This window comes from Sideroxyarcus emersonii, from assembly GCF_021654335.1.
Classification (GTDB): Bacteria; Pseudomonadota; Gammaproteobacteria; order Burkholderiales; family Gallionellaceae; genus Sideroxyarcus; species Sideroxyarcus emersonii.
In genome coordinates this window covers 1,633,248-1,863,933 of record NZ_AP023423.1, presented here as the reverse complement: position 1 = coordinate 1,863,933, position 230,686 = coordinate 1,633,248, and the positions used below count along the sequence as shown (strand labels likewise).

Sequence of the window (230,686 nt, the reverse complement as noted above, 5' to 3'; positions counted from 1 at the left end):
CATCGTACATGGGACGTGCAACCGCACCGTCCTGGTTACCTACTGCAGTGACACCATCGAGCTCGGTATCGCCGGTGTAGCTGTTCCAGTAGCCATCCGTGGTCAGGATGGTGAAATTCTGCTGGCAGGAGTATTGCACCGGGTCGGCGACGGCGATGCCATTCTTGCTGGTCAGTTTGCCGGCATACATCTTTCCTACGGTAGACAGGGCTCCCAGCAACGGCGTCGAGCTGCCGGCGCTGGTGGAGTAGAGCATGGTGTACCAGGCTGCTTTCTGGGTGGAGTTGAAAGTACCCAGATTGAGGAATTTGCTGCCGCCGTTGTTGTTCATGGTGGCAAAACCGACGCGGTAAGTGCTGCCGATAGGCTGGAAGGCCAGCCCTGTCGCGGTTTTCATCATGTTGATACGGGTGCTGTAATAGCTGTACCAGTTGGCGAAGTTGGTACGTTCGTCGGTGCCGCCGGGGCCGGAAGTGGCGCTGACGACAACTTTGTGGAACACCGAACTGGCGGTGCTAACGGGGGTATTGCATTCCGTATAGAAAGTGCTGGATGTGTTGAAATAATTCTGTTGGGCGTAGGTGGTCTGTGTGCCGGAGTAAGTGTAGTAATAAGCGGGGGCGGCGGCAATCGAGCCGTCCTGGGTCTGGAAGCTGGTGCTCAGGTTGGTGGTGCCGGAGCCGGTGTTGTAGCCGTCTATCCAGGCGGCAGTGAAGCTGGAATTGGGATAGCTGGTGCCGGTGGAATCGACCGGCGGGAGGTAGGTGATGGCCGGATCGTAGTAGACGCCGTTGCACTGGTAGCTGTTGTAGCCGTAAGCGCCAGTGAAATTGCCGGCACCGTCGGGCAGATAGTCCCAGCCCATACTGCCCGAGTCGTCCATCATCAGGAACACGTTGGGCTGCACGGTCGAGGTGGTCGACGTCGCCAGCGGTGCCGTGGCCAGCGCGACCGTGCCTGCCCGTGCGGGCGTCGTCGTGGCCAGACCAAGCGCGAGTGCAAATGCGAACAGCGGATAGCGGGTTTCCGGACGATGTTTCATGGCTGCCTCCTAATAGACGAATGCCTGTACGTAGCTGACGGTGAGCCTCGGGCCGGTGGTGCGCGAGGTGATGCGGTACATGGGCGACTGTTCAAACGTGGAACAGCCGCCGCCCTTGCAAACATTCGACGACAGCAGCACTTGCTGGCCGGAAGTACTCTGGATGGCGCCGCTGAACAAGGCATCCTGGGTAAGCAGCGAGTTGGCATACCGGCTCATGCGCTGGATCACATAGCGGGTCTGGTTGCCGCTGGCATCAGCTACAGTGCTGACCAGCTTGCTGTCTGCATCGGTCCATTGTATGCCCGTGCCATCGGTCAGGCTGAGCGCAGGATTTGCGCTCGAATAGTAGCCGGCATTCAGGTAGGTCCCGAACCCGCCGTCGTGATTGAACGGATGGGACAGGTTCATATAGGGGTCGAGGCCGTTGTTGGCGAAATCCGTTGCCGTCATCCAGGCAATGGCAGCCTCGATGCCGGCATCGGCCGAGCTGGTTGCGGCACGCTTGAATGACAGGTTGCCGGCAATGATCGTGCTGGTATCGACCGAGCGTATCAGTGCCACCGCAGCCAGCGACATCGCCAGCAGCGCCACGAGAGCGAAAAACAGGACTACCCCGCGCTGTTGTGACATGCGCCCGGGGCTGGAACGGTTATTGGACAATGAACTCATAATGTACCTTTGTACCAGACCATATTACGCAGCGGAATGATGGTGTCGAACACCCGGTAACGATACTGTTGCCAGTTTGGATACGCGCGCAAATCGATTGGAGGCGCAGGCGATGCAGTGGGAGGATTGGCCGAGGTGGCATCCCACGAGCACGGGCCATTGGGGGCAGTCGAACTGCACCCGTTTGTCACCACAGAGGTTTCCATTTTCGCATTGCGTGCCACGATCGCGAGGCGAATCGCCTTGATGCGGTTGCGGTTGGCCAGGGTCATGCCCGGGGTAGCCCATACTCCGGTGGCATCCACCCATTGGTTGATCTGGTTTGAACTGGCCGTGAGGGCAATGCCATATTGCGCCTGCAAATTGACAATCCCGGCCACCATGGGAGTGGTCACTCCGCCGGCACTGCGTTCGAGATTGCCGGTGGCGGTATTCACGGCATAGGTGATCTCGTTCCAGCTGTTCCCCAGGCAGGAGAAGAGCGCGTTGGGGACGGCGATATTGGCGGGGAGGGCGGGATTGTTGGTCAGCGTCACCGTGGTGGTGGTGCTGGGCACGCTGCTGTTGGCAACCGGAACGCCGCTTGCAGCCACCGGAGTCATTGCACATGCGGCGCCGTTGATGATCAACGCTATGTCGTTATTGCTGCAACCCATATTGCTGGTTAGGGGCACATCGATAGCCGGCGAAGGAAGACTCGCCGAGGGCACAGGGGTTGCCGTGATCTGGACGGGAATGCCGCCGCTCAGTGAGCTGCCGTAGCGTATGGTGATCGTGTCGCTGCCTCCAGAGGTGCCGCCGTCGCTGATGACCAGCGGCGAAAGGCGGTTCGGGGTAGTGTTGTCTGTTGTTCCGTTGATGCTCAGCGTGGCGCATTCGAGCGCCGAATCGGCAACGCCGGGCAGCCCATAAGGTATCAGCGGGTAGCCGGCCATCTGCAATTCACGTTGGATTTCGTATAGCGCGATATTACCGTTGGTCTGCGCATCGGCAGAGCCCGTGGTCGTGCGCTTTTGCGCTTCGAACACGGAAAAAACCTGCATGATGACGATCGTGGCGAGCAGGCCGATGGCGAGGCCGACCATGATCTCCACCAGCGTGAAACCGGTTTGCGGCGAAACGGGATGTCGATTGTGCGATTTCATTGTGGTTAGCCCCCGGCTATGTTGGCGATGGCGGTATAGCTGTGCGGATCACCGCCGGGTTCCTGCCAATTGACAGTGACCGTGAACTGGACGCCGGACTGGGTGGTGGTTCGCGTGCCGTTGGGAAGGGCCGAAGAGATGCTGGTGCCACTCTCGGCGAAGCTGACGTAACCCGGGCGGGTAGGATCGGGGTCGGCCCATATCTGTCCGATTCTTTGCTGGGCAATATCGCTGGCGTCGGCCCGGAATTTCGCATCGGAGGTGTTCTTGACCATGTTGGCCTGCATGCCGACGATGCCCAGCACGCCGATGGAAAAGATCAGGATGGCAATCATGGCCTCTATCAGTACAACGCCTTGCTGTGCCGATTTGAGCGGGGAGGAATTTTGCCTGAACATGTTTTTCTCCTGTTCGATCAGCAACTGCTCGGGGAGGTTGAGGCTGCCGCCGGGTCGCACATTTTGATAATGTTGCTCGGGATCAGAATTTCGACCTGCAGGTTTTTGCTTCCCCCCGCGGCGTTGACGCCGACTGTGGTGAAGGGCGTCGCAGGCACGGCGGCACCGGTTGCGGGGACTGTAGCGCCCGGATTGGTGAGCAATGCATTGCCAAAATTGTTGAACGTGACGGTGGTCGAGCCAGTAGGCGTCACCGTGAGCGAAACGGCGGTGGAACCCTCGTTACTGAGCCGCGAGTCGATTCCCGAGGCGGGCGTAACCGTATAGACGTACCACGAAGAATCTTGTGGCGCGGCCATGGACAAACTGAAGGCGACATTGGTATTCCGCGCGACGGCTTCCGCGCGTGCGCGTTGCAGGCCGTTTGAGATCGATTCGGCCGCATTGCGAATCTGCGAGTTGATCATCCAGGTACGGAAATTGGGAACAGCAACCGCCGCCAGGATGCCGATGATCAGAATGGCCACCAGCATCTCGGTCAGCGAAAAGCCGAATTGCTTCAATTTTGCATAAGTGCTCAACACGAGCCCCCTTTGTTGGAAATCCAGCACCCTGCATTGCCAGTCCATCCCGAGCGAGTGACCGTGGTTGCCTTGGCATTGCTCTGATCAATGGTAAATGTGAAACCTGTCATGGATTGATCGCCGGTTGCGGCATTGCCGCCCGCAGCCTGTATGAGATAGGTGGTTGCCGTCAGATTTGCGCTCGGGCAGGTGAAAGTGAAATACCGGCTGCTGCTCGTGTCCGCAGCGCAAGGCCCGCCGGCACCGTCTGCGCCGACATATGTGCGGTTATCCTGGAACCATTGTTCCATGCGTATGCGCTTGTTCGCCAGGTTCGATTTTGCATCGGTGAACTTGCTGCGAGTCATGTAGTCCTGATAGGCCGGCAATGCTACCGATGCTAATATGCCGATGACGACAACGACGATCATCAGTTCGATCAGGCTGAAGCCTTTTTGCAGTTTCATATTGCGCTCCCGAATATTGTGTAGCGAAAGTTAGAGCAGGATAAGTCGGTATGCCTAGATAAAACCGATGAGTGGCCATTTTGGCAGACCAGTGGCAACGGGAAGGGTGATTTTGAAGTTTGAATTCATAGTGATAGGTGCTGGTGCCGTGGGTTTGGCGACGGCGGCGGGGCTGCTGCGGCAAGGAGCCGCGGTGGCCGTGCTGGAACGGGGGGCGATCGGGCGCGAATCCTCTTGGGCGGGCGGAGGGATATTGTCTCCGCTGTGCCCGTGGGACTATCCGGAAGCGGTGAATCGACTGGCTTTGCGAGGCATGCAGTTGTTCGGCGGCTTTGCCGAGGAGCTGTGCCATGCGACCGGCATCGATCCGGAATATCAGCGCTGTGGCATGCTGGTGTTGCCGCCGTTCGATCAGGACCAGGCCAGGCAATGGTGTGCCGCGCATGGACTGGAGGTGGAGGTGCGCGGCGAAGGTTTGTTCTTGCCGGATATCGCGCAGGCGCGCAATCCGCGTTTGCTGCAAGCCTTGCGCGCGCGAGTGGAGCAGCTCGGCGGACACATCGTCGAGCAGTGCGCAGTCGACAAGATCGTGGCAGAGGCCGGGCGGGTCACGCACCTGGCGACGGCGCAGGGGGATTTCAGCGCTGCGGCTCATATTGTGACCGCCGGTGCATGGAGCAAGGTGCTGCTGGGCGAACATGCACTGCAGGCAGACATCAAGCCGATACGCGGGCAGATGCTGCTGTTCAAGTTCGATACGCCGCCCTTGCCGCACATCGTACTGCAACAAGGTTTGTACCTGATCCCGCGCCGCGACGGTCACCTGCTGGTGGGCAGCACGCTGGAAGATGCGGGGTTTGACAAGAGCACGACGGAGGAAGCGCGCGCGCTGTTGTTGCAGCGCGCGACTGCCTTGCTGCCAGTGTTGCATGGCATGCCGGTCATCCGGCACTGGGCCGGCCTGCGACCCGGCTCGCCAGGCAATATCCCGACCATCGGGCGCCATCCGCAGTTATCCAATCTGTACATCAACAGCGGCCATTTCCGTTATGGCGTGACCATGTCGCCCGCGAGCGTGGAGGTGCTGCTGAACGTGATCAACGGAACACCGCAACCGTTCGATGTCTCGCCATATCTTTGGCATTAAGCGTTGCCGCAAGGAAGGCTATCCGCTTATAATCCGCGCCGGAACGCCGATGTAGCTCAGTTGGTAGAGCAACGCACTCGTAACGCGTAGGTCGTCTGTTCGATTCAGATCATCGGCACCATTCTTCAGTTTCATCACGGCAGCGAACAGTCAGGAGCAGCAATGACTTTCCCGCAACTCGGCAAGACCTCTTCACATTACGCAAAGATCGCACTCATCGTCGTCATCGTCATCGCCCTGGTGGGCGGTATCGCTTACCTCTCGCGCAGCAAACCGATCCCGGTGGTGCTGCAAAAGGTGGAGCGCGGCACGGTGGAGGCATCGGTCAGCAATACCCGCGCGGGTACGGTGAATGCCTGCCGCCGCGCCAAGATGTCGCCGCCCGCTGGCGGGCAGATCTCCGGGCTGCTGGTGAAGAAAGGGCAGCGCGTGCACAAGGGGCAGGTGCTGCTGGAGTTGTGGGATAACGATCTGCATGCGCAGGAAAGACTGGCGCAAGAGCAGCTGAAGACTTCGGTGACGCGCGTGCAGGAGGTGTGTACCCTGGCCGAAGCGGCGCAGCGCGAGGCTGATCGCTCGCAAGAACTGAAGGACAAGGGGTTCATCTCCTCGCAACTGCTGGACAAAGCGGTGAGCGATGCCGCATCGCGCAAGGCTTCCTGCGAGGCCGCACGTACCGATATCGAGCAGAGCAAATCGCGCATCGCGCTGGCCCGGGCGGGGCTGGAGCGCATGGTGTTGCGGGCGCCGTTCGACGGCGTGGTGGCCGATATCAGCGGCGAGCTGGGCGAATACGCCACGCCGTCTCCTCCCGGCATTCCGACCTTGCCGGCCATCGACCTGATCGACGATAGCTGCATGTACGTGAGCGCGCCCATCGACGAGGTGGACGCATCCAAGATCAAGGTCGGACAGTTCAGCCGCATCACGCTGGATGCGATCAAGGGGCGCACTTTCGGCGGCAAGGTCAGGCGTATCGCACCGTATGTGCTCGATCTGGAGAAGCAGGCACGCACGGTCGAAGTGGAGGTCGAGTTCGACAAGCTTGCCGACGAGGACAACCTGCTGGTGGGGTACAGCGCCGATGTCGAGATCGTTTACGACACGCGCGAACATGTGTTGCGCATTCCCGCCCAGACCTTGCTGGAAGGTAATCGGGTACTGCGTTATGGCAGCAAAGGTGTGCTGGAGGAACGCAAGGTGATCACCGGATTGTCCAATTGGGAATACGCCGAGGTGCTGTCCGGGCTGGACGAGGGCGATCTCATCGTGTCTTCGCTGGACCGGGCGGGGGTGAAGGCGGGCGTGAAGGTCGTGCCTGAAGAACCCAAGCCAGCGAAATGATCGAGCTGCAGAACGTCAGCCGTATTTTCACCGTCGGCGACCAGCAAGTCACCGCGCTGCGCGATATCAACCTGCGCCTCGATGCGGGTGAGTACATCTCCATCATGGGGCCGTCCGGCTCCGGCAAGTCCACCATGCTGAACATGCTCGGCCTGCTCGACCGGCCGACTTCCGGCATCTATCTGCTGGACGGGGGCAACGTCACCGACCTGGACGACGAGCAGCAGGCACGCGTGCGCCGCGAAAAGATCGGCTTCGTGTTCCAGTCCTTCCACCTGGTGCCGCGCCTTACCGCAGCGCAAAACGTCGAGTTGCCGCTGGTACTGGCCGGCATTCCTGCCGAAGAGCGCAAGGTGCGGGTGCAGGTGCTGATGCAGAACTACGGCCTGTCGGATCGCGCCGACCATAAACCCGATCAGCTCTCGGGCGGCCAGCGTCAGCGCGTGGCCATCGCCCGCGCCACGGTGATGAAACCGACGGTATTGCTGGCTGATGAACCCACCGGCAACCTGGACCGCACCACCGGCTGGGAAGTGCTGAAACTGCTGGAAGGGCTGATGGAGCAGGGCATCACGCTGGTGGTGGTGACGCACGATGCGGAGATCGGTGCGCGCGCGCAACGCCAGATCCATATGTTGGACGGCCGCATCGTTTCCGACGAGCAGCGCGCAAAATGAGACTCGCCGACACCTTGCAGTTCGCTTCCGGCAGCTTGCGCGGCAGCCCGACGCGCACGCTGCTGATGATGCTGGCGATGTCCATCGGCGTGGCAGCGGTAGTGGTGCTCACCGCACTGGGCGAAGGCGCACGCCGCTATGTGGTGAACCAGTTTTCCTCGCTTGGCACCAACCTGGTCATCGTGCTGCCGGGGCGTACCGAGACCGCCGGCATCGGGCCCGGCCTGATGTCGGGGCAGACGCCGCGCGACATCACGCTGGACGACGCGCAGGCCTTGCTGCGCAGCCGGGCCATCAAACTCGTCGCCCCGCTGACGGTCGGTTCGGCCACGCTTTCGCGTGGTGCGCTGAATCGCGAGGTCGTGGTGGCCGGTTCCACTGCCGACTTGCTGGAAGTGCGTCACATGAGCATCGGCATGGGCCGGTTCCTGCCGGCGGGCGATATCCATGAAGGTGCTTCGGTATGCGTGCTCGGCAACCAGATGAAGCAGGAGCTGTTCGGCAACGAGCAGGCCGTGGGGCAATGGGTGAGACTGGGCGACAGGCGCTTCCGCGTCATCGGCGTGCTGGCTTCGCAGGGCGAATCCATGGGCATGCGCACGGATGAGCTGGTCATCGTGCCGGTGGCCTCTGCGCATCAATTGTTCAACACATCGAGCCTGTTCCGCATCCTCATCGAAGCCAAGAGCCGCGACTACATCGAGCAGGCCAAACACGATGCCGAAGAGATCATGATCCAGCGCCACAGCGGCGAAAGGGATGTGACGGTCATCACGCAGGATGCGGTACTCGCCACCTTCGATCGCATCCTCACCACGCTGACCATGGCGGTGGGCGGCATCGCCGCGATCAGCCTGGCCGTGGCGGGTGTGCTGATCATGAATGTGATGCTCATCGCGGTGGCACAACGCGTCAAGGAGATCGGCCTGCTCAAGGCTTTGGGCGCGCCGGGCAAACAGATACGCATGCTGTTCTTCGCCGAGGCGGCACTGCTTTCGACTGCCGGCAGCGTCGCCGGCCTGGTGCTCGGCTATGCCGGCAGCATCGTCATCGGGAAGATCTATCCGACGCTGCCGGTCAGCCCCCCCTGGTGGGCGGTGCTGGCGGCCTGCGCCACGGCGCTGGGCACCGGTATCCTGTTCAGCGTCTGGCCGGCGCGGCGCGCGGCCAGGCTCGATCCGGTGGCGGCACTCGCGGGGCGATGATGGAAATACTGAACACTACGAAGTCCGTCATTCCGGCGCAGGCCGGAATCCAGTACGGTTATTCAACATGCAGCTGGGGGTTGTCCCGCTACGCGGGGCTAGTTCAATTTACTGGATTCCGGCCTGCGCCGGAATGACGATGGCATGTACCTGCGCGACCTGGTCACCCTGACCTCATCCAGTTTCCTCACCTACCGGATGCGCAGCTTCCTCACCGGGCTGGGCATCGCCATCGGCATCGCCGCGGTGATCCTGCTCACCTCCATCGGCGAAGGGCTGCACCAGTTCATGCTGTCCGAGTTTTCGCAGTTCGGCACCAACATCATCAGCGTGCAGCCCGGCAAGACGCAGACGCAGGGCGGCAATGTCGGCATCTTCGGTTCGGTCCGGCCGCTGACGCTTGAGGATGCCGATGCCTTGCGCCGCCTGCCCTATGTCGAGCATGTCATTCCGGGCCTGGTGGGCAATGCCGAAGTGCGCGCCAACGGCAGGACACGGCGCACCATGGTGCTGGGCGAGGGGCGCGATTTCGGCGATGCGTTCACCATGAAAGTGCAGAGCGGCAGTTTCTGGACGGATGCGGACGACGAACAGGCGCGCGCGCAGGTTGTGATCGGCTCCAGGATCGAGCAGGAACTGTTCAGCGGCATGAACCCCCTTGGGCAGTACCTGCGCATCGGCGGCCAGCGCTACCGCGTGATCGGGGTGATGGAATCGAAAGGGCAGATCCTCGGCATGGACATGGACGACACCGTGTTCATTCCGGCGGCGCGAGCGATGGAACTGTTCAATCGCCCGGGCCTGATGGAGGTCAACGTCAGCTACCGCGCCGATGTCGACGCGAATACGGTCATCCGCATCCTCAGCGAGCGCATGAAAGAGCGGCACGGCCGCGAGGATTTCACGCTGATCTCGCAGGAGAAGGCGCTGGAAGTGCTGAGCTCGGTGCTGAACATCCTCACTTTTGCCGTCGGCGCGCTGGGCGGCATCTCGCTGCTGGTGGGCGCCGTCGGCATCCTCACCATCATGACCATGGCCGTGACCGAACGCACCGCCGAGATCGGCCTGCTGCGCGCGCTGGGTGCGCGCGAAAAGCAGGTGCTGATGCTGTTCCTGAGCGAAGCCATGCTGCTCTCCGCGCTGGGCGGCCTGATGGGGCTGGCGCTGGGCATCGGTATCGCACAGGGGCTGCACTGGCTGTTCCCGTCGCTGCCTGTGCATACGCCATGGCTGTTTGCAGTGCTGGCCGAGCTGACGGCGATCAGCATCGGCCTGGTTGCCGGAGTGGTGCCGGCCATGCGCGCGGCACGGCTGGATCCGGTGGAGGCACTGCATGCGGAATGAGTCGTGCGACATTTTCTGCAATGTCGTCGACAACTACGGCGACATCGGCGTCTGCTGGCGTCTGGCCCGGCAGTTGGCAAACGAGCACGGGCAGGCGGTACGGCTGTGGGTGGATGACCTGGCCAGCTTCCAGCGCCTGTGCCCCGAGGCGGATGTGATGCTGGAACGGCAACTTTGTCGCGGTGTGGAGGTGCGGCACTGGTCGGCCGGTTTTCCTGCGGTCGAGCCTGCCGATTTGGTGATCGAGGCGTTCGCCTGCAAATTGCCGCCGACTTACCTGGCGGCGATGGCGGCGCGGAAAACCGCCCCAGTCTGGGTCAACCTGGAATACCTGTCTGCCGAAGCATGGGTGGAGGGCTGCCACAAGCTGCCTTCACCGCACCCGAACTTGCCGCTGACCAGGTACTTCTTCTTCCCCGGTTTTACCGGGAAGACCGGCGGCCTGCTGCTGGAGCGCGACCTGCTGGCGCGGCGCGATGCGTTCCAGTCCGATGCCGAGGCGCAGCAGCGATACTGGAGCAGCCTGGGGTTGCCTGAACGGCAGGCAGGCGAGCTGCGCGTATCCCTGTTCGGCTATGAGAATGCGGCGATGGAAGGGCTGCTGACAGCCTGGGAGCAGGGTGACCGGCCCGTGACCTGCCTGTTGCCGGAAGGTCGCTCGTTGCCCCAGGTGGCGACGTTTTTCGGGCAGCAGGCAGGCAAGGCGGGGGCAGTCTGGCAGCGTGGACGGCTGCGTGTGCATGTACTGCCTTTCGTCGAACAGGAGCGTTACGACGAGCTGCTGTGGGCTTGCGACTGCAATTTTGTGCGCGGCGAGGATTCCTGCGTGCGCGCGCAATGGGCGGCCAAGCCCTTCATTTGGCAGATTTATCCGCAGCACGACGGGGTGCACCTGGAAAAACTTCGGGCTTTCATGAACTTGTATTGCGACAGGCTGTCGCAGCAGGCGTCGCAAGCGGTGCAGGCATTATGGCTGGACTGGAATTGCGGCAATTCGGCGGGGCCGGCGTGGCCTGCATTCCTGTCCTGCCGCGAGGAACTGCAAGCACAGGCGCGGGATTGGGCGCAGCGCCTGTCGGGAAACAATCTCGCATTGAATTTGCTGGATTTTTTCCACCAAGTTGCATAGAATGCGCGCCTTCAAAATCCAGCTCCAGATAGGAACATAAATGAAAATCGCTCAAGAACTCCGCGCCGGCAATGTGGTGATGGTGAAGAACCAGCCGCTGGTGGTGCAAAAAGCCGAATACAGCCGCTCCGGTCGTAACGGGTCGGTGGTGAAGTTCAAGTTCAAGAACCTGCTGACCGAGGCGCCCAGCGAGGCAGTCTACAGCGCGGACGACAAGTTCGACCAGATCATCCTGGACAAGAAGGAATGCACCTATTCCTACTATGCCGACCCGATGTTCGTGTTCATGGACGAAGAGTACAACCAGTACGAAGTCGAAAAGGAGAACCTCGGCGACGCGGTGAACTACCTGGCCGACGGCATGGAAGACAAGTGCGAGGTGACTTTCTACGAAGGCAAGGCCATCTCGGTCGAGTTGCCGACCACCATCGTGCGTGAAGTCGAATACACGGAACCCGCAGTACGCGGCGACACTTCCGGCAAGGTGATGAAACCTGCCAAGCTGAAAGGCTCCGGCTTCGAGTTGCCGGTGGCTGCATTCATCGAGATCGGCGACAGGATCGAGATCGACACGCGCACCAACGAGTTCAAGAAACGCGCGAACTAAGCCAGGTTTTTCGTTGCAATAAAAAAGAGCCGCTGCGAAGCGGCTCTTTTTTATTTTGTCATTCCGGCAAGGCCGGAATGAGCGATGGTTACAGCTTCTCGACGCTATAGATTGCCACCAGTTTATGCGTCTCGCCGGGCGCGACGGTGACGACATTCTCCAGCGCGTTGCCGCTTTCCACGCACACCATGCCGCGGTGGCCGTTCTCGCCGAAATCGCCCATCTTGTCGGCTTTCTCGGTCCACGGGTTCCATACCACGGTGGATTTGCTGCCCTGCTTGGCGATGCGGATGGCGCGCTTCAGGCCCTTGTCCTCGATCACGCAGTCAGCCGCGGTATTGACGTAGACACGGTCGACTTCGCTTTCGATCACGATGCCGTCCTTCTGGATGAAGCGGGCGAAATCCTGCACCTTGTCCAGGTATTCGCAGTTCTCCAGACCGCGGATAGTCATCTTTGCCACATCGCTGATGTGGAAGTAGGTATGCAGCGCCTCGCCGAGCTCGAACGCAGCCTTGCCGGTGTTGCTGGTGGCAAGTTCGACCCGCAATGCTTTGCCTACGGTGACATCGAGCTGCACGGTGGAAGGGTGCGGCCATTGCGCGCGGGTGGCATCGCTTTCGATCAGGCCGAAGCGCAGGAAGGTCGAGCCGTCCGGCAGGGCCTGGGTCTCCAGCACTTCCCATGGCACGGTCCGGGCATAGCCGTGGCCGGGCAGCTTGCTGTCGGTCTTGTGCGGGCCGAACCATGGCCAGCAAATCGGCACGCCGCCGCGGATGGATTTGCCCGGCGCGAACTTGGCATAAGGCGACAGCCAGATCACCGGCTCTTCTCCGCGCGGCTGGAAGGTGGCGATGTGGGCGCCCTGCAATGCGATATTGGCGACCGCGTGCTGATTGGCAATTTCGGCGATGATCACGCCGTCGGCGATTTCCTTGAATTGCACGTGGTTGCCGATGGCGTATCGCTGGTTGAGTTCAGACAGTGTCATGTCGATTCCTGTTGGATGATGGATGGGGAAGTTCAGCTTTGGTCAGGCGGTGGTGCGGTCTTCAGCACCTCGTCGAGCGTGGTCAGCCCGGCGGCGATCTTGAGCGCACCGGAGATGCGCAGCGGTTTCATGCCTTCGCGACTGGCTTGTTCGCGCAAGGCCGCGATATCGGTCTCCGGGCTGATGATTTTGCGCAGCTCGGGCGACATGAGCAGTATCTCGTAGATGCCGACACGGCCGGAATAGCCGGTCATGCGGCATTCCAGGCAACCGTGCGGCTGTTGCAGCTGCGCCGGCCGGTTCGCTTTCCAGGGAGCGACCAGGTTGTTCCACAGTTCGATATCGTCTTCCTGGATCGGGCGTGCCTGCTTGCAGTGCGGGCACAGCGTGCGAACCAGCCGCTGCGCCATGATGCCGAGCAGCGTGGCGTTGATCATGTAGTAGGGCACGCCAAGGTCGAGCAGGCGGGTGATGGCGGAAGGCGCATCGTTGGTGTGCAGGGTCGACAGCACCAGGTGGCCGGTCAGGGCTGCCTGGATCGCCATGTCTGCGGTCTCCAGGTCGCGTATCTCGCCTACCATGATGATGTCCGGGTCCTGGCGCATCAGCGCGCGAACCCCTTCGGCGAAGCCGAGGTCGAGTCCCTGCTGCACCTGCATCTGGTTGAACGCCGGCTCCACCATCTCGATCGGGTCTTCCAGCGTACACACATTGACTTCCGGCGTCGCCAGGTGCTTGAGCGTGGAATACAGCGTGGTGGTCTTGCCGGAACCGGTGGGGCCGGTGACGAGGATGATGCCGTTGGGCTTGGATGTCATCAGCTGCCAGCGTGCGCGGTCGTCTTCGGAGAAACCGAGTTCGGAAAAGTCGCGCACCAGCACTTCCGGGTCGAAGATGCGCATCACCAGCTTTTCTCCGAACACGGTGGGCAGGGTGGAAAGGCGCAATTCGACCTCCTGCCCATTCTCGGTCCTGGTCTTGATGCGACCATCCTGGGGGCGGCGCTTCTCCATCAGGTCCATGCGTCCGAGCAGCTTGATGCGGCTCGTCATTGCGGTGACCACCGACATCGGCAGCTGATGCACCTGGTGCAGCACGCCGTCGATACGGAAGCGCACGATGCCGGATTCGCGGCGCGGCTCGATATGGATATCCGACGCGCGCTGATCGAAGGCGTATTGCCACAGCCAGTCGACGATATGCACGATATGCTGGTCGTTGGCATCGAACTGCTTGTTGGTCTTGCCCAGTTCGACCAGCTGTTCGAACGAGGCGAGGTTGGGCGAATCGGGGCTGGCCTTGGTGGCGCTCTTCACCGAGCGTGCCAGGTTGTAGAACTCGACCAGGTAGCGGTTGATCTCGGCAGGCGAGGAAAAGACGCGGCGGATATTCTTGCGCGAGGTGTGTTTGAGGGTCTCTTCCCAGTCGCGCAGGAACGGTTCGGCGGTGGCCACCACCAGTTCGTTGCCCTCGATGCTGATCGGCATGATGGCGAAGCGGTTGGCGTAATCGATCGACATCAGGTCGACCAGGTTGGTAAAGTCGATCTTGATCGGGTCAATGTGGAGATATTCCAGGCCGACTTTCCTGGCCATCCATTCGGTCAGCGTATCCAGGGTGATGACGCGGTAGGGAGCGAGCAGGGATTTCCAGTTCTTCTCTGCCACGATGATCAGGGGATGGGCATCGTGCCGCCGCAGCCGGTGTTCGGCAAAGAGCGCATCGGCATCCGCCTTGCCGACCATGCCGTCGGCGACCAGCATCTCCAGCACCTCGGCCAGTTTCAGTTTGTGTCCTGGAGCTTCTTTGGCTGCCATGTCGATATCTTGGTTTGGGTTGGGCGGACTATACCGTTATCGGGCGGGGGCTTCAATCGACTTGCTCGGGAGCGCTGTCAGCGGTCGGTATCCGCGCAAGTCGGGCAAGCAGACGGCATGCATGCGATGGCACGAGGGCGGATCGTTCTGGGCCGGGAAATCCGGCGTTTGCGCCGAGTATTATGGCTGTTGCGCCACGCCGGCGTTCCGTGAAGGTTGCGCATCGGCTTCCCAGCTGCCGCCCAGCGCCTGGATCAGGGCCACATTGGCGGCGAGCTGCTGTCCCGAGATCTGCAGTTTGCCGTTGCGCGCGGTGTAGGCGATGGTCTGGGCAGTGATCACGTTCAGGTAGGACACGGTGCCCGCCTTGTACTGGTTGGTGGCCAGCCGTAGCGATTCGTCGGCCGCCGCCACCGCGTCCTCCTGCAGTTTGACTTCCTCGGCCAGCGCGGACAAGGCAGCAAGCTGGTCTTCGACCTGCTGCAAGGCTTGCAGGCTGAGCTGGCGGTATTGTGCGACCGCTTGCTGGTAGGCGCTCTGGCTCTGAGCGACCTGGGCGCTGCGTGCGCCTGCATCGAACAAGGTCTCGGCAATCGACGGACCCACCGACCAGAACGCATTGGGCGCGGAGATCAGGTTGGTGAACACGGTGCTGTGCCAGCCGCGTTGCGCGGAAATGGTCAGCGCCGGGAAGTAGGCCGATTTCGCCACGCCGATTTGCGCGTTGGCTGCCGCCACTTGCCGCTCGGAGGCGCCCAGATCCGGGCGTCGCAGCAACAGCTGCGACGGCACGCCGGCCGGGATGGCGCGGGCCGGGGGCAGGCCGGGCTGCGGCGGCAGGGTGAAACTGGAGGGCGCTTCGCCGACCAGCACCGCGATGGCGTGTTCCAGTTGCGGGCGCTGTACATTGAAGGCGGCCAGCTGCACGCGGGCGTTGGCCAGCTGCGACTGGGCCTGCGCCACATCGGCCTTGGTGGCGACGCCGGACGCATAGCGGTTCTGCGTCAGCTGCAGGAACTTCTCGTACGCCGCTACGGTGTCCTGCGCCAGCGCGATCTGGCTGTCCACCTGGCGTATCTGGAAATAGCTCTGCGCCAGCGTGGCTTGCAGGCTGAGCTGTGCCGCGAGCAGGTTGTCGTGACTGGCCTCGGCGCTGGCTTCATTGGATTCGACCTGGCGACGCACCTTGCCCCAGAAGTCGGGCGCCCAGCTGGCGGAGAAGCCGGCAGTCTTGCCGGAGACTGTAGTGGTCGTGCCGGTACCCCCGATCGCGGCCGAGGTGCCGGAGGAGGAGCGGCTGCTGGAGACCGTGGCGCTCAGCGTGGGAAATTCAGCCGACCGCGCCAGGTCTGTGAGCGCCAGCGCCTGCTGGTAGGCGAAATACGATGCGCGCAGGCTCTGGTTGGCGCTGACTACGCGCGGTTCCAGCGCGTTGAGCGTTTCGTCGCCGAAGATCGTCCACCAATCGCCCTGTGGCGGTGCCGCCAGCGGGGCGGCCAGTACCCAGCCCTTGTTTTCCTTGAACTGGGCCGGAGATTCCACTTTTGGCCGTTCGTAGTCTGGGCCGACCGCACAGGCCGACAGCAGCAGGCTGACGCCCAGAGCGAGCGCTTGGCGGGAGCCGAACAGGCTGGCTGGCGGTCGCCGTTGGGATGAATGGAGGGGGAATATCTTGCGCGGACTCATGCTGGATTCCTGTGCTGATTAGTGTTGTGCTGCAGCGTGGTTGCGGCGCGCCCAGCGGCGGCGGCTCCAGTGGCGGAACTTGTCGAGCTGCAGGTAGATCACCGGGGTAGTGTACAGCGTGATCAGCTGGCTGACGATCAGTCCGCCGGCGATCGAGATGCCCAGCGGCTGCCGCAGCTCGGCGCCATTGCCGCTGATCAGGGCCAGCGGCAATGCGGTGAAGAGTGCCGCAAGCGTGGTCATCAGGATCGGGCGCAGGCGCAGCAGGCAGGCTTCGTGGATGGCGTCGCGCGGGCTCGCCCCGGTTTCCCGCTCTATCTGCAGCGCAAAATCCACCATCAGGATGGCGTTCTTCTTGACGATGCCGATCAGCAGGAACACGCCGATCAGCGCGATGATGGAAAAGTCGGTATGGAACAGCATCAGTGCCATGACTGCGCCGATCCCGGCCGAGGGCAGCGTCGACAGGATGGTCAGCGGATGGATGGTGCTTTCGTACAGCATGCCCAGCACGATGTAGATCACCAGGATGGCGGTGAGGATGAACAGGGGCTGGTTGCTGAGCGTGTCCTGGAACAGTTTGGCCGTGCCCTGGAAACCGCCCTGCACGGTGCCGGGCAGGCCGATCCTGGCCATCTCCACCGCGATCGCCTGCTGTGCCTGTCCGAGCGACGCTCCCTGGGCGAGGTTGAACGAGATCGTCGAGGCGGCGAACAGGCCCTGGTGGTTGACCTGCAAGGGCGTGGTGTCCTGCTCGTAATGCGCCAGTGCCGACAGCGGCACGCGCTGGCCGCCGGCGGAGATCAGGTAGATGTCCTCAAGCGCGTCCGGGCGCTGCTGGTATTTGGCGTCCGCCTCCATCACCACGCGGTACTGATTCAGCGGTGCGTAGATGGTCGACACCAGGCGCTGGCCGAAAGCATCGTTCAGCGTCTGGTCGATGGTGTTCACCGAGATCCCGTACCGGGCCGCTGCTTCCCGGTTGACGACCAGCTCGATCTGCAATCCCTTGCTCTGCTGGTCGGTGTTCACCTCGGTCAGGATGGGGATGCGATTGAAGGCGGCCAGCACGCGCGGTTCCCACTCGCGCAACTCGTTCAGGTTGCCGCTCTGCAGCGTGTATTGGTACAGCGCAGGCGAAGGACGGCCGCCCGCACGGATGTCCTGCACCGGCGACATGAACACCTGGGCGCCGGAGATGCCGCTCAACTTGCGCCGCAGCCTGGCGATGACCCCGGTCGCATCCGGACGCTCCGTGTAGGGCACCAGGCTGATGAAGATGAAGCCGCCGTTGGCGCTGCCGCCGCCGGTGAATGCCACGACATTCTGGATCGCCGGATCCTTCCTGATGATATCGACGATGGCCTGCAGCTTCTGCGACATGGCCTGGAACGAGATCGCCTGGTCGGCCTGGATGGTGCCGATCATGACGCCCGTATCCTGGGTGGGGAAGAAGCCCTTGGGCACGATCTTGTACAGATAGACATTCAGCGCGATGGTGCTGAAGAACACCACCAGCATCAGCCGGTGATGCCTGAGCGCCCAGGTCAGGCTGCGGTCGTAGCCGTGCAGCAATTTCGCATAGCCGCGCTCTCCCCATGCCGCGATGCGGCCAGGCTGGCGGTCCTTGCGCGGCTTGAGCAGGCGCGAGGCCAGCATCGGGGTCAGCGTGAGCGAGACCGCCAGCGAGATGAAGATGGCGATGGACAGCGTGGCGGCGAATTCGCGGAACAGGCGGCCGATGATGCCGCCCATCAGCAGCACGGGCAGGAACACTGCGGCCAGCGACAGCGTCATCGATACCACCGTGAAGCCGACTTCGCGCGCCCCGCGCAGCGCTGCCTGCATCGGCGGAACGCCTTCCTCGACGTGGCGCATGATGTTCTCCAGCACCACCACGGCATCGTCGACCACGAAACCGGTGGCGACGATCAGCGCCATCAGCGACAGGTTGTCCAGGCTGTAATCCAGCAGGTACATGGCGGCGAAGGTGCCGACCAGCGAAATGGGTACGGCGATGGCCGGGATGAGCGTGGCGCGCCAGTCGCGCAGGAACACAAAGACCACCAGCGCGACCAGCAGCACCGACAGGATCAGCGTGTGTTCGGAATCCTTCAGCGAGGCGCGGATGGTGACGGTGCGGTCCGACATCAGGTGCACGTCCACCGCCGGCGGCATCGAGGCCTCGAATTCCGGCAGCGCCGCCTTGATCGACTCGACCGCATCGATGATGTTGGCGCCCGGCTGGCGCGAGATGATCAGCTGGATCGAAGGTTCGCCGTTGGCCATCCCCATGTTGCGCACATTCTGGCTATCGATGCCGACATGCGCGACCTGGTCGAGCCGCACCGGGATGCCGCTGCGATAGGCCACGATCACCCGATCGTATTGTTCGGGAAGCGTGAGCTGGTCGTTGGCCTGGATCTGCCAGCGATTCAGCGCGTCCTCGACCGCCCCCTTGGGGGCATTGATGTTGGCGGTGGCGATGGCCTGCCGCACCTGCTCCAGGCTCAGTCCCATGTTGTTGAGCTGGTCCACATCCAGATCGACCCGCACCGACGGCAGCGCGCCGCCGCCCACGGTCACCTGTCCGATGCCCGGCAGCTGCGAGATCTTCTGCGCCAGGATGGTCGAGGCGGCATCGTACAGCTGGCTGCGCGACAGGCTCTTCGAGGTCAGCGACAGGATCATGATGGGCGCATCGGCCGGATTGACCTTGCGGTAGGTCGGATTGCCGGTCATGCCGGTGGGCAGCATGGGCTGCGCCGTATTGATGGCGGCCTGCACTTCGCGTGCCGCATCGTTGATGTTCTTCGACAGGTCGAACTGGATGGTGATGTTGGTCGAGCCCAGCGAACTGGACGAGGTCATTTCAGTGATACCGGCGATGCGTCCCAGCGCGCGCTCCAGCGGTGTCGCCACGGTCGCCGCCATCACGTCGGGGCTGGCGCCGGGCAGGTTGGCATTCACGTTGATGGTGGGAAAATCCACCTGCGGCAGCGGTGACACCGGCAGCAGCTTGAAGGCAATGGCACCGAGCAACACCACGGCCACCGCCAGCAGCGTCGTCCCCACCGGGCGGCGGATGAACAGGGCGGAGAAACTCATCCTCCGCTTCCTTGCGCAGGTGCCGCGCTGCCGAAGCGGGCTTTCCAGCGGGCGGCGAGGCGGTCGAACGCGAGGTAGATGACCGGGACGGTGAACAGCGTGAGCAACTGCGACAGCAGCAGTCCGCCGACCAGCGTGATGCCGAGAGGCTGGCGCAGTTCGGCACCCATGCCGCCGCCGACGATCAGCGGTATCGCGCCGAACAGCGCGGCGAACGTGGTCATCAGGATCGGCCGCAACCGCAGCTGCGCCGCCTGCAGGATGGCCTCGGCGGGCGGCAGGCCCTGCTGGCGCTGCGCATCCAGCGCGAAGTCGACCATCATGATGGCGTTCTTCTGCACGATGCCGATCAGCAGGATGATGCCGATGATCGCGATCACCGTCAGGCTGTTGCCCGACAGCATCAGCGCCAGCAGGGCGCCGATGCCGGCCGACGGCAGGGTGGACAGGATGGTGACCGGATGCACGAAACTCTCGTACAGCACGCCAAGCACGATATACATGGTGGCTACCGCCGCCAGCAGCAGCCATAGCTGGTTGGAGAGTGCCGCCTCGAAGGCTGCCGCCGCACCTTGCATCTTCAGCGGCACCGAGGCGGGCAGGTTCAATTCCTGCTGCGCTTCGCGTACCGCCTGCACGGCGGCCCCGATCGAGACGCCGTGCGCCAGGCCGAAAGAGATCATGGCGGCCGGGAACTGGCCGAGGTGGCCGATCTCCAGCGGCCCGTTTCTCTGTTCGATGCGCGCCACCTGCGAAAGCGGCACCGGCTGCCCGCTGCTCGACAGCAGATAGATGCTGTTGAAACCGTCCAGCCCCTGCCTGTCCTGCGTATCGAGTTGCAGGACCACGCGGTATTGCGTCGACTGGGTGAAGATGATGGAGATCAGGCGCTGGCCGAAGGCGCTATACAGCGCGCCGTCGATGGCGGCCACGCTGATGCCCAGGCGCGAGGCGGTGTCGCGGTCGATGTCCAGGAAGGCCTGCAGCCCTTCGTTCTGCAAGCTGCTGGTCACGCCGGTGAATTGCGGCATGCCGCGCAGCTTGTCGAGCATCGCATGCGTCCAGGTCGACAGGTCTTCCATGCTGGTTGCGGTGATGCTGAACTGATAGGGGCTGCGGCTGACGAGATCGTCTATGGTCAGGTCCTGCACCGGCTGCAGGAAGGTCTCGATGCCGGCAACCTGGGCGGCCCTTTGCTGCAGGCCGGCGATGATGCCCGCGACGCGATTCTCGCGCTGTTCCAGCGGCTTCAGGTTGATCAGCATGCGGCCGCTGTTCAGGGTGGCGTTGCTGCCGTCCACGCCGATGAACGACGAGACGCTCTGCACGGCGGGATCGGCCAGCAGCGCGTCGACCAGCGCCTGCTGGCGGCGGTTCATTTCCTGGAACGAGATGCTTTGCGACGCGACGGTGATGCCGCGTATCAGGCCGGTGTCTTCCACCGGAAAGAAACCCTTGGGGATCGCGATATACATCAGTACGGTCAATACCAGCGTGCCGAACGCGATCCAGAGCGTCAGCCGCTGATGCCCCAATACCCGGCGCAGTGCATTGCCGTAGGCGGCAATCAGCTGGTCGAACAGATGCTGGCTCCAGCGCAGCAGCCCGCCCTGCCGTTCTTCCGGCACGTGGCTCAGCAAGCGCGCGCTGAGCATGGGGGTGAAGGTCAGCGACACCGCAGCGGAGATCAGGATCGCCACCGCCAGCGTGATGGCGAATTCGCGGAACAGGCGCCCAACCACGTCGCCCATGAACAGCAGGGGGATCAGCACAGCGATCAGCGAGAAAGTCAGCGAGATGATGGTGAAGCCGATCTGCTTTGCCCCCTTGAGGGCGGCCTGCATCGGCGGTTCGCCTTGCTCGATGTAGCGGGCGATGTTCTCGATCATCACGATCGCATCGTCGACCACGAAGCCGGTGGCGATGGTCAGTGCCATCAACGTGAGGTTGTTGATGGAGAAGCCGAACAGGTACATCACGCCGAAGGTGCCGATCAGCGAGAGCGGCACTGCCATGGCCGGGATGAAGGTGGCACGTGCGTTGCGCAGGAACAGGAAGATCACCATCACCACCAGCGCGACCGACAGCATCAGCTCGAACTTCACGTCGGTGATCGCCGCGCGTATGGTCACGGTGCGGTCGGAGAGCACCGTCAGGTCGGTGGCACCGGGCAGGCTCTGCCGCAGTTGCGGCAGGATCTGCTGGATGTGGTCGACCACCGCGATCACGTTGGCGCCCGGCTGGCGCTGCACGTTGATGACGATGCCCGGCTTCCGGTTGACCCAGGCGGCCAGCAGCGCGTTTTCCGGTCCCTGCACCACGGTCGCCACATCGCCCAGGCGCACCGGCGCTCCCTTGTTGTAGGAGATGATGAGGTTGCGGTAGTCCTGCGCTGATTGCAGCTGGTCGTTGGCATTGATGGTCAGCGCGCGGTCCGGCCCGTCGAAGCTGCCTTTGGGCGTGTTGACGTTGGCGGCGACGATGGCCGCCTGCACGCTGGCCAGGCTCAGGCTTTGCGCGGCCAGCATGCGGCCGTTGACCTGCACCTGCACGGCCGGACGCTGGCCGCCGCTCAGCGTCACCAGTCCCACACCCGGCACCTGCGAGAGTTTCTGCACCAGCCGGGTATCGGCGATGTCCTGCAGCTGGATCAGCGGCAGCGTGTCCGAAGTCAGGCCCAGCGTGATCACCGGCGCATCGGCCGGATTGACCTTGGCATAGATGGGCGGCGTGGGCAGGTCGGTCGGCAGGAAGGTGGTCGCCGCATTGATCGCCGCCTGCACTTCCTGTTCGGCTACATCGAGCGCCAGGCTGAGGTCGAAGCGCAGCGTGATGACCGATGCGCCGCCCGAACTGCTGGACCACATCTGCGACAGTCCCGGCATCTGTCCGAATTGCCGCTCCAGCGGCGAGGTGATGGAGGAGGTGATGACGTCCGGGCTGGCGCCGGGATAGAGCGTGGTGACCTGGATGGTCGGATAGTCCACTTCGGGCAATGCCGATTGCGGCAGCAGGCGGTAGCCGACGAAGCCGGCCAGCAATACGGCCACCATCAGCAGGGTGGTGGCGATGGGGCGCAGGATGAAGATGCGCGACGGACTGGCGTCGACGGGCGCCGCGTCTTCGGCAAAATCAGTTGCGGATTCCGTCAATGCGTTGCCGCGCGATTCCGGCCGGCTGTCGGCGGAGCGGGGGGCTCCCGAGCCGCCCGGTTCATTCGGCGTGTTTTCGCCACTCATGAACCCGATCCCCGATGCTGTTCGGCTCCTGCTTTTTCGTTTTTCATCGGTTTGCCCGAACCGCCTGCTGCGGCTGCCGTGCTGGAATACTGGGCCACGACCTGGACCTTGCTGCCGCTTCTCAGGCGGTCCAGCCCGTCGGTGACGACACGTTCACCCGGCTGGAGCCCGGCGGAGATGGCGGTGTAATCCTGGTTGCTGGCGCCTGTGGTGACCGGGCGCACCGACACCTTGTCGCTGCTGTCGATTACATACACATAACTGCCGGAAGCACCCGAGGCAATGGCTGCCGACGGCACCACGATGGCCTGCTCCAGCGTGTCGACCAGCAGGCGCACATTCACGAACTGGTTGGGGAAAAGCGACATGTGCGCATTGGCGAATTGGGCCTTGATCATCACGGTGCCGGTGGCGGCATTGATCAGGTTGTCCACTGCAATGACCTTGCCGGTGTCGAGCAGGGTGGTGCGACGCTGGTCCCAGGCCTGTACCGGCAGGGTGGTGCTGCGCATGCGGCTGAGCACTGCGGGCAACTGGTTCTGCGCGATGGCAAAGGTCGCGGTGATCGGCTGCACCTGGGCGATGGTGACGATGGGGGTCGAGGCGGATGCAGTGCCGGTCAGCACGCTGGCACCGCCGCCGATGGCTCCGCTGGTCCCGACCATGTTGCCCACATCGACCTGGCGCAGGCCGGCGATGCCCGAGCCGGGCGACGTGATGCGCGTCCAGTCGAGCTGCAACTGCGCATTGTCGACGGCCGCCTTGTCGGCGGCGACAGTGCCTTTCAGCTGCGCCACAGTGGCGCGCTGATCCACGACTTGTTGCACTGCGATGGAATCTTGCGCCAGCAAGGTCTCGTAGCGTTCTAGGTCGGCCTGCGCGCCCGCAAGCTGGGCCTGGTCGCGCATCAGCTGGGCCTGAGCCTGTTCAACCTGGATGCGGAACGGCTGCGGATCGATGGTGGCCAGAACCTGTCCTGCCTTGACCGCCTGCCCTTCGCGGAAATTCACGCTTTGCAGCAATCCCGCCACGCGCGGCATGACGTTGACATAGTTGAGCGGTATCACCGTGCCCTGCACGTCTATCCATACCGGCATGGCTTGCTGCTGCGCTGTCGTCGCCGTGACCGGAATGGGGGGCGGGGTTGCGCCCGGGGGGCTCTCGCCATCCTTGGCGAAGGTGTAGATCGAAGTGCTCAGCGCCAGCGAGATGCTGACTACCCCAAGGATCCCGTAACCCCGAGCAGTCCTGGTCAGGCTGTGCAGTTTTTTGCGGAATTCGGGAGATCGGGATGTGGATGGCATAAATATATTCGATGTATGAACGCAGGGGTGGCCGAACACGATGTCGATCGATTATATGCGACCGATACGGCAGCCGCTAACGATTGCCCGTTATTATCGGCACTTGGGCGCCAGGTCGTGGGCGAAAATTGTATCGGAATTGTATCAGGGGGATTTGGCTGACCTGGCTGGCGCAAGGATCGTCGCCGACCGATTCAAGTTTCTCGTGCGGAAGGTCGTGGTTGATAAGTTGAATAAACAAACAGCATCTGTTGGATGGTAAAAAGCCCGGCGGGTAAAGCCGGGCTTTTTATGCTGTTGGTGGAGGCGGGGGGAATTGAACCCCCGTCCGCGAGCCCTCTACAGGCAGTTCTACATACTTAGTCTGGTTATTTGATTTTATCCTGCAGACGCCAACCGACAGGCTGCTACAGGACGAGTCACCTTAATTTTAGCTTCGTACAAAGTAACCCTGCACGACACGATTCCGTGTAAATGACCTCACTCATCGCAGCCTTGCGGCCTTGAGCCCCTCCACGGACAGCGGGGTGTGAGGTCTAACCGGTTAAGCGGCTAGAGCGTACTTTTCGTCGTTTGCGACTATTGGTTTTCCAGCTGATTTACGAGGTGGCGGGTCCTCGGTATGCCCTGCGCTGCTTTGCAACCCACGTCGAAGCCAGGTCGCCCCCGGTTCGGTTTGCTGCTAACAGGGCTGCATTGTAGCAGTTTTACTTCGGCTTGTTGAGCAGGTGGCGGGCGAAGTGGCGGTCGGCCTTGGTGGCGTGGGAGGCGAACCAGTCGAGCAGCAACAGTTCGGTGCGGAAGGCCAGATAGCGGCAGTCTTCCGTGTTCTTGCGGGCTTTCTGTTCCAGCTCGGTGAAGTTTTCGATGAACCGCTTATGCTCCTGGATGTGGCCATCTGCGAACGGGTAGTTGTGCTCGTGCATCAGCTTTTCTTCGAGCGGAAAGAGATGTTGGGCATGCTGGGCAAGGAAGGTGAATATCTCGCCGAAACCGTCGCAATTATCCTGATCGATCCGTACCGTAAGCGTGTTGATTCGTTCCATCAGCAGGCGGTGTGCCTCGTCGACTTCCGGCACGCCGGTGCGCTGCTCTTCTTTCCAGACCAGCCCGCTTTGCAGTTCGCCCGTGCCAAAGTGCTGCCCGGTGGCCTGGTATTCATAGCAGCGTTCCAGGTAGATGAGGGCGGGGAAGTCGTCGGGAGAAATGTCGATGCATTGCTTGAACAGCGGAATAGCCTTGGCGATGTCTTGCAGGTGGTAATAGGCGACGGCCTTTTCAAACACCGGCAGGGCGTCGCGTTTGCTTTGCCGCAATTCTTCCGGGTCGCTGTTGAAAACCTCGTAGATCGAGAGCGGCTGGGATTTCCCTTTCACGCGGATGCGATCCAGAAAGCGGATGTCGTATTTTTTCGGGTCGGCCAGGTCGTACAGGGTGTTCTGGCTGATGATGAGGGGGGAGTGATAGGTCTTGGTGGCCTCTTCCAGGCGAGCGGTGAGGTTGACCGCATCGCCGATCACCGTGCTGTCCATGCGGTTGATGCCGCCTACCGTGCCGATCATCACCACGCCGGTGTTCAGGCCGATGCCGATGTGAATCGGGGTGTAGCCTGCGCGTTCGCGTCCGGCATTGTAGTAGCCCAGGCGTTCGAGCATGGCGATGGCGCCGCCAACGGCATCGTCAGCGCCGTGCTCGAACAGCGCCATGATGGCGTCGCCGATGTATTTGTCGATGATGCCGCGATGCCGGCTGATGACGGGTTCCATCTGGCTGAGATAGGAGTTGATGAACTCGAAGTTCTCGGCCGGCGTCATGGATTCGGACAGCGGGGTGAAATCGCGGATGTCGGAGAACATGATGGTCATCTTGCGTTCGACCTGATCGCCGAGCTTGACGTCGACGATGCTCTTGGCTTCCAGCAGGTTGAGCAATTGGTGCGGAACCAGACGTCCGTAGGCCGTCTCGGTCTGTTGCAGAAGAGCCAGCGCTTGTTGGTGGGCGATGATGACCTTGTGCAGGATCTCCTGGATGCTGTCCTGTGTCGGATTGATTGGGATGTCTTCCCCGCTGCGCCCTTCGTTCATGCTCTCCCGTCCAACATTCTCGTTATGGCGGGCATCATACCGCTGTTCATGTCTGGATGTAACGCAGCAAGGCAAAGGGGGCCGGCACGCTGCCCGCGGCCGGCCAGGCGGAAAGATCAGCCGCCGGGTCGATATATCCGTATGCGGCGATGATGCCGGTCATATCGGCAGCCTGCGCCGCTTCCATATCGCGCAGGTCGTCGCCCAGGTAGAGGCAGTGCTCGGGTGCGACACCGATCAGCCCGGCGGCATGCAGCAGCGGCATCGGGTGCGGCTTGGCGCGCGCGCAGGTGTCGCCGCTGACCAGGCAGGCGGCGCGCTTGGCATAACCGAGCTTCTCCATCAGCGGTACGGTGTAGCGATGCGGCTTGTTGGTGACGATGCCCCATGGCAGGTCGTGCCGCTCCAGTTCGGCGACCAGTGCTGCCATGCCCGGGAACAGTACGGTGTGGTCGCAGATGTGCTCCTCGTAGTGCTGCAGGAAGGCATCGCGCATCGCGTCATAGCCCGGCGCCTCTGGTTCCACGTCCATCGCCAGCTTGAGCAGGCCGCGCGAACCGTGCGAAGCCTGCGGGCGGATGGTCTCGACCGGCAGCGGCGCCAGGCCATGTTGCGCCCGCACGTGGTTGGCCGCCGCGCCCAGATCGGGGGCGGTGTCGGCGAAGGTGCCGTCCAGGTCGAAAAGAACCGCTTCAATCACGTCGGCAGGCGATCATGTAATTGACGCTGGTGTCGTGCCCGAGCGAGTAGGTCTTGTTCATCGGGTTGTAGCTCATGCCGGTCACGTCGAAAACGTTCAGGCCGGCATTGCGACACCACTGTGCCAGTTCGGAAGGTTTGATGAACTTGGCGAAATCGTGCGTGCCGCGCGGCAGCAGGTTGAGGATGTATTCCGCCCCCAGTATGGCGAACAGATATGACTTTGGGTTGCGGTTGAGGGTGGAGAAGAACACCTGCCCGCCCGGTCTGACCAGTTTGGCACAGGCGGCGACCACGCCCGCAGGATCGGGCACATGCTCCAGCATTTCCATGCAGGTCACCGCGTCGAACTGGCCTGGGCGTTCTGCCGCCAGCTCTTCCACCGCCACCTTGCGATATTCCACCTGTTTCCCGCTTTCCAGCAGATGCAGTTTGGCAACTTGCAGCGATTTGTCGGCCAGGTCGATGCCGGTCACCCTGGCACCCAGCCCGGCCATGCTCTCCGACAGGATGCCGCCGCCGCACCCGACGTCGAGCACGGCCTTGCCGGAGATCGAGGCGAGGCGGTCGATGTAGCCCAGGCGCAAGGGGTTGATCTCGTGCAAGGGCTTGAATTCGCTGTTCGGATCCCACCATTTGTGGGCAAGTTGGGAGAATTTTTCCAGTTCGATGGGGTCGGCGTTGGACATGGTTAGAGCCTCTGTTTGCGAGTAAGTGACTTTAACAAATCTCCCGACCTATGGCCAAACAAACAAGGCGGCCGGCGAATAGCCGGCTGGTAAAGGGGGGCGGAGCGAGATGTTACTGCGTAAGCAGCGGATTGCGGGAGCGGCCGCGTGCAGACTCTCCCGCACTGTCGGCCCCGCAGTACCGTGTCAAGGCTCTGTGCTAGAATGCGGACTTCGTTTTGTTGCCCCGTCGTCTTCTTTAATCGGGGGTCAATTTATAGGTCGCTCATGGAACTATTCGCCAAAGAAACCCTGCCAGTCAGCCTTGAAGAAGAGATGCGCAAGTCCTATCTGGACTACGCGATGAGTGTGATCGTCGGCCGTGCGTTGCCGGATGTCCGCGACGGCCTGAAGCCGGTGCACCGGCGCGTGCTGTTCGCCATGCATGAGCTGTCCAACGACTGGAATCGCGCCTACAAGAAATCGGCGCGTATCGTCGGCGACGTCATCGGTAAATACCACCCGCACGGCGACACCGCGGTGTACGACACCATCGTGCGCATGGCGCAGGATTTCTCGCTGCGCTACACGCTGGTGGACGGTCAGGGCAACTTCGGCTCGGTGGACGGCGACAACGCAGCGGCGATGCGTTATACCGAGATCCGCATGGCGAAGATCGCGCATGAACTGCTGGCCGATCTGGACAAGGAAACGGTCGATTTCGGCCCCAACTACGACGGTTCCGAGCATGAGCCGCTGGTGTTCCCGGCGCGCTTCCCCAACCTGCTGGTGAACGGTTCATCCGGCATCGCCGTGGGCATGGCGACCAACATCCCGCCGCACAACATGACCGAGGTGGTGGATGCCTGCCTGGCGCTGTTGAAGAATCCGGAGATGGATATCGAGCAATTGATCGAGCTCGTGCCCGCCCCGGATTTCCCGACCGCCGGTTACATCTATGGCCTGGCCGGGGTGAAGGAAGGTTATCGTACGGGCCGCGGCCGCGTGGTGATGCGTGCCCGCACCCACTTCGAAGACATCGGCAAAGGCGACCGCCAGGCCATCATCATCGACGAACTGCCCTACCAGGTGAACAAGGCCAATCTGCTGATGAAGATCGGCGAGATGGTGCGCGAGAAGCGCATCGAGGGGATCTCCGAGATCCGCGACGAATCGGACAAGTCCGGCATGCGCGCGGTGATCGAGCTGAAGCGCGGCGAGAACGCCGACGTGATCCTGAACCAGCTGTACAAAGACACCCAGATGCAGGACAGCTTCGGCATCAACATGGTCGCCATCGTCGACGGCCAGCCCAAGCTGCTGAATCTCAAGCAGGTCATCGAGGCGTTCCTGCGCCACCGCCGCGAAGTCGTCACGCGCCGCACCATATTCGAACTGCGCAAAGCGCGCGAACGCGGCCATATCCTGGAAGGCCTGGCGGTCGCGCTGTCCAACGTGGACGAGATCATCGCGCTGATCAAGGCAGCCCCGACGCCGCCCGATGCGAAACGCGAACTGATGGCGCGCGGCTGGCGCTCGTCGCTGGTCGAGGACATGCTGTCGCGCGTCAGCGATGCCTCGCGTCCGGAAGGCCTGGCACCGGAGTTCGGGCTGGTGAAAGGCACCGGCTATTTCCTCTCCGATGCGCAGGCTCAGGCCATCCTCGAACTGCGTTTGCAGCGCCTGACCGGGCTGGAGCAGGACAAGATCGTCGGCGAGTACCGCGAGGTGATGGACAAGATCACCGACCTGCTCGATATCCTGGCCAAGCCGGCCCGGGTGACGCAGATCATCGGCGACGAGCTGGTCACCATCCGCTCGCAGTTCGGCGACAAGCGCCGCAGCGAGATCATCACGCATACGCAAGACATGAGCATGGAAGATCTCATCGCGCCGGAAGACGTGGTGGTCACCATGTCGCACGGCGGTTATATGAAGGCGCAGAAGCTGGATGAGTACCGCGCGCAGAAACGCGGCGGCCGCGGCAAGCAGGCCACGGCGACCAAGGAAGACGATTTCATCGACAACCTGTTCATCGCCAATACCCACGACTACATCCTGTGTTTCTCCAACCGCGGCCGCGTTTACTGGCTCAAGGTCTACGAAGTGCCGCAGGGCACGCGCATCAGCCGCGGCAAGCCGATCGTGAACCTGTTGCCGCTGGAGCCGAACGAGAAGATCAACGCCATCCTGCCGGTGAAGGAGTTCGCCGAGGATAAGTTCATATTCTTCGCGACCAGCGAGGGCACGGTGAAGAAGACCCCGCTGTCCGATTTCGCCAACCCGCGCAAGGCCGGCATCATTGCCATCAGCCTGGACGAGGGCGACTTCCTCATCGGCGTGGCGATCACCGACGGCAAGCACGACGTGATGCTGTTCTCGGACGAGGGCAGGGCGGTGCGCTTCGACGAGGATGACGTGCGCGGCATGGGCCGCAACGCACGCGGCGTGCGCGGCATGAACCTGGCCAAGGGCGGCAAGGTCATCGCCCTGCTGGTGGCCGAGAACGAAGAGCAGTCGGTGCTGACCGCGACCGAGAACGGTTACGGCAAGCGCACGCCGATCACCGAATACACGCGCCACGGGCGCGGCACGCAGGGCATGATCGCGATCCAGACCTCCGAGCGCAACGGCAAGGTGGTGGCCGCGACGCTGGTCAGGCCGGAAGACGAGATCATGCTGATCGGCACCAATGGCGTGCTGATCCGCACCCGCATCAACGAGATCCGCGAGATGAGCCGCGCCACCCAGGGCGTGACGCTGATGAATCTGGAGGATGGCGAGAAGTTGGCCGGCTTGAGCCGCATCGCCGAAACGGAAGAGGAAGAGGGCGGCGAATAAATGACGATATTCAATTTTGCAGCTGGCCCTGCCGTATTGCCGCATGAGGTGCTGGAGCAGGCGCGCGAGGAACTACTCGATTGGCGCGGCACCGGCATGTCGGTGATGGAGATGTCGCACCGGGGCAAGGAATTCATGGGGATCGCTGCCGAGGCCCATGCCGACCTGCGCGAGCTGATGGCTATTCCCGAGAATTACAAGGTGCTGTTCCTGCAGGGCGGCGCCACCATGCAGTTTTCGATGGTTCCGCTCAACCTGCTGCGCGGCAAGCTTTCCGCCGATTATGTGAACACCGGTATCTGGTCGAAGAAGGCCATCGATGAGGCGAAGAAGCTTTGCTACGTGAACGAGGTCGCCAGCAGCGCCGACAAGTCATTCAGCTATGCCCCAGGCTTTGCGCAGTGGAAACTGGACAAGGAAGCGGCCTACGTGCACTACACGCCCAACGAGACCATCGGCGGCGTCGAATTCAATTGGGTGCCCGATACCGGCAAGGTGCCGCTGGTGGCGGACATGTCATCCAACATCCTGTCGCGCCCCTGCGACGTGACGCAATTCGGCCTCATCTACGCGGGGGCGCAGAAGAACATCGGGCCCGCCGGCGTGACCCTGGTGATCGTGCGCGAAGACCTGATCGGGCACGCGCCTGCGGGGCTGCCGACCATGCTGGACTACAAGACCCACGCCGATAACGATTCGATGTACAACACACCGCCGACCTACGGTATCTACATGGCGGGCCTGGTGTTCAAGTGGCTGAAGAAGAATGGCGGAGTGGCGCAGATGGAAAAGACCAATATCGCCAAGGCCAGGCTGCTTTACGGCGTGATCGACGCCAGCGACGGTTTCTATACCTGCCCGGTGGCGAAAGCCGACCGCTCGCGCATGAACGTGCCGTTCAGGACACGCGATGCGGCGCTGGATGCGGAGTTCCTCAAGCAGGCGGATGCGCGTGGCCTGTTGCAGCTCAAGGGCCACAAGCTGGCAGGCGGTATGCGCGCCTCCATTTACAATGCCATGCCGCTGGCCGGTGTGCAGGCGCTGGCAGATTTCATGGGCGAATTCGCCCGTAGCAAAGGCTGAGTCTGATGGCCGACGAACTGAAAAAATTCCGCGAACAGATCGACCGTATCGACGACGAGCTGCTCAGGCTGTTCAATCAGCGCGCTGCGCTGGCGCAGCAGATCGGCCACGTCAAAGGCAACGGTGCGGTGTTGCGTCCCGAGCGTGAGGCGCAGGTGCTGCAACGCATGGTGCAATCGAATCTCGGTCCCTTGTCGGGCCAGGGTGTGACCCAGTTGTTCACCGAAGTGATGTCGCAATGCCGTGCGCTGGAGGCGCCGCTGCGCGTGGCGTATCTGGGGCCGCACGGCACTTTCAGCGAGGCTGCCGTGTTCCAGCGTTTCGGCCAGGCTACCGACGGGCTGCCGACGGAATCCATCGATGCCGTTTTCGCTGCCGTCGAGAACGGTGCGGCAAATTACGGTCTGGTGCCGGTCGAGAATTCCACCGAGGGGGCGGTCGGACGTACGCTCGACCTGCTGCTGAACAGCAACCTCATGATCTGTGGTGAGGTGATGTTGCAGGTGCACCAGTGCGTGATGTCGAACGAGAACGATCTCTCGCTGATCCGCAAGGTCTATTCGCATCCGCAGTCGTTCGGGCAGTGCCAGGGCTGGCTGAATGCGCATCTGCCGCATGCCGAGCGCATCACCGCATCGAGCAATGCCGATGCGGCGCGGCTGGCGGCGGAGGAGTCGTTTGCGGCGGCAGTCGCCGGCGAGCAGGCGGCGGAGCATTTCAAGCTGAAGGTGCTGGCACGCAATATCGAGGACGATGCGCGCAATACCACGCGCTTCCTGGTCGTCGGCAAGCAGGAGGTTGCGCCTTCCGGCAGGGACAAGACTTCGCTGGCGATGTCGGCGGTGAACCGCCCCGGTGCGATGCACGACCTGCTCGCCCCGTTCGCGAACAATGGGGTTTCCATGACCAAGCTGGAGTCGCGGCCGTCGCGTACCGGGCTGTGGGAATATGTGTTCTACGTCGATATCGAAGGGCATCAATCGGATGCCAAGGTCGCCACTGCGCTAGCTCAGCTCAAGCAGATCGCCGCTTTCGTCAAGGTGCTGGGTTCCTACCCGGTCGCCGTTTAACAGTTTCAGCAAGCAAGGTATCAAATGAATTATTGTGATTTAGCGCCATCCTATATACGTTCCATTGCGCCTTACCAGCCGGGCAAGCCGATCTCCGAGCTGGAACGCGAACTGGGCATCACCGGTATCGTCAAGCTGGCTTCGAACGAGAACCCGCTGGGCGCAAGCCCGGCTGCCGTGGCCGCGATGCAGAACGCGATCAAGTCCATTGCGTTGTATCCGGATGGCAACGGTTTCGAGTTGAAAGACGCGCTGGTGAAGCGCTACGAAGTGGCGCATGCCAATATCACGCTGGGGAACGGCTCGAACGACCTGCTGGAATTGGCGGCGCGCGCATTTCTTGCTCCCGGCGACCGGGTGGTTTATTCGGCGCATGCCTTTGCCGTGTATGCCTTGGCGACGCAAGCAGTCGGTGCGACCGGTATCAGCGTCCCGGCAGCCGAAGGATACGGTCATGACCTTCCCGCGATGCTGAAGGCGGCCAAGGATAACAAGGTGAAGATTGTCTTCATTGCCAACCCGAACAACCCGACCGGCACATTCCTGATGGCGGACGAGTTGCAGGCGTTCATGCGCGGACTGCCGCCGGAGATTCTGGTGGTGCTGGACGAGGCTTATAACGAATATTTGCCGGAAGAAAAACGTTACGACAGCGTGAGCTGGATGCAGCAGTTCCCCAACCTCATCATCACGCGCACTTTTTCCAAGGCTTATGGCCTGGCGGGCCTGCGGGTGGGATATGCGCTGGCGCACGAGCAGGTGACGGACATGATGAATCGCGTGCGGCAGCCGTTCAATGTGAACAGCGTGGCGCAGGCCGCGGCGGTGGCGGCATTGCGCGACGTGTCCTTCGTCAAGAAGACGCTGGAACTGAACCAGCGCGGGATGGTGCAGGTTACCGAGGGCCTGACCAGACTGGGGCTGGAGTACATCCCTTCGTTCGGCAACTTCGTGGCGTTCCGTATCGGCAACGCCACGGCGATGTACCGACGCTTGCTCGAACTGGGCGTGATCGTGCGTCCGATAGCCAACTACGATATGCCGGACTGGCTGCGCGTGAGCATCGGTCTGGAAAGTGAGAATGCAAAATTTTTAGCAGCGCTGGAAAGAGCAATCAGCCAGCAAGCACATGGAGAGAGCAAATGATCATCGTCATGGGAAGTGAAATCACCGACGCACAAATCGACACGGTGGTGAAAAAGATTGAAGCGGCCGGCCTCAAGGCCAATATCTCGCGCGGCGTCGAGCGTACCGTCATCGGCGCGATCGGCGACGAGCGCAAGCTGGATGCCGAGATGTTCACCTCGCTGCCGGGGGTGGAATCGGCGATGCATATCGCCAAGCAATACAAGATCGTGTCGCGCGAGTCGCACAAGCAGAACACCGTCATCGACATCGCCGGCGTCCCTCTTGGCGGCAACCAGATACAGATCATCGGCGGTCCCTGCTCGGTGGAAACGCAGGATCAGATGGATCTGTCGGCCAAGTATGTGAAAGAAGCCGGTTGCCGCCTGATGCGCGGCGGCGCGTTCAAGCCGCGCACCAGTCCGTATGCCTTCCAGGGGCACGGCGTGGAGGGGCTCGACATGTTCCGCAAGGCGGCTGACAAATTCAAGCTGCCCATCGTCACCGAGCTGATGGATGCGCGTCAGATCGACGCCTTCATAGAGTACGACGTGGATGTGATCCAGATCGGTACCCGCAACATGCAGAACTTCGATCTGCTCAAGGAGGTCGGCCACATCAACAAGCCGGTCATCCTCAAGCGCGGCATGTCGGCGACCATCTCGGAATGGCTGATGGCGGCGGAATACATCGCCGCCGGCGGCAACCACAACATCATCTTCTGCGAGCGCGGCATCCGCACCTTTGAAACCGCCTACCGCAACGTGCTGGATGTGACGGCGATCCCCGTGCTGAAGAAAGAGACCCACCTGCCGGTGATCGTCGACCCGTCGCATGCAGGCGGCAAGGCCTGGATGGTGCCGGCGCTGTCGCAGGCGGCCATTGCCGCAGGCGCGGACGGCCTGCTGGTCGAGATGCATCCCAGCCCGTGCGATGCGTGGTGCGATGCCGACCAGGCGCTGACCCCGGACGAATTGAAGAAGCTGATGGGTACGCTGGGCGGTATCGCGAAGGCGATCGGCCGCTCCCTGTAAACCATGCAGCCAGCCTTTCGCAAGGTCGTCATATTCGGCGTGGGGTTAATTGGCGGCTCGTTCGCTCTGGCTTTGCGCAAGGCGGGAGCAGTGTCCGAAGTGGTCGGCTTCGGGCGCAGTACCGCGACGCTGGAACAGGCCATGCAGCTGGGCATCGTGGACCGTATCGGCAGCGATATCGCCGGCGAAGTGGGCGATGCCGATCTGGTGCTGCTTGCCACCCCTGTGGCGCAGATGGGCGAAATCTTCGCTCGCATCGCTCCGCATCTCGGTGCGCATACGCTGGTCACCGACGGCGGCAGCACCAAGGGCGATGTGGTCGCGGCAGCTCGGGCCAATCTGGGTGACAAGCTGCCGCAGTTCATTCCAGCCCATCCCATCGCCGGCGCGGAGAAGAGCGGGGCCTCTGCGGCGCAAGCCGATTTGTACCAAGGCAAGAAAGTGGTGCTGACGCCCTTGCCGGAAAACCCCGGAGAATCTGTGGCACGCGTGCGCAAAGCATGGGAGTGGTGCGGTGCGGTGGTCAGCGAGCTGACTCCGCAGCAGCACGATGCGGTGTTCGCGGCGGTGAGCCATCTGCCGCATCTGCTGTCGTTTGCGCTGGTGCATGATCTGGCGCAACGCGACAACCGCGACCAGTTGCTCTCGTTCGCCGCCAGCGGCTTCCGCGATTTCACCCGTATCGCTGCCAGTTCACCGGAAATGTGGCGCGACATCTGCCTCGCCAACCGCGATGCGATGCTGCGGGAGCTGCTGCAATATGCCAATGAATTGCATGTGCTCTACCAGGCGCTGGAGCAGAGCGATGCCGCCAAGCTGGAGGAGGTTTTCAGCGAAGCGCGCAAAGTGCGCAGTGCCTGGACGCAACAATAAGTTGCGTCATTCCGGCGCAAGCCGGAATCCAGCGGCTTTATTAAATATGCTTTTGGTTTTGTCCCGCGTTGCGGGGAATGATTTTAATGTCTGGATTCCGGCCTGCGCCGGAATGACGGAATCTTGAAAGTGCAACATGACTCATTCTGAATTCCTTGAACTGCCTCCTTTGATGTCTGCGCGCGGCACCGTGCGTCTGCCCGGATCCAAGAGTATCTCCAATCGTGTGTTGTTGCTGGCGGCGCTGGCGCAAGGCACGACGACAGTGCGCGACCTGCTGCACTCGGACGATACTGAGCGCATGCTGGATGCGCTGCGCACGCTGGGTGTTGTGGTGGAGTCGCTAGGTGACAATGCCTATCGCGTAACCGGTTGCGGCGGGAACTTTCCAGTTAAACAGGCAAAGTTATTCCTTGGCAATGCAGGTACCGCATTCCGCCCTCTGACAGCCGCATTGGCCTTGTCCGGCGGCAGCTATGAGTTGTCCGGTGTGCCACGCATGCATGAGCGTCCTATTGGCGACCTGGTAGATGCATTGCGCCAACTCGGCGCGGACATCCGCTATCTGGGCAATGAAGGTTTTCCGCCGTTGCAGATTTCTCCCGCCAAATTGGTGGGCGACACGGTGAAAGTGCGCGGTGATGTGTCTAGTCAATTTCTCACTGGCTTGTTGATGGCGTTACCGCTGACCGGGAAGGCTGTGAATATCGAAGTGGTGGGCGAGTTGATTTCAAAACCGTACATCAAGATCACGTTGGCGATGATGGCGCACTTCGGCGTCAAGGTATGGCCGTGGTCAATTGTTGAGGGTGAGCTGGATTGGCAACATTGTGTTGTGCCCGGCGTGCAGCGTTATCAAAGTCCCGACACGATTTACGTGGAGGGCGACGCTTCGTCCGCCTCATATTTCTTAGCAGCTGGCGCTATTGGCGGCGGGCCGGTGCGCATCGAAGGCGTGGGGCGTGTCAGTGTACAAGGCGATGTGCGTTTTGCTGATGAATTGAGTCGGATGGGTGCGCGAATTGAGAAGGGTGAGAATTGGATGGAGGTACATGCGCCCGCGAGCGGCAAACTCAAAGCCATCGACCTCGACTGCAACCACATCCCCGATGCTGCGATGACGTTGGCCGTGGCAGCGCTGTTTGCCGACGGCACGACCAGATTGAGCAACATCGCCAGCTGGCGCGTGAAGGAAACCGACCGCATCGCGGCGATGGCAACCGAATTGCGCAAGGTAGGAGCAACAGTGGAAGAAGGTGCGGATTACATTCGCATCACGCCGCCTGCACGGATCAAACATGCTGCCATCGACACTTATGATGACCACCGCATGGCGATGTGCTTCTCGCTGGCAGCGTTTGGCGGTGCCGGTGTGCGCATCAACGATCCGAAGTGTGTCGCCAAGACCTTCCCCGAATATTTCGCCGAGTTTGCCAAAGTGACGCAGGCCGTGCCGGTCATCGCCATCGACGGTCCGTCTGCCTCCGGCAAGGGCACGGTGGCGCAACGCGTGGCGACGGCTTTGGGTATGCATTATCTGGACAGCGGTGCCTTGTATCGTTTGCTGGGACTGGCGGCACAGAAGCGCGGCATTGCCCTGGAAGCGGAAGACAAATTGGCAGAACTGGCCGGGCAGGTGGATATCCGCTTTGAGGGTGAGGGTATCTGGCTGGATGGGGTGAAAGTAGGCGACGAATTGCGTACCGAGGAAGCCGGGGCGGCGGCTTCCAGAATTGCGGCCTTGCCCAAGGTGCGCGCGGCCTTGCTGGATAAACAACGGGCATTCCGCCGTGCGCCTGGGTTGGTGGCGGACGGGCGCGACATGGCATCGGTGGTATTCCCCGACTCGGTGCTGAAGATATTCCTGACCGCCAGCGCGGAAGCGCGCGCAGAGCGCAGATATAAACAGTTGAAAGAAAAAGGGATGAGTGCTAATATCGCCGCCCTTTTGCAAGATATACGGGCGCGCGACGAGCGAGATACTCAACGTAGCGTGGCTCCTTTGCAACAGGCGCAAGGTGCGAGCTTGCTGGATACAACCCCGCTGAACATCGAGCAGGCAGTCCAGGAAGTGCTAAGTCGCTACCGTGCGGTGAAGTGAAACACGCGAAGCACGTTTACCTCCTCGCCCGCATGCGGGAGGGGATTGAGGTGAGGGAGCTGGCACGTTGTTTCAAAGGCGGGTGATTTCATTTGCCCGCAGGAGTCCAGATAGAGCCTTTCTGTCTGGGTTGACTAACTAACCCCCGCTCATCACGGGATTGTCCTCAAGGTATACCAAAATGACTGCAGTAGCTGATATGGAAAGTTTTGCTTCCCTGTTTGAAGAGAGCCTGAACCGCAAGGAAATGCGCGCAGGCGAATTGATCACCGCCCAAGTCGTTCGCGTCGAGCAGAACGTGGTTGTGGTGAACGCCGGATTGAAATCCGAAAGTTTTATTCCCGTTGAAGAATTCAAGGATGCCCAGGGCAACATCGAGGTCAAGGCCGGGGACTTCACCACTGTAGCGATCGAATCGCTGGAGAACGGTTATGGCGAAACGCGCCTGTCGCGCGAGAAGGCCAAGCGCCTGGCAGCCTGGATCGATCTGGAACAGGCGATGGAAGAAGGCCGCATCGTTGAAGGTTACGTCAGCGGCAAGGTCAAGGGCGGCCTGACTGCCATGGTGAACGGCATCCGTGCCTTCCTGCCCGGTTCGCTGGTGGATACCCGCCCGGTCAAGGACACCACGCCGTACGAAAACAAGACCATGGAACTCAAGGTCATCAAGCTGGATCGCAAGCGCAACAACGTGGTGGTGTCCCGCCGCGCCGTGCTGGAAGCATCGCAGGGTGCCGACCGCGAGTCCCTGCTGGAAAACCTTAAAGAAGGCGCGATCGTCAAGGGTATCGTCAAGAACATCACCGACTACGGTGCGTTCGTCGACCTGGGCGGTATCGATGGCCTGCTGCACATCACCGATCTGGCATGGCGCCGCGTCAAGCATCCGTCCGAGGTGCTGTCTGTCGGTGACGAAGTCGAAGCCAAGATTCTCAAGTTCGACCAGGAAAAGAACCGCGTTTCGCTGGGCATCAAGCAGATGGGCGACGATCCGTGGAACGGTCTGGCACGTCGCTACCCGCAAGGCACACGCCTGTTCGGCAAGGTGACCAACTTGACCGACTACGGTGCATTCGTGGAAATCGAGCAAGGTATCGAAGGTCTGGTGCACGTGTCCGAAATGGACTGGACCAACAAGAACGTACATCCTTCCAAGGTTGTTGCCCTGGGCGACGAAGTCGAAGTGATGATCCTCGAGATCGACGAGCAGCGCCGCCGTATCTCTCTGGGCATGAAGCAGTGCAAGTCCAATCCATGGGACGATTTCGCTCTGAACCACAAGAAGGGCGACAAGGTTAAGGGCGCGATCAAGTCGATCACCGACTTCGGCGTGTTCATCGGCCTGGAAGGCGGCATCGACGGTCTGGTGCACCTGTCCGACCTGTCCTGGTCCATCCCCGGCGAAGAAGCCGTGCGCAACTACAAGAAGGGCGACGAACTGGAAGCGCTGGTTCTGGCCATCGACGTCGAGCGCGAGCGCATCTCCCTGGGCGTGAAGCAACTGGAAGGTGATCCGTTCGGCGGCTACGTTTCCGGCCACGACAAAGGCGCTGTGGTTACCGGTACCGTGAAGTCGCTGGATGCCAAGGGTGCCGTAGTGATGCTGGAAGGCGACGTGGAAGCCTACCTGAAGGCCTCCGAAGTTTCCGCCGACCGCGTGGAAGACATCCGCAACCACCTGAAGGAAGGCGATACCGTCAAGGCCGTCATCATCAACGTGGACCGCAAGAACCGCGGCATCAACCTGTCGATCAAGGCGCTGGACAAGGCCGACACGGCAGCGGCGATGCAGAAGTTCGCTGCGGAAAACACCAGCAGTGCGGGTACGACCAATCTGGGCGCCTTGCTCAAGGCAAAACTGGATTCCAGCAAGGCTGAAGCGCAATAAGGAGCGGAGATGACACGTTCTGACCTTATCGCCAGGCTTGCGGATCGTTACACGCAGCTGCTCGGCAAGGATGCCGAGCTGGCGGTGAAGGTGATTCTGGACAGCATGTCGGCGACCCTGGCGCGCGGTGGACGTATCGAGATCCGCGGCTTCGGCAGTTTTGCCTTGAACTACCGGCCGCCGCGCCTAGGACGCAATCCCAAGTCCGGCGACAAGGTTCAGGTACCTGCGAAGTACGTCCCGCATTTCAAGGCTGGCAAGGAACTGCGCGAGCGGGTGGATTATCCTTCTGCCTGATGCAGTTCTGATGTGATCCGATTGGCGGCCTATCGCAAGATGTGCCGCCAATTTTTTATCTGTTCGTGCTATCGTTGCGCACCGTTTTTCGGGTGAAAAAATCATCATGCGATACCTGGTCTGGTTGCTGCGTGTCATGCTGTTCCTGTTGTTGCTGGGATTTGCGGTCAAGAACGACCAACCCGTCGTGCTGCGTTATTTCTTCGGTTATGAATGGCAGACTTCGCTGGTGGTAGTGCTGCTGTGTTTCTTTGCGCTCGGCGTGGCAGTCGGCCTGTTGGCCATGCTGGCAACACTGTTCCGTCAGCGCGGCGAACTCTCGGCCGTCAGGCGCGAGTTGAAACTGAAGAACAAACTGTCGGAAATCGACGCGCAACGCTCGCCTATTCAACCTCTCTGAGATATTGCACTAATGGATTTTGAACCGTGGATGTTGCTGGTATTCCCGCTCTTTTTCGGCATGGGCTGGCTGGCGGCACGCATCGACATCAAGGAATTGATCACCGAGTCCAGCGCCTTGCCGCGTTCGTATTTCCAGGGACTCAATTTCCTGCTGAACGAACAGCAGGACCAGGCCATCGAGGCTTTCATCGAAGTGGTCAAGGTCGATCCGCAGACGGTCGAATTGCACTTCGCACTGGGCAGCCTGTTCCGTCGCCGCGGCGAAGTGGATCGCGCCATTCGCATGCACCTCAACCTGGTCGAGCGCGCCGACCTGGAGGAGGACCGGAAGCAGCAGGCGTTGTTCGAACTGGCGCAGGATTACCTGAAGGCGGGCATCCTGGATCGGGCCGAAGCTGCGTTCCAGGGGTTGCACGGCACACCTTATGAAAAGGAAGCGCTCGATTTCCTGCTGGAGATCTACCAGAAAGAAAAAGACTGGCTCAAATCCATCGACATCAGTCAGCGACTGACTGCACTGACCGGAGAGCAGCACAGCAAGGAAGCGGCTTTCTATTATTGCGAACTGGCGGCAAGCGAGCTTGCTGCCAAGCAGACAGATGCCGCCGTGGTGCATCTGGAACAGGCGCTTGGCGTCAATCCGCAGAGCGTTCGCGCCAGCATCATGCTGGGGGATATCGAATTGGCCGCGGGCAGAACCTCCCAGGCCATCGATATATGGAAACGGGTGGAGCAGCAGGATGCGCAATACCTGCCGCTGGTGGCCGAACGCCTGCTCCAGGCGTACCGCCAGAACGGCGATGAAGCTGCCGGCGTGGCACTGTTGCAGGGGTATCTGCAGAAATATCCTTCGCTGGACCTGATGAATGTGCTGTTTGCCGTCCTCGTCCAGCGCGACGGGGCGGAAGCGGCTTACCTGATGGTGCGCAACGAACTGAAACGGAATCCGACCCTGCTGGGCTTGGACAAGCTGCTGGAAGCGCGGCTGCTGGATATTGCCGGGGAGCGCCGTGCCGACCTCGAACTGGTGAAAGACCTGATCTATCAGCGTACGCGCGGACTGGCGATGTACCGCTGCAAACATTGCGGATTCAAGGCGCGCCAGTTCTATTGGCATTGCCCGGCATGCCACAGCTGGGAAAGTTATTCCCCCAGACGCAGCGAAGAGAACGGAGTTGCGATATGAGCGATCCCAAAGTTATCGTTGCCCTGGATTTCCCCCAAGCCCAGACCGCGCTGGCATTGGCGCAGCGTCTGGAGCCGTCGCTATGCCGTGTGAAAGTGGGCAAGGAACTGTTCACTGCGGCCGGTCCGCAATTGGTCGAGCAGTTGCAGCAACGCGGGTTCGAAGTGTTCCTTGATCTCAAATTCCATGACATCCCCAACACCACGGCCCAGGCATGCAAGGCCGCCGCGGCCATGGGGGTGTGGATGGTGAATGTGCACGCATTGGGCGGAAAGCGCATGATGGATGCGGCGCGCGAAGCATTGGCGAATGCCGTGCATCGGCCCAGGTTAATTGCCGTGACCGTGCTTACCAGCATGGCGCAGGAGGATCTGCATGGCATCGGCATCAATGCCAGCCCGGCCCAGATGGTGCCGCTGCTGGCAGGGTTGGCGCATGACAGCGGCCTGGATGGCGTAGTGTGTTCGGCGCAGGAAGCGCCTGTATTGCGCAAGCAATGCGGCAAGGCTTTCTGCCTGGTCACGCCCGGCATACGCCCGGCGAATGCCGCGGCAAACGACCAGTCGCGCATCATGACCCCGCGTGCTGCGCTGGAGGCTGGCTCCAGTTACCTGGTGATCGGACGTCCGATCACCCAGGCTCCCGATCCGTTACGGGCATTGCAGGATATTTTGAGTGAGATAGGAGACATGGCATGAAGCTGCCATCGTTCGATAAGGCGAGAGTTCTGGTGGTTGGCGACGTGATGCTCGATCGCTACTGGTTCGGTGACGTGACACGCATCTCGCCGGAAGCGCCGGTGCCGGTGCTGAAAGTCAGCAAAGTGGACGAGCGCCCCGGCGGCGCCGCCAACGTGGCGCGCAACATCGCCTCGCTCGGAGCGCACTGCACCTTGTTGTCGGTGGTCGGCGCGGATGAGGCGGGAGATTGCCTGCAACGATTGCTGACGGAGCAAGGCGGGGTGGAAGCGCTGCTGCACCGCGATGCAACCATTTCAACCATCGTCAAGCTGCGCGCCATCGCCCGTCACCAGCAATTGCTGCGCATCGATTTCGAGACGCCGCCCAGCCACGAGGTGTTGAATGCCAAGCTGGCCGACTTTCATGCCAAGCTGCCGCAGGCCGATGTGGTGGTGCTATCGGACTACGGCAAGGGCGGGCTGGCGCATATCGCCGAGATGATCAAATCGGCACGCGCGGCAGGCAAGCCGGTACTGGTCGATCCCAAGGGGGACGACTATGCGCGCTATCAGGGCGCGACCCTGCTCACGCCTAACCGGAGCGAATTCCGCGATGTGGCGGGCGGCTGGAAGGACGAGGCGGAGCTGAGTGCCAAGGCACAGAAGTTGCGGATGGAGCTGAACCTCGACGCATTGCTGGTCACGCGCAGCGAGGAGGGGATGTCGCTGTTCCGCAAGCAGGATGTGCTGCACGAACCGACCCGTGCCCGCGAGGTGTTCGACGTGAGTGGTGCCGGCGACACCGTCATCGCGACGCTGGCGGTCATGCTGGCGAGCGGTGCGGATATGGTCGAGGCTGTACGTATCGCCAACCGGGCGGCGGGCATCGTCGTGGGCAAGCTGGGCACGGCGGTCGTTTCGCGCGATGAGATCGTTAAGGACATTGGGGAATAGGCAAGCAAGAAGAGAACGGGGCAGGGCGCTGGTTTTCCCCTTCCCCGGATCCATCCAATCAAGGAGTCGAATATGTACTACGTAGTCACCGGCGCCGCCGGATTTATCGGGTCGAATATCGTCAAGGCGCTTAATGAGCGCGGCGATACCAATATCATTGCAGTCGACAATTTGCGAAACGCCGACAAGTTCAGGAACCTGACCGATTGCGAGATCGCTGATTATATCGACAAGGAAGATTTCGTCGGGATGCTGCAGGAAGGGACCTTCGATGGCATCCTTGCTGCGGTGCTGCACGAAGGTGCGTGTTCCGACACCATGGAGACCGACGGCCGCTACATGATGGAGAACAACTATCGCTATTCGCTGGAGATACTGAACCATTGCCAGAGCGAGGAGGTGCCTTTCCTGTACGCTTCTTCCGCATCGGTGTACGGCGGCGGCGGTGTGTTCAAGGAGAGCCGGGAGTTCGAGTCTCCGCTCAACGTCTATGCCTACTCTAAATTCCTGTTCGACCAGGTGGTGCGCCGCCGTTGGGCCAACCGGACCTCGCAGATCGCCGGTTTTCGCTACTTCAACGTCTATGGCCAGCGCGAACAGCACAAGGGGCGCATGGCCTCGGTGGCTTATCATTTCTTCAACCAGTATCGCGCAGACGGTTTCGTGAAACTGTTCGAGGGTTGCGATGGCTATGCCAACGGCGGCCAGTTACGCGATTTCGTCTCGGTGGAGGATGTGGTCAAGGTCAATATGCATTTCCTGGATCACCCGGGCAAATCCGGCATCTTCAACCTGGGTACCGGCAAGGCGCAGAGCTTCAACGATGTTGCCGTGGCGACGATCAACACTTTGCGTGCGGCGAATGGTGATGCTGTGCTGACGCTGGAGCAGATGCACCAGCAGCAGCTCATTCGTTACATCCCGTTCCCTGAGCAGCTGAAAGGAAAGTATCAGAGCTACACCCAGGCCGATATCTCCGCATTGCGCGAGATCGGCTATGAGCAGCCGTTCCTGAACGTGGAGCAGGGAACGGGGCGCTATGTGCATCAATTGTTGCAGCGCTCTGCATGATGCGGGTTGCTGTGTTCCTGATGGGCAGCATGTTTCATTTATCGTGAAAAGGAGAAAAGCATGAAGAAGATATTGTCGGTACTGGCCTTGTTTTTTGCATTCACCAGCATGGCGTTCGCTGCAGTCAACCTGAACACCGCAAGCAAGGAGGAACTGGATGCGGTCAAAGGCATCGGCCCGGCCAAGGCGCAAGCGATCATCGACTATCGCACCAAGAACGGCCCGTTCAAGAGCGTGGACGACCTGAAGAACGTCAAGGGTTTCGGCGACAAGACGGTCGCGAAGATGCGTTCCGAGCTTTCCGTAAGCGGTGCAAGCAGCGCGAACAAGGAAGAAAAAGCCGACAAGAAAGCCGAGAAGGAAACCAAGCCTGCCGCCGCGAAAGACGAAACAAAGGCCAGCAAGAAAGCGGAAAAGAAGGCAGCCAGGGAAGCGAAGAAGGCTGAAAAGAAAGCCAGGCAGAAGGCCGATCAGGAAGGCAAGTCAGGCGACAAGAAATAGGCAGAGCTGCCTGCTGCTGCAGTCCAGACAAGCCCGTCCAGCGTGGAGCCGGACGGGCTTGTTGCTTCTTGAGGATATGGAACGCGCATTCGCGCGGTACGGCTTGGGCGAAGACCGACCGGCCTCTTGAATTCCATGGGGTGCGGTTGCTGCAGCATTGAGCGATTGCCGGCGTCTCGCTCAGGGGGCCTTTCCGGCTTTCAGGTCTTGCTCGTGCAGTGCGATCTCCTGTTTTATTTCGAGCAGTTTGTTTTTGACCAGTTTCGCATTCTTGCTGCCCAGGCGGATCATGATCTTCTGCCCGATGGAGAGGGCTTCGATATCGGGATCGGCATACTGGTAAAAATATTTGGGTTGAACCAGTTTGACCGGCTCCTTCACATTCGGGGTATCCAGCAGATCGTCCAGCGTCTCGGTCAATTGGTCGTTGAAGTTCTGGCCCGGGTAGCCGAGATCTTCGTATGCCTGCTGGAACAGTGGATAGAGGCGGACGTAGAGTTCGACCAGTTTCCTGCTATCGACGGCTTCGGCTATTTTTACGTAGGGAATGTAGCGTGCCGCATTCCTGGGGCTGATGGTCAGGCTGTCTTCGGCGCCGGCGGTGGCGAAATGTCCGGCCACCTGGTCGAATGGCATGATGTTCGCGGGAACACGCTGCTGCGGCAGGCTGTCTATGGTCGCCACCATGTTGTGTATGACCTGCTCGGTATGGAACAGCTTCATCAGGTTCTTGTTGTCCACCAGATAGGCCAGGGCATCGAGCACAAAGCTGTCGCTTTTGGCCAGCAACGGCAGGGGAGGAGGGGCCGGCGGCGGTAGGGTCTCGTTCGCCTGGCTCGCCACTACAGGCGGGGGGGCGGCAGGAGGGGGCGGTGGAGCCTTGGTTGCCTGGCCGATTTCCGGCTTCGGATGGTTGTATTGCCAGAACAGATACGATGCGTAAGCCCCACCCAGCAGCACCAGCGTAGCGATCACGAACAACATTTTCTTATCCATGTTCTATCTCCACTTTGAAATTTTCCAACCCAGGTTGCGGTCCATACTTGCGCAGGCAACTGAGGCAATGCCTTGCTTTGTAGTAATGCGGATTCTGAACTATTCTGGAGGTAATACAAGGTCCGCGCTATCCGGGCACACCCAACGCGGGTATTCGCGTGATGCATCGATGCAGCCCCCATCCGCGTAGACATCCGGCGGGTCTCGCAGCTTCATCATCCGGCCAACGATATCCTCCATTTTGTCCGGATCCTGCATCGTCGCGCGAACGTGCTCCGCGACCATGGATTCATCCATCTGCATATTGCCATCGCCATCGAGATACACCCCGTCGCGCCAATGGTAGATCTCGATGCATTTCGAATCGATGGAATAGGGACTGGCCGGGTTCCAGAAATTGGTGAACAGGCCGGCGCCGAGATAGATCACCCAGGAACCTTCGTATCCGATGACATCGGCGGAGCGTTGGTCCGGATTGCGGAACCACAGGCGGTCTCCCGGCACGTAATATTTCTCCGGCAGCGGCTCGCTCATGGAGCCGACCTCGCGCGTGAAGACATCGTGGAACTGGCGCGACATGATGGCGCGCGATTCCCATTGGCGTTGCAGCCGATCAAGCAGCAGCGGGTTGCTGTGGGCCAGTTCCTGCGCAAGGCCCAGCAGGATCACATATTCGGTCGCGCGGTAACATGAAAAGGCGTACAGCTCGCCAGACACCTCCGGTTGAGTTGCCTTGCGCAAAGCCTCGATCAGCGGCTTGCCCGGCAATACAGTGAAGCCGGTCTCCTCGCTGTAAGTCCAGTAATCCACCGGTCTTTCGATCTTGCTGGTGTGGAACGACAGTGCGGTACGGCGCGAGGCATTGACGATGTTCTGGCGGATGCGCACGGAAGCCGCAAGTTCAGGATAATTCGGGTATTCGAACACGACCGGCCCGGCAAGCATGGCCAGCAGTATTTCCTTTTCCAGACCGGTATTGCTGCTATGGGAGTCGAGGCGGAGTTGGGTGCATAGCTCCAATGTATCGTACCCAGGCATCCAGGCATGCAGCAGTTTCGGTGCCAGCCGGAAAGTGATGCATGACCCATCCGGTGCTTCAATCGTTTCCAGGCAGGCATCGAGGCCGAGCTTCTGCGCGCGGTCGATGAAGCATCTGCGCACCGTGGCGGTATCCCCAGCACCCTTCGTGCAAATCCTGATTCCGCCAGGAGTGTGCGGATTATCGATCCCAGTCGTCATCGATCTTTTCAAGGATGGGGGCAGGCGGCAGTTCGTCGAAGCGGCGCTCGGCGCTGATGGCGAGCGGCGTGTCTTGGTCATTGTCGGTAACTGCGTCATTCTGCCGACCTTATCGACGATGTCGGCAGAATGCACAATTTGAATCAGTTCAGCTTGTGTGCAAAATCGACCCTGCGGTTTTCTTTCCAGCACTTTTCTTCGTGGCACTGCAGGCGCGGTTTGGTTTTGCCGTAGCTCACCATTCTGATCTGGCCTGCAGGAACACCCAACGACAGCAGGCGGTGTTTGACCGCATTGGCACGCTTGCTGCCCAGGGCCAGGTTGTATTTCTCGCTGCCGCGTTCATCGGCATTTCCTTCCAGCGTGACGACATCGTTCTTATGTTCCTTGATGAAGTCGGCCTGTTTCTGAATCGCGTTCTGATAATCGGGCTTTACGGCATATTTGTCGAAGTCGAAATAGACGCTGTCCTGTTGCAGTGCCTGTTGCTCGGCGGCCAGCTTGTTTGCAGCCACTTCAGCAGCGGACAGGGATACTGTCTTGGTGTTATCTGCCTTGTTGCTGGTTTGAGCGGCCTGCGTGGTGTCGGCTTTCTGGGTGGAAGAGCAGGCTGCGATCAACAATGCAGCCAGAACGACGGCAATTTTTTTCATGGCTATTTCCTTGGTGAATATTTTGTGAAGTTGAAATTGAGATTGAATGCTCTCAGCACCATCAACGCATGGAAGCAAATTAAGTTGACATAAATGTATGTGAAGTATTTTTTACAAATACGCAATCGATGCGGCTAACGGAATTTTGACAATGGCCCGCAGGTTAAACCGGGCTGTGGTCCGGCGATGAGCAGGGCTGGTCGACCGGGCAGTCCTGCGCGGCGGATATCCGCAACAAGTGGATTGCGCATCACCGAGGTGCGGATGCATCACCCAGTGATTTTCCCTCGTTTGCGTCTCCTGCATCGCGAGCGATCCACTCGGTGATTTGTCGCACGACCCATGTGCCATCGTCCAGAGGCAGGTCGTGTCCTGCCTCTGTGTGCAATCGGAGCGGACAGCCCCAATGCTGCGCCAATGCAGACGAACATCGCACATCGACCAGGCGGTCACGCTGAGAGGCCAGCAGCAATAGCGGAACCTGGGGCGGGGTGAGCGAGGCCTGGTAGGAAATGGCCGCACGCAGCTGGCGCAATACATTGCCGCGTGAGACCGGAAATTCTTGCGCGTAGCTTACCCATTGCCGCAACAGCTCATCCTGTTGATGCGCAGAACGTTCCAGTCTACTGGTGAGCTGCAGTATCAGTCTTTCGCGCCAGACGGGCGAACCATGGATCAGGAAATGGAGCAACGCAGGATAATTGGCGGGCCGCAATCGATGATAGAACGGGCTGTATGGAGCCAGGCTGGTGTTGATCAGCACCAGCCTGTCGATCTCGGCGGGATGGCATCGGCTCCATTCCACTGCAGCCATCGCACCCAGTGACAAGGCGAGCACGCGGTAGGGAGGGTGATAGCCGAGCTGCCTGAGCTGTGTGCGGCAATGCTCGGCCATCCCGGCCACACTGCGGGCACTCGTCTGCATATGCAGGCTGCCGTTGCCCGGAAAGTCCAGAGTCACCACAGCCTGCATGCCCATGGCACTATGCAGCTGCCGGGGGAACTCGCCCCAGTGGCGCGATTCGCGCATCAGGCCGCGCAGCAGGACCCAAGTGCTCATCGCCGGTACCAGCGCGCCACTGCGCGCTCCTGCATGCGCAGCCGGGTGGGGCCCTGAACGAGCCAGTTGTCGTGGCCGCCGGCGGCACGCATCAGGAAGTCCAGCCAGACGGCATGCCTGCGCAAGACCCGGTGCAAGCGGTGCTCGACCGACGGATTGAAGATGCCGTGACGGGAAAACAGCTGCAGCGGATTCTTCTTCACCCATAGCCAGGAGCCCATCTCCAGCGTCAGGGGCAGGAAGGTCTTGTCCTTGTCGCGTTGCGATTGCAGATACAGGTAATCCCACACGTCGCCATGCGTGCGGTATTGCAGGCTTTGCGGTTCAAACAGATACCTGTTGTTGGGATGGGTTTGCTGGAACAGCTCTTCCAGCCTGAGGATATCGGCCAGATGGTCGATCGGGTGCACGCTATGCGCATGCGGGAACCAGACGCGGTCGCGCGCGCCGAATCCGGAGTGGCAATCCACCGCGATGCTGAACGGGTGCGTGAGCAACTCCTCGGTGACCGTCCGGCACAGCGCAAGATTTTCCGCTTCCATTTCGGCGCCGGCACTGCCGCGGTACCAGGGCAGATGGCGGCTGATCCGTTGTCCTCCCAGCAGGAAGGGGACGCCGCCGGCCGCTTCTATTGGCGCGTTGCGCATCAGGTCGACTCCGCGCGGATTGCTGCGAGTCGATTGCCACATGCCGCCGGGATTGACCAATGGCATGAACACCAGCCGCACATCCTGCAACAGGTGATGCAGGCTCTTGTCCCATTCCAGGCGTGCGAGCAGGCTGCGCAGGAAGTACAGCAGCACTTGCGTGCCGATGCGTTCCAGACCATGGACGCCGCCAAAATATCCGATGGAGGGCTGCCTGGGATCCGGGTTGCCCAGGGTGATCTGGTATACCGGGAAGCGCCGGTCTCCCGCGCTCACCTCGCAGGCGATGCGCGACTCCAGCCGGCCTCGCCCGAGCTCGAGGATGCTTTCCAGCTCCCTTAATTCAGGCAGGCTGGCCATGGCTGTCCGGGGCAGTGCCCGGAATTGTGCATGAACCTGGCGATGTCCATCTTTCCGCTCGTGCCGCCTTTCTCGATGACGCATGCATGTCAGCCGCCTGCCTGGTTAGCCGCTTGCTCGAACAGCCATGCCCTGAAAGCCGCGACCTTGCGCAGCACGGTCTTGTTCCGGGGCATCACCAATTGATAGCTGAGGTCAGTCGGGATGCTCCGGTCCAGTACCTGCCGCAGCTTGCCGGATTCTATATCTGCCGCTACCAGGCTGTACCAGGACAATGTGATTCCCAGTCCATTGACCGCCGCCTCGATCGCCAGGTCCGCATCGCCGAAGCGGCGCACGTTCGAGGGAGCATCGGTTACGCCCAGGGTGGCCAGCCAGGTCTTCCACTCCGGAAAAGTGCCGCGCATGATGTGCCAGTCATCCTCGATCAGATCGGCACGCAACAGGTCGGCCGCGACCTTGATGGATTTCGCCAGCCTGGGTGCGGCGACCATCACGATCCGTTCCGGCATCAGGCTCTCCACGCTCAGTCCCGGTTGGGTCGCATTGTTGCTGAAGCGGATTGCCAGGTCGACTTCTTCCATCGCAAAGTCCACGATGCGCCGGGTGGCCAGCAAGTGGAGCTTCACATCCGGGTAGCGGGCATAGAAATCGTTCAGACGCGGAATCAGCCAGCGCGCGGCGAATGCCGGGGGCGTGGATACGATCAGGGGGCCGGCGATGCTGCCGGAGCGTACCCGGAGCATGGCACGTTCCAGCTGGTCGAAGGCGTCGGAAACCAGGTGCAGCGCATCCTGAGCGGATTCGTTCAGGACGAGGGCCTTGCCGCGCTTGAACAAGACGACGCCGAGATGGTCTTCCAGCAGTTTGATCTGCTGGCTGACCGCAGCCGGAGTGACATGCAATTCTTCCGCCGCACGGACAAAGGAACGGTGCCGTGCGGCAGCCTCGAAGAAGCGCAAGGCATTAAGCGGGGGAAGGTGACGTGCCATTAGTTTTCCTTAATGTGACCTCAAAAAAGTCTAGCTTGTGACACGCTGTTCCAGCAGCTAGAGTCGTGCCGTCCAAATTAATCTTACTGGAAACATCCATGAGAATCTCTACTGTCTATCTGCTGGTGATCGCTTCCGCATTTTTCTGGGGAGCCAATTTCGTGCTGGCCGCCCCCATTCTTGCCGATCTTCCCCCGCTGTGGGCCGCAGCCATGCGCTTCGTGCTGGGGGCAGCCCTGATGTTCGGCATCGCCGGCGTACGCCGCGAACAACTGCTGGCCCCACTGAAACGGTACGCGGGCATATATTTGCTGCTGGGGGCGGTCGGAATCTGCGGGTTCAACCTGTTCTTCTTTTATGCGCTGCGCACCACTTCGGCCAACAGCGCTTCGCTCATCATGGCGACCAATCCCCTGCTCACTGCCTTGCTCGCGGTCGCGTTCCTGGGCGAACGACTGTCGGCCCGGCATCTGGTTGCATTGCCCCTCGCGCTGATCGGTGTGGCGGTCGTCATCTCGCAGGGCGATATGCACAAGCTGCAATCGTTCAGTTTTGCGCAGGGCGACCTGTTGATGCTGGGGGCCGACCTGTCCTGGGCGATGTACAACGTGCTGGTGCGTCGCTATATGCCGCAGGGTTCGCCCATTGCACACACCAGCTGGGTGATGGCAGCGGGCGCCCTCCTGCTGGTCATTGCCGCGCTCGATAGCGGGACCCACATGAGTCCGCTCGATGGCAAGGCGGCTGTCGCGATGGCCATCATGGTCATCGGAGGCACCGTACTGGCCTACCTGTTCTGGGGCGCCGGCATTGCCCGCCTCGGTGCGGCGCGCGCGGCCATCTTCCTGAATCTCGTCCCGGTGTTCGCCATGCTGGTCGGCAGTTTCCTGGGCACGCTGCCGACGTCGGCGCAATTGCTCGGCGGCCTGCTGGTGCTGGGCGGCGTGAGCATATCGATGTTCCCGTCGCGGCGCCTGGCCACCACATAGGGGGCAGGCGCAGCCTGATCCAGCAAAGGGGCAGCGAGTGCCGGACGAGAGCGGGCGGCTTCAGAAGTTGAAGATGGCGCCGATGGACATCATCCGCATGCCGATACCGGGCAGGAGCTTGCCCAGGTCTTCGTACTGCGCGCGAAAAACGATGCCTCCCCCCATGCTGTATTGAGCCCCGATGCCGTACAGGCGATTGGATTGCGAACCGCTTATCGTGGGCAAGCTGTTCCCGTTGCTGTCGGTGGATTCATAGCTCATGGAGTTGTAGGCGTATCCGAGCTTGCCGGAGAGGGAGAATGCATCGCTGAGCGGGAAGTTGACGATGCCGGCGACCTGCAATGACGACGAATTGAACGAGTAGGAAGCCAGCGGCACCGGATAGCCGTAGCCATAATATCCGTAGCCGCCGTAATAGCCGCATCCATAGGCACAGTTGTCGCTGGAACTCGACAGCATCGCGTAGCCAGCCTCGACCGAGAACAGCGAGGTGAAATTGTAGCCTCCGGCAAGGCGCAATCCTGATGTACTGGGGTAAACCGAGCCGCCATAGGTAGCGGATGCGAGATCGACAGCGAAATAATATTTCCCGGCATTGTCGGTCGCATATGGATAACCGTCGAACTCGTCTGCCATCGCGGAGCAGAGCATGAGTGCGCTCAGCAGCGGAATGGCAGCCAGTTTGATCATGACGGCAGTACCCGGCCGGTGGCGGAATCGACCAGCACGATGCGGGTGTCGCTGCCGCGGCTGACCTCGACCAGATAGGCTGTGCTCCCGGCCGTTGCTGCAGCCTCGCCATCCTTGGCGGCCACGCTGGATGCCCTGTGTTCCCTGGTTGTCACGAGCGCACTGCTGCTTCTGAAGGCTATCGCATCCTCGATCCTCGAATTCCCGTCGACGAAACCGATGACGGCCGTCAAGGCAATGATCCGCGCTGCTTCCAATGAAATCCTTAACCTTGACATGATTCATCTACGGATGGTGGCTGCGCGGGGCAGGCGGCTTGCACTCAATGAATCGGTTCCGGGGCGACAGAAGATATTCATGATGTCCATCCTTTCGAGAAGCAGGGATTTGTTCCGGCATCGCAGAACGGCGAATGGGGTTATGCACGGTGTTTCCGCTCGCGACACCCTGTGAGCGATGTCATTTAAGCAGACTGCAAAACCGCAGTGCATTAATAAAATTTCATCTTGCAGACTATCGGTCTGGCTGACGCCGGGGGGCAGGGCCGCAGCGGCGGGAGGATGCGGTCATGCGGTGACCGTGGTGGAGCGGGGAACCTGTTCAGGAGGTACAGACACCGGCCTTGTCAAAGGTTGCGATGTGTCATGAACACGCGCGTCCTCGGCAGGCCGGCATCGAGGAAGAGCTGTTCGGCGAGTCTGCCGGCGGATTCCGGTCCGGCAATGTAGACATCCCCTTCCGTCAGTTCGGGATGCCGCTGCAGTATCCCTTCCAGCAGGGTGAGCAACGATGCTTCCCGCAGTGCGGTGAGGTGCGACAGGTCGTAGCCGGCTGTCAGTGTTGCATAGTGGAAATTATCCAGCGCATCCGACCAGGCGCGCGGGATGTTGGGCAGGTAGATGTCGCTGTCGTGGGAGCCGATCCAGAACAAATCGATGGATTCGGCCTTGTTGAGCGACATGGCGTGCTCGATCAGGCTCTTGATGGGAGCGAAGCCGTGGTTGAAGGCCACGAAATAAAGCGGGCGACGGGTCTGTTCCTGCAGTACGAATTCGCCATCCGGGCCTTCGATGTCGACCGTTTCGTTGTTGCTCAGGCGGTCGAAGACATAATCGGAAAAGAGGTTGCCGTGCATGCGGCGGACATGGAACAGGATATTGCGTTCGTCGCAGGGGCAGCTTGCTATCGGCAGTTGCGCAGTCAGCGATTGTCCCAGCCGGAGCGTCACATACTGGCCGGCGAGGAAGCGCAGCCGGCTGGTGCGGGGCGTTTGCAAATGCAGCAATGCCATGTCGGGGCTGATCGATGCGATCGACTTGACCTTGGCGGCGATCTGCTGGAACGGGATGTCCTGCACGCTGCCTGCAACGTGCGCTGCGATCTCCAGGTCGGTCACCGCGGTGTTCGAGCACATCAGGACGTAGCCCTGGTTCTTCTCGGCTTCGGTCAGCACATAATCGTGGTGGCGGGTTTTCTTGACCTGGCCGGAGAGGATCCTGGCCTTGCATAAGCCGCAATTGCCGCCGCTGCAGCCGTAATCGAGCGGCACGCCGGCGCGCAATGCGCTTTCCAGCAGCGTATCTGCTCCCTCGATGAAGAAGTCGTGCCCGCTGGGCATCACGGTGACATGAGCTGCCATCACGCGCAGCAGATGGTCGCGCACCGTCAAGGGATTGATGGGTTCGGATGCCATGGTGGTTGTTACCTCCGTTTCAAGCCAGGATTGCAGGTCAATCAGGGCGGCCTTCATGCCGCCTTCCGCTTCCCTGCAAACAACATTCAATCGATCGTTCAACTGTTCCAGTATGCGTCCGAATTGCGTCGCCTGTGCCTGATGATGCGCCAGCTCCTTGCCGAGTTCGGCGATCCGAGCCGCCAGTATCTCGGCGCTGGGCAGGATCCGTTCCAGCACGCGCTTGCCGAACGCCTTCTCCTTGATCTGCAGCAGGCGGTTGTATTCGGTATTATCTTCCAGCTGGACATCGGGATAGGCGCGCACCAGTTCTTCGATGTCAACCATGCCGTCGAAGGCATGGAGCGCACCTTGCTGGATCTTCCTCTGCAGGTCGATCCGGTCCACCCCCACCAGGCGCGCAGCCCTGGACAGGCTGAGCATATTGGGTAGGTGCGGCATGCGGGGTCCTTCGGGCGGCACGGCTGTTGTCACCTGTACCAGCTGATCATGGATGCCTCCAGCGGCACCGTGGCTGCGGCATGCGCCGGCACGATGCGCGGGGTGTATGCCGCGGCATGGCGGTCGTCCTTGACCGTGCCGGTATACAGATAGCCGTTGTCCGCCCCCAGCAGCGGCGTCGTCCGGGTCAACACCTGACGCACCGCTTCGCCGCCGTTCGCGGCCTCGGCATAGAGTTCGATGCATACCGCTTCGGCCGGGATGCCGTCCAGGTAGGCCTGGACCTGGAAGCGATAGCCTTCGTTGCATTTTTCTGCGCTGACGTTGCCGAAATACAGCTTATCCCAGTACCGCCGCAGGTGTGCATGCCAGGCTTCGAGTTCGGCGGCAAGTTTGCATCCGTCGTCCATGCGCTGCCGGCAGGCGTTTTCCAGCGGGACATAGAAACGTTCCGTGTATTCCCGCACCATGCGGTTGCTGGAGAAATGCGTGGTCAGTTGTGCCATGCTTTCTTGCATGTGCTGCACCCACTCGCGCGGCAATCCGTTCTCGTCGCGCCGGTAGAAGCAGGGAACGACCTTTTCTTCCAGCAGGCGATAGAGCTGTTCCGCCTCGGCTGCATCCCACTCGGCAATGTTGCGGTGTTCCTGTCTGTCGCCTATCGCCCAGCCCACTTCGGGCCGGTAGGCCTCGGCCCACCAGCCGTCCAGTTCGGACAAGTTGAGCCCGCCGTTGGCCAGCACTTTCATGCCGCTGGTACCGCTGGCTTCCCAGGGGCGGCGCGGTGTGTTGATCCAGACGTCCACACCGCGCACCAGCTCGGCAGCGATGACCAGGTCATAGTCTTCCACGAAGATGACCCTTCCTTGCAGTTCTGGCCGGCGCAGATAATCGTTCCATTGGCGTATCATGCGTTTGCCGAAATCGTCATACGGGTGTGCCTTGCCTGCAATGACCAGTTGCACCGGCCTGTCGCGGTTGGTCAGCAAGCGGGTCAGGCGGTCGGGATCGTGCAGCAGCAGGTTGTTGCGCTTGTATTCGGTGAACCGGCGTGCGAATCCCAGGGTCAGGAAACCGGGATCCAGGGATTGATCCTGCGCCTGTGTGGTATTCAGCCACCTGTTCTGCCGCGCCAGGCGGGTGCGCAGGAAGTCGACCAGTCCCCGGCGGCCGCGGCAGCGGAAATCCCACAACGTGCGATCATCCAGGCAACGCAGGTCGGTTGCGACGGTTTCCAGCGTGCCCAGCCAGCGTGTCTTGCCGCAAGCATCGGTCCACAATGCATCCGCGGCCTGGGAGTCCCAGGTTGCCACATGCACGCCATTGGTGACATGGCCGACCGGCACTTCCGCTGCAGGCCAGCGCGGGAACAGCGGCTGAAAGATGTCCCTGCTCACTTTGCCGTGCAGGCGGCTTACGCCGTTCACCGCCCCTGCGCCGCGGAAGGCCAGATAGGCCATGTTGAACGGCTCGCCGCGATCGCTCCGGACACCGTCGCGGCCAAGCGCCAGCAACCGTTGCTCGTCGATTCCGAGCAGTTTCGCGTAATCCCGGAAGTAATGCATGAAGAGGTCGGGAGGGAAGCGGTCGGCCCCGGCTTCCACCGGCGTGTGCGAGGTGAACAGGTTGCCAGCGCGCGTGGCACGCAGCGCCACCTCGAATGGCTGCGCGCAGCGATGCATGAAGTTGCGGGCGCGTTCCAGGATCGCGAAAGCCGCATGCCCTTCGTTGAGGTGGCACACCGGGCAATCGATGCCCATTTTTTCCAGCAGGCGCCAGCCGCCGATGCCGAGCACGATTTCCTGTTGTAAACGCATTTCCTGGCCGCCGCCATACAGCTCGCTGGTGATCCCGCGGTCGCCCGGGAAGTTCAGCGGTTCGTTGCTGTCGAGCAGGAACAGCGAACGCCGGCCAACCTCGACGTGCCACACACGCAGGATCAACTGCCGTCCCGGAAACTCCACGTTTACCCGTACCCATTCGCCGCGGTCATCCATGAGCGGGGTCACCGGCAACATGGTGGGCGCGTTATAGGGATAGAACTCGATCTGTTCGCCTTGCGCATCCAGCGCCTGACGGAAGTACCCCTGTTGATACAGCAAACCGATGCCGATCAGGGGCACGCCCAGATCGCAGGCGGTCTTCAGGTGGTCGCCTGCCAGTATGCCCAATCCGCCCGAGTAGATCGGCAGCGATTCGCTGAGCCCGAACTCCATGCTGAAGTAGGCCACATATCCCCTGAATGCCTGTCCGAACTGCGAAGCAAACCAGGTGTCGCTCTTGAAGTGTCCTTCCCGTGCCTCCAGCTGGCGCTGCAGCGTCTCGACGAAGCCGGCATCTGCTGCCAGCTCTTCCAGCCGCCGGTCGGAAATGTTTTCGAGTATCAGCCACGGATTCCGGGTCTCTTCCCAGAGTTCGGGGGAGACGGCTTGCCACAAGGTGTCGGTGCTGTGGTGCCAGCTCCAGCGCAGGTCGAGTGCAAGGGTGGTCAGCCCTGCCAGCGGCTCGGGGAGGGTACGGGGAAGATAGTGGGTGATATGCACGGCGGCCAACCCTTTTGTTCGAGTGACGCTTGATGCGGTCGAAAGCAGGATAGCACGGCTGCGCTGGGCGGGGTATGCGTGGCTGCACGCGGTTGCGGTGTGTCTGCGACGGTAGCGCTACCTGGCGGGAGGTTGCCTGCAAGGTGACTGACTTATCGCTGCTTGCCGTTATCCGTGCGGCTCGCTTCCCATGCAAGCAGTGCGATCTTGCGCACGCTTCCCCAGCGGTAGTCGCCGATCTTCCCGCTCTCCCGGATCACGCGGTGGCAGGGGATCAGATAGCCTATCGTATTTGCAGCGAGGGCGGAACCGACCGCGCGTGCGGCTTTCGGGCATCCGACCATTCCTGCCAGATGGCCATATGACACGACTTGTCCGGGTGCGACTTGCAGCAGGGCCTCCCATACCTTGATCTGGAAATTGGTGCCCCGCAACACCAGATGCAACTCTCCCGGTCCGGGTACGGCGGGGAAGATCTTTGCGGCAAGGGCGATTGCGCCGACAGGGTCGGCAAGCAATGCCGCCCTGGGCCAATGGGTTTGCAATGCAGATACCGCGGTCTCGAACTCGTCATCGCTGAATTCGAAGTGACAGATGCCGCGGGACGTCCAGCCGATGAAGGCATTGCCGAATGGGGTGGGGGCGAACCCGAACCGGATCTCCAATCCCGCCCCCAGCTTCCTGATCTCGCCCGGCGTCATCGCCTCGCAGCTCACCATCAGGTCATGCAAACGCCCGCAGCCGGAAAGGCCGGAATCGAGTGCGGCCGTCAATACGTCGGACGAGTCCCTGAGTGCCTGCCGGGCATGTTCTTTCGTCACGTATTGCAGGAAACGCTTGGGAGAGATGCCGGCCCATTCCGTGAAGATGCGCTGCAGGTGGAATTCACTGAGGCCGACATGGTCGGCAAGTTCCTTGAGCGGCGGTTGTCCGAGCGCGTTAGCGCGCAGGTAAGCGATGGCGCGAGCCACGACTTCATATTGGTTGCGCTGCTCCTTGAAAGAGATATCAGGCATCGAACAGGTCCTTCGTCATCGATGGCGATCCGGCAGCGATGCATGTCGGCAGCCGGACGTGATGTGACCCGATTGGGCTGTCATGCCGACAGGCTGTAATTAGGGTGGAACGGGACGGGGATGTCGTGTCCATGAATTCTCCGGTAGTGGATATGGACTTCATTATCCAAAGGCCATGCCATCGCCGCTACCCGATTCTTGCTGTGTTCGCGATTCCCGCTATTCCGGTTGGGCAAGGAGTTGCAGTCCTCCTTCCGATCGGTCGAAAGGAAGACGGCCTTATCGACAGAGCACTACCCGGTAACGGGCTTGCCCGCTCCTGACCCTTGCGATGGCCTGATTGATATCCGCGAAGCTGAATTTCTCGATTTGCGGCCTGATGCGATGGCGGTTGGCGAAATCCAGCATCCGGGAGATCGTGGCCGGGCTGCCCACCGGCGAACCCGACACCGAACGTTGCCCGCCGATGAGCGAGAACACGCTGATATCGAGTGGCTCCAGCGTTGCGCCGACGAAATGCAATCGACCGCGCGGACTCAGTGTGCCGAGATAAAGATTCCAGTCCAGTTTGACGTTCACCGTCGAGATGATGAAGTCGAAGCGGCCTGCCGCAGCCTTGAGTTCGTCCGGGTTGCGCGAGTCCAGCACATGCCGCGCGCCCAGGCTGAGCGCTTCGTTCTTTTTGCTTTCGCTCGATGTGAAGGCGGTAACTTCGCAGCCCCAGGCATCGAGGAAGTTCACCGCCATGTGCCCCAGGCCACCGATGCCGATGACCGCCACCTTGTCGGTGGGCTTGATGCCGAATTGCACCAGCGGATTGAACACGGTGATTCCGCCGCAGAACAGGGGGCCGGCGGATTCCAGCTCGATGCCGTCGGGGATGGGCACCACGCTGTTCGAGGCCGCGCGCACCTTGTCGGCAAAGCCGCCGTGATGCCCGATGATGGTGGCTTGCGAACTGGAGCACAGGTTGTGGTCTCCGGCGAGGCAGAACGAGCATTCGTTGCAGTAGCCCGCATGCCATCCCAGTCCGACGACCTGGCCGATGGACAGATGCCTGACCTTGGTGCCGATCCGGCCGATCTTTCCCACCACCTCGTGGCCGGCGACCACGGGATACGAGGTGCGCCCCCAGTCGCTGTCGATCACGTTCAGGTCGCTGTGGCAGATGCCGCAGTAGTGGACATCGATCTCCACTTCATGCGGTTTCAATTCGCCGGGATCGTATTCGAAAGGTTGCAAGAGTCCCCTGGGTTCGAATGCAGCATAGGCTTTTATCATCTGGTTTCTCCTCGACGGGTACAGTTCGGTTGCGGATCACGGCATGGCTTGCGCCGATGTCCCGGATACTACACCCGCTCATTCTAGTGTGACGCAGGTGCCTGCGGCACATCTAACCCGTACCATGTACAGGGGATTCGTTATCGATGGCGCTTCTAACCATATAACAATTGACCAGTTCATTAAGTACCTGGACATGGTTAGACTTGCATCGTCGTGAACCCGGTTCCAGGAGAAGATGCATGTCGAACTTGTATACAGATAACGCCAGGTCCATCGGCCATACACCGCTGGTCAGGCTCAACCGCATCGGCGATGGTGCGGTTGCCACCATCCTCGCCAAGATCGAAGGCCGCAATCCTGCTTATTCGGTGAAGGACCGCATCGGTGTGGCCATGATCGACGATGCGGAGAAGCGCGGCCTGCTGGGGCCGGGCAAGGAGATCGTCGAGCCGACCAGCGGCAACACCGGGATTGCGCTGGCGTTCGTGGCGGCAGCGCGCGGCATTCCGCTCACGCTGACCATGCCGGAGACGATGAGCATCGAACGGCGCAAGCTGCTGGTAGCCTACGGTGCCCGCCTGGTGCTGACCGAAGGCGCGAAGGGCATGAGCGGTGCAGTGGCCAGGGCAAAGGAGATCGCGGACTCCGATCCGAAATATGTGCTGTTGCAGCAATTCGAGAACCCCGCCAATGCAGCCATCCACGAGGCGACCACCGGACCGGAGATCTGGGACGATACCGATGGCAAGGTCGATATTTTCGTCTCCGGCGTGGGAACGGGCGGCACCATCACCGGCGTGACGCGCTACTTCAAGAAGACGCGCGGCACGCGGATCAGGTCGGTGGCGGTGGAACCGTCCGCCAGCCCGGTATTGACACAGAAACGAGCGGGTTTCGATCTCAAGCCCGGACCGCACAAGATACAGGGGATCGGCGCGGGCTTTGTGCCAGGCGTGCTGGATTTGTCGCTGGTGGACGATATCGAACTGGTCAGCAACGAAGACGCAGTGCAGTATGCGCTGCGTCTGGCGCGCGAGGAGGGCATCATCTCCGGCATCTCCAGCGGTGCCGCGGTGGCGGTCGCTGTGCGTCTGGCTCAGAAGCCGGAGAACGCGGGCAAGACCATTGTGGTGATCCTGCCGGATTCGGGGGAACGTTACTTGAGTTCCATTCTGTTCGATGGGCTGTTCGACCCATCTGGCATTGCCCTCTGATGATCCGGCCCGAACGGAGTTGATGCTTCAGCGTGCCGGATCGACAAGAGAGATTTAGAAGTGCAAAAGGAATCGCCAGCATTTATCATGCAGGCGTTTCCTTTTTGCAGGATTGAGCATGTACAAGACACTGGACGACCATGTCGGCAACACGCCGCTGGTCAGACTCAAACGCATTCCCGGCGATACTTCCAATGTGATTCTGGCCAAGCTGGAAGGGAACAATCCGGCCGGTTCGGTGAAGGACAGGCCGGCGCTTTCCATGATCCGCCATGCCGAAGAGCGCGGGGAGATCAAACCGGGCGATACGCTGATCGAGGCGACCAGCGGCAATACCGGCATCGCACTGGCGATGGCGGCGGCGATGCGCGGATACAGGATGATCCTGGTGATGCCGGAGAACCAGAGCGTGGAGCGTCGCCAGACCATGCGTGCATTCGGTGCCGAACTGGTGCTCACGCCGAAAGAAGGCAGCATGGAACTGGCGCGCGACACGGCGGAAAAACTCCGCGATGAAGGACGCGGCCTCATCCTCGACCAGTTCGCCAATCCGGACAATCCGCGGGCTCATTACGAAGGCACGGCGCCGGAGATATGGCGCGACACGCAAGGCCGGATCACGCATTTTGTGAGCAGTATGGGCACCACCGGCACCATCATGGGTTGCTCGCGCTTCTTCAAGGAAAAGAATCCCGCCATCCAGGTCATCGGCGCGCAGCCGGAGGAGGGCGCGCAGATTCCCGGCATCCGCAAATGGCCGCAAGCTTACCTGCCCAGGATTTATAGCCCGCAGAACGTGGACAGGCTGGAGTATGTCGGGCAACAGGAGGCGGAAGAGTTGACGCGCCGTCTGGCGCGCGAAGAAGGCATCTTTTGCGGCATCTCGTCCGGGGGGGCGCTGAGCGTGGCGTTGCGCATCTCGCAGCAGGTGCGGGATGCCACCATCGTGTTCATCGTCTGCGACCGTGGCGACCGCTATCTTTCCACCGGGGTGTTTCCCGCCTGAGGAGCATGAGGTTCCCGTCCGCACGAACCTGCAAAACATTGGTGTGCTTGTCCTTGGCCGCCGCACTGTGGGTTCCGCTGCTGGTGCTGGGCGACGAAGTCCCCGTTTCCCCGCCTGAGATGGTCGGGCCTCCGCCGGAGATGGCGGGGCCCCCGCTGCCACCTGCCGCACCGCAAGACGCAGCGAACATGCTGGATACCCCGCGCGATTACTTGTCCGGGAAACTCGTCGGCCTGGTGAGCAGCATCGACCGGTTCTTCGGCGACGACCGGCATTATCAGGAGAGCAACGACAGCGTATTCGAGATGGATGTCAATCGGGTGGCCGGCTACGCCGGACAGCCGGGCTTCACTTTTTCCGGCAGGGCGAATGTGCATTTGCCTATCGCGGAACAGAAGCTGCACCTGTTGCTGGAAACGAACCCGGACAAGAATGCTGTCGTCGACCCGACCCAGATACAGCAACTGCCGCAGCAGCCGAATGAGCCTGCAGCACAGCAGAGTTTCGGTGCTGCATTACGCTTTATGCAGCAGGAAGCTGAGCGCTGGCACCTGAGCGCGGACGGCGGACTCAAGTTCCAGGGATTGAGTACGACACCTTTTGCACGCACGCGCGCCAGCGTGGAAATGTCACCGCTGGAAGAATGGCGCGTGAAGCTGACGGAGACGGCATTCTGGTTCAACACCATCGGTGCGGGCGAAACCACCCAGATGGATATCGACCATACCATCAGCGAACCGGTACTGTTTCGTGCCACCAGTTCCGCCAACTGGCTCAATAACACGCAGAACTTCGACCTGCGCCAGGATCTGACGGTGTTTCACACCCTGGATGAGCGCAGGGCCATGATGTATCAGGCAAGCGCCATCGGCGTGAGCCAGCCGACGACGCAGGTGATCGATTATGTCGTGCTGATGCAGTATCGCTATCGGCTGCACCGGAAATGGATGTTCTTCGATTTCAGCCCGCAACTGCATTTCCCGCGCGAGCGCCAGTTCCGGCCCAGCCCGCAGTTCAGCTTCCGGCTGGAGATGCTGTTCGACGAACTGAAGTGATATTGAGTTTGGAACAGCGGCGTTGCGGATCAGCGGGGGAATAGCTTTGCCAGGTTCGGTCCTTGCGTCAGTGCCTGCTCCACCTCCTCCCTGGTAACCGGTCCATCGTGTTTTCCGACGAGCTTGCCTGAAGGATCGTAGAGGAAACTGGTGGGCATGCCGCGCATCTCGCCGAAATCGCTGGCGACATCCTCGTCACCCAGCACGATGGGATACGACACCGCCGTCGAGCGCAGCGCATCCAGCACCTCCTGCCGCTTGCGGTACAGCACGGCCACACCGATCACCTGCACATCCTTGCGCTGTTGCTGCAGCGCCTCCAGCTCGGGCATCTCCTGCAGGCAGGGCGGGCACCACGGCGCCCAGAAATTCACCAGCACCCACTTGCCCTTCTCCGCAGCCAGCGTGTGATGCACCCCGGCCGTATCCTTCAGATCCCATGCGCCCGCCCGCACCGCGGGAGCCGAACACAGCAGCAGCGCCAGCAGCACGCCTGCCCAGGAGATCGGCGCAGGCGGCAGAAAGGATCGTTCCATGCGGGGTTCCATCATCCGGTTCGCCTCAGAAAGACTGCCTCAGCCCCAGCGTCAGGGTATAGCCCGGCGTCAGCTGGAGAGAATTGACGTTCTGGTAGATCGGGATCTGCACGAAGCCGTAGACGGACGCGCCGCCGCCGACACGCACCGATACGCCGGGGGCCAGATACGCCAGGGTGCCGCCGCTGACCGACACGCCGGTGACCGGATCGACCGGGACGGTGAAGGCGCCGCTGTCGACCTCGCGCTTGATCACGTTCAGCTGCAGCATGGGCGAGACCTTGGCGCCGAAGCCCGCATAGCGGATGCCGGTGTTCAGCTGATAGGCGTCGCCGGGACGGTAGTACAGGTTGCCCAGCGCCTGCTGGGTGGCCACGGCATGCTGGACGGTGCCCTGCAGGAACCAGCCGTAGGTGTCGACGGTGCCGGTGGTGTAGGCGCCGAGGATGAGGTCGGTGGAGCCGGTGCCGATCTGCAGGCCGGCGTCCAGCGGGGTGCCGGCGGCGGTGCCGCTGTCGAAGTTCTTGCCGAAATTGCCGGTGGGCAGCTTGATGCCGGCGATGAGGCCGCTGGCCCCCTCCTCGGACAGGCCGGTATAGCGACCGACGAGGCGGATGTCGCCCACACTGGCGTCCGCCGAGGCGGAGTAGCTGGAGCCCAGCGGGGCGGTGGTGCCGTAGGTGCCGTGGCTGCGCATGACATAGGGGACCTGCACGCTGATCCCCCAGTCGTCGTCGTTATAGATCAGCGAGGCGGTGACGGTCTGAGTTCTGGTATAGGCCTCGACTTCCTGGCCGGCAGCGAGCTGGCTGTTGATCAGGCCGGGGGAGGCCGCCGCACTGCCGTAGCGCTGGTGGTTCTGGTTCAGGTAGTCGTACGACAGGTCCGCCGTGAAGCCAGGCTTGCTCGAGATCCCTTGCGATTCCCAGTCACGCGACAGCGTGCATCCGCAAGCGGCACAGGCAAGCGCCTGTGTGCCGGACAACTGCGTCCCCAATCCGAATGTGATCATCAGCGCAGTGCGCAGCCCCTTGTGTAAAGATTGCATTTTTCGAAACTCCCTGGTTTTGATTTATTGTTCGAGCAAGACCAGCCGCTCAGGTTGGCGATTATAGGAGTTCGTTTTTCGGCGCAGCTGCGACATATTGCCGCAGGCTGGAAACATGGCGAGGGCTTATTCGGTCTGTACCAGCTGTGGTTTGGACAGGGCAGGGTTCTGCGCAAAATAGCGTTTGACCCCGCTCAGGATGGCGTATGCGATCTTCTCCTGATAGGCGTCGTCTTTCAAGCGCTGCTCTTCGACAGGATTGCTGATGAAGGCGGTCTCCACCAGTATCGACGGGGTATCCGGTGATTTCAGCACGGCGAAACCAGCCTGTTCCACGTGACCGCGATGCAGGGTGTTGACGCCGCTGAGCTCTTTCAGCACATGTCGGGCGAGTTTCAGGCTGTCGCTGATGGTGGCAGTCTGCGACAGGTCGAGCAGGGTGCGCGCAAGGTAGGGGTCCTTGGCGGCGAGGTTCACGCCGCCGATGAGGTCGGCCTCGTTCTCCTTCTTCGCCAGCCAGCGTGCGCTGGCACTGGTTGCGCCGTGCTCGGATAGCGCGAATACGGACGAGCCGCGCGCCGTCGATTTGACGAAGGCATCGGCATGGATGGAGACGAACAGGTCGGCGTGGGCCTTGCGAGCTTTCTCCACGCGCCCGCCCAGCGGAATGAAGTAATCGCCATCGCGGATCAGGATGGCGCGCATGCCGGGCTCCTTGTCGATCTGTGCCTTCAGCCGGCGTGCGATGGCAAGCGTCACATCCTTTTCATGCGTACCGCGCCGACCGCGTGCACCGGGGTCTTCGCCGCCATGCCCCGCATCCACGGCGACGATGAGCACGCGGTTGCTGAGTTCGGTGCGTGCCAGAGGCGCAGGCTTGGCGGCCGGCTCGGCTGGCGATTCGATCGCCGGTTTGGGCGTTGCTTCCGCAACCTCGCTGGCGGCGGAGGGCTCGCTCGCCGCGAGTTTGGTCTCGCCTTGCTGGGCGAGCGCCATCAGCGGATCGACCGCGACCAGCGGATACACGTCCAGCACCAGACGATGTCCGTAATCCCCCACCGGCTGCAGACTGAACAACTGGGGTTTGACCTGTGCCTTGAGGTCGAGCACGAGGCGCACGACGCCAGCCTTGAAACGGCCGATGCGCACGCTCCTGATATAGGGATCATCGCTGCCGATCTTGCCGGCCAGTTCATTCAGGGCGGCGTTGAGCTCGACATCCTCAAGGTCGATCACTAGGCGTTCCGGGTTCTTGAGGCTGAAGAGGTTATAGCGGATGGGTTGCTGCGACTCCAGCGTGATGCGCGTGTAATCCTGCGCAGGCCAGATACGCGCGGCACTGATGGCGATCTGGGCAAATGCGGTCGGTATCCACAACAGGCAAGACAGGAGGGCGAGTCTTAAAGCGCGTTCAAGCATGTCTGGCCTGCCGGGCTGTAAGCATGGAGTGTAAGTTCGCGTCCGTCCTGGAGTATCTCGAAGGTGAGGCTGATATCTGCGGGGGGCAGCAGGCCCGTGGCCTGTTCCGGCCATTCCACAAGGCATATGTTGCGTCCGTCGAACTCATCACGAAATCCGGAATCCTCCCACTCTTCGGCACCGCGAAAGCGATACAGGTCGAAGTGGCGTAAGTGTAACCCAGCTGCTTCGTAACGCTCAATCAGGGTGTAGGTCGGACTTTTGACATTGCCGACGTAACCCAGGCTCTGCAGCAGTGCCCGCACCATCGTCGTCTTGCCTGCTCCCAAATTGCCGCGCAGATAGATCATCAGGCCCGGTTGCAGGACACTTGCGAGTCTGGCTGCAAAGGCCGTCGTGGCGGCCTCGTCGGGCAGGTTTATTGCGAGCTTCTGCGCTGCGGCGGAATGTCTGCTTACACCACTTCGGCTATGATTCGGTTCATGCAAAACGGTTTACCTCACACGGATTACGACGCGCTCGCCGCCCGCATCAAGGCTTGGGGCGATGCGCTCGGATTTCAGGCGGTGGGCATCAGCGATACGCACCTCGATGCAGCCGAAGCGCACCTGCTGCAATGGCTGGCGGACGGTCATCACGGCGCGATGGATTATATGGCAAAACATGGCGCCAAACGTGCGCGTCCGCAGGAGCTGGTGCCCGGCACCCTGCGCGTCATCTCGGTACGCATGAATTATTACCCGCAGCAGGCCAGGAGCACGCCGGAGGTGCTGGCAGACGGCAGTCGCGCCTTCATCTCGCGTTATGCACTGGGGCGCGATTACCACAAGGTCCTGCGCAATCGGCTGGAGAAGCTGGCGCAGCAGATACGCGGCGAGGTGGCATGCCAATGCCGCGTATTCACCGACAGCGCGCCTGTGCTGGAAGTCGAGCTGGCACAGAAAGCGCATCTGGGCTGGCGCGGCAAACACACCTTGCTGCTGTCGCGCGAGCAGGGGTCATGGTTCTTCCTTGGCGAGATATTTATCGACCTGCCGTTGCCGGTTGATGCACCGCAAGAGAATCATTGCGGCACCTGCAGCGCCTGCATCGATATCTGCCCAACGCAGGCCATTACCGCGCCCTATCTGCTCGATGCACGGCGCTGCATCTCCTATCTCACCATCGAGCTCAAGGGCAGCATCCCGGCCGAACTGCGGGCGCCCATCGGCAACCGCATCTATGGTTGCGACGATTGCCAGCTGGCCTGCCCGTGGAACCGTTTTGCTCAAAAGACGCTGGAGCCCGATTTCGCCGTGAGGAACGGCCTCGACGACATCGCGCTGGTCGAGCTGTTTGCCTGGGATGAGGCAACCTTCCATGCCAGGCTGGCTGGCAGCGCCATTCATCGCATTGGCCATGAACAATGGCTGCGCAATGTCGCGGTGGCGCTGGGTAACGCCCCGACAACGCCGGAGGTCGTGGCCGCATTGCAAGCCCGGTCGCACCACCCGTCCGGCCTGGTGCGCGAGCATGTCGAATGGGCTTTGCAGCGCCATTCCAGCGGTTAGTGACGGGTAATTAACCTTGACAATTCCGGCTGCTCGCATAAAATGCGCGCCTCTTCCGGGTCGTTAGCTCAGCTGGTAGAGCAGCGGACTCTTAATCCGTTTGTCGCAGGTTCGATCCCCGCACGACCCACCAAATAATACAAAAGCTTGCAGAAATGCAGGCTTTTTGTTTTTTCTGGCGTGACAAAATCGTACCTGTAAATCCTGCAGCGCATATTGCGCGCATCCTTTGGTACTCGTTCGTACCAATATTTTCGCTTTTTGATGTCCATCACGCTTGCCGAATCGGCGAGCGCTCGATCCAGCCAGAAGTCCTTGCGTTAAATAGAATTATTAATTATTTAATATGAATTAAATGTGATTTAAGGGAATAAGGCGCCGTCATTTAGACTGCCGGCCTCTAACGTGCAGTCCAGTGAAAATGATGCAGGAACATTTTTCTCGCTCCGGTTTGACCCCCGGCGCGGGGCGATCGAAAGCGAGTCGCTTAAACGTGGTCGCGCTAGTTGCCGTCGCAACGATGATCCTGGCACTGTTTTCGCCAACTGCCTTGCAGGCTGCAGAGGAAATGCCCGGGCAGGCTGGCGAATTCCTTTCCGGCTGGCTGGATGGCGTGAGCAGGACGCAGGAAATTCAGCCGCATTGGGAGCTATTGCTCGGCATGAACTCGCCGCGGCTGACCCAGGGATTCCGTTACAACTATAGCAGGCAATATCTGCCGGGCAATTCCATTGCGGAGAATTACGGCATGGGCAAGGGGCTGGAACTGATCATGAGCGAGAACTTCGAAGCGCAAATCGGCATTCCTGCATACATCGACAAGCAGGCGCCTCGATCCAATTCGTCGGGATGGGCGGACGAAACGTTTCTAGGCAGATACCGGCTCATGGCTGCCAATGAGGAAAACGGCAACTATGTCGTCAGCTGTTCGCTCGGCCTGAGCGTCCCTACGGGCAGCGACCAGTTCTCTTCTCACAGTACCGTTTACACGCCCGCGTTTGCCGCTGGAAAGGGCTGGGGGAACAGGCAGCAAGGGTTCGATATACAAAGCTCCATCTCGGCCAGCGTGCCTGACCACAATCTATCGTTGATCGGTGTGCCTGTGGCATGGGCCGTAGCGTTGCAAGCCCATGTGTTGCAGAATTTCTGGCCCGAGATCGAGGCGAACTATACTCATTGGTACAAGGGAGCATTCGATGGCAAGAATCAGCTGGTACTGACTTACGGTGTGGTGTTCGGCCGTTTTGAACTCAAAGGCAGGGAGAAATTGACTGTGGGAATCGGCTATCAGGAACCAAGAGGAACGAGTTTCAGTACCTTCAATCGCGGATGGATATCCACGTTGAAGCTTTCTTTCTAGAATCTTTTAGCCTCACGTTTCAAGAGGCGATTCTTTGCCAAATCATCCGCAACTCGGATAATCTCCATGGGGGCCGGTACGATTCCCGGGAAAATTTCGGTAGCACCACGCAAAGGAGAAATAATGAAAGGCATTTACCTGAAGTTCTATTTTCACGAGAACCGTAAGCATCACCACTGGCTGGCCTATGAATGGCTGCTCGACCAGGCCAGGAAAATGGGCATTCACGGCGGCTCGGCATTCAGGGCCATTGCCGGTTTTGGCCGCGACGGGGAACTGACGGAAGATCGGCTGTCGGGATTGAGGGGGGATATGCCCGTAGAGGTGGTGTTCGCTGTCAGCGAAGAAGACGCCGAACGATTTTTGGCACTCTTGCGCGCCGAGAAGCTTTCACTGTTCTACATCAAGATGCCTGTCGAATTCGGTGTTGTCGATGAAGCGTAGCTCCTGAGCAGTGCGGGTTTGGCAGGCAATCCGGCCCCGGAGTGGGATTGCCTGCAAGAGGTTGTTGACAGCGATGTATATAAGCGTATAGTTATAAACTAATGCGTCAAAGCAGAGACTCCCTGAAGTGCCTACTCTGGCTTGCCTATCCCCTTGGCAAGCCTTTTTTTTGCGGGTCAGATCGCAGATATGAAAACGGCAGCACTGCTGCTGCGGGCAGGGAATCGATCTGCTCCCTGTTGCCGATTGGTTAACGATCAGCCTGCCAACGGCCTATTCCGCGATGCTGGGCCGGCAGTGTTTCAATTCATCATTCGCAAATCCAGCTTCTTCATCGGTTCGCCGGCATGACATCCTCGATGGGTGATCATGCATGGGTGCGAGCGCAATCCCTTGCATTCGTGGTCGCGACAGGGCGCTTTCTTGTACTGCATGCCTGAAGAGAGGGGCGGGCATGGATCATCGATTGCATGCGTACCATTCTCGTCCGCAGTTCACATAATCCATTTGAAACACGCTTGCGACCCGGGCGCGGGGCAGCATCAGATGGGTACGAGTCCTTAAACTATTATTAATTATGCAGCGCTTCGCACTGGCTATAATTTTTTCGCATGAATCGCAAACGGGTCCGGATTGATTGTCGATGCGCAATGTGATCCCGCAGCCCGTCATCGCTCAGCATCGGGAAGTGCAGGCACCATGCCGCTCTGGCATGAACAATGAACGTTCAATCAGTCACGCAGATTCCGGTAACACCCAAAGCGCCACAGGGAGAATAAGAAAGATAAGGCAGTTTGCAGTGCGTCCGCTCAGGACAGGAGGCTCTGATGAACAAGGAGATGATTCTTCAGCGACAGGTTGCGGGCATGGGCAAGGAGCAGATACAAGCCTCGCTTTTCAATCATTTGATTTATTCCAACAGCAAATATCCGCTCACTGCGACCACGCGGGACTGGTTCCAGGCGATGGCCCACGCAGTACGCGACCGATTGGTCGATCGCTGGACCGAGACCATGCAAAGCTACTATGAGCAGGATGCCAAGCGTATCTATTATCTGTCCATGGAGTTTCTGGTGGGGCGAACGCTGAGCAATGCCATGCTTAACCTGGAGATCGACGAGCAGTGCAAAGCTGCGCTCAACGATCTGGGACAGCAGTTTGAGGCGATCGCCGAGACTGAGGCCGACGCGGCTTTGGGAAATGGCGGCCTGGGCAGGCTGGCGGCATGTTTCCTCGATTCCATGGCGACGCTCGATTTGCCCTGTTACGGCTACGGTATCCGTTATGAGTACGGGATGTTTCGCCAGAGCATCGAGAACGGCGCCCAGGTGGAACACCCGGACAACTGGCTGCGCTACGGAAATCCGTGGGAATTCCCGCGTCCCGAATTGTTGTATCCGGTGAAGTTTCATGGGCGCGTGGTGGAATACAAGGAGGACGACGGCGCCTCCCATCATCACTGGGTAGACACCGTCGATGTGATGGCGATGGCCTACGATACGCCGGTGCCCGGCTATGGCGGCAAGACGGTCAATAACATGCGGCTATGGGCGGCAAAATCCTCGCGCGATTTCGAACTCAAGTATTTCAACCAGGGCAACTACATCCAGGCCGTCGCGGACAAGAACGAATCGGAGAATCTGTCCAAAGTGCTGTATCCGGACGACTCGACCGAAATGGGGCGAGAGCTGCGCCTGAAACAGCAGTTCTTCTGCGTCAGCGCTTCGCTGCAGGACATCCTGCACCGCTTCCGCAAGCATCATGAAGATTGGCAGCAACTGCCGGACAAAGTTGCAATACAGCTGAACGACACGCACCCCTCCATTGCGGTGGCCGAAATGATGAGGCTGCTGGTGGATATCCATCACCTGCCGTGGGACGAGGCGTGGGGACTGACCACGCGCATTTTCTCCTATACCAACCACACGCTGATGCCGGAGGCGCTGGAAACATGGCCGGTGCCCACATTCGAGAACCTGTTGCCGCGCCATTTGCAAATCATATATGAGATCAATCATCGATTCCTGCACACCGTGATGCACCTGTTCCCGGGGGATGGCGAGCTGTTGCGGCGCTTGTCGATCATCGACGAAACAGGCGAGCGGCGTGTGCGCATGTCCCACCTGGCCATCGTCGGCAGCCATGCCGTGAACGGGGTGGCAGCGCTGCATACCGAATTGATGAAGCGCACCATCTTTGCCGACTTCCACCGCATCACGCCCAACAAGATCGTCAACATGACGAACGGAATTACACCGCGCCGCTGGTTGCATCAGGCGAATCCAGGCTTGTCGAAACTGATTTCTGCGCGCATCGGCAAGGCATGGCTCATCGACCTCGATCAATTGCACAAGCTGCGGGAGCTGGTTGGCGACAGCGGGTTCCGGCAGCAATTCCATGCCGTCAAACGGGCCAACAAGGAGCGCCTTGCCGGAATCATACGCAAGCAGCAGGGAATCGAAATCGATCCCGATTCCATGTTCGACATACAGATCAAGCGCATCCACGAATACAAGCGGCAGCTGCTCAATGTGCTGCATGTCGTCACCTTGTATAACCGTATTCGTGCCGAAGCGGATGCGGACATGGTGCCGCGAACGGTCATCATCGCAGGCAAGGCGGCGCCCGGCTATGCGATGGCCAAGCTCATCATCCGCCTGATCAACGATGTCGCCGAAACCATCAACAACGATTATCTGATCGGCAACAAGCTGAAGCTGGTGTTCATTCCCAATTACGATGTCTCGCATGCCGAGATCATTGTCCCGGCAGCCGATCTTTCCGAGCAGATTTCAACGGCGGGCACCGAGGCATCGGGTACCGGCAACATGAAGCTTGCCCTGAACGGTGCACTGACCATCGGGACGCTGGACGGTGCGAACATCGAAATCCGGGAAGAGGTCGGCGCCGAGAATTTCTTCCTGTTCGGCCTGACTATCGAGGACGCGGAAGCGCTGCACCGCGCCGGTTACGATCCTGCGGCCTGCTATCGCAACCATGCCGAATTGAGGCGCGTGCTGGACATGATTGCCGGTGGATATTTTTGTGCCGATGAACCGACGCGCTATCAGGCAGTCGTCGATGCCCTGCTCAAACATGGCGACCGCTTCTTGCTGTTGGCCGATTATGAATCTTACGTTGACTGCCAGGACAGGGTGGCACAGTTGTACCGGGATCCTGCCGAATGGACCAAGCGTGCGATCCTCAATGTGGCCGGGATGGGGAAATTCTCCAGCGACCGCACCATCCGCGAGTATGCCCAGCACATCTGGCATGTTTCGCCGATCGTCCCCCGATAGAACTGGCACAAGGGATCATGACATGAAAATACTGGATGCCTGTACCTTGACGATTTTCGGTGTTGGCGGCAACCTGAGCCAGCGCAAGCTGATACCGGCGCTATTCCGCCTGGAGATGGCCATGCGCCTGCCGGAGCAGCTGGTGATCCTTGGTTGCGATATTGCTGTACATGATCACGATGCCTGGATCGGTTTCGTGGCCGGAATACTGCACGGGATCTACCAGAAGGACATAGATGAAGCCGCATTGCAGCGATTCTGCCGTCGTTGGCATTATCTGGCGATTCCTCCCGGCGACGATGCCGCATATGGGAGATTGGCTGAATTGCTGCAAGGAGGCGGTTTCCCGCCCAACATGGTCTATTACATGGCGGTGCGTCCGGCAGACTATCCCGCCATCGTCGACAAGCTTGGCAATGCGGGATTGCTCAGGCAGAACGGCGGCTGGAGGCGGGTGGTGATCGAAAAACCGTTCGGCTATGACCTGCTGAGCGCCCAGACCCTGCAGAGCAGTTTGTACAAACATCTGGATGAACCGCAGATATATCGCATCGACCATTATCTCGGCAAGGGCACGGTGCAGAACGTGATGGTATTCCGCTTTGCCAATTTGCTGCTCGAACCGCTGTGGAATCATCATTACATAGATCATGTGCAGATCACCCATTCCGAGATCCATGGCATCGAGAATCGGGCGGATTATTACGAAGGGGCCGGAGCCTTGCGCGACATGATCCAGAGCCACCTGCTGCAGCTGTTGACGCTGGTGGCGATGGAGCCGCCGGTAAGCCTGTCGGCCGAGCACTTGCGCGATGAGAAGGTGAAGGTTCTGAAATCGATCCGGCCGATCACGCAAAATTCCGTGCATGCCCATGCTTTTCGCGGCCAATACAGCGACGGCATCGTCGAAGGCAAATCGGTGCCGGGCTATCTGGAGGAAAAAGGCGTGGCGCCGGAAAGCGTGACGGAGACCTACGCCGCATTGAAACTGTTCATCGACAATTGGCGCTGGGCCGGTGTGCCGTTCTATCTGCGTACCGGCAAACGCCTGGCAGAAAACAGCTCGGCGATCTGCATCCGTTTCAAGAACCCGCCGCAGGATCTGCTGCACCGCAACAACCATCAGGGGCACTCGCAGCCCAACTGGATCATGCTTGGCATCCAGCCGAACGATTGCCTCAAGGTGGAACTGCAGGTCAAAGTGCCGGGGCTGGATTTGCTCACGCGTACCCTCAGTCTCGATGCCACCTACCATAAGGATAACGACGACGATTTCGATGCGTATGCCAGCCTGTTGCTGGATGTGATGCAGGGCGATCACTCGCTTTTCCTGCGCATGGATGAAGTGGAAGCGGCCTGGCGCGTGGTCGACCCCGTGCTCAAGGTCTGGGCAATGGAGCGCGATTTCATCAATACCTATCCGGCCGGAAGCTGGGGTCCGCGCGGCACGTACCGGCTGTTCGACCGCGATGACCAGTTCTGGCGGCATTCGCTGAATCCCGATGGCGCCGACTTGCAAGCCTATTGAAATGATGAACTCCTTCGCCGATTCCTTCCGGGGTGTATCCGACGTCAAGGCGATGATCGTGCACCGGAATGCCGACGAACTGGCCGATGCGGTCGCCCAGCGGATCGCCGTGCTGGCCGCCGATGCGATCGCGATGCGCGGCGTGTTCCGGGTGGTACTGGCCGGAGGGCAGACTCCGCGCGGCTATTATCGGAGATTGCCGGACATGCCTGTCGATTGGAACAATGTACATGTCTATTTCAGCGATGAGCGCTGCCTGCCGTTGGGCGATGCGCAGCGCAATGACAGCATGGTGCAGCAGGCGCTGCTGGACCGCATCGACCTCCCTTTCCGGAATATCCATGCAATCCATGCGGAGCTTGGCGCACGGCTGGCGGCCGCTGACTATGCCGCCAGACTGGCGCATGCGATGCCATTCGATCTTGTCCTGCTGGGCATGGGCGAAGATGGCCATACTGCAAGCCTGTTCCCCGGCAATCCGGCAATGCAGCTGACCGATGTTGCCGTGCCGGTGTATGGTGCACCGAAACTGCCGGCGGAGCGCGTCTCATTGGGGATCAACACGCTGAATGCGGCCCGGAATAAACTGTTCGCAGTCACGGGCGCAGGAAAGAGCGAGGCATTATGGCGTATCGCCCGCGGCGATCAGCTGCCTGCGGCGATGGTGAAGATGGCGGAATGGCATGTGGAACTGGCGGCACTGACGGATGCGCAAATTGAAAGGAGTGCATGAAATGCAAATCGGCTTGATAGGATTGGGGCGCATGGGGGCAAACATGGTGCGTCGGCTGCAGCGCGCCGGGCACCAGTGCGTGGTGTTCGACAGGGACCGGGACGCCGTTCAGCGGCTGCAAAAGGAAGGCGCGACGGCCTCCGCCAGCCTGCAGGACTTCATGGAGAAATTGCACATGCCGCGCGCCGTATGGCTGATGCTTCCGGCGGCAGCGGTGGAGGCCAGCATTGCGGAGCTGGCGCCGCTGCTGGCGAAAGGCGACATCCTCATCGACGGCGGCAACTCATACTACAAGGACGACATTGCCCGTGCCAGGCAACTTGCCGCACGTTCGGTGCACTATGTCGACGTCGGCGTGAGTGGCGGCATCTGGGGACTGGAACGGGGTTATTGCCTGATGATCGGGGGCGACCGGCAGGCTGTTGAACGCTTGCGGCCCGTATTTGCTGCGCTTGCTCCCGGTGTCGATGCGGCTGTGCGTACCGGCGGCGCCACGGGAGAACCGGGGAGCGCCGAGATGGGTTATCTGCATTGCGGTCCGGCGGGCGCCGGTCATTTCGTCAAGATGGTGCACAACGGCATTGAGTATGGATTGATGGCGGCTTATGCCGAAGGCTTCAATTTGCTGCGCCATGCCAATGTCGGCAGCGTCGAACGTCAGCCGGATGCCGAAACCACGCCATTGCGGGAGCCGGAAACGTTTCGTTACGATATCGACGTGGCGGGCGTGGCGGAATTGTGGCGGCGCGGCAGCGTGGTCGGTTCATGGCTGCTGGATCTGACCGCGCAAGCCCTGCGCACGGATGCGACGCTGGAGGGTTTCGGCGGACGGGTTTCCGATTCCGGCGAGGGACGCTGGACGAGCATCGCGGCGATCGAATCCGGTACGCCGGCCCCGGTGCTGACTGCCGCCCTGTTCAATCGTTTCTCCTCGCGCGGCGAAGCCGATTATGGCGACAAGCTGCTTTCCGCATTGCGTTTCGAGTTCGGCGGGCATCGCGAAAAAGCCGGTGGCGGGAAATAGCAGTCTGTTCCAGGAGTGCAGCCCACGCCATGCAAGATTGCGATGCGAGTGCAAAGACTGACTAAAGGTGCTGCGCCAGCAGCGCTTCCAGCCTGATCTGGTCCGCGGTAAAGCCGCGTATGCCTTCGGCCAGCTTTTCGGTGGCCATGGCATCCTCATTCATCGCCCAGCGGAATTCCGCCTCGGTCATCGAGGCTGGCCGCGCCTTGATTGCGTCATCGTAATGCAGGCGCCGTTCCAGCAGGCCCGTGCCGGCCTGCAACTCTTCGAGAAAGTTCGGGCCGATGGTCAGCCTGTCGCAGCCGGCCAGTGCGATGATCTCGCCTGCATTGCGGAATGATGCGCCCATGACCGTGGTGCGGTAGCCATGTTCCTTGTAATACTGGTAAATGCGCCGCACCGACAGTACGCCCGGATCCTGTTCGGGCGGGATGTCGCCCAGGCCGGATTTGTTTTTGTGCCAATCCATGATGCGGCCGACGAATGGGGAGATCAGTGTCACACCAGCCTCGGCGCAAGCGCGGGCCTGTGCGAAGCCGAACATCAGGGTCAGGTTGCAGTGTATGCCTTCATGCTCCAGGATTTCTCCGGCGCGGATGCCTTCCCAGGTGGAAGCGATCTTGATCAACACCCGCTCGTTGCCGATCCCGGCCTCGTTGTACAGGCGGATCAGCTTGCGTGCCTTGGCGAGCGTGGCAGGGGTGTCGAAAGAAAGGCGCGCATCGACTTCGGTGGAAATGCGCCCCGGCACGATCTTGAGTATTTCAAGCCCGACATCCACAGCCAGCTTGTCGATGGCGTCGTGTACCTGACGTTCGCGATCCCTGCTCTGCGTTTTGGCCCAGGCGATCGATTCGTCGATCAGTGGCGCGTATTCCGGCAAGGTGACGGCCTTGAGCAGGAGCGACGGATTGGTTGTCGCATCTTCCGGGCGATGGCGGCGAATGGCCTCGATGTCGCCGGTATCGGCAACGATCGCAGTCATCGACTTCAGCTGTTCCAGTAGTGTACTCATCACGATTCCTTCGGACGCATGGGTTGTGCAGGCACCGGTCCGGTTTCCGGAAAGATGCGCGGCGGTGCCGAAACTATATTCCCTGTCCGGCGCGGACAGGATGAAATAAATGTCACGTGATTAATTCCGCCGTCGAGGCAGCCGGGATGGTTTGCAGGGGGATTGGTAAAGGGATTTTATGCTGCGATGACGCCGGGCTGCCTGCGTCGGCAGGCGGAACCTATTCGGCCAGCGGTTGCGGCCGCGAAATGCCGAACCCCTGCGCAAAGTCGATGCCGACTTCGCGCAGCGTGGCGATGGTCTCCTCGCTTTCCACCAGTTCGGCGATCGTCTTCACGCCGATCAGTTTCGCCACGCGGTTGATGGCGGTTATCTTGGCCAGTTCCACCGGGTCGCGGTGGATATTGAAGATGATGTTGCCGTCGATCTTCAGGTACTCGACCTGGAAACCCCGGATCAAATCGAATGAGATGCGGTCGTGGCCAAAACCGCTGATCGCAACCAGGCTGCCGCATTGCCTGACGCGCTGCGCAAATTCGGCGACGACCGCTGGTTTGGCGACCAGTTCGGCATTCGGGACCTCGAAGCACAGGATGGCGCCGGGCACGCCATATTCCAGCAAGGTCAGTTGCAGGAATTCGGGAAAGCTGGGATCGGCGATCGTCGCCGCAGAGAGATTGACGAAGTACAGCGAGCGCTTGCGCTTCTCCTCCGGCGGGTTATGGTGGGCGGCCCATGCCGTCACGTGCTGCACGACCCAGCGGTCCAGGTGCGGCATGAGGCCGTATTTCTCGGCCAGCGGGAAGAAGGCTCCCGGCGGCATCATGCCTTCCTCTTCTTCGATCAGGCGTACCAGGATTTCATAATGTTCGGCCTCGCCGGATTCCGGCGTCAGGGGGCTGATGAGCTGGCAGTACAGGCTGAAATCGCCTTTCTCGATGGCGGCCCTGATATTGAGCGCATCCTTGTGCCCGGAGATCTGTTCGGAAAAAGACTCGATGAACCTGTCCTGGCTTGCCGTTGCTTCGGGGATGCGGACCGGCTCCACAGAAACGCTGCTTGCCGGGCCGGCTGCGATAGCGGCCTTGTGCAGATCGCCGGGAGAGGTGATGTCGTTCATCAGCATATAGAAGCCGGTGACCTTGCCGTCCTCGCCGAACTGCGGGATGTGCTCGACGGCCAGCTTGTATACCGCGCCATCCGGCATCTTCTGGGTCCGCTCGTAACGCACGCGATGCCCGTCCAGGGACTGGCGGACCGAGGTGGCCGTTTCCTGGTAGACGCCGGAGCCGAGTATCTTGCGGATGTGCTGGTCGCGGACCTGGTCTGCGCGCAGGTGCAGCCACTCCAGTAAGGCGCGATTGTGATAGCGGCACTGCCCGGACGCATCGAACAGCGCGATCATGGTCGGCAAGACTTCATCGATCAATTGCAGCCGCGGCTTGCAGGCGGCGAGTGTCTCTTCAGCCAGCTTGCGGAGTTTTGTTTCGCGTTCGAGCTTGTCCCTGGCGGCGGATAATTGGGCCGAGCGTCTCGTGGCGATCCACTCCAGGCGCGAGACGCGGGTTGCCTCGGCAAGGATTGCCGCCACCAGAACCCCGCCCAGGAAGGTGATCCATTGCATGCCCAGCTGGGTAAAGTAGATGGCAAAGACGAGCGCACCTGCGGTGAGGATGACAGCCAGGGCCGAGATGTATGGTTGCACGGTACGAAAGATAACCCGGACTCTCATGTTCCATTCCCTTGCATATGGATTGCCTGTTGATTGCAGTATTGCCCCGATAGCCGACATGCTCCTTGCCGGGAACCCGGTTGTCGAACAGATATTCGAATCGTTATCGCAAGGGGCGGGTTTCTGCAGGCGCAGTTTATCCCCGAACGGTCCGGTCTGTGGATGGTTTTCAACGCCGGGTCAGAATTCGATGGAGGGACGGAAGATCAGGGTCGTGGTGTTGCCGCGGATGTCCCTGAGCGGCCCCGCATACTCGTTCGGGCTGCTCCAGACGAAACCGATATCCAGCGTCGGCGCATAGCCCCATTCCGGCATCGGCACCTTCTTGCCGGCAATCAGCTCAGTCCGCACCATCTGTCCGCCTTGCTGCAGGAAGTACATGCGCAGGTCGTAGTTGGCGTTTTCCAGCCATTCCAGGAACGAGTAGCGCAGGTCCAGGTTGCTGCGGTGCAGACTGACATAAGTCACGTCGTTGACGCCCTTGTTGCTGTTGAAACGTGCGCCGACGCGGAAGCTCCACGAAAGCTTCTCGTCCGGGTAGTCGATCTTGCCCTTGATCTTCCATTCGAACTCGTACCAGTCGTCCGGGATCAGCAGGTTGTTCTTGATGTGCTTGTCGCCGGCGCTGAACAGGTAGCCGGTGTAGCCGTAGTTGTTCCCCTCGCGCTGTTCTTTCGGGCGGTTCAGTTTCGCCACGTTGCCGAAGAATGCCGATACCGCCCAGGGTTCCTGGAAGTCGGCAGTCGCGGATTCGAACACGTTGATGCCGCTGTGGCCGATCTCGCCCTGCTGGTAGAGGCTCGGCGAGTGCGATTTGATGAAGGTACCCATCGAAGCGATCGGATATACGCTGGCCTCCAGCACCATGTAGCGGGGGATGAGCGAGCCCTGGATGAGTTCGCCGTATATCTCCGCCTCGTTGTCGGAAGTGATGGTGGGGATGGCCTTGCTGGTGAGCGGCACATTGAAGTCGAGATTGGTGTAGGTGGGGTCGAGTTCGTACACCAGCTCGGTCTTGCTTACATCCTCGGAGTTTTTGTTTTCGGTATGGGTCTTGTCGGTCTGCACTTCTTCCGCAAGGGCGGAGGGCGCATGGGCGCAGAGCGCGATGACGATGCAGGCAAGACGAAGACGGTCCAGGAGGAAAGACATAAGGCGAGATTCTATCCGTTGTGGCTGGCCGGCAAAAGCATGAGAGAATTTCGGCTGCAAAGGAGAACGAACTTGAAGAAACTGACATCAGCCGACCTGGCTGCACTTGCCGGGCAAGCACAGCAATCGCCGCGCCTGCGCGCCAATTCCAACCTGCATGCTGAGCTGACCGACCCCATCCAGCGTCTCGCCATCGCCATGGAGCCGGATACCTTGATCCTGCCGCACCGCCACCCGCATACCTGGGAGGTGCTGACCGCCCTGCGCGGCCGCTTCACCGTGCTGGTGTTCGACGAGGCGGGCAGGGTCGCGGAACGTGCCGAGCTGGGCGTGGACACCAGCGTCGTGGAGATCCCGGCCGGCGGCTGGCATGCCGTGCTGTCGCGCGATGTCGGTGCGGTCATCTTCGAAGTGAAGCATGGTCCCTATGCGCCCATCGGCGATGCGGATGTCGCCGCCTGGGGCAAGGGCCGCACCGCCGCCGAACTGAATGCGTGGTACGCCGAGGCGCGGCCGGGCGACACACTCGCCTGAGGCTACTTGACGAACTGCTTGCTGCGCAACGTCTCGATGATCTCGGGGATCACGCCGGGGTCGTCGATGGTCGACGGCACGACGTACTCCTGGCCGTTGACGATCCTGTTCAGGGTCTTGCGCAGCGTCTTGCCGGAACGCGTCTTGGGTAGCCGGGCAAGGATCACCGTGTCCTTGTAGCAGGTGATCGCGCCGATGGCTTCGCGCACCCGGGTCACCAGTTGCTGCTGCAGTTCCGCTTCTTCCACGCTCACGCCGGACTTGAGCACCACCAGCCCCATCGGCACCTGCCCCTTGAGCTCATCGTCGCGCGCGATCACCGCGCATTCGGCCACCGCCGGATGGGTGGCGATCACTTCCTCGATTTCGCCGGTGGACAGGCGGTGCCCGGCCACGTTGATCACATCGTCCACGCGTCCCATCACGAACACGTAGCCGTCCTCGTCGATATAGCCGCCGTCGCCGGTGGCATAGTAGCCGTGGAACATGCCCAGATAGCCGTCGCGGAACTTGTTGTCGTCGCCCCACACGCGGTTCAGGCAGGCAGGCGGCAGCGGCAGCTTGAGCGCGATGTAGCCCTGCGTGCCGCGCGCAACCGGTTGCCCGCTGTCGTCCAGAATATGCACATTGAAGCCGGGCACCGGCATGGTGGAAGAGCCCGACTTGATCGGCATCGGCTCCACGCCGCGCAGGTTGGCGGTGATCGCCCAGCCGGTCTCGGTCTGCCACCAGTGGTCCACCACCGGTTTGCCGCTGATCTGCGTCAGCCACGCCTCGGTCGGCGGGTCCAGCCGTTCGCCGGCGGAGAAGATGGTCTGCAGCTTGCCGAGGTCGTACTGCCTCATCAGCAGGGCTTGCGGATCCTCCTTTTTCACCGCGCGAAACGCGGTCGGCGCGGTGAACAGCGCTTTCACGCCGTATTCGGCGCACACCCGCCACAGCGCGCCGGCATCCGGCGTCATGATCGGCTTGCCTTCGTACACCACCGTGGTGCAGCCGTGCAGCAGCGGCCCGTACACGATGTACGAGTGGCCGACCACCCAGCCTACGTCCGACGAGGCCCAGAACACATCGCCCGCATCCACGTTGTAGATCGCTTTCATGCTGTACTTCAGCGCGACGGCATGGCCGCCGTTCTCGCGCACCACGCCCTTGGGCTTGCCGGTGGTACCGGAGGTATACAGGATGTACAGCGGATCGCTGCCCTTGACCGGCGTGCACCCCACCGGTTCGGCCTGTGCCAGCAACGAGACCCAGTCATGGTCGCGTCCGGCGGTCAGCGGAGCGGCGGCCTGCGGGCGCTGGTAAATCACGCAGCATTCGGGTTTATGCCTGGCCAGTTCGAAGGCGCGGTCGATCAGCGGCTTGTATTCGATGACGCGCTTGACCTCGATGCCGCAGGAAGCGGTGAGGATGACCTTGGGTTTGGCATCGTCGATGCGCAGGGCCAACTCCGGGGGGGCGAAGCCGCCGAACACCACCGAGTGGATTGCGCCCAGCCGTGCCACGGCAAGCATGGCGATGACGGCTTCCGGGATCATCGGCATGTAGATGATGACGCGGTCGCCTTTCGTCACGCCAAGATTGCCCAGCATGCCGGCAGTGCGCGCCACCGCATCGGTCAGCTCGGCATAGGTATAGCGCGATTTGGTGCCGGAGACGGGGGAGTCGTAGATGAGCGCGAGCTGGCCGCCGCGTCCCTGCTGCACATGATGGTCCAACGCCATGTGGGCGGTGTTCATCTCGCCGTCGGCGAACCAGTGGCCGATACCGTCGGCATCGCGCTTCAGGATCTGCTGCGGGAACCTGAACCATTCCAGCGCTTCGGCCTGCTTGCGCCAGAAGCCCTCCGGATCCTGCATCGAACGGTCATACTCTGTCTGGTAGCTCATTTCGATCCCTCCCTGTTTTCCACATTCCGGCCTGCGCCGGAATGACGGCATCAATATTGCCTAGTTGATACAAAACATCTCCATGAACTCGTTGACCGGTGTTGCTTCCAGTTTCTTCTTGTCCAGGCACAGCGCCATGATCTGCTGGCAGCGCTGTTCGGGGAAGCGTGTGCGCAGGTTGTTCAGGAATTTCTGTTCCAGCACCGGGATGCCCTCGGCACGGCGGCGGCGATGGCCGATCGGATATTCCACCGCGATCTTCTCGGTGCTGCTGCCGTCCTTGAAGAATATCTGGATGGCGTTGGCGATGGAACGCTTGTCCGCTTCCAGGTATTCGCGGCTATAGCGCGGATCTTCCACGACTTCCATTTTGTCGCGCAGTTCGTCGATGATCGGATTGGCGGCATGGAAACTGTCCTCGTAGTGTTCCGCCACCAGGTCGCCGAATGCCAGCGGCACCGCCACCATGTACTGGAGGCAGTGGTCGCGGTCGGCCGGATTGGCCAGCGGGCCGACCTTGGAGATGATGCGGATGGCCGATTCGTGGGTGGTGATGACGATCCTGCTGATGTCCTGCAGCCGGTCTTTCACCTGCGGGTGCAGGCGCACCGCGGCTTCGCATGCGGTCTGCGAATGGAACTCGGCAGGGAAGGATATCTTGAACAGCACGTTTTCCATCACATAGCTGCCGTAAGGTTGCGGCAGCGAGAAGCGGCGCTGTTCTTCCGGTTTCAGTTTCTGGTCCTTGTTGGTCTTGCTGAACAGCACGTCGTAGAAACCCCACTGCGGCGCGGTCAGCACGCCGGGGATGCCCATCTCGCCCTTCATCGTCATCATCGCCAGGCGTACTGCGCGAGAAGTGGCATCGCCTGCCGCCCAGGATTTGCGCGAACCGGCGTTCGGCGCGTGGCGGTAGGTGCGCAGCGACTGGCCGTCGACGAAAGCCTGCGACAGCGCATCGATCACCTGTTCTTCGGTGCCGCCGAGCAGGCGCGTCACTACGGCGGCCGACGCCACCTTCACCAGGATGACGTGGTCGAGGCCGACGCGGTTGAAGCTGTTCTCCAGTGCCAGCACTCCCTGGATTTCGTGCGCCTTGATCATCGCGATCAGCACGTAGCGCATGTTCAGCGGCGGCTTGCCTTCCGCCACGCGGCAGCGGCTGAGATAGTCGGCCACGGCGAGGATGCCGCCCAGGTTGTCGGACGGGTGCCCCCATTCCGCTGCCAGCCAGGTATCGTTGTAGTCCAGCCAGCGGATCATCGCGCCGATGTCCCAGGCGGCTTTGACCGGGTCGAGTTCGTGCGAGGTGCCGGGCACGCGCGCCCCGTGGCGCACCGTGGTGCCGGGTACCAGCGGGCCGAGGTGCTTGGTGCACTCGGGGAAGCGCAGCGCCAGCAGGCCGCAGCCCAGCGTGTCGATCAGGCAGTTGCGCGCGGTGTCGTACGCTTCCTCCGAGCGGATCTCCATGCGACAGACGTACTGCGCGATGTCTACCAGCACCTGGTCGGGAGCGGGGCGGTTGTTCATGTCTACATTGGCACTCATTTCTTTTTCCTTGGATTAACGATTCTGAATAGGGACCCAGGCCAGGTTCTCCGGCCCGACATAGTTCGCGCTGGGGCGGATGATCTTGCCGTCGGCGCGCTGTTCCATCACGTGCGCACCCCAGCCGGTGACGCGCGAGATCACGAACAAGGGCGTGAACATGTTGGTCGGCACGCCCATCATGTGGTACGACACGGCAGAGAACCAGTCCAGGTTGGGGAACATCTTCTTCAGGTCCCACATCACCGTCTCCAGCCGTGCGGCGATATCGAACAGGCGCATCTCGCCTTGCTCCTGCGCCAGCTGTCTCGCCACGCGCTTGATCACCTCGTTGCGCGGGTCGGCGATGGTATAGACCGGATGGCCGAAGCCGATCACGATCTCCTTGCGCGCCACGCGTTCGCGGATGTCCGCTTCCGCCTCGTCGGCGTTCCTGTAGCGACTCTGGATGCGGAACGCTTCCTCGTTGGCGCCGCCATGCTTGGGCCCGCGCAAGGCGCCGATGGCGCCGGTGATGCAGGAATACAGGTCGGAATTGGTGCCGGCGATCACGCGCGCGGTGAAGGTGGAGGCATTGAACTCATGCTCGGCATACAGGATCAGCGAGGTGTGCATGGCGCGCACCCAGGAGTCCGGGGCCGGCTTGCCGTGCAACAGGTGCAGGAAATGCCCGCCGATGGAATCGTCATCCGTCTCCACATCGATGCGTTTGCCGCTGGTGCTGAAGTGATACCAGTACACCAGCATCGAACCGAAACTTGCCAGCAGGCGATCGAGCAGTTCGCGGGTCTTGGCCGGGTCGTGCGCTTCCGGCTCCTGTTCGCAGGTGCCCAATATCGAACAGCCGCTGCGCATCACATCCATCGGGTGGGCATTGGCAGGGATTGCCTCCAGTGCCTGCCTCACCGGCTGCGGCAGCCCGCGCAGTGTCCTCAGCCTGGCCTTGTAGGCCTTCAGCTGGGCGGCATTCGGCAGGGTGCCGTGGATCAGCAGATGCGCGATCTCCTCGAACTCCGCTGTCTCGGCGAAGTCGAGGATGTCGTAACCGCGATAGTGCAGGTCGTTGCCGGTGCGTCCGACGGTGCAGACCGCGGTATTGCCCGCGACAGTGCCGGAGAGGGCGACGGATTTCTTGGGCTTCGGTAGTGTGCTTTCTTCTGCCATGGTGTTCTCCCTTCTGTAAATCAAATTTCTTTCATCTATCCCCTCTCCCGCAAGCGGGAGAGGGGCAGGGGTGAGGGGCGTTGAGGTTAATCCAAATTGGCTTGTACCCGCCGCCCCTCATCCCCACCCCTTCTCCCGCCTGCGGGAGAAGGGAGTAAATAGTTATTCCGCTCCCTTCTCCGCAAACAGCCGATCCAGTTGCTGCTCGTAAGAGTGATATCCCAGATATTCGTAAAGCTCCATGCGCGTCTGCATCGTGTCCACCACCTTCTGCTGCGTGCCGTCGGCCAGGATGTGCTGGTACACGTTCAGTGCAGCCTTGCTCATCGCGCGGTAAGCGGAGAGCGGATACAGCGCCAGCTTGATCCCCACGCCGGCCAGTTCGGCCGTGGTGAAGAGCGGGGTGGCGCCGAACTCGGTGATGTTCGCCAGTACCGGTACCTTTACCGCCCGGGTGAATTCGGCATATTGCTCCAGTGTGGTCATTGCCTCGGGAAAGATCATGTCCGCACCGGCCTCGACACAGGCCTGCGCGCGCTCGATTGCCGATTGCATGCCTTCCACCGCCAGCGCATCGGTGCGCGCCATGATGACGAAGCTGGCGTCGGTGCGCGCATCCACCGCTGCCTTGATGCGGTCGACCATCTCGCCCTGGCTGACGATGGCCTTGTTGGGACGGTGGCCGCAGCGCTTCTGCATCACCTGGTCCTCGATATGGAATCCCGCTGCGCCGGCCTGGGCGATCTCGCGCGTGGCGCGGGCGATGTTGAATGCACCGCCCCAGCCGGTGTCGATGTCCACCAGCAGCGGCAGGTCGCTCGCCGCGGTGATGCGGCGGGTATCCTCGCACACGTCGTGCAGCGTGGTGATGCCGAGATCGGGGATGCCCAGCGAGGAAGCCGCCACGCCGCCGCCGGACAGGTACAGCGCCTTGTGCCCGCTCTTCTGCGCCAGGATGGCGCAATAGGCGGTGACCGCGCCGACGACCTGCAAGGGGTTGTTGTCTGCGACGGCCTGGCGCAGTTTGTTGCCGGGGGAATTGGGTATCTGCTTCATTCTTGATCCTCCACTAAATTCAAATTCCGTCGTTCCGGCGCAGGCCGGAATCCAGTGCAGTCGTTCAACATGCAGCTGGGTTTTGTCCGCTTTGCGCAATTGTCGTAATTCGCTGGATTCCGGCCTGCGCTAAAAGCAGGCAATTTGCCACTTGGCAAGCCGAGTGCAAAGTTGACACCGCCGGAATGACGGATGAGCGAGGTCACGCTGCCTCCTCTTCCTTGTCGATCATCTCGCTGATGCTGCGCCAGGCGCCCTGGATGTGGCGGCGCATCAGCAGTTCGGCCAGCTCGCCGTCGCGGTGCGCCAGCGCATCCACGATCTGGCGGTGCTGTTGCAGGGCTGGGCGGGTGCGTTGCGCGTTGCGGCTGGTGCGGTAACGACACATGCGCAGCAACTGGTATTGTTCGCTGCCGAGCAGATCCATCAGCATCTCGTTGCGGCTGCCGCGCGCGATCTGGTAATGGAAATCGAGATCGCCCTCGCTCTGCGCATACACCTTGCCGCCCTGTTTTTCGATCTGCGCCTCGTGCCGGTCGAGCAGCGCGCCCAGCTGGGCGATCTCGTCGTCGGTCATCTGCGTGGCGGCGAGGCGACAGGCCATGCCTTCGAGCGCTTCGCGCACGCCATACAAGTCCGACAGGGTCTTGCGATCCAGTACCACCACGCGCGCGCCGGCGTTGGGGATGCGCTTGACCAGACGCATGCCTTCGAGGTGGCGCAGTGCTTCGCGCAGGGGGCCGCGCCCCATGCCGAAGCGTTCGGCCAGCTCCGCTTCGTTCAGTTTCTGGCCTTGCGCCAGTTCGCCGGTGACGATGCTCTGCGCCAGGCGATGCGCCGCAACGTCAGCAAGGGTGCCCTGTTCTGGAACTTTGATCAGCATTGCACAGCTCCGATTGTCGACAATCCGTGGCAATGCTAGCACCAAAAACAGGAAAAAGTGCAAGCATTTCTATTTTATGTCGACATAATGGGTTGGTTATCCGGGCGACGGAAGGTTGCCGAACCCTGTCTGGCGGCGGGACTGAGAGGGCATGTCCGGTAACCGAACCAGGCAAAGCCGAGATGCGTGGCATGCCGGCAAGCGAGCTGTCGGAAAGCGATGGCAGGTTCCCGGATGGCAGTAGAATGACCTCGGTGTGTCTGGAATCAACTGAACGGGGAAACAGTCATGCGTAAAAAAACGAACGTCCCTTTCCTGCTGCAGCCGCAACAACTTTACCGGTCCTGCGATCACAGCCAGTTCACGTTCCAGACTACGGCCGACCTGGATGACCTGACCGAGATCATCGGGCAGATGCGTGCCATGGATGCGGTCCGCTTCGGCACCGGCATCCGCCACGATGGTTACAACCTGTTCGTACTCGGCCCCTCGGGTATCGGCAAGAGCAGCATGGTGCGGCAGTTCCTCGAGCAGAAGGCGGGCAAGGAGCGCAAGCCGGACGACTGGTGCTATATCAACAATTTTGCACTGCGCCATCAACCGCTGATGCTCAGGCTGCCTTGCGGTCGGGGCGAAGAGTTGCGCTCGCGCATGGAGCAGCTGGTCGAATATCTCCGCGTCGCGATCCCCGCACTTTTCGAAGGGGACGAGTACCGTTCCAAGGTCGGCGCGATCCAGGAAGAATTCAACAAGCGACAGGAACAGGCGTTCAACGAGTTGGGCGAGGCGGCCGAGAAGCAGCAGATCGCCTTGATGCGCACCCCGGAAGGTTTTGCCTTTGCCCCGATGCGCGAGCATGAGGTGATCCCGCGGGAAGAATACGAGAAGCTGCCGGAAGAAGAGCAGGCACGGGTGGAGGCGGCGATCATCGAGTTGCAGACCCGGCTGGAAAAGATCATGCGCCAGATGCCGCAATGGCGGAAAGAACGGCATGAACGCGTCAAGCAGCTCGACCGCGAAACCACGCTGTCTGCGGTCGACCATCTGGTGAACGAGATCAAGGAATCCTATGCCGAGTTGCCGGAGGTGCTGAATTATCTCGACCAGGTCAGGCAAGTGATGGTCGACAACGCGGACGATTTTCGCAAGCAGGAGGAATCCGCGACGATAGGCGGCATGACCATGGTTTCCCACCAGAACTTCCATCAGTACAAGGTCAATGTGCTGGTCGACAGCAGCAAGCAGCCGGGAGCGCCCATCGTCAGCGAGGACAACCCGACCTACAGCAACCTGGTCGGCAGGGTAGAGCATATTTCCCAGTTTGGCGCGCTGGTCACGGATTTCACCCTGATCAAGCCCGGCGCGCTGCATCGCGCCAACGGTGGTTACCTGCTGCTGGACATCCGCAAGGTGCTGAGCCAGCCGTTCGCCTGGGAAGGGCTGAAACGGGCGCTGCACACGCGCGAGATCCGCATCGAATCGCTGGGGCAGATGTATAGCCTGGTCAGTACCGTGTCGCTGGAACCGCAGCCCATCCCGCTGGATACCAAGGTGATCCTGTTCGGCGATCGACTGTTCTATTACCTGCTGCAGGAATACGACGCGGAGTTCGGCGAACTGTTCAAGGTGGCGGCGGATTTCGAGGAACGCATCGAGCGCGATGCCGACACCCATCAGCTCTATGCGCGGCTGATCGCCACGCTGGCACGCAAGGAAGACCTGCTGCCGTTCGACCGCAGCGCCGTGGCGCGGGTGATCGAGCACAGCGCGCGGCTGGTGGGCGATGCGGAGCGGCTATCTACGCACATGCGCAGCATCGCCGATCTGTTGCGCGAGGCGGACTATTATTCGCGCGAAGCGGGCTGCAAGGTGGTGGAGGCTGCCAATGTGCAGTGTGCCATCGATGCGCAGATACGCAGGCAGGACAGGTTGCGCGACCGCCTGTACGAGGCGATCCTGCGCGATACGCTGGTGATCGACACGCACGGGGCGGTGGCGGGGCAGATCAATGCCCTCTCTGTCATCTCCTTGGGCGATTTCTCCTTTGCCCAGCCGACCCGGATCACCGCGAACACCCGGCTGGGCGATGGCGAGATGATCAACATCGAACGCGAGGTGAAGCTTTCCGGTGCCATCCATTCCAAGGGCGTGCTGATCCTTTCCTCCTTCCTCGCCTCGCGCTATGCGAAGAACCAGCCCATGGTGTTCTCCGCCAGCCTGGTGTTCGAGCAGTCCTACGGCATGATCGATGGCGACAGCGCCTCGCTGGCCGAGCTGTGCGTGCTGCTCTCCAACCTCGCCAACGTGCCGATCAGGCAATCGCTGGCGATCACCGGCTCGGTCAACCAGCTCGGGCATGCGCAGGCCATCGGCGCGGTGAACGAAAAGATCGAAGGCTTCTTCGATATCTGCGCGGCGCGCGGATTGACGGGCGAGCAGGGCGTATTGATCCCCGCTGCCAACATCAAGCACCTGATGCTGCGCCACGATGTGGTGGCCGCTGCCGCGGCCGGCAAGTTCCATATCTATGCCGTGGAGAATGTCGACCAGGCAATCTCGCTGCTGACCGGATTGCCGGCCGGCGAAGCCGATGCCAAAGGTGTCTACCCGGAAGGAAGCGTCAATCGCAAGGTCGCAGCGCGGCTGGACGAACTGATCAGGATCAGGAAGTCGTTCGCACGGCCACCGGCCGTCCCGACTCGAGCGAAAAAGAAACCCGATTGATCCGCATGCCGTGCCCGCGTGGAGCATCGTGAACCCATACCAGGAGGACATCGAAAAACTCTATGCGCGCCTGCACAGCGGCGCGCAAGGGCTGGCGCAAGCCGAGGCGGCAGATCGGCTGGTGCGCTACGGCGCCAACCGGCTCGAAAAGATCCGCGGGCAATCCGCAGTCGCCCGGCTGTTCAAGGAGTTCACCCATTTCTTTGCGCTGATCCTGTGGCTGGCGGCGGGGCTGGCATTTTTCGCCGAATGGCGCGATCCCGGCCAGGGCATGGCGATGATGGGCTACGCGGTGGTCGGCGTCATCATCATCAACGGCGTGTTCTCGTACTGGCAGGAATACCGCGCGGAGAAGGCGCTGGCGGCGCTGAGCAACCTGCTGCCGCGTTACACCACCGCGCTGCGCGACGGCCGCGCCATGCAGGTGCCGGTGGCGGAACTGGTGCCGGGCGATGTGGTGGTGCTGGTTGCCGGCGACGATGTTCCGGCCGATTGCCGCCTGATCGAAGCCTTCAGCGTGCGCGTCAACACCGCCAACCTGACCGGCGAATCGCTACCCAAGTCGCGCGATACCGGCACCGCCGGCGACGATCTGGCGGCGCTGCGGCGCGACATCCTGAACGCCGGCACCTCGCTGGTGTCGGGCAAGGCCAAGGCCATGGTGTATGCCACCGGCATGCACACCGAGTTTGGCGACATCGCGCGCCTCACGCAGGTCGCGCGCGAACCGCTGTCGCCGCTGCAAAAAGAAATCGCGCGGCTGTCGCGGCTGGTGGGGTTGTTCGCCATGCTGCTCGGTGTGGTGTTTTTCTTCATCGGGCGGATGCTCGGCCTGTCGATGTGGGACAACCTGGTGTTCGCCATCGGCATCATCGTCGCCAATGTGCCCGAAGGCCTGCTGCCCACCGTCACCCTGTCGCTGGCCATGGCCACGCAGCGCATGGCGAAGAAGAACGCGCTGGTGCGCCACCTGTCGGCGGTCGAATCGCTGGGGTCGGTCAGCGTGATCTGCAGCGACAAGACCGGCACGCTGACGCAGAACCGCATGAGCATCCGGCAGGTGTTCCACTCCGGGGAACTGCTCGACCCTGCCGAGCTGGACGGGGCTGAACAGTTATACGACATCATGCGCCACTGCCACGAATTGCGTCGCGTCGAACGCGACGGGCAGGAGATATGGCAAGGCGACCCGATGGAAGTGGCGCTGCTGGAAAGCCTGCCGCCGGGCGGCGCGGTGTACCCGCGCGTGGACGAGATTCCGTTCGATACCGAGCGCAAGCGCATGTCGGTGATCTGCGACACGCCGCAAGGGCGCATGCTGTATTGCAAGGGCGCACCGGAGACCGTGCTGCCGCTGTGCCGCGAGATGCTGGGCGATGGGCAGCGCCTGCCGCTGGGCGACGACGAGCGCGACCGCTTGCTCGGCGCGCACGAACAGATGACGGCGCGTGGCCTGCGCGTGATCGCCCTCGCTTACCGCAACCTGCCGTCCCAACCCAATCATCGCGAGAGCGAACTGGTGTTCGCCGGGCTGGTCGGACTGGTCGATCCGCCGCGCCCCGGTGTGGCCGACGCCATCGCCGCCTGCCGGCTGGCCGGCATCCGCGTGGTCATGGTCACCGGCGACCATCCGCACACCGCCGGCGCGCTCGCGCGCGAGATCGGGCTGGCGCAGAACCCGCTGGCGATCACCGGCGACAAGCTGCGCATCCTGTCCGATGCCGATTTATTGTTGCTGCTGGACGAACCCGACCTGATCTTTGCGCGCACCAGTGCCGACCAGAAGATGCGCATCGTGCAGGCGCTGCAGCGCAAGGGCGAGATCGTCGCGGTGACCGGCGACGGCGTGAACGACGCCCCCGCGCTGAAATGCGCCGACATCGGCATTGCCATGGGCATCAGCGGCACCGATGTCGCCAAGGAGGCGGCCGACATCGTCCTGCTCGACGACCACTTCGCCACCATCGTCACGGCCATCGAGGAAGGCCGCGCCGTGTTCGACAACCTGCGCAAGTTCCTCACCTACATTCTCACCCACAATGTTGCCGAGCTGGCGCCGTACATCGCATTCGTGCTGTTCAAGATTCCGCTGCCGCTGACGGTGATCCAGATCCTCGCGCTCGATCTCGGCACCGAGACCCTGCCGGCACTCGCGCTTGGCGCCGAGCGACCGGACCACGGCATCATGCGCAAACCGCCGCGCCCGCGCAACGAACGCCTGCTCAACTGGGGATTGCTGATGCGCGTCTACCTGTTCCTCGGCCTGCTCGAATCCGCCGGGGCGCTGGCGGCGTTCTTCTTCGTGCTGTATGGCGGCGGCTGGCATGCCGGCCAGGTGCTGGGGATGCATGACAAACTCTACCTGCAGGCCACCGCAGCCTGCTTCTCGGCCATCGTGCTGATGCAGGTGGTCAACATCTTCATGTGCCGTCATCCGATCTATTCCGCGTTCAGCCGCAACCTAGCCCCCAACCGCCTGATCGCTTACGGCATCGCTTTCGAGCTGGGGATGCTGCTGCTCATCGACTACACGCCGCTGGGCAATGCGCTGTTCGGCACCGCACCGCTGGCCATCGAGGTATGGCTGTTCATGGTCCCGTTCGGATTGGGGATGTGGCTGCTGGAAGAAGGGCGCAAGGCACTGGTGCGCAGGATGGCGCAGCGCAAGGCTCGGGTATCCGGCACGCCGTAGCTGCTTGAAAACCCGCGTATCTTCCGCACAAGCCCTGAGCATCGACAGGGTTTTTCGCGCGAGCATGCATTATCGGGTTGGGTTGGCACGACCGCAGTGTTAAAATTCCGTTAACGCGGATGATCCGAAGCGCAACGAACCATCCGGCTTTCTACAACAGCTTACTAAATAAATAACAGGTACCAGTCATGTCCAGCCTGATCAGCCAAGTTTCTTATCCTGTCTTCATTTCCGGCGTATTCGTCTTTTTCATCATTGCCAGCATCTTCTCCTTCATCGTGGGCGTAGGGCTGGCGGTGCGCAGTTCCAGAATGCTGCGTTTCTTCAATTTCATGAACAAGAGCTATTCCACCCGCCGTTTCACCAAGCCGCTGACCGAGCCGCACTTCGTCGAGCCCACCCTGCTCAAACACCCCCGCATACTGGGCGTCGCCATCGTGCTGGGCGCCATCGTTTCCATCGCACTGCTGCGCCAGGTCGATGGCGACGTGTTCCAGCCCATGTATAGCGGCTCGTTCTCCAAGGAAGCGGCAGGCGTATTGGCGGGCTATACCTCCTCGTTCCTGCTGATCGGGAATGCCCTGTGCATCGTCGTGGGCCTGATGCTGCTGTTCTTCCCGCGCACCCTGTCCACCGTCGAGAGCTACACCGACAAGTGGTACAGCCTGCGCAAGCAGGCCCGTCCGCTGTACGAAAACTACATCGAGGTCGACAAATGGGTGCTGGCGCATCCCACCGTGTCGGGCGTCACGCTGAGCCTGCTGTCGCTGGGGCTGGGCATCTCGATGTACATCCGCCTCTGATACGGCTGACACCAAAAAAAACAGGGCCATGCCGCGAGGCATGGCCTTTTGTTTTAGCGATGGAAATGCCGAGTAGCTCTGCTTTTCTCCCTCTCCCGGAGGGCGAGCGGATGCGTTTATCCGGCGATGTTGAATGCCATCGTGAACAATGCGCCGTCGCCGGGGGCAGTGGTCAGGTCGACGCTGCCGCCGCCATGCGCTTCGACGACCGCCTTGCACAACGACAGACCCAGGCCGGTCGAAGCGGATTTCCCGGACGGCGTTGCTTGCGCGGCATGCCCGGTATGGTCGGGGCCGGGGCCGTCGTCGAGCACGAAGAAGGTCAGCCGGTCCGCATCCTGCTCGAACCAGACATCCACCTTGCTCGCGGCATAACGGACCGCATTGTTCAATGCCGATTCGAGCGCCAGATCGACCAGGTATTCGTCCAGCGCGGCGGCACCCTTGCGCCTGACCTCGGGCGCGATCCTGATCCTGATCTCGTCGACGCACACTTCGATGGCATGGCCATGCCTGCTGCCCATGGTCGCCGACTGGCTGCCGGCGACCATGTCTTCCAGGAATTCGAACAGCTCGACCTCGCTGGTGTTGGGTTTCAATCCGGCATGCTCGTGCTTATAGAGCGTCAGGAAACCGATCAGGCGATTCTTCAGCTCGATGCAGCGCTGGTAGGCTTTGCGCGCCTCGCCCGGCGCATCGGCGCGGTGATTGAGCTGCTCCAGGTCGGCCTCCAGCAGCGCCAGCGAGTTCTTGATGTCGTGGATGACCAGCGCGGACAAGGTTTGCTGCATCAGGGAGCCTCCAGTAATTCAACGTTCCAGGTAATCGTCGATCAACTTCGTCACACCGGCGCAGGCCGGTGTCCAGTTGATTGAAAAGACTGCATTGCAGCCCGCGCCGGAATGACAAACCGCAAAGGGCGCGCGCAAAAATTCGGTGATCGGTGGCACCCTCATGCCCCCGTCAACTGGTCGTAAAAACGGTAAAAGCCCATCACCTTCTCGTTGTGCGGCACCAGCTTGTCCAGTATCGCCAGATAGTTCTTGGCGCGTTCCTGCACCTCGGCATCGAGGCCTTCCTGCTTCAGCCACAGCAGGTGGAGCTGCGCCGCGGCGAACAACGCCTCGATGTTGTCGTTCTGGATGGCCAGCGCATCGAGCACCTTGCGGTAGGCGGTGTCGAATTGCGCCACATGCATCGCCTTGCGCGCCTCGTCCACCAGCGCCAGTACCCGCCGCTGTCCGGCATCGATGACTTCCTCGATCTTGTCGTGCTGTCCGGTGTCGAGCATCGACTTGGTGACATGGCGCGCGATGCGCTCCCGCTCCAGGCCGCTCGATTGCACCGCCTGCGTCAGCATCTTCAGCCCGAGGACGGAGTCCCCCATCTTGAAGGCCGCCTTGCCGATCAGGTTCAGGGCGGAACTGCCGCTCTCCGGCGTCAGCAAGCGCTGCGAGCGCTCCAGCAATCTCTTCGCCGCCGCCTTGTCTCCCGTATCGAAATAGGCCTGCGCCAGGATGGCATTCCTGGAGATGCCGAATGCGCCTTTCTCCTCGAACCTGCGCGCGCTCTTTTCCAGCGTGTGGATGGCGCCCTGCGGGTCGCCCAGGTCGATCTGGATATGCGCCAGCGACAGGTAATCATCGGGGCGCTCGGTGATGGAGCCGTTCGACAGCCTGATCGCCGATTCGGCATACTTCTTCGCCTCGTCCAGCTTGCCCAGCAGGAAGGCCGATTCGGCGTTGGAGCGGAAACGCTTCGCGGTGGGCAGTATCCTGGCCGACTGCTCCATCAGCTGGTAGGCGCCTTCCTCGTCCTTCTGCATGCGCCTGATCTCGGCCAGCAACTCGTAGGCCGCGACGTAGCTCGGGTTGTCGGCAACGATCTGCCGGGCCATCTCTTCGGCAGCTTCCGGTTCGTTCAGCAGCATGCGCGCACGCGCGATGCCGATCTTCACCCACGGCACGTTGTCACGCATGGCCAGGGCCTGTTCGTAGGTCTTGAGCAGGTCGGTGGTGTCGTTCAGCGCGAGCAGCGCCTCCGCCTTCAGCTTGAGTGCGGCCAGCAGCCAGCGTTCGTTCGACACCAGCGTCACCAGCCGGTCGCATTCGCTGACCACCTGCAGGTAATTCCCGTCGTCCATCGCGGTAAGCGCGGGCAGCAGGAAGTTGCGGCGGTCGAACAGGCGTTCCAGCCGCGCACGCAGCTTCTTCTCGGGGCAGGGCTTCAGGATGTAATCGTCCGGCGCGAACTCCACCGCATTGGCGACGTAGGCGTACTCGGCCTCCGCCGTCACCATCACGAAGATCGTCTTGGCACCGAGCAGGCGCTCGCTCCGCAGGTATTCCAGGAAATGCTGTCCGGAGGTGGTCTTGTTGAGGTTGTAGTCGCACAGGATCAGGTCGTAGCGGTTGGCCTGGATCTGCTCCAGCGCTTCCTGGGCATCGGCCACGCACTTGATCGAATTCATGCCCATCCATTGCAACTGCGAGCGCAGCGCATGGCGCATCGCACCGATGTCGTCGATGACCAGTGCCGACAGCGCATCGAAGCGGATGTATTCGCTCTCGAAGGTGTCTTTCTTGCCGGCGAGGATGTTCGCCATCGAATTTGCGTCGGTACGATCCTGCATCTTTCTCCCCGTTGGTCGTCCGCAAGGTGGCCGGGTGGCTGCGGCAGGCGGCATCCGGTGCGGCCTGCCGGCCCGTCGCGCCATGGTTTTCCTCGCATGATAACCAAAAAAATCTGCCCGGAGTTTTCTTTGGCGCCGGCGTTTCCGGGGCGGCTGGCGTAACCGACTGTTGGCTGGGGCATATTCATGCGGGCCGTTTGTGCGGGCGCGCTAGTGCCTGCGCAGCGGCTTTACGGTAAGCTACGCCCCTTCATGTTCCACACCCAAGAAAGCGCAATAAAATGGCACAAGGTCAATATGTAATGTCCATGCTCCGCGTGAGCAAGATCGTTCCTCCCAAGCGTCAGATCATCAAGGATATCTCCCTCAGCTTCTTTCCCGGCGCCAAGATCGGCCTGCTGGGCCTGAACGGCTCGGGCAAATCCACCGTGCTGCGCATCATGGCGTTGCAGGACAAGGAATTCGACGGCGAGGTGCAGCACCTGCCCAACATCAAGATCGGCTACCTGCCGCAGGAACCGCAGCTCGACCCCGCCAAGACCGTGCGCCAGGAAGTGGAGTCCGCGCTGGGCGAGGTGATGGAAGCGCAAGCCAAGCTGGACGCCGTATACGCCGCCTATGCCGAGCCGGACGCCGACTTCGACGCGCTCGCCGCCGAGCAGGCACGCCTCGAGAACATCATCGCCGCAGGCGGTTCCGATGCGCAACACCAGATGGACATCGCCGCCGATGCGCTGCGCCTGCCCGAGTGGGATGCCGTGATCAAGAACCTTTCCGGTGGCGAGAAGCGCCGCGTGGCGCTGTGCAAGCTGCTGCTGGAAAAGCCCGACATGCTGCTGCTGGACGAACCCACCAACCACCTCGATGCCGAATCGGTGGAATGGCTGGAACAATTCCTGGTGCGCTTCCCCGGCACCGTGGTCGCCGTCACCCACGACCGCTACTTCCTCGACAACGCCGCCGAATGGATCCTCGAACTCGACCGCGGCCACGGCATCCCTTGGAAGGGCAACTACTCCAGCTGGCTGGAGCAGAAGGAAGCGCGCCTGGAGCAGGAGAACAAGCAGATCGACGCGCACATGAAAGCGATGAAGCAGGAACTGGAATGGGTGCGCCAGAATCCCAAGGCGCGTCAGGCCAAGTCCAAGGCGCGTCTGGCCCGCTTCGAAGAGCTCTCCAACACCGAATACCAGAAACGCAACGAAACGCAGGAGATCTTCATCCCGGCCGGTGAACGCCTGGGCAACGATGTCATCGAATTCGACGGCGTGAGCAAAGCCTATGGCGACCGCCTGCTGATCGACAACCTCAGCTTCAAGATCCCGCCCGGCGCCATCGTCGGCATCATCGGCCCCAACGGCGCGGGTAAATCGACACTGTTCCGCATGATCACCGGCAAGGAACAACCGGACAGCGGCACCGTGAAGATCGGCTCCACCGTAAAGATCGCCTTCGTCGACCAATCGCGCGAGGGGCTGGACAACGACAAGACCGTGTTCGACGCCATCTCCGGCGGCAATGACATCCTCACTGTCGGCAAATACGAAACCCCGGCGCGCGCCTACATCGGTCGCTTCAACTTCAAGGGCGCGGATCAGGGCAAGATCGTCGGCCAGCTCTCCGGCGGTGAACGCGGCCGCCTGCACCTGGCGCAAACCCTCATCTCCGGCGGCAACGTGCTGCTGCTCGACGAACCCTCCAACGACCTCGACGTGGAAACCCTGCGCGCGCTGGAAGATGCGCTGCTCGAATTCGCCGGCAGCGTGATGGTCATCTCCCACGACCGCTGGTTCCTCGACCGCATCGCCACCCACATCTTGGCCTGCGAAGGCGATTCGAAGTGGACGTTCTTTGATGGTAACTATCAGGAATATGAGGCGGACAAGAGGAAGCGTTTGGGTGAAGAGGGCGCGAAGCCTAAGCGGATTCGGTATAAGCCGATTAGTCGTTAATCAAATTCCGGTGAGCTCGATATGACTCCTCTTAGCTTGTTTATTAGCTATAGCCATAAGGACGAGGAATATTTGGCTGAACTCGAAAAACACCTATCAACGCTGAAGAGAGAAGAGCTAATTGATACTTGGCATGATAGGGAAATTATTCCCGGGCAGGAATGGGAAAGGAAAATTGAGGCTGCACTAGAAACCGCTGATATTTACATTTTTCTCATTAGTCCAGACTTCGTTGCCTCTGAATATTGCATTGAGAAAGAAGTTGCAAGCGCGCTGGAAAGGCATACCGAAGGGACCGCCATAGTTATACCAATAGTGGTTCGTTCAGTTGATTGGCTTTCGACGCCATTGGGGAGAATTCAAGCGTTACCGAAAGATGCTACACCTATAGCATCAAGCAGGGATAGGGATGCGGCGTGGCTGGGTGTGGTAAAAGGAATTCGTGCTGCAATTACTGAACTAAAAAAAGAAGACCGTGCACATCGGGCAATCCATATTTCAAATATGTCTTCCGCCTTGACTTCACTGGTTGAAAAGATTGAGGTTAGATATGGGAATGAATTAAAGGTTGGGGGGTACTCTTCTGGATTAAGCAATCTAGATCAAGTAATTGACGGTATACATCCTGGAGATTTGATTTGTATTTCGGCTGCGCCGGTGATGGATCGTTTGGCTCTGTTGGTTCGAATAATGCATGAAGTATTCGTTAATAAACATCATGCTGGTCTGGTGGTCACTTTACGAAAAACTCAAGAGGAAATTGCAAGACGCTTGTGTGCAGCTATTGGGGGTATATCAGTTCGAGCTATGCAAAGAGGCGAGCTCTTGGATGAAGATTGGTCAAAACTAACCCATGCTTTAGGTCTGGCTAATGACGCCGAAATTGGCTTTATTGAGCAATCATCTATAGATATTAACGAGCTTATTCGAGCGATAGATGAGTTCGCCGTAAGAAATGACAAATGTGATCTGGTCATCATTGATCATTTTGATAACGTTACTGGCGGCAAGAAAGCTGATCTGCTAACCCAGCTTGGGCGCTATGCTAGGAAAAATAAGATACCAATAATCGTTGCAATGGGTTTAGAGGTTGATCCGTCGGTTAGGCCGAATAAGCGTCCCGTACTAAAAGACCTAGGGGAGTGGGCGGTATTAAACGAAGATCTAGATGTGGTGATCTTTGTTTATCAAGATGGTCAGTATTTTCCAGATAGCATCGGGAAGGGACTTGTTGAGTTAATAGTTGCAAAAAATTCTCGGGGTTCTTTGGGAACGTTTGAAGCTATTTATTCTCATGAGAGCCAGACAATAACTAGTAAGATTCAGAGGCGTCTCATTAAACGAGAATAATCGGGGGCTACAGCCCGCGTAGGGCGCAATAACCAACGGGCATTGCGCCGCATGAAAGCTTTCTGGTGCAATGCGCTACGCTTGTTGCACCTTGCGTCACTGAGTCATGCTCCTGTAGCGCCGATAAAAAAGCGGCTTGAGGTGGATTCCTCAAGCCGCTTTTAATTTGCAACCTCTGCTCGACGTGTACGTTGTCCTCTTGTGGGATCAAATCGCTTTCGGCCGAGTTGCTGCGCACCGGCGTGCCGGCGTTCATTACTTGCCGAGAACATCCTTGCGTGTGCTTTCGGCGATCGCGGCGCACTGGGCGATCAGGTGTCCGGGCACGTTAAGTTCCTTGAGCGTGCCGCCCAGGTGCTCCATCACTGCGTCGAAATGGGAATCGTTCAGGCCCTGCTTGACCAGGTGCGCATGGCCACGGCGCATGTCTTCCCCGGTGTATTTGTGCGGACCGCCGAATGCCATGGTCAGGAAAGCTTTTTGTTTGGCTGCTTGCTTGTCCATGTCGACACCAGCAAAGAAATGGCTGATACGCGCATCTTTCAGGACCTTGCGGTAGAAGATGTCGACCGCAGCATTAACCGCTGCTTCGCCGCCGAGCTGTTGATAGATGGATTGCCCGGATGCTACGGCTGGTTGTGGTTTGCCGGCCAGCAGAATCATCAAAGCCAAAAGAATGAATGGTAAAAACACAAATATCACTACCCCGAAGCTTCCCATTGCCATACTCTCCATAGATAAAAATTGATTTGATTTGCCGTTGACGGTTCTTTTACAGCGGCAGGGGAATGCTAAATTAATTCGCCCTTAAAACATATATTAAAAATACATTATTTGACGTAAATTTAACAAGTAGGCGATTGGGATACTCGAGAATAGGGCGGGGAGCCAGTGTGAAAGGTGGCAGAGTAGAATTGTTTGCAGTGGGTCGGAGTCAATCAATAACCAAGGAGTGATCATCATGGGAAGCAAAGACAAGAGGAAAGAATCAAAGGGCAAGAAACCGCAACCCAAGCCGGTACCGGCAGGGAAGTGATCGCGAGCCAATGCAGTCGCATCGCAATTGTTTTACTCATCGCCCGCAAGGGCGATTTTTCTTTGGGAATGATCGGGAGCAGCTCGCGTTTCAGGAACGGTAGTGCGCAACCGTGGTCTGATCGCTTGATACTCAGGGTCGCAGAAGCACCGCAGGCAATAGGGTTGAATGAATATCTGCACAGGTACACAGTGCAACTCATGGGGTTGGTTTGAGAGTTACCTTTTGACCTGATCCACTTCAACAGGAGGTCCATCATGTACTCACCTGTCACTATCCCTTTTGGGGCGAAGATGCTTTTCAATACGGTCACGATCAAACCCGGTGTGGCTTTCGAGGATGTCGAGCTGGCGCTGGCCGAGATGTGCAATGTGGTGAAAGACACTTACGGCGGCGACAAGGGCGGCTTCATCGCCGGCCAGGTTTACGAGTTCTCGGGTTTTGTTTCGGACGAAGGCTCGTTGAGCGATTCCAGATCGGCGGAAAAGCACATTGCGATCGTGACCTACTGGAAGTCTTTCGAGGAGCATGAACGGTCGCATGCCGACAAGGCATTCAAGGACAAATTCGCGGCCTTGGCCAGGCTGTGTGTCGAGAGCAAGGAGCTGGGTTACGACATGCTCTGGCAGGGTGCGCTGGAATAGGTGCTTGAAGGCTCAGACTGCATTAATCCGCAGCATGCGTATTCAACAGCGCCTCGGCTTCCTCGGCCGTGAGCGATTTCCACGGCAGCGGTATCAGGCCGGGTACGCGCGCCATGTAGCGGCGGTAAGTGTCGCCGTGATAGGCCAGCAGTTTCTGCTCTTCCAGCCGCGATCCGATGATGAAATACAGCGTGATGAACACGCTCGATAACAGCGTCGTCGCGTTCATGTCGCGCGTCCACACCAGCACCAGGCCGAAGAAATACCAGGGGTGCCGCACGTGGCGGTGGAACGGGGAGAGGTGGAAGTGCTCCTGATCCTCGACCTTGCGGACGTCGAGCCGCAACTGGCGCAGGCCGAGGAATTCCTGCATGTCGTAGCTCTTGAGACTCAGCCAGAAGCCGAGCAGCGCGGCCAGCGCCAGTACGTTTGTCAGCCACGCTGCGGCGCCCTGCCAGCGCCACAACAGCGGCCCCGGATCGCGGTAGGTGAGCCACAGGATCGGCAGGATCAGCAGCGATGCCAGCAGGTTGAAGGTCAGCCGGTAATACGGCATCAGCCTGGGCCAGGCGGCGGCAACCCGGCGCTTCACCGCCAGCGATGCCAATGCGGAGTGCAGGGCGAAGTACGCCAGCCAGCAAAGCGACAGCAACACAAGGTCCCGCCAGGCGGTTTCATTCATGCGATGGCACTGCCTTTCTTCCCTGCACCGGGGATGAGTGGGGTGGATTCGTCCGGCCCCATTTGATTGGGAGCCTTGCCCATTATGTTGGCAAAACTCCGGCTAATGTTTCTTCTTCTTGCCTTTCTTTCCTGATCCTTCGCTGCTCTTTGCCTTGTCCCAGTGCTTGAATTTCTTTTTGCAGTATTCCAGCAATTCGTCGTAATTCTGGAAGTGCAGTTCGAAACCTTCTTCGCGCGGGGCATCGAACTCGCAATAGTCGTTGCTGTGCTTGCGGCAGATGTGGGGGCGGGTGTCGTAGATGCCGCAGCGGCCGTCCGCCTGCAGGTGGGTGCAGCGGCTATCGAACAGCAGGTACCAGGTGCCTTCATCGCGGAAGGCGTGGACGCCCCGGTGCGACACTTGCCAGAGCAGGTTCGAGAAATCCTTTTTGGTGCGCGGGGTGCTGATCGGCTGGGTAATGTAGGTGCAGCAGGTTGCGCCTTTGCAGGAGGCGCATTTGTTTTCCGGGGTGTGGTTCATGTTTGCTACGCTGATGGTTGATTCTGGCGATGTTGCGTCAGTTGGTTTTGACAGGCAATGCTATCAGTTTTTATCGCCGGCCAATGGTGAAACACAAGAGACCGGGCCGAATTGTCCTAGAATTGGCGGGGGCATCGCATGGGGCCAGCTCATATCGACCGCAAGCGCGATGTGCTTTCCTGAATCACGGGGCGAACTCACCATGGAATTGATCGAACTCGGTCTGGATGATTGGTTTGAAAAGCAGGCAAGCCGGCTGTGCGGGGCAGGCCTGTGCCTGGCCCGGGTGACTGCAGTGGATCGCGGTCGCTATGTCGTCCGCAATGAACACGGCGAAGTGCCTGCCGAGCTGACGGGCAAGTTCCTGCATGCCGCCGCCTCCTCGCTGGATATGCCTTGCGTGGGCGATTGGGTGTGCGTGCAGTACCACGATGCGGAGTCGCATGCGAGCATCCATGATGTGGTGCCCAGGCGGTCTTTCCTGCGGCGCAAGTCTCCCGGCAAGAACATCGATTTCCAGATGATCGCGGCGAACATCGATGTGGCGTTCATCGTGCAGTCGTGCCATTTCGATTTCAATGTGCGCAGGCTGGAGCGCTACCTGGTGATGGTCAACGAGGGGCAGATCGAGCCGGTGGTGCTGCTGACCAAGACGGATCTGGTCGGCGCGGCGGAGCTGGAGCGCATGCTCGCCAACATCCGGGCGGCAGGCATCACGGCCCGTATCCTCGCGCTCAGCAATGTGACGGGCGAGGGGGTGGAGCAGGTGAAGCAGCTCATGCTGCCGGGCAAGACCTATTGCCTGCTCGGCTCGTCGGGCGTGGGCAAGACCACGCTGATCAACCAGCTGTCAGGCCATGATGTGCTGGAAACCGGCGCAGTCAGCGGCACGGGCGAAGGCAGGCACACCACCACGCGCCGCCACCTGGTTGCGCTGGACAACGGCGCGCTACTGATCGACATGCCGGGGATGCGCGAGCTGGGAATCCTGAGCGCGGGCGAAGGGCTGGACGACAGCTTTGCCGACATCAAGGCGCTTGCCTCGCAGTGCCGTTTCGCCGATTGCAGCCACGGCAACGAACCGGGCTGCGCGATCCGCAAGGCGATCGAAAGCGGCGAGCTGAATGCGGAGCACTACCGGAGCTACCTGAAGCTCAAGGCCGAGTCCGATTTCAACGAGATGTCTTACGTGGACAAGCGCAAGAAGGACAAGGCGTTCGGGAAGATGGTGAAGACGGTGTTGAAGCAGAAGCGCTGATGAGATAATGAAAAAGTTCTTTCCGCGGGTCGCCAAAATGCCTGAGACTCAAGGATAATGCGTGCAGCATTGCGCCGGCATGATGGCCTGATATTGAATGTCGCATCAATTGTTTCACCGATTAACATGAAGAGGAGGAATTGAGTGATGAGCGAAGTCGCAGATTACAAGGTGGTCCGGAATTCAACGGTGGGAAGCGAGCTGACGGAGGAGAAGGCCAAGCTGCTGGCGGCGAAGATGGGAGTGCGCCGCTTGAAGGATGGCGAGTTGCTGGTGAGGGAGGGCGAGGCCGATCAGACCCTGTTCATCCTGGCCGCAGGCAGGCTTACCGTGATCAGCAAGGATGCCGATGGGACGGAGCAGGTGGTCTATACCATGAAGGAAGGCGAGTGCGCCGGTACCCGCGCCTTCGTCGAGCAGTCGCCGCGCAAGGCGACGCTGCGTGCCGTGGGCGATTCCACCGTCTATACGCTGGCCCCGGCCGACTTCGAATCGTTGCTCGATTCCGCCCCACGCGTGGCCTTCCTGGTGATGCGTGCGCTGTTCCGCGTGACCCATGCCAACCTGTCGCGCATGAACCAGGAGACCCGGCAACTGGCGAACTACATCAACAAGACGCAAGGGCGTTATTGAGCCTGGTGCGGGGAAACAAAGGGCCGGGCAACCAGCATCATTCCGGTCAATCACAATGAACAAGACTCAGGGAGTTCCAGCATGTTGATGAAGATGACGCGTTCCGCGATTTTGATGTTGTTGGCACTTGCGCCGTTGGGCGCCAAGGCGGATGCGGCGATATATTGCCGGCTCAAGGGCGGTTCGCTGGTGCCGTTGCCGGCCGCGGCTTGCGCGATGGAAGGCGGGACGCCGGTGAACGCGGTGGTTACGCCGGCCGATTCAGCAGCGGTTCCGGCCGCCGTGCCTGCGCCTGTACCAGCGGCCGCACCTGCGCCTGCAGCCGCAGCGGTGAAAGAAAGTGCAGCGCCGCTGCCACCGATCGGCGATCTCAATCTCGATCAGGCGCAGAAGGTGGTGGTGGATATATTGGACAAGGGCCTGCCGGCAACGGCACGCAAGGTGCCGGAGAGCCTGGAGCGGACGGCAAGGTTCGACGGATGCCGCCTGGTGGTGGAAGAGAAGCTGCACATCGAGTTCGGCAATCTCATCACTTCGTTGAAGGATTTCAAGATCGATTCCGCGGTCGATTTCCGCACTGTCGGCCGCGATGCGTTCGGCTCGATGGGCAAGGTGTCTTCCAAGGCGGGCGATCTCGGCGGCGAGGCGATCTATTTTGAAGAGCCGAAGAACAAGGCCGGCAACAACATCGGCATCTCGGTGGCCATCCGGATCAAGGGCGACTATTCGAAATATACGACGGACCGTTCGTTTGTCGCCCTGGACGGACCGAACGACGATTACTGGATCGCGGACGAGTACGGATATCCAAGGGATACCATCATGGGTACGCCGGCCAGGGACAAGATCCGCATACTTTACCTGATCAATTCCCCGGACGATGCGGCAAGGCTGGCGGGCGCCCTGGACAAGGTCGGTGCGATGTGCCGGGCACAGCCGGGCGAACCGGGCGCTAAAAAGGATTAACGGGTCGGTTCCAGCCCATACCGCAGAGGAAGACAGCCGATGCTCGAATCGATACGCCGCATGCTGGGAGGCTCGCCGAAGGAGCCTACGCCGCAGGATTCCTTCCAGCAGCTGAACGCCGTGGCGCCGCTGCGCCCCGCGCCGGAGGCTTCAAAAGAGAACGTACACAAACATTCGTCCTTCATCTGCCGCGAGGCGATCCTCGACCGCAACGAGCGCATCGCGGGTTACGAGTTCGCCTTGGGGCAGAGCGTGCAGTCGCGCATGATGGACAAGAGCGCGGTGATACGGCGCGTGTATGACGATGTCATGCTGAACAATCTGGCGCCGCTCGGCGTGTCGTCGTTGCTGGGCGAACGCAGCGCTTTCATCCGCCTGTCGGCGGAGTCGCTGAAGAGTCCGCAACTGGCGGCGCTGGCCAACCCGAACACGGTGATCATGATCGCACCGCGGCCCATCGCCGAGATCGACCGGATCGAGTTACGCGCCAGCCTGGCGCATATCGAAGCGCTGGGCTTCAGGCACGGCTGGTCGATCAACCAGCCGCGCCCCGAATATGCCGAATTCCTGCACCGGGCCGACTTTATCGAGATCGACCCCGCTTTGCTCGACGGCATCCAGCTGAAGGCGATGATCGCCGAACTGCGTGCCGCCAATGCCGGGCAGAAGCTGATCGCCAGCCGGTTGCAGACGGCGGACGATTTCAAATACTGTTTTGAGCGCCGCTTCGATTACTTCATGGGGCCGTTCGTTTCCAGCCGCGAGAACTGGCATCCGACGAAGAGCGATGTCGATTACCTGCGGGTGTTCCAGGCGCTGGAGATGATACGGTCCGGTGCCGAGTTCGATGCCATCGCGGAGTGCCTGCGCACCGATCCTATCCTGACCTTCAAGCTGCTGCGTTATATCAATTCGCCCGGTATTGGCCTGCAGCAGAAGATCAACGAGATCCAGCAGGCGCTGCTGTTGCTCGGACGCGACCGCTTCTACCGCTGGCTGTCGCTGCTGCTGTTCGACAGCAAGAAGCCCGGTTACCACGAGAACGTGTTGCGCGAGCAGGCGCTGACGCGCGGGCGCTTCATGGAGACGCTGGCCGGGAAAGGGCGGGTGCCCGCGCATGCCGACCAGCTGTTCCTGGCCGGCCTGTTCTCGCTGATGAACGTCATGCTGGCGCAGCCGCTGGACCAGGTGCTGAAACAGGTGGCGCTGCCGGAAGCCGTGGCTGCGGCACTTCGGGGCGAGCCCGGCGCGATGCGCGATGCGCTGATGCTGGCGGTTGCGGTCGAATCGGGGGAGGGCGAGATGGCTGCCGCTGCGGCGCAATGCGACGTGGACGCAGCCGAGGTGGCCGGCCTGATGATCGAGGCGCTGGCCTGGGCGCAGCAGATCGCGGCGGTCGGCGAATAGGGGAAACAACGCGATAGTCTGCCGTTATCCGGTTTTCGAGTCTGATAGGAGGGAATCATGTTTTGTCCCGAGTGTGGAAGTTCGAATGACGATGCTGCGAAGTTCTGTATCAAGTGCGGTGCGGCGCTTGCGTCGACCAGTCAGGCTGCAGCCGCGCCGCGTGCGAATGATGACGGACCGGCAAGCGATGAGGAGTATTACAAGGCCGTTATCGGTCCCGCCAACCAGGACTATTACCTGGACCGTTTTCTCCGTTTCGATGACGAAAGAAAGATCAGCCCGACCTGGAACTGGCCGGCTTTTCTGGTGACCTTCTACTGGCTGCTCTACCGCAAGATGTGGGGGCTCGCCGCGATCTACTTCCTGCTGCCTTACGCGCTGTGGCTCGTGTTCTGGATCGTGGGGGCGGTGGCCGGCGGCGCGGTCGGTTTCGTGGTCAGCCTGGGCTATTTCGGTTATCTGGCCGCGGCCTTTATCGTGATCCCGATGTATGCGAACGGGCTGTATTACAAGCACTGTCAGAAGACCATCGCGGCGGTGCGTGCGACGACGCAAGGCACGCAGAGGCAGTTGGGCGAGCTGGCCGGCAAGGGCGGTACGAGCCGCGCAGCGTATGTCGTCATCCTGGTCGTCGTCGGCATTGCCGTCATCGGGATGCTGGCGGCCATCGCCATTCCCGCTTACCAGGATTACACGGCGAGGGCGCGCATGGCCCAGGCGATGCCGGTAGGCCGGGCGGCAACGGCCTATGTCGACAGTTATTTCGACCAGTATCGCTCGACCCCGAGCAACCTGGATGCGGCCAATTTCATGGCATCGTTGCCGCCTGCGGTGAAGGCAGTGACCATCGATCGCCAGACCGGCACGATTTCCATCACGATGCAGGGAAACAAGGCGATCGAGGACCGGTCGCTCAGGTTCGTGCCCACGCTGGCGGGAGGTGACCATTTGAGCTGGCGCTGCATGAGCGAGCAGATCGACAGGCGTTACCTGCCGCAGGATTGCAGGTAGCAGGGCGCGCTGCGTCGATGCGGCGCGTCAGCCTTTGCCGATCAATTCGTCCGGGTACGGTTTGCTGGGATAGTGGAAGGGCACCGGGCCGTCCGGCTGGGCGTGCAGGAACTGGCGCACGAACGGGTCTTGCGAGCCGATCATCTCGCTCGTTTCGCCCTCCGCCACCACGACGCCGTCGTGGATGAAATAGATGTAGTCGACGATCTTCAGCGATTCCGCCAGGTCGTAGGTCACCACCACGGATGAGATGCCGAGCGCATCGTTCAGCTTGCGGATCAGGTTGGCGATGGTGCTGAGGGAGATCGGGTCGAGTCCGGCAAAGGGCTCGTCGTAGATGATCAGCGCGGGGTCGGTGGCGGTCGCCCGGGCCATGGCGACGCGGCGTTCCATGCCGCCGGAAAGCTGGCTCGGCATCAGCTTGTGGGCGTTGCGCAGGCCGACGGCCTGCAGCTTCATCAATACCAGGTCGCGGATCACCTCTTCCGGCAGGTTGGTGTTCTCGCGCAACGGAAAGGCCATGTTCTCGTATACCGACAGGTCGGTGAACAGGCCGCTGACCTGGAACATCATGCCCATCTTGAGGCGTAGCTTGTACAGCTCGTCGTTGCTGAGTTCGTGCAGCACCTGCCCCATGAATTTGACGCTGCCCCTGGAAGGGTGCAGCTGGCCGGTGAAGTGGCGCAGCAAGGTGGATTTGCCGCTGCCGCTGGCGCCCATGATGCCGACGACCTTGCCGCGCGGGATGGTGAGATTGATGCCTTTCAGCACCGCGCGTTCGCCGTAGGCGTGGTGCAGGTTGTCGACTTCGAGCAGGTTGTCCATGATTCAATGCCGGGTTGGGTTCTATGCGGACATTCTCACATGGAAGGGGCGGCAATTGAAGGGGGACTCTTCATGTTGCGAACGGCACAGGCTTGCGTGCGTTCACCGCAGCCTGGCAATCAGGTTAGAATCGCCGCAGTTTTCGCGGCAGGTGGAGGCGGGCTGCGGGGGATCGATGAGCAGACGCCGCCGCGATCTGGACGACACGAATTTTCCGGGACACCGTATTTACTTTACCCATCCACATGAATAACGTTCTTTTCGCACTCATCCAGGCACTCAAGACCCTGTTCCATCCCAGGATGCTGTCGCTGGTGCTGTGGCCCATGCTGGTGGCCATCGTACTGTGGGCGGGAGCGGCGATGTTGTTCTGGAGCAATTGGGTCAACGACATGACCGGCATGATGCAGGCCACGCCGCTGGAACAATGGATGGCGCAGGGTTACTTCGCTGTCGCATCGCATTACCTGATCGTGATCATCCTGCTGTTGCTGCTGCTGCCGTCGATCTATGTCACCGCGCTGTTGATCACGGCGATCTTCGCGATGCCGATGATGGTGAACCATGTCGCCGGGAAGTATTACCCGCGGCTGGAGCGCAAGCAGGGCGGTACCAATGCCGGCAGCATCGCCAACGCGCTGGTCGCCATCGCCGTGTATTGCGCGGGCTGGGTGCTGAGCCTGCCGCTGTGGCTGTTCTCGCCGCTCGCGCTGCTGTTGCCGCTGGTGCTGATGGCCTACCTGAACCAGCGGCTGTTCCGCTATGACGCGCTGGCCGAGCATGCCAGCAAGGAAGAATATGCGCAGGTCATGGAACGTGCCTCGATGAAGCTTTACCTGCTCGGCCTGATCGTGGCCCTGCTGCAGTTCGTGCCGGTGCTCAACCTGTTCTCGCCGGTTTATGTCGCACTGGCGTTCATCCATCTGTGTCTGACAGAGTTGAAAGAACTGCGCCAGTCAGTATAGAGTGCGATGCGTTTTTAATTTGGTGTTCCGTTATGGCGATGACTGATGTTCTGGCTAACCTGCAACCACATACTGTTTGGGCGCATTTCGCCGCGTTGTGCGCGATCCCGCGGCCCTCGCTGCATGAAGGAGCGCTGCGCCAGTACCTGATCGAATGGGCGCATGCCCGCGGCATCAAATCCCTCGTCGACGATGCGGGTAACCTGATCCTGAAGAAGCCGGCGAGCCCCGGCTGCGAAACATCCCCCGGCGTGATCCTGCAGGGCCACCTCGACATGGTGTGCCAGGCCAATGCGGGCACGGTGCATGATTTCGAACGCGACCCGATCAAGCCGCAGGTGCGCAACGGCTGGGTGATCGCGGAGGACACCACACTGGGGGCGGACAACGGCATCGGCGTGGCGCTGGCGCTGGCGGCGCTGGAAGAGTCCGGCCTGGTTCATCCGCCGCTGGAAGTGCTGCTCACCGTGAACGAGGAGTCCGGCATGGACGGCGCACGCGGGCTGCTGCCCGGCACCTTGCACGGCAGGCGCTTGCTCAATCTGGACACCGAGGAGTGGGGGCATTTCTATCTGGGCTGTGCGGGCGGCGTGGATGTGGAAGTGAGTCATCCGTGCGTGCTGGAGGCGCTGCCGTCCGGCTATGTGTTGTGGCGGATGGAAGTGAGCGGATTGCGCGGCGGCCATTCCGGCATCGACATTCATCGCGGGCGCGGCAATGCGATCAAGCTGCTGGCGGACGCGCTGCACGACCTGTCGGAGCCTTTCGACCTGCACCTGGTGGAGATGGGCGGCGGCACTGCGCGCAACGCCATCCCGCGCGAAGCTTATGCGGTGTTCGCCGTGCCCGCGGCCGATACCGCGCTGCTGGAGGCTTGGGTGAAGGACGAACGCGAGGTGTGGCAGGAATGGTTCGCCGAGAGCGAGGACAACATTGCGCTGGCATGCAAACCCGTTCCTGCGGCGACCGCAGCCGGGCAAGCGGATGCTTTCAGGGCGATTGCGCGCGCGGATCGCGACAACCTGCTCGGTTTTCTCGACAGTGCCGAGAACGGTGTCGCGCGCATGAGCGACGATTTCCCCAGCGTGGTGGATACCTCGAACAACCTCGGTGTGATGAGCCTGGCGCAGGGGCAGTTCCGCGCCACTTTCAAGGTGCGCTCGTTGCACGACGAACGTGCCGATGCGCTGGCCGACAAGCTGATCCTGCATGCGGTCAGTTATGCGCTGCGCGCGTGGAAGGACGGCGCCTATCCGGGCTGGATGCCGAATCCGTCGTCCAGCCTGCTGGCGTTGTGTCAGCAGGTTTATACCGCCGAGTTCGGCCGTCCCGCCAGCCTGCAGGTGATCCATGCCGGCCTGGAGTGCGGCCTGCTGGCGGCCAGCCATCCGCATCTGGATATGATCTCCTTCGGTCCGGACATCCGCGGTGCGCACGCCCCCGGCGAACGGGTGGAGATCGCTTCCGTCGCGCGCTGCTGGCAGTTGTTGAAGGCGGTACTGCAGGGGTTGGCCAAGGGCTGATCTCGTCACTGCGGCGATTCCGCAACGCCGCGCATCCAATCCGCTATCCGCAGCCGGTCTTCGCGCTGTCAGCCGAACAGCGCCGACACCATCGTGTATTCGTTCAGGGCCTGGAATACCAGCTGCAGGTTCGTGCTGCCCGACTGCGAGGCGGTGGACAGCAGGCTGTCGAGGTTCAATTGCGGCGGCAGGAAACTGTTGGTGAGGAGGCCGGTGATCGAGGTATTGCCGGTGGACATCAGCGCGGACAGCGAAGAATACTGGCTGCTCGACTGGGCGATGAAGCTGCTCGCCAGGTCGTTGAAGGCACTCGCGGCCTGGGATAGCAGCGTGAAGGCGCCTGCCGCATCGGTGTTGAAGGCCGACAGCAGGGTGTTCTGGTCGACGCTCAGGCTGCCGCCCCCGCCGGCAAGCAGGGAAGGCTGGAACGTGATGCCGAGCTGCGACAGATCGGTCAGTGCCGAGCCGCCATTGCTGTAGCCGGCCTGCGCCTGTGCGTTGAGCGACTGCACCAGGCCGGATGCGCCCGGAACGTTGCCGCCCAGCAGGTCGCCGGTGTTGTTGACGCTGGCGATGGCGCTTTGCAGGTTGTTGTAGGCGTCGACGAAGCTTTGTGTCTCGGCGGTCAGGCTGGCAAGGTCGCTGCCGCCACCCGCGCTGCCGCCGGGCAGCAGCGGGTGCAATTGGTCCTGAAAGGTGGCCGTGGCGGATAGTACTTGCCCCAGACCGGAAAGCCCGACGAGGGTGGAGGTGTTGCTGAACGATCCCGGTGTAGACAGGCTCAGCTCGGACGCCAGCAACTGGTATGCCGGATAGGTCGACGAGATACCGCCGTACGAACCGTAATTGAACACAGGTGCATAGGCGTTGACGCCCAGTAAAGGATCCATTGCGATCTCCCCGAAACAGCGTGAAGGAAAACACCATGAAGCTCGTGAACAGGCCCCGGTGGGTTTGTTCGCACGGATTAGAATAGACCGGAATGGTCAAAGTTTCCTGTCTAAAAATGATTTCATGATCCAGGTATCGGCATGGGAATTGCACGGGCGGCGCGATAGCCCGGCTTCCGGATTGAGGCATAATTTGCCGGACTCTTCCGTGGGAGCCATTCCATGATCCAGCTCGACAACGTCTTGCCTGCCTGGGGCAGGCCGGAATTCGAGGCATTGCTCAAACAGGAACTGGCGCGGCAGGCCGCGCAGTTACCGTTGCAGCAGGGACTGTCGTGCAGCAGTTCCGTGGCCGACACGCCGATCACGGCGGTGATCCTCGGCATGGCCGATCTGGGCGGTGCGATCCGCGTGAAGGCCGGGATATTCTACGAGGGGCTGATTGGCGGCTGCAGTTGTGCGGGCGATCCCACGACCGACAGCGAGTACACCGAGTACTGCGAGGTGCAGCTGGATATCGACAAGTCGACCGCAGTCGCTGCGGTGCTGCTGCTGGCGGAATAGCCAGCAGCAGCTCAGCCGGCTTGTTCCAGCGCCATCTCCAGTTCCAGCCAGCTCTCCTCCAGCTCCGCCACTTTCGCTGCCAGCCGCGCATGTTCGGCATTCAACTGGTCCACTTTCGCGCGGTCCGGGTTTGCATAGGTGGCTGGGTCGGCCAGCTGCCGGTCGATGGCGGCGAGCTCCGCTTGCGCCGTAGCCAGCGCGGTCTCCAGCTTGCCCTGTTTCGATTGCAGCGCCTTGCGGTTGGGCCTGGGGGCGTTCTGCGATTTCGGTTTTTCCGCCTGCGGCTGTGCGGCCGCTTCGCGCGGGCGGCGGTTCTCGATCCAGCTCTTGTAGTCTTCCAGGTCGCCGTCGAACAGCTTGGCTTCGCCATCGGCGACCAGCCACAGCTCGTCGGCCACGGCGCGGATCAGGCTGCGGTCGTGCGAGACGATCACCACGGCGCCGGTGTATTCCTCCAGCGCGATGGTGAGCGCGTCGCGCATGTCGAGGTCGAGGTGGTTGGTGGGTTCGTCGAGCAGCAGCAGGTGCGGCTTCTGCCAGGCCAGCAGCGCGAGCGCGAGGCGGCTTTTCTCGCCGCCGGAAAAACTCTCAACCGGGCGGTCTTCGCTGTCGCCGGCCAGGCCGAAGCGGCCGAGGAAGCTGCGCAGCGTGAGCATGGTCTCCTTGGGCGCGATCTTTTCCATGTGCTGCAGCGGCGTGGCATTGCCGTCGAGATTCTCCAGCTGGTGCTGGGCGAAGTAGCCGATGCGGATATCGGGCGTGAACTCGAGCTTGCCGGTGGTGGGCTGCAGTTCGCCCACCAGCAGCTTGATCAGCGTGGATTTGCCCGCGCCGTTGGGGCCGAGCAGCGCAATACGCGCGCCGGCGCGCAGCACCAGTTCTATGTTCTTGAAGAGCGTCTTGTCGCCATAGGCGAAACCCATCTTCTCCGCCCGCAGCAGCAGGTCCGGGCTGCGTTCGGGCGCTTCGATCTCCAGTTCGAAATGGCCGTCGGTGACATGCACCGGCGCGATGCGCGTGATGCGGTCCAGTGCCTTGATGCGGCTCTGCGCCTGCTTGGCCTTGGTGGCCTTGGCGCGGAAGCGGCGCACGAAGTCTTCCAGGTGGGCGATCTTGTCCTGTTGTTTTGCGAACGCCTGATTCTGTTGCGCGATGCGCTCGGCACGGGCGCGCTCGAAGTCGTCGTAGTCGCCGGTGTAGGTGTCTATGGTCTTGTCGTGCACATGCGCGATGCGGTTGACGCAGGCGTTGAGGAACTCGCGGTCGTGCGACACCAGCAGGATGCTGCCGGGGTAGCGCGCTAGGTATTGTTCGAGCCACAGGATGGCTTCGAGGTCGAGGTGGTTGGTGGGCTCGTCGAGCAGCAGCAGGTCGGCGCGGTGCATCAGCGCACGTGCCAGGTTCAGGCGCATGCGCCAGCCGCCGGAGAAGCTGGCGACGGTGCGCTCCAGCGTGTCGTTGGCGAAGCCCAGCCCGTTCAGCAGTTGCGCGGCGCGCGCCTTGGCGCCGTAGCCGTCGATGGCCTCGTAGCGGTGCTGCGCGTCGAACCAGGCGGCGTCGTGGTTGTCGCGCGCCAGTATTTTTTCCAGCTGGCGCAGTTCGGCATCGCCGTCGAGCACGAATTCCAGCGCGGGCAGGTCGGAGTTGGCGATCTCCTGCTCGACGAAGGCGATGGTCTTGCCGGACTGCATGGCGATCTCGCCGCCGTCCGGCTTGATCTCGCCGCGGATCAGGCGGAACAGCGTGGATTTGCCGCAGCCGTTCTGGCCGACGAGGCCGATGCGCTGGTCGGCGAAGGCTTGCAGGTTTACGTTCTGGAGCAGCGGGATGCCGCCTTGCAGGTAGGTCAGGTTCTGGATGTTGAGCATGGATGCGATGATAGCAGAGCGGGGCGGCGGCACGTCCGCCTGCGCTGCCAGATATTCCTGACAATTGCAATCGGCTTCCGGGCTAAATGTGAAGAGTGCGGCAAGACGCCGTGAAATCAAGGAAAATCACGGCATGCAGGAACGGTCCATGCCTGAAATAGTTTTTCCAAGTGAACTAATTTATCCGCGGGTGTTCTGTACAATGGCGTTCTTGCTGAAGGAACGCACAAAGATATCGTTTTGCAACATTCATTAAATCGGAGTCCATATTTTATGAAAGCCCCCATTCCTCTACGCGATGTTCCGCAGTCCAACATTTTCCGTAAAGGCGATGTATTCGTATTGTTTGGCGAACTGTTCGGCCGCGGCTATGCCAACGGCCTGGTCAACGAGGCGCGCAAGGCCGGCATGACCATCGTCGGCGTGACCGTCGGACGCCGCGATGAGAACAATGCGCTGCGTGCCCTGAATGCAGAGGAGCTGGCGACCGCCGAAGCCAATCTGGGCGGCCGCATCATCAATGTGCCGCTGATGGCGGGTTTCGATCTGGATGCGCCCGCAGGCGAACCGACCCCGACCGACATGCTGGGCGAGATGACGCTCAAGAGCTGGCAGGACGACAAGCTGGACTGGGCGCACATCGAGAAATGCCGCGCGGCGGGGGTGAAGCGTTTCAAGGATTCGGTAGCGCAGGTGATGGCAGAGCTGGACAAGTCGATACCGGACGGCAGCAATGTGTTCTTCGCCCACACCATGGCCGGCGGCATTCCCAAGGTGAAGGTGTTCCTGGCCATCGCCAACCGCATCTACAAGGGGCGCGGCGAGCGTTTCCTGTCTTCCAGCGCGCTGCTCAACAGCGATCTGGGCAAGCTGATCCTGATGAACTTCGACGAAGTCACCGCCAATACTTTCCAGCACCTGATCGACGGCAGCGCGGCGATCCGCGCGCGCGTGGAGAAGACCGGCGGGCAGGTGCGCTACACGGCCTATGGCTATCACGGTACCGAGATCATGATCGACGGCGGATACCAGTGGCAGACCTACACCAGCTACACCCAGGGCAAGGCGAAGATGCGACTGGAGCGCATCGCGGAAGCCGCGTGGCAGCAGGGCATCAAGGCCACGGTATTCAATTGTCCCGAGATCCGCACCAACTCGTCGGATATCTTCGTTGGCGTCGAGCTTTCGCTGTTCCCCCTGCTCAAGGCACTGAAGAAGGAGCAGGGCGGGGCGTGGGCGGAGGCGCAATGGCAGGCGTGCCGCGAGGTGTTGCTGGAAGGGCAGTCGCTGGAAAGCCTGTTGCAGAAGATCGATGACTACAATGCCAGCAGCGTGATGCAGCGGTTCCGCGATTTCGCTGCGTGGCCGATGGATAATTCGGCCGAGCTGGCCGATATCATGATTGGCACTTCGGAAGAAATCACCAAGATGCACAAGAGCCGCGATGCGCTGGTGACCGACAAGCTGAGTGCGCTGGTGCTGGAAGGAACCGGTCCGCTGATGTTCCACGAAGCGTCCAATCCTGCCGGGCCGGTGCTGTGGCTGAACCACGATGTGATCGCCAAGCAGCTCAACATGATGCATCGCTGAAGCGGATCGACGGGACAAGCGGAGTGCCGGCCCTGTAGTTCCACGCGGCCGGCATGAAAGATTGCTCCGGCAGTGCCTCCTGCAGGGGCACCGAAAATGTATCAAGGATGAACAAAGATGGGAGCCGCTCCGGGCTGTTGCTCCCGCTCGAAACGATGGTCTTGTAACTTCATGAATCTGGATGCGCGCACCCTGCTGTTTTCGCTGATCCTGACCAATGCCATTATGGTGTTGAGCCTGTTTGCGGCCGCGACCAGCGCCAAGGGAGATGGCAGGCCCGACGGCATCGGCAAATGGGCCGCCGCGATATTGCTGGAGACGCTGGCCTGGGTGCTGATCGCAATGCGCGGAACCCTGCCGGACGCCATTTCGATCATCGTTGCCAACGGGTTTGTCGCCGCCAGCTATGCGCTGATGCTGGCGGCCATCTGCGAGTTCCAGCAGCGCAGGCTGCCGCACTGGCAATATTGGCTGCCGATCGTCCTGGCGCTGCTGGTGGCGACTCTTCTGCCCGACGACATACGCAGCCGTTTCATCTGGGGCGGCTGCGTCTACGCCTTGCAGATGGTGCTGATCGCCCGGGCCCTGTGGTCCGACCAGGCGACGCGTGCCGGCCGCGCGTGGCGGTTGCTGCTGGGCGGTTTTGCCGTGCTCTTGCTGGTGCTGGCGCTGCGCGCCAGCGTCGCCCTGACGGGAGGAACCCTCCTGTCTGTCCCGCAGAACGGCGGTACCCCGCACTGGGTCCAGATCGTCACGTTCGTCGCCCTGATGGCGACATCATTGCTGGGGTCGATCGGTTTCCTGCTGATGGTGAAGGAGCGTGCGGATCGCGAAGTCATGCATCTGGCGATGACCGACAGCCTGACCGGCGTGCCGAACCGGCGCGCCTTGATGGAGCATGCCGAACGGGCATTGTCCCTGCGCCACAGCCGCCATCTGGCATTGCTGATGATCGATGTGGACCACTTCAAGCGGATCAACGATGCCCACGGCCATCCGGCCGGCGACGAGATCCTGCGCCAGGTGGCGGGCCTGCTGGCGGGGCGCTTGCGCGGCGGCGACCTGGTGGGGCGTTATGGCGGCGAGGAGTTCTGCGTGGTGGCGCTGGATACGGATGCCGACGGCGCGATGAAGCTGGCCGAATCGCTGCGGGAGATCATCGCGTCCGCTGTGCTGGGCACGGAGTATGGCGATCTGTCGGTCACGGTGAGTATCGGCGTCTCGTATTGTTCGACCGACACCGAGCGGGAGTTGAAGGGCATCCTGGCGGAGGCCGATGCGGCGCTCTACACCGCCAAGGCGAACGGCCGCAATCAGGTGGTCCGCCTCAATTGACCGTGCTGGCCATGCCGAACCGGATTCGTATCGCTCTTCTGGTGTGGCTGGCGGTTTTTGCACATGCGCTTTTCGCCGCGGACGAGAGGGCTTGCCCGCCCGCTCCTGCGCAGCCCACGCCCGAGATGATGCAGGCTGCGATGCGCGATGCACGCGACCACGGCTTCCTGTGGCGCATCACCAGGGATGGCCATACTTCCTATCTGTACGGGACGATCCATGTCGCGGCGTTCGACTGGATGTTCCCCGGGCCGGGCGTGCTGCAGGCCCTGCGCTCGACCGACACGATGGCCCTGGAACTCGACATGCTGGACCCGGACATCCGGGAACGCATGGCGAAGGGCATCAAGTCGATGCGCAGCCCGGCATTGCCGAAACCCCTGTTGCAACGTTTGCAGCGGCAGGCCGCAGCGGCCTGCATCCCGTACGGCGAGATCGCCGGGTTGCCAGTCGAATTCCAGATCACTGCGCTGACCCTGGTGGAGGGACGCCGGGAAGGGCTGGAAGCGGCCTATGCCATCGATGCGGTGCTGGCGGGGATAGGGCACGGTGCGAAGAAGAACGTGGTGTCGCTGGAGACGCCGGAAGCCCAGTTGCGGACGCTGCAGATGCAGGATCCCCGGGATGCGGTGGCGTTCGTCGAGGATGGACTGGAGGAGATCGAGAGCGGCCGTACCCGGACCGGCTTCCGGCGTATCGCCAGGGTCTGGGCGGATGCGGATTACGACGAGCTGGCGCGTTACAGTGAGTGGTGCGACTGCCTGAACACCGAGATCGAGCGCAAGGAGATGCGGCGCCTGCTCGACGAGCGCAATCCGAACCTGGCCGAACGGATCGACAGCTTGCACGCCAGCGGGAAGCGGGTGTTCGCCGCGGTGGGCAGCCTGCACATGTTCGGGCCGACGGGTTTGCCGGCGCTGATGGAGAAGCGCGGCTACCGGGTGGAGCGGATGGATTTGAGGTCGAAGTGAAGCGCATATTGCGGCACAATCCGCACTGGAATCATTCCATCGACAGGAACGGAAGGGGGCAACATGAATCTGGCTGAGTTGTTTCGTCACGAGACCGACCTGCAACCGCTGCAGGCGGGGCAGACCTTGTTCAACGAGGGGGAAAAGGGCGAGCTGATGTATGTGCTGATGTCGGGCCAGGCCAGCATCTTCGTACGCGGCAAGCTGGTGGAGATTGCCGAGGCGGGAGCCATGGTGGGCGAGATGGCGATGATCGACGATGTGACCCGCACGGCGACGGTGATCGCCATGACCGATTGCACGCTGCTGCCGCTGGACCGCAGGCGTTTCAATTTCCTGGTCCAGCAGACCCCGAACTTCGCGCTGCACGTGATGCGCGTGATTGCGGACCGCCTGCGCCGGGTGGATGCGATCCTGTGACGCAGGATGCCGTATCGGCCTACTGGATAAGGGGGTAAGCGGCACATGTCCCATCGCAGCGGCGGCAAACAAGGATAAACTAGCGGTTTCGAAGACTCAGGAGTTTTGTCCATGGTGACACCGGAAAATGTCAGCAGCTATATCCAGCAGGGACTGGAATGCGAATACATCGATGTCGATGGCGACGGGCGCCATTTCGAGGCGGTGATCGTGAGCAAGGCTTTCGAGGGCAAGGGGATGCTGCAACAGCACCAGCTTGTCTATCGCGCCCTGGGCGACAGGATGGAGCAGATCCATGCCCTGTCGATGAAAACCTTTACCCCCGAGCAATGGGCCAATCAGGCCTGAACATTCTGGAGAGAGAGATGGACGCAAAAGCAATCGCATTGGAAAAGATCAGGAAGACCGTTACCGAGAACCCCGTCGTGCTGTACATGAAAGGCACACCGCAGTTCCCCCAGTGCGGGTTCTCGGGGCGGGCGGCGCAGGTGCTCAAGGCCTGTGGCGTGGAGAAGTATGTCGCGGTGAATGTGCTGGCCGACCAGGAGGTGTACGACAACCTGAAATACTACGCCGACTTCCCGACCTTTCCGCAGCTGTACATCAAGGGCGAATTGATCGGCGGCTCGGACATCATGCTGTCGATGTACGAGCAGGGCGAACTGCAGAAGCTGCTCGCAACCGCTTCCGCCTGATCGAGCGGGGCGGCCGGTCTATTTCCGGCCGCTCGCCGTCTTGAGCGGCATTCGATCCACCTGCACGCTGGTATGCCCATCGCTTAGCCATATCTGCCCATCCTGGATGGTGCATTGCAATTGCATCGTGCGTTGCGCCAGCCTGGTCAGTGCCTGGGTGCTTTCGGTCGGCAGGTTGACGATGGTAAGGTTTTTCTGCCGTTCGAATTGCGCGCTGTTCTGCGCGAACCACATGTCGGCCACACGCCCGCCATAGCTGTATACCACCACCTGATCCGCGCGGCCGCACGCCTTGCGGATCAGCTTCTCATCGGGGATGCCGACATCGATCCATAGCTTGATCGCCCCGGTCAGATCCTTCAGCCAGATATCCGCCTCTTCGTCGTTGGTCATGCCCTGACCGAACTCCAGGTGCTCATGGGCATGCAGGGCAAAGGCCAGCAAGCGGACCATAAGTCGCTCATCGGTTTCGGAAGGGTGGCGGGCCAGGGTCAGCGCGTGATCCTGATAATAGTGACGCTCCATATCCGCGATTTGCAGATCGGCCTTGAAGATGGTTGCCTTGATTGCCATGGGATGACTTGTCGATGTGCAGTGGATGTACGGGCGCAGACTACCAAGAATGCAGCGCACTGGCTGGATTTTTTCGCCCCGTTGCCGGGGGGAAGGGCCGGAGGATTTTGCGCAGAGCCGCGGCCTGCGTGGGATTCAAGCCTTGTAGCCGATGCGGAAGCCGCCCCACTGCCTGCCACACACGAAGATCGGGGCTGAGATGTCGTGCACTACCTCGCCGGTGTCGCGGCGGTAGGTCTGGATCAGGAACGGCTGGTTGTGGCTGCCGCAACGCTTGCCGACCGGGTCGCTGAAGATCCGTTTGGTACGGGAATGCAGCGTGTCCTGCTTGAGATCGCCGGTGATCGGGGCGGAGAACTTCTTGTTGTGGGTGGGGAAATATCCGTTCCGGTCGACCGCGCCCGCATACACGAATTCAGGATGCTGCTGGAGCAGCGGTTCCTGGATGGCGGGAAACAGCTCGTCGGTCAGCTTGTCGAAGCGCGTATGGTATTTGGGCGGTTCCACATCGGGGATGCGCTCGTAGTTGTCGTCGAACAGATCCGCTTCGCTGATGCGTTTCGCGGCGATCGCCCGTTCCAGCGTGTCCCCGATGGCGCGTGCCGCTGCTTGCACCACGGCGGGTACCTTGCCGTGCGTTTCCAGCCCCTTCAGCCCGGCATCGCCGAGCTTGAATACATTGTCCAGCTCTTTCAGGTTCACGGCCAGGTGGTCGAGATGGGTGGCCTGTTCCTGCATTTTTCCCACTACGCTGGCATTGCTCTCGGCCTGCGCCAGGATGTGGTGCATCTGCTTGCCCACCAGTTCGCTGGCTACCGTCTGCTCGGTGATCGCCGCGGCGATGGAGGTCGACTCGTCCAGCGTCGACTGGGAGCTGCGGTTGATCTGGGTCAGCGCATCCGCTGCCTGACGCGCCAGTGCCGCGCCCCCCTGAGCCAGCGCGGTACCGGACTGTACCTTGCCGATGGTCGTGGCCGTCTCCGTCTGGATGCCGGCGATCATGGCCGAGATCTCTTTGGTGGCGGTGGAGGTCCGTTCGGCGAGCTTGCGCACTTCGTCCGCGACGACCGCGAATCCGCGGCCGTACTCGCCGGCACGCGCGGCTTCGATGGCGGCGTTGAGGGCGAGCAGGTTGGTCTGGTCGGCGATGTCGTGGATCGCGGCGGCGATACCGTTGATCAGCTGGGTGCGTTCGCCCAGCTGGTTGATCGAGCTGGCCGAATCCTCGAAGGCTTGCGCGACGCGTTCGATCTCGCCGGCGGCATTCTGGGCGACCCTGGCGCCGTTGCTGGAGAGCTGGCACGATTCACGGGCGTTGTCGGCAGCGCGCCTGGCGTTCTCTGCGATGCTCTGCACATTGCCTATCATCTCCTCGATGGCCTGGCCGGCGGCTTCGGCGGCATCCTGTTGCGCCAGCGATCCCGCGCTCAGCTGCCCCACCATGCTCTCCAGCGACAGGGCGGAACTGGCGACCTGGCTGGAGTTGAACATCACTTTGCCGACGATGCTCTGGAAGTTGTCCAGCAGTTCGTTGAGTGTCCTGGCGGTGTCGTCTGCCACCCCGTTCGAGCCGGTCAGGCGCAGCGCGAGGTTACCCTCCATCTTGACGGTCTGGATGGCGCCACGCAGTTTTTCCAGCGGGGCCAGCAGGCTGGACCGGATGAGTGCCACCAGGATCGCCAGCGAGACCAGGGCGACACCGATGCCGGCAGACCATCCCGCGATGGAGGAGCCCAGATTCATCGCCAGGATGAGGATGATGAGTTGCGACGAGAACACCGTTGCCAGCATCTTTGTTTTGATCGACATCTTCCTGGTTACCATTCCCTGAAATTGATATGCGGCCGTCGGTGCGACTGCCTGCCTGAATCGCGACCCGCTTTCTCGGCGGGCGATCCTTGTCCTGTGGCTATCGGCATAAACCCTGTTGTCTTTAACGAAGATTTGATCTGTCGATCCGTGGGTTCTGGCATAGTGCGGATGGCGCCGGTCCGCATGAGCCGGTTTTTTGCAGCCCGATTTTGGGCTGGTTTATACTCCTTGCGCATCCCCCTTCGGAGTAGTTGCCTAAAATACTCGGGTATAGTTTAATGCGTGCCACTTACATAAGCTGAAAGGTGTAGATCATGCAAATCCCGCAACGCGATGGTGATGGTTATCTTGTCGACATGAGCGACTGGACGGAAGAGATCGGTCGTGCGATGGCCGAGGCGGACGGCTTTGAGCTGAATGACAAGAAGTGGCAGCAGATCCTGAAGGCACGCGAATATTACGAAGAGTTCGCGTCGGTGCCGCCGATCCGCAAGTTCGCCAAATACATCGAGGAAGATCAGAAGGATGTGTTCGACCTGTGGATGACCGGGCCGATGAAACCGATCACCAAATACGGCGGCATGCCCAAGCCGACCGGTTGCGTCTAACCGGTTGGTGCGGAACTACCTGCGTTTCGGGTTGCTGGCGATCTGCGCGTTGCGCGGATTTGCCGCCTTTGCGGCGCCGGACGAGATACAGGTCTACACCGACGAGATGAATGCTCCGGGCAAGTTCGGCCTGGAGCAGCACCTGAATTACGTCCTCAAGGGAACGCAGACCCCGGCCTATCCGGGGGAAATGGTCACGAACCACGTGGCGCAGGTCACTCCCGAATTCTCCTACGGCATCTCGGACACCCTGGAGGCAGGGCTGTACGTGCCTCTGGCCACCACGCCGGGCGGTTACACTTTCCTCAACGCGTTGCGTTTGCGGCTGAAATATATCGCGCCCAAACACGACGACGACATGTTCTATGGCCTGAACGTGGAAGTCGGCCGCGATACCTTGCGCACCTCCGACAGCATCTCAGGGATGGAACTCCGGCCGATCATCGGCTATCGCGATGCGAAATGGCTGGTGAGTTTCAATCCCATCCTGAACATGGGGCTGGCAGCGAATGTGAGCCGTCAGCCGCACTTCGAGCCCGCATTCAAGCTGACACGCAGCGTGGGCGACGGGGTGCGCAGCGGGTTCGAGTATTACGGGACATACGGTTCGTTGAGCCACCTGCCGCCGGGCAACCAGTTCGGGCATACGCTGTATGCCGTGGCCGATATGGAGAAGGGCGGCTTCGATGTGAATTTCGGTATCGGTCGCGGTTTCGTGAATGCCACCGACACCTGGGTGATGAAGGCGATCATCGGTTTTCCCTTCGACTAACCGCGGTCGTTTCGCTCGCCCGCCAGCAAGTCCAGCTGCTTTCCTTCCAGGTAGCACCACTCACCCTCCGCCAATCCCAGCGCGTCGAGCCCGAGCTGGCCGATCCGGATGCGGCACAATGTTGTGCAGTGGTTGCCGGCTGCCGCCAGCATGCGCTTCACCTGGTGGTATTTTCCCTGCTCCAGCACGATCATCAGCCGGTGCGTATCCAGCATGTCGCAGACGACCGCCGCCAGCGGCGCCGGTTCGTCGTGCAGCTTCACGCCGTCCATCAGTTGCCTGACCAGTTGCGGCGTCACCGGATCGTGCGTGCTGGCAACGTAGACCTTGGGGATGTGGCGCCTGGGCGAGGACTGGGCATGGATGAAGGCGCCGTCATCCGACATCAGCAACAGCCCGGTGGTGTCGTGATCGAGACGCCCCACCGGCTGCACGTCGCGCAAGGCGAACTGTTCCGGCAGCAGCGAAAGCACGCCGGGGTGATGGCTGGGTTTGCGCGAACATTCGTAGCCGGCGGGCTTGTTCAGTGCGATGTACACATGTTCGCGATACGTCCATGGCTCGCCGTACACGCTGAACTCGAGGCCGTCGGTCTCGACCACGGCGCGACTGTCGGTGATCGTCTCCCCGCCGATGGCGACGTCGCCGTCCTCGATCAGTTCGCGGCACCATTTGCGTGTGCCGAAGCCCTGCGATTGCAGGACGCGGTCGAGCGGGAGCTTGCTCATCGCCGGACGGCCGTGCTCAGGCGATGCTGCAGGCTTCGGCAAATTCCAGCCGCACGTTGCGCGGATAGACGCCCTTGGGATCGCCATAGCCGAGGTTGCAGATGAAATTGGATCTCACGTTCGTGCCGGCGAAAAACTGCTGGTCGATGGCGGCATTGTCGAAGCCCGACATCGGGCCGCAATCCAGGCCCAGTGCGCGTGCGGCGAGGATCAGGTAAGCGCCTTGCAGGGTGCCGTTGCGGAAGGCCGTGATATCGGCCAGCGCGGCGTTGCCGGCGAACATGTCGCGCGCACCTGGGATGGGCGGGAACAGTTTGGGCAGGTTGTCGTAAAAGCGGGTGTCGTGGCCGATGATGGCGGTGACCGGCGCGGCCATGGTCTTGGCGCGGTTGCCTTCCATCAGGGCCGGCATGAGTTTTTCCTTTGCCGCCTTCGATTTGACGAACACGATGCGCGCCGGGCTGCAGTTCATCGAGGTGGGCGCCATGCGCAAGGTGTCGTAGAGGCGATGCAGCAGTTCGTCCGCGACCGGCTTGTCCTGCCATGCGTTGTGGGTATGTGCATCGAGGAACAACTGGTCGAATGCTGCCTGGTTCAAGGGGGTGCCGGACATGATGAGCTCCTGTGGGTAGAGATGGAGGGAAAACGCGCAGATAGTCTAAACGAAAATGGCCTGTCCTTATTTCGGGGCGACGTCGGGCAGGTTCGGGTGCTGGTCGTGCATGACGATGCGCGAAACGAACCAGATCGCCAGCAGGTTGGCGGCCATCGCCACATAACCTACCGACTGGTAATGCACGATGGCGCCATCGCCGTTCTGGGTGATGATGAAGCCGGCCAGGGTGGTGGCGAGTCCCATGGCCAGCGACTGCACCGTGGCGTTGAGCGACATGAAGGTGCCGCGCAGTTTGGGTTGTGCCGCCGACGTGATGATGGTCATCGCCGGGATCATGCGCCCCGATATCAGCACGAAAAAGGCGGTGGTGGCGATGAGCCACAGCCACAGCGGGGCTGCGCCGATATGTGTCACCACCAGCAGCGGCAGCAATGCGGCAAAGGCCAGCAGACGATAGACCCTGACCTTGCCGCGGACATCGGCCCAGTGCCCGATCAGGCGCGCGGTGAAGAAGGTCGCACCGCCGCCGACGAGGTAGACCAGCGGGATTTCCTGCAGCGCGATGCCGACGTTGCCTACCGCATAGACCGTGATGTAGGGGATCACGGTGAAGCCGGAAAAGATGATCAGTGCAGAAAAGAGCAGCGCACGCAGGTGGTTGGTGTCGCGCAGCACCTCGAACATCGCGGAGAAAGGATGCGCGCGCTTTTCGGCGCTGATGTGATGGCGCAGTTCGGGCAGCACGCGCATGCCGACGAAAATGAACAGGATGACCAGCGCCGCGATGAACACGAACGGCGCGCGCCACTGCAGGTGGTTGGCCAGCCACAGCGACAGCGGCACTCCGGCAACGGTGGAGATGGAAAAGGCGGCCGACACCGTGCCGCTGGCCTTGGCGCGGCGGGCGAAGGGGATGGTGTCGCCCACCATGGTCTGCACCAGCGCTCCCATGACGCCGCCGAACGCGCCGGCCAGGCCGCGGGCGATCAGCAGGGTGAGGTAGCCAGGGGCGATGGCGCATGCCAGCGTTGCCAGGCCGAACAGGGCGAACATCACCAGCAAAAGGCGCTTGCGCTCGAAACGGTCGACGAACGTGGCACCGAGCAGGCCCGAGATGGCGGCGCTGAAACTGTACGAGGCGACCAGCAGGCCGAATTCGTGCGTGCCGATGCCGAACTCCCTGATCAGGACCGGACCGAGCGGCATCATGATCATGAAATCGAGGATGTGGCTGAACTGGATGCCCGCGAGGGTGAGCAGGAAATACTTTTCGTGCTGCGGGGTAAGATGGCTGTGCATTGCGCGGATTTTAACAGGGTTCGCCCAAATGCTCCGAGGGTAGGCGATAATCCGGCATCCGAATCGACTGGAGTTCTGCATGTGCGGCATTTGTGGTGAATTGCGTTTCGACCGATCGACGCCCGATATGGAGGCGCTGAAGCGCATGACGGCGAAACTGGCGCGGCGCGGGCCGGATCACGAGGGGCATTTCAATGGCGGTGCGGTGGTATTCGGCCATCGCCGACTGTCGATCATCGATCTTTCCGCGCATGCCGACCAGCCGATGGTGGATGACGACCTGCGCCTGGCATTGGTGTTCAACGGTACGATCTACAACTACAAGGAGCTGCGCGCCGAATTGGTGGAGATGGGCTACGACTTCTTCTCCGAAGGCGACACCGAAGTGATACTCAAGTCTTACCACGCCTGGGGCGAGCGTTGCGTGCAGCGTTTCAGCGGCATGTTCGCGTTCGCGCTCTGGGACATGCGCGACAAGACGCTGTTCATGGCGCGCGACCGTCTCGGCATCAAGCCGCTGTACTACACGCTGGACGGTGTGCGCCTGCGCTTCGCCTCCACGCTGCAGGCATTGCTTGCGGCCGGGGGAGTGGACAAGAGCCTCGATCCGGTGGCCTTGCATCACCACTTCACGTTGCACAGCGTGGTGCCTGCACCGCGCACCATCTTGCGCGGGGTGAAGAAGCTTCCGCCAGCACACACCATGACGTTCAGCGCATCGGGCGAGGTCAAGCTGCAGCGCTACTGGTCGCTGGAAGCGACGCGGCCGCAGCAGGCGCTTTCCGAGCAGGACTGGCTGGCAGCTACCCGCGCCGTGCTGGTCCGTGCGGTGGAGCGGCATCGCCTGGCTTCCGATGTGCCGGTGGGAGTGCTGCTTTCAGGCGGGCTGGATTCGAGCCTGCTGGTGGGATTGCTGGCCGATCATGTGGATGACCTGAATACCTTTTCCATCGGCTTCGAGGAGGTGGCGGGCGAGCTGGCGGACGAATTCCAGTATTCCGATCTGGTCGCCGGGCATTTCAACACGCGTCACCACAAGTTCGCCTTGCCCAACAGCGAAGTGCTGAAACGCCTGCCGGAGGCCATCGCGCAGATGTCGGAGCCGATGCCGAGTTACGACGTGACCGCGTTCTACCTGCTCGGCGAGAAGGTGGCGGAAGAGGTGAAGGTGGTGCTGGCGGGGCAGGGGGCGGACGAGGTGTTCGGCGGCTACTTCTGGTATCCGCGCATGGAGGCGGCGAGCGGCACGCCGCTGGCACGTTTCTCGCAGCATTATTTCGACCGCGACCACAGCGAATTTCTGGCGATGGTGACGGATGACTATGCCGTGCCGGACGTGACCGCCGAATGGGTGGAGCGCGAGCTGGCGCTGCCGCAGGCGGACGAGTTCCTCGATGAAGTGTTGCGGCTGGATGTGACCGCGCTGATGGTGGACGATCCGGTCAAGCGTGTGGACAACATGACCATGGCCTGGGGGCTGGAGGCGCGCGTGCCCTTCCTCGACCATGAACTGGTCGAGCTGGCGGCGCGTATGCCGCCCTCGCTGAAACTCAAGGAGGGCGGTAAGTTCCCGCTCAAGGCGATCGCACGCGGCCTCATCCCCGATGCCGTGATCGACCGGCCCAAGGGATATTTCCCGGTGCCGGCGCTCAAATACGTGCGCGGAGAGTTCCTGGGCCGGATGCGCGAGCTGCTGGATTCGGAAGCCTGCATCCGGCGCGGCCTGTTCCGGCGCGACTACGTGGCGAAGCTGCTGGCCGATCCGGAGGCGCACCTCACCCGCATCCAGGGCAGCAAGCTGTGGCATCTCGCCTTGCTGGAGTGGTGGTTGCAAACGAACGTTGACGGCGATCCGTCGGCACCCGCATAATCCGGCCCATGAACTCCATGCATTCCATTCGCAACGTCCGAGTCCGCCCGTGCGCATTCCTGCGCAAGGCGTGGCATCGCACGCAGGGTGGCCTGGAGAGCTAGTACGCGGCAGTTTGGTATTCGCAGTTTTCATCAGGCCACAGAAGATCTCTGTGGCCTTTTTGTTTTTTGGCCGTTTCCCTTCGACAGGCTCAGGGAGAACGGAGCTGTATGAACCGAGCCCGGGAGAGCATCATGTCGCTGCCAGCCGCATTCGTTTCGGTCATCCTGATCTGGTCCACCACGCCGCTCGCCATCAAATGGAGCGCAGTGGGAGTGGGCTTCAGCTTCGCGGTATTCATGCGCATGACTGTTGGTGCGCTGCTGTGCGCTGTCCTGCTGGCCGCCTGGCGCGTTCCGGTGCCCTTGCACCGCAAGGCGCTGCAGGCCTATCTGGCGGGAGGGCTGAGCATGTTTGGCGCGATGGTGCTGACCTACTGGTCGTCCCAATTCGTCAGTTCCGGCATGATCGCGGTGCTGTTCGGGCTATCCCCGCTGATCACCAGCCTGGGGGCGATGATGTGGCTGAAGGAAGAGGCGATCACCGCGAGCAAGCTGGCCGGGATGGCGATGGGGCTGCTGGGCCTGTTCCTGGTGTTCCGCGGCGGGCTGGATCTGCACGCCGGTTCTGCGCTCGGCCTGATCGCCCTGTTCCTGGCGGTGGTGTCGCAATCGCTGGGGCTGGTGTGGCTCAAGCGCATCGGCGACGACAGCCCGCCGCTGGCGATGACGCTGGGAATATTGGTGGTGGCGTTGCCGTTGTTTTTCGCAGCCTGGTGGCTGGCCGACGGGCAAGTGCCCGCGGAAATACCGGAACGGGCCGTGGCGGCGACGCTCTACCTTGGCACGTTTGGCTCGGTGCTGGGTTTCGCCCTGTACTATTACCTGATCAAGCATATGGAGGCGGGCCGCATTGCGCTCATCACGCTGATCACGCCGGTGATGGCTCTGCTGCTGGGGCACGGATTGAATAACGAAGCCGTGTCGCCGCAGGTGTGGCTGGGGACGGCAAGCATCGTGTCAGGTTTGTGCCTGCATCGCTGGGGCGAACAGTGGCTGAGGCGCATGGCGAAGCAGGCATAACTGGGTCGTTTACCCGCCATCCTGCATGCCTGGACGTTCAGCCTGCCATGGCAACCGTTTTGAAACGGTCGATCGTGGTCTTCATCGCAGCAGCCAGTTCCTGCAGCGTGCTGGCTGACCTGGCGGTCTCGGTCGCGACGATGTCCTGCTCCTCGGTCATCTTGGCGATCTGTTCGACGTTTCTGGCGATATCGTCGCTGGCGACGAGCTGCTCCCTTACCGATGCCTCGATCCCCTGTACGCCGCTGGCTGCCTGAGTGGCCGAACGGGATGTCGCATTCAGGCTGGACAAGACCGTTTCCAGGCAAGCGTTGCTGTTCTGCAAGGCTTCCAGGCCGCTGCGGATGGCGTTGTCTGCGGCTTCCGATTGCTGGCACAGGTTTTTGGTGATGGCGTCGATCTCTTCGGCGGATTGGGCCGATTGTTCGGCGAGCTTGCGCACCTCGTCCGCCACCACCGCGAACCCGCGCCCCTGTTCGCCGGCACGAGCCGCTTCGATGGCTGCATTCAAAGCGAGCAGGTTGGTCTGGTCGGCCAGTCCTTTGACCCGGCTGGTCATCGCCGTGATCGCCTGAGTACTCTGCACGAAACTCTCGATCGAGGCGGCGATGTTGCCGACGGTACGCTCGATGGCCCCGATCTCCGCTTTCAGGGCAAGCATGCTCTGGTTGCCGTTCTGGGCATGCTTCAGGTTGTGCTCGGAGACTTTCTTCACTTCGCCCGCATGGTCGGCGACGGATGAGATGCTGACGGCCATCTGCTGCATGGCGGCGGCGGTGGAAGAGGTGGCTTCGTGCTGGCTATGGGAACTGGCCGAAGCCTGAATTGCCGCATTGGAAAGCTGCAAGGCGGCTTCTGCCACCCTGGTGCAGGTCTGGTTGATCTCGGCAATGATCTTCCCCAGATCGAGACGCAATTGTTCGACGTGATGGGCGATCTTGCCCATTTCATCGTCGGTGGATTTTTTTACCGGGATCGAGAAATCGCCTTGTGCGATGTGGGAGATATCCTCAACCAGCTTGTGCGCCGGGGCGATGATCCCCACATGGACCATCCAGATGAAGGCGGCCGTGGTCAACACGATCACCACCGCGATGATGAACAGGCTGAGGTGGATGCCCCGGTGTCCCTGTGCGATGACGGTCTCGCTGACCTGCTGGCGCAGTTCGTTGAGCTGATTGGCTGCACCGGTCAATAATTCGGTCGGTGCGCGATCCATGCCCTTCACCATCCTGTCGCCGACCCTGCTGTCGTATCCGCTCTCCCTGAATGCCTGCAATCCCTTGCGGTAATTGGCTCCCATGGTTTGATGGGCCAGCAGGAACTGATCGACCATCTCCCTGGCTTTGCCATCCGTCAGGCTGGCTTGCAAGGCCCGCCCGCTCTCCTGCACCTTGCGCTCCTGGCTCTCGAAATTCCCCCAGTGCTTGTCGAACGCAGCGGGATCGCTGCCGCGCAACAGCAGGTCTTTCCATTCCTGCACCTGTTTCTTGAACTCCGTCTGCATGCTGAGGATCGCGCGCTCGTCGGCGGTACTCTTGAGCAGGTCGTGTTCGAAGAAATACAGGCTGTTCGATGAAAGCCACAGTCCGAACAAGGCGGCAGACAGCAAAAGGCCGGTCCCCGTGCCGGCGATCAGCAGCAACTTGAGGCGTATGCTGGGTATTCTGGTGATCAGGTTCATATCAACTCCTTTGTTCGATATGTACGATGGAAATGCAGCGAGGGCGCATCAACGCAGGGTGATGGCCAGGTAGCCAAAGAGGTGCGAGATGGAAAAGGCGGCCCACCAGGCGGAAGCCTGGCTTGCCGCCGATGCAGGGCTTTCGCCGGCATGCAGGGTCATGACAAAGACCCCCGCGCCATACACCAGCAATAGCCCCATGCCGATTCCAATGATGAAGATTGCCGAAGCCATGATGACCTCCTGTCGAGAGCGATTTCATGTACGGTACGTCCCCCGGTGTGGCGATGCGTTCAATGATCGATGTCGTCGTTGCCGGGAGACGGAGTATCCATTCCGCGATTCAAGGGTCAATATGCCAAACGGACTAGCCGGAGCGGAAAAGATATAGATAGAGATATATGCTTGCCTGCCTTGCGGGAGGTCGGCTGGCGGTATAATCGCTGCGGGTAACGAAGCTGCTCGTTATCGGGATCATTCAATTTCATCGGGAGAGTAGAAAGATATGCGTAATCTGATCGTTGTCGCCATTGCCTCGTTGTTCCTCGCCAACACAGCGTTTGCCGCATCCTGTGCGGATCAGGCCGCCGAGAAGAAACTGGCGGGTGCCGCCAAGAACAGTTTCATGACCAAATGCGAGAAGGATGCTGCCGCATCCGCTCCGGCGCCAACCGCTTGCGAAGCCCAGGCTGCCGAGAAGAAGCTGGCCGGCGCTGCCAAAAACAGTTTCATGAAGAAGTGCGAGGCGAATGCCGCCGCTCCGGCTGCCGCGCCAGCCGCACCTTCCTGCGCCGACAAGGCTGCGGAAAAGAAACTGGCCGGCGCTGCCAAGAACAACTTCATGAAGAAATGCGAAGCTGACGCGAAGAAGTAAGCCGGACTGGTTCCGGTCTGGACGATCCCGGCGGGCCATGCCCGCCGGAACTTTTTGCGGGAACGACTCAATGCTCGATTGGAAGGATGGCCTGCCTTATTCGGTACGCTACGGTGACGTCTATTTTTCCGCCGATTCCGGCCTCGGGGAGACCCGCCATGTGTTCCTGCAAGGCAACGGGCTGGAGGAACGTTTTGCGGCGCTGCCCGCAGGTGCGAATTTCTGCATAGGCGAGACCGGCTTTGGCACCGGACTGAATTTCCTTTGCGCCTGGCAATTGTTCGAGCAAACCGCCGCGCAGGGAGCGAGCCTGGATTTCTTCAGCGTCGAGAAATTCCCGCTGCACGATGGCGAATTGCGCGCAGCTTTGGCGTTGTGGCCCGAACTGCAGGTGCAGGCCGAGCAGTTGCTGGCGCGCTGGCATCGCCGCGTGCCGGGCTGGAACCGCTGGAGCTTTGCCGGCGGGCGGGTGCGACTGACCCTGGCAATCGAGGATGCCGCGCAGGCCTTGCCGCAATTGCAGCCGGGCTGCGTGGACGCATGGTTCCTCGACGGTTTCTCCCCGGCCAGGAACCCGGACATGTGGAACGAGGCGGTACTGTCCGGCGTTGCGCGTGCCTCGTGCGCCGGTGCGACATTGGCGACCTATACCAGCGCAGGCTGGGTGCGGCGCGGCTTGCAGCAGGCAGGTTACAAGATGGAGCGGGTACCGGGCTTCGGGCGCAAGCGCGAGATGATGCGCGGCGGTATGCCCGGCGCCGGGAAGGCCCGGACCACGCCGGCTTCGGCGCTGGTGATCGGAGGCGGGCTGGCAGGGTGTGCGGCTGCCCATGCCATGGCGCAGCGCGGCGTCGAGGTTACGCTGATCGATCGTGCCCCCATGCTGGCCAGTGCCGCATCGGGCAATCCGCGCGGCATTCTGCATGCGCGTTTCGCTGCCGGCATGGCGCCGTTGCATCGGCTGGTGCTGGCGGGATATGGCCATGCGCTGGGCTTGCTTGATGAGGTGTTGCCGGCAGACGGGGTGGTGCGTGCCGAATGCGGACTGCTGCAGCTTGCGAGCACCGACGCCGAGGCGAAGCGCATTGCCAGACTGTCGGCATTGGAGTGGCCTGCCCATCTGCTGCAGGTGGTGGATGCGGTGGCCGCTTCCGGGTTGGCGGGCTTGCCGATGATGCATGGCGGGCTATGGTTTCCGGGCGGCGGCTGGGTGGTGCCGCCGCAACTGTGTGCCCGTCTGGCGGATCATCCTCGCATCACGCTGCATCTCGGCAGTGAGGTGACTGCGTTGACGCCCCATGCCGGCGGCTGGCGCGCCAGCGGCGATGGCTTTGTCGTCGAGGCGGAACAGGCGGTGGTGTGCAGCAGCCACCAGGCGAGGGATTTGAGCCAGTTCGCGGACTTCCCGCTGCAGGCGGTGCGCGGACAGATCAGCGAGCTGCCTGCAACGAGTGAGAGCGGGAAATTGAAGGCGGTGCTATGCGCAGAAGGCTATTGCGCCCCGGCCCTGGCCGGCCGGCACGTGGCGGGTGCCACCACCACCTTCGATGACGAGGCGGTGGATGTGCGCGAGGCGGATCATGCGGATAACCTGGCCCAACTGGCCGCACACGTACCGACACTGTATCGGGCGCTGGGGCAGGTGGATGCCGCCCGACTGCGCGGCCGCGCCGGCGTGCGCTGCTCCGTGCCGGGCGCAACGCCGCTGGCGGGCGAGGTGCTGCCGCAACTGTACTGCAGCCTGGCGCACGGCACGCGTGGCCTGCTCACTGCCGGGATCGCCGGGGAGGTGGTCGCCGCGGCGATGTGCGGGCATGTGGCGCCGTTGCCGTTAATGTTGCTGGACGCGCTGTCGCCGAAACGGTTGCGACGAAACGCTCTGGATGGGGAATAATGCCGCATGGCCAAGAATACCGAAAAACAGGAAATGAGCGAGATCCGTCCGGGCCAGTCCATCGAACTGCTGAAAGCGCTGCATATCCTGACGCGCGACGGCAGGATGAACCAGGACTCGCGCCGCAAGCTGAAGCAGGTTTATCACCTGTACCAGTTCATCGAACCCCTGTTGCTGGAGGCGAAGCGGGCGCGCGGGACCATTACGCTGGTGGATCACGGAGCGGGCAAGTCGTATCTCGGATTCATCCTGTACGATTTGTTCTTCAAGGCGCTGAACGATGCTTCGCATATTTTCGGCATAGAGACGCGCGAGGAGCTGGTGACGCATTCCCGTGCACTGGCCCGGCAGCTTGGTTTCGGCGGCATGTCGTTCATGAACCTGTCGGTGGCGGAATCCATCGTTTCGAACCAGCTGCCCACCAGGGTGGATGTGGTGACTGCATTGCATGCCTGCGATACTGCGACCGACGATGCGATCGACTTTGCACTGAAGAAGCAGGCGCAATTCATTGTGCTGGTACCGTGCTGTCAGGCGGAGGTGGCGGCAGTGCTGCGCAAGAACAAGGGCAGGCAGTCGGCGAAGGATGCGCTGACCGAGCTGTGGCGGCATCCCATCCATACGCGCGAATTCGGCAGCCATCTCACCAATGTGCTGCGCTGCCTGCAACTGGAGGCGCATGGCTATCAGGTGACGGTGACGGAGCTGGTGGGCTGGGAACATTCGATGAAGAACGAGCTGATCATCGCCAGTTACAAAGACCTGCCGCGCAAGCGCGCGGCGGAGCGCTTGAACGAAGTGTTGCACAGCGTGGGCCTGGAAGAGATGAGCTCGCGGTTTTTTACGGAGTAGAAAGATGCAGATCAGCAATGACAAGCGCTCGCATTACGAGCGTATCGGCGGCGAGGCAAAAGTGCGGGAACTGGTGCAGCGCTTCTATCACCTGATGGACGAATTGCCGGAAGCGTACGGCATACGCAAGATGCACCAGCCGAGCCTGCAAGGTGCCGAAGACAAACTGTTCATGTTCCTGTCGGGCTGGATGGGCGGCCCGCCGCTGTTCGTGGAAAAGTTCGGCCATCCGGCGCTGCGCATGCGCCATATGCCGTTCTCCATCGGCAAGTCGGAACGCGATCAGTGGCTGCTGTGCATGGGGCAGGCGCTGGATGAAGTGGTGGAAGAGGAAGCGCTGCGCAACGAACTCAAGGCGGCCTTCATCAAGGTGGCCGATTTCATGCGCAATCAGTCCGAGCCGGACTGATCCTCGGCAGTTTCCATGTCTGGCTGCGGGGCGGATGTCCGCAGCATCTCGGCGCGGGTCGCCGGTGTCTCCAGGCTGATGCGGCCGAGCGCGCCGGTGCGGTAGTCCTGCAGCAAGGTCATGGCTGCCTTTTCCAGGTCGAGATCCTTGCCGCGGATGCGGTAGCCGCGCAGCCTGGCGATGGCCTCGATGAGGGCGTAGCCGTCCATGTTGTCGAGCGGGAACTTGTAGCGCTGCCGGAGCAGATCCGGGTAGCGCGCCAGCAGCAGGTCGCCCAGGAAGGCGGCGACCTCTTCGTCGATGATGGCATTGCGGCCGATGCTGTGGCTGGCGGCGAGCATCAGTCCGTCGCTTTCGTAGGCGATTTTCGGCCACATCAGGCCCGGTGTGTCGATCAGGATGATATGGTCGTTCAGGTCGAAACTCTGCTGGTTCTTGGTGATGGCAGGCTCGTCGCCGACCGCGACGGCGCGGCGCTTGAGCAGGGTGTTCATCAGCGTGGATTTACCCACGTTGGGGATGCCCATGATCATGATGCGCAACGGCTTGAGCGGCGTGCCGCGATGCGGTGCGAGCGGCAGGCACAGCTTGGGGATCTTCGCTGCGTCGCCCGCTTTCTTGCACGAAAGCGCGACCGCATGCACGCCTTCCTGTTTGTTGTAGTGCTCCAGCCAGGCCTGTGTTGCCGCCGGATCGGCAAGGTCGGTCTTGTTCAGCACCTTGAGGCAGGGGCGCTGACGATGCAGGCGCAGCTCGCGGATCATCGGATTGCTCCCGGCTTCCGGCACGCGTGCGTCCAGCACCTCGATGACCACATCGATGCGTGCCATGGTTTCGGCGGCTTTCTTGCGCGCCGAGGTCATATGGCCGGGAAACCATTGGATCGCCATTTTTGCCAACTCGTTCGGATCGGGGCGCGCATTCTACCTTGATTGGCATGCTTCACGCCTTCATTCAGGCGCAGTGGCCGATATGGGCGGGCGCGGAAATGCGCTGTAGAATGGCGCCAACGGTATTGACTGAGGCCTGCAGGCGGTCCGGCGCAGGGCCGGGAGCGGTACGGAAGGCACGGCGGAATTTGCATGGAGCGTCGGCTTCCGTACGGATAAGAATAAAACGACGCATGTTTCTTTAGGGTGGATGCAATGCCAAATCAGCCAGCTGTTGCCAATCGCGGCAAAGTGTTCCTCGCCACCAAAATATACGAATACCTGCTGAAGGCGGCGCTGGCCCTGGTTCCGTCGCTCGGGATAGGGTACCTGCAGATATACCAGAGTCCGCTGCTCTGTACTGTGGGGCATACATTGCACGATGCCGCCATCGTGGCCTCCCTGCTGGTCAGCGGTTTCGTGGCCTACGTCACCTGGCGCTGCTATCGATATTCCGGCGAACCGTTCTTGCGCTGGCTGGCGCTGGGTTTCATCGGGGTCACCGTCGTCTATGCCCCGCACGGGTTGTTCACCGGGATTTCGGACCTGCATCTGGAATTGTTCCTGTTATACGGCCCAGCCTCCCGTCTTGTGATGATGTTGCTGCTGTTCATCGGGCTGCTGCACTACGGGCGGAGCGAGGATACGCAGGAGGACAAGGACAATCCCGCACGCTGGTGGTTGTGGCTGATGCTCTTCATCATCATCGATCTGGCCGTTGCGCTGATTGCGGAGACCGGGGCGGTCCGGTTGCTCGATTGGCGCTTCTGGATGGAGTCCGGCGCCCTGTTCATCGCATTGGCCGGGGTGGTCATCGTTTTGGCCCGGCATCGCTCGTCGCCGTTGATGATGACCTATGCCTTGTCGCTGGCATTTTTTGCCCAGGCTTCGGTTGCCTTCCTGCTGTCCAGTCCCTGGAACCATCAGTGGTGGTATGCCCACGTGATCTTCGCGACGGGTTTCTTCATCCTGAGCTATGGCGTGGTGCGGGCGTTCCATACCACGGGCGCCTTTTCCACCGTATATGGCCTGGAAGAACTGATGGAACGGCTGCGTGTCGAGAAGAGCCATACCGAGGCTGCCTTGCGCCAGCTGCAGGCAGCGAATGCCGAATTGGCCTGGATGGCGTCGACCGACTCTTTGACCGGGGCGAGCAACCGCCGTCATTTCCTTGAATGTGCCGCAGTCGAATCCGGGCGGGCCAGGCGCAATGGCCTGCCGATCTCGCTGCTGGCGCTGGATATCGATCATTTCAAGGCGGTGAACGATGAATATGGGCATCAGGCCGGGGATACGGTACTTAAATCGCTGGTCGAGGGCATCATGGAAACGCTGCGTCCGCACGATATCGTCGGGCGCATCGGCGGCGAAGAGTTCATGGTGCTGTTGCCGGATACCTCGCATGCGGCGGCAGCCGTTCTGGCCGAGCGCATCCGCAGCAAGGTGGAAGGGCTGGATATCCCGATCGCAGGGGAGACTTTGCGGGTCACGGTGAGTATCGGCATCGCCGAGTTCGGGCTGGACGGCGATACGCGGGATGTGGTGTTCAAGGTGGCCGATGATCGTCTGTACCGGGCCAAACATGCGGGGCGGAATCGCGTCGTCGCCTGAATTGACGCTCCTCGCGTTGCCTTCCATAATCGGCCACATTCCATTCCTACCTTGAGGTCGCCATGAGCGCCATCCGTCAGCAGGATTTCATCGACAGCATCGCCGATGCCTTGCAGTTCATCTCTTACTACCACCCGGAAGATTATGTCCAGTCGCTGGCGGCAGCATACCGGCGCGAGGAATCGCCTGCGGCGAAGGATGCGATGGCGCAGATCCTGACCAATTCACGCATGTGCGCGCTGGGCAAGCGACCGATCTGCCAGGATACCGGCATCGTGGTGGCTTTTGTGCGTGTCGGCATGGAGGTGCGCTGGGAAGGTGTTTCGATGAGCATCGCCGAGATGGTGAATGCCGGTGTGCGCCAGGCTTATCTCGATCCCGATAATGTGTTGCGGGCATCTATCGTGGCGGATCCGGCGGGCAGGCGCAAGAACACGGGTGACAATACGCCTGCCGTGGTGCATTTCGACATCGTGCCGGGGAACAGGATCGAAGTGGATGTCGCGGCCAAGGGCGGCGGTTCGGAGAACAAGTCGCGTTTCGCCATGCTCAATCCGAGCGACGACATCGTGGAGTGGGTGGTCAGCCAGTTGCCCGGCATGGGGGCCGGCTGGTGTCCGCCGGGGCAACTGGGCATCGGGATCGGCGGCACGGCAGAGAAGGCCATGCTGCTGGCGAAGGAAGCGCTGATGCAGCCGATCGACATGACCGAACTCAAGGCGCGTGGCGCAAGGAATCGCCTGGAGGAATTGCGCATCGAGATCTATGATCGTGTCAACGCGCTGGGTATCGGTGCTCAAGGCCTGGGCGGGCTGACGACGGTGCTCGACGTCAAGATCCTCGATTATCCGACCCATGCGGCGTCCAAGCCGATTGCGCTGATCCCCAACTGCGCGGCGACGCGGCATGTGCATTTCATGCTGGATGGCAGCGGCGTGGCGCAGTTCGTCCCGCCGAGGATCGAAGATTACCCGGATGTACACTGGCAGCCGGCGCAGGACGCGCGCCGCGTGGACCTGGGGCGTGTGACGCGTGCCGATATCGCGCAATGGCAGCCGGGCGAGACCTTGCTGCTTTCAGGCAAGCTGTTGACCGGGCGCGATGCAGCGCATAAACGTATCGTCGATTTGCTGGCGAAGGGCGAAAAGTTGCCCGTCGACGTGGATTTTAACGGTCGTTTCATTTACTATGTCGGCCCGGTCGATCCGGTGCGCGACGAGGTGGTAGGGCCCGCCGGACCGACGACGGCGACGCGCATGGACAAGTTCACCGAGACCATGCTGGCGCAGACCGGTTTGATCGGCATGATCGGCAAAGCGGAGCGCGGCAAGGTCGGTCTTGAGGCAATCAAAAAACACGCAGCAGTGTATCTGATGGCGATAGGCGGTGCCGCCTATCTGGTGTCCAAGGCGATACGCAGCGCGAAAGTGGTGGCCTTTGCCGATCTTGGCATGGAAGCCATCTACGAGTTCGATGTGCAGGATATGCCGGTGACCGTGGCAGTGGATACGCAAGGCCGTTCGGTGCATGAGATCGGCCCGGCGGAGTGGAAGAAGCGGATCGGGATGATTCCGCTGACACAAGTTTAGTGATCTGGTTTTGTGTTTTTGCGGTGGATGAACTGCAAAAATGCTGAAATGGTTCAGCAACTGCAGCGAGCAGCGCCAGGACGAGGCGATAGGCGCCGTCCAGCAGGTTGATGGGCCATTTATTGGTTTGGCGGGTCTCCCCGCATTACAGCGCAGTGAACCTGGTCAGGTCCGGAAGGAAGCAGCCACAGCTGATGTCTGTAAGTGCCGGGGGTAAGGCTCGCCTCCTTATTTTCGAGGGAGTCACACTCGATCATGGATGGTGAAATGGGAGCTATATGTCTGCTACCTCGGTTCTAGCGCGCAAATGGCGCCCCAGAAGTTTCGCCCAGCTGGCGGGGCAGGAGCACGTCGTACAGGCGCTGACCAATGCGCTGACGCAGAACCGGCTGCACCATGCCTATCTTTTCACCGGCACGCGTGGTGTGGGCAAGACCACCATCGCGCGCATCTTTGCCAAATCCCTGAATTGCGAAACCGGTGTCACGCCTGCACCCTGCGGCGTGTGCAGCGCCTGCACCGAGATCGACAGCGGACGTTTCGTCGACCTGATCGAGCTGGATGCGGCCTCGAACACGCAGGTCGACAACATGCGGGAGCTGCTGGAGAGTGCGCTGTATGCGCCAACCAGCGGGCGCTTCAAGGTGTACATCATCGACGAAGTGCACATGCTGTCCAAATCGGCCTTCAATGCGATGCTGAAGACGCTGGAAGAGCCGCCGGCGCATGTGAAGTTCATCCTCGCCACTACCGATCCGCAGAAGATCCCGGTCACTGTGCTGTCGCGCTGCCTGCAGTTCAATCTCAAGCAACTGCCGCCGGCGTTGATCAATACCCACCTGCAATACGTGCTGGAGCAGGAGGGGATCCCGTTCGAGAACGGCGCACTGAATCTGGTGGCGCGCGCCGCGCAAGGCAGCATGCGCGATGCGCTGAGCCTGATGGACCAGGCCATCGCCTATTCTTCCGGCAAGGTGGACGAAGCGCTGGTGCGCACCATGCTCGGGGCGATCGACCAAGGCTATCTGTTCGATCTGCTGCAGACTTTGCGGGCGGGCGACGGCGCTGGCCTGTTGCGCATTGCCGACGATATGGCCATGCGCAGCCTGGCGTTCGAGGCGGCTTTGCAGGATATGGCGACATTGCTGCATCGCATCGCGCTGGCGCAGACCATTCCGCAGGCGATACCGGATGATGAGCCGGAGCGGGCGCGCCTGTTTGAACTGGCGCAGCAGTACACGCCGGAAGAGATCCAGCTGAACTATCAGATCGCCATCCACGGGCGCAACGAGATCGATCTGGCCCCGGACGAATACGCCGGATTCACCATGACGCTGTTGCGCATGCTGGCTTTTGCGCCGCAGGGGGCGGCGGCAGGTGCCGGGCCGGCGGCGCCGCGGACCTCCGCGGTGACGCCGGGCGCAACCAGGCACGTCGCCGCAGAACCCGCTCCGGTCAGGCAGGAGGCTGCTCCGGTGCGGAATGTGGCAGGTACCGCCGACCTGGACTGGAACACATTGCTGTCGCAACTCAACCTGCAAGGCATGGCGCGCGAACTGGCGAAGAACAGCGTACTGGCGAGCTTTTCGGATGACCGTATGGTGCTGAGCCTGGCGCCTCAGTACAAGCATCTGCAGGGCAACAAGCTGGCACAGGACAAGCTGCAGGCGGCATTGAGCGATTATTTCGTCAAGCCGGTCAGGCTGGCCGTGGAACTGGCTGCGGTAAAGGATGTCGCAACCCCCGCTGCGGTGGAGCAGCATGAGAAACAGACGCGCCAGCAGCAGGCTGAAGAGGCGATCAGGCATGATGCGTTCGTGCGTGAGGCGCAAGCGCATCTGGGGGCGCAGGTGATCGAAGGGTCCATCAGACCCGTTTAACGATGATGGTGCAGGTTTTGAACCATCATCGTTTCCCTCACCCCCGTTCCCCCTCTGGTGGGACGATTAGCCATTCGACTAAGCCCGCAAGCGGGCAAGTCGCTGGTTATCCCGGCGGGCGAGGGGTACAGTAAGTCGCGATGCGGGATTTTGAATTTTTCGGAGGAAGCAGAAATGATGAAGGGCGGATTGGCCGGGCTGATGAAGCAGGCTCAACAGATGCAGGCGAACATGAAGAAGGCGCAGGACGAGTTGGCCACCGTCGAGGTGGAAGGGCAGTCCGGCTCCGGCATGGTCAAGGTGACGATGACCTGTGCGCACGAGGTGCGCCGTGTCAGTCTGGACCAGAGCGTGCTCGACGACAAGGAGATGCTGGAGGACCTGATCGTGGCTGCCTTGAACGACGCCAACAAGAAAGCCGCCGAGACTTCGCAGAAGCGCATGAGCGGCTTCACCGCCGGGATGAACCTGCCGCCCGGCATGAGCCTGCCGTTTTAATGAACACACCTTCCAGTCTGGAAGCGCTGATCGACGCTTTGCGCTGTCTGCCGGGGGTGGGGCCGAAATCGGCGCAGCGTATGGCTTACCATCTGTTGCAGCGCGACAGGCAGGGGGCGCTGCATCTGGCGCGGTCGCTCGATCATGCGGTGGCAAGCGTCAAGCATTGCAGCAAATGCAACAATTTCTCCGAGGATGATATCTGTACTCTGTGCCGTTCGTCGCGGCGAGAGACGGATATGCTGTGCGTGGTGGAAATGCCGGCGGATCTGCTGATGATGGAGCAGGCGCAATGCTATCGAGGCATGTACTTTGTCCTGATGGGGCGGCTTTCGCCGCTGGACGGGGTCGGCGCGCGCGAATTGCCGCTCGAGCGCTTGCTCGGGCGCGCCAGGGAGTTGTCGTGCGAGGTCATCCTGGCGACCAACTTCACTGTCGAAGGGGAAGCGACGGCGCATTATCTGGCGACACTGCTGCGTTCGCAGGGCGTCAAGGTGTCGCGTATCGCCCGCGGCTTGCCGGTGGGCGGCGAACTTGAGCATGTGGACAGCGGGACATTGGCGCAAGCCGTGCTGGAAAGAAGGGCGGTGACGGAATGAACGATCAAGCCGGAACAACCCCGGCGGGAGAGCGCCTGCAAAAAGTGCTTGCCCAGGCGGGGATCGGCTCGCGCCGCGAAATGGAGGAATGGATCAGCGCCGGCCGCGTGGTGGTGAATGGCACTGTGGCAACCTTGGGGATGCGCGTATCCGAGGGCGACAAGATCCAGGTGGACGGGCGCCATGTGCGCCTCCAGCTGCAGTCTGAGCCGGCTTTGCCGCGGGTGCTGCTGTACCACAAGCAGGAAGGGGAGATCGTCAGCCGCGACGACCCGAAAGAACGCGCCAATGTGTTCGATGCGCTGCCGAAACTGCGCGGGCAGAAATGGATTGCCATCGGACGCCTGGATTTCAACACCAGCGGGCTGCTCATTTTCACCACCTCGGGAGAGTTGGCGAACCGCCTGATGCACCCTCGTTTCGAGGTGGAACGCGAATACGCAGTGCGGGTTCAGGGCGAAATGACGCCGGACCAGATGCGCCAGATGACCAAACAGGGCATCGAACTGGAAGATGGCGTGGTGCGTTTCGAGCAGTTGAGCGACGAAGGAGGGGAGGGTTTCAACCATTGGTATCGGCTGGTACTCAAGGAGGGGCGCAACCGCGTGGTGCGCCGTACCTTCGAGGCGCTGGGCCTGCCGGTCAGCCGCCTGATGCGGGTGCGCTTCGGCATCATCAACCTGCCGCCGCGTATCAAGCGCGGCATGATGGCCGAACTGGGCGAGGGCGAAGTCAGGGCGATACTTGAATGGGTGGGTCTGCCGGCGGGTGTCGCCAGGCAGACGGTCGACGACGGGCGGCGTAGCAAACTGTTGCGCGCACGACCACGTAAAAATTAAAACTGGCGAGATTGACGTACAGTCGTTAAAATTCGCGGGGTTAAGTGGCATTCTTAAGCGATAACGGTAGCCGGGGCGTGAACAGCGAGCGGGAATAAATGGAAGAGCGAGGCAACAAGACCATCATCTGCAGCGTAGTTTTCTTGGATATCGTCGAATATTCAAAGAAATCCGTTTCGGGGCAGATATCGCTGAAAGAGCGCTTCAACGCCTTTCTGTCCATTGCCATCCGCGATGTGCCGGTCAACGACCGCATCATCCTCGATACCGGCGATGGGGCCGCAATCAGTTTCCTCGGCGATATCAGCGATGCCTTGCACGCCGCATTGAGCATGCGCAGCAGCTTGCTGAACGAAGGCGTGCGCATGGAGCCGCCATTGCTGGTTCGCATCGGCGTCAACCTGGGGCCAGTTCGGCTGGTCAAGGACATCAATGGACAGCCGAACATCGTCGGCGACGGCATCAATGTTGCGCAGCGCGTGATGGGATTCGCGGATCCCGGACAGATCCTGGTATCGCGCTCGTATTACGACGCGGTTTCGCGCTTGTCGCAGGAATACGCAGGCATGTTCCATTACCAGGGGTCGCGCACCGACAAGCATGTGCGGGAGCACGAGGTATATGCGATCGGGTATCCCGGCGATTTCACCTCGACACAGCGCACACTGGCCAAGCAATCCAGGCAGGCGGGGGCGACCGGTTTCAATGCATTCCTTTTCCGCCTGGAGAACTACTGGGATGCGTTCGTCGATACCATGGCCCGGTGGGAGCGTTATGCCATCAATGCGTTCCGCGATGCTTCAGGCGCGCAGCGCGCAGCGATCGTCGGGGTGGCTGCTGTCGTCCTGGTCTCGCTGATTGTCCTGACCGTCAAGCTTGCGAGCCGGCCTGAATCGAAGAAGGGGGCCGAGACAATCGCAGATCAGGGGCAGCTCAAACCGTCTGAAAAATCGCCTGAGGCGTCGGCTGGGGGGGGGGCGGAAGGAGGGGCGGTTGCAACGGATACCAAGGATGTTGCCCCGAAGTCAAAGAAAGCCCATTCCAGCGAGAAGAAGGTGCAGGGCGTCAAAGAAAGTTCTCGCGTGAGGACTCTGGCTGAAACCACCGGTGCGCCGGCAGTGGTGAGCCTTGGGGTGCAGCCTTGGGGCGAGATTTATCTGGATGGTAGAATGCAAGGCGTCAGTCCGCCGCTGATGGAATTGCAGGTCGTGGCGGGCAAGCACGAGATCAAGATTCGAAATACGACGTTCCCTACAATCACCAAGATCATTACGGTGAAGGCGGGCGAGAAAATAAAAATTAAGCACAAGTTCGCCAACTGACCAGTGTTGGCGTTGATAAAGGATTAGGAGAGTTTGGATGTTGGGTCGCCATAATGTGTTATTGGGCGCGACATTGCTATGGCTGCTGAGCGGCTGCCATACGTTGAATACCTGCGACGAATGCTGGTGGTACAACAGGACTGCCAGTCACAAGCTGAGCCAGGGCGTTGAGAATTACGAAGAAGGCAACTACATTGCCTCGGTGGAAGCCTTGAATACTGTGCTACAAACGAAATTGGCCGATAAGGATGATAAAGTGAGTGCATATAAATATCTGGCGTTCATACATTGCGTCTCGGGGCGAGAGAAGATGTGCTATGAGGCATTCAGGAAAGCGCTGTTGCTGAAGCCGACTTTTGAGTTGACCCCGGCTGAGGCAGGTCATCCGGTGTGGGGGCCGGTGTTCCGCAGCGCAAAAGCCAAATTCGGAAAATAACGGTTCCTCTCGGAAATATGATTAGTCATCTGGGGCGATATGAGATAGTAGGCGAACTTGGCCAAGGGGCGATGGGGGTCGTTTACAAGGCCACCGACCCCCTGATCGACCGCCTGGTCGCCATCAAGACCATCACTCTGAGCCTGGCGATGGAAGAGCGCGAGGAGTACGAGGGGCGTTTCTATCAGGAAGCCAAGGCAGCGGGCCGTCTGAGCCATCCCAATATCGTGACCATCTACGACGTCGGTCGTAGCGGCGATATCGCCTATATCGCGATGGAGTTCCTGCAGGGGCGGGAACTGCGCGACATACTCAACGACGAAAAGCTGCTGCCGGTCGACCAGGTGCTCGATATCGTGTCGCAGGTCGCGATGGGCCTGGCTTATGCCCACGAACACGGCATCGTCCATCGCGACATCAAGCCATCGAACATCATGGTGGGGCGAGACGGCCAGGTGAAGATCACCGATTTCGGCATCGCGCGCATGGCATCGGCTGCGGTACGCACCCAGACGGGGATGGTCCTCGGTTCGCCGAAATACATGTCGCCAGAGCAGGTGATGGGCAAGCTGACTGACCAGCGCTCGGATGTGTTTTCGCTGGGCGTAGTGCTGTACGAGATGTTGACGGGGCAGCCGCCATTCATGGGCGAGAACGTCAATGCCATCATGTACCAGACCCTCAATGCGATCCCGCAGCCGCCCAAGGCCCTGAACCCGGCAGTGCCGGAGATGCTCAACTTCATCGTTGCCAAGGCGCTGGCCAAGGACTTGGAGAATCGTTATCAGAATGCTCGCGATCTGGCGAATGACCTGCGGGCATGTCGGGGTACCATGCAGGGGACTGCAACCCCGGCCGTTACGACCTCTCCCGAAGTGCCTGGCCTGACCAATACCGCCTTTCCTGCCGAGGCTCCGGGGGATGCGGGGGAGGCCAAGGAGGATTCCGAAGCGGCAATCACCATGAGATTGTCGCCATCTTTTGATTCTGCCGGTGCGACCATGCGTCTGGCTGCGATGACGGCCAGCAAGGAAGATGTCGAGGAGTTATCCAAGACTTTCAAGATGGTGCGCCCGAGCATGGAAGATATCAATCGTGCCGCACCCCAGTCGCCGGTGTTCACCAGGCGCCCATTGGACAACGCCGCTCTTCCTGTGCAGGAGAGCCGGTCGAGCAAAGGCGGCGGCCTTATTCTGATGGCTATTGTGGCGTTGATCCTGATCGGTTTGATCTCGGCGCTGCTGTTCTAGCATTCACAACTACAAGGCTGGAATGCAGCGGTATTTCAAGTTACGCCCCTCCCGTTCCCTTGCGCTGTATCTTTTTATCCTGTGCGCGGCGGCGATTCTGGCGTTGTGGCAGTTGCCGCTGCCGACCTCGGTATTGCTGGCCTCGACATTGTTGATATTGTGCTGGGGGGGCTACTACCTGGTGCTGTCGGCCAACTTGCGCATGGGGCGTTCATGCGTGGCATTCCGGCTGGAAGAGCAGGAAGGGGTTGTACTGGTTCGGCGCGACGGCAGGCACTTGTCGTGCAAGATGGCCCCGGACAGCTTGGTGACGCCTTATCTGGTTATCCTGAACGTTGTGCCGGGCGAACGGCGGTGGCGTCGACAACTGTTGATTTTGCCGGATGCGATTGGCGAGGAGAGTTTCCGGCGTTTGCGTGTCGCCTTGCGATGGGGCGACAAGGAAAATCAGGCTGCCACGTAGCCCGGCGGTACCAGGACGGTCGGGATGGCGTCCGGCAAGGTCTGCGGGTAGTCCTTGCTGAAATGCAAGCCCCGGCTCTCGTGCCGGGAGAGCGCACTTTGTACGATGAGGTCTGCCGTCAGCACCAGATTGCGCAGTTCCAGCAGGTCTGCACTGACGTGGAAGTTGCTGTAATACTCATTGATCTCTTCATGCAGCAACTTGATCCGGTGTTGCGCCCGCTGCAGGCGTTTGGTGGTCCGTACGATGCCGACATAATCCCACATGAAGCGGCGCAATTCGTCCCAGTTATGGGATATCACCACCGTCTCATCTGCGTCCGTTACCCGACTTACATCCCATTGCGGAAGCTCGGGTATCGGTTTTGTCTGGCTGGTCAGAATGTCCCGGGAGGCCGCCTCGGCGAATACCAGGCATTCCAGCAGGGAGTTGCTGGCCAGTCGGTTGGCGCCATGCAGCCCGGTGCAGGCGGTTTCCCCGATCGCGTACAGCCCTTCAATATCGGTGCGACCATGCAGATCGGTCAACACGCCACCGCAGGTGAAGTGGACTGCGGGAACAACCGGGATGGGCTGCCGGGAGATGTCGATACCCAGCGCCATGCAGCGAGCATAGATCGTGGGGAAATGTTCCTGCAGGAAATCGACCGGCTGATGCGAGATATCCAGGTATACGCAATCCAGGCCCCGTTTTTTCATTTCGAAGTCGATCGCGCGAGCAACGACGTCGCGTGGGGCCAAATCGGCGCGTTCGTCATGCCATGGCATGAATCGTGTGCCATCGGGTAGCTTCAGCGTGCCGCCTTCGCCCCGCACCGCTTCGCTGATAAGGAAGGATTTGGCATGCGGGTGGTAGAGGCAGGTCGGGTGGAACTGGATGAATTCCATATTCGAAACGCGGCAGCCGGCACGCCAACCCATGGCGATGCCGTCGCCGGTGGCAGTATCGGGGTTGGTGGTGTACAGGTAAACCTTGCCTGCGCCCCCGGTGGCAAGCACGGTGTGATGTGCCGCAATGGTGACGACCTCGCCGTTCTGGCTGTTCAGGGCATAGGCACCATAGCAGTGGTTGTCATTGCGCCGGAGTTTTCTGCCTGTGATGAGGTCGATGGCAATATGCTGTTCCAGCAAGGTGATGTTTGAATGGGTGCGCACCTTGGCGGCAAGGGTGTCCTGTACGGCTTGTCCCGTAGCGTCGGCAACATGGATGATGCGCCTGTGGCTGTGCCCACCTTCGCGCGTGAGATGATAGCCGCTATCCGAATCGGCATCGCGGGTGAATGGTACGCCCTGGGAAATCAGCCATTCGATGGAGGCTGCGCCATGTTCTATAACAAAGCGCGTAGTGTCGGGATCGCAAAGGCCGGCCCCGGCAATCAGGGTGTCGTGGATATGTTCATCTAGCGAATCGTCCCGGGAAAGTACGGCCGCAATTCCACCCTGGGCTCGGGCGCTGGCGCCATCCAGCAGCGATTTCTTTGTAACGATGGCGATTTTTTGCTTATCTGCCAGCTTGAGCGCCAGAGACATGCCAGCCAGCCCACTACCAATAATTAGAGTATCGAAACGCAGCACGCTACTTGCCCAGTTGGATTGTATTTCCGGCGAACTATAGCAAAATTGGCGGGGGATCATACCAATGGAGTGAACTTATTTCTGCTTGCATTGTCTGCTTGCATTAATGGCGATAGCTGACGTTTGTGTATCCGTCCGGTTATACTGACGGGCCGCGAGTGGGCGGCCAAATCAATAAACCGGGAAACGGAATGGGTGACAGGGAGGTTGATCAACAACTGGTTGAGCGTGCACAGCGCGGCGACAAGCATGCGTTCGAGTTGTTGGTGGCAAAATATCAGCGTCGGCTGGGGCGCCTGATTTCGCGCTTTGTACGCAATGCTGCCGAGGCCGAAGATGTTACGCAGGATGCCTTTATCAAGGCATATCGCGCCTTGCCGGCGTTCCGGGGCGATAGTGCATTTTATACCTGGCTATACCGGATAGGTATCAATACCGCCAAGAATCATCTGGTGGCACAGGGCCGCAAGGCTCCGACCAGTACGCCTTTTGATACCGAAGAGGCAGAGGATTTTGAAGAGGCGGCGCTGCTGCATGAAGTGTCGACGCCGGAAAACGAACTGATGAGCAAACAAGTGGTGGAGGTCGTGAACTCTTCGCTACAGGAATTGCCTGATGACTTGCGGACGGCATTAACCTTGCGCGAGATTGAGGGATTGAGTTACGAAGAAATCGCTGCTGTGATGGATTGTCCGATCGGCACGGTCAGATCCAGGATTTTCAGGGCGCGTGAGGCAATTGCAACCAATTTGCGTCCTTTGTTGGGTACGAGTGAAAACAGAAGGTGGTAATGATGAAACAGGAAATTTCGGCATTGATGGATGGGGAAATGTTCGAGGATCAGGCAGATGCCTGTCTGGATAGACTCAAACGCCATCCTGAAGTGCAGCAAGAATGGGAGAGTTATCATCTGATCGGCGATGCGTTGCGACAACCCGACCATATCTGCAAAAGCTTCACTAAATCCTTCCATGAGCGATTGCAGGCCGAACCAACCGTCATTGCACCATATAACCGCACTTCCCAACGCGCACGAAATTTTGCACTTTCCGCAGTCGCTTCCGTGATGGCACTGGCCTTGGTGGCTTGGCTTTCCCTGCAGGTTGGCAGCGAGCCGGCACCGCAGGTTGCGGCAGTGCAACAGGATTCCATCTCTGCGATACGCCCGGCCTCTGCTCAGGCCGATGATTACCTGATGGCGCACCAGGAATTCTCCCCCAGTGCGGACGTGCACGGCGCCACTTCTTATATTCGTGCGGTGGCAGGGCGATAGCGCAGCATATGATGCAACCATATAAGTATCTATTCGTCGTACTGTTGCAAATGGGGGTCGAAACAGCGTTTGCCGACCCTATGCAGGTGGATGAGGCGGACTGGCTGAAGACCATGGCGTTTGCGGCCCATCAGACAAATTACAGCGGTGTCTTCGTTTACCAGTCGGGCGGCCGCGTCGAGATGTCGCGCATCACTCATGTTGCCGATGCAGCAGGCGAACATGAGCGTCTGGAGGGGGTCGATGGCGGCAAGCGCGAACTCATTCGCGATAACGATCAGGTATGGTTGTACACGGAAGGTCACAAAGTGCGGCTGGCCAAGAATCAGATCAAGCGCGCATTTCCGGCATTGTTGCCAGAGCAGACTGCCATACTGAAAGAAAATTATTCCATCACTCCGGCAGAGGAAGACGAGGTGGCCGGTTTCCATGCGCATGCGGTTGTCTTCCTGCCCAGGGATAACTTGCGTTATGCCCGCAAGATGTGGGCGGACAGCAATTCCGGCTTGTTGCTCAAGGCGGTGGTACTCAATGACCGTGGCTATGTCATCGAGCAATATTCGTTCATGCAGTTGACTGTGGGCAACAACATAGACCGCAAATGGATCGTTCCGGACAAGTCCTCTGCTTCGGAGGTCGCCCAAGAGCTTCATCTCTCACCCTTGCCCAAGGTCGAGCTGCTGGAAGAGCCTTGCGGCTGGCAGGTCGATGCGCTTCCTCCCGGATTCAAGAAGATAGTTGAAATGCGCCGCCCATTCCGCGGTAACAAGGAGCATGTGATCCAGATGGTATTCTCCGATGGATTGGCGGGCATTTCGGTGTTCATAGAAAAGGCCCCGGAAGCGGGCAACATCCATGTCGGCCTGTCTGGCCAGGGAGCGGCACATGTCTATAACCGCATGGTGGGAGATAACCTGATCACGGTCGTCGGCGAGGTTCCCTCCCGGACCGTGATCCAGGTCGGCGATTCAGTTCGTTATGCGGGTGAATGACATGATGGATATACGCGCTATCGTGATCGAAGTACATGGGGAAGATGCCTCGGTGCAACCGGTGGGGACGGGTGGGTGCGGCCATTGCAGCAGCGAAGGAGGGTGCGGCAGCGGGACGCTGACGAAACTGTTTTGCAGCAACAAGGCGCGTCAGTTCAAGGTTCGTAACGAGGTTCGAGCCCAAGTCGGCGATCAGGTGGAAATATCGATCGCCGATGGCGTGTTGTTGCGCGGGGCAGTCAAGATGTATGTGCTTCCATTGCTGTTGCTGCTTGCCGGAGGCGCGGTGGGGGCTGGACTGGCCAACGAGCCTGCCGGGCGTGATGCCTGCGCACTTGCCGGGGCTGTCTTCGGTTTGACCTTGGGTTTCCTGCTGGCAAAGCTGACTCCCGGGAGTGGCCGCGCAACTGCTACTTCCATTGTTAAGGCGCCATCTGTTTATTGATCAACGATTTATCAGGAGGTCGATCGTATCATGCTGAAAAAATGGATGTTTTTTGCGATTGCCGGTTTTTTTTCGCAGGTGGCGCTAGCCAATAACCTGCCGGACTTTACCGAACTGGTGGAAAAACAGGGGCCCGCGGTAGTCAATATAAGCACTACGCAAATCATCCATGCGCCGCAGATGTTCCAGGGAATGCCCGACTTGCCCGAGGATGACCCATTCTATGATTTCTTCCGCCACTTCGCGCCGCAAGCGCCGCATGAACAGGAGTCGCAGTCGCTCGGTTCCGGTTTCATCATCAGTGCCGATGGTTATATCCTCACCAATGCGCATGTCGTCGATCATGCAGACAAGATTACTGTAAGGCTGGCCGATAAGCGCGAACTCAAGGCCAAGGTGATCGGCGCGGATAAACGCACCGATGTTGCGCTGCTTAAGATCGAGGCGACCGGATTGCCCAAAGTCGCCCTGGGGTCGCCGGACCAGTTGAAGGTGGGTGAATGGGTGGTGGCGATCGGCTCCCCTTTCGGTTTCGACAGCAGCGTGACGGCGGGTATCGTCAGCGCCAAGGGACGCTCCTTGCCGCAAGAGAATTTTGTGCCGTTCATCCAGACCGATGTCGCGATCAACCCCGGCAATTCGGGTGGGCCGCTGTTCAACATGAAGGGCGAAGTGGTCGGCATCAATTCGCAGATATACAGCCGCTCCGGCGGCTATATGGGGCTGTCGTTTTCCATTCCTATCGATGTGGCGATGGATGTGGTCAATCAGTTGCGCAGCACGGGCAAGGTCACACGCGGGCGCATCGGTGTGACCATCCAGGAGGTAACGCAGGCGCTTGCTGATTCCTTTGGCCTGTCCAAGGCAGGTGGGGCGCTGATATCCAGCGTGGACAAGAACGGGCCGGCGGACAAGGCGGGTGTGCATGCCAGCGATGTGATCCTGAAATTCGATGGCAAGGCGATCAATTCGTCGGCCGATCTGCCGCGCATTGTTGCTGCAACCAAACCGGGCAGCAAGGTCAGCGTCCAATTGTGGCGCAAGGGCAGCACGATGGACGTTTCGCTGGTGGTCGGCGAGATCAAGGATGCAGCCGTCGTTGCGCAGCATGGCGGAGCGCGCGGCAATGCCGAGGCTTCTTCCGAAAGCGAAGCACGTCTCGGGCTGTTTGTGAGTGAGTTGAACGACCAGCAAAAGGCCGAACTGCAGGTCGAAGGCGGCCTGATCGTGCAGGATCTGAAAGGGCCGGCGGCGCGCAGCCAGTTGCAACGCGGCGATGTGATACTTGCCATAGGCAACGTCGAGATACGCAGTATCGAACAGTTCAACGAGGTGCTCAAAACCGTGCCGCGCGGACGCAATATCGCTTTGCTGGTGAGGCGGAGCGAAGGCACCGTCTATGTGCCGATCAAACTGGACGATAAGTAAGCTGCGGTCCGTTGCTTCAGCGTATCCCGTCAAAATCGGCTAGAATTCGCGCTTTGCGTAACAGCCGATTTCGACGGGATTTTTTATTTTGAGCTCCATGCAGCATATCCGTAATTTTTCCATCATCGCCCACATTGACCACGGTAAATCCACGCTGGCAGACCGTATTATCCATTTGTGCGGCGGCTTGTCCGATCGCGAGATGGAAGAGCAGGTGCTCGACTCGATGGACATCGAGCGCGAGCGCGGCATCACCATCAAGGCGCAGACCGCAGCCCTGAACTACAAGGCGCGCAACGGACAGGTGTACAACCTCAACCTGATCGATACGCCGGGACACGTGGACTTTTCGTACGAGGTATCGCGTTCGCTCTCTGCCTGCGAGGGGGCTTTGCTGGTGGTAGATGCCTCCCAGGGCGTCGAAGCACAGACCGTCGCCAATTGCTACACCGCGCTGGATCTGGGGGTCGAGGTGGTACCGGTATTGAATAAGATCGACCTTCCCTCCGCCAATCCGGAGAATGCGATCGCCGAGATCGAGGATGTCATCGGTATCGGCGCACAGGATGCGGTGCGTTGTTCTGCCAAGACCGGGATGGGCGTGGAGGATGTGCTGGAAGCGTTGATCGTCAAGGTTCCGCCGCCCAAGGGCGATGTGGATGCGCCATTGCAGGCGCTCATCATCGACTCGTGGTTCGACAACTATGTCGGCGTGGTGATGCTGGTGCGCATCGTTAACGGCACGCTGAAGCCGAAGGACAAGATCCTGTTCATGGCGACAGGGGCTCAGCACCTGACCGAACATGTCGGGGTGTTCACGCCGAAATCGCAGGATCGCGATTCCTTGTCGGCCGGGCAGGTTGGTTTTGTGATCGCCGGCATCAAGGAGTTGAAGGACGCCAAGGTCGGCGACACGGTCACCCTGCTGTCCAGGCCGGCCGCCAGTGCGTTGCCGGGCTTCAAGGAAATACAGCCGCAGGTGTTCGCCGGATTGTTCCCGGTGGAGTCGAACCAGTACGAAGCGCTGCGCGATTCGCTGGAAAAATTGAAGCTCAACGATGCGGCGCTGCAATACGAGCCGGAAGTCTCGCAGGCACTGGGTTTCGGCTTCCGCTGCGGTTTCCTCGGCTTGCTGCACATGGAAATCGTGCAGGAAAGGCTGGAGCGCGAGTTCGACATGGATTTGATCACCACGGCGCCCACGGTGATCTACGAAGTGGTGCAACGCGACGGCACGGTGCTGATGGTCGACAACCCGTCCAAACTGCCGGACTTGTCCAAGGTGGAAGAGATCCGCGAACCCATCGTCAATGTCAATCTTTACATGCCGCAGGAGTATGTCGGTTCGGTTATCACCCTGTGCACGCAAAAGCGTGGCGTGCAGATCGACATGACCTACCACGGCAAACAAGTGCTGCTGAAATACGAGATGCCGATGGGCGAGATCGTGCTGGATTTCTTCGACAAGCTGAAATCGGTGTCGCGCGGCTATGCGTCGATGGATTACGAGTTCAAGGAATACCGCCCCGCCGATGTGGTGAAGGTGGACATGCTGATCAACGGTGAGAAGGTGGACGCGCTGTCCATCATCGTGCACCGCGCCAACAGCCAGTATCGCGGGCGCGAAGTGGCGGCCAAGATGCGCGAGCTGATCCCGCGCCAGATGTTCGATGTGGCGATCCAGGCGGCCATCGGCGCCAACATCATCTCGCGCGAGAACGTGAAGGCCTTGCGCAAGAACGTGCTGGCAAAATGTTATGGCGGCGATATCTCGCGCAAGAAGAAGCTGCTGGAAAAGCAGAAGGCGGGAAAAAAACGCATGAAGCAGGTGGGGAGCGTAGAGATTCCGCAGGAAGCGTTCCTGGCCATCCTGCGTGTGGACGATAAATAACCGGATTGGAAGAAAAATGCCTTTTGCCTTGATCTTGATTCTGCTGTTGTTGCTGACCGGGTCGATCTGGTTGCTGGATCGCTTCATGCTCCGTGCCAAACGTCCGGCAGGTGTGAACGAGCCGTGGTGGGTCGAATATGCCAAGAGCTTTTTCCCCGTGATCCTGGCGGTCTTCCTGTTGCGTTCTTTCCTGATCGAACCGTTCAAGATACCGTCCGGTTCGATGATCCCCACGCTGCACGTGGGCGATTTCATTCTGGTCAATCGCTACACTTATGGCTTGCGGCTCCCCATCGTCAACAAGAAGTTCGTCGAGATCAACCAGCCGCAGCGCGGCGATGTGATGGTGTTCCACTATCCGGAAGATCCTTCGGTGGATTATATTAAGCGCGTGATCGGGGTACCGGGGGATGTGCTGGTATATCGCAACAAGAGATTGTGGATCAACGGCACCGAGCAGGTATTGCAGCGCGATGGCGATTACAATTACGTCGAGAGCGAATTGCGCTTCCTGCACACTGAGCGCTACAAGGAAAATCTGGATGGGCACTCGCACGCTGTACTGCTGAATCCGGAGATGCCGCAGGTGCACCTGGCTAACGTGGCCAACTTCCCGCAGCATGAACAGTGCAGCTATACTGAAGAGGAGGTGCGCTGTACCGTTCCCCCCGCAAGTTATTTCATGATGGGCGATAATCGCGATAACAGCCGCGATAGCCGCTACTGGGGGTTCGTGCCGGATGAGATGATCGTCGGCAAGGCGTTCTTCATCTGGATGAACTTCGGTGAACTGGATCGTGTGGGTTTATCGATTAAATAGATAATGGCATTGGCGAAAGGAATCGAGATGAAAGCAGCGGCAAGCAGGCAGGGCGGGATCGGCTTCGTCGGATTTATCATGGTTGCGATCGGAGTGGTCTTCGTGGCGATAGCGGCCATGAAACTGGCGCCGGCTTATGCGCATAGTGCGCAGATCGCGCAGATATTCAAGGCCATCGCTAACGATCCGGCGATGCAGGACGCATCGATCAAGGATATCAAGGACTCGTATTACAAGCGTGCCAATATCAACTACATCACCGATATTACGGCTGACGACATCGACATCAGCAAAGTGAATGGGCGCCTGACCCTGAGCACCAGCTATTCGATCAAGATCCCGATCGCCGGCAATGTCACCTTGTTGCTCGAATTCAATCCGAGTAGCTCATAGTTTCCGCCGATGAAGCATGCGGAACTGTCCAGACGGCTTGGCCATCAGTTCGCACAGCCGCAATTGCTGCAGCGTGCGCTGACCCACCGCAGTTTCAGCGCAGCCCATAACGAACGGTTGGAATTCCTCGGCGACAGCGTGCTGAATTGCGCCGTCGCCAAACACCTGTACGATGCTTACCCCGAGCTGTCTGAAGGCGAACTTTCGCGTCTTCGCTCCAATCTGGTCAATCAGCAGACGTTGGCTGTCCTGGCGCAACAGCTGGACCTTGGCGAGCAATTGTTGCTGGGTGAAGGAGAGCGCAAAAGCGCCGGCTTTCGCCGACCTTCGATACTGGCCGATGCGCTCGAGGCCATATTTGGGGCGGTCTTGCTGGACGCAGGTTTTGCGGCCGCGGAAAAAACGGTACTAGGGCTCTATGTGCCGTTCATCGCGCAGATCGATTTGAAAACATTGGGCAAAGATCCCAAAACGCTGCTGCAGGAATATTTGCAGGGGCATAAATTGGCGTTGCCGCAATATGGCGTGCGCGAGATCAAGGGCGAAGCCCATGCCCAGACATTCGTCGTTTCCTGCGAAATCCCGCAGCTCGGCCTGAGTACGCAAGGCGAGGGAGCAAGCCGGCGCATTGCCGAACAAATCGCCGCCGAACGAGCCTATCAACGAATCACCAAAGAGAACCCATGACCGAATCCCAGAACTTCCACAGCGGTTTCATCGCCATCGTCGGCCGCCCCAATGTGGGCAAATCGACCTTGCTCAACCATCTGATCGGGCAGAAGATCAGCATCACCTCGCGCAAGGCGCAGACCACGCGCCACCGCATCACCGGCATCCTGACTGAGGGCGCGACGCAGTTCGTCTTTGTCGACACGCCCGGCTTCCAGACGCAGCATACCAATGCACTGAATCGCAGCATGAACCGGGTGGTGACAAGCAGCCTGCGTGAAGTGAACGTCGTGCTGTTCGTGCTGGAAGCGCGTCATTTCGATGAACGAGACCAGCAGGTGATGGAGCTGTTGCCGCAGGACCGGCCGGTGATCCTGGTCATCAACAAGGCCGACCTGCTGGAAAACAAGGCCGAATTGCTGCCTTTCATCGAAAAAATTTCCGCGTTGCGCCATTTCGCTGCCATCGTGCCGGTCAGCGCGCGCCAGGGCAAACAGCTGGATACGCTACTCGATGCCATCCGCCCGTTTATCCCGGAAGGGGAGCACCTGTATGCCGAGGACGAGATCACTGACCGCAACGAGCGGTTCCTCGCGGCGGAACTGCTGCGCGAAAAAGTGTTCCGCTTTACTGGTGAGGAGCTGCCATATTCGGTCAGCGTGGTGATCGAGCAATTCAAGCAGGAAGGCAAGTTGCGCCGCATTCATGCCGCCATCCTGGTGGACAAGGAGGCGCATAAGGCCATGCTGATCGGCAGCAAAGGCGAGAAGCTCAAGGAGATCGCCACCCAGGCGCGCCTCGACATGGAAAAACTGTTCGACGGGAAAGTCTTCCTCGAAGTTTTCGTCAAGGTCCGCAGCGGCTGGGCAGACAGCGCTCATATGCTGAAAACGCTGGGGTATGAGTAACGTCGCATCCAAACAGCGCATTCAGGACGAACCGGCCTTCGTGCTGCACAGCTATCCGTTCCGCGAGACCAGCCTGGTGCTGGAGGTGTTCGCCAGGCGGCACGGCCGGGTGGCATTGGTGGCACGCGGGGCGCGGCGCCCGAGGTCCGCTCTGCGCGGTTTGCTGATGAATTTCCAGCCGCTGTCGTTGAGCTGGTTCGGCAAGCACGAATTGCGTACCCTGCACAGTGCGGAATGGCAGGGTGGGCAGCCGCAACTGCGCGGCACGGCGCTGTTGTGCGGCTTCTATCTGAACGAGTTGCTGCTCAACCTGATGGCGCGCGACGACCCCCACGAAAGCCTGTTCGATTATTACCAGCAGACCTTGCAGCGTCTGGCACAGGAGGAGGATCACGCTTTCACGCTGCGCTGTTTCGAGAAGCACCTGTTGCAGGAACTGGGGTATGCGCTGTTGCTGGAGACCGAAGCCGATAGCGGCAGGCCCATTGTGCCGACACGGGCATACCGCTATATTCTGGAGCGGGGTGCGGTGGCGGAAACCGCCGATTCTGCGCAAGGGATGCCGGTCGTCGGCAAGACGCTGCTGGACATGGCGGCCGATAATTACAGCGATGCCAACAGCGCGCGCCAGAGCAAACAGCTGATGCGCATGCTGCTTGACCACCATCTTGCCGGAAAGACCCTGCATACACGTGAACTGATGAGGGATTTGCAGAAGTTATGATAAAACTCGGACTCAACATCGACCATGTCGCCACCCTGCGCCAAGTGCGCGGTGCGCGCTACCCCAATCTGATTCGCGCCGCACTGGTGTGCGAAGAAGCGGGCGCAGATGCCATCACCCTGCATTTGCGCGAGGACCGTCGCCATATCCAGGATGCCGATGTGGCGGCATTGCGTGGCATGCTGCAGACGCGCATGAACCTTGAATGCGCGGTGACCGATGAAATGATCGGCATCGCCTTGCGCACCAGGCCGCACGACATCTGCCTCGTGCCGGAAAAGCGGGAGGAACTGACCACGGAAGGCGGCCTGGATGTGGCGAAGCACTTCGATGCCGTGCAGCGCGCCACGCAACGTTGCCTGGAGGTTGGCATCCGCGTTTCGCTGTTCATCGATGCGGATGAGCGCCAACTGGATGCGGCGCAAAAGGCCGGCGCTCCCGTGGTCGAAATACATACTGGCAAATATGGTGATGCCGACAGCGTCGCTGGCCGCGAACAGGAACTTGCGCGCATCCATCGTGCGGCAGTGCATGCCCACGCACTTGGGCTGCAGGTCAATGCCGGGCATGGGCTGAACTATCACAATGTCCGCCCCATCGTGGAAGTGCCGCATATCGCGGAGCTCAACATCGGCCATGCCATCATCTCTGAAGCGGTGTTCATCGGCCTGGAACAGGCGGTGAAAAAGATGAAGGCATTGCTGGCCGCATGATTTTCGGCATCGGCACCGATATCGTCAATGTCGCCCGCATCGAGGCGGCCAGTGCACGCCATGGCGCAGCCTTTGCCTCGCGCATCCTGAGCGATCAGGAGCTGGAGGAGTATGCCGTGCAGGCCCATCCTGTGCGCTTTCTCAGCAAACGCTTTGCCGCCAAGGAAGCACTGGCCAAGGCTACGGGGCACGGCTTGCGCCATCCGGTAAGTTTGCGGCGCATCACCATCGGCCATGATGGTTTGGGCAAGCCGATCTTCTTGTTCGATGCGCAACTATCCGCATTCCTGCAAGACCTGGGCATCGTGCGTCACCACTTGAGTATCAGCGACGAGCGCGATGCTGCAGTCGCATTTGTGATTCTGGAAAAGGAAGACTGATATGGGCAACGGGCCGGTGATGCTGGATGTGCTGGGAAAACAACTGACAGACGAAGACCGGGTGCGCCTCAGCCACCCACTGGTCGGCGGCGTGATCCTGTTTGCGCGCAATTACGAATCGCCTGGCCAGCTTGCCGATTTGACGGCGAGCATCCATGCGCTTCGCACACCGCCATTGCTGATCGCAGTGGATCATGAAGGAGGCAGGGTGCAGCGTTTTCGCCAAGGGTTTACGCGCATCCCGCCGATGCGGGAACTCGGCAAGATATGGAACGAACATCCCAAGCGTGCGAAGCATCTGGCCCAGCAAGTGGGTTTCGTGCTGGCTTCCGAACTGCGCGCTTGCGGAGTGGATTTCAGCTTCACGCCGGTGCTGGACGTGGATTACGGCAGCAGCAGCGTGATCGGCGACCGTGCCTTCCATTCAGAACCGCAAGCCATTGCCGAGCTGGCGCACAGCCTGTTGCAGGGGTTGAGGCAAGGGGGCATGCCGACTGTGGGCAAGCATTTTCCCGGACATGGTTACGTGAAAGCGGATTCGCATGTGGAGATCCCGGTAGACGAACGCAGCTATATCGATATTGAACTGTGCGATCTCATCCCCTTCCGTCAGATGGTCAATTACGGCCTGACTGCGGTGATGCCGGCGCATGTGATTTACCCCAAGGTCGACCCCAATCCGGCCGGTTTTTCCAAGGTGTGGCTGAAAGACATCCTGCGTGGCGAACTGGGCTTCGAGGGGTGCATCTTCAGCGACGACCTGAGCATGGAAGGGGCGACGGTGGCCGGCGGCATCGTACAGCGCGCCGAGGCGGCGCTGAATGCCGGCGTCGATATGGTGCTGGTATGCAACAAGCCGCAATCGGCAGACGATCTCCTGGCCGGTCTGCAGTGGGATATGCCTGTCCAGAGCAAGGCGCGCTTGGCGCAAATGCACGGGCGTCCCCATCCGAGAACGCTGGCGCAACTGCATGAAGATGCGGATTTCATCAAGGCACTGCACGAAATCGCGAACATCGGCATCACCGAAGGCGAGTTGCCGCTGGTTTAGCCGGCACTCCCGAAACCGGTTCGGGCTTCTCGAATTGGATTCGGGGGATTATGATGCGCGCCATCTCGAATTGAACAGGAGAAGACAAGAATGAAACCCGTTCAGCATCCACACGATTTACTGAAGGCAGAATATTCTCAACTTCGCACTCAATTCGATCCGGAATACGGTGTTCTCTGGACATTGGTGAGTCAGGATGCGGTCCCATGCGTTACACCTGAATTGCTTCAGGATCTTGGAGATCACCATCGGTCAATCGAGGGCTGCAGAGGCAGATTGCTGTACGGTGGGGCATTTCACGATATTCGTTATTCAGTACTGGCATCAATCACCCCAGGTGTATTCAATCTTGGCGGGCAACTTGCTCTGTTCAGGCAGCTGATTCGGCAGCAGGATCGCGAAGCGCTCCTGAGATATGCGGTCGCTTGCATCGATGTCATTTTTCCAAGGATGCGCCATTTCGACATGCCTGTGGCAACGATTACCTTGTTGCAAGGTGATGCTTTGGGGGGCGGCCTCGAAGCAGCACTGGCCAGCGATATTGTCATTGCGGAACGTAAGTGCCAGTTGGGCTTCCCGGAGATATTGTTCAATTTATTTCCGGGCATGGGGGCATATAGCCTGATTGCCAGAAAGGTGAGCCCCAAGTTTGCCGAGAAAATGATCCTGAGCGGCAAGATTTACAGCGCAGAAGAACTGCATGAAGCCGGATTGATCGATATTCTTGCAGAAGAGGGCAAGGGCGTAGAGGCGGTCAACGAATACATCAAAAGGCAGGAACGGCGCTCCAATGGATTCCTGGCTGTGCAGAAAGCGCGGCATAGATTTAATCCGCTTACCTACCAGGAGTTGATCGACATTACAATCGTTTGGGTCGATGCGGCGCTCAAACTGAATGAGAAAGACCTCAAGGTAATGGATCGTTTTGTGCGTTCTCAGGAAAAACTGTTCCTGCATCCGCAAGTTCAGCCCAGCTTTTCAGATGCAGCCTGAAATTGTTATACGGTAGCTTGATGGGCCCCGTTCAAATAATGCAACAACGAGGCCCGGGTGGCCGGATAACAACCTGACGCTTCTTCCAGCAAGTCTGCCGCCGATCTTCTCAGTTCGGCTTCATTGAGCGTCAATATCCGGCTGCAGACCGAGAACAGGACCTCGGCGCCCACGTTTCCCGAGCTGCCTTTCAGAATGTGAGCAAGTTCCTTCAGCGTTGCATAATCCTGCCTGGATAGGGCGATGCGCAAAGCTTCCAGCAACTTTTCCGTTTCCAGCAAGAAACCGTAGATGACCGTTTGCAGGAAATCCTCCTGGTTTCCACCCAGCAGCGCCAGATGGTGCAAGGTGTCTTCGTTGATCAAGCCCTTGGCGATCTGTTCCACTGGGTGAGCCAGTTCCGGGGCATCGATCTTCGCCGGGGTGAGGGTCAGTCGCGCTACGGTATCGAGCAGAGTCAGCGCGTCGACAGGCTTGGTCAGATAGGCATCGATCCCGGCGCGTTCGCATTCCTGCCTGGCCTCCGGTGTTGCATTTGCAGTCAGGATGATCGCCGGCGTCTCGATAGGCTGTCTGGACAGCGCACGATGCACCTTGATCACTTCCAGGCCGCCCATGAACGGCATGTTCATATCCAGGATGAGCAGGTCGTAAGTATTCTCCTCCAGCTTATCCAGTGCCTGCTCGCCATTCTCGACCAGGTCTACCTTGTGATTGCCATGCGTCAGTATCTTCGCGATGATCTGCTGGCTGGTGCCGTTGTCCTCGGCGACCAGTATGCGCACCCCGCGTTTGCTGGCGGTGCTGCGCTCGTAATGTTCCTTGAAGGAAATCACCCCTTCCGAGGGGCGCGGCGCCATGATCCCGTGCAGGGCATTGAACAGCAGCGTCTTGTCGAGCGGCGTACGCAGCAGGCAGGAATATCCGGCATCGAGATACTCACCTTCGCTGTGGTTATGCAGATCCGGATTGAGCAAGATCGGCGAAAGATTCTGCTTCCCACGCAATTCCCGGATGTTGGCGGCGAAGTCTTGTGCCGTCATTCCGATGCTTTGCGGGAAACAGAGAATCGCCAGATTGGACGGGCGTGCGGGATTCTTGTCGATCAGGTAGGTGAAGAAATGGGTCAGCGAAGCGGCATGTTCGCAACGTATTCCCCAGCTGTTCGTATAGTCGGTCACGGCGAGTTGCTCGTTGCGCGGCAGGCCGATGGTCAGCACATAGAGTTGATCGAGTACCGGTTTGGATTCGCTCTGGGCGTGATGTGCTTGCTTGTCGAACGTTACCTCGAACCAGAAGATGCTGCCGATGTCCGGTTCGCTCTGGACGCCCATCTGCCCCCCCATCAGTTCGACCAGTTGCTTGGAGATGGTCGTACCCAATCCGGTACCGCCATAGATACGGGTGATGTTCTGGTCGGCCTGGGTGAAGCTCTCGAAGATCCGGGCTTGCGCTTGCTGAGGTATCCCTATGCCCGTATCGATGACCTCAAAACGAAGCGCGGTTTTGTGGTCGTCCTGCTGCAGGGTGCTGATTCTCAGCTCGACGCTGCCCTTGCTGGTGAACTTGATCGCATTGCCTACAAGGTTGATCAGAACTTGCTGCAGATGCAAGGGATCCCCTTGCAGCCTGAAACAGGTTTCCGGCGTAAAACGCACGGACAGACCGATCCTTTTATTTTCGACCTGGGACAGGAACATCTCCAGCGTATTGTTGACCAGTTTGTGCAGATCGAAATCCACCTTCTCTGAAACCAGCTTCCCGCTTTCTATCTTGGAGAGATCGAGGATGTTGTCGATCAGTTGCAGCAGGAGGTGCGCCGATTTCTTGAGCGTGGACACGAGATCCTTCTGCTCGTCGTCCAGCCGGGTACTGAGGAGAAGATCACTTGCGCCGATCACGCCGTTGAGCGGCGTGCGCATTTCGTGGCTCATGTTGGACAGGAAGTCGCTTTTTGCCCGGCTGGCGGCCTGGGCTTTTTCCAGGGCATCATTCAGTTGTCCTCGCAATTTCAGGATATAAAGCGGGATGCACAATAATGTGAGCCAAAGCCCAACTGCAATGCGCAAGTGGTCGTGCCAGTAGTCGTTCAGGAAAATGACTGCCGAGAAACCGAGCAGGCTGGCGACATAGGCGCTGATGAGGGATTCCTTGCCGTAGCGGATGCCGTTTCCGGTGATGACCCATAAGTAGATGCCGTAGAACAGGACGCCAGCTTCCTGGGTCATCAGCATGCCGACGCTTACTGCGGAGATGTCGGCGAACATTGCAACCCATTGTCTTCTTCTGGAAGTATTGCGGCTGTACAGAATGTATATGACCAGCAGGATAGAGCACGAGAACCACACGGCAGAGAAGATGAATACCGGCACACCGACTGTCGCTGGGGTGACGAAATAATATTCGACCAGCAGATAGAGGAAGATCGGCAAGGCGAAGAACACCCGGAGCAGCGACTGTTCGTGTTCGCCTTCCCGCTGTCGGACTTGCTGTATGAAATAATCGAGCCGCTCTTTCATTGCCACACCTGCACTTTCTGCGAAGGTGCCGTATCTTTCAGTTGCTGCTGGATGATGCTGACCTTGCTGAACTGCAGCATGAATGCATCGACGCATTCCGGGTCGAAATGCGCGCCTTTGTTGGTGTAGAGGTATTCCAGCGCTTCCTGGTTGGTCCAGGCCTTCTTGTAGGGGCGCTCCGAGGTCAGGGCGTCGTAGACGTCGGCCACGGCCACGATACGTGCGTCCAGCGGGATGGCCTTGCCCTTGAGGCCGTTCGGGTAGCCGCTGCCGTCGTATTTCTCGTGGTGCGAGAGGGCGATCTCGGCTCCAAGGCTGATGTACTTGGAATGGCTGTTCTTGAGGATGCCGTAACCGATCGAGGAATGGGTCTTCATGATCGAGAATTCCTCGTGGTTCAGCTTGCCGGGCTTGAGCAGGATATTGTCCGGGATACCGATCTTGCCGATATCGTGCATGGGGGCAGCCATCTCGATCAGGCTGCAGCGGTCTTCGTCCAGCCCCATTCCCTCGGCGATCAGGCGCGAAAATTTGGCCATGCGCAACACATGGTTGCCGGTATCGGAATCGCGATATTCGCCGGCCCTCGCCAGCCGGAAAAGCGTTTCCTGTTCGCGCTCCAGTATCCGTCGCGTCGCGTCGGTGACGGCTTTCTCCAGCTTTTCGGAACGATGCAATACTTCCTTGTGATGCAGGTGCAGTGAGAGCAGGTTGCGGCAGCGTATCTGGCATTCGTAGTGGTTGAACGGCTTGGACAGGAATTCCGAGACCCCCAGTTCCAGCGCCTTGTGGCGAACCTCGTTGTCGGTGGTCACCGTGATCATGATGATGGGGACATGCAGCAGGTGGGGGATGCGACGTATCGCCTGCACGACATCCAGGCCGGACATTTCTTCCATCAGGTGGTCGACCAGGATCAGGTCGGGCTGGTTCAGCCGCAGCCATTCGATGGCTCCCAGCGGTGAGGGGAAGCCCTGGACAAAAACATCCTGCTGCAGGCTGCGCACGATCCGGTCGAGGATGATGCGGCTGGTGAACTCGTCGTCGATGATCGCGACGGTCGGATGCGCTGTGCTGTTGTCGTTTTGACCGATGATTTCGAATGGCATGTGATCTTTCCTTTTTAAGCGGATACTTGAGGCGCTTTGCCCCGTCTTCGCGCGGGGTTCCGGGTGAGATGCTGCCTGGAGGCCAGGGTTTGCCGGGTCGAAGCGGCATTAGTAGAGCCTTCCAGGCGTCCTTCGTCAACTGTCCGAATGGCAGATGGCCGTCCTGAGGGTTAGCGACATGGGGACGCAGAACTTTAAGCCCTGCCATTCTAAGCAAGGATTTGAGATAATTCACGCGTATTTCCTACATGGCGTTCGTCCCGGTATTCAAACATGAGTGAATTTCAGCTGAGCCTGTTGGCCATCGGACTGATCGTGGTGGCTGGAGTCTATTTATACGGTTTCTGGCAGCAATGGCGTTACCGACGCAGTCTGGGCGATGCATTCAAGCCGTCTGCCGGCGATCCATCCGCTCAGGCAGCGCCCGCCAAGATTGATCCTGCAGAAGCAGGCGATCCGCTGGAGGAGGAGTTCCCGAACGAATCCATTAGTCCGCCAACAGGCGACGTGTGCGGCCTGCTCAACGATGCCACCGATTATGTCGTCACCCTGCTGCTGAAGACCCCCATTACGCCGGCGATACTGGAAACGCTATGGCAACGCCGTTTCGATTTCGGCAAGACCGTCCTGGCGTGCGGCCTGAACACCCATAGCGGTCTGTGGGAACGCTTGATCCCGGAAAGCGAACAGACATACCGCGCCTTCAGGATAGGCCTGCAACTGGTGGACAGGGCGGGATCGGTCAGCGAGATGCGGCTGGCCGGATTCCGCGACCTGCTCGGCGATATTGCCGGCCAGCTGCAGGTGGAACTCAAGCTGCCTTCGGTCGAAGAGGCGGTCAAGCGCGCCCAGGAGCTGGATCGTTTCTGTGCCGATGTGGATCAGATGATAGGCATCAACCTGTTGACCAGCGGCGACCGGAAACTGTTCGGCACCGAAGTGTCCAATGCGGCGGGACGCCTCGGCATGGGCCTGCAATCCGATGGCGCCTTCCACCTGCTGGATGAAAATGGCGAGACCCTGTTCAGCCTCGGTGCGTCCGACGGGGGGCCTTTCCAGCATCACACCCTCAATCAATCGCGTGTCGACAGCCTGACCTTGCTGCTGGACATCCCGCGTGTGGCTGACCCTGTCCGTCGTTTCGAACAGATGGTGGCGTTGGCACAGGAACTGGCCAGGACATTGCGCGCCTCCATGGCGGACGATCAGCGCGTGGCCTTGAGCGACGGTGCCATCGCCCAGATACGTGCACAGGTCGCGGCTACGGAAAAGCTGATGCTGGCCGGGCAAATCACGCCGGGTAGTGCGCAGGCCCTGAGATTGTTCTCCTGATGGCAAGCTCGGAAGTGACACGCCGCGCAGCTTTATTGCGCACGCAGATTGCAGATTACGACTATTGGTATTACGTGAAGGATCTACCTCGTGTTCCCGATGCGGAATACGACAAACTCTTTCGCGAGCTTCAAGCGCTCGAAGCACAGTATCCCGAGTTGCTTACATCTGATTCCCCAACCCAGCGCGTCGGCGGCAAACCGCTGGATATGTTTCAGCCGGTGCGCCATGCCATACCGATGTTGTCGATTCGCACCGAGACCGACATCAGCGACCAGGGAGCGATAACGTTCGATGCGCGAGTGCGGCGTGAGTTGGACTTGAACGAAAACGACCCGCCAATTGAATACATTTGCGAGCTGAAATTCGACGGCTTGGCGATCAATCTGCGCTACGAGCAGGGCAGGCTGGTGCAGGCCGCTACGCGTGGCGATGGCGAGACCGGTGAGGACGTGACGCAGAATGTGCGCACCATCCACCAGATTCCGCTATCGCTGGAAGGTATGTGTCCCAATATTTTGGAGGTTCGTGGCGAAGTCTACATGGCCCGCCCTGACTTCGAGCGCTACAACGAACGTCAGCGTGAACTGGGTTTGCCTACGCTCGTCAATCCCCGCAACGGCGCTGCGGGCAGCATCCGCCAGCTCGATCCGGCGCTGGCTGCACGGCGTCCGCTGAAATTTTTTGCCTATGGACTCGGTGAAAAGGTGGAAGGCTGGGATTGGCGCAAAACACATAAAGAAGTGCTGAAGCAATTGGATGCATGGGGATTCCCGGTAAATGACGAGTGCAGGGTCGTGCAAGGTGCCCAGGGGCTGGTGGAATTCCATCGCCGTATTGAAGCCATGCGCGACCGCCTGCCGTTCGATATCGACGGCGTGGTGTACAAGGTGAATAGCATCGCCTTGCAGGAGAGGCTGGGTTTCGTCTCGCGCGAACCGCGCTGGGCGGTGGCACACAAATTCCCCGCGGAAGAGCAGCTTACGGTGGTGCGCGACATCGAGATACAGGTCGGGCGCACCGGCAAGCTGACCCCGGTGGCCAAACTGGAGCCGGTGTTCGTCGGCGGCACCACGGTTTCCAATGCCACGCTGCACAACGAAGGCGAGATTCGCCGCAAGGACGTGCATATCGGCGACACCGTGATCGTGCGCCGCGCCGGCGACGTGATCCCGGAAGTGGTGGGTGTGCTGCCCGAGCGCCGTCCACCCGATGCGCGCGCGTTTGAGATGCCAGCGAGCTGCCCGGTCTGCGGCAGCCATGTGGTGCGCGAAGAGGGCGAGGCCGATGCGCGCTGCACCGGTGGCCTGTTCTGCGCCGCGCAGCGCAAGCAGGCCATCCTGCACTTCGCCGGACGCCGCATGATGGATGTCGAAGGCCTGGGCGACAAGCTGGTCGAGCAACTGGTGGACGAGAACATCATCCGCTCCTTGCCCGACCTGTACCGGCTCGATGTGGCGACGCTGGCGGCGCTGGAGCGCATGGCCGAGAAGAGCGCGCAGAACATCGTCGCGGCGCTGGAGAAGAGCAAGCAGGCCACGCTCAACCGCTTCCTGTTCGCGCTGGGCATTCGCCATGTAGGCGAGAGCACGGCCAAGGACCTAGCGCGGCATTTCGGCAAGCTGGACGCCATCATGCAGGCGAGCGTGGAGCAATTGCTGCAAGTGCCCGACGTCGGCCCCGTAGTGGCGCAGAGCATCGTCGATTTCTTTGCCGAGGCGCACAACCGCGAGGTGGTGAAGCAGTTGCGCGAACTGGGCGTGCATTGGGACGAGCACGACGGCGTTAGCACGCAAACCTTGCCGCTCAGAGGCAAGACCTTCGTTTTGACCGGAACGCTCGCCAGTTTGAGCCGCGATGAGGCAAAATCGCGTCTGGAAGCCTTGGGCGCCAAAGTGGCCGGATCGGTATCGAAAAAGACCGATTATGTGGTGGCTGGCACGGAGGCGGGTAGCAAGCTGGATAAGGCGCTTGAATTGAATGTGCCCGTATGGGATGAGCAACAGTTGCTGGAACAATTGAAAGAGAACGAGAAACCATGAAACAGAAAATCACCAAAGCAGTGTTCCCGGTTGCCGGCATGGGCAGCCGCTTCTTGCCCGCCACCAAGGCGACAGCCAAGGAGATGTTGCCGGTCGTGGACAAACCGCTGATCCAGTACGCGGTGGAAGAGGCCGTGGCGGCGGGCATCACCGACATGGTGTTCATCACCGGGCGCAACAAGCGCGCCATCGAGGATCACTTCGACAAAGCCTACGAACTGGAAGCCACGCTGGAGGCTCAAGGCAAGACCGCCTTGCTGGAAGTGGTGCAATCCGTCGTGCCCAAGCATGTGAACTGCATCTACATCCGCCAGGCGGAACCGCTGGGCTTGGGACATGCGGTGCTGTGCGCCAAGCCGGTGATCCAGGACGAACCGTTCGCGGTGATCCTCGCCGACGACCTGATCGACGGTGAGCCGCCCATCGTCAAACAGATGGTGGATGTATTCTCCAGGCACCAATGCTCGATCCTCGGCGTGCAGGAGGTGCCGCGTGCGCATACCAAACAATACGGTATCGTCAGCAGCACCAATCTGGAAAAGGACATCGAACGCGTGCACGGTATCGTGGAGAAGCCCAAACCCGAAGTGGCGCCTTCGACCCTGGCCGTGGTGGGGCGTTACATCCTGACCCCACGCATTTTCCACCATCTGGAAAACATTCAGCCGGGAGCCGGCGGAGAGATTCAGCTGACCGACGGCATCGCCGAGCTGATGAAGGACGAACAGCTGCTGGCTTATCGCTTTGACGGAATCCGCTACGATTGCGGTTCCAAGCTGGGCTACCTGCAGGCACAGGTCGCGTTCGGCTTGAAGCATGAAGAGCTGCGCAAGGATTTCGCCGCATATCTTAAGACCGTATCGTGAGCATCAGCGACCAGGAAGCGCGTGCCATATTGCGGGATGCCGAACAGATCCGTTCGGCGGACGAGGTGCAGGCCGCGGTGCGGCGGGTGGCGCATGAGATCAATGCGACGCTGGCTGACCAGCACCCGCTGGTGTTGTCGGTGATGGGCGGCGCCGTGGTGTTTACCGGGCAATTGCTGCCGCTGCTCGATTTTCCGCTCGATTTCGATTACCTGCATGTCTCCCGCTACGGGAATGGGAAACAGGGCGGCGAATTGCACTGGAAGGTCGCACCGCGCGAAAATGTGCGCAACAAGGTGGTGCTGGTGGTGGACGACATCCTCGACGAAGGCGAGACCTTGCAGGCGATCAGGCAGCGCGTGATGGAGTTGGGCGCAAGCAGTTTCTACAGCGCGGTATTCGCCGACAAGGAGAATGGCAAGAGCAAGCCTATCCGTGCCGATTTCGTCGGCATGGCATTGCCGGACCGGTTCGTGTTCGGATATGGCATGGATATCCACGGCGCGTGGCGCAACCTGCCTGCGATCTACGCGGTATAAGAAGCCGGCCGACCGGCGTTTGCCTTGGTTGCGGCTGGCCGGCAGGTGTTTCGAAGGCTTCATCAAGGGGAAGACTGATATGTTGGCGATCATCGGCGGTACGGGTTTTTCACAATTAAGCAACCTCAGGATCACTCATCGTCAGGTGATGCGTACGCCTTACGGCGAACCGTCCGGGCCGATGACCTTCGGCACCATCAATCAGCGCGAATTGATGTTCCTGGCCAGGCACGGTTACGGCCACACCATCCCGCCGCATCAGGTGAATTACCGCGCCAACCTGTGGGCCCTGCGCGACCAGGGGGCTACGAGCGTCATCGCCGTCACCTCGGTCGGCAGTATCCGCGCCGACCTGGTGCCGGGCACGCTGGTGGTGCCGGACCAGATCATCGACTACACCTATGGGCGGGACTTCACTTATTTCGATGGCAAGGACAAGGCTGTCACGCACATCGATTTTACGCATCCGTATAGCGAGAAACTGCGCCAGATTTTGCTGGCGGCAGTGAAAAGTGCGAACGAGACTTGTGTGGATGGCGGTGTGCATGCCATCACCCAGGGGCCAAGGCTGGAAACGGCAGCCGAGATCAACCGGATCGAGCGTGACGGTGCAGACATGGTCGGCATGACCGGCATGCCGGAAGCAGCGCTGGCCAAGGAGTTGGGCCTGGCATATGCGACCATCGCGGTGGTGGTCAACTATGCCGCCGGACGTGGCAACAGCCGCGACGGCGTCCCCCTGGAGACGATAGGAACGGTGATGAACCCGGCCATGGAACGGGTGCGCAACATCCTGGAACGGGCGGTGGAACTGAATGGCGACTAGAGAGGTTTTGCGCATGGGCGATGTGCGTCTGTTGCGGCGGGCGGAAGAGGTGCGCCTGTTCGACACACCAGAGTTGCACGCATTGCTGGTCGATATGCGGGATACCATGCTGGCCATGGATGGCGTCGGCCTCGCGGCACCGCAGATCGGCGTGGACCTGCGCGTGGTCATCTTCGAAGTGAACAGCAACCCGAGATATCCGGATGCGGAGACCGTTCCGCAGACCGTGCTCATCAATCCCGTGTTGACGCCGCTGTCCGAGGCAATGGAAGAGGGCTGGGAGGGCTGCCTGAGCGTTCCCGGCATGCGCGGTCTGGTGCCGCGCTATACCCACCTGCGCTATCAGGGGCGCGACGAATACGGTGCGATCATCGACCGCACCGTCAGCGGCTTCCATGCGCGCGTGGTTCAGCACGAATGCGACCACCTCGACGGCATCCTCTATCCCATGCGCATCCGCGATATGAAGAACTTCGGTTTCAGCGAAGTGCTGTTCCCCGGAACCGACATGCAGGATGAATAGGGTGGTCGACCATCACGAATCCAGGGCACTCCGCAACCTGCTGATCGCCCTGCTGGCACTGGTCGCGGTGTTCGTCATCGGCACGATAGGCTATCGCATCCTCGGCGGCCCGCAGTACTCATGGGAAGACTGCTTCTACATGACGTTCATCACCATCGCCACCATCGGCTATCACGAGGTGGTCGATGTCACGCGATACGAGCATGGCAGGCTGTTCACGGTGTTCATCGGCATTGCCGGCATCGGCGTGCTGGGATATGTGCTTTCCACCGTGACGGCATTCATGCTGGAAAACGATCTCAATGTCTTTCGGCGGAGAAAGAAGATGCAAAACAAAATCGGGCAATTGAAGAACCACTATATCGTCTGCGGTGTCGGCCTGGTAGGCAGCAATGTGGCGCACGATCTGGAGCTGACCGGGCGTCCCTCGGTCATCATCGACAGCGATCTCGATAACATCCACCAGTACCTGGAAAACCATCCCGCCCAGCTCTACCTGCATGGCGACGCGACCGACAACGACGTGCTGCTGGCTGCCGGCGTGCAGCGGGCGAAAGGGGTGTTCGCCGTTGCGCATGACGATAGTGCCAACCTGGTCATCAGCCTGAGCTCAAAACAGCTCAATCCGCATCTGCGCGTGGTGGCGCGCTGCCACGCCTTGAAGAATGCCGAGAAAACGCGGCGGGCCGGAGCCGATGAAGTCATTTCCCCCGATTTCAGCGGCGGCCTGCGTATCGTTTCGGCGATGGTGCGGCCGAATGTCATGAACTTCCTCGACGAGATGCTGAAAACGGACAGCAATCTGCGCATGGAGGAAGTCATCATTCCGGAAAGCCTGGCGGGGAAGCCCCTGAGCGTGCTGTATGAGAGCAACAAGGATTGCATGGTGCTGGCATTGCAGCGCGACGACTCCTGGCAGTTCAATCCCCAGGCGAACCACCATTTGCAGGAGCGCGATGTGCTGATGGTGATGTCCACTCCGGAAGGCCGCTCGCGCCTGGAGCAGCTGATACAGGGTATCGACTGATTCCGGCTGGCTGACGGACGCTTCGGGAGCCGGCTTGCTCATTGCCTCCGGTGCCAAACATCGGATGTCGTGATAAAGTGCAGACACTCAGTGCATATCGGGGTGCGCCGTGGAACGAACGCTGCTGCTGGTCGACGATGAGGAAGAGATTGGTGCCGCCTTGGCACGCCTGCTGCGCAGCGACGGTTACACGATCCTGCGCGCCAGCAGCGGTATAGAAGGCCTGGAGATACTGGCGCAGCACGAGGTCGGCGTGGTCATTTCGGACCAGCGCATGCCCGAGATGTCCGGGGTGGAATTCCTGACCCGGGTCTACGAACTCTACCCGCAGACCATACGCATCGTCCTGAGCGGCTATGCCGACTTGGCTTCGGTGACGGATGCCATCAACCGCGGCGCCATCTACAAGTTCTTCACCAAACCGTGGGACAACGAGGCCTTGCGTGCCGATGTGCAGGAAGCGTTCCGGCGCTACGAACTGAAGCGGCAAAAAGAAAAATTGCTGCACGACATTCAGGGGGCGAATGTCCTGCTGTCCCAGATCAATCTTGAGCTGGCTGCCGAAATGGAGCACAAGGACAGCCAGATCGAACGCATCGCGCATTACGACCCGCTGACCGACCTTCCCAATCGCTTGCTGTTCCTGGATCGGCTGGATCAGGAGATTGCGCGGGCGCACCGCGACAATCAGATGGTGGCGGTCATGTCCCTCGATCTGGACCGGTTCAAGCAGGTCAACGATTCGTTCGGCCACCCCGTCGGGGACGAGCTGTTGCAGATCGTGGCCGGCCGGCTGGCCGGTCACGTACGCGAATGCGACACCGTGGCGCGCATCGCAGGGGATGAGTTCGGCCTGCTGCTGGCCGATATCAAGGCAACCCACTACGCCGGCGAGGTGGCACAGAAGATCCTCGATTCCTTCGCGCACGATCCCGTCACCATCGGTGACAGCGAGATTTACGTCACCCTCAGCATCGGTATCAGCATCTACCCGTTCGATGGCATCAATACCACCGCTTTGCTGAAGAATGCGGCAGCCGCGCTGCACCACGCCAAGCATGAAGGGCGCAACAATTTCCAGTATTACGCAGGGCAGATGAACGCTTCTGCATGGCGTCGCCTGAAGCTGGAGACCGAATTGCGGCGCGCCCTGGAGCGCGAAGAGTTCGTGCTCCATTACCAGCCCAAGGCCGATCTGCAAAGCGGCAAGGTCGTCGGGATGGAAGCCTTGCTGCGCTGGCAAAGCGCGGATCGCGGACTGGTTGCGCCGGGCGAGTTCATTTCGGTGCTGGAAGAGACCGGGATGATCCTGCCGGTTGGGGAATGGGTCCTGCGCACGGCTTGTAAACAAGCCTGCCTTTGGCAGGCGGCAGGTTTCCCGGATATCCATATCGCCGTCAATCTGTCGGCGATGCAATTCAGGCAGCCGGATTTTGCCAGTCTGGTATTGGGCATCATGAGGGAGAGCGGCCTGGAGCCGGCGCTCGGAGTGATTGAGCTTGAGCTGACGGAAACCGTGCTGATGCATAACTCGGCCGGGACGCTGGATACCCTGAGAAAGCTGCATGAAGCGGGGATGCGACTCTCCATCGACGATTTCGGCACCGGCTATTCCAGTTTGAGTTATTTGAAACGCTTCCCCATCAACAGTCTCAAGATCGACCAATCTTTCGTGCAGGATCTGCCGGTCAACCCGGATGACGAGGCGATCGTGGCCGCGATCATCGCGCTGGGGCGCAGCCTCGGATTGGGCCTCATCGCTGAAGGAGTGGAAACCGAAGAGCAGCTGGCCCGGCTGCGCAGGATGGGATGCAACCAGATGCAGGGATACCTGTTCAGCCGCCCGGTGCCGGCTGCGGAGATGACCTACCTGCTGCAAAACGGCGGGGGACTGGATTTGCCGCTGGAGGGATGATGGTTCGTACGCTGTTGCTGGTCGATGACGAGGAGAACATCACCTCCGCCCTGGTGAGGCTGCTGCGTGGCGACGGTTATCGCATCCTGCGTGCCAACAGCGGCGAGGCTGGCCTGCAATTGTTGGCGCAGAACGAGGTCGGCGTGATCATATCCGACCAGCGCATGCCGGGCATGACCGGGGTGGAGTTCCTGAGCAAGGTGCGCGACCTTTACCCGGATACCGTGCGCATCGTCTTGAGCGGATACACTGAACTCAATTCGGTGACCGACGCGATCAATCGCGGTGCGATCTATAAATTCTTCACCAAGCCCTGGGAGGACGACCTGTTGCGGGCCAATGTGCAGGAGGCGTTCCAGCGCTACGAGATGAAGATGGAGAATGTACGCCTGACCAATGAGCTGCAGCAGGCCAACGAAGCATTGCTGCGCATCAACCGCGAGCTTGAGCAGCGCGTCGAGGACAAGACGCGCGAAGTGATGCTCAACCTGAATGTGCTCAAGATATCGCAGGAAGTGCTGGAGCACCTGCCGGTCGGGGTGGTCGGCATCGGGGACGACGGCGTGATCGCCGTCGCCAATCGCAGTGCGCATCGCCTGTTCGCGGCGGATGGATCGAGGCCCATGCTGGGCGAAGCGGCCGTCGATATCATCCCGTCCGAGTTGCTGCTCTGTGTCGTGGGCGAGGGCTGCCGCAAATTGCAGGAGAAAATCCAGTTGAGCAATCGCGTTCAAGCCAATTGCTGGTGCTGTCCGATGGGCGAGAGTTCGGCATCGAAGGGTATAGTTCTCGTGATTGAAGCCGATATTTAACCTGTGTATCGGCCCCGGTCCGGTGCCGTCGATTGAGGGCGAAAAACAACATGCCAGTCATTCTGGACAAAAGTGCGATCCTGGATAAGCTGCATCAGCTGCCTGCGATACCGAATGTGGTGCAGGACGTGATGGCCAGCTTCAAGGACAAAAACGCCGGCAGTGCGATCCTGGCGCACAAGATCGCGCTCGACCAGGGATTGAGCGCGCGGGTTTTGCGTGTGGCGAATTCCTCGTTCTATGGCCTGGCAAGGGAAGTCGGCTCGATTCAGGATGCAATCATGGTGCTGGGATTCGACACCCTGCGATCCCTCGTGATATCGGCGGGATTCGCGCATGCCTTCCCGACTGTTGCAGACAGCCTGTTCGATCGCCACGCATACTGGACGCGCAGTTTACGTGTGGCGACGTATACCGAGGCTTTGGCGCAATGCATGGGGGGAGCCAGGCAGCTGTCGTTCACGGCGGGCCTGTTCCATGATGTCGGCCAGCTCGTGCTGAGTATCTGCATCCCCGAAGAATTCGCCGCCATGCTGGAACAGCAGAAGAATTCGGATTCGAGCCTGATCGAGATCGAGCATGCCGTACTTGGCTTCGACCATGCCGAAATCGGGGCCGAAATGGCCAGGCGCTGGAACTTCCCGGCCGAGATCGAGCATGCCATCCGCTATTGGCGCACGCCGGAGAAGCAGCCTTTCATGCCGATCACCGGCGTGGTGCAGATGGCCGTGCTGATCGAGAGCGGGCTGAGCGGAGAAGCGCTGATGAAGCGCATTCCTGAAACGACGCGCAGCCAGCTGCAGATCGGCTGGGAGCACATCGAACCGTGCATCCCCCAGCCGGAGCAGATGGATGCCATGGTCCAAGTGATGCTGGAGGCCTGATGGACTGTTTGCGGCGTTCCCGGCTTTCCCTGATAAACACGCGAACCTGACGATGGAAATGCAGATGGGCGATAAACAAGAACCTTCTTCCTTGCCGGTTGCGGCGCAATCCCCCATGACCTTGCTGTTCGTGGACGACGAGACCAATATCCTGTCCTCGCTGAAACGGCTGTTCCACCCGTGCGGTTACCGCATCTTCACCGCAGCAAGCGGTGCGCAAGGATTGGAGATCATGCAGCGCGAGACCGTCGACCTGGTGATATCCGACATGCGCATGCCGGAAATGAACGGGGCGCAATTCCTGGAGCAGGTGAACGAGCGCTGGCCGGATGCCATCCGCATCCTGCTGACCGGACATGCCGAGATCGATGCCACCATCGATGCGATCAACAAGGGGCATATTTACCGTTACATCTCAAAACCCTGGGAGGACAACGACCTCGTCCTGTCGATCCGGCATGCCCTGCAGGTGAAGGAACTGGAGCGGGAAAAGCGCCGCCTGGAAGAATTGACGCGCAGGCAGAACGAGGAATTGAAAGATCTCAACGCCAATCTGGAAGAGAAGGTCAAGGCGCGTACCGAGGAAGTGCGCCAGACCATGGCTTTCCTGGAGGCCGCGCACGAAAAGCTGAAGCAGGGCTTCGTCACCTCGATCCGGGTTTTCTCCAACCTGATCGAGATGCGCGAAGGCGCCCTGGCCGGACACTCGCACCGTGTCGCCGACTTGTCGAGGAAGATCGCCCGGAAAATGGGATTGAAAGAGGCCGATATCCAGGATGTGTTTCTCGCCGCGCTGCTGCACGATGTCGGGAAGATCGGCCTGCCGGATTATCTGCTGGAAAAACCTTATGCCAGCCTGACCAGCGAGGAGCGTCACGAAGTGGGCAAGCACCCGGCCAAGGGGCAGGCAGCCTTGATGGCGCTTGAGCAGCTGAATGGTGCGGCCAGGCTGATACGCAGCCACCACGAACGTTTCGATGGCATGGGTTATCCGGACAAGTTGCGCGGTCTGGAGATTCCGCTGGGTGCGCGGATCATCTCGCTGGCGAATGAATACGACGCTGCCCAGATCGGGATGCTGTTGAGCAAGCGGCTGAAACAGGCCGAAGCGCTGCTATTCATCCAGGAAGGCAGTGGGGGGCGCTACGATCCGGCGGTGGTGGATGCTTTCATGAACGTGATGAAAGAGTCGGGAAAGACAGACAGACCTGTGCCGGAATCGGCGCTGCATCTGGAGCAGCTCAAGCCGGGCATGCAGCTTTCGCGGGATTTGGTGAGCAAGCATGGCGATTTGCTGCTGTCGAAGGATCACCAGCTGGATGCTTCGCTGATCGAACAGATCAGGGGTTTCGAACAGCTGGGCGACAAGTTGACCGTTTATGTATACGACAGGTAACGACGCGCCGATTTTTCCGGATACGGGAAGGTGAAAAATGGATACAGCGGCTGAAGAAAGATTCGAAACTTTCGCGTGGGATGACAGGTACGACACCGGCGTCGAAGTGGTGGACGGGCAGCACCATAAACTGGTCGACCTGATCAATCAGCTGGGCGCGATCAGCGCCCGCCAAGCAAGCAGTGCGGAGCTGGGCGACATCCTGACCGAGTTGACGAACTACACGGTGTACCACTTCAGTGCCGAAGAGCAATTGATGAGGCAGTATGGTGTCGATACTGCCCATCAGGACATCCACATGAAGGCGCATCAGCATTTCACCGCCCAGGTATTGCTGGCCACCAGGATATTGATGGGCGGAACGGAAGTTTCCAGCCAGCTGATCGTGCCGCTGCAGAAATACCTGACCAACTGGCTGGTGCAGCATATCCTGGGACTGGACAAGCGGCTGACCCAGGAAATCCTGGCGCTGCAGGAAGGTGCGAGTCACGACGATGCGGTCAGGCGGGCAACGGCTTTCATGAGCCAGGCTTCGAACGTGCTGATGGAAGCATTGAACGAAATGTACGGCAAGCTGGGCGACAAGACGCTTGAAATCCTGCAAAAGAACCAGGAACTGCAGGCAGAGCAGAATGCCCTGCATGCGTTGAACGAACAGCTGGAAGCGCGGGTGAGGCAACGCACGGCCGCCTTGGAACAGGCCAACCGGCAATTGACCGCCAACAATACCGAGCTGAAACAGCTCAATGAAAAGCTGGAATCGGCGCAGACCCAGTTGCTGCAATCGGAAAAGATGGCATCCATCGGCCAGCTTGCCGCCGGGGTCGCGCATGAGATCAACAACCCCGTTGGCTTCGTCAACTCCAATCTGGGGACGCTGGCCAAATACATCGACAGCATGTTCAAGGTGATCGATGCCTATGCGGCGGCAGAGGTTGCGGACAACGGCAAATGCTTTGCCGGGATCGAGCAGGTCAAGCAGGCCGTCGACTTTCCCTATCTGGTGGAGGATATCCCGAGTCTGTTGAAAGAATCGCAGGACGGGCTGGCGCGGGTCAAGCGCATCGTGCAGGACCTGAAAGACTTCTCCCATGTCGACGAGGCCAATTGGCAGCATGCCAACCTGGAGCAAGGCATGGACAGCACGCTCAATGTCGTCGCCAACGAGATCAAATACAAGGCCGAGGTGGTCAAGGAATATGCCGGTCTGCCGGATGTCGAGTGCATGCCATCGCAACTGAACCAGGTGTTCATGAACCTGCTGGTGAATGCTGCGCAGGCGATCGACAAGAAAGGCACCATCACGGTCCGTACCGGCGTCAGCGGGGATGAGGTATGGGTCGAGGTGCAGGACACCGGCAAAGGAATTCCCCCCGAGCATATCAACCGCATCTTCGATCCGTTCTTCACGACCAAGCCAATAGGTCAGGGGACAGGGCTGGGCTTGTCGCTGTCATACGGGATTGTCCAGAAACACCGCGGGCGCATTGAGGTGAAGAGCGAGCCGGGCAAGGGCACCGTGTTCAGGATCAATCTGCCGGTACGGCAAACTGTGAAGCAAGAGGCATGATGAATTGTGCTGGTCGAGACTTGGTTTGGCAGGTCTCGGGCTCAAGAGATACCAGCTGAACGGTTTACTAATGTGTCGCATCGACCGGTTGAATCCGCAGGATAAAAGCGGACGGCGACTTGAAAGATGGTTAACAGACGGATTTCGGCCAAAAGAAGAAGTTCAGCAACTTTCCCCAAAAGCATTGGGATCAGGCCAAATGCATAGATATTATGACTGCCATTGCATACGGGAGAAAGTAGTATAGTGAGCCGTATGCATTCGATGTAATGTATTTCAGATTAAGCCAATTTTGAAATTTTGTACGGTCAGCTTGACTTGGCAAAATCGGGGGCGGGCTCATGGGCAACGCACTTAAAAAGTTGCAGGACGAACTGGAGGCTGCGCAACGTTCGTTGGCCGAGGCTGAAACGCGCTATGTCCATCAGGAGGCTGAGCACCAAGCTGCTCTCAAAGAAGCCGAGAATGTTCGCAAGCAAATCGAACAGGCGCATCAGGAATGGATAAGCGCGCTGGATGTGGTGGAAGACCCAATCTTCGTGCATGACAAAGATTTCCATATTTTGCGTTGTAATCAGGCTTATCAGCGCTGTGCGGGGATTCCCTTCAAGCAGATCATCGGCCAGCCCTACTACGAGGTATTCCCCCAGACCCATGCCCCCCTGCCGAATTGCCTTCGGGCTTTGGAAAAAGAGACAGCATCAGAAGTAGAAGAAGAGGTGTTGATTGGCGATATTACCTACCGCTCCCGCGCCCATTCGATCATAGACGGGCTGGGCAATTATCTCTACTCGGTGCATACCCTCGAAAATATCAATGAGCGACAGCGTGCTCATCGGGAACTGCAAGAATCGGAAATACGATACCGGCGATTGTTCGAAGCCGCCAAGGATGGCATCCTGATCCTGGATGCCGAATCCGGGAAGATTATGGATGCCAACCCCTTCATCCTCGATTTGCTGTCTTACAGTCTCAGCGAATGCGCCGGCAAGATGCTGTGGGAAATCGGCCTATTCAAGGACATCGAAACCAGCAAGACAGCGTTCCGGGAATTGCAGGCCAAGAAATACATCCGGTACGAGGATCTGCCATTGAAGACCAAAAACGGCCAGCAGATAGATGTGGAGTTCGTCAGCAACTTCTATGAAGTTGGTGAACGCAAGGTGATCCAGTGCAACATCCGCGACATCACCGAACGCATGCGGGTGAAGAAACTGCTGCAAGAATCCGAACAGCAATACCGGCGGCTGTTCGAGGCCGCCAAGGACGGCATCCTGATCCTGGATGCCGAATCCGGGAAGATTATGGATGCTAATCCTTTCATCCTCGACTTGCTGTCTTACAGTCTCAGCGAATGTGCCGGCAAGATGCTGTGGGAAATCGGCCTATTCAAGGACATCGAAACCAGCAAGACAGCGTTCTTGGAATTGCAGACCAAGGGATACATCCGCTACGAAGACTTGCCGCTTAAAACTAAAGATGGCCGGCAGGTCGACGTAGAGTTGATCAGCAACCTCTACGAGGTTGGTGCACGAAAGTTGATCCAATGCAATATTCGCGACATCAGCGCAAGCCTGCATGCGAAAGAATTGCTCATTGCCTCCCGCGATTTACTCCAGAGCGTTATGGAGAACACCCCAGTTCGGGTGTTCTGGAAAGATACCGAATTGCGATATCTAGGTTGCAATAATGCCTTTGCGCACGATGCCGGAATGTCGTGCTCAGAGGACCTGATCGGCAAGGACGATTTTCAGATGGGCTGGCGCGAGCGAGCGGAATTCTACCGTGCCGATGACCAGCAAGTGATTGATTCCGGCATGCCAAAGCTAGGCTATGAAGAGCCACAAATCACCCCTGATGGACGCACAATTTGGTTGCGCACCTCGAAGGTGCCTCTGCGTGCTACCGATGGAAGAATCTTCGGCTTGCTGGGCATCTATGAAGACATTACCGAACGCAGGGAAGTCGAAAAAAATCTGAAGCTCTTCCGTGCCTTGCTCGACAATTCCAGCGATGCCATTGAGGTACTTGATCCTGTCACCTTGCGTTTCTTGGACGTAAACGAAACGGAATGTGGGGATCTGGGCTACAGCCGGGACGAATTGCTCGCCATGCGTATTTCCGACATTGATCAGGGATTTGACGAGGGTTCGGGCAAATTGATTGAGAAGCAGATCCAGTCAACAGAAGGGGCGCGATTCGACAGCATGCACCGGCGCAAGGACGGATCGACATTCCCCGTGGAAGTCAGCGCAAAATTGGTCGTGTTGGATAAACCCTACCTGTTAAGCATCGCGCGAGATATTACCGAGCGTAAGCGTGCCGAAGCCAAATTGCGCGAATCGGAAGAGAAGTTCCGGGCTATCTTCGATCATGCGCGCGATGGCATCATCGTGATGGACGTCGACGAACGATCGGTCAAGTTTTCGAATAGCAGCATGGAGCAAATGCTTGGATACGGGCCGGGCGAACTGATCGGACTAAACATGGCAAAGCTGCACCCGCCTGAAGCGCTTGCGCAGGTCAGCAAGCAGTTTGACCGTGATGCCCAAGGCGAGATAAGCAAGGTTCAGGACATGCCCATGTTAACAAAGGACAATCGCATACTATATGCTGATCTCAACGGTTCCCCTGTAGATATTGCTGGCCATCGCTATCTGCTGGGCGTGTTCCGAGATGCTACCGAGCGCCGCGCCGGCGAAATGAAATTACGCCTCGCCAACCGCGCACTTAAAACACTGTCGGCGGGCAATCTGGCACTGGTGCGGGCGACGAAGGAGGACGAGTTATTGAGATCCGTCACCGGTATTATCGTGAAACATAGCGGCTACAGAATGGCCGCGGTCTACTATGCCGAAGATGATTCAATGAAGAGCATCAAACCTATAGCATGGGCAGGCATAGAAGATAGCTATTATGCTGAGCAGCATCTGAGTTGGGCTGGCACTGGACCGAATCAATTGCCACTTATCAAGGCAATACACAGCGGAACGACGCAAATTTGCCATGACATCATCAAGGCTCCAGAATTCAAACCGTGGAGAGATTCAGTACTGGCACGAGGCTATGTCTCCAACATCGCTCTACCACTTCGCGACGATGAACATACTTTCGGAGGGTTGAGCATCTATTCATCCGAGGCGGAAGCTTTTGATGAGGAGGAGGTCAGGTTGCTGGAGGAACTGGCCAACGATTTGGCCTATGGCATAATCACTTTGCGTACTCGCAAAGCACATGAGCAGCACGCAATCATCCTGCGGCAGAGCCTGGAACAATCCATCCAAACTATCGCAAGTACAGTTGAGGCTCGCGATCCGTACACCGCAGGCCATCAACGGCGTGTTGGCGAATTGGCGGAAGCCATCTCACGTGAGATGGGTTTGCCAGATGAGCAAATCAATGGCATTCATCTTGCTGCCATCATTCACGACCTTGGAAAGATCCATGTCCCGGCAGAAATTCTTTCCAAGCCAGGGAAGCTTACCGAGATCGAATACATGCTCATCAAGACGCATCCGCAGGATGGATACAACATCCTGAAAGATGTGAAGTTCCCATGGCCGATCGCAGACATCGTCTTGCAGCACCACGAACGAATGGACGGCTCTGGCTATCCGCAAGGACTCAAGGGCGATGCGATCTTGCTTGAGGCGCGCATCCTCTGTGTGGCAGATGTGGTTGAGGCGATGTCATCGCATCGTCCATATCGACCTGGTTTGGGCATCGATGCAGCACTGGATGAAATCACTCGTGGCCGCGGTTCCCATTACGATTCGCAAGTGGTAGATGCCTGTAGCAGACTGATTCGGGAACATGGATATGTCATCCCCACCTGAAAATTGCCTTGGTATCTCGAATTGACGAAAGAACTGAGCATCTGCATTCCAGAGATCGATGCAGAGCACCAGCTTTCATCCTGCTTATCAATGAACTGAGCGATGCCATCCTCCGACGCATGGGTGTAGAGGCGATACAGAAATACATGCGCTTCATTCTGGACGATGCAGCTGCGCACTTTAATCATGAAAGGATCGCACGTAGGACTACATGATTAATAAAGGTCGCTGTGCGGCCCAAAAGAGACACTCATAGCAAGATTGAAAAGAATCCACCTCGAAACACTAGATGCCTTTCTGCCTAAAATTTGGGCAGCCAAGGAGGTGCCATGAGCGCTTAACATTATGACACCTCTATAGTAGTCGCTTGCGTAAGGTTCTTCAGGAGCAAGGGGGTCATGTTTAATTATGGTAACCTTAACCACAACCTCCGCTTGATGTCAGATGCATTCGAATACAGCCTGGTACATTGGTTTCCCAACAAGTGAAGCAACTATGAATCATCCCAAAAATCTTAATTTGGCTCGCTGGCTGGCTGTGACAACATTAACTTTTGGTGTTGTAGTAGCTAGCTTCATCATGTATGTCCATGCAGAGAAGAATGTTGACCGTGCCCAGTCTCGGCGTCTGGATTCAATACAACTCTCTGACGAACTTCGCCGCTCTTCTGAGGGGCAGACCAAGATGGTGCGCAGCTACATTGTCACTGGCAATATGGCGTACAAGGGTTACTACTTCGACATCCTGGACATCCGCGATGGCCGTAAATCACGCCCAAGAGACCAGCGCGACTATTGGGATTTGGTAGTGTATGGCGAAAAACTTCCACCTATTGAGCAAAGTAGTAGCGAGCCACTACTCGATCTAGTCAAGGCTGCAGCATTTGGCGAAGATGAAACTCGCTTGCTAACCACCGCAAAGACCAATTCCGACAAACTGGCTCAGGTCGAAATCGAAGCAATGCGTCTCTTCGAAGGCACAGGTATGGACGGCGCAGCCCAGAAGAAGCGCGCAAGGGATATGCTGTTCGATAGTGCCTATGATAATGCCAAGCTGAGTATCCTGCGTCCGATTAGCGAATTTAACGATCTGATGGATACGCGAACTACCGATGCAATCAAGCAGGCAATGCGCTATGCGACGATTTTCCGACTTTTCTTCATCGGGGTCAGCTTGCTCTGGCTATTTCTGTTGTGGCGTAGTTACGCTGCGTTACGATCCATGCTCGGTGCCTCTCCTAACGAAGTATATGAGCAGATAGCGCGCCTCGGGCATGGCGATTTTTCTCATCCTGTCATGAAAATTGAACAGGAAAAACGCTATAGCGTGATTGGTCGGCTCTGCGAAACACGTCAACGATTGAACGATCTCACTGCGGCCCGCATGCAGTACGAAGCTAAACTTGCCGCACAAAACGAAGCTTTGGTGAAAAAAGAAAAGGAGATGCGTACCATCATTGCGGCTTCTCCCGTGCCCAAGGCATTAATCGACAGTAATGGCCAAGTTTCCTATCTTAACGAGGCTTTTGTTCGATGCTTTGGATACACCTTGGATGATGTCCCCACGTTGAACGAGTGGTGGCGGAAAGCCTACCCCGATGTACATTACCGGGAGCGGGTCATGTCCATCTGGCAAGAGCGCCTCGTACAGTCTATACACAGTGAGATTCCCTTTCAGCCGACAGAAGTGAACATCCATTGCAAGGATGGCAGTATCCGAAACGTAATCGCTGAAGCAGTGTCGATTGATGACGATAGCTTTGGTAGTGTTGTTCTGATGGTGTTTCACGACATAACGGATCTAAGAGCCGCTGAAATTCATTTAAGGGAAGCCAAAGAGCGTCTTGAGGCTGCGGCATCTGCGGGCATCGTTGGCATTTGGGACTGGGACGTAGTAAACAATGTACTAGTTTGGGATAAGGTGATGTATCAGTTGTATGGACTTCGTGAGTCTGATTTTGGAGGAGCCTACGAAGCTTGGTCTAGTGCGCTCCATCCAGAGGATAAAGAGCGAGTTGAGAAGGTACTTCAGGCTGCGCTACGGAGAGAGTGTGAATATGACCCGGAATTCCGTGTTGTCTGGCCAGACGGCTCGATTCACTACATCAAAGCCAAGTCACGTACCACATTTGATGAGCAAGGCAAGCCGTTACGCATGGTCGGTGTCAATTACGACCTGACCGAGCAAAAACTGATTCAATTTCAGCTCGACAAAATGGCCTTCTATGATCGACTCACCAATTTGCCGAATCGCAGATTGCTGGAAGATCGACTACATCAAGCGATAGCGCTGGCACAACGTGAACGCCGAAAAATGTCGCTGCTATTCATTGATCTTGATAGGTTTAAGCAGGTCAATGATGAAATGGGGCACGAGGCTGGTGACTGGCTCTTGCAAAAAGTAGCCGAGCGAATGATGCAATGTTTGCGCGCATCGGATACGGCAGCACGTATAGGTGGGGACGAATTTGTAGTGCTATTGCCAGATGCCAGTAAGCAGCAAGATGCCACCAGTGTGGCAGATAAGATACGGGTAATCATGGAGCAACCGTTTGTCAGGCAGGATGGTAATTCGATCAATATTTCATCCAGTATCGGAGTGGTGATGTACCCGGACCATGCTGATAACCCACGCGACTTGCTGAGATACGGTGACGAGGCGATGTATCTTGCAAAGAAAGGTGGCCGAAATGCCGTGCATGTGTTCGAAACATCGGACGTTGCTAACTATGAGGCAGATGGCTCACTGGTCAATAGACTTTCGAAATTATCGTCCAGCTGAATGTCATGTCACAATGATTACGTACTAGGGATCCCCTAGTAATACAGTTCAAGCAATGAATTCATGAAAGAAGAAATACCAAACGACATCAAAGTTACAGTTGAATCCATGCTCAGGGAGGTGCCTGCGGTAAAGGAAGACACGAGTAGCAACAGCGTGCTGGCGCTATTTCACCAGGACAAGCAGTTATATTCACTGCCAGTCGTAAACGAAAAACACAAACCCGTCGGGATGGTCGTTCGACAGGAAATCACCGAAACCTTCAGCAAACCATATATTAAAGAGCTTGTTGGCGACAAGCCCATATCGTCCATGATGAATCGCAATCCCATCATAGTCGACCACAATACTGCCATTGAAGACGTTGCCCGGATCATCCTGGATGCTGGTATTCAGTACATGGTGAGTGGATTCATAATCACCAGAGACGCAAAGTATCTTGGCATGGGCAATGGCTACGACCTCATCAACGAAATAATTAACCACAGGCAAAAGCATCTTTTCGATCTGGCCCATTTTGACCAACTGACCAATCTGCCTAATCGTACTCTGCTTCTGGATCGTTTAGCCCAAGCCATATCTATTTCCTCACGCACTAACCGCAAAATATCGCTGCTGTTTATTGATCTCGACGGATTCAAACTCGTGAATGACACATATGGCCATGACGTAGGTGATCGCTTGTTAATAGAGGTGGGAAAGAGGTTGCTAAGTAGTATCAGGGAGGGAGATACGGTCGCCCGCTTGGGTGGTGATGAATTTGTCGTGACCATGCTCGAATCCAACTTGCCCTTGGCAATCATAGTGGCAAAGCGCATATTGGAGAGCCTCAAATTGCCCTACGATTTAGGGGTGGATGAAGCCATAACCAGCATCTCTGGCAGCATAGGCATAGCCGAATATCCTGATCATGCACGAAATATTGAAGATCTTCTGAGTGCGGCAGACAAGGCAATGTATGCCGCCAAGAATCAGGGCAAGAACCAATTTACCATTTTCAGCCCCGAAAACCATGATCAATTTATGGGTGGAGGAAGTTGACATACAAGATTAGTCGGTTATTATTTCTTTGCTTGGCAAACACACTGAAAAGTGTGGACGCAAAGTCTCCGGCCTAAGGGAAACTATGGCAGCGGGATTGCGACATAGGGATTCTTTCCTATGCTTATCCAGTCTCCCCTATAGCCGTTGAAAATTAGAAGACACCCAGCACTTACCCTGCAAATTAGGTTCGTACTGAGAGATGTTTTGATTTGCCCTATAGGAGGGGTATGAAATGAACAAGAAACCTCAGCCCAATTCTGGGTTGTCAGCGCTTTCGAGCTGTAAATATTGCGCTCACGCAGTTATCCATGATGGACAGTCAAATGTGGTCGGCTGTGTTCCGCATTTAATGATTGTGCCCATCAATTCAGCGTTAGCATGTGATTTGTATCTAACAAAAATTGGCCAGCCTTATGCATAGGTTCAAGTCCCCGGCTGATGCTGTTAAGGTTGCGAATGAGATACTTGCTGGCGAGATAGATGCACATCTCGGTTGCGAACTGATCGATGCGATCAACCATAACCTTGGCTATCCTACAGCGCTTCAACATTTCTCCTTCCTTATCAATGACAACACAAGCTACGAAGAGGCTAGATTGTCATCTGATAAGTATGTTTCTGACATTTTGGCCGCATGCGATAAGTTAATCGCTTCACAATGTGATTCAATGAGCTGTCCCATCTCCTAAATCGCTGTAGAGAAATAACTGAAGTTCACGCAAATGTCTGTTTGGGACGTGTCTGTCTCTAATGGATTAGTCGTGAACAGCCGGTATGGGTTAGGAACTGACCTCCGAAGTTCAATAAAACGTTGGCTGTAACGTCTGCTACTGAAGGAATAGCGGACATCGCTGGACCTTGAACAAACTCCCTTTTCAGCAAACCATTGATGTAGCTTATGGCCTAGAACCGGACACTGTTTGTCAGCTCAAGTCGGAGCAGCTACTGATGAATCGATAGCCAAGCCGGAGTTGCAGGGACTGCTGCAAAAATGGCTGTCCGATAAAGAAGAAGCCCGCATTGCTGCGGGCTTCTTTTTCAATCCGGCAATGTCATTCCGGATCGGACTATTGGCTCACCAGTTCCTTCAGCACATAGGGCAGGATGCCGCCGGCGCGGTAGTAGTCCACCTCGATCGGGGTGTCGATGCGGAGCAGGAGTGCGATGTCCTGCGAGCTGCCGTCCTTGCGCCGGATGGTCAACGTCACATCCTGTTGCGGCTTGAGGCTTGCCCCGATGCCGCCGATGTCGAAGCTCTCGTCTCCGCTCAGGTTAAGGCTTGCCAGGCTGTCGTTGCCTTTGAACTGCAGTGGCAGCACGCCCATGCCCACCAGGTTGCTGCGATGGATGCGCTCGTAGCTCTTGGCGATGACGGCCTTCACGCCAAGCAGTTGAGTGCCTTTGGCAGCCCAATCGCGGCTGGAGCCGGTGCCGTATTCCTCGCCCGCGAAGATCACCGTCGGTGTGCCGTCGGCGATGTGCTTCATGGCGGCGTCGTAGATCGCCATCTGTTCGCCCTTGTACAGGGTGTAGCCGCCTTCGACGCGGCTGCCATCGTCTTTCGGCGGCAGCATCAGGTTCTTGATGCGCACGTTGGCGAAAGTGCCGCGCATCATCACTTCGTGGTTGCCGCGGCGCGCACCGTAGCTGTTGAAATCCTTTACCTCGACCTTGTGCCCCTGCAGATATTTGCCGGCCGGTGTGGCCGGCTTGAAGCTGCCTGCGGGGCTGATGTGATCGGTGGTGACGGAATCGCCCAGCAAGGCCAGCGCCTTGGCTCCCTTGATGTCGCCGACCTTGGGCGCGGCGGCATCGAAAAACGGCGGGCGTGCGATGTAGGTGGAGTCGTCCCATTGATACAGGTTGCCGGTGGGGGCCGAGATCGCATTCCACAGCGGCAGGTCCTTGGTCAGGTCGGAATACAGCTTGCGATACACCGCCGGATCGGTGGCGAACTTCATCATGGTTTCGACTTCGTGGCTGTTCGGCCAGATGTCCTTCAGGTAGACCGGCTGTCCATCCTTGCCGGTGCCGAGGGCTTCCTTGTCCAGGTCGATATTGGCGCGACCGGCGATGGCGAAGGCGACCACCAGTGGCGGGGAGGCGAGGAAATTGGCCTTGATGTTGGCGTGGATGCGCGCCTCGAAGTTGCGGTTGCCGGACAGCACCGCTGCACAGACCAGGTTGTGGTCGGTAATGGCCTTGTCGATGTCCTCGCGCAGCGGGCCGGCGTTGCCGATGCAGGTGGTGCAGCCGTAGGCGGCGACGCTGAAGCCCAGTTGTTCCAGCGATTGCAGCAAGCCTGCATTGCTCAGGTATTCGGTCACCACGCGCGAGCCGGGGGCGAGCGAAGTCTTGATGTGCGGGGCGACCTTCAGGCCTTTCGCCACTGCCTTCTTCGCCAGCAGTCCGGCGGCCAGGAGTACACCGGGGTTGGAGGTGTTGGTGCAGCTGGTGATCGCGGCGATCAGCACATCGCCGTGACCGATCTTGAGCTCGTCCTTGCCGGTGGCATAGCGCCGGTTCAACTGGTCGGCGGGCTGGTTGAAGCCGTTCTCAGCAACGGGTTTGCTGAACAGGGTGTTGAAGGTGTCCTTCATCTTCGACAGCAGCACGCGGTCCTGCGGCCGCTTGGGGCCAGCCAGCGAAGGCTCGATGCTGGCAAGGTCGAGTTCGACCACGCTGCTGTAGTCGATGCTGCCATCCTTGGGCACGCCGAACAGACCCTGGGCCCTGAAGTAGGACTCGAAGGCATCCACTTCTTCTTCGGTACGGCCGGTGTTGCGCATGAAGTTGACAGTGACTGCATCCACCGGGAAGAAGCCCATGGTCGCACCGTATTCCGGCGCCATGTTGGCGATGGTGGCGCGGTCGGGCAGGGTGAGGGCGGCCGTGCCCTCGCCGAAGAATTCGACGAACTTGCCGACCACCTTGTGCTTGCGCAGCAGTTCGGTGACGGTGAGCACCAGGTCGGTCGCGGTGACGCCTTCGCGCAGTTTGCCCTTGAGGTGCACGCCGACCACGTCCGGTGTCAGGAAGTACACGGGTTGGCCAAGCATGCCGGCTTCCGCTTCGATGCCGCCCACGCCCCAGCCGACCACGCCGATGCCGTTGATCATGGTGGTATGGCTATCGGTGCCGACCAGCGTATCGGGATAGTAGACCCCGTCCTTATGCTGTACGCCGCGCGCCAGATATTCGAGGTTGACCTGGTGCACGATACCGATGCCGGGTGGCACGACCTTGAATGTGTCGAATGCCTGCATGCCCCACTTCATGAATCGGTAGCGTTCCTTGTTGCGTTCGAATTCCAGCTCCATGTTCAGTTTCAGCGCATCCGGGCGGTTGTAGTAGTCCACCTGTACCGAGTGGTCCACCACCAGGTCGACCGGCACCAGCGGTTCGATGATCTTGGGGTCCTTGCCTTGCTGCGCTGCGGCATCGCGCATTGCCGCCAGATCCGCCAGCAGCGGCACGCCGGTGAAGTCCTGCAGCACGATGCGGGCGACGACGAACGGGATCTCCGCGGTACGTGCGGCATTCGGTTGCCAGTTCGCCAGTTGCCGCACATGCGCTTCGCTCACCTTCTTGTCGTCGTAGTTGCGCAACACGGCTTCCAGTACGATGCGGATCGAGACTGGCAGGCGCGAGACCTTGCCGACGCCGGCCGCTTCCAGTGCCGGCAGGGAATACAGCGTGCCCTGTTTGCCAGAGGCGAGTTTGAAGGTCTTGCGCGAATCGAACAGATTGTGGGACATGACTTATGGCTCCGGAATGCGAAACAAAGAAAGAGTCAGGATTATAGCGCGCCATGCCGCAGGCTGGCAGGCGTAGTACATTCCCCGATGCACTGCGCATGCTCATCTGTGATATGGTTCAGACAAAGAGATACCCCTCGAACTCACTGAAATTCCGCACCAATTCCGGACAGGCGATGGCGAACAACAACTTCAGGATCGGAGTCTTGCTCAAGCTGGCCCCCTTGGCGGTGCTGGTGGTCTGCCTGCTCGTCACCGTGCTGCTCTGGGACATCATGCGGAAAAGCGCCGACAAGGAACTGCAGAACGAGTTCGATGTTCAAGTCAGGCTTGTCCAGTCCAATATCAAACGACGTCTGGATAATTACCGGGACGTCCTGCGGGGGACGGCGGGACTGTTTCAAGCCAGCGAATCTGTGACGCGGAATGAGTTCCATACTTATGTGGAAAGTATGGAACTGGCGCAGGTATATCCCGGCATCCAGGGGGTCGGGTATTCGCTGCTGATCCCTGCAATCGAAAAGATGCGCCGGATCGAGGCGATACGCAAGGAAGGCTTTCCGCAATTCTCCATCAGGCCGGAGGGATCCCGCGATCCCTATTCCGCCATCATCTACCTTGAGCCGTTCGATTGGCGCAACCAGCGTGCCTTCGGCTATGACATGTATGCCGAGCCGGTTCGCCGCGAAGCCATGGAGCGCGCGCGCGACCAGGACACGGAGGCGCTTTCGGGCAGGGTGGTGCTGGTACAGGAAACGGGGGCGGATGTGCAGTACGGCTTCCTGTTGTACAAGCCGATATACCGCAACGGCAGTCCGCATGACAGCATCACACAAAGGCGCAGCAGTCTGGTCGGCTGGGTATACGAACCGTTCCGCATGAACGAGCTGATGAATCAGGGGGTGCTGGGCCGTTACCTGGAAACGATCCGCGATCAACTGGATATCGAGATATACGACGGCGATAGCGTCGATGCGCAACATCTCATGTTCGATTCGAAAAAGAATGGCGCGGGAGGGGCAGTGCGCTTTGTTTCGACCTCGACAGAGCCGTATTTCGCCCGCAACTGGACGATCAGGATCAATTCCTTGCCGGCGTTCGAGGCGAAACTGAATACCCTGCAGGCACGCATGATCCTGATCGGAGGCATTTTCATCAGCCTGTTGCTCACGCTGGTCGTCTGGCTGCTGGCGACGACGAATACGCGTGCGATCAAGCTGGCGGCAAAAATGAGCGAGCAACTGGAGCGGACCCTGGATCAGACCATCGGCGCCATGGCGACGGTGATTGAGATCCGCGATCCCTACACGGCTGGCCACCAGCGACGTGCGGCCGATTTGGCCAGCGCCATTGCCAGGGAGATGGGCTTGGGCGACGGGCAACTTCGCGCCTTGACGCTCGCGGCGATGACTTACGAGATCGGCAAGATACAAATCCCGGCAGAGATCCTCAGCAAACCCGGAAAACTGGATGAGGTTGAACGCAACCTGATCCAGGTCCATGCGCAGGCGGGGTTCGAGATACTGCGCGAGATCGCGTTTCCCTGGCCGATTGCCAAGATCGTGCAGCAACATCATGAGCGGCTCGATGGTTCTGGCTATCCGCAGGGCTTGAGAGGGGATGATATTTTGATTGAGGCGCGCATCATTGCCGTCGCGGATGTGGTCGAAGCCATGCTGTCGCATCGTCCCTATCGGCCGGCACTGGGGCTCGATGCGGCATTGGCCGAGATCACGGGACAACGCGGAGTACTATATGATCCGGCTGTGGTTGATGCCTGCGTCAGGCTGTTCCGGGAGCTCGGCTATCGCATGCCGGACTGAGCATCGCGCGGGAGGTGCGAGATGAAATGCATTCAATCTGATGTGGTCGATTCGTCCGGGAAAACATGAATTCTTCACTTGAGTCCGCTGCTGCGGAGATCGAAGACCTGTATAACAACGCGCCCTGTGGCTACCATTCGCTGGACAAGGACGGGCTGATCGTCCGCATCAACGATACCGAACTGTCCTGGTTGGGCTACCGGCGCGATGAAGTGCTGGGCAGGCTGCACTTCATCGACATTGTGACCACGCAAGGGCATGCGACATTCCAGAGCTACTTCCCTCATTTCAAGGAACAGGGCTGGGTACGCGACGTGGAATTTGATCTGGTGCGCAAGGACGGTTCGACGTTCCCGGTGTTATTGAGTGCCACCGCCGCCAGGGATGCCGAAGGCAATTTCATCATGAGCCGCGCCACCGTTTACGACATGAGCGAGCGCAACAAGGCGGAAAAGCTGCAACAGCGCCTGAATCGCTCGTTGAAGCTGTTGAGCAAATGCAACATGGCGCTGGTACACGCGACAGCGGAAGCGGAATTGCTGGCCGCGATCTGCCAGTTGACCATCGACGGCGGTTATCGCATGGCCTGGGTCGGTTACGCGCAGCAGGGGCAAGACAAGGTCGTGCGGCCGGTGGCCGAAGCCGGCGTCGATGCGGGCTATCTTGCCCAGGTACGTATCACCTGGGACGACAGCGAGCACGGGCACGGTCCCACCGGGGCCGCGATCCGCGAGGGACGCACCCAGATCAACCAGAACTTCCTGACCAATCCGCGGATGGCTCCATGGCGAACCGCGGCGGCGCAGCATGGCTACCAGTCGAGTATCGCTTTGCCGCTGGACTTGGGAGATGAGCGCGGTGCACTGACGATCTATGCGGAAGAGCCGGATGCATTCACCGGGGAAGAGGTTGTGCTGCTGGAAGAATTGGCCGCCGACCTGGCTTTCGGCATCGTCTCCTTGCGTACGCGGCAGGATCGGGACCGCATCGAACGCTCCCTCCGCAGCAGCCTGGAAGATATGGTGATGGTCATCGCGGTGACGCTGGAGAAGCGCGATCCCTATACTGCAGGGCACCAGCGTCGGGTGGCGCAGTTGTCGGTCGCCATCGCCCGCGAGATGGGCTTGCCGGAAGAGCGCGTTCATTTCCTGGGGCTGGCGGCATCGATCCATGACCTGGGCAAGATCCAGGTTCCGGTGGAGATACTCAGCAAGCCAGGCCGGATTTCCCAGCTCGAGATGGACGTGATCAAGCGCCACGCCCAGGCCGGATATGACATCCTCAAGGACATCGCCTTTCCATTCCCGCTGGCGCAATGGATAAGACAGCATCATGAACGGCTGGATGGATCGGGCTATCCGATGGGGCTGAAAGGTGAGGACATCCTGCCCGAATCGCGCATCCTCAGCGTGGCCGACGTGGTGGAGGCCATCTTCTCGAATCGCCCGTATCGTCCGGGCCGCGGGATCGATGCCGCCATGCAGGAGATCGCCCGTGGTCGCGGTGTGCTATATGAACCCGCCGTGGTGGATGCCTGCATCCGGCTGTTCCGTGAGCTCGGTTTCAGCTTCTCATCCTGATTTTCCCGCTGCCTTCATTCAGCTTGCTGTCCGGCCAGTTCATTCCAGGCTGACCGCGGGCGGCGCGCTTGCCGGCTTTTTCGGGGTGCGCACCAGCAGCAGCAACGGCAGCATCAGCACGAAGTTCAGGGTGGCGAACCAGAAACTGTCGATGTAGCCGATATTTTGTGCCTGGTGCAGCACTGCCCTGGCCGCCATGGCGATGCCCTGCGGATCCTGTGCGTCGAGATGGAGCGGGGACAGGTAGGTGCGCAATGGTTCGCTGTACGGGGTGATGTCGCCGCGCAACAGGCTCCAGCTCTGCTGCGTGCTGCGCGAGAAATAGGTGGCCAGGATGGAAATGCCGAACGACGATCCGACAGCGCGGATCAGGCTGTAGATACCGGCGGCTTCCGCGGCAGTTTCCTTGGGCAGGGTGGTGAAGGCGAGCGTGGAAATTGGCACGAAGATCATCCCCATGCCCATGCCCTGCAGCATCATCGGCACGATCAGGTCGTGGGCGGTGATGTCGCCGGTGAACCGGGTCATCAGGTAATTGCCCGCGATGCTTGCGCAGATGCCGGCAAAGATGAAATTACGCGGCGGAATTCTGTTGACGAATTTGCCGACGAAGATCATCACCAGGAAAGAAGCGAGCCCGCGCGGCGCCATGTAAAGACCGGCCTCGAAGGTGGGATAGTCCAGGAATTCCTGCAGGAACAGCGATTGCAGCAGCATGCCGCCGAAGAAGCCGATGCCGATGGTGGTCATGATCAGGCTGGCGACCAGGTAGTTGCGGTCCTGGAAGATGCGCAGGTCGAACAGCGGATGATGCTTGCCGGTAAGCGTGTAGACGATGAAGAAGAGCAGCGAGATTGCCGTGACGAAGGCGGCGAACACCAGTGTCTGCGAGCTGAACCAGTCGTCCTGGTTGCCGCGATCGAGAATCAGTTGCAGTGCGCCGATGCCGAGTGCCAGCGAGGCGAACCCCAGCCAGTCCATGCGCCGCTCGCGCGTCGGGGTGTCGTGCACATGGCGCATCGCAAGGACGAACGAGACGATCCCCACCGGCAGGTTGATGTAGAAGGTCCAGCGCCAGCTCAGCTGCTCGGTGAGCCAGCCGCCCAGGGTCGGCCCCATGATGGGAGCGACCATCACGCCCATGCTCCAGATCGCCATTGCCTTGCCGCGTTGCTCGCCGGGAAAGATCTGCAGCATGATGGATTGCGACAGCGGCACCAGCGCTGCACCGAACACCCCTTGCAGGAAGCGGAACAGCACCATCTGCGCCAGTGAGGCGGCCATGCCGCACAGCGCCGAGGTGATGACGAAGCCGGCGATGCTGATCAGCAGGAAGCGCTTTTGCCCGATGCGGTCGGTGATGAAGCCGGTGAGCGGCATGATGATGGCCGAGGCGATCAGGTAGGAGGTAAGCACCCAGCTGATATTGTCCGGCGTGGCATCGAGCTGTCCGATCATGTTCGGCAGGGCGACGTTGATGATGGTCGTGTCCAGCACCTGCATGATGGTCGCTGCCATCACGGCGATGCCGGTGAGTACACGATTAGAGTTCATCAAAGGTTCCCTGGAAAAAATTTGCCGCAGAGAGCACAGAGAAAGAGGCGGGCGAATTTAATTCTCTTTGTGTGCTCTGCGACCAAGTCCCGGTTTGCGTTTATTTCAGTTGCACACTCACGGTCGCCGTGGCGCCGATGCGCAACGGGTGCTCGGCATCGGTCGGCGCCAGCTTGATGCGGACCGGCACGCGCTGCGCGATCTTTACCCAGTTGCCGGTCGCATTCTGCGGCGGCAGCAGCGAGAAGGCGGTGCCGGTACCGCCGGACAGGCTTTCCACCGTGCCCTTGAAATGCTGGCCGGGATACATGTCGATCCGGATGTCCACGTTCTGGCCGGGGTGGATGCCGACCAGTTCGGTTTCCTTGTAGTTGGCATCGATATGGAAACTGTTATCCGCAATAAGGGCGAACAGCGGCGCGCCGACGCCGACCAGCGATCCGGCGGTCAGGGTCAGGTTGCTGATCTGTCCGTCCTGGGCTGCGGTGACGTGGGTATGTTCCAGATCGAGTTTAGCCTGGTCGATGGCGGCCTGCGCCTTCAATACGTCGCCGCGCTCGTCGGTTTTTTCCGGAGCGGACAGCGCCTTGGCCAGTTTGGCATGCGCCTGTTCCAGCGTTGCCTGCAAGGCCTGCATGCGGGTCTGCGCATCGTCGAGCGATTGCTGGGAGAGGAAATGCTGTGCCACCAGTTCCTTGTCGCGGATGTATGTGCTGCGCGCATTGGCAAGGTCGCTTTCGGCCTGGTTCACCAGCGCACGGGCGGCGGCGACTTCGGCATTGTCCTGGCGTGCCGCCTGCCGGGCGAGCGCGAGATCGGCTTGTGCGCGTTCCAGCGCGATGGCGAAGGGTGCGGGGTCGATATCGAACAGCGCATCCCCCTTGTGCACATGCTGGTTGTCCTTGATATGCACGGCCACGACGCGGCCGTTCACCTGCGCAGCGACGTTGACCACATCGGCGTTGATATAGGCGTTCTCGGTGCTGCGCGAGTTGCCGTAGAAGTAATTGAAGGCAAGGGTACCGAGCAAAGCGGCGAGGATCAGCGCGACGACGATCTTGTTACGGTGGGCCTTGAGGCTTTCCATGTCCGCTCCTCGGCTATGGGGTCAGTTTGCTGCGGATGGTCTGGAGTACGTTCAGCGCGGTGCCGATGTCCTGTTCGCTCGATCCGGCGAGTATCTCCTTGCGCAACTCGGCGGCGCTGCTGCGGATGCGTTCCACGGCTTTCTTGCCGGTGGCGGACAGGTACAGGTGTTTGACGCGCCGGTCGGTCTCGCTGCCGCAACGCTTGAGCAGTCCTTCCTGTTCCATGTGGTCGACTTGCTTGACCAGCGTGGCAGCCTCGATCCCCATGTTTTGCGCCAGTTCGCAGTGGGTGCAGCCGTCATTGCGCGAGAGGTGCAGCAACAGCAGCCAGCGCGAATGCGAAAACCCCAGAGGCCGCAGACGCCGATCCAGCTCGGTGCGCCAGGCATGCGCGACCTGGTGCAGCGATTCTGCGAATTGTTCATCCAGTGCTTTCATTGGTTGTTTGTGTACTAATTATTAGGATGCTAATAATTTTCGTACAAGACGCCGGTTTTGTCGAGCGACCATTATAAGGTTATGGTTATAGCGCGGTGGATATCGAGGCGCGAAGCGATGCGTCGTCCAGCCGATCGAGGTGCACTATCCTGGCAGCATCCAGCTGCACGAAATTGTGTGCGGTGGAGCGCTGGTAAGCCGGGTCGTAATGCTGGAGCAGCAGCTTTTCCACCAGCGACGGCCACTCGCCCTGTTCCGCCAATTGCTGCCAGTGGTCCAGTACCTGACGCCCATGCAGCGGAAGCAGCGGGGTGAGGCGCTTGACCAGCAAGGCCGGATCGTTCAGGAAATGGGCATAGTCTTCCATCAGCAACTGCACGCGCGCCGCAACGGGGGCCTCGATCAGCAGGCATTCGGAGCTGCGCATTTTCTGCAACAGCTGTTCCGGCATGCCGAGCAGTCCGATCTTCTTGCTCTCGGCTTCCACGAAGACCGGCTGATTCTGGTCGAAGCGGCGCAGCATGTCCCAGATGCGGCTCTCGAACATTTTCTGTGCGGGCTGCGGTTCGTTCGGCAGGTTGCCGAGCAGGGAGCCGCGATGTTGCGCCAGCGCCTCAAGGTCGAGTACCTGCGCACCCTGTGCCTGCAGCACCCGCAACAAGCGGCTTTTGCCGGAACCGGTCGGGCCGCATACGACGCGGAAGTGCAGCTTGCCGGGCAAGCTGTCCAGGTCGGCAAGTACCTGGCGCCGGTAGCTTTTGTAGCCGCCGTCGAGGCGGCCGACCGACCAGCCGACCTGTGCGAGGACGTGGGCCATCGCACCGCTGCGCTGGCCGCCGCGCCAGCAGTAGACCAGCGGTTTCCACTGCTTGGGTTTGCCGCTGAACAGGTTGTCCAGATGGTGTGCGATGTTGCGCGCGATCAATGCGGCGCCGAGCTTCTTTGCCGCGAAGGGGGATTCCTGGCTATACAGGGTGCCGACCCGCGCGCGTTGCTCGTCGTCCAGAACGGGGGCGCTGATGGCGCCGGGGATATGGTCTTCCGCATATTCGGCCGGCGAGCGCACGTCGACGATTTCGTTGTAATCGGATAGTTGTGATACGGTGACGACCCTTGGATTTTGCATAGAAGATTCTGTATGAACGACGCGATCAAATTGACCCAGTATTCCCACGGCGGCGGCTGCGGCTGCAAGATTGCACCGGCCGTATTGGCCGAGATGCTGGCGGCGATGCCGCAACCGCCATCTTACCCGAACCTGCTGGTCGGCACCGAGAGCAGCGACGATGCGGCGGTGTACAAGCTGAATGATACGCAGGCCATCGTGGTCACCACCGATTTCTTCATGCCCATCGTGGACGATGCGCGCGACTTCGGCCGCATCGCTGCGACCAATGCACTGTCAGATGTCTATGCCATGGGGGCGACGCCTGTCCTGGCGCTGGCCGTGGTGGGCATGCCGATCGCCAAATTGCCGCTGGAAACCATCCGCGACATCCTGGCCGGAGGGAACACAGTATGCAGCGCGGCGGGCATCCCGCTGGCAGGCGGACATTCCATCGATGCCCCGGAGCCGATCTATGGCCTGGTCGGCGTGGGCGTGGCACATCCGGATCACATCAAGCGCAATGACCGGGCACAGGCCGGGGATGTGCTGATCCTCGGCAAACCGCTGGGGATCGGCGTGCTGAGCGCGGCACTGAAAAAGGGCGATCTGGATGCGGAAGGCTACCGGCAGATGGTCGATACGGCCACCCAGCTCAATCGTGTCGGTGCAACGCTTGGCGGCATGAGTGGCGTGCATGCAATGACGGACGTCACCGGTTTTGCGCTGCTCGGTCACTTGCTGGAAGTCTGCCGCGGCTCGAAGCTGGGGGCGGAGCTGGATTTTGCAGCGTTGCCCTTCCTGCCAGCCGCCCTGCATCTGGCCGGGCAGGGCTACAGCACGGGGGCGGCGGACCGCAACTGGACAAGCTATGGTGCAGAAGTGGATCTGCCGCCGGGTTTCCCGGAATGGCAGCGCAAGCTGTTGTGCGATCCGCAGACCAGCGGCGGCTTGCTGGTGGCGTGCGCGGCGAACGAGGCGGACAGGGTGCTGGCGACCTTCAAGGAGCAGGGCTTCGCCGCGGCTTGCGTGATCGGCAGGATGGCTGCCGGCGAAGCGCGCGTCAGGGTAGGGTGAGGGGCTACAGCAGGCGCAGGGATGGTCCAGGCGTTTCGGGCTGCCCCTTGGCATCGGCCTGCTTGTTGAGCAAGTCGACGATATCCAGATGTTTGGCCTTGATGGCGAGATCGATGGGGGTGCTGCCATCCTGGTATTTCGCAAAACGATTGGCCCCCTTGTCGAGCAGCAGTTTGACGACCTGGGTATGACCGTTGTTGGCGGCCTTGTGCAATGACGTCCAGCCGTCGGAGGTTGACGCATTTACGTCGGCGCCGCGCGAGATCAGGTAGGCGCATGTGATCAGGTGGCCGCGCGTTGCAGCCTGCATCAGCGCCGTCCAGCCGAACTGGCTGGGGGCATCCGGCTCGGCGCCTTTCTCGATCAGCATCTTCAATACTTCCGTGTGGCCGTTGTAGGCCGCCCAGTGCAGCGGCGTATAGCCGTTCTTGTCCTGGGTGGAGACACGGGCGCCGCACTTGATCAGCAGTTCGGCGAACGCCAGATTGCCGTTGAAAGCCGCAACCATCAGGGGCGTCCAGTTGCGGTCGTCACGCACTTCCAGATCCACACCGCACGACAGGAATATCTGCACCGCATTCTGGTTGTTGTCGTCGACCGATTTCAGCAGGCCGTTGGCCGTGAAGTCGTAGCCGTACTGCAGCAATTCGTTGCGCTTGTACTCGGGGATGTCTTCCCAGGCCCGGGACTCTTTGCCTGCATTTTGCAGTGCGTGCAGGTAGTTGCTCAGCCGGATGATCTCGCTCGCCGCCTCTGGCGGGAACCCTTCCCTTTCGCCGCCGCGCTTGTCCACCATCAGGTCTTGCAGGTAGGTGTCGATATGCGGTGTCTGCCACAGTTCCAGCAGCTTGTTGAACACGCGCGGGAATCTTTCTTCCAGCACGCGCGGATAGATGTCTTCCTTGCCATTCAGTAGCTTGAGTAATCTCGGGTTCATTAATCCTGGTACTGTCCGGCGATCTGCCGGAACTCCTCTTGAATTTGTTGGAATGCCTCAAGCACTTCCGGATCGAAGTGCGTGCCATCTCCTTGCAATATATATGCCACGGCATCCTCATGGGTGTAGGCCTGCTTGTAGATGCGGCGGCTGATCAGCGCATCATACACATCCGCCACCGCCATCAACCGCGCAGAGATGGGGATTTCATGGCCTTTGAGGCCGAGCGGGTAGCCGCTGCCGTCCCATTTCTCGTGGTGTCCGGTGGCGATCTCGCGGGCGATATGCAGGAAACGGTTCGGCGTCGGCAACCCGCTTTCCGCCATGGCGATGGCATTGCCGCCGAGCAGGGGGTGCGTCTTCATGATCTCGTATTCTTCCGGCGTGAGCTTGCCCTGCTTCAGCAGGATCGCATCCGGTATGCCGACCTTGCCGATGTCGTGCAGCGGTGCCAGCTTGTAGAGGGACTCGATGTTGTCGTCGGTAAGGAAATCCTTGAAGTGCGGGTGGTGGCGCAGTTTCATGGCCAGCGCGCGGATGTAGTTCTGCGTGCGCTTCAGGTGATTGCCGGTCTCGTTGTCGCGCGTCTCGGCCAGCGATGCCATGGCCATGATGGTGACGTCGCGGATCTGCGCGACCTCCTCGGTCTTGTGGCGCAACTGCGCAGTGCGCTCCTCCACCTTGTGTTCCAGGATGTCGTTCATCGAGGCGAGCTGGTGCGCAAGGGATTCGTTCTCGAAACGCTGGCGCAGCGAAAGCATGATGAACTTGCTGAGGAAGTGGCCGGAACTCAGCATCACCAGCAGGAACAGCAACAGCATGGCACCCAGCGCGACATGCGTCTCGTCCTGTTCCACCATCACGCGGAAGGTGAGCGGCACCATCAGGCTGAGGACGTAGGCATAGAACGAAGGCGGATGCATCGAATTCATGGTGGCTGCGCCGGCGGTGAGTCCCATCAGCACGCAGACCAGCAGCACCTGGGTGAGCAGATCGCCGGGGAAGAAGAACATCGTGCCGACCCCCCACATCATGCCGAACACCAGCGCGAAGTTGAAGAAGTCCTGGCTCCAGCGCTGGCATTCCTCGATGGTGTTGAGGCTGTCCCGGCTGCGCACCCAGAGGACCAGTTCCGCCAGATGCAGCAGGAAGGCGGTGGCCAGCCAGACCAGCAATTGCTGGTGCGAAGCGATATCCCACATCAGCCAGACGAACAGCGGTTCGATCACCAGCTGCACGACCAGCATCAGGGGCAGCAGCCTCAGGCGCGCGCGCAACTGTTCGGCACGGACGAAGAGATTCTCCTCGTCGATCAAGAATCTCAGGTCATCCAGGAATGCGTTCATGGGAGTTGAATGGGAAAATTTCCGGTCTGCTGGCTGACAGTGGACAACAAAGCCGGAAGCCAGTCAACTTGTTCCTCCCGAAACGGCTGCATGGCGGGGCGCCGGGTTACAATATGCAAAAATCAAAAGCGCATGCGGGGTTCACCGGAGGAACGATGTTGAAACATAGCAAGATTGAAGACTTCGCCGAGGATTGGCGACAAGTGCACCAGCAGGTGCCCGAGACGACAAAGAAACTGATCAGCGATACGGTCAATCGATACGCGGCTGACCTGGCGACCCGGTTCTACGAACACATGTTGGCAGATAAGGAAGCGAATCCATTTATCAGCCACGACATCGTCAGTCAGCGGCTGCATACCTCGATGCAGGGCTGGCTGCGCGAACTGTTCACCCTGCAGCAGCAGGATCCGAAAGAGATCTACAAATATCAATGCCACGTTGGTGTGGTGCATGCGCGCATCCAGATGCCGATCTCGCTGGTGTTGCGGGGCTCGCGCCTGCTGAAACAGTCGATCACCGAATACCTGGTCGAGAGCGAGCTGGGGCGTGCCGAGCTGGTGCAGGCGACGCGTTTCGTTTCGGAGGTGATGGAACTGAGCATGTCGGCGATGACCGATTCCTATATCGTCAACGTGGGAAAAAGCGTGCGCACCGACGAGTCGTACCGCATGTTCGCCCTGGGGCAGAACATGCTGGCCGAACGCGAGCGCCAGCGCGCAGCGCTGTCGGAATGGGCGCAGCACATCCTGTTGCATTTGCTCGGGGATGAGGGGGCTGGCGTGCCGGAGATGCGGCATTCCGAATTCGGCCTGTGGCTGCAACACAAGGCCAGCATCATCTTCCACGAAGCGCCGGAACTGGGGCGCATCCGCAGCTGCGTGGAGAAACTGGAACGCACGCTGTTGCCCAGCCTGATCGAGAAGCGCCGCAACGGTGGCGATGCGCGCGAGGCGATGAGGCTGATCGAGGCCGATATCGGCGAGGTGAAATTCCTGCTGACCGGACTGTTCGATCGTTTCATCGAGGTGGAAAGCGGGCGCGACAGCCTTACCCGCCTGCTGAACCGCCGCTACCTGCCGACCATCCTGATGCGCGAGCTGGCGCTCGCCAGGAACAGCGATGTCCCGTTCGCGATCCTGCTGCTCGACATCGACCACTTCAAGAACATCAACGACACGCACGGACACGACAGCGGCGACATGGTGCTGCAGCAGGCATCCGACCTGGTCACCTCCAGCGTGCGGGTGGGCGACTTCATCTTCCGTTACGGCGGCGAGGAACTGCTGGTTGTGTTGGTCGAGATCGACAAGGCGCAGGCATTGCAGGTGGCCGAGACCATTCGCGAACGTTTTGCCGCCGAGCCGATGCGCGTGGGCGACGGCAAGTCGATGCAGGTCACTGTGAGTATCGGCGTCGCCGCCTATAACGGGCATCCCGATTACGAAAGGATCGTCAAGGATGCGGACGATGCGCTCTATCGTGCGAAGAACAATGGGCGCAATCGCTGCGAGTTGGCGGATTAGGCCTTATTGAAGAAGGCGACCGCTTCCGCCTCGTCGCGCGTGCGCCTGAACGGAGGCAGGCTTTGCCAGATGCGCTTGCCATAATGCTTGGAGATCAGGCGCGGGTCGCAGATCATCAGCACTCCCCGGTCGTTCTCGTCGCGGATCAGTCGTCCCGCGCCCTGTTTCAGGTTGATGATGGTGCGCGGCAACTGGTATTCCATGAACGCATTGCGTCCCTGTTTCTTCAGCTGCTCGATGCGCGCAGCCAGCACCGGGTCGTCGGGCGGAGCGAACGGCAGCTTGTCGATGATCACCAGCGACAATGCTTCGCCGCGCACATCCACCCCTTCCCAGAACGACTGGCTGCCCAGCAGAACCGCATTACCGTGGTCGCGGAAGCGGCTGAGCAGTTCGGTGCGTGAGCTTTCGCCCTGGATGAACAAGGGGTACTTCAGGTTCCGGCGCTCGAATTCGGCCTGCAATATCTCGTAAGCGCGCTGCATCGCGCGCAGGCTGGTGAACAGCAGGAAGGCGCGTCCGCGGCTGGCCTCGATCATCGGCAGCGCAGCCTGCACTACCGCATCGGTGTAGCCGTCGCTGTTCGGATCAGGCAGGTTCTGCGGCACATACAACAGACCTTGCTCCTGGTAATTGAAGGGGCTGTCCCAACATGCCGTGCGCGCTTCCGCCAGGCCCATCTCGCCCTGGTAATGGCTGAAGTCCTGCTTTACCGCCAGCGTCGCCGAAGTGAAGATCCAGGCGCGTGGGTGGCCGCCGATCTGCTTGGCGAAGATGTCGGCGATGGACAGCGGCGTGGTGTTGAGCTGCAGCGAGTGGTGGAAGACCTCCAGCCAGCGCACCGTCTCCGGCACATCGCCGTCCTGCCAGTGCCTGAACTGTTGTGTCAATGCCCGCGACCGCTGCCAGCAATTCTCCAGCCCTTCGCTGCGCTCCGCCTGTTTCTCCAGCAAGCCGGCGAGTTTTTCCAGTTTCTCGCCCACCGTCTTCAGCGCGGGCGCAAAATCCTTGATGTTTGCTGTCGCATCCGCAGCCATGCGGCCTTCCTTCTTGAAGGCAAGGCGCAGGTCGCGGGAAGATTTATCCAGCTCATCGCATGCCGCCGGCAGTGCCGCGAAATCCTTGGCCGAGGTCAGCGCCTCGATGCGCGCATCCTGCGAAAGATCGAACAGTTGCGAAGTGGAGAGGCTCTCGCCGAAGAACAGGCTCGCCGTTTCGGGCAACTGGTGCGCTTCGTCAAAGATCACCGTGTTGCAGGCAGGCAGCAGCTCCGCCACGCCTTCGTCGCGCAGCATCACGTCGGCGAAGAACAGGTGATGGTTCACCACCACTACATCGGCCTCCATCGCCTCCTTGCGCGCCTTGAGCACGAAGCATTCGTTGTGTTGCGGACACTCCTGTCCGAGGCAGTTGTCGCGCGTCGACGTCACATGCATCCAGATCGGCGCATTCTCAGGCACATCGGCCAGCCCGCTCTTGTCGCCGCTTTGCGTCACCTTGGCATAATCCACGATCTTCGCCAGATGGCGCACGTCTTCCCTGGTCTTGAAAAGTCCGTTCGACTGCGCCAGTTCCAGATGGTAGTGGCACACATAGTTCGAACGCCCCTTGAGCAACGCCACCGACACCGGTGCCTTCAGCGCGTCGCGCACCATCGGCAGGTCTTTCTGGAACAGCTGATCCTGCAGGTTCTTGGTGCCGGTGGAAATCACCACCTTGCCGCCGGCCAGCAGCGCCGGCACCAGATAGGCGAAGGTCTTGCCGGTACCGGTGCCGGCCTCGGCGATCAGGATCGCGTTGTCGCGTATCGCCTCAGCTACGGCCAGCGCCATCTCGCGCTGCTGCGCGCGCGGACGGAACGATGCGACTTCGGTGGCAAGCGGGCTCTGTTCTGAAAAGAGGCGTTCTACTTCGGCGGTCACAAGAAACAGTTCAGGGAATCAGAAGTGGTTACGAGGATCAATTATTATCGAGCGGCAGGATGCGCACGCGTTCACGCATCTCGTCGACAACAACAAGGGCGCCTGAAGCAAGTTGCGGAGTGAAGCGACGCAACAGATCGAGTGCGCGTGGAGCAAGAGACTCAGGGCTGACATCGTCGGTACGTATTTGGAAAACGCTGGGGGATACCGCATGAGTCGCAGCCAGCAGTGCGCCAAAATCCAGATCGTGGGTGAAAACGATGTAATTGTTATCGCGCGCCCATGCGAAAAGTTCGCTATCTGGCGCATTGGTGGCGCCAACTCGAAACCAGTGCTCCGCCTCAAAACCCGCCTGACGCAAAAACTCTACCCACGAGGGCGAGAGGTTCATGTCGACAAGTATGCGCAGCGTCATGCTGCAGCCAAAGGCAGCTCGATTTCTTCTGCACGCCATGCGGCATAGCGCAATGCCTGGGTGATGTCTTCTGCTTCAAGGTAGGGATACAAGGCCAGAATCTGCGGCGTGGTCTTGCCGCTGGCGACCAATCCGATGAGCATGCCGACGGTTACACGCTGCCCGCGGATGCACGGCTTGCCACCCATCATGGCGGGATCGGTTGTAATACGATCAAGTTGTCTCATGGCGCAGTTCCTGGTGGGTATGTGGCTGCGGTTATTTTAGCGGAAATCCGCACAATGTTTTCCCATATCGCGCACGCTATGAATGTCTGGCTGGATGCGGGCTCTGTTCTGAAAAGAAACGTGCTACTTCGGCAGACGCGGTGGGGATATGGTTATTGGCAGAGTACGGCGTTATAGTGCGGCGAGGATTTTACGCGATGGGCAAGTTCGACAAGCGGGAATTTCGCTATTCCTTCAATGAAAGGAGTGTTGAAATGGCTAAAAAAATCTTTCCGTTGTCCAAGGCCTACGGCTTGCTGGAAACCGGGCCGGTGGTGATGATGACGACCGCACACAGGGGCAAGGCGAACATCATGGCCCAGTCGTGGCACACGATGATGGAGTTCGTGCCGCCGCTGGTGGGATGCGTGATCAGCGGGCGCAACCACAGCTTCGACGCGCTGGTGGCGACGAAGGAGTGCGTGCTCAACATCCCGTCGGTGGAGCTGGCGAAGCAGGTGGTGGGCGTGGGCAACTGTTCGGGCAGCAAGGTGGACAAGTTCAGCAAGTTCAAGCTGACGGCGATGCCTGCGGCCGAAGTGGCCGTACCGCTGATCGACGAATGTTTCGCCAATCTCGAATGCAGGGTGGTCGATGCGCGGATGGTGAACAAGTACAATTTCTTCGTGCTGGAAGTGGTCAAGGCCTGGATCGATCCCGCCCGGAAGAACTCGCGTACGCTGCATCACCAGGGCAGGGGCGTGTTCATGGTGGCGGGCGATACGATCAAACTGCCTTCCAGGATGGCCTGAACGTGCGTTATCTGGCCGCGTGGTTCGCGATGCTGGCGGTCGCCACGGTCAATGGCGCATTGCGCGACCTCACTTATGGCAGGCGGCTTCCCGCATTGCTGGCAGACCAGCTTTCCTGCTTGAGCGGCATCCTGCTGCTGGGTGCGGTGATCTACCTGTACGTGCGGCGCTGGCCGTTCGTTTCTGCGAAGCAGGCATGGCTCGCCGGGCTGTTCTGGATGGTGCTGACAGCGGGGTTCGAGTTCCTGTTCTTTCATTACGCTGCGGGGCATCCCTGGCCGGAATTGCTGGCGAACTATGATGTAATGAGCGGACGTCTGTGGCCGTCGATCCTGCTTTGGGTGGCGGTCGCACCGTATGTTTTCTATCGCCTGGCAGCCAGGCGCAACTAGCGCAGCAAGGAACAAACAATGCAGATTTGGGTGGATGCCGATGCGTGTCCGAAGGTGGTCAAGGAAATCCTGTTCCGTGCGGCGGATCGGCGGCAGATCCAGTTGACGCTGGTGGCGAACAAGTTGCTGTATTGCCCGCCGTCGAAGCATATCCGTGCCATGCAGGTGCCGGCGGGTTTTGATGTGGCCGACAACAAGATCGCGCAACTGGTCGAGCCTGGCGATCTGGTGGTCACGGCCGATATCCCGCTTGCCGCTGACGTGATCAAACGGGGAGGGCATGCACTGAACCCGCGCGGCGAGCTGTATACCCGGGATACCATCCAGGAACGGCTGACCATGCGCAACTTCATGGACGGTTTGCGCAGCAGCGGCGTGGAAACCGGCGGCCCCCCGTCGCTGAGTCAGAACGACCGACAGGCGTTCGCGAACCAGCTGGACAGGTTCCTGGCGAGGCACCCTCATCCTTCGGCCAGTTCCGGGCGCACGGATATTGCCGGGGATGCGTAATGGGCAACATCGCTAAAGAGTCCCTCGCCAGGATACCCAGGGGCGTCTGGATGCTGGGCTTCGTCAGCCTGCTGATGGATGTCTCTTCGGAAATGATCCACAGCCTGCTGCCTTTGTTCATGGTCACGGTGCTGGGGGCGAGCGCGTTGACAGTCGGCATGATCGAGGGCATTGCCGAAGCCACGGCGTTGCTGGTCAAGGTGTTCTCGGGGGCATTGAGCGATTATCTCGGCAAGCGCAAGGAGCTGGCCTTGATCGGCTATGCCATGGGCGCCTTGACCAAGCCGATGTTCGCATTGGCTTCGGGAGTGGGCACGGTGCTGACGGCGCGGTTCATCGACCGCGTCGGCAAGGGAGTGCGCGGGGCGCCGCGCGATGCCTTGATCGCGCAGATTGCGCCTGCCGGGATACGCGGTGCGGCATTCGGCCTGCGCCAATCGCTGGATACGGTCGGGGCCTTCCTCGGCCCGTTGCTGGGCGTCGGCTTGATGCTGCTGTGGGCCAACGATTTCCGTGCCGTGTTCTGGGTGGCGGTGATTCCGGGATTGCTGGCGGTGGCACTGCTGCTGTTCGGTGTGCATGAGCCGGAGCGGACGGAGTTGCACCAGCCGAGCAATCCGATCAGCCGCGATAATCTGCGGCGCCTCGGTAGCGCCTATTGGTGGCTGGTTGGCATTGGAGCGGTTTTCACCCTGGCGCGGTTCAGCGAAGCGTTTCTGGTGCTGCGTGCCGCGCAGGGAGGGATTCCCGTGGCGCTGGTGCCGCTGGTGATGGTGGCGATGAACGTGATCTACGCGGCCTCCGCTTACCCGTTCGGCAAACTTTCCGACAGCATGAGCCACACCAGGTTGTTGGCGCTGGGCCTGGCGGTGCTGAGTGCGGCCGATCTGATATTGGCGGCCAACGACCATTGGGTGACAGTGCTGGCCGGCGTTGCCCTGTGGGGCGTGCACCTTGGCATCACGCAGGGGTTGCTGGCGCGCATGGTGGCCGATGCGACGCCTGCCGATCTGCGCGGCACGGCTTATGGTTTCTTCAACCTGATGAGCGGCTTGGCGATGCTGGTCGCCAGCGTGCTGGCGGGACTGTTATGGGATCGACTGGGAGCCTCGTTTACCTTTTATGCTGGCATGGTTTTTTGCGTGCTCGCTGCGCTGGCATTGTTCTGCAAGCCAGCAACGGCGGAGGTTTGATGGTGGTTGTCGATGCGTATCGGCATGGTGCAGAAATACAACACTGCAACTTTGAAAATGTTAAATTTCAGGTAAAATTCCGTTCAGGTCAGTACGGTTCTTTGGATATAACCTGCTTTAATCAATCGAATTAATTTAATCTACCTTGGCTGGGGCGCGCAGCGCAGCATCTCGGAGGCGCGCATGACAGACTGGGGCAGGTCATTTGTTTATCAATTTTCAGGTGGCTTATGCAGCAAGTGAATACAAACCATGCCCGGAACGAGGAAGCCGCAACGGTCAAAGTGTGGGATCTGTTCATCCGCTGCTTCCATTGGTCCATGGTATTGGGTTGCGTGACGGCTTTCATTTCCGGCGAAATGCATGCAGCCGCGATCCATGAGTTCGTCGGCTATGCCCTGTGCGTATTGCTGGCTGCGCGGGTCTATTGGGGATTCAAGGGCAGCGAATATGCCCGTTTCCGTTCCTTCATATTCCCGCTGGGTGAGGTGCTCGCTTACGCGCGGGCGATGTTCAAGGGACATCCGAAACATTATTACGGGCATAACCCGGCTGGGGCATTGATGGTGTTCGCCCTGATCGGGCTGCTCGCGCTGATCTTTGCATCGGGATTGCTGACGCTGGGGACGATCGACTTCGGGGGGCCGCTGGCATTTCTGGCGAACCTTGTGAGCGATGAAACCAGCTATGCGTCCCGCCATCTGCATGAAATCCTTCCTAACGTTGGCTTGGTGCTCGTTCTGCTGCACGTCCTTGGCGTTGCAGTGGGCAGCATCCAGCACAATGAGAACCTTGTGAGGGCGATGCTCACCGGGAAGAAGAAGTCTCTATCGCTAACCAGTTCCACTAGTCAAAACGATAAATGAGGAGTGTTAAATGAAAGGTATCAAGTTCATGAATGCTGCCGTGATGTGCCTGGTGGCGCTATCTGGTACGGCATTCGCGCAGGATGCGGCATTCGAGCTGCCGCGCGTGTCCGATGCATATATCAAGGATTACGATTCGTTCAAGCTTGCCGCAAACGACCAGGAAGTGCTGGGTGGCAAATCGAACAGTGCGTCCGTGGTGAAGAATTCCAGCTTCGAACCGCCGCTGATCACGGGGGCCAAGGTGCACCAGTATCTGGGCCTGGGCACCATCGTGCTGGCCGGCATGACTGCGCTGACCGCGCCCGGCGAAGGATGTGAGACCAATTGCGCCGCGGTAGCCCAGCAGCCGCGCCAGACCAACGGCACCCATGCCAAACTGGCGAAAGCGACCGTGGCAATGGCAGGGGCGGCGATCATCACCGGCCTGATCACGCACTGGGACGACTTCCATGTGGCAGACGGCATCGCCGACCCCGATAATCAGCACATATTGCTGGGTGTGACGGGAGCTGCGATGATGGCTTATGCCGTGAACAAGTCGAAGAACTCTGCCGTACCGGTCAGCCATGCGGGTATCGCCGAACTGGGCGCATTGCTGATGGTTGCTGCGATCAAGATCACCTGGTAACGGAGACGACGATGAAACCATTTGGAACATTGATGATATTGGCCGGAACGCTGCTGGTTGCTACTGCCGCATCGGCCACCCCCGCCACCGACGAATTGTTTGCGCGTTACAAGTCCGAAGGTGCATCCGGCTTCGATGCCGAGCGCGGCAAGAAGGACTGGCTCAAAGAGGGCAAGGAAGAAGACGGCAAGAAGATGAGCTGTACCACCTGCCATGGCGACGACCTGAGCAAGCCCGGCAAGCACCACAAGACGGGCAAGGTGATCGAGGCGATGGCTCCCAGTGCGAACCCGGAGCGCTTCACCGATGCAAAGAAGATCGAAAAATGGTTCAAGCGTAATTGCAACGACGCTTGGGGACGCGAATGTACGGCGCAGGAAAAAGGCGATGTCCTTAAGTTCCTGTTGAGCAAGTAAGGATCGGAGAGATGATAATGCAAAGCAAATTCAAGGCGGCTTTATTGGCGATGGCACTGCTGACGAGCAGCGGTGCTGCATTGGCAGAAGAAGGTTTCTGGGCATGGATGGGTACTTTCTCGCGCCAGAAGGAAGTGCAACCGGTCGACAACAAGACATATGCGGACGAGTGCGGTTCATGCCACTACGCATATCCGCCCGGCCTGCTGCCGAGCAAATCCTGGGCGAAGCTGCTGGACGAAAAGGCACTGAGCGACCATTTCGGCGAGAATGCCACGCTGGACAAGGCAACGCTGAAGACCATCTATGATTACGCGATGGACAATGCCGCAGAAAAGTCCTGGTACAAGCGTTCGCGCAAGATCGCCGTGGCGACCGAGGATGAAACGCCGATCCGCATCACCGAGGTGCGTTATATCAAGCGCAAGCACCATGACATTCCTGAAAAGATGATCAAGGGCAACAAGGATGTGAAGTCGTTGAGCTACTGCAATGCCTGCCACACCAAGGCAGACAAGGGCATCTTCGATAGCGACACCGTCTCCATCCCGAACTACCCCGACTACGATTGATACAGTCCGGTTGGCTAACGACAAGGGCAGCCTGGGCTGCCCTTGTTCTTTTTGCGGCAGGTCATCGCGGTGTTATCATCCCCGGCCATGAAAAATTCTCTCGATTCCCTGCGACGTTTCCTGTTTGAGCATGCGCCGATACGCGGCGAGATCGTGCATCTCGATGCGACATGGCAGAGCGTGATCGAACGGCACGACTATCCTCCCGTATTGCGCGACCTGATGGGCGAGCTGTGTGCCGCAACCGTACTGCTGGCGGCGACGCTCAAGCTGCACGGTTCCATGGTGCTGCAGATCCATGGCAAGGGCAGGGTGAAGTTGCTGGTGGTGGAATGCACCGGCGACCTCGAATTGCGCGCGACTGCGAAGTGGGAGGGCGATCTGTCGCATGGCACGCTGCAGGATCTGGTGGGCGGCGACGGGCGCTTCGTCATCACGCTGGATCCCAAGGACGGCAACCAGGCATACCAGGGCATCATCGCGCTGGAAGGAGACAGCATCTCGGAAATACTGCAGAACTACATGACCCGTTCGGAACAGCTGGAAACGCGTTTGTGGCTGGCTGCCGACGGGAAACATGCTGCAGGCATGTTGTTGCAGAAGCTTCCCGAACAGCAGGAGTCGCCGGACGAGGATGCCTGGGGCCGTGCAGTGCAGATCGCCGCCACCCTCAGCCCCGACGAGTTGCTGGGCTTGCCTGCGACCGAGCTGGTGCACCGGCTGTACCACGAAGAAGACATACGGTTGTTCGATGCGCAGCCGGTGGTGTTCCGCTGCACCTGCTCACGCGAGAACGTGGCGCGCATGCTGCGCATGCTTGGCCGGGAAGAGGTGGATTCCATCCTGGCCGAACGGGGCGATGTCGAAGTGCATTGCGAATTCTGCAACCAGGGCTATGTCTTCGATTGCGTGGATGCCAACGCGGTGTTCGCCGACATCGCGTCGATGCCGGCCAGCCAGACATTTCATTGACCTTCCGTCAGTCCCATCGATCTTTTCCGGCCGGCGGGAAGGCGCAGGATGGACTGTTCAGGATCGGTTGAGGAAGCTTTCGAAATCCTGCGACGACAATGGCTTGGAGAACAGGTAGCCCTGTCCGTAGTCGCACCCCGCTGCGATCAGCAGGTCGCATTGTTCCTGCGTCTCGACCCCTTCGGCAATCACCTTGATGCCCAGTTTGTGGGCCATCATCACCATGGCTTCGCATAGCGCCAGATCGCTTGAGTCGGGTGCAAGGTTGCGCACAAACGACTGGTCGATCTTGATGTAATCGATGTCGAACTTCTTCAGGTAGGAAAGCGACGAATATCCCGTTCCGAAATCGTCCAGCGCTACCTGGATGCCGTTATCCCTGAAGGCGAGCAGTTTGTTGACGATGCCATCCTTGGCTTCCATCAGCAGGCCTTCGGTGATCTCCACCACGATGCTGCTTCCGGGCAAATCCAGTTCTTTCAGATACTCGAACCAGGTCGAGTGGACATTGTCGTCGCTCCTGAACTGGACAGGCGATTTGTTGATGCTGATCTGGATATCTTTCCCATAAAGGTGTTGCCATTGTTTTACTTGCTGTGCCGCCTGGCGGAATACCCAATCGCCGATCTTCGTGATCATGCCGGTCTGTTCCGCGATGGGGATGAATTCGGCCGGGCTGACAACGCCCCGTTTCGGATGTTGCCAGCGGATCAGCGCCTCGATCTTGTGAATGGATCCCGTCTCGAGTTCGACGATAGGCTGGTAGGCGAGCCAGAACTGTTTTTCCGCCAGGGCATGGTGCAGGTCATTCGACAGGCTCATGCGGTTCTGCGCGACCAGCTGCATGGCCTGGGTGTAGTAGCTGTAACGGTTGCGGCCGGCATTCTTGGCGGCATACATCGCCTGGTCCGCATTCCGCAGCAGCTCCTCGATCTCCGTTGCGTCGGCGGGATAGATGGTGACGCCGATACTGACCGATATGTATACCGACTCGTTGCCCAGTTCGAACGGGGCTGACAGGTTCTGCAAAATGCATTCATTGATGCGTTCTACATTGTCCGGATCGCCAAGTTCGCCCAGGATGAGCACAAACTCATCCCCCCCGAATCGGGCGACGGTGTCGGAATCGCGCACGCACCCTACCAGTCGCCGGGCCGCCTCGTTGAGCAACATGTCGCCTTTGGCGTGGCCCAGCGTATCGTTGACCTCCTTGAAGTGGTCGAGATCGAGGAACATCACCGCCAGCGGCAACCCGGTCCGGCGGGATTTCTTGATTTCCTGCTCCAGACGGTTGTGGAACATCCGCCAGTTGGGCAAGCCGGTCAGGTGGTCGAAGTTGGCCTGTTGCCAGATCAGTTCCTCAGTCTGCTTCTTCTGCGAGATGTCGGTGAACAAAGCGATCCGATGGTGTACCGCCCCTGCTTCATTGAGGATGGTATTGATGGTCAGCCATTTGGGGTAAACCTCGCCATCCTTGCGCCGGTCCCATATCTCGCCTGTCCATTTCCCGGTCTCTGCGATCTCGCTCCACATGGCCTGATAGAACTCATGGTCATGCCGGCCGGATTTCAGGAGGCTGGGATTCTTACCGATCGCTTCCTCAAGCGCATAGCCGGTGATCCTGGTGAAAGCCGGATTGACCGCCATGATCAGATTGTCCGCATCGGTGATCATCATGCCTTCGCTGCTGTTCTCGTAGATGGAGGCGGCCATCTGCAGGGATTTTTCGGCTGCCTTGCGCTGTACCTCGCGGTCGAAATTATCCAGCGAGAAAGAGATGTCGCGCGACATCTCGTCCAGCAATGCGATCGCCTCCTGATCAAAGGCATCGATTTCCGGGTGGTAAACGGTAAGTACGGCAAACGGCCGTCCGCCGCGTGCTATCGGGAAGGTCGCGGTCGATTGCCAGTCATTCGCGGCAACCCGGCTCTTCCAGGGCGCGGTGAACGGAGAGGTGGCATAGTTATTGACGATGACCGGCCGATTCTCTCGGAAAGCGATGCCGCTGGGCCCGCGTCCCTCGGGTACATCGGCGAGCGAAGAGACGGTGAGCCCGTCGAGGTAGTCCAGCCCGCTGCCGTAGCTGGCCACGGGAAGCAGCAATTTGCTTTTCTCGTCGATCTGTCCCACCCAGGCCATGCTCATGCCGCCAAATTTCACCGCGCAACGGCATACCAGCGGGAACAGGTGATCTTCCGTTTCCATGCGCACGATGGCCTGATTGATCTCGCTCAGTGCGTTGTACAGCCTGCTGATGCGTCTGGCCTTGGCGGATTCCAGTTTGCTCCTGATGGCAAAGTGCAAGATCAAGGCGGTCAGTATGGCAAAGGCAAGGAACATCCCGGTGAATTGCGCCGCGAAACGTGCCTGGCGCTGATATGCCGGATCCATGTTGACGCGCAGGTGGAACGTCGCTTCTTCGCGGTACGAGTAGGAGATCGGTGCATCCAGGTCAAGGAGGTGATTTCCGGCAGTCGGCCGCGTATAGCTGGCGATCTGGAAACCGTTGGCCGATACCAGCTGCAGCTGGACGATGTTGTCGTTCGCCTTGGCCCATTGGTTGAACAGGGCCGAGATATTCTGATAATTACCGCGTTCAAGCTCTGAAGAGAGAACAGAGGTGATCAATTGCAATTGTTGTGCAGCCGAGGTGCGCGCGAGCTTCATATCCTCGTTGAATTTGTTTCCAAGCAGCACCGCCGAAACGGCACCCAGCACGATCAGGAAGATAAAAAGAAACAGCCAGGGCAGTTTGTCAGAGGATGTTTTGATGCTCATGAAGTTTCAATGTGGTCGGGATGTGGAGGAGGATGCTATTTTCAGCAAGGTGCGCAGGCTGTCGTAATCACTATCCTTCGGTGCGACCAGGGCGGTCATGTCAGGATGGATTCCGTTCAAGATCGGTTTGCCCTCGGGCTGCGTGTTCAGTGCTAGCATGGCAGTGCGCAGCTTGCGCACCAGCGGCCCAGGCAGTTTGGCATTTGCCACAAAGACATGATCGGCCACCGGAGGCATCTCGGCCAGAACGCGCAATCCCCTGGATTGGAACTCCTGGAACACTTCGCTTTTGACCGCACCTGCATCGCAATTGCCGGCCAGCACTGCCAGCGCGACATTCTTGTGCCCTTCGAGGTGCTTGTAGCTGCCCAGCCGGGTTAGCGGAACGCCGGCATCCTCAAGCATGCGCCGGGGCAGGACGGAACTCATGGTGGAATTGTTGTCGCCAAAGCAGAAATTCCTGCCCTTGAGTTCCTTGAGGGAGCCGAGTTTGCTGTCCTGGCGGACGACGATCTCGCCTTTCAGGAACGGGCTATCATTGATCACCTGCCGCGCCAATAATGGCTTTCTTCCGTACTTCGCCACCATTTGCACATAAGGGGCCGGCCCCATATAGGCGATATCGATGTTGTCGTCGCCTATGGCCTCGACGTGTTCGTTGTAGTCCCGGCCGACGCGGACCGTGACCGGTCGGCCGATAGCCTTGGCCAGGTAGTTCGCCAACGGGGTGAAGCGGGAAACGATCTCGTCGTGGGGCAGATAGGGATGGATGCCGAGGATGAGTGGCTTGGTTGCGTCCGGCTGGGCTGCAGTGGCTGCAGTCACCCACATGCACGCGACAAACAACAGCGATCTGGCCAGCTGATGCATAACCACCCCCTTTGGCTGCAAGAGTACTGCACGTAAGTGCCATCCGCGATGGCAGCCTGTCATGCTGCAACAGGCTACAGTTGTTCTAGAAGCGCTCTCTGTGCTGTTTGCTCGTTGTCCCTGCCTTTGCGACTGCAGAGCTATCTCGTTGTATGCAATATAAATGCGAACCGGATTTATCGCAATACGACAATTCCTGCCGTTTTCCGGTTCGGGGGATATTCCGTGCGGGCAAGGGCCTCAACCAGCCCGGCAGGTTGTCATTCGCCGAATTTCACGTTGATCCCGGTGAAAAACAGGGTGTCGTTCTTCTTGATCGGCGCCTGGGCCAGGCTGTTGAATCGCTCTTGCAGCGAGACTCGCAAACTCAGTGTCTTGTTGATCGCGACCATCAGGGTCGAATCGAATGTGACAAGATAGCCCTTGTCGCGGTTGATGTTGGGCCGATACATCAGATGCTGCTTGAACGTGGTGGATTCCGTCAGTTTGTTGGTCGATTCCTCGCCCAGCAGGAATTCCGTCGTATCGAACCCCTGGGTTGTCTGGTTGTTGATGGTTACGCCGGGATTGCTGTAGCGGTCTGCCCGGTAGGAGAGACCGCCCAGGACATCCCACTGCGTCTCGTCCGTCTTGATCACGTGACGGCCCAGACCGCCGCTGACCACGGTGCGCAGGCTGAGCAGCTGAATCTGGTCGCGATTGAAATCCAGTCCGCCAAAATCGAAATTCTTCTCTGAAATATTATGGTCGTAACGGGAACGTGCTTCCCACTGGTTGGCGGTCGTGCTTGTGCTGGTCACGCCATTGCTGGTGGTCTGGGCGCGACTGCCGACGTATTGGCCATTGAGTGAAAGCTTGTCCTCCGCGGTCTGCCGCGTGGCATCCGCCGTGATCGTCAGGCTGGAGCTTTGGGTGTTCCCGTAGGAGTCGGAAAAGGCCGCCCCGCCATTTCCCCGCCATAACCCGTCATGTTTGGCATCGTCGGCATGGGCGTCGAGGCAGCCCGTTGCCGTTGCCATGAACAACAGGAGGCCAGGCCATTTCATGAAATATGTCGGCATGTCTTAAAGATAAAATCCGCGTAATTTGTCACATGCCAGAGCTTGCGAACGTTCAGGTTGCCTGCGTGACTTGCTGCGCCGTGATGGCCAGCGCGACCGCTTCGGCCACTTCGATGCCATCCACTGCGGCCGACAAGATCCCGCCCGCATAACCGGCACCTTCGCCGGCCGGATACAAGCCCCTGGTGTTGATGCTCTGGAAATCCTCGCCGCGCCTGATGCGTACCGGGGAGGAGGTGCGCGTCTCCACGCCGGTCAGCACTGCATCGTCCATGGCAAAGCCCTTGATCTGCTTGTCGAATGCGGGCAGCGCTTCGCGGATGGCGGCGATGGCGTAATCGGGCAAAGCGGTGGAGAGGTCGGTGGGCGTCACGCCGGGGGTATACGACGGCAGCACTTCGCCAAGATGCGTCGAAGAGCGTCCGGCCAGGAAGTCACCGACGCGCTGCGCCGGCGCATGGTAGCTCCTGCCGCCCAGCTCGAAGGCACGCGCTTCCCATTTGCGCTGGAATTCGACGCCGGCCAGCACGTCGCCGGGATAATCGTCCGGCGTGATGCCGACCACGATGCCGCTGTTCGCATTGCGCTCGTTGCGCGAATACTGGCTCATGCCGTTGGTCACCACGCGGCCTGCCTCGGAAGTCGCTGCCACCACGGTGCCGCCCGGGCACATGCAGAAGCTGTAGACCGAGCGGCCGTTGCCGGCGTGATGCACCAGCTTGTAATCCGCTGCGCCCAGCACCGGATTGCCCGCGTTGGGCCCCAGGCGGGCGCGGTCGATGACCGACTGCGGGTGTTCGATGCGGAAGCCGATGGAGAAGGGCTTGGCCTCCATGTAGACGCCGCGCTTGTGCAGCATCTCGAAGGTGTCGCGCGCGCTGTGGCCGACGGCAAGTACAACGTGGCTGGTGGCGATGCGTTCGCCGTTCGCCAGCACCACGCCGCGCACTTTGCCGCCGTCGATCTCGATATCTTCCACTCGGCTCTGGAACCGTATCTCCGCCCCCAGCCTTTCCATCTCATGCCGCATCTCTTCCACCATGCCGACCAGGCGAAAGGTGCCGATATGCGGCTTGCTCACGTACATGATCTCTTCCGGCGCGCCGGCCTTCACGAACTCGGTGAGCACCTTGCGGCCGTAGAATTTCGGGTCCTTGATCTGGCTGTGCAGCTTGCCGTCGGAGAAGGTGCCGGCGCCGCCTTCGCCGAACTGCACGTTGGATTCCGGATCGAGCTTGCCCTTGCGCCACAGGCCCCAGGTATCCCTGGTGCGCTCGCGCACTTCCTTGCCGCGTTCGAGGATGATCGGGCGGCAGCCCATCTGTGCCAGCAGCAGTCCGGCGAAGATGCCGCAGGGGCCGGTGCCAATGACCACGGGGCGTTCGCTCAGGCCTTGCGGCGCCTGCGCCACGTAGCGATAGCTCATGTCGGGGGCAATGGCGACATGCGGGATGTTCTTCTTCAGCAGTGCCCCCTCGTTTTCCACCTCCGCATCGACGGTATAGACCAGCACGATGGCGTTCCTTTTGCGCGCGTCATAGCCGCGCCGGAAGATCGTGAAGCCTTGCAATGCGGCAGCGGCGATGCCCAGGCGCTTGAGTATCGCGTTCCTGAGTTCGTCTGCGGGGTGGTCGAGCGGGAGCCGGATTTCGGTGAGGCGTAGCATGTCGCTATTCTACCTGATGCGAACTGCGTTATCCTTGCGGCCTTGAGTCTGGGGCGGCAATGGCAAAAGCAAAAACGATCTACAGTTGCACCGAATGCGGCGGTCAATCGCCCAAGTGGCAAGGCCAATGCCCGAATTGCGGCGAATGGAACACGCTGGTGGAAGCGGTGGCGGAAACCGCCTCTGCCGCAGGCAAGAACCGATACAGTGCCCTGGCGGCATCGGGCAAATTGCAGCAGCTGGCCGAGGTGGAAGCAAGCGAAGTGTCGCGCACGCCGACCGGCATCGCCGAATTCGACCGCGTGCTGGGCGGCGGGCTGGTGGAGGGCGGGGTGGTGCTGATCGGCGGCGATCCCGGCATCGGCAAGTCCACTTTGCTATTGCAGGCATTGGCGCACCTGGCGACGAGCCGGAAAGTGCTCTACGTCAGCGGCGAAGAGTCGGCACAGCAGATCGCGTTGCGGGCAAAACGCCTGGCGCTGGACGCAAGCGAAGTGCACCTGCTGCCGGAGATCCAGCTGGAAAAGATCCAGGCCGCCGTCGCGCACGAGAAGCCCGATGTCGTAGTGATCGACTCGATCCAGACCGTGTATTCCGAACAGTTGACCAGCGCACCGGGTTCGGTGGCGCAGGTGCGCGAATGTGCGGCGCAGCTCACCCGCATCGCCAAGAGCGCCGGGGTGACCATGATCCTCGTCGGCCATGTCACCAAGGAAGGCGCGCTGGCCGGCCCGCGCGTGCTGGAGCATATCGTCGATACCGTGCTGTATTTCGAGGGCGACACCCATTCCAGTTTCCGCCTCATCCGCGCGTTCAAGAACCGTTTCGGCGCGGTGAACGAGCTCGGCGTGTTCGCCATGACCGAGAAGGGCTTGCGCGAAGTGAGCAATCCGTCTGCGCTGTTCCTGTCCCAGCACGGTACGCAGGTGCCCGGCTCCTGCGTGATGGTCACGCAGGAAGGCACGCGGCCGCTGCTGGTCGAGATACAGGCGCTGCTCGACGACTCGCATTCGCCCACCCCGCGTCGCCTGTCGCTGGGCCTGGAACAGAACCGGCTGGCGATGCTGCTTGCCGTGCTGCACCGCCATGCCGGCATCGCCTGCTTCGACCAGGATGTGTTCATCAATGCGGTCGGCGGCGTGAAGATCACGGAGCCCGGTGCCGATCTTGCGGTGCTGCTCGCCATCGTTTCCTCGCTGCGCAACCGTCCCTTGCCGGAAAAGCTGGTGGTGTTCGGCGAGGTTGGCCTGGCAGGCGAGGTGCGCCCCGTGCAGCGCGGCCAGGAGCGCCTGAAGGAAGCCGCCAAGCTGGGCTTTACCCATGCCGTCATCCCCAAGGCCAATGCCCCCAGGCACAAGATCGAGGGCATGGAGATCATCGCGGTGGAGCGGGTGGAAGAAGCGGTGGAAAAGATCAGGTAGATGCCTGTCGCCCGGTTGCGCAGGTTTTTTGATACTCATTCGAGAACGGATTGATGGCACATAACCACACACACGATCACAGCGGACATGCACACGGCGATGGCCATCACCACCATCACCACCACGGCGACCCGAATACCCAGGGCCGGACTTTTGCCATCGCCATCGCCTTGAACATGATATTCGTCGTGATCGAACTGGCATACGGCGTGATCGCCAATTCGACGGCACTGATGGCCGACGCCGGGCACAATCTTTCCGACGTGCTGGGGCTGCTGCTGGCCATGGGTGCGGCGATGCTGGCGCGCAGGACACCGAGCGGACGTTTCACCTACGGCCTGCGCAGCACCTCGATCCTGGCAGCGCTGGCGAACGCCATGTTCCTGATGGTGGCGTGCGGGATCATCGCCTGGGAAGCGGTGCATCGATTTGCCGAGCCGCATGCGGTGGCCGGGCTGACGGTTTCGCTGGTGGCCTGCATCGGCATTCTCGTCAACGGCATCTCGGCATGGCTGTTCGTCAAGGGCAGCAAGGACGACCTCAACGTCCGCGGCGCCTACCTGCACATGATGGCGGATGCGGCCGTTTCGCTCGGCGTCGCGGTGGCCGGCGTGGCGATCCTGTTCACCGGCTGGTACTGGCTGGATCCGGTCATCAGCCTGGTGATCGTGGCGGTGATTGTGATGGGTACCTGGGGATTGCTGCGCGAGTCGCTGCAACTGGCGATGAATGCCGTTCCCGCGCATATCGATGCGCCCGGGCTGGAGACCTACCTGCGCCAGTGTCGCGGCGTCAGCGACATCCACGACCTGCATATCTGGGGCATGAGCACGACGGAGAGCGCCCTGACCGTCCATCTGGTGATGCCGGAAGGCTATCCCGGCGACGCGTTCATGGACGACATTGCCTGTACGCTGCAGGAGCGCTTCGCTATCCAGCACTGTACGCTGCAGGTAGAGCAGGGGACGACCAGCCATGCCTGCGTGCTTCATGCTGCGCCCGGCGCTGCACATATCCACTGATATTTCCGGCGGGATGGAGCGAACAGGCAGGTGACCAGCCGCGCAGGCGGCGCTGGCCGGGAAACGCTCAAGGACGTTGCAGAAAGGGGAAGTCATGGGCAAGGCAAGACTGGAAGCGTTCAGCGATGGCGTACTCGCCATCATCATCACCATCATGGTGCTGGAACTGAAGGTGCCGCACGGCTCGGACTGGCCGGCGCTGCAACCGTTGCTGCCGGTCTTCCTGAGCTATGTCCTCAGCTTCATCTACATCGGCATCTACTGGAGCAACCATCACCACATGTTGCACACCATGAAGCGGGTGAATGGCAGCATCCTGTGGGCGAACCTGCACTTGCTGTTCTGGCTGTCGCTGGTGCCGTTCGTGACCGGATGGATGGGCGAGAATCATTTTGCCGCGCTGCCGACGGCGCTGTACGGGGTCGTGCTGTTCATGGCGGCGGCAGCCTATTTTGTCCTGCAGTACTGCATCATCTCGGCGAACGGCGGCAAGGAGTCCCTGCTGGCCAAGGCGGTCGAGCGGGACCGCAAAGGCAAGGTCTCGCAACTGCTATACGCCATCGCCATCCCGGTGGCTTTCTGGGAGCAATGGCTGGCAGACGCACTGTATGTACTGGTTGCCATCATCTGGCTGATCCCGGATCGGCGCATCGAGCGCATGATCGAAGAATAGCAATCCTTGCCGTCATCTTGAGGCTGAACGATTTTTTGACTGGAACCAGAATGCCACGTCATCTCCACCGCGAAACGCATCGCAACCAGCGCACAGGCTGGCTGCGTGCCGCCGTCTTGGGGGCGAATGACGGCATCGTCTCCACGGCCAGCCTGATGGTCGGCGTGGCTGCGGCCGATGTGGGGCGCAGCGAGTTGATGCTGGCTGGCGTGGCCGGACTGGTCGCCGGGGCGATGTCGATGGCGGCGGGCGAGTATGTGTCGGTCAGCTCCCAGGCGGACACCGAACAAGCCGATCTGGCGCGCGAACGCGCCGAACTGCTCGCGCAGCCGGAACATGAACATGGGGAGCTGGCCGATATCTATGTCAGGCGGGGACTGGACCGCGAGCTGGCCGGAAAAGTGGCGCAGCAACTGATGGCGCACGACGACCTGGGCGCTCATGCACGGGACGAACTGGGCATCAGCGAGGCGACGAGCGCCAATCCGGTGCAGGCTGCCTTCACTTCGGCGCTGACCTTCACGGTGGGGGCTACCTTGCCGTTGCTGGCAGCGCTGGCGGCACCGGCATCCATGGTGGTCCAGGTGGTGGGCGGCACCTCGCTGCTTGTTCTCGCTGCACTGGGCGCGCTGTCTGCCCGTGCGGGCGGTGCCCCGGTATGGCGTGCATCGCTGCGGGTCGCGTTCTGGGGCGCATTGGCCATGGCGCTGACCGCCGGCGTGGGGAAACTCTTTGGCGCCGTGGTGTGATCCTGCTCAGGCAGATTGCCGCGGCGTCGGCCGCAAGACGGCTTCAGCCCGGACTGCCGGCAGGGTTCATTTCCGCACGATCCTGACGATCACCCACTGCTTGTTTTCACCCGGCCGCAGTTCAAAGCGTATCGCATCGCCGACCCGGATATCCTGCGGCAGCGGGGCACGCAATGCAAACCACATGGTCATCGCCGGCCATTGCAGGTCGGCGAGGGGCTCGTGCGAAATCTGCACCTTGCCTGCCTGTTCGTTCACGGCCTTGAGCACGCCGATGCCCTCGTGGCCAGCCGTCGCCTGCATCGCCAGCGGATGTTGCGGCATGTCCGATTGTTCGTTTGCGGCCTGCACCGAGCCGGCCGCGGCCAGGAGTGCGATTGCCAATGCGGGGATTGCCTTCATGTCTGTTCCTTTTGTGCGGGGTGGGTTGACGATGCTGTCCGCTCTGCCGCACCCCGCGAGGCAGAAGACAGCGCATGCTGTTTGAGCAAGGCATAGATTGCCGGGATCACCAGCAGCGTCAGCGCCGCCGATGACAGCATGCCGCCCACCATCGGTGCGGCGATGCGGCGCATCACTTCCGAGCCGGTACCGGTGCCCCACAGGATGGGCAGCAGCCCGGCCATGATCGCCACCACGGTCATCATCTTGGGCCGCACGCGCTCCACCGCGCCGTGCATGATGGCGGCCTGCAGATCGGCCGCGGTCGGCGTCCTTCCTTCGCCGCTGCACTGCACCTGCATCTCCTGCCAGGCACGCTCCAGGTAGATCAGCATCACCACGCCGGTCTCTGCCGCCACCCCGGCCAGCGCGATGAAACCGACCGCGACGGCGACGCTCAGGTTGTAGTCGAGCAGCCACAGCAGCCACACGCCGCCGACCAGTGCGAACGGCACCGACAGCATCACCACCAGCGATTCGCCGACACGCTTGAAGTTGAGGTACAGCAACAGGAAGATGATCAGCAGCGTGACGGGGATCACGATCCTCATCTTTGCGGCAGCGCGTTCCATATATTCGAACTGTCCGCTCCAGGTCGCGTAGTAGCCGGGCGGGAACTTCACCTGGGCGGCGACGGCACGGCGCGCTTCGGCCACGTACGAGCCGATGTCGCGCTCGCGGATGTCCACGTAGATGTAGGCGGAGAGCAGGGCATTCTCGGTGCGGATCGCCGCCGCACCCTTGCTGATGCCGATGCGGGCGACCTGGCCGAGCGGGATCATGGCGCCGCCTTCTGCGGGCACCAGCACTTCGCGCGCGATCTGTTCCGGCGTGCCGCGCAGGTCGCGCGGGTAGCGCACCGCCACCCCAAAGCGCTCCAGTCCCTCCACCGTGGTGGTGACGGTCTCGCCGCCCAGCGCGGTGGCGATCACGTCCTGTACCTCGCCCACCGTCAGCCCGTAGCGCGCCAGGGCGAGCCGGTCCGGCTCGATGTTGAGGTAGTACCCGCCGGTGATGCGCTCGGCATAGGCGCTGCTGGTACCCGGTATCTGTCTGACCACGGACTCGATCTGCCGGGCGAGGCGTTCCATCTCGTCCAGGTCCTTGCCGAACACCTTGATGCCGATGGGGGTGCGGATGCCGGTGGAGAGCATGTCGATGCGCGCCTTGATCGGCATGGTCCACGAGTTCGCCACGCCGGGGAATTGCAAGGCCTTGTCCATCTCGGCGATCAGCTTGTCGGTGGTCATGCCGGGCCGCCATTCATCCTGCGGCTTCAGGTTGATCACCGTCTCGAACATCTCCAGCGGCGCCGGATCGGTGGCACTCTGCGCACGCCCGGCCTTGCCGTATACCGAGGCGACCTCGGGGAAACTCTTGATGATCTTGTTCTGCGTCTGCAGCAGCTGCGCTGCCTTGGTCACCGACAGGCCGGGCAATGCGGTCGGCATGTAGAACAAGGTGCCTTCGTTCAGCGTCGGCATGAACTCGCTGCCCAGCTGCATGGCCGGATACAGGCTCAGGGCGCAGGCGAACACGGCGACGGCAAGCGTCGCCTTTTTATGCCGCAGCACGATTGCGATGAGCGGGCGGTAAGCCGCGATCAGCCAGCGGTTGAGCGGGTTCGCGGCTTCAGGCCGGATGCGCCCGCGGATGAACAGCAGCATCAGCACCGGTACCAGCGTGACCGAGAGCAGGGCGGCGCCTGCCATGGCGAAGGTCTTGGTGTAGGCCAGCGGGGCGAACAGCCGGCCTTCCTGCGCTTCCAGCGTGAACACCGGCAGGAAGGAGACGGTGATGATCAGCAAACTGAAAAATAAAGAAGGACCGACTTCCTTGCAGGCGGCGAGGATGGCGGCAGCGCGTTGGTCAAAAGGCGTTCCCTCACCCCAACCCCTCTCCCGGGGGGCGAGGGGCTCTACTCCCTTCTCCCTCTGGGGGAAGGGCTGGGGATGAGGGAACACTCTTTGAAAACCTGCTGATTGATCCAGTCTCTCCAAATGCTTGTGCGCGTTCTCGATCATCACGATCGCCGCATCCACCATCGCGCCGATCGCAATGGCGATCCCGCCCAGGCTCATGATGTTGGAATTCAGGCCCAGCAGGCGCATGGCGATGAAGGCGATCAGCACGCCGATGGGCAGCATCACGATGGCCACCAGCGCGCTGCGCGCATGCATCAGGAACACCATGCATACCAGCGCCACGATCAGGCCTTCCTCGAACAGCGTATGTTTGAGCGTGGCGATGGCGCGCTCGATCAGTTCGGAGCGGTCGTACACCGCCCGGATGCTGACGCCCTCCGGCAAACCGGGCGTGATCTCCGCGATCTTGTCCTTGAGGTCGCGGATCACCTCCAGCGCGTTCTGTCCGTAGCGCGCCATGGCGATGCCGGATACCACTTCGCCGTCGCCGTTCAGTTCGGCGATGCCGCGCCGCTCGTCCGGGCCGAGCTCGACCCGGGCGATGTCGCGCAGCAGCACCGGCGTGCCCCGGTCCGACTTCACCACCAGGTTCTCGATATCGCCCTTGCCGTGCAGGTATCCCTTGCCGCGCACCATATACTCGGTCTCGGCCATCTCCACGGTGCGTCCGCCGACATCGCGGTTCGAATCGCGGACCACCTGCGAGACCTTGCTGAGCGGGATGCCGTAGGCGCGCAGCTTCACCGGGTCCACCGTCACCTGGTACTGCTGCACGAAACCGCCGATGGAGGCGACTTCGGCCACGCCGTGCGCCTTGGTCAGTTGATAGCGCAGGTACCAGTCCTGCAGCGTGCGCAGCTCGGCGAGATCATGCTTCGCGCTGAGCACGGCGTACTGGTACACCCAGCCTACGCCGCTGGCATCCGGCCCCAGCTGCGGCGCGACGTTCTGCGGCAGGCGCCCGGCGATGCTGTTCAGGTATTCCAGCACGCGCGAGCGTGCCCAGTAGATGTCGGTACCGTCCTCGAAGATCACATATACGAACGAGGCGCCGAAGAACGAGAAGCCGCGCACCACTTTCGATTTCGGTACCGACAGCATCGCGGTGGTGAGCGGGTAGGTCACCTGGTCTTCCACCACCTGCGGGGCCTGGCCCGGGTATTCGGTATAGACGATCACCTGCACGTCGGACAGGTCGGGCAGTGCATCCAGCGGCGTCCTGAGCAGCGCATGGATGCCGGCCAGGATGACGAACAGGGTGGCGAGCAGCACCAGGAAACGGTTGCGCGCCGACCATTCGATGATTTTGGCGAGCATGTCAGTGTCCCTCGTGCTGCGCTTGCAGCCTGGTGATGACGTATTCGCCCGGCTTGCGTTCGACCAGCTCGAAGCTGATCGCGCTGCCCGGTTTGATGCCGGCAACCAGCGACGGATTCGCCAGCGCGAAGTCCATGGTCATGCCCGGCCAGCCGAGCGAGCCGATCGGTCCGTGGGTGACGCTGACCGTGCCGTCGCCGTTGATGGCATCCAGCGTGCCGCTTGCCTGATGGCCGACCGATACCGGTTGTGCCGGGGCGGGACGACCCGCTGCCGTCGTTGCGGTTGGCGTCGCAGCGTGCCCGGCATGCTCGTCCATGCCGCCCAGCGCCGCCTTCAGGTTGCTTTCCGAGTCGAGCAGGAAATTGGCCGCGGTGACCACCTGTTCGCCCTCCGCGATGCCGCTTTCGATCTGGATATAGTCATCGCCGCGTTTTCCCGTCGTCACCGTGCGCGGTTCGAAGCGTCCTTCCGCCAGCCGGACCAGCACGACCTGGCGGTTGCCGCTGTCGATCACGGCGGAAGCCGGCACGGCCAGCACCTTGCCGCTGGCGCCCGTTTCGATCCGTGCCCTGGCGAACATGGCGGGTTTGAGCAGCCCGTGCGGATTGGCGATCTCCATGCGGACCGGCACGGTGCGCGTCGCGTTGTCCAGCGTCGGATAGACAAAAGCCACCTTGCCGTCGAAACTGCGGCCCGGCCAGGCATCGACGCCGACCTGTACGCGGCTGCCAGGCCGCACCTGGCCGATGTCCTGTTCCGGCACATCGGCGATAACCCATACCGATGCAAGGTCGGCGATCTGGTACAGCGGCTCGCCGGCGCTGAAGCGCATGCCTTGTATGGCCTTCTTGTCCAGCACGATGCCGCTGACCGGCGACCGGAAGGTCACATGCGGCCGGGCGGAGATTGAAGATTGTTTTTCTCGTTCGTCTCCTTGCCCGCCATCGCCTTGGACAGCCTTATCGCGCGGAGTCGAATGGCCGGCAGTTTCATCGGCGGGTTGGGGAGAGGGGGCAATATCCCAGTTTTTCAGGCGTGCCGCACTGGCCGTGACAAGCTGCTGCATGCTTTTCTTCGCCGCATCGTCGGCATCCTGCATCGATGCCAGGCCTTGCTGCGCCAATGCGTGTTCGCGTTGCGCCGAAACCAGTTCGGGGCTGTAGACATCGAACAGCGGCTGGCCCTTGCCGACAGCCTGCCCGGTGGTGTTCGCGTAGAGGTGCTCCACCCAGCCTTCGAATTTCGGCGCGATGGTGTAGGTGCGACGTTCATCAACCTCGATCCTGCCGGTCACGCGCAGTGCGGTGTCCAGTTCGCGCATCGCCGCGGCTTCGCTCTTCACGCCGAGTTTCTGCACCTTGTCCAGGCTGATGCCGAACTGGCCGTTCGGTTCGGCATCGCCTTCATACACCGGCACATAATCCATGCCCATGGCGTCCTTCTTCGGCTGCGGCGAGGTATCCGGCAAGCCCATCGGGTTGCGGTAATACAGGACCTTGCGTGCGACGGGGGCGGTTGCAGGCTCCTTGGCGGCAGGGCCGGCATGGATGCCGAACCAGTATCCGGCGGCAGCGACGCCCAGCAGCAACAGAACGGCCAGGGTTGTCTTCACCAGTGTGTTCATAGTTCTTCTCCCAACAGTTTTTCGATGTCGGCCAACCGCGACTGCGCTTCGAGTTGCGCCTTCAGTTGCTGCTGCCTGGCCTGCAATATCTGGCGCTGTGCGTCGACCAGCGTGGCGAAATCGACCTTGCCGGTCTGGTAGCCGGCCAGCGCGGATTGGTAGGTAAGTTCGCTTTGCGGCAGCAGCCGGGTGGCGATCAGCGTTTCGGTACGCCTGGCCGATTCCAGCGCGGAAAGATTTTCCGACAGGCTGGATTCGGCCTGATTCAGGGCGGATTGCTTGCGCGCGCTGGCGGCGGCCAGCATCGCTTCGGCCTCGTGCTCCTGCGAGCGGCGTGCCGATTGCTGCAGCGGGATGCTGAATTCGACCATCACATCCCAGGTGTTCATCGAATTGTTGTACTGGGTGCGCGCCACGCCCAGCGTGAAACCCGGATAGCGGTTGGCAAAGGCGAGGTCGCGGCTCTTGTCGGCGGACTGTATCTGCGCATCGGCGATCTGCAATTGCGGGTTGTGCGCGCGCAGCCGTTCCAGCAAGGCCTGTTCGTCCAGCTTCGCGGCGGGCGGGAGCGGTCGCGGCTGCACAGGTTCGGCCAGCGCCGCATTGACGGGGCGCGCAAGCAGGCTGTTCAGCTCGGCATGCGCATGGTGGCGTTCGTTCTGGATGCCGATCAGTTCGCCGAGCAGCGTGGTCGTCTCGACCTGCACGCGGACCACATCCTGCTGGGATCCCAGGCCGTTGGCATAACGCTCCCTCGCGATCTGCTCCAGATTGTCGAGCAGGTCGAGCGTCTGCTGTGTCAGGCGTTCGCTGGCTGCGAGGTAATAGCTCATCGCATAGGTCGCCTTGAGGCGGCTCGCAAGGTCGGACCAGTCGGCGGCGGCCTGCCCGTTGGCCTGCTCGGTCTGCGCCGTGGCGATCGCGCGCTGCAGATCGCGCTTGCCGAACCACGGCAGGGCCTGGCTCAGCTGGTAGCGCTGCGTGGGCATCAGGAACTGGTTCATGTTGGCGGTCTGGCTGGTGATGTCATACAGCTCGGTGCGCAACACCGGGTCCGCCAGTGCGCCGGCCGGCTCGGCGCGCTGCTGTGCGGCTTCGGCTTCGAGGCGCGCTGCGGCGAATTCCGGATTGTGTTCGCGTGCGTAGCCGAGCAATCCGGGCAGATCGCTGCCCAGCGGTTCGCCTGCGCAGGCCGGGGTGAGCCAGAGCGCACAGAGCAGCGAGAAGATCGATAGAGAGGGTTTCATGTTCCGCGTCCTGTTGTTGCAGTTGCAATGCCAGCGGACAGCCGCACAGGCTGTCAAACGGTGCGGGACGGGAATCCGTTACTGCATCAACAGCTTCGGAATCGACAGGCGGACTCGTCCCGCGTCAGGCGCGAACGAGGGGTGGCGGAACCAGCGGGGCTGAGGTGAAAGAGTGGTAGGCGACCAGGTAGGGCGTGCGCTCGTGTGCAATCGCCGGTGCCGCAGCCATCCCGACATGCGGTGTCGCCAGATAGCCGGTGCCGGCGAGGGCACAGACCCCGCAAGCATTGCAGGATTGTTTGTGATTGTCCGCGGCGGCGTGCATCTTGCCGTGATGTTGATGATGCCCGCTCATGTGGGTGTGCGACATCTGTTGCGATGTTACATTTTCCTTGCATCCGGCATGCTGCAGCTGCATGGTGACTGTGGCGGCCAGCGCGCTGGCGCCGGACAGCGGCAACCACAGCAGCAGCAACAGGGCGACGAATTTTTGGCATGAACGAGACATGCGCGCAGTGTGGCAAAGTGCAGGGCGATAGTCAATCGAGCGGGCGCATGCGGTGTCCGGGCGACAGGGAATATATCCATTGTCAGCATCACTCGCTGAGGTTAAAGTTAGCGCAATCCGAATACAACAAGAAGAGGGTGCAACGATGGCGATTCTGATGATAGTGGTAGTGCTGGTGGCCTTGTTGCTGGCCTTCTTCCGCGCTTCCATCTGGGGATGGCTGATCGCCATCGCCGTGCTCGTGCCGCTGGTGGCAATGGTGAGCCGCATCTCCGACGGCGCCCTGCAGACTGTCTATATCGCGCTCGGCATTTTCCTCGCGGTGCTCGGCATTCCCATGCTGCGCCGCCTGCTGGTCAGCAGTTTCATTCTCGGCATCTTCCGCAAGATACTGCCGCAGGTTTCGCAGACCGAACAGGAGGCGCTGGACGCCGGCACGGTTGGCTGGGAGGGCGAGCTGTTCAGCGGCAACCCGCACTGGAGGCAATTGCTGGCCCTGCCCAAGACCGGGTTGAGCGATCGCGAGCAGGCCTTCCTCGACAACGAGGTGGAACAGCTGTGCGCGATGCTGGACGACTGGGACATCACCCACACGCGCCAGGACTTGCCGCCGGAAGTCTGGCAGTTCATCAAGGACAAGGGTTTCTTCGGCATGATCATCCCGAAGGAATACGGCGGCCTGGAATTTTCCGCCCAGGCGCAATCGGCGGTGGTGACCAAGGTCGCTTCGCGCAGCGGCACGGCTTCGGTGACGGTGATGGTGCCCAATTCGCTCGGCCCGGCCGAGCTGCTGCTGCATTACGGCACGCAGGAGCAGAAGGACAAATACCTGCGCGGCCTCGCCAGCGGCAAGGAGGTGCCGTGCTTTGCGCTGACCGGACCGTTCGCCGGCTCCGACGCCGGAGCCATCCCCGACTACGGCATCGTCTGCTACGGCGATTTCAACGGCCATTCGAACGTGCTGGGCGTGCGCGTCACCTGGGAGAAGCGCTACATCACGCTGGCGCCGGTGGCGACGCTGCTCGGCCTTGCCTTCAAGCTCTACGACCCGCAGAACCTGCTCGGTGCGGAAGTTTCGCGCGGCATCACGCTGGCGCTGATCCCGACCGACACGCCGGGGGTGAACGTGGGGCGCCGCCACTTCCCGCTCAACTCGGCTTTCCTGAACGGCCCCACCACCGGCAAGGACGTATTCATCCCGATGGACTACATCATCGGCGGCACCATGCGCATCGGCCACGGCTGGCGCATGCTGATGGACTGCCTGGCGGCCGGGCGTTCCATCTCGCTGCCCGCCAGCGCCACCGGCGGCGTCAAGCTGGCGGCGCGCACCAGCGGCGCCTATTGCCGCGTGCGCAAGCAGTTCCATGTGCCGGTCGGCAAGTTCGAGGGCGTGGAAGAGGCGCTGACGCGCATCGCCGGCCACCTGTACGTGATGGATGCGGCGCGAACGATGACCGCGCAGGCCGTGGACATGGGCGGCAAGCCGTCGGTGATCTCCGCCATCGTGAAATATCACTGCACCGAGCGCGGCCGCATGGTCATCAACGACGCGATGGATGTGCACGGCGGCAAGGGCATTTGCCTCGGCCCGGACAACTACCTTGCGCGTGCCTATCAGCAGACGCCCATCGGCATCACGGTGGAGGGCGCCAACATCCTGACGCGCAGCCTGATCATCTTCGGCCAGGGGGCGGTGCGTTCGCATCCCTATGTGCTGAAGGAGATCCACGCCGCGCACGACCAGAACAACAAGCGCGCGGTGCGCGAGTTCGACGAAGCGCTGTTCGGCCATATCAGCTTCAGCCTGAGCAATGCGGTGCGCAGCCTGGTTTACGGGCTGACCGGCGGGCGCATCATCGGCGTGCCGACCGAACAGCCGACCAGGCGCTACTATCAGGCGCTGACGCGCTACTCGGCCGCATTCGCTTTCGCCGCCGACGTCTCCATGCTGGTGCTGGGCGGCGGACTCAAGCGCAAGGAGAAGCTGTCGGCGCGCCTCGGCGACGTGCTGAGCCAGATGTACCTGTGTTCCGCAGTGCTGAAACGCTTCGAGGACGATGGCCGCCCCGACGACGATCTGCCGCTGCTGCACTGGGGCATGCAGGACGGCCTGTACCGCATCCAGGTCGCATTCGACGGCGTGCTGCAGAATTTCCCCAACCGTTTCGCCGCGCTGCTGTTGCGCGCCATGATCTTCCCGCTCGGGCAATGCCGCAAACCGCCGAGCGACCATCTCGGCCACCAGGTGGCCTCGCTGTTGCTCAAGCCGGGGCCGGTGCGCGAGCGCCTGACGGCCGGCATGTTCATCTCGCGCGACGAGAACGATGCGGTCGGTGCGCTGGAAGCCGCACTGACCAGCACGCTGGCGTGCGAGCCGCTGCAGGCCGAGCTGGAAAAGGCACGCAAGGAAGGCAAGCTCAAGGCGCGCGAAGAGCTGCAGCAGATCGCCGAGGCGCGCGATCTGGGCATCATCGATGCGGAGCAGGCGCTGCAACTGGAGCGCGACTATGCCTTGCGCCGCAAGGTCATCATGGTGGATGACTTCGCCCCCGAACAGCTGCGAGCTTATCAGGGATGACCGGCCTCGGCGGCAAGGTGATCTTCATCACCGGTTCCAGCCGCGGCATCGGCCGGGAGATTGCCCTGCGCTGCGCGCGCGACGGTGCGAAGGTGGTCATCACCGGCAAGACGGCGGAAGCGCATCCGAAACTGCCGGGGACCATCCACAGCGTGGCGGCGGAAGTGGAAGCCGCCGGCGGACAGGCGCTGGCGATCCAGCTCGACGTGCGCGACGAGCAGGCCATTCAGGCCGCGGTCGCACAGGCGGCCGCACATTTCGGCGGCATTGACGTGCTGGTCAATAACGCCAGCGCGATCAGCCTCACCCCGACCCTGCAAACGCCGGCCAAGCGGCTCGACCTGATGTGGGACGTCAACATGCGCGCCACCTTCCTCGTGTCGCAAGCCTGCATCCCGTACCTGAAGAAGGCCGCCAATCCGCATATCCTCACGCTGTCGCCGCCGCTCAACCTGGAGGCGAAGTGGTTCGCGCCGCATGTCGCCTATTCGATTTCCAAATACGGCATGAGCCTGTGCGCGCTGGGGATGGCGAAGGAGTTCGCGCAGGACGGCATCGCGGTGAACTGCCTGTGGCCGCGCACCACCATCGCCACCGCGGCCATCGAGTTCAACTTTCCCGAGGCCATCCTGCGCGCGTCGCGCAAGCCGGCCATCGTGGCGGATGCGGCTCATGCCATCCTGCGGCGCGACAGCAAGACCTTCAGCGGCCTTTTTTTCCTCGACGAGGAAGTGCTGCGCGCGGAGGGCGTGAAAAATTTCGATCATTATGCGGTCAGCCCGGGCGAGCGGCCGTATGACGATCTGTTCTTGTAGCTGGCACAATAAAAAACAGGGGAGCGGGGAATGACGGCAGTACGGAATGAGGATGTGATATCGCCACAGCAGGCAGTGACGCTGCACGGCCTGTTCCTGGAGCGCGTGCGGCGCTCGCAGGACAAGATCGCATACAGGTATTTCGATAACCGGCAGTCGGTGTGGGTCGACCTGAGCTGGGGGCAGATGCTGGAACAGGTCGCGCGCTGGCAGGCTGCGCTGGCCCAGGAAGGGCTCGCCAAGGGTGACCGCGTGGCGATCATGCTGCGCAACTGTCCGCAGTGGGTGATGTTCGACCAGGCCGCGATGTCGCTGGGACTGGTCACCGTGCCGCTGTACACCGTGGATCGCGCCGACAACATTGCCTATATCGTCAACGACTCGAAAGTGAAAGTGCTGCTGTTCGAGACCGCCGACCAATGGCAGGAACTTTCCGGCGTGCTCGGGCAGATGGATTGCGTGCAGCGCTTCGTCTCGCTGGACGAGTTCAGGCACAACGAGCCGCGCCTGGCGGCCGCGCCGAAATACCTGCTCACGCCGGTGGCGGAATTGCAGCCTGCCGTGCGGTGCGAATGCGGCGAGCTGGCCAGCATCATCTACACCTCGGGCACGACCGGCAGACCGAAAGGCGTGATGCTGAGCCACAGCAACATGCTCTCCAACACCTACGATGCGATGGCCACCTTCACCGTGCGCAGCGACGACCTGCTGCTCTCGTTTCTGCCGCTGTCGCACACCTTCGAGCGCACCTGCGGCTATTACCTGCAGGTGATGACGGGGGCGACGGTGGCCTATGCGCGCTCCATCCCGCTGCTGTCGGAGGACCTGAAGATCATCCGCCCGACC

General features: G+C 60.4%; 200 protein-coding genes, 2 tRNA genes, 2 other RNA genes and 1 riboswitch (2 of these 205 only partly in view). Of the genes, 125 read left to right on the top strand and 79 right to left on the bottom strand.

Going from position 1 to position 230,686, the window contains the following annotated elements; genetic code table 11:
- The 6 genes in view from L6418_RS09000 to L6418_RS08975 are tightly spaced (at most 17 nt apart) and all read right to left on the bottom strand, a layout consistent with a single transcriptional unit that may run on beyond the window.
- Window positions 1–1,042, bottom strand: the beginning of a protein-coding gene (locus L6418_RS09000; protein ID WP_237246590.1) for a pilus assembly protein. The gene continues 2,813 nt to the left of window position 1, outside the view; the window shows 1,042 of its 3,855 coding nt (coding positions 1–1,042); it begins with the start codon at window positions 1,040–1,042; its stop codon lies beyond the left edge, outside the window.
- 9 nt (window positions 1,043–1,051) lie between these two features.
- Window positions 1,052–1,714 (bottom strand): hypothetical protein, encoded by a 663-nt coding sequence (locus L6418_RS08995; protein WP_237246589.1) that lies wholly within the window; start codon window positions 1,712–1,714, stop codon window positions 1,052–1,054.
- Window positions 1,711–2,859 carry a PilW family protein gene (locus tag L6418_RS08990; RefSeq protein WP_237246588.1) on the bottom strand — a complete coding sequence of 383 codons (1,149 nt, stop codon included), beginning with the start codon at window positions 2,857–2,859 and terminating at the stop codon, window positions 1,711–1,713. The genes L6418_RS08995 and L6418_RS08990 overlap by 4 nt, the downstream gene beginning before the upstream one ends.
- Before the next feature lie 5 nt (window positions 2,860–2,864).
- Entirely contained in the window at window positions 2,865–3,257 is a 393-nt protein-coding gene (locus L6418_RS08985; RefSeq protein ID WP_237246587.1) for a prepilin-type cleavage/methylation domain-containing protein, read from the bottom strand.
- A gap of 17 nt (window positions 3,258–3,274) precedes the next feature.
- The gene (locus L6418_RS08980) at window positions 3,275–3,838 is read right to left on the bottom strand and encodes a GspH/FimT family pseudopilin (RefSeq protein WP_237246586.1); all 564 of its coding nucleotides are present in this window, start codon (window positions 3,836–3,838) and stop codon (window positions 3,275–3,277) included.
- Complete coding sequence (locus L6418_RS08975) at window positions 3,835–4,287, bottom strand: type IV pilin protein (RefSeq protein ID WP_237246585.1); 453 nt, start codon at window positions 4,285–4,287, stop codon at window positions 3,835–3,837. Before L6418_RS08975 ends, L6418_RS08980 begins: the two co-directional genes overlap by 4 nt.
- Before the next feature lie 67 nt (window positions 4,288–4,354).
- Here L6418_RS08975 and L6418_RS08970 point away from each other — a divergent pair, with 67 nt between their 5' ends.
- The 8 genes from L6418_RS08970 to efp all read left to right on the top strand — a co-directional run bounded on the left by L6418_RS08970 (window position 4,355) and on the right by efp (window position 11,740).
- Window positions 4,355–5,434 carry an FAD-binding oxidoreductase gene (locus L6418_RS08970; protein ID WP_237246584.1) on the top strand — a complete coding sequence of 360 codons (1,080 nt, stop codon included), beginning with the start codon at window positions 4,355–4,357 and terminating at the stop codon, window positions 5,432–5,434.
- A 45-nt stretch (window positions 5,435–5,479) separates the two neighbouring features.
- Window positions 5,480–5,555: transfer RNA gene (locus tag L6418_RS08965), tRNA-Thr, on the top strand.
- Between the two features lie 41 nt (window positions 5,556–5,596).
- Window positions 5,597–6,778 carry an efflux RND transporter periplasmic adaptor subunit gene (locus L6418_RS08960; RefSeq protein ID WP_237246583.1) on the top strand — a complete coding sequence of 394 codons (1,182 nt, stop codon included), beginning with the start codon at window positions 5,597–5,599 and terminating at the stop codon, window positions 6,776–6,778.
- Complete coding sequence (locus L6418_RS08955; RefSeq protein ID WP_237246582.1) at window positions 6,775–7,455, top strand: ABC transporter ATP-binding protein; 681 nt, start codon at window positions 6,775–6,777, stop codon at window positions 7,453–7,455. The genes L6418_RS08960 and L6418_RS08955 overlap by 4 nt, the downstream gene beginning before the upstream one ends.
- Window positions 7,452–8,660, top strand: a complete 1,209-nt coding sequence (locus L6418_RS08950; RefSeq protein ID WP_237246581.1) for an ABC transporter permease — start codon at window positions 7,452–7,454, stop codon at window positions 8,658–8,660. The genes L6418_RS08955 and L6418_RS08950 overlap by 4 nt, the downstream gene beginning before the upstream one ends.
- 144 nt (window positions 8,661–8,804) lie before the next feature.
- Window positions 8,805–10,004: an ABC transporter permease gene (locus L6418_RS08945; RefSeq protein WP_237246580.1), complete on the top strand. Its 1,200-nt coding sequence runs from the start codon at window positions 8,805–8,807 to the stop codon at window positions 10,002–10,004.
- A complete protein-coding gene (gene earP / locus L6418_RS08940) occupies window positions 9,994–11,133 on the top strand; it encodes an elongation factor P maturation arginine rhamnosyltransferase EarP (RefSeq protein WP_237246579.1) in 1,140 nt (379 codons plus the stop codon). The genes L6418_RS08945 and earP overlap by 11 nt, the downstream gene beginning before the upstream one ends.
- A gap of 40 nt (window positions 11,134–11,173) precedes the next feature.
- Entirely contained in the window at window positions 11,174–11,740 is a 567-nt protein-coding gene (efp, locus tag L6418_RS08935; protein WP_237246578.1) for an elongation factor P, read from the top strand.
- 88 nt (window positions 11,741–11,828) lie between these two features.
- On the opposite strand, the gene L6418_RS08930 is transcribed toward efp, so the two are convergent.
- The 10 genes from L6418_RS08930 to ubiG form a co-directional block, all read right to left on the bottom strand.
- Complete coding sequence (locus L6418_RS08930) at window positions 11,829–12,731, bottom strand: D-hexose-6-phosphate mutarotase (RefSeq protein WP_237246577.1); 903 nt, start codon at window positions 12,729–12,731, stop codon at window positions 11,829–11,831.
- Between the two features lie 32 nt (window positions 12,732–12,763).
- A complete protein-coding gene (locus L6418_RS08925) occupies window positions 12,764–14,548 on the bottom strand; it encodes a GspE/PulE family protein (RefSeq protein ID WP_237246576.1) in 1,785 nt (594 codons plus the stop codon).
- Window positions 14,549–14,728: 180 nt separating this feature from the next.
- Window positions 14,729–16,234 (bottom strand): efflux transporter outer membrane subunit, encoded by a 1,506-nt coding sequence (locus tag L6418_RS08920; RefSeq protein WP_237246575.1) that lies wholly within the window; start codon window positions 16,232–16,234, stop codon window positions 14,729–14,731.
- Between the two features lie 18 nt (window positions 16,235–16,252).
- Entirely contained in the window at window positions 16,253–19,342 is a 3,090-nt protein-coding gene (locus L6418_RS08915) for a multidrug efflux RND transporter permease subunit (RefSeq protein ID WP_237246574.1), read from the bottom strand.
- Entirely contained in the window at window positions 19,339–22,581 is a 3,243-nt protein-coding gene (locus L6418_RS08910) for an MdtB/MuxB family multidrug efflux RND transporter permease subunit (RefSeq protein WP_269807802.1), read from the bottom strand. The genes L6418_RS08915 and L6418_RS08910 overlap by 4 nt, the downstream gene beginning before the upstream one ends.
- A complete protein-coding gene (locus L6418_RS08905; RefSeq protein WP_237246573.1) occupies window positions 22,578–23,885 on the bottom strand; it encodes an efflux RND transporter periplasmic adaptor subunit in 1,308 nt (435 codons plus the stop codon). The genes L6418_RS08910 and L6418_RS08905 overlap by 4 nt, the downstream gene beginning before the upstream one ends.
- A 298-nt stretch (window positions 23,886–24,183) precedes the next feature.
- Window positions 24,184–24,553: a transfer-messenger RNA gene (ssrA, locus tag L6418_RS08900) on the bottom strand.
- Between the two features lie 39 nt (window positions 24,554–24,592).
- Window positions 24,593–25,969, bottom strand: a complete 1,377-nt coding sequence (locus L6418_RS08895) for a hemerythrin domain-containing protein (RefSeq protein WP_237246572.1) — start codon at window positions 25,967–25,969, stop codon at window positions 24,593–24,595.
- Between the two features lie 46 nt (window positions 25,970–26,015).
- The gene (locus L6418_RS08890; RefSeq protein WP_237246571.1) at window positions 26,016–26,669 is read right to left on the bottom strand and encodes an HAD-IA family hydrolase; all 654 of its coding nucleotides are present in this window, start codon (window positions 26,667–26,669) and stop codon (window positions 26,016–26,018) included.
- Complete coding sequence (ubiG, locus tag L6418_RS08885) at window positions 26,662–27,357, bottom strand: bifunctional 2-polyprenyl-6-hydroxyphenol methylase/3-demethylubiquinol 3-O-methyltransferase UbiG (protein ID WP_237246570.1); 696 nt, start codon at window positions 27,355–27,357, stop codon at window positions 26,662–26,664. The genes L6418_RS08890 and ubiG overlap by 8 nt, the downstream gene beginning before the upstream one ends.
- A 267-nt stretch (window positions 27,358–27,624) precedes the next feature.
- Between ubiG and gyrA the strand changes: the two genes are divergently transcribed.
- From gyrA to L6418_RS08810, 15 genes are all read left to right on the top strand, one after another.
- Window positions 27,625–30,177, top strand: a complete 2,553-nt coding sequence (gene gyrA / locus L6418_RS08880) for a DNA gyrase subunit A (protein ID WP_237246569.1) — start codon at window positions 27,625–27,627, stop codon at window positions 30,175–30,177.
- A complete protein-coding gene (serC, locus tag L6418_RS08875) occupies window positions 30,178–31,260 on the top strand; it encodes a 3-phosphoserine/phosphohydroxythreonine transaminase (protein WP_237246568.1) in 1,083 nt (360 codons plus the stop codon).
- Window positions 31,261–31,265: 5 nt separating this feature from the next.
- Window positions 31,266–32,330 (top strand): prephenate dehydratase, encoded by a 1,065-nt coding sequence (pheA, locus tag L6418_RS08870; protein ID WP_237246567.1) that lies wholly within the window; start codon window positions 31,266–31,268, stop codon window positions 32,328–32,330.
- Between the two features lie 24 nt (window positions 32,331–32,354).
- The gene (gene hisC / locus L6418_RS08865; RefSeq protein WP_237246566.1) at window positions 32,355–33,476 is read left to right on the top strand and encodes a histidinol-phosphate transaminase; all 1,122 of its coding nucleotides are present in this window, start codon (window positions 32,355–32,357) and stop codon (window positions 33,474–33,476) included.
- Window positions 33,473–34,489 carry a 3-deoxy-7-phosphoheptulonate synthase gene (gene aroF / locus L6418_RS08860; protein ID WP_237246565.1) on the top strand — a complete coding sequence of 339 codons (1,017 nt, stop codon included), beginning with the start codon at window positions 33,473–33,475 and terminating at the stop codon, window positions 34,487–34,489. The genes hisC and aroF overlap by 4 nt, the downstream gene beginning before the upstream one ends.
- Before the next feature lie 3 nt (window positions 34,490–34,492).
- Window positions 34,493–35,362 carry a prephenate dehydrogenase/arogenate dehydrogenase family protein gene (locus L6418_RS08855; protein WP_237246564.1) on the top strand — a complete coding sequence of 290 codons (870 nt, stop codon included), beginning with the start codon at window positions 34,493–34,495 and terminating at the stop codon, window positions 35,360–35,362.
- 136 nt (window positions 35,363–35,498) lie between these two features.
- Window positions 35,499–37,463 (top strand): bifunctional 3-phosphoshikimate 1-carboxyvinyltransferase/cytidylate kinase, encoded by a 1,965-nt coding sequence (locus L6418_RS08850; protein WP_237246563.1) that lies wholly within the window; start codon window positions 35,499–35,501, stop codon window positions 37,461–37,463.
- Window positions 37,464–37,644: 181 nt separating this feature from the next.
- Window positions 37,645–39,351 (top strand): 30S ribosomal protein S1, encoded by a 1,707-nt coding sequence (rpsA, locus tag L6418_RS08845; protein ID WP_237246562.1) that lies wholly within the window; start codon window positions 37,645–37,647, stop codon window positions 39,349–39,351.
- Between the two features lie 9 nt (window positions 39,352–39,360).
- Window positions 39,361–39,648: an integration host factor subunit beta gene (locus tag L6418_RS08840; protein WP_237246561.1), complete on the top strand. Its 288-nt coding sequence runs from the start codon at window positions 39,361–39,363 to the stop codon at window positions 39,646–39,648.
- A gap of 106 nt (window positions 39,649–39,754) precedes the next feature.
- Window positions 39,755–40,048 (top strand): lipopolysaccharide assembly LapA domain-containing protein, encoded by a 294-nt coding sequence (locus tag L6418_RS08835; protein WP_237246560.1) that lies wholly within the window; start codon window positions 39,755–39,757, stop codon window positions 40,046–40,048.
- A gap of 12 nt (window positions 40,049–40,060) precedes the next feature.
- Entirely contained in the window at window positions 40,061–41,236 is a 1,176-nt protein-coding gene (gene lapB, locus L6418_RS08830; protein WP_237246559.1) for a lipopolysaccharide assembly protein LapB, read from the top strand.
- Window positions 41,233–41,934 carry an orotidine-5'-phosphate decarboxylase gene (gene pyrF, locus L6418_RS08825; protein WP_237246558.1) on the top strand — a complete coding sequence of 234 codons (702 nt, stop codon included), beginning with the start codon at window positions 41,233–41,235 and terminating at the stop codon, window positions 41,932–41,934. Before lapB ends, pyrF begins: the two co-directional genes overlap by 4 nt.
- Window positions 41,931–42,869: a D-glycero-beta-D-manno-heptose-7-phosphate kinase gene (rfaE1, locus tag L6418_RS08820; RefSeq protein ID WP_237246557.1), complete on the top strand. Its 939-nt coding sequence runs from the start codon at window positions 41,931–41,933 to the stop codon at window positions 42,867–42,869. The genes pyrF and rfaE1 overlap by 4 nt, the downstream gene beginning before the upstream one ends.
- A 72-nt stretch (window positions 42,870–42,941) precedes the next feature.
- Window positions 42,942–43,940: an ADP-glyceromanno-heptose 6-epimerase gene (gene rfaD / locus L6418_RS08815; protein ID WP_237246556.1), complete on the top strand. Its 999-nt coding sequence runs from the start codon at window positions 42,942–42,944 to the stop codon at window positions 43,938–43,940.
- Window positions 43,941–44,000: 60 nt separating this feature from the next.
- On the top strand, window positions 44,001–44,441 hold the full coding sequence (locus L6418_RS08810) for a helix-hairpin-helix domain-containing protein (protein ID WP_237246555.1): 441 nt from the start codon (window positions 44,001–44,003) through the stop codon (window positions 44,439–44,441).
- A gap of 180 nt (window positions 44,442–44,621) precedes the next feature.
- Here the strand turns inward: L6418_RS08810 and L6418_RS08805 are convergent, their stop codons facing one another.
- From L6418_RS08805 to L6418_RS08780, 6 genes are all read right to left on the bottom strand, one after another.
- The gene (locus tag L6418_RS08805; protein ID WP_237246554.1) at window positions 44,622–45,437 is read right to left on the bottom strand and encodes a DUF3014 domain-containing protein; all 816 of its coding nucleotides are present in this window, start codon (window positions 45,435–45,437) and stop codon (window positions 44,622–44,624) included.
- Window positions 45,438–45,536: 99 nt separating this feature from the next.
- Complete coding sequence (locus L6418_RS08800; protein WP_237246553.1) at window positions 45,537–46,868, bottom strand: hypothetical protein; 1,332 nt, start codon at window positions 46,866–46,868, stop codon at window positions 45,537–45,539.
- Window positions 46,820–47,329, bottom strand: coding sequence for a peptidoglycan-associated lipoprotein Pal (pal, locus tag L6418_RS08795; RefSeq protein ID WP_237246552.1), 510 nt, complete (start codon window positions 47,327–47,329; stop codon window positions 46,820–46,822). The genes L6418_RS08800 and pal overlap by 49 nt, the downstream gene beginning before the upstream one ends.
- Before the next feature lie 250 nt (window positions 47,330–47,579).
- Window positions 47,580–48,389, bottom strand: a complete 810-nt coding sequence (locus L6418_RS08790) for an alpha/beta fold hydrolase (RefSeq protein ID WP_237246551.1) — start codon at window positions 48,387–48,389, stop codon at window positions 47,580–47,582.
- Window positions 48,386–49,396, bottom strand: a complete 1,011-nt coding sequence (locus L6418_RS08785; RefSeq protein ID WP_237246550.1) for a M14 family zinc carboxypeptidase — start codon at window positions 49,394–49,396, stop codon at window positions 48,386–48,388. The genes L6418_RS08790 and L6418_RS08785 overlap by 4 nt, the downstream gene beginning before the upstream one ends.
- Window positions 49,397–49,485: 89 nt before the next feature.
- Entirely contained in the window at window positions 49,486–50,388 is a 903-nt protein-coding gene (locus L6418_RS08780) for a LysR substrate-binding domain-containing protein (protein ID WP_237246549.1), read from the bottom strand.
- A 98-nt stretch (window positions 50,389–50,486) separates the two neighbouring features.
- Here L6418_RS08780 and L6418_RS08775 point away from each other — a divergent pair, with 98 nt between their 5' ends.
- On the top strand, window positions 50,487–51,377 hold the full coding sequence (locus tag L6418_RS08775) for a DMT family transporter (RefSeq protein ID WP_237246548.1): 891 nt from the start codon (window positions 50,487–50,489) through the stop codon (window positions 51,375–51,377).
- 60 nt (window positions 51,378–51,437) lie between these two features.
- Here L6418_RS08775 and L6418_RS08770 read toward each other — a convergent pair whose 3' ends face one another.
- From L6418_RS08770 to L6418_RS08745, 6 genes are all read right to left on the bottom strand, one after another.
- Window positions 51,438–52,067, bottom strand: a complete 630-nt coding sequence (locus L6418_RS08770) for an outer membrane beta-barrel protein (RefSeq protein ID WP_237246547.1) — start codon at window positions 52,065–52,067, stop codon at window positions 51,438–51,440.
- The gene (locus tag L6418_RS08765; RefSeq protein ID WP_237246546.1) at window positions 52,064–52,222 is read right to left on the bottom strand and encodes a hypothetical protein; all 159 of its coding nucleotides are present in this window, start codon (window positions 52,220–52,222) and stop codon (window positions 52,064–52,066) included. Before L6418_RS08765 ends, L6418_RS08770 begins: the two co-directional genes overlap by 4 nt.
- Before the next feature lie 470 nt (window positions 52,223–52,692).
- The gene (locus tag L6418_RS08760) at window positions 52,693–54,201 is read right to left on the bottom strand and encodes a 2Fe-2S iron-sulfur cluster-binding protein (protein ID WP_237246545.1); all 1,509 of its coding nucleotides are present in this window, start codon (window positions 54,199–54,201) and stop codon (window positions 52,693–52,695) included.
- A gap of 29 nt (window positions 54,202–54,230) precedes the next feature.
- The gene (glgP, locus tag L6418_RS08755) at window positions 54,231–56,744 is read right to left on the bottom strand and encodes an alpha-glucan family phosphorylase (protein ID WP_237246544.1); all 2,514 of its coding nucleotides are present in this window, start codon (window positions 56,742–56,744) and stop codon (window positions 54,231–54,233) included.
- Window positions 56,745–56,896: 152 nt separating this feature from the next.
- A complete protein-coding gene (locus tag L6418_RS08750) occupies window positions 56,897–57,760 on the bottom strand; it encodes a bifunctional transcriptional activator/DNA repair enzyme AdaA (protein WP_237246543.1) in 864 nt (287 codons plus the stop codon).
- Window positions 57,761–58,039: 279 nt separating this feature from the next.
- Window positions 58,040–59,041: an NAD(P)-dependent alcohol dehydrogenase gene (locus L6418_RS08745; RefSeq protein ID WP_237246542.1), complete on the bottom strand. Its 1,002-nt coding sequence runs from the start codon at window positions 59,039–59,041 to the stop codon at window positions 58,040–58,042.
- 242 nt (window positions 59,042–59,283) lie between these two features.
- Between L6418_RS08745 and cysK the strand changes: the two genes are divergently transcribed.
- The 3 genes from cysK to L6418_RS08730 all read left to right on the top strand — a co-directional run bounded on the left by cysK (window position 59,284) and on the right by L6418_RS08730 (window position 62,319).
- Complete coding sequence (gene cysK / locus L6418_RS08740) at window positions 59,284–60,258, top strand: cysteine synthase A (RefSeq protein ID WP_237246541.1); 975 nt, start codon at window positions 59,284–59,286, stop codon at window positions 60,256–60,258.
- 118 nt (window positions 60,259–60,376) lie between these two features.
- A complete protein-coding gene (cysM, locus tag L6418_RS08735; protein ID WP_237246540.1) occupies window positions 60,377–61,264 on the top strand; it encodes a cysteine synthase CysM in 888 nt (295 codons plus the stop codon).
- Window positions 61,265–61,317: 53 nt separating this feature from the next.
- Window positions 61,318–62,319: a hypothetical protein gene (locus L6418_RS08730; protein WP_237246539.1), complete on the top strand. Its 1,002-nt coding sequence runs from the start codon at window positions 61,318–61,320 to the stop codon at window positions 62,317–62,319.
- 29 nt (window positions 62,320–62,348) lie between these two features.
- Here L6418_RS08730 and L6418_RS08725 read toward each other — a convergent pair whose 3' ends face one another.
- From L6418_RS08725 to tsaE, 4 genes are all read right to left on the bottom strand, one after another.
- The gene (locus tag L6418_RS08725; RefSeq protein ID WP_237246538.1) at window positions 62,349–62,855 is read right to left on the bottom strand and encodes a TlpA disulfide reductase family protein; all 507 of its coding nucleotides are present in this window, start codon (window positions 62,853–62,855) and stop codon (window positions 62,349–62,351) included.
- Window positions 62,856–62,880: 25 nt separating this feature from the next.
- Entirely contained in the window at window positions 62,881–63,903 is a 1,023-nt protein-coding gene (locus L6418_RS08720) for a hypothetical protein (protein ID WP_237246537.1), read from the bottom strand.
- A 126-nt stretch (window positions 63,904–64,029) separates the two neighbouring features.
- Window positions 64,030–65,322 (bottom strand): N-acetylmuramoyl-L-alanine amidase, encoded by a 1,293-nt coding sequence (locus L6418_RS08715; RefSeq protein WP_237246536.1) that lies wholly within the window; start codon window positions 65,320–65,322, stop codon window positions 64,030–64,032.
- Entirely contained in the window at window positions 65,304–65,810 is a 507-nt protein-coding gene (gene tsaE, locus L6418_RS08710; protein ID WP_237246535.1) for a tRNA (adenosine(37)-N6)-threonylcarbamoyltransferase complex ATPase subunit type 1 TsaE, read from the bottom strand. The genes L6418_RS08715 and tsaE overlap by 19 nt, the downstream gene beginning before the upstream one ends.
- Here tsaE and queG point away from each other — a divergent pair.
- The 8 genes from queG (at window position 65,805) to gnd (ending at window position 75,260) form a co-directional block, all read left to right on the top strand.
- Complete coding sequence (gene queG, locus L6418_RS08705; protein ID WP_237246534.1) at window positions 65,805–66,872, top strand: tRNA epoxyqueuosine(34) reductase QueG; 1,068 nt, start codon at window positions 65,805–65,807, stop codon at window positions 66,870–66,872. The two genes, tsaE and queG, sit on opposite strands and share 6 nt — an antisense overlap.
- A 57-nt stretch (window positions 66,873–66,929) precedes the next feature.
- Window positions 66,930–67,005: transfer RNA gene (locus L6418_RS08700), tRNA-Lys, on the top strand.
- 288 nt (window positions 67,006–67,293) lie between these two features.
- Window positions 67,294–68,232, top strand: a complete 939-nt coding sequence (locus tag L6418_RS08695; RefSeq protein ID WP_237246533.1) for a hypothetical protein — start codon at window positions 67,294–67,296, stop codon at window positions 68,230–68,232.
- A 123-nt stretch (window positions 68,233–68,355) separates the two neighbouring features.
- Window positions 68,356–68,676, top strand: a complete 321-nt coding sequence (locus L6418_RS08690; protein ID WP_237246532.1) for a DUF190 domain-containing protein — start codon at window positions 68,356–68,358, stop codon at window positions 68,674–68,676.
- A gap of 827 nt (window positions 68,677–69,503) precedes the next feature.
- Window positions 69,504–71,975, top strand: a complete 2,472-nt coding sequence (locus L6418_RS08685; RefSeq protein ID WP_408641560.1) for a glycogen/starch/alpha-glucan phosphorylase — start codon at window positions 69,504–69,506, stop codon at window positions 71,973–71,975.
- Between the two features lie 22 nt (window positions 71,976–71,997).
- Window positions 71,998–73,503 (top strand): glucose-6-phosphate dehydrogenase, encoded by a 1,506-nt coding sequence (gene zwf / locus L6418_RS08680; RefSeq protein ID WP_237246531.1) that lies wholly within the window; start codon window positions 71,998–72,000, stop codon window positions 73,501–73,503.
- Window position 73,504: 1 nt separating this feature from the next.
- Window positions 73,505–74,236, top strand: coding sequence for a 6-phosphogluconolactonase (gene pgl / locus L6418_RS08675; protein WP_237246530.1), 732 nt, complete (start codon window positions 73,505–73,507; stop codon window positions 74,234–74,236).
- 1 nt (window position 74,237) lies between these two features.
- Window positions 74,238–75,260 (top strand): phosphogluconate dehydrogenase (NAD(+)-dependent, decarboxylating), encoded by a 1,023-nt coding sequence (gene gnd, locus L6418_RS08670; protein ID WP_237246529.1) that lies wholly within the window; start codon window positions 74,238–74,240, stop codon window positions 75,258–75,260.
- A 61-nt stretch (window positions 75,261–75,321) separates the two neighbouring features.
- Here gnd and tal read toward each other — a convergent pair whose 3' ends face one another.
- From tal to L6418_RS08655, 3 genes are all read right to left on the bottom strand, one after another.
- Complete coding sequence (tal, locus tag L6418_RS08665) at window positions 75,322–76,275, bottom strand: transaldolase (RefSeq protein ID WP_237246528.1); 954 nt, start codon at window positions 76,273–76,275, stop codon at window positions 75,322–75,324.
- A 220-nt stretch (window positions 76,276–76,495) separates the two neighbouring features.
- The gene (locus tag L6418_RS08660; protein ID WP_237246527.1) at window positions 76,496–78,007 is read right to left on the bottom strand and encodes an EAL domain-containing protein; all 1,512 of its coding nucleotides are present in this window, start codon (window positions 78,005–78,007) and stop codon (window positions 76,496–76,498) included.
- A gap of 180 nt (window positions 78,008–78,187) precedes the next feature.
- Window positions 78,188–79,159 carry a hypothetical protein gene (locus tag L6418_RS08655; RefSeq protein WP_237246526.1) on the bottom strand — a complete coding sequence of 324 codons (972 nt, stop codon included), beginning with the start codon at window positions 79,157–79,159 and terminating at the stop codon, window positions 78,188–78,190.
- A 72-nt stretch (window positions 79,160–79,231) separates the two neighbouring features.
- Between L6418_RS08655 and L6418_RS08650 the strand changes: the two genes are divergently transcribed.
- Window positions 79,232–79,693 (top strand): WbuC family cupin fold metalloprotein, encoded by a 462-nt coding sequence (locus L6418_RS08650; protein WP_237246525.1) that lies wholly within the window; start codon window positions 79,232–79,234, stop codon window positions 79,691–79,693.
- Window positions 79,694–79,695: 2 nt separating this feature from the next.
- On the opposite strand, the gene L6418_RS08645 is transcribed toward L6418_RS08650, so the two are convergent.
- The 5 genes from L6418_RS08645 to L6418_RS08625 form a co-directional block, all read right to left on the bottom strand.
- Window positions 79,696–81,585 carry a propionyl-CoA synthetase gene (locus tag L6418_RS08645; RefSeq protein ID WP_237246524.1) on the bottom strand — a complete coding sequence of 630 codons (1,890 nt, stop codon included), beginning with the start codon at window positions 81,583–81,585 and terminating at the stop codon, window positions 79,696–79,698.
- A gap of 60 nt (window positions 81,586–81,645) precedes the next feature.
- Window positions 81,646–83,133 (bottom strand): bifunctional 2-methylcitrate dehydratase/aconitate hydratase, encoded by a 1,488-nt coding sequence (locus L6418_RS08640; RefSeq protein WP_237246523.1) that lies wholly within the window; start codon window positions 83,131–83,133, stop codon window positions 81,646–81,648.
- A 15-nt stretch (window positions 83,134–83,148) separates the two neighbouring features.
- Complete coding sequence (gene prpC / locus L6418_RS08635) at window positions 83,149–84,297, bottom strand: 2-methylcitrate synthase (RefSeq protein ID WP_237246522.1); 1,149 nt, start codon at window positions 84,295–84,297, stop codon at window positions 83,149–83,151.
- Between the two features lie 162 nt (window positions 84,298–84,459).
- Window positions 84,460–85,353: a methylisocitrate lyase gene (prpB, locus tag L6418_RS08630; protein ID WP_237246521.1), complete on the bottom strand. Its 894-nt coding sequence runs from the start codon at window positions 85,351–85,353 to the stop codon at window positions 84,460–84,462.
- Between the two features lie 202 nt (window positions 85,354–85,555).
- A complete protein-coding gene (locus L6418_RS08625; RefSeq protein ID WP_237246520.1) occupies window positions 85,556–86,236 on the bottom strand; it encodes a GntR family transcriptional regulator in 681 nt (226 codons plus the stop codon).
- 288 nt (window positions 86,237–86,524) lie between these two features.
- On the opposite strand from L6418_RS08625, the gene L6418_RS08620 reads away from it, so the two are divergent.
- The 3 genes from L6418_RS08620 to L6418_RS08610 all read left to right on the top strand — a co-directional run bounded on the left by L6418_RS08620 (window position 86,525) and on the right by L6418_RS08610 (window position 92,455).
- The gene (locus L6418_RS08620) at window positions 86,525–88,960 is read left to right on the top strand and encodes a Lon protease family protein (protein WP_237246519.1); all 2,436 of its coding nucleotides are present in this window, start codon (window positions 86,525–86,527) and stop codon (window positions 88,958–88,960) included.
- A gap of 28 nt (window positions 88,961–88,988) precedes the next feature.
- The gene (locus L6418_RS08615; protein ID WP_237246518.1) at window positions 88,989–91,652 is read left to right on the top strand and encodes a cation-transporting P-type ATPase; all 2,664 of its coding nucleotides are present in this window, start codon (window positions 88,989–88,991) and stop codon (window positions 91,650–91,652) included.
- A 188-nt stretch (window positions 91,653–91,840) separates the two neighbouring features.
- Window positions 91,841–92,455: a hypothetical protein gene (locus tag L6418_RS08610; protein WP_237246517.1), complete on the top strand. Its 615-nt coding sequence runs from the start codon at window positions 91,841–91,843 to the stop codon at window positions 92,453–92,455.
- Window positions 92,456–92,571: 116 nt separating this feature from the next.
- On the opposite strand, the gene L6418_RS08605 is transcribed toward L6418_RS08610, so the two are convergent.
- Window positions 92,572–93,246 (bottom strand): sensor histidine kinase KdpD, encoded by a 675-nt coding sequence (locus tag L6418_RS08605; RefSeq protein ID WP_237246516.1) that lies wholly within the window; start codon window positions 93,244–93,246, stop codon window positions 92,572–92,574.
- 161 nt (window positions 93,247–93,407) lie between these two features.
- Window positions 93,408–95,087 carry a response regulator gene (locus tag L6418_RS08600; protein ID WP_237246515.1) on the bottom strand — a complete coding sequence of 560 codons (1,680 nt, stop codon included), beginning with the start codon at window positions 95,085–95,087 and terminating at the stop codon, window positions 93,408–93,410.
- Window positions 95,088–95,368: 281 nt separating this feature from the next.
- Between L6418_RS08600 and ettA the strand changes: the two genes are divergently transcribed.
- Together ettA and L6418_RS08590 are read left to right on the top strand one after the other, a co-directional pair.
- Window positions 95,369–97,039, top strand: a complete 1,671-nt coding sequence (ettA, locus tag L6418_RS08595; protein WP_269807801.1) for an energy-dependent translational throttle protein EttA — start codon at window positions 95,369–95,371, stop codon at window positions 97,037–97,039.
- 21 nt (window positions 97,040–97,060) lie between these two features.
- Window positions 97,061–98,389, top strand: a complete 1,329-nt coding sequence (locus L6418_RS08590; RefSeq protein WP_269807800.1) for a DnaB-like helicase C-terminal domain-containing protein — start codon at window positions 97,061–97,063, stop codon at window positions 98,387–98,389.
- 255 nt (window positions 98,390–98,644) lie between these two features.
- Here the strand turns inward: L6418_RS08590 and L6418_RS08585 are convergent, their stop codons facing one another.
- A complete protein-coding gene (locus L6418_RS08585) occupies window positions 98,645–99,115 on the bottom strand; it encodes a group 1 truncated hemoglobin (RefSeq protein WP_237246512.1) in 471 nt (156 codons plus the stop codon).
- Window positions 99,116–99,348: 233 nt separating this feature from the next.
- Window positions 99,349–99,684, bottom strand: coding sequence for a hypothetical protein (locus tag L6418_RS08580; RefSeq protein ID WP_237246511.1), 336 nt, complete (start codon window positions 99,682–99,684; stop codon window positions 99,349–99,351).
- Between L6418_RS08580 and L6418_RS08575 the strand changes: the two genes are divergently transcribed.
- A complete protein-coding gene (locus L6418_RS08575; protein ID WP_237246510.1) occupies window positions 99,683–100,069 on the top strand; it encodes a hypothetical protein in 387 nt (128 codons plus the stop codon). The two genes, L6418_RS08580 and L6418_RS08575, sit on opposite strands and share 2 nt — an antisense overlap.
- A gap of 22 nt (window positions 100,070–100,091) precedes the next feature.
- Here L6418_RS08575 and L6418_RS08570 read toward each other — a convergent pair whose 3' ends face one another.
- Window positions 100,092–100,751 carry an isoprenylcysteine carboxylmethyltransferase family protein gene (locus L6418_RS08570; protein ID WP_237246509.1) on the bottom strand — a complete coding sequence of 220 codons (660 nt, stop codon included), beginning with the start codon at window positions 100,749–100,751 and terminating at the stop codon, window positions 100,092–100,094.
- A gap of 102 nt (window positions 100,752–100,853) precedes the next feature.
- Window positions 100,854–101,273 (bottom strand): YkgJ family cysteine cluster protein, encoded by a 420-nt coding sequence (locus tag L6418_RS08565; RefSeq protein ID WP_237246508.1) that lies wholly within the window; start codon window positions 101,271–101,273, stop codon window positions 100,854–100,856.
- 202 nt (window positions 101,274–101,475) lie between these two features.
- Between L6418_RS08565 and rsgA the strand changes: the two genes are divergently transcribed.
- The 5 genes from rsgA to L6418_RS08540 all read left to right on the top strand — a co-directional run bounded on the left by rsgA (window position 101,476) and on the right by L6418_RS08540 (window position 106,548).
- Complete coding sequence (gene rsgA / locus L6418_RS08560; RefSeq protein ID WP_237246507.1) at window positions 101,476–102,531, top strand: ribosome small subunit-dependent GTPase A; 1,056 nt, start codon at window positions 101,476–101,478, stop codon at window positions 102,529–102,531.
- Window positions 102,532–102,678: 147 nt separating this feature from the next.
- Window positions 102,679–103,164, top strand: a complete 486-nt coding sequence (locus tag L6418_RS08555; RefSeq protein ID WP_237246506.1) for a Crp/Fnr family transcriptional regulator — start codon at window positions 102,679–102,681, stop codon at window positions 103,162–103,164.
- An 81-nt stretch (window positions 103,165–103,245) separates the two neighbouring features.
- Window positions 103,246–104,130 (top strand): hypothetical protein, encoded by an 885-nt coding sequence (locus L6418_RS08550; RefSeq protein ID WP_237246505.1) that lies wholly within the window; start codon window positions 103,246–103,248, stop codon window positions 104,128–104,130.
- A gap of 39 nt (window positions 104,131–104,169) precedes the next feature.
- Window positions 104,170–105,537: an EAL and HDOD domain-containing protein gene (locus L6418_RS08545; RefSeq protein WP_237246504.1), complete on the top strand. Its 1,368-nt coding sequence runs from the start codon at window positions 104,170–104,172 to the stop codon at window positions 105,535–105,537.
- Window positions 105,538–105,594: 57 nt separating this feature from the next.
- Entirely contained in the window at window positions 105,595–106,548 is a 954-nt protein-coding gene (locus L6418_RS08540) for a pilin (RefSeq protein ID WP_237246503.1), read from the top strand.
- A 27-nt stretch (window positions 106,549–106,575) separates the two neighbouring features.
- Here L6418_RS08540 and L6418_RS08535 read toward each other — a convergent pair whose 3' ends face one another.
- On the bottom strand, window positions 106,576–107,373 hold the full coding sequence (locus L6418_RS08535; RefSeq protein WP_237246502.1) for an ABC transporter ATP-binding protein: 798 nt from the start codon (window positions 107,371–107,373) through the stop codon (window positions 106,576–106,578).
- A 245-nt stretch (window positions 107,374–107,618) separates the two neighbouring features.
- Here L6418_RS08535 and L6418_RS08530 point away from each other — a divergent pair, with 245 nt between their 5' ends.
- Together L6418_RS08530 and L6418_RS08525 are read left to right on the top strand one after the other, a co-directional pair.
- On the top strand, window positions 107,619–108,338 hold the full coding sequence (locus tag L6418_RS08530) for an EI24 domain-containing protein (RefSeq protein WP_237246501.1): 720 nt from the start codon (window positions 107,619–107,621) through the stop codon (window positions 108,336–108,338).
- Between the two features lie 32 nt (window positions 108,339–108,370).
- Window positions 108,371–109,861 carry an aminoacyl-histidine dipeptidase gene (locus L6418_RS08525; protein ID WP_237246500.1) on the top strand — a complete coding sequence of 497 codons (1,491 nt, stop codon included), beginning with the start codon at window positions 108,371–108,373 and terminating at the stop codon, window positions 109,859–109,861.
- A 68-nt stretch (window positions 109,862–109,929) separates the two neighbouring features.
- On the opposite strand, the gene fliD is transcribed toward L6418_RS08525, so the two are convergent.
- The gene (fliD, locus tag L6418_RS08520) at window positions 109,930–110,751 is read right to left on the bottom strand and encodes a flagellar filament capping protein FliD (RefSeq protein ID WP_237246499.1); all 822 of its coding nucleotides are present in this window, start codon (window positions 110,749–110,751) and stop codon (window positions 109,930–109,932) included.
- Between the two features lie 222 nt (window positions 110,752–110,973).
- Here fliD and L6418_RS08515 point away from each other — a divergent pair, with 222 nt between their 5' ends.
- Window positions 110,974–111,315: a hypothetical protein gene (locus tag L6418_RS08515; RefSeq protein ID WP_237246498.1), complete on the top strand. Its 342-nt coding sequence runs from the start codon at window positions 110,974–110,976 to the stop codon at window positions 111,313–111,315.
- Between the two features lie 11 nt (window positions 111,316–111,326).
- On the opposite strand, the gene L6418_RS08510 is transcribed toward L6418_RS08515, so the two are convergent.
- Window positions 111,327–113,183 carry an ABC-F family ATP-binding cassette domain-containing protein gene (locus tag L6418_RS08510; protein ID WP_237246497.1) on the bottom strand — a complete coding sequence of 619 codons (1,857 nt, stop codon included), beginning with the start codon at window positions 113,181–113,183 and terminating at the stop codon, window positions 111,327–111,329.
- 273 nt (window positions 113,184–113,456) lie between these two features.
- Here L6418_RS08510 and L6418_RS08505 point away from each other — a divergent pair, with 273 nt between their 5' ends.
- From L6418_RS08505 to grxD, 6 genes are all read left to right on the top strand, one after another.
- Window positions 113,457–114,773: an enoyl-acyl carrier protein reductase FabMG gene (locus L6418_RS08505; RefSeq protein ID WP_237246496.1), complete on the top strand. Its 1,317-nt coding sequence runs from the start codon at window positions 113,457–113,459 to the stop codon at window positions 114,771–114,773.
- Between the two features lie 171 nt (window positions 114,774–114,944).
- Window positions 114,945–116,108, top strand: coding sequence for a diguanylate cyclase (locus L6418_RS08500; RefSeq protein WP_237246495.1), 1,164 nt, complete (start codon window positions 114,945–114,947; stop codon window positions 116,106–116,108).
- Between the two features lie 11 nt (window positions 116,109–116,119).
- Window positions 116,120–117,079 carry a TraB/GumN family protein gene (locus tag L6418_RS08495; RefSeq protein WP_237246494.1) on the top strand — a complete coding sequence of 320 codons (960 nt, stop codon included), beginning with the start codon at window positions 116,120–116,122 and terminating at the stop codon, window positions 117,077–117,079.
- A gap of 63 nt (window positions 117,080–117,142) precedes the next feature.
- The gene (locus L6418_RS08490; RefSeq protein WP_237246493.1) at window positions 117,143–117,499 is read left to right on the top strand and encodes a cyclic nucleotide-binding domain-containing protein; all 357 of its coding nucleotides are present in this window, start codon (window positions 117,143–117,145) and stop codon (window positions 117,497–117,499) included.
- Window positions 117,500–117,610: 111 nt separating this feature from the next.
- A complete protein-coding gene (locus tag L6418_RS08485) occupies window positions 117,611–117,847 on the top strand; it encodes a BolA family protein (RefSeq protein WP_237246492.1) in 237 nt (78 codons plus the stop codon).
- Between the two features lie 17 nt (window positions 117,848–117,864).
- The gene (gene grxD / locus L6418_RS08480) at window positions 117,865–118,194 is read left to right on the top strand and encodes a Grx4 family monothiol glutaredoxin (protein ID WP_237246491.1); all 330 of its coding nucleotides are present in this window, start codon (window positions 117,865–117,867) and stop codon (window positions 118,192–118,194) included.
- Window positions 118,195–118,212: 18 nt separating this feature from the next.
- Here grxD and L6418_RS08475 read toward each other — a convergent pair whose 3' ends face one another.
- The gene (locus L6418_RS08475; RefSeq protein ID WP_237246490.1) at window positions 118,213–118,767 is read right to left on the bottom strand and encodes a YaeQ family protein; all 555 of its coding nucleotides are present in this window, start codon (window positions 118,765–118,767) and stop codon (window positions 118,213–118,215) included.
- A gap of 135 nt (window positions 118,768–118,902) precedes the next feature.
- Window positions 118,903–120,576, bottom strand: a complete 1,674-nt coding sequence (locus L6418_RS08470; protein ID WP_237246489.1) for a methyl-accepting chemotaxis protein — start codon at window positions 120,574–120,576, stop codon at window positions 118,903–118,905.
- A gap of 317 nt (window positions 120,577–120,893) precedes the next feature.
- On the opposite strand from L6418_RS08470, the gene L6418_RS08465 reads away from it, so the two are divergent.
- Both L6418_RS08465 and L6418_RS08460 read left to right on the top strand, forming a co-directional pair.
- Window positions 120,894–121,187: a TusE/DsrC/DsvC family sulfur relay protein gene (locus L6418_RS08465; protein WP_237246488.1), complete on the top strand. Its 294-nt coding sequence runs from the start codon at window positions 120,894–120,896 to the stop codon at window positions 121,185–121,187.
- Window positions 121,188–121,194: 7 nt separating this feature from the next.
- Complete coding sequence (locus tag L6418_RS08460; protein WP_237246487.1) at window positions 121,195–121,959, top strand: hypothetical protein; 765 nt, start codon at window positions 121,195–121,197, stop codon at window positions 121,957–121,959.
- Here L6418_RS08460 and L6418_RS08455 read toward each other — a convergent pair.
- The 3 genes from L6418_RS08455 to L6418_RS08445 all read right to left on the bottom strand — a co-directional run bounded on the left by L6418_RS08455 (window position 121,956) and on the right by L6418_RS08445 (window position 124,602).
- Window positions 121,956–122,687 (bottom strand): pseudouridine synthase, encoded by a 732-nt coding sequence (locus L6418_RS08455; protein ID WP_237246486.1) that lies wholly within the window; start codon window positions 122,685–122,687, stop codon window positions 121,956–121,958. The two genes, L6418_RS08460 and L6418_RS08455, sit on opposite strands and share 4 nt — an antisense overlap.
- Window positions 122,688–122,703: 16 nt before the next feature.
- Window positions 122,704–123,300 (bottom strand): malonic semialdehyde reductase, encoded by a 597-nt coding sequence (locus L6418_RS08450; RefSeq protein WP_237246485.1) that lies wholly within the window; start codon window positions 123,298–123,300, stop codon window positions 122,704–122,706.
- Window positions 123,301–123,366: 66 nt separating this feature from the next.
- The gene (locus L6418_RS08445; RefSeq protein ID WP_237246484.1) at window positions 123,367–124,602 is read right to left on the bottom strand and encodes an MFS transporter; all 1,236 of its coding nucleotides are present in this window, start codon (window positions 124,600–124,602) and stop codon (window positions 123,367–123,369) included.
- Window positions 124,603–124,681: 79 nt separating this feature from the next.
- Here L6418_RS08445 and L6418_RS08440 point away from each other — a divergent pair, with 79 nt between their 5' ends.
- Entirely contained in the window at window positions 124,682–126,472 is a 1,791-nt protein-coding gene (locus L6418_RS08440; RefSeq protein ID WP_237246483.1) for an N-acetylglutaminylglutamine amidotransferase, read from the top strand.
- Window positions 126,473–126,708: 236 nt separating this feature from the next.
- Complete coding sequence (locus tag L6418_RS08435; protein WP_237246482.1) at window positions 126,709–127,596, top strand: DMT family transporter; 888 nt, start codon at window positions 126,709–126,711, stop codon at window positions 127,594–127,596.
- Window positions 127,597–127,633: 37 nt separating this feature from the next.
- On the opposite strand, the gene L6418_RS08430 is transcribed toward L6418_RS08435, so the two are convergent.
- Entirely contained in the window at window positions 127,634–129,280 is a 1,647-nt protein-coding gene (locus tag L6418_RS08430) for a methyl-accepting chemotaxis protein (protein WP_237246481.1), read from the bottom strand.
- A gap of 48 nt (window positions 129,281–129,328) precedes the next feature.
- Window positions 129,329–129,514 carry a hypothetical protein gene (locus tag L6418_RS08425; RefSeq protein WP_237246480.1) on the bottom strand — a complete coding sequence of 62 codons (186 nt, stop codon included), beginning with the start codon at window positions 129,512–129,514 and terminating at the stop codon, window positions 129,329–129,331.
- Between the two features lie 271 nt (window positions 129,515–129,785).
- Here L6418_RS08425 and L6418_RS08420 point away from each other — a divergent pair, with 271 nt between their 5' ends.
- The 4 genes from L6418_RS08420 to L6418_RS08405 all read left to right on the top strand — a co-directional run bounded on the left by L6418_RS08420 (window position 129,786) and on the right by L6418_RS08405 (window position 133,309).
- Window positions 129,786–130,154, top strand: a complete 369-nt coding sequence (locus L6418_RS08420) for a hypothetical protein (protein WP_237246479.1) — start codon at window positions 129,786–129,788, stop codon at window positions 130,152–130,154.
- Between the two features lie 70 nt (window positions 130,155–130,224).
- Window positions 130,225–132,048, top strand: a complete 1,824-nt coding sequence (gene mnmC, locus L6418_RS08415; protein ID WP_237246478.1) for a bifunctional tRNA (5-methylaminomethyl-2-thiouridine)(34)-methyltransferase MnmD/FAD-dependent 5-carboxymethylaminomethyl-2-thiouridine(34) oxidoreductase MnmC — start codon at window positions 130,225–130,227, stop codon at window positions 132,046–132,048.
- A 6-nt stretch (window positions 132,049–132,054) separates the two neighbouring features.
- Window positions 132,055–132,900, top strand: coding sequence for an SAM-dependent methyltransferase (locus L6418_RS08410; RefSeq protein WP_237246477.1), 846 nt, complete (start codon window positions 132,055–132,057; stop codon window positions 132,898–132,900).
- A 4-nt stretch (window positions 132,901–132,904) separates the two neighbouring features.
- Complete coding sequence (locus tag L6418_RS08405; protein WP_237246476.1) at window positions 132,905–133,309, top strand: group II truncated hemoglobin; 405 nt, start codon at window positions 132,905–132,907, stop codon at window positions 133,307–133,309.
- Here L6418_RS08405 and ylqF read toward each other — a convergent pair.
- A complete protein-coding gene (gene ylqF / locus L6418_RS08400) occupies window positions 133,291–134,199 on the bottom strand; it encodes a ribosome biogenesis GTPase YlqF (protein WP_237246475.1) in 909 nt (302 codons plus the stop codon). The genes L6418_RS08405 and ylqF overlap by 19 nt on opposite strands.
- Before the next feature lie 255 nt (window positions 134,200–134,454).
- On the opposite strand from ylqF, the gene L6418_RS08395 reads away from it, so the two are divergent.
- The 11 genes from L6418_RS08395 (at window position 134,455) to L6418_RS08345 (ending at window position 144,725) form a co-directional block, all read left to right on the top strand.
- Window positions 134,455–135,849 carry a GGDEF domain-containing protein gene (locus tag L6418_RS08395; RefSeq protein ID WP_237246474.1) on the top strand — a complete coding sequence of 465 codons (1,395 nt, stop codon included), beginning with the start codon at window positions 134,455–134,457 and terminating at the stop codon, window positions 135,847–135,849.
- A 62-nt stretch (window positions 135,850–135,911) separates the two neighbouring features.
- Window positions 135,912–137,438, top strand: a complete 1,527-nt coding sequence (locus L6418_RS08390; protein WP_237246473.1) for a fumarate hydratase — start codon at window positions 135,912–135,914, stop codon at window positions 137,436–137,438.
- A gap of 129 nt (window positions 137,439–137,567) precedes the next feature.
- Window positions 137,568–137,666: signal recognition particle sRNA small type (gene ffs / locus L6418_RS08385), an RNA gene on the top strand.
- 50 nt (window positions 137,667–137,716) lie between these two features.
- A complete protein-coding gene (gene dnaX / locus L6418_RS08380) occupies window positions 137,717–139,318 on the top strand; it encodes a DNA polymerase III subunit gamma/tau (protein ID WP_237246472.1) in 1,602 nt (533 codons plus the stop codon).
- Between the two features lie 174 nt (window positions 139,319–139,492).
- A complete protein-coding gene (locus L6418_RS08375) occupies window positions 139,493–139,816 on the top strand; it encodes a YbaB/EbfC family nucleoid-associated protein (RefSeq protein ID WP_237246471.1) in 324 nt (107 codons plus the stop codon).
- Window positions 139,816–140,415, top strand: coding sequence for a recombination mediator RecR (gene recR / locus L6418_RS08370; RefSeq protein WP_237246470.1), 600 nt, complete (start codon window positions 139,816–139,818; stop codon window positions 140,413–140,415). The genes L6418_RS08375 and recR overlap by 1 nt, the downstream gene beginning before the upstream one ends.
- Window positions 140,412–141,254 (top strand): 23S rRNA pseudouridine(2605) synthase RluB, encoded by an 843-nt coding sequence (gene rluB, locus L6418_RS08365; protein WP_237246469.1) that lies wholly within the window; start codon window positions 140,412–140,414, stop codon window positions 141,252–141,254. The genes recR and rluB overlap by 4 nt, the downstream gene beginning before the upstream one ends.
- 98 nt (window positions 141,255–141,352) lie before the next feature.
- Window positions 141,353–142,576: a PEGA domain-containing protein gene (locus L6418_RS08360; protein WP_237246468.1), complete on the top strand. Its 1,224-nt coding sequence runs from the start codon at window positions 141,353–141,355 to the stop codon at window positions 142,574–142,576.
- A 37-nt stretch (window positions 142,577–142,613) separates the two neighbouring features.
- The gene (locus tag L6418_RS08355) at window positions 142,614–143,012 is read left to right on the top strand and encodes a TssQ family T6SS-associated lipoprotein (protein WP_237246467.1); all 399 of its coding nucleotides are present in this window, start codon (window positions 142,614–142,616) and stop codon (window positions 143,010–143,012) included.
- Between the two features lie 17 nt (window positions 143,013–143,029).
- Window positions 143,030–144,262, top strand: coding sequence for a serine/threonine-protein kinase (locus L6418_RS08350; RefSeq protein ID WP_237246466.1), 1,233 nt, complete (start codon window positions 143,030–143,032; stop codon window positions 144,260–144,262).
- 22 nt (window positions 144,263–144,284) lie between these two features.
- Entirely contained in the window at window positions 144,285–144,725 is a 441-nt protein-coding gene (locus tag L6418_RS08345; RefSeq protein ID WP_237246465.1) for a protein YgfX, read from the top strand.
- Here L6418_RS08345 and nadB read toward each other — a convergent pair.
- Window positions 144,710–146,299 carry an L-aspartate oxidase gene (nadB, locus tag L6418_RS08340; protein ID WP_269807799.1) on the bottom strand — a complete coding sequence of 530 codons (1,590 nt, stop codon included), beginning with the start codon at window positions 146,297–146,299 and terminating at the stop codon, window positions 144,710–144,712. The two genes, L6418_RS08345 and nadB, sit on opposite strands and share 16 nt — an antisense overlap.
- A gap of 191 nt (window positions 146,300–146,490) precedes the next feature.
- Here nadB and rpoE point away from each other — a divergent pair, with 191 nt between their 5' ends.
- The 15 genes from rpoE (at window position 146,491) to L6418_RS08265 (ending at window position 158,979) form a co-directional block, all read left to right on the top strand.
- Window positions 146,491–147,090 (top strand): RNA polymerase sigma factor RpoE, encoded by a 600-nt coding sequence (rpoE, locus tag L6418_RS08335; protein ID WP_237246463.1) that lies wholly within the window; start codon window positions 146,491–146,493, stop codon window positions 147,088–147,090.
- Window positions 147,090–147,572 (top strand): sigma-E factor negative regulatory protein, encoded by a 483-nt coding sequence (locus L6418_RS08330; RefSeq protein ID WP_237246462.1) that lies wholly within the window; start codon window positions 147,090–147,092, stop codon window positions 147,570–147,572. The genes rpoE and L6418_RS08330 overlap by 1 nt, the downstream gene beginning before the upstream one ends.
- An 8-nt stretch (window positions 147,573–147,580) precedes the next feature.
- Window positions 147,581–148,564 (top strand): MucB/RseB C-terminal domain-containing protein, encoded by a 984-nt coding sequence (locus L6418_RS08325; RefSeq protein ID WP_237246461.1) that lies wholly within the window; start codon window positions 147,581–147,583, stop codon window positions 148,562–148,564.
- Between the two features lies 1 nt (window position 148,565).
- On the top strand, window positions 148,566–149,009 hold the full coding sequence (locus L6418_RS08320) for a SoxR reducing system RseC family protein (protein ID WP_237246460.1): 444 nt from the start codon (window positions 148,566–148,568) through the stop codon (window positions 149,007–149,009).
- 30 nt (window positions 149,010–149,039) lie between these two features.
- On the top strand, window positions 149,040–150,437 hold the full coding sequence (locus tag L6418_RS08315) for a DegQ family serine endoprotease (protein WP_237246459.1): 1,398 nt from the start codon (window positions 149,040–149,042) through the stop codon (window positions 150,435–150,437).
- A 97-nt stretch (window positions 150,438–150,534) separates the two neighbouring features.
- Complete coding sequence (gene lepA / locus L6418_RS08310; protein WP_237246458.1) at window positions 150,535–152,328, top strand: translation elongation factor 4; 1,794 nt, start codon at window positions 150,535–150,537, stop codon at window positions 152,326–152,328.
- 16 nt (window positions 152,329–152,344) lie between these two features.
- Complete coding sequence (gene lepB / locus L6418_RS08305; protein ID WP_237246457.1) at window positions 152,345–153,148, top strand: signal peptidase I; 804 nt, start codon at window positions 152,345–152,347, stop codon at window positions 153,146–153,148.
- Between the two features lie 27 nt (window positions 153,149–153,175).
- Complete coding sequence (locus L6418_RS08300) at window positions 153,176–153,541, top strand: DUF4845 domain-containing protein (protein ID WP_237246456.1); 366 nt, start codon at window positions 153,176–153,178, stop codon at window positions 153,539–153,541.
- 9 nt (window positions 153,542–153,550) lie between these two features.
- On the top strand, window positions 153,551–154,228 hold the full coding sequence (gene rnc / locus L6418_RS08295; RefSeq protein WP_237246455.1) for a ribonuclease III: 678 nt from the start codon (window positions 153,551–153,553) through the stop codon (window positions 154,226–154,228).
- On the top strand, window positions 154,225–155,118 hold the full coding sequence (era, locus tag L6418_RS08290) for a GTPase Era (protein ID WP_237246454.1): 894 nt from the start codon (window positions 154,225–154,227) through the stop codon (window positions 155,116–155,118). The genes rnc and era overlap by 4 nt, the downstream gene beginning before the upstream one ends.
- The gene (recO, locus tag L6418_RS08285; RefSeq protein ID WP_237246453.1) at window positions 155,111–155,842 is read left to right on the top strand and encodes a DNA repair protein RecO; all 732 of its coding nucleotides are present in this window, start codon (window positions 155,111–155,113) and stop codon (window positions 155,840–155,842) included. Before era ends, recO begins: the two co-directional genes overlap by 8 nt.
- Window positions 155,839–156,555: a pyridoxine 5'-phosphate synthase gene (pdxJ, locus tag L6418_RS08280; RefSeq protein WP_237246452.1), complete on the top strand. Its 717-nt coding sequence runs from the start codon at window positions 155,839–155,841 to the stop codon at window positions 156,553–156,555. The genes recO and pdxJ overlap by 4 nt, the downstream gene beginning before the upstream one ends.
- Window positions 156,552–156,935 carry a holo-ACP synthase gene (gene acpS / locus L6418_RS08275; protein ID WP_237246451.1) on the top strand — a complete coding sequence of 128 codons (384 nt, stop codon included), beginning with the start codon at window positions 156,552–156,554 and terminating at the stop codon, window positions 156,933–156,935. The genes pdxJ and acpS overlap by 4 nt, the downstream gene beginning before the upstream one ends.
- A 1-nt stretch (window position 156,936) precedes the next feature.
- Entirely contained in the window at window positions 156,937–157,986 is a 1,050-nt protein-coding gene (gene nagZ / locus L6418_RS08270; protein ID WP_237246450.1) for a beta-N-acetylhexosaminidase, read from the top strand.
- Window positions 157,987–158,076: 90 nt separating this feature from the next.
- Window positions 158,077–158,979 (top strand): crotonase/enoyl-CoA hydratase family protein, encoded by a 903-nt coding sequence (locus L6418_RS08265; RefSeq protein ID WP_237246449.1) that lies wholly within the window; start codon window positions 158,077–158,079, stop codon window positions 158,977–158,979.
- A gap of 5 nt (window positions 158,980–158,984) precedes the next feature.
- Here the strand turns inward: L6418_RS08265 and L6418_RS08260 are convergent, their stop codons facing one another.
- Window positions 158,985–161,498, bottom strand: a complete 2,514-nt coding sequence (locus L6418_RS08260) for an ATP-binding protein (protein ID WP_237246448.1) — start codon at window positions 161,496–161,498, stop codon at window positions 158,985–158,987.
- Window positions 161,495–162,607 carry an HD domain-containing phosphohydrolase gene (locus tag L6418_RS08255; protein ID WP_237246447.1) on the bottom strand — a complete coding sequence of 371 codons (1,113 nt, stop codon included), beginning with the start codon at window positions 162,605–162,607 and terminating at the stop codon, window positions 161,495–161,497. Before L6418_RS08255 ends, L6418_RS08260 begins: the two co-directional genes overlap by 4 nt.
- A gap of 273 nt (window positions 162,608–162,880) precedes the next feature.
- Here L6418_RS08255 and L6418_RS08250 point away from each other — a divergent pair, with 273 nt between their 5' ends.
- From L6418_RS08250 to L6418_RS08180, 15 genes are all read left to right on the top strand, one after another.
- Window positions 162,881–163,939 carry a cell division protein ZipA C-terminal FtsZ-binding domain-containing protein gene (locus L6418_RS08250; protein WP_237246446.1) on the top strand — a complete coding sequence of 353 codons (1,059 nt, stop codon included), beginning with the start codon at window positions 162,881–162,883 and terminating at the stop codon, window positions 163,937–163,939.
- Window positions 163,939–165,981 carry an NAD-dependent DNA ligase LigA gene (ligA, locus tag L6418_RS08245; protein WP_237246445.1) on the top strand — a complete coding sequence of 681 codons (2,043 nt, stop codon included), beginning with the start codon at window positions 163,939–163,941 and terminating at the stop codon, window positions 165,979–165,981. The genes L6418_RS08250 and ligA overlap by 1 nt, the downstream gene beginning before the upstream one ends.
- Window positions 165,978–166,847 carry a UTP--glucose-1-phosphate uridylyltransferase GalU gene (gene galU / locus L6418_RS08240; protein WP_237246444.1) on the top strand — a complete coding sequence of 290 codons (870 nt, stop codon included), beginning with the start codon at window positions 165,978–165,980 and terminating at the stop codon, window positions 166,845–166,847. Before ligA ends, galU begins: the two co-directional genes overlap by 4 nt.
- 2 nt (window positions 166,848–166,849) lie before the next feature.
- A complete protein-coding gene (locus tag L6418_RS08235; RefSeq protein ID WP_408641576.1) occupies window positions 166,850–167,386 on the top strand; it encodes a hypoxanthine-guanine phosphoribosyltransferase in 537 nt (178 codons plus the stop codon).
- A 79-nt stretch (window positions 167,387–167,465) separates the two neighbouring features.
- On the top strand, window positions 167,466–168,212 hold the full coding sequence (locus L6418_RS08230; RefSeq protein ID WP_237246443.1) for an S-methyl-5'-thioinosine phosphorylase: 747 nt from the start codon (window positions 167,466–167,468) through the stop codon (window positions 168,210–168,212).
- On the top strand, window positions 168,202–168,735 hold the full coding sequence (def, locus tag L6418_RS08225) for a peptide deformylase (protein ID WP_237246442.1): 534 nt from the start codon (window positions 168,202–168,204) through the stop codon (window positions 168,733–168,735). The genes L6418_RS08230 and def overlap by 11 nt, the downstream gene beginning before the upstream one ends.
- On the top strand, window positions 168,728–169,762 hold the full coding sequence (locus L6418_RS08220; protein ID WP_237246441.1) for a TrkA family potassium uptake protein: 1,035 nt from the start codon (window positions 168,728–168,730) through the stop codon (window positions 169,760–169,762). The genes def and L6418_RS08220 overlap by 8 nt, the downstream gene beginning before the upstream one ends.
- A 109-nt stretch (window positions 169,763–169,871) precedes the next feature.
- Window positions 169,872–171,677 carry a bifunctional diguanylate cyclase/phosphodiesterase gene (locus tag L6418_RS08215; RefSeq protein ID WP_237246440.1) on the top strand — a complete coding sequence of 602 codons (1,806 nt, stop codon included), beginning with the start codon at window positions 169,872–169,874 and terminating at the stop codon, window positions 171,675–171,677.
- Entirely contained in the window at window positions 171,674–172,489 is an 816-nt protein-coding gene (locus L6418_RS08210; RefSeq protein WP_237246439.1) for a response regulator, read from the top strand. Before L6418_RS08215 ends, L6418_RS08210 begins: the two co-directional genes overlap by 4 nt.
- Before the next feature lie 50 nt (window positions 172,490–172,539).
- The gene (locus L6418_RS08205; RefSeq protein ID WP_237246438.1) at window positions 172,540–173,373 is read left to right on the top strand and encodes an HDOD domain-containing protein; all 834 of its coding nucleotides are present in this window, start codon (window positions 172,540–172,542) and stop codon (window positions 173,371–173,373) included.
- 64 nt (window positions 173,374–173,437) lie between these two features.
- Window positions 173,438–174,769, top strand: a complete 1,332-nt coding sequence (locus L6418_RS08200; RefSeq protein ID WP_237246437.1) for an HD domain-containing phosphohydrolase — start codon at window positions 173,438–173,440, stop codon at window positions 174,767–174,769.
- Between the two features lie 37 nt (window positions 174,770–174,806).
- Window positions 174,807–176,339, top strand: a complete 1,533-nt coding sequence (locus tag L6418_RS08195; protein WP_237246436.1) for a bacteriohemerythrin — start codon at window positions 174,807–174,809, stop codon at window positions 176,337–176,339.
- A 341-nt stretch (window positions 176,340–176,680) separates the two neighbouring features.
- Window positions 176,681–180,175 (top strand): PAS domain S-box protein, encoded by a 3,495-nt coding sequence (locus L6418_RS08190; protein WP_237246435.1) that lies wholly within the window; start codon window positions 176,681–176,683, stop codon window positions 180,173–180,175.
- A gap of 495 nt (window positions 180,176–180,670) precedes the next feature.
- Entirely contained in the window at window positions 180,671–182,956 is a 2,286-nt protein-coding gene (locus L6418_RS08185) for a sensor domain-containing diguanylate cyclase (RefSeq protein WP_237246434.1), read from the top strand.
- Window positions 182,957–183,019: 63 nt separating this feature from the next.
- Window positions 183,020–183,997: a diguanylate cyclase domain-containing protein gene (locus tag L6418_RS08180; RefSeq protein ID WP_237246433.1), complete on the top strand. Its 978-nt coding sequence runs from the start codon at window positions 183,020–183,022 to the stop codon at window positions 183,995–183,997.
- Window positions 183,998–184,021: 24 nt separating this feature from the next.
- A riboswitch (cyclic di-GMP riboswitch) is annotated at window positions 184,022–184,102 on the top strand.
- Window positions 184,103–185,067: 965 nt separating this feature from the next.
- Here the strand turns inward: L6418_RS08180 and acnA are convergent.
- Window positions 185,068–187,758, bottom strand: a complete 2,691-nt coding sequence (acnA, locus tag L6418_RS08175) for an aconitate hydratase AcnA (RefSeq protein ID WP_237246432.1) — start codon at window positions 187,756–187,758, stop codon at window positions 185,068–185,070.
- Between the two features lie 176 nt (window positions 187,759–187,934).
- On the opposite strand from acnA, the gene L6418_RS08170 reads away from it, so the two are divergent.
- Both L6418_RS08170 and L6418_RS08165 read left to right on the top strand, forming a co-directional pair.
- The gene (locus L6418_RS08170) at window positions 187,935–189,581 is read left to right on the top strand and encodes a CHASE domain-containing protein (RefSeq protein WP_237246431.1); all 1,647 of its coding nucleotides are present in this window, start codon (window positions 187,935–187,937) and stop codon (window positions 189,579–189,581) included.
- 65 nt (window positions 189,582–189,646) lie between these two features.
- Entirely contained in the window at window positions 189,647–191,161 is a 1,515-nt protein-coding gene (locus tag L6418_RS08165; RefSeq protein WP_237246430.1) for an HD domain-containing phosphohydrolase, read from the top strand.
- A 39-nt stretch (window positions 191,162–191,200) separates the two neighbouring features.
- Here the strand turns inward: L6418_RS08165 and L6418_RS08160 are convergent, their stop codons facing one another.
- From L6418_RS08160 to mnmH, 4 genes are all read right to left on the bottom strand, one after another.
- Window positions 191,201–192,715 carry a DHA2 family efflux MFS transporter permease subunit gene (locus L6418_RS08160; protein ID WP_237246429.1) on the bottom strand — a complete coding sequence of 505 codons (1,515 nt, stop codon included), beginning with the start codon at window positions 192,713–192,715 and terminating at the stop codon, window positions 191,201–191,203.
- Between the two features lie 100 nt (window positions 192,716–192,815).
- Entirely contained in the window at window positions 192,816–193,802 is a 987-nt protein-coding gene (locus tag L6418_RS08155; RefSeq protein WP_237246428.1) for an HlyD family secretion protein, read from the bottom strand.
- A 13-nt stretch (window positions 193,803–193,815) separates the two neighbouring features.
- Window positions 193,816–194,241 (bottom strand): MarR family winged helix-turn-helix transcriptional regulator, encoded by a 426-nt coding sequence (locus L6418_RS08150; RefSeq protein WP_237246427.1) that lies wholly within the window; start codon window positions 194,239–194,241, stop codon window positions 193,816–193,818.
- Between the two features lie 85 nt (window positions 194,242–194,326).
- On the bottom strand, window positions 194,327–195,367 hold the full coding sequence (mnmH, locus tag L6418_RS08145; RefSeq protein WP_237246426.1) for a tRNA 2-selenouridine(34) synthase MnmH: 1,041 nt from the start codon (window positions 195,365–195,367) through the stop codon (window positions 194,327–194,329).
- Window positions 195,368–195,379: 12 nt separating this feature from the next.
- Here mnmH and selD point away from each other — a divergent pair, with 12 nt between their 5' ends.
- Window positions 195,380–196,423, top strand: a complete 1,044-nt coding sequence (selD, locus tag L6418_RS08140) for a selenide, water dikinase SelD (protein WP_237246425.1) — start codon at window positions 195,380–195,382, stop codon at window positions 196,421–196,423.
- Window positions 196,424–196,427: 4 nt separating this feature from the next.
- Here the strand turns inward: selD and L6418_RS08135 are convergent, their stop codons facing one another.
- Together L6418_RS08135 and L6418_RS08130 are read right to left on the bottom strand one after the other, a co-directional pair.
- Complete coding sequence (locus tag L6418_RS08135; protein ID WP_237246424.1) at window positions 196,428–197,360, bottom strand: ankyrin repeat domain-containing protein; 933 nt, start codon at window positions 197,358–197,360, stop codon at window positions 196,428–196,430.
- On the bottom strand, window positions 197,360–198,706 hold the full coding sequence (locus L6418_RS08130) for an HD-GYP domain-containing protein (RefSeq protein ID WP_237246423.1): 1,347 nt from the start codon (window positions 198,704–198,706) through the stop codon (window positions 197,360–197,362). Before L6418_RS08130 ends, L6418_RS08135 begins: the two co-directional genes overlap by 1 nt.
- Before the next feature lie 155 nt (window positions 198,707–198,861).
- Here L6418_RS08130 and L6418_RS08125 point away from each other — a divergent pair, with 155 nt between their 5' ends.
- Complete coding sequence (locus tag L6418_RS08125) at window positions 198,862–200,232, top strand: diguanylate cyclase (RefSeq protein ID WP_237246422.1); 1,371 nt, start codon at window positions 198,862–198,864, stop codon at window positions 200,230–200,232.
- Here the strand turns inward: L6418_RS08125 and L6418_RS08120 are convergent.
- The 3 genes from L6418_RS08120 to L6418_RS08110 are packed head-to-tail and all read right to left on the bottom strand — an operon-like array spanning window position 200,229 to window position 202,796.
- Window positions 200,229–202,154, bottom strand: coding sequence for an ATP-dependent DNA helicase (locus L6418_RS08120; RefSeq protein ID WP_237246421.1), 1,926 nt, complete (start codon window positions 202,152–202,154; stop codon window positions 200,229–200,231). The two genes, L6418_RS08125 and L6418_RS08120, sit on opposite strands and share 4 nt — an antisense overlap.
- Before the next feature lie 37 nt (window positions 202,155–202,191).
- On the bottom strand, window positions 202,192–202,569 hold the full coding sequence (locus tag L6418_RS08115) for a DUF5615 family PIN-like protein (protein ID WP_237246420.1): 378 nt from the start codon (window positions 202,567–202,569) through the stop codon (window positions 202,192–202,194).
- Entirely contained in the window at window positions 202,566–202,796 is a 231-nt protein-coding gene (locus L6418_RS08110) for a DUF433 domain-containing protein (RefSeq protein WP_237246419.1), read from the bottom strand. The genes L6418_RS08115 and L6418_RS08110 overlap by 4 nt, the downstream gene beginning before the upstream one ends.
- 254 nt (window positions 202,797–203,050) lie before the next feature.
- On the opposite strand from L6418_RS08110, the gene L6418_RS08105 reads away from it, so the two are divergent.
- The 9 genes from L6418_RS08105 to hslO all read left to right on the top strand — a co-directional run bounded on the left by L6418_RS08105 (window position 203,051) and on the right by hslO (window position 209,139).
- Window positions 203,051–203,587: a flavin reductase family protein gene (locus L6418_RS08105; RefSeq protein WP_237246418.1), complete on the top strand. Its 537-nt coding sequence runs from the start codon at window positions 203,051–203,053 to the stop codon at window positions 203,585–203,587.
- A gap of 2 nt (window positions 203,588–203,589) precedes the next feature.
- The gene (locus tag L6418_RS08100; RefSeq protein ID WP_237246417.1) at window positions 203,590–203,979 is read left to right on the top strand and encodes a hypothetical protein; all 390 of its coding nucleotides are present in this window, start codon (window positions 203,590–203,592) and stop codon (window positions 203,977–203,979) included.
- An 18-nt stretch (window positions 203,980–203,997) separates the two neighbouring features.
- The gene (locus tag L6418_RS08095; RefSeq protein WP_237246416.1) at window positions 203,998–204,489 is read left to right on the top strand and encodes a YaiI/YqxD family protein; all 492 of its coding nucleotides are present in this window, start codon (window positions 203,998–204,000) and stop codon (window positions 204,487–204,489) included.
- Window positions 204,489–205,682, top strand: a complete 1,194-nt coding sequence (locus L6418_RS08090; protein ID WP_237246415.1) for an MFS transporter — start codon at window positions 204,489–204,491, stop codon at window positions 205,680–205,682. The genes L6418_RS08095 and L6418_RS08090 overlap by 1 nt, the downstream gene beginning before the upstream one ends.
- A gap of 230 nt (window positions 205,683–205,912) precedes the next feature.
- A complete protein-coding gene (locus tag L6418_RS08085) occupies window positions 205,913–206,548 on the top strand; it encodes a cytochrome b/b6 domain-containing protein (protein WP_237246414.1) in 636 nt (211 codons plus the stop codon).
- 10 nt (window positions 206,549–206,558) lie between these two features.
- Window positions 206,559–207,179 (top strand): hypothetical protein, encoded by a 621-nt coding sequence (locus tag L6418_RS08080; protein ID WP_237246413.1) that lies wholly within the window; start codon window positions 206,559–206,561, stop codon window positions 207,177–207,179.
- A gap of 11 nt (window positions 207,180–207,190) precedes the next feature.
- Window positions 207,191–207,595, top strand: coding sequence for a DUF1924 domain-containing protein (locus L6418_RS08075; RefSeq protein ID WP_237246412.1), 405 nt, complete (start codon window positions 207,191–207,193; stop codon window positions 207,593–207,595).
- Between the two features lie 17 nt (window positions 207,596–207,612).
- Window positions 207,613–208,167 (top strand): diheme cytochrome c, encoded by a 555-nt coding sequence (locus L6418_RS08070; RefSeq protein WP_237246411.1) that lies wholly within the window; start codon window positions 207,613–207,615, stop codon window positions 208,165–208,167.
- A gap of 87 nt (window positions 208,168–208,254) precedes the next feature.
- Complete coding sequence (hslO, locus tag L6418_RS08065) at window positions 208,255–209,139, top strand: Hsp33 family molecular chaperone HslO (RefSeq protein ID WP_237246410.1); 885 nt, start codon at window positions 208,255–208,257, stop codon at window positions 209,137–209,139.
- Between the two features lie 57 nt (window positions 209,140–209,196).
- On the opposite strand, the gene L6418_RS08060 is transcribed toward hslO, so the two are convergent.
- The 4 genes from L6418_RS08060 to L6418_RS08045 form a co-directional block, all read right to left on the bottom strand.
- A complete protein-coding gene (locus tag L6418_RS08060) occupies window positions 209,197–211,917 on the bottom strand; it encodes an EAL domain-containing protein (protein ID WP_237246409.1) in 2,721 nt (906 codons plus the stop codon).
- Between the two features lie 6 nt (window positions 211,918–211,923).
- Window positions 211,924–212,787, bottom strand: coding sequence for a phosphate/phosphite/phosphonate ABC transporter substrate-binding protein (gene phnD / locus L6418_RS08055; protein ID WP_237246408.1), 864 nt, complete (start codon window positions 212,785–212,787; stop codon window positions 211,924–211,926).
- Between the two features lie 260 nt (window positions 212,788–213,047).
- Window positions 213,048–213,833: a YdiY family protein gene (locus L6418_RS08050; RefSeq protein WP_237246407.1), complete on the bottom strand. Its 786-nt coding sequence runs from the start codon at window positions 213,831–213,833 to the stop codon at window positions 213,048–213,050.
- 67 nt (window positions 213,834–213,900) lie between these two features.
- The gene (locus L6418_RS08045) at window positions 213,901–215,514 is read right to left on the bottom strand and encodes an NAD(P)/FAD-dependent oxidoreductase (protein WP_237246406.1); all 1,614 of its coding nucleotides are present in this window, start codon (window positions 215,512–215,514) and stop codon (window positions 213,901–213,903) included.
- A gap of 59 nt (window positions 215,515–215,573) precedes the next feature.
- Here L6418_RS08045 and radA point away from each other — a divergent pair, with 59 nt between their 5' ends.
- The 4 genes from radA (at window position 215,574) to L6418_RS08025 (ending at window position 219,379) form a co-directional block, all read left to right on the top strand.
- On the top strand, window positions 215,574–216,935 hold the full coding sequence (radA, locus tag L6418_RS08040; RefSeq protein ID WP_237246405.1) for a DNA repair protein RadA: 1,362 nt from the start codon (window positions 215,574–215,576) through the stop codon (window positions 216,933–216,935).
- A 53-nt stretch (window positions 216,936–216,988) separates the two neighbouring features.
- Window positions 216,989–217,957 carry a cation diffusion facilitator family transporter gene (locus L6418_RS08035; RefSeq protein WP_237246404.1) on the top strand — a complete coding sequence of 323 codons (969 nt, stop codon included), beginning with the start codon at window positions 216,989–216,991 and terminating at the stop codon, window positions 217,955–217,957.
- A gap of 94 nt (window positions 217,958–218,051) precedes the next feature.
- Complete coding sequence (locus tag L6418_RS08030; protein ID WP_237246403.1) at window positions 218,052–218,630, top strand: TMEM175 family protein; 579 nt, start codon at window positions 218,052–218,054, stop codon at window positions 218,628–218,630.
- A 50-nt stretch (window positions 218,631–218,680) separates the two neighbouring features.
- Window positions 218,681–219,379, top strand: a complete 699-nt coding sequence (locus L6418_RS08025; protein WP_237246402.1) for a VIT family protein — start codon at window positions 218,681–218,683, stop codon at window positions 219,377–219,379.
- A 66-nt stretch (window positions 219,380–219,445) separates the two neighbouring features.
- On the opposite strand, the gene L6418_RS08020 is transcribed toward L6418_RS08025, so the two are convergent.
- The 5 genes from L6418_RS08020 to L6418_RS08000 all read right to left on the bottom strand — a co-directional run bounded on the left by L6418_RS08020 (window position 219,446) and on the right by L6418_RS08000 (window position 226,444).
- Complete coding sequence (locus L6418_RS08020) at window positions 219,446–219,781, bottom strand: copper-binding protein (RefSeq protein ID WP_237246401.1); 336 nt, start codon at window positions 219,779–219,781, stop codon at window positions 219,446–219,448.
- On the bottom strand, window positions 219,778–223,062 hold the full coding sequence (locus tag L6418_RS08015; RefSeq protein WP_237246400.1) for an efflux RND transporter permease subunit: 3,285 nt from the start codon (window positions 223,060–223,062) through the stop codon (window positions 219,778–219,780). Before L6418_RS08015 ends, L6418_RS08020 begins: the two co-directional genes overlap by 4 nt.
- 1 nt (window position 223,063) lies before the next feature.
- Window positions 223,064–224,689 carry an efflux RND transporter periplasmic adaptor subunit gene (locus L6418_RS08010; RefSeq protein WP_237246399.1) on the bottom strand — a complete coding sequence of 542 codons (1,626 nt, stop codon included), beginning with the start codon at window positions 224,687–224,689 and terminating at the stop codon, window positions 223,064–223,066.
- Complete coding sequence (locus L6418_RS08005) at window positions 224,686–225,936, bottom strand: TolC family protein (protein ID WP_237246398.1); 1,251 nt, start codon at window positions 225,934–225,936, stop codon at window positions 224,686–224,688. Before L6418_RS08005 ends, L6418_RS08010 begins: the two co-directional genes overlap by 4 nt.
- A gap of 124 nt (window positions 225,937–226,060) precedes the next feature.
- Complete coding sequence (locus L6418_RS08000; RefSeq protein ID WP_237246397.1) at window positions 226,061–226,444, bottom strand: DUF2946 family protein; 384 nt, start codon at window positions 226,442–226,444, stop codon at window positions 226,061–226,063.
- A gap of 157 nt (window positions 226,445–226,601) precedes the next feature.
- On the opposite strand from L6418_RS08000, the gene L6418_RS07995 reads away from it, so the two are divergent.
- The 3 genes in view from L6418_RS07995 to L6418_RS07985 are tightly spaced (at most 30 nt apart) and all read left to right on the top strand, a layout consistent with a single transcriptional unit that may run on beyond the window.
- The gene (locus tag L6418_RS07995) at window positions 226,602–229,025 is read left to right on the top strand and encodes an acyl-CoA dehydrogenase (RefSeq protein WP_408641559.1); all 2,424 of its coding nucleotides are present in this window, start codon (window positions 226,602–226,604) and stop codon (window positions 229,023–229,025) included.
- A complete protein-coding gene (locus L6418_RS07990) occupies window positions 229,022–229,840 on the top strand; it encodes an NAD(P)-dependent oxidoreductase (protein WP_237246395.1) in 819 nt (272 codons plus the stop codon). Before L6418_RS07995 ends, L6418_RS07990 begins: the two co-directional genes overlap by 4 nt.
- 30 nt (window positions 229,841–229,870) lie before the next feature.
- A protein-coding gene (locus L6418_RS07985; protein ID WP_237246394.1) for a long-chain fatty acid--CoA ligase crosses the window boundary here: on the top strand, window positions 229,871–230,686 show its 5' end (the start). Its footprint extends 993 nt past the window's final position; 816 of the gene's 1,809 nt are visible here — the first part of the coding sequence; the start codon lies at window positions 229,871–229,873; its stop codon lies beyond the right edge, outside the window.

Coding starts and splice junctions, on each gene's coding strand:
- L6418_RS08995 (WP_237246589.1), bottom strand. CDS start 1,714: ATGAGTTCATTGTCCAATAACCGTTCCAGCCCCGGGCGCATGTCACAA.
- L6418_RS08990 (WP_237246588.1), bottom strand. CDS start 2,859: ATGAAATCGCACAATCGACATCCCGTTTCGCCGCAAACCGGTTTCACG.
- L6418_RS08985 (WP_237246587.1), bottom strand. CDS start 3,257: ATGTTCAGGCAAAATTCCTCCCCGCTCAAATCGGCACAGCAAGGCGTT.
- L6418_RS08975 (WP_237246585.1), bottom strand. CDS start 4,287: ATGAAACTGCAAAAAGGCTTCAGCCTGATCGAACTGATGATCGTCGTT.
- L6418_RS08970 (WP_237246584.1), top strand. CDS start 4,355: ATGAGTGGCCATTTTGGCAGACCAGTGGCAACGGGAAGGGTGATTTTG.
- L6418_RS08960 (WP_237246583.1), top strand. CDS start 5,597: ATGACTTTCCCGCAACTCGGCAAGACCTCTTCACATTACGCAAAGATC.
- L6418_RS08955 (WP_237246582.1), top strand. CDS start 6,775: ATGATCGAGCTGCAGAACGTCAGCCGTATTTTCACCGTCGGCGACCAG.
- L6418_RS08950 (WP_237246581.1), top strand. CDS start 7,452: ATGAGACTCGCCGACACCTTGCAGTTCGCTTCCGGCAGCTTGCGCGGC.
- L6418_RS08945 (WP_237246580.1), top strand. CDS start 8,805: ATGTACCTGCGCGACCTGGTCACCCTGACCTCATCCAGTTTCCTCACC.
- earP (WP_237246579.1), top strand. CDS start 9,994: ATGCGGAATGAGTCGTGCGACATTTTCTGCAATGTCGTCGACAACTAC.
- efp (WP_237246578.1), top strand. CDS start 11,174: ATGAAAATCGCTCAAGAACTCCGCGCCGGCAATGTGGTGATGGTGAAG.
- L6418_RS08930 (WP_237246577.1), bottom strand. CDS start 12,731: ATGACACTGTCTGAACTCAACCAGCGATACGCCATCGGCAACCACGTG.
- L6418_RS08925 (WP_237246576.1), bottom strand. CDS start 14,548: ATGGCAGCCAAAGAAGCTCCAGGACACAAACTGAAACTGGCCGAGGTG.
- L6418_RS08920 (WP_237246575.1), bottom strand. CDS start 16,234: ATGAGTCCGCGCAAGATATTCCCCCTCCATTCATCCCAACGGCGACCG.
- L6418_RS08915 (WP_237246574.1), bottom strand. CDS start 19,342: ATGAGTTTCTCCGCCCTGTTCATCCGCCGCCCGGTGGGGACGACGCTG.
- L6418_RS08910 (WP_269807802.1), bottom strand. CDS start 22,581: ATGAGTGGCGAAAACACGCCGAATGAACCGGGCGGCTCGGGAGCCCCC.
- L6418_RS08905 (WP_237246573.1), bottom strand. CDS start 23,885: ATGCCATCCACATCCCGATCTCCCGAATTCCGCAAAAAACTGCACAGC.
- L6418_RS08895 (WP_237246572.1), bottom strand. CDS start 25,969: ATGAACGAAGGGCGCAGCGGGGAAGACATCCCAATCAATCCGACACAG.
- ubiG (WP_237246570.1), bottom strand. CDS start 27,357: ATGTCCAACGCCGACCCCATCGAACTGGAAAAATTCTCCCAACTTGCC.
- gyrA (WP_237246569.1), top strand. CDS start 27,625: ATGGAACTATTCGCCAAAGAAACCCTGCCAGTCAGCCTTGAAGAAGAG.
- serC (WP_237246568.1), top strand. CDS start 30,178: ATGACGATATTCAATTTTGCAGCTGGCCCTGCCGTATTGCCGCATGAG.
- pheA (WP_237246567.1), top strand. CDS start 31,266: ATGGCCGACGAACTGAAAAAATTCCGCGAACAGATCGACCGTATCGAC.
- hisC (WP_237246566.1), top strand. CDS start 32,355: ATGAATTATTGTGATTTAGCGCCATCCTATATACGTTCCATTGCGCCT.
- aroF (WP_237246565.1), top strand. CDS start 33,473: ATGATCATCGTCATGGGAAGTGAAATCACCGACGCACAAATCGACACG.
- L6418_RS08855 (WP_237246564.1), top strand. CDS start 34,493: ATGCAGCCAGCCTTTCGCAAGGTCGTCATATTCGGCGTGGGGTTAATT.
- L6418_RS08850 (WP_237246563.1), top strand. CDS start 35,499: ATGACTCATTCTGAATTCCTTGAACTGCCTCCTTTGATGTCTGCGCGC.
- rpsA (WP_237246562.1), top strand. CDS start 37,645: ATGACTGCAGTAGCTGATATGGAAAGTTTTGCTTCCCTGTTTGAAGAG.
- L6418_RS08840 (WP_237246561.1), top strand. CDS start 39,361: ATGACACGTTCTGACCTTATCGCCAGGCTTGCGGATCGTTACACGCAG.
- L6418_RS08835 (WP_237246560.1), top strand. CDS start 39,755: ATGCGATACCTGGTCTGGTTGCTGCGTGTCATGCTGTTCCTGTTGTTG.
- lapB (WP_237246559.1), top strand. CDS start 40,061: ATGGATTTTGAACCGTGGATGTTGCTGGTATTCCCGCTCTTTTTCGGC.
- pyrF (WP_237246558.1), top strand. CDS start 41,233: ATGAGCGATCCCAAAGTTATCGTTGCCCTGGATTTCCCCCAAGCCCAG.
- rfaE1 (WP_237246557.1), top strand. CDS start 41,931: ATGAAGCTGCCATCGTTCGATAAGGCGAGAGTTCTGGTGGTTGGCGAC.
- rfaD (WP_237246556.1), top strand. CDS start 42,942: ATGTACTACGTAGTCACCGGCGCCGCCGGATTTATCGGGTCGAATATC.
- L6418_RS08810 (WP_237246555.1), top strand. CDS start 44,001: ATGAAGAAGATATTGTCGGTACTGGCCTTGTTTTTTGCATTCACCAGC.
- L6418_RS08805 (WP_237246554.1), bottom strand. CDS start 45,437: ATGGATAAGAAAATGTTGTTCGTGATCGCTACGCTGGTGCTGCTGGGT.
- pal (WP_237246552.1), bottom strand. CDS start 47,329: ATGAAAAAAATTGCCGTCGTTCTGGCTGCATTGTTGATCGCAGCCTGC.
- L6418_RS08790 (WP_237246551.1), bottom strand. CDS start 48,389: ATGAGCACTTGGGTCCTGCTGCGCGGCCTGATGCGCGAATCGCGCCAC.
- L6418_RS08785 (WP_237246550.1), bottom strand. CDS start 49,396: ATGGCCAGCCTGCCTGAATTAAGGGAGCTGGAAAGCATCCTCGAGCTC.
- L6418_RS08780 (WP_237246549.1), bottom strand. CDS start 50,388: ATGGCACGTCACCTTCCCCCGCTTAATGCCTTGCGCTTCTTCGAGGCT.
- L6418_RS08775 (WP_237246548.1), top strand. CDS start 50,487: ATGAGAATCTCTACTGTCTATCTGCTGGTGATCGCTTCCGCATTTTTC.
- L6418_RS08770 (WP_237246547.1), bottom strand. CDS start 52,067: ATGATCAAACTGGCTGCCATTCCGCTGCTGAGCGCACTCATGCTCTGC.
- L6418_RS08760 (WP_237246545.1), bottom strand. CDS start 54,201: ATGCCGCACCTACCCAATATGCTCAGCCTGTCCAGGGCTGCGCGCCTG.
- L6418_RS08750 (WP_237246543.1), bottom strand. CDS start 57,760: ATGCCTGATATCTCTTTCAAGGAGCAGCGCAACCAATATGAAGTCGTG.
- L6418_RS08745 (WP_237246542.1), bottom strand. CDS start 59,041: ATGATAAAAGCCTATGCTGCATTCGAACCCAGGGGACTCTTGCAACCT.
- cysK (WP_237246541.1), top strand. CDS start 59,284: ATGTCGAACTTGTATACAGATAACGCCAGGTCCATCGGCCATACACCG.
- cysM (WP_237246540.1), top strand. CDS start 60,377: ATGTACAAGACACTGGACGACCATGTCGGCAACACGCCGCTGGTCAGA.
- L6418_RS08725 (WP_237246538.1), bottom strand. CDS start 62,855: ATGGAACGATCCTTTCTGCCGCCTGCGCCGATCTCCTGGGCAGGCGTG.
- L6418_RS08720 (WP_237246537.1), bottom strand. CDS start 63,903: ATGCAATCTTTACACAAGGGGCTGCGCACTGCGCTGATGATCACATTC.
- L6418_RS08715 (WP_237246536.1), bottom strand. CDS start 65,322: ATGCTTGAACGCGCTTTAAGACTCGCCCTCCTGTCTTGCCTGTTGTGG.
- queG (WP_237246534.1), top strand. CDS start 65,805: ATGCAAAACGGTTTACCTCACACGGATTACGACGCGCTCGCCGCCCGC.
- L6418_RS08695 (WP_237246533.1), top strand. CDS start 67,294: ATGATGCAGGAACATTTTTCTCGCTCCGGTTTGACCCCCGGCGCGGGG.
- L6418_RS08690 (WP_237246532.1), top strand. CDS start 68,356: ATGAAAGGCATTTACCTGAAGTTCTATTTTCACGAGAACCGTAAGCAT.
- L6418_RS08685 (WP_408641560.1), top strand. CDS start 69,504: ATGAACAAGGAGATGATTCTTCAGCGACAGGTTGCGGGCATGGGCAAG.
- zwf (WP_237246531.1), top strand. CDS start 71,998: ATGAAAATACTGGATGCCTGTACCTTGACGATTTTCGGTGTTGGCGGC.
- pgl (WP_237246530.1), top strand. CDS start 73,505: ATGATGAACTCCTTCGCCGATTCCTTCCGGGGTGTATCCGACGTCAAG.
- gnd (WP_237246529.1), top strand. CDS start 74,238: ATGCAAATCGGCTTGATAGGATTGGGGCGCATGGGGGCAAACATGGTG.
- tal (WP_237246528.1), bottom strand. CDS start 76,275: ATGAGTACACTACTGGAACAGCTGAAGTCGATGACTGCGATCGTTGCC.
- L6418_RS08660 (WP_237246527.1), bottom strand. CDS start 78,007: ATGAGAGTCCGGGTTATCTTTCGTACCGTGCAACCATACATCTCGGCC.
- L6418_RS08655 (WP_237246526.1), bottom strand. CDS start 79,159: ATGTCTTTCCTCCTGGACCGTCTTCGTCTTGCCTGCATCGTCATCGCG.
- L6418_RS08645 (WP_237246524.1), bottom strand. CDS start 81,585: ATGAGCTACCAGACAGAGTATGACCGTTCGATGCAGGATCCGGAGGGC.
- L6418_RS08640 (WP_237246523.1), bottom strand. CDS start 83,133: ATGAGTGCCAATGTAGACATGAACAACCGCCCCGCTCCCGACCAGGTG.
- prpC (WP_237246522.1), bottom strand. CDS start 84,297: ATGGCAGAAGAAAGCACACTACCGAAGCCCAAGAAATCCGTCGCCCTC.
- prpB (WP_237246521.1), bottom strand. CDS start 85,353: ATGAAGCAGATACCCAATTCCCCCGGCAACAAACTGCGCCAGGCCGTC.
- L6418_RS08625 (WP_237246520.1), bottom strand. CDS start 86,236: ATGCTGATCAAAGTTCCAGAACAGGGCACCCTTGCTGACGTTGCGGCG.
- L6418_RS08620 (WP_237246519.1), top strand. CDS start 86,525: ATGCGTAAAAAAACGAACGTCCCTTTCCTGCTGCAGCCGCAACAACTT.
- L6418_RS08610 (WP_237246517.1), top strand. CDS start 91,841: ATGTCCAGCCTGATCAGCCAAGTTTCTTATCCTGTCTTCATTTCCGGC.
- L6418_RS08605 (WP_237246516.1), bottom strand. CDS start 93,246: ATGCAGCAAACCTTGTCCGCGCTGGTCATCCACGACATCAAGAACTCG.
- L6418_RS08600 (WP_237246515.1), bottom strand. CDS start 95,087: ATGCAGGATCGTACCGACGCAAATTCGATGGCGAACATCCTCGCCGGC.
- ettA (WP_269807801.1), top strand. CDS start 95,369: ATGGCACAAGGTCAATATGTAATGTCCATGCTCCGCGTGAGCAAGATC.
- L6418_RS08590 (WP_269807800.1), top strand. CDS start 97,061: ATGACTCCTCTTAGCTTGTTTATTAGCTATAGCCATAAGGACGAGGAA.
- L6418_RS08585 (WP_237246512.1), bottom strand. CDS start 99,115: ATGGCAATGGGAAGCTTCGGGGTAGTGATATTTGTGTTTTTACCATTC.
- L6418_RS08575 (WP_237246510.1), top strand. CDS start 99,683: ATGTACTCACCTGTCACTATCCCTTTTGGGGCGAAGATGCTTTTCAAT.
- L6418_RS08580 (WP_237246511.1), bottom strand. CDS start 99,684: ATGATGGACCTCCTGTTGAAGTGGATCAGGTCAAAAGGTAACTCTCAA.
- L6418_RS08570 (WP_237246509.1), bottom strand. CDS start 100,751: ATGAATGAAACCGCCTGGCGGGACCTTGTGTTGCTGTCGCTTTGCTGG.
- L6418_RS08565 (WP_237246508.1), bottom strand. CDS start 101,273: ATGAACCACACCCCGGAAAACAAATGCGCCTCCTGCAAAGGCGCAACC.
- rsgA (WP_237246507.1), top strand. CDS start 101,476: ATGGAATTGATCGAACTCGGTCTGGATGATTGGTTTGAAAAGCAGGCA.
- L6418_RS08555 (WP_237246506.1), top strand. CDS start 102,679: ATGAGCGAAGTCGCAGATTACAAGGTGGTCCGGAATTCAACGGTGGGA.
- L6418_RS08550 (WP_237246505.1), top strand. CDS start 103,246: ATGTTGATGAAGATGACGCGTTCCGCGATTTTGATGTTGTTGGCACTT.
- L6418_RS08545 (WP_237246504.1), top strand. CDS start 104,170: ATGCTCGAATCGATACGCCGCATGCTGGGAGGCTCGCCGAAGGAGCCT.
- L6418_RS08540 (WP_237246503.1), top strand. CDS start 105,595: ATGTTTTGTCCCGAGTGTGGAAGTTCGAATGACGATGCTGCGAAGTTC.
- L6418_RS08535 (WP_237246502.1), bottom strand. CDS start 107,373: ATGGACAACCTGCTCGAAGTCGACAACCTGCACCACGCCTACGGCGAA.
- L6418_RS08530 (WP_237246501.1), top strand. CDS start 107,619: ATGAATAACGTTCTTTTCGCACTCATCCAGGCACTCAAGACCCTGTTC.
- L6418_RS08525 (WP_237246500.1), top strand. CDS start 108,371: ATGGCGATGACTGATGTTCTGGCTAACCTGCAACCACATACTGTTTGG.
- fliD (WP_237246499.1), bottom strand. CDS start 110,751: ATGGATCCTTTACTGGGCGTCAACGCCTATGCACCTGTGTTCAATTAC.
- L6418_RS08515 (WP_237246498.1), top strand. CDS start 110,974: ATGATCCAGCTCGACAACGTCTTGCCTGCCTGGGGCAGGCCGGAATTC.
- L6418_RS08510 (WP_237246497.1), bottom strand. CDS start 113,183: ATGCTCAACATCCAGAACCTGACCTACCTGCAAGGCGGCATCCCGCTG.
- L6418_RS08505 (WP_237246496.1), top strand. CDS start 113,457: ATGAAAGCCCCCATTCCTCTACGCGATGTTCCGCAGTCCAACATTTTC.
- L6418_RS08500 (WP_237246495.1), top strand. CDS start 114,945: ATGAATCTGGATGCGCGCACCCTGCTGTTTTCGCTGATCCTGACCAAT.
- L6418_RS08495 (WP_237246494.1), top strand. CDS start 116,120: ATGCCGAACCGGATTCGTATCGCTCTTCTGGTGTGGCTGGCGGTTTTT.
- L6418_RS08490 (WP_237246493.1), top strand. CDS start 117,143: ATGAATCTGGCTGAGTTGTTTCGTCACGAGACCGACCTGCAACCGCTG.
- L6418_RS08485 (WP_237246492.1), top strand. CDS start 117,611: ATGGTGACACCGGAAAATGTCAGCAGCTATATCCAGCAGGGACTGGAA.
- grxD (WP_237246491.1), top strand. CDS start 117,865: ATGGACGCAAAAGCAATCGCATTGGAAAAGATCAGGAAGACCGTTACC.
- L6418_RS08475 (WP_237246490.1), bottom strand. CDS start 118,767: ATGGCAATCAAGGCAACCATCTTCAAGGCCGATCTGCAAATCGCGGAT.
- L6418_RS08470 (WP_237246489.1), bottom strand. CDS start 120,576: ATGTCGATCAAAACAAAGATGCTGGCAACGGTGTTCTCGTCGCAACTC.
- L6418_RS08465 (WP_237246488.1), top strand. CDS start 120,894: ATGCAAATCCCGCAACGCGATGGTGATGGTTATCTTGTCGACATGAGC.
- L6418_RS08455 (WP_237246486.1), bottom strand. CDS start 122,687: ATGAGCAAGCTCCCGCTCGACCGCGTCCTGCAATCGCAGGGCTTCGGC.
- L6418_RS08450 (WP_237246485.1), bottom strand. CDS start 123,300: ATGTCCGGCACCCCCTTGAACCAGGCAGCATTCGACCAGTTGTTCCTC.
- L6418_RS08445 (WP_237246484.1), bottom strand. CDS start 124,602: ATGCACAGCCATCTTACCCCGCAGCACGAAAAGTATTTCCTGCTCACC.
- L6418_RS08440 (WP_237246483.1), top strand. CDS start 124,682: ATGTGCGGCATTTGTGGTGAATTGCGTTTCGACCGATCGACGCCCGAT.
- L6418_RS08435 (WP_237246482.1), top strand. CDS start 126,709: ATGTCGCTGCCAGCCGCATTCGTTTCGGTCATCCTGATCTGGTCCACC.
- L6418_RS08430 (WP_237246481.1), bottom strand. CDS start 129,280: ATGAACCTGATCACCAGAATACCCAGCATACGCCTCAAGTTGCTGCTG.
- L6418_RS08425 (WP_237246480.1), bottom strand. CDS start 129,514: ATGGCTTCGGCAATCTTCATCATTGGAATCGGCATGGGGCTATTGCTG.
- L6418_RS08420 (WP_237246479.1), top strand. CDS start 129,786: ATGCGTAATCTGATCGTTGTCGCCATTGCCTCGTTGTTCCTCGCCAAC.
- mnmC (WP_237246478.1), top strand. CDS start 130,225: ATGCTCGATTGGAAGGATGGCCTGCCTTATTCGGTACGCTACGGTGAC.
- L6418_RS08410 (WP_237246477.1), top strand. CDS start 132,055: ATGGCCAAGAATACCGAAAAACAGGAAATGAGCGAGATCCGTCCGGGC.
- L6418_RS08405 (WP_237246476.1), top strand. CDS start 132,905: ATGCAGATCAGCAATGACAAGCGCTCGCATTACGAGCGTATCGGCGGC.
- ylqF (WP_237246475.1), bottom strand. CDS start 134,199: ATGGCGATCCAATGGTTTCCCGGCCATATGACCTCGGCGCGCAAGAAA.
- L6418_RS08395 (WP_237246474.1), top strand. CDS start 134,455: ATGCCAAATCAGCCAGCTGTTGCCAATCGCGGCAAAGTGTTCCTCGCC.
- L6418_RS08390 (WP_237246473.1), top strand. CDS start 135,912: ATGAGCGCCATCCGTCAGCAGGATTTCATCGACAGCATCGCCGATGCC.
- dnaX (WP_237246472.1), top strand. CDS start 137,717: ATGTCTGCTACCTCGGTTCTAGCGCGCAAATGGCGCCCCAGAAGTTTC.
- L6418_RS08375 (WP_237246471.1), top strand. CDS start 139,493: ATGATGAAGGGCGGATTGGCCGGGCTGATGAAGCAGGCTCAACAGATG.
- recR (WP_237246470.1), top strand. CDS start 139,816: ATGAACACACCTTCCAGTCTGGAAGCGCTGATCGACGCTTTGCGCTGT.
- rluB (WP_237246469.1), top strand. CDS start 140,412: ATGAACGATCAAGCCGGAACAACCCCGGCGGGAGAGCGCCTGCAAAAA.
- L6418_RS08360 (WP_237246468.1), top strand. CDS start 141,353: ATGGAAGAGCGAGGCAACAAGACCATCATCTGCAGCGTAGTTTTCTTG.
- L6418_RS08355 (WP_237246467.1), top strand. CDS start 142,614: ATGTTGGGTCGCCATAATGTGTTATTGGGCGCGACATTGCTATGGCTG.
- L6418_RS08350 (WP_237246466.1), top strand. CDS start 143,030: ATGATTAGTCATCTGGGGCGATATGAGATAGTAGGCGAACTTGGCCAA.
- L6418_RS08345 (WP_237246465.1), top strand. CDS start 144,285: ATGCAGCGGTATTTCAAGTTACGCCCCTCCCGTTCCCTTGCGCTGTAT.
- rpoE (WP_237246463.1), top strand. CDS start 146,491: ATGGGTGACAGGGAGGTTGATCAACAACTGGTTGAGCGTGCACAGCGC.
- L6418_RS08330 (WP_237246462.1), top strand. CDS start 147,090: ATGATGAAACAGGAAATTTCGGCATTGATGGATGGGGAAATGTTCGAG.
- L6418_RS08325 (WP_237246461.1), top strand. CDS start 147,581: ATGATGCAACCATATAAGTATCTATTCGTCGTACTGTTGCAAATGGGG.
- L6418_RS08320 (WP_237246460.1), top strand. CDS start 148,566: ATGATGGATATACGCGCTATCGTGATCGAAGTACATGGGGAAGATGCC.
- L6418_RS08315 (WP_237246459.1), top strand. CDS start 149,040: ATGCTGAAAAAATGGATGTTTTTTGCGATTGCCGGTTTTTTTTCGCAG.
- lepA (WP_237246458.1), top strand. CDS start 150,535: ATGCAGCATATCCGTAATTTTTCCATCATCGCCCACATTGACCACGGT.
- lepB (WP_237246457.1), top strand. CDS start 152,345: ATGCCTTTTGCCTTGATCTTGATTCTGCTGTTGTTGCTGACCGGGTCG.
- L6418_RS08300 (WP_237246456.1), top strand. CDS start 153,176: ATGAAAGCAGCGGCAAGCAGGCAGGGCGGGATCGGCTTCGTCGGATTT.
- rnc (WP_237246455.1), top strand. CDS start 153,551: ATGAAGCATGCGGAACTGTCCAGACGGCTTGGCCATCAGTTCGCACAG.
- era (WP_237246454.1), top strand. CDS start 154,225: ATGACCGAATCCCAGAACTTCCACAGCGGTTTCATCGCCATCGTCGGC.
- recO (WP_237246453.1), top strand. CDS start 155,111: ATGAGTAACGTCGCATCCAAACAGCGCATTCAGGACGAACCGGCCTTC.
- pdxJ (WP_237246452.1), top strand. CDS start 155,839: ATGATAAAACTCGGACTCAACATCGACCATGTCGCCACCCTGCGCCAA.
- acpS (WP_237246451.1), top strand. CDS start 156,552: ATGATTTTCGGCATCGGCACCGATATCGTCAATGTCGCCCGCATCGAG.
- nagZ (WP_237246450.1), top strand. CDS start 156,937: ATGGGCAACGGGCCGGTGATGCTGGATGTGCTGGGAAAACAACTGACA.
- L6418_RS08265 (WP_237246449.1), top strand. CDS start 158,077: ATGAAACCCGTTCAGCATCCACACGATTTACTGAAGGCAGAATATTCT.
- L6418_RS08260 (WP_237246448.1), bottom strand. CDS start 161,498: ATGAAAGAGCGGCTCGATTATTTCATACAGCAAGTCCGACAGCGGGAA.
- L6418_RS08255 (WP_237246447.1), bottom strand. CDS start 162,607: ATGCCATTCGAAATCATCGGTCAAAACGACAACAGCACAGCGCATCCG.
- L6418_RS08250 (WP_237246446.1), top strand. CDS start 162,881: ATGAGTGAATTTCAGCTGAGCCTGTTGGCCATCGGACTGATCGTGGTG.
- ligA (WP_237246445.1), top strand. CDS start 163,939: ATGGCAAGCTCGGAAGTGACACGCCGCGCAGCTTTATTGCGCACGCAG.
- galU (WP_237246444.1), top strand. CDS start 165,978: ATGAAACAGAAAATCACCAAAGCAGTGTTCCCGGTTGCCGGCATGGGC.
- L6418_RS08230 (WP_237246443.1), top strand. CDS start 167,466: ATGTTGGCGATCATCGGCGGTACGGGTTTTTCACAATTAAGCAACCTC.
- def (WP_237246442.1), top strand. CDS start 168,202: ATGGCGACTAGAGAGGTTTTGCGCATGGGCGATGTGCGTCTGTTGCGG.
- L6418_RS08220 (WP_237246441.1), top strand. CDS start 168,728: ATGAATAGGGTGGTCGACCATCACGAATCCAGGGCACTCCGCAACCTG.
- L6418_RS08210 (WP_237246439.1), top strand. CDS start 171,674: ATGATGGTTCGTACGCTGTTGCTGGTCGATGACGAGGAGAACATCACC.
- L6418_RS08205 (WP_237246438.1), top strand. CDS start 172,540: ATGCCAGTCATTCTGGACAAAAGTGCGATCCTGGATAAGCTGCATCAG.
- L6418_RS08200 (WP_237246437.1), top strand. CDS start 173,438: ATGGGCGATAAACAAGAACCTTCTTCCTTGCCGGTTGCGGCGCAATCC.
- L6418_RS08195 (WP_237246436.1), top strand. CDS start 174,807: ATGGATACAGCGGCTGAAGAAAGATTCGAAACTTTCGCGTGGGATGAC.
- L6418_RS08190 (WP_237246435.1), top strand. CDS start 176,681: ATGGGCAACGCACTTAAAAAGTTGCAGGACGAACTGGAGGCTGCGCAA.
- L6418_RS08185 (WP_237246434.1), top strand. CDS start 180,671: ATGAATCATCCCAAAAATCTTAATTTGGCTCGCTGGCTGGCTGTGACA.
- L6418_RS08180 (WP_237246433.1), top strand. CDS start 183,020: ATGAAAGAAGAAATACCAAACGACATCAAAGTTACAGTTGAATCCATG.
- acnA (WP_237246432.1), bottom strand. CDS start 187,758: ATGTCCCACAATCTGTTCGATTCGCGCAAGACCTTCAAACTCGCCTCT.
- L6418_RS08170 (WP_237246431.1), top strand. CDS start 187,935: ATGGCGAACAACAACTTCAGGATCGGAGTCTTGCTCAAGCTGGCCCCC.
- L6418_RS08165 (WP_237246430.1), top strand. CDS start 189,647: ATGAATTCTTCACTTGAGTCCGCTGCTGCGGAGATCGAAGACCTGTAT.
- L6418_RS08160 (WP_237246429.1), bottom strand. CDS start 192,715: ATGAACTCTAATCGTGTACTCACCGGCATCGCCGTGATGGCAGCGACC.
- L6418_RS08155 (WP_237246428.1), bottom strand. CDS start 193,802: ATGGAAAGCCTCAAGGCCCACCGTAACAAGATCGTCGTCGCGCTGATC.
- L6418_RS08150 (WP_237246427.1), bottom strand. CDS start 194,241: ATGAAAGCACTGGATGAACAATTCGCAGAATCGCTGCACCAGGTCGCG.
- mnmH (WP_237246426.1), bottom strand. CDS start 195,367: ATGCAAAATCCAAGGGTCGTCACCGTATCACAACTATCCGATTACAAC.
- selD (WP_237246425.1), top strand. CDS start 195,380: ATGAACGACGCGATCAAATTGACCCAGTATTCCCACGGCGGCGGCTGC.
- L6418_RS08135 (WP_237246424.1), bottom strand. CDS start 197,360: ATGAACCCGAGATTACTCAAGCTACTGAATGGCAAGGAAGACATCTAT.
- L6418_RS08130 (WP_237246423.1), bottom strand. CDS start 198,706: ATGAACGCATTCCTGGATGACCTGAGATTCTTGATCGACGAGGAGAAT.
- L6418_RS08125 (WP_237246422.1), top strand. CDS start 198,862: ATGTTGAAACATAGCAAGATTGAAGACTTCGCCGAGGATTGGCGACAA.
- L6418_RS08115 (WP_237246420.1), bottom strand. CDS start 202,569: ATGACGCTGCGCATACTTGTCGACATGAACCTCTCGCCCTCGTGGGTA.
- L6418_RS08110 (WP_237246419.1), bottom strand. CDS start 202,796: ATGAGACAACTTGATCGTATTACAACCGATCCCGCCATGATGGGTGGC.
- L6418_RS08105 (WP_237246418.1), top strand. CDS start 203,051: ATGGCTAAAAAAATCTTTCCGTTGTCCAAGGCCTACGGCTTGCTGGAA.
- L6418_RS08095 (WP_237246416.1), top strand. CDS start 203,998: ATGCAGATTTGGGTGGATGCCGATGCGTGTCCGAAGGTGGTCAAGGAA.
- L6418_RS08090 (WP_237246415.1), top strand. CDS start 204,489: ATGGGCAACATCGCTAAAGAGTCCCTCGCCAGGATACCCAGGGGCGTC.
- L6418_RS08085 (WP_237246414.1), top strand. CDS start 205,913: ATGCAGCAAGTGAATACAAACCATGCCCGGAACGAGGAAGCCGCAACG.
- L6418_RS08080 (WP_237246413.1), top strand. CDS start 206,559: ATGAAAGGTATCAAGTTCATGAATGCTGCCGTGATGTGCCTGGTGGCG.
- L6418_RS08075 (WP_237246412.1), top strand. CDS start 207,191: ATGAAACCATTTGGAACATTGATGATATTGGCCGGAACGCTGCTGGTT.
- L6418_RS08070 (WP_237246411.1), top strand. CDS start 207,613: ATGCAAAGCAAATTCAAGGCGGCTTTATTGGCGATGGCACTGCTGACG.
- hslO (WP_237246410.1), top strand. CDS start 208,255: ATGAAAAATTCTCTCGATTCCCTGCGACGTTTCCTGTTTGAGCATGCG.
- L6418_RS08060 (WP_237246409.1), bottom strand. CDS start 211,917: ATGAGCATCAAAACATCCTCTGACAAACTGCCCTGGCTGTTTCTTTTT.
- phnD (WP_237246408.1), bottom strand. CDS start 212,787: ATGCATCAGCTGGCCAGATCGCTGTTGTTTGTCGCGTGCATGTGGGTG.
- L6418_RS08050 (WP_237246407.1), bottom strand. CDS start 213,833: ATGAAATGGCCTGGCCTCCTGTTGTTCATGGCAACGGCAACGGGCTGC.
- L6418_RS08045 (WP_237246406.1), bottom strand. CDS start 215,514: ATGCTACGCCTCACCGAAATCCGGCTCCCGCTCGACCACCCCGCAGAC.
- radA (WP_237246405.1), top strand. CDS start 215,574: ATGGCAAAAGCAAAAACGATCTACAGTTGCACCGAATGCGGCGGTCAA.
- L6418_RS08035 (WP_237246404.1), top strand. CDS start 216,989: ATGGCACATAACCACACACACGATCACAGCGGACATGCACACGGCGAT.
- L6418_RS08030 (WP_237246403.1), top strand. CDS start 218,052: ATGGGCAAGGCAAGACTGGAAGCGTTCAGCGATGGCGTACTCGCCATC.
- L6418_RS08025 (WP_237246402.1), top strand. CDS start 218,681: ATGCCACGTCATCTCCACCGCGAAACGCATCGCAACCAGCGCACAGGC.
- L6418_RS08020 (WP_237246401.1), bottom strand. CDS start 219,781: ATGAAGGCAATCCCCGCATTGGCAATCGCACTCCTGGCCGCGGCCGGC.
- L6418_RS08015 (WP_237246400.1), bottom strand. CDS start 223,062: ATGCTCGCCAAAATCATCGAATGGTCGGCGCGCAACCGTTTCCTGGTG.
- L6418_RS08010 (WP_237246399.1), bottom strand. CDS start 224,689: ATGAACACACTGGTGAAGACAACCCTGGCCGTTCTGTTGCTGCTGGGC.
- L6418_RS08005 (WP_237246398.1), bottom strand. CDS start 225,936: ATGAAACCCTCTCTATCGATCTTCTCGCTGCTCTGTGCGCTCTGGCTC.
- L6418_RS08000 (WP_237246397.1), bottom strand. CDS start 226,444: ATGTCTCGTTCATGCCAAAAATTCGTCGCCCTGTTGCTGCTGCTGTGG.
- L6418_RS07995 (WP_408641559.1), top strand. CDS start 226,602: ATGATAGTGGTAGTGCTGGTGGCCTTGTTGCTGGCCTTCTTCCGCGCT.
- L6418_RS07990 (WP_237246395.1), top strand. CDS start 229,022: ATGACCGGCCTCGGCGGCAAGGTGATCTTCATCACCGGTTCCAGCCGC.